The organism is Paenibacillus sp. FSL R7-0216 (assembly GCF_037969915.1).
Taxonomy (GTDB): Bacteria; Bacillota; Bacilli; order Paenibacillales; family Paenibacillaceae; genus Fontibacillus; species Fontibacillus rhizolycopersici.
Genome location: NZ_CP150222.1, coordinates 3,317,579 through 3,548,264, shown reverse-complemented (window position 1 = coordinate 3,548,264; position 230,686 = coordinate 3,317,579). Strand labels below are relative to the sequence as shown.

Sequence of the window (230,686 nt, the reverse complement as noted above, 5' to 3'; positions counted from 1 at the left end):
CGCTGCTCAAGAAGCCCTCATTCGCATTTATACCAAAATCGATTCTTATGAGGAAAAAGCGCAGTTCAAAACCTGGGTCCAACGGATCGTAACTAACATTTGTATCGACAAATTTCGTAGGAATAAGCCAACGGTATCCATCGAGGAGCACGAAATGGTGTTTCAGGGGAATGATAGCGTGGAGCGGGAAGTCATGTCGGGCTATTTAGCCGAGGACATTCGCAGCGCGATCGAACAATTGCCGGAACACCACCGATCGGTGGTTGTGCTGAGGTATTTACAGGACTTTTCGTATAACGAAATCGCTGATAGCTTGAATTTGCCGCTGAATACGGTGAAATCCTATTTATTCAGGGCCAGACAGCAGCTGCAGCATTTACTCCAAGATTATCAGAAGGGTGGTGTATCAGGATGAAGTGCCCGGAGGCGGTGGAATGGATGCATCGTTATCTTGACCATGATTTAAACGAAGAGGAAAGTTTTCTTCTCTTTGAGCATATTCGTAATTGCGGGGAATGCGCTGAAACGTTTGCTCTGTTGAACAAGCTGTCTGCGCAATTGGAGGAGCTGCCGAAGGTGGTTCCGAACTATAGCCTCGTGGATGCGATCCTGCCGCAACTGGATGAAATCGACCGTGCTCGCCTTGAAGGAGGCAGCGCTGCCGAGGAGACGGTGCTGCCGATGACGGCGGTACAAGTCGATGCGGGAACCGGTCAAGGCGGTACGCTGCCGAGCCGCCGCAGCTCGCGCCGTCAGGATGCGGACACAGGGTTGCGACGGAGCCGGATTTACCGGTACGGTTCGCTGGGCGTGGCAGCGGCTTTGATTCTGGGTGTGTTCATTTATCAATATGAACCACGCACCGTATCGGATGCCGAGATCGCCATGAATACCTCGTTAACGGATTCGGCCAACGAGAATTCTTCAGCCGCAGATTCGGCCGGCGATGCGGTGGGAAACGCGCAGCTGTTCAAGGATGGCAGCAATGCCGGCAGCCTTGAGATGGAAGATCAGGATGCTCTGGCGCCGAAGGAGGACGGCACCCCGAACGAGGGTGCAAATTCCGGTGGTGCGGATGACCGGAACATGACGGGAGATTCGACGGATCCTATTGCTCCTGGAACGAAGCCAGGGAACTCGCAATCAGGCACCAAGGCTCCAAGCGAGCAAAATGCCGGAAAGAGCGATCCGACGAAAGGCAATTCGGTGCCGACAAATCAAGGCGAGGGTGTTCCTGCTCAGGATCCGACTACGCCTGAAGCTGGGAATTCGGACCCTGCGGCCGATGCCAAAGCTCCTGAAAGCCTTGAGGATGATGAGATGATCAACCGGCAATTGACCCTGGATGATCCAAAGGGAAAGTTTGGCATCGCCAGTTTTAATAGCTGGACCTCGCCGGATGGGAAGTTTGAAGCCGAGTTAAAGGATGGACACCTGTATGTCTACCGTCTCGACGTCCAGGATCGGAAACAGGTGGCTGATGAGACGATCGACGGAAATTGGGTCGACGGCGCTTGGTCGGAGGATGGACGTGTATTTACGTACGAGACAGAAATCGACGGAACCTCAGCGGTTCGTACGATCGATGCCGAGAAGGCGGCCGCAGCCGATGTGGAAGGAACGCAGCCCTAAACAAGAACGCGGACGGACGAAATTGGGCGGTTTTTTGAACATGCGGCAAGCACCTTTTCAGGAGATATGGAATAGGTTATATGTATAGTAGAGATAGCGGTTTGGACCCCTGATCGTCGTATGACCGCTGGCGGGAGAGTTTCTAGAGCTTTTCGGCCCGCGTTTATATAGATGTTCCGGGACAGAGGGATCTTTCGCCAAGAGGCAGAGGTCCCTCTGTTGCATTTACAGAGGAAGTTAAAAAGTCAGCTCGAGATCACGAAGCGGGCTCAGGGGAGATTACTCGGCGTCGAATCTTGAATTCAGCCGGGCCTTCCGATGCTCACGTAGCCTCCAGCTACGCTCCGCTACTCAGTCCCTAGCTTCATCCAACCTTCTCGGTGCTCCCAACCAGACTTTTTAACCTTCATTTGAAGGGGGGAGTTAAAAAGTCAGCTCGAGATCACGAAGCGGGCTCGGGGGAGATTGCTCGGCGTCGAATCTTGAATTCAGCCGGGCCTTCCGATGCTCACGTAGCCTCCAGCTACGCTCCGCTACTCAGTCCCTAGCTTCATCCAACCTTCTCGGTGCTCCCAACCAGACTTTTTAACCTTCATTTGAAGGGGGGAGTTAAAAAGTCAGCTCGAGATCACGAAGCGGGCTCGGGGGAGATTACTCGGTGTCGAATCTTGAATTCAGCCGGGCCTTCCGATGCTCACGTAGCCTCCGGCTACGCTCCGCTACTCAGTCCCTAGCTTCATTCAACCTTCTCGGTGCTCCCAACCAGACTTTTTAACCTTCATTTGAAGGGGGAAGTTAAAAAGTCAGCTCGAGATCACGAAGTAAATTCGGGAGAAGCGGAATCGGCGTCGAATCTTGAATTCAGCCGGGCCTTCCGATGCTCACGTAGCCTCCGGCTACGCTCCGCTACTCAGTCCCTAGCTTCATCCAACCTTCTCGGTGCTCCCAACCAGCCTCAACCTGCTGTATTTCACTAACCTTCAGCATTTTAACGGAACTCAGTGCCGTTATTTGGACGTTTATGCGTTACTTAGACTTCTAACGGAACCAGGAGACCTTATTTCGGTTGAAATCAGCTCAATCCACATGGGTATAGCTCAATAAGGTCTCTGGGTTCCGTTACAGCGGGAAATCGCCGGGAAATGGGCAAATAAGGGCTGTACGTTCCGTTACGATACCTTTGGCCGAACATTTGCTGCACGACGCTTGAACATTACAATGTACCGTCAGCAAAATACACGATGCAACTCTGCAACAGCAGTAACTACAGAAAACGAGCAAACTCCAACACACAACATCATCTACAGCACAACGACAACGACATCTGACAGCATACTGACCTGCTTCCGCATGTCACGGCAACTACTGTACTCCAACACACTACAGCAACTCCAACACACATTAGCTCATTACTGCCGGATCAGTGGCTATTTTTTCGTTTTTTCGAGCAGGAGCGACAAACAGGGTTTGGACGAATGGGCAAAATCGAAGTATGATGGTTAGAGGCAATGAAGACGGAAGGGAGAACCCGGATGGACGCAAAGCAAGCGATGAAAGACATTAAGCAGGGGCGGATCTCCCCGCTATACGTTTGTTACGGTACGGAGAAATACCAGATTCAAGAGTTCGTGGGCCTGCTCCAGGAGCAGCTTGTGGATCGGGATCAAAAGGACTTTGCCTTGGCTTCTTTTGATCTGACGGAGACCCCAATCGAGGTCGTGGTCGAAGAAGCGGAGACGATGCCCTTTCTCGTGGAGCGTAAGCTGATTGTTGTCCGTGACTCCGCACTGCTTGTAGCAGGCGGCAAGGAAGGCGGCAAAATCGAGCATAAGTTGGAGACGCTGCTGACGTATATCGGCAACCCGGCTGAGCATAGCGTGATCGTGTTTGTGGCGAACGGCGAGAAGTTGGACGAGCGGAAGAAGGTCGTCAAAGCGATTAAGGCAGCCGGTACGGTGTTGTCCTTTATGCCGCTGGGCGGCGGGGAGCTCGTACAGTGGGTCGTGCAAGAGGTGGAGAAACGCGGCTGCCGGATCGGACGCGACGCGGCGGAGGCGTTGATTGCCGCGAGCGGCGTGCAGATGGCAGCCTTGGCTGCGGAAACGGACAAGCTCTGCTTGTACGCCGGATCCGGCGGGATGATCGATACCGCGGCAGTTGAGCAGCTTGTTGCTCGCAGCACGGAGCAAAACGTGTTCGTGATGGTGGAGCATATCGCTGCGATTCGACTGGAGCAGGCGCTTGGCATTTTCTACGAACTGCTGAAGCAGCGCGAGGAGCCGATCAAGATCGCGGCGTTGATCGCCCGCCAGTTCCGGATCATGCTGCAAGTGAAAGAGCTTGGACGCCAGAGCTACTCACAGCAACAGATCGCCTCGCAGCTCAGTTTGCATCCGTACGTAGTTAAGCTGGCCGGTGATCAGGCCCGGAAATTTGAAGCCGGCCGGCTGAGAACCATCCTGTCCGAGCTGGCCGAGTTGGATTACCGGATGAAGAGCGGGCAAATCGACAAAGTGCTGGGGCTGGAGTTATTCCTGCTAAAACTGGGGGCCTAGAGGCGAATAACGTCCGCCGCCCCCTCAATAAAAGCCAAAAAGACCTGAACGATTCATCGTTCAGGTCTCTTTGAGCTTAGTTGAAGAAAAACTTCATTATCATTAACGAGTCTTACGCTTTAGACGTAAGTTCGTTCAATTTTTTAGCCAAGCGGGATTTCTTACGGGCAGCTGCATTTTTGTGGATCAAACCTTTAGTAACAGCTTTGTCCAATTTTTTGGTAGCAGCAACGAAAGCAGCTTTAGCTGCTTCAACTTCGTTGTTCGCCAGAGCGGTGTCGGCAGTTTTCACAGCCGTACGCAGGGCGGATTTTTGCGAAGCGTTCAGCACGCGGCGTTTGTCATTCGTTTTCACGCGTTTGATAGCGGATTTAATGTTTGGCATTGCATTCACCTCCTGTAAAGCATATATCAACCCAGATGATTCACAACTTAAAATATTTTATCACGCAAGATAGTAAAAAGCAATAAATTCATCATACTGAATCTCTCGATTTCTCGCAAGTTTTACCGCTTGACCTATGGCATGCATAAACGCATTCCCTCTCCCGCACAATAAAGGCAATCAGAGGAAATGGAGGTCATATGGCATGAATTTAGACTTACGGGAATATTCCGTACGTACTGACTTGGCCGTTGAATCGAAGGAGATCGCGGAGACCGCCCATGGCGGGCCGGTTCCCGGGCTAAATGAACAGGTCGAGGAACAGGACGGAATCAAGATCACCCGGCTGGATGTGACCAACGAGGCGGCCTCACGGCAAATCGGACGAATCCAGGGACATTACGTGACCTTGGAGGTCCCCGGCCTCCGGAATCAGGATACCGAACTGCAGGAAAAGGTCGCTGCCGCGTTCGCGAAGGAGTTTACCGCATTTTTAAATAAAATCGGGGTCGGACCGGGTGCGAAGACGCTGATCGTCGGCCTGGGCAACTGGAATGTTACGCCGGATGCACTCGGACCGCTGGTGGTAGAGAATGTCATGGTTACCCGACATTACTTCGAGCTGACGCCGGACCAGGTCGCACCGGGTTACCGAGAAGTTAGCGCGATCGCTCCTGGCGTGCTTGGCATTACCGGCATTGAGTCGAGCGAAGTGGTGCAAGGAATCGTGGAACGGACGCGACCGGATCTGATCATCGCCATCGATGCATTGGCTTCACGTTCGTTGGAACGGGTAAATACGACGATCCAGATCGCAGACATCGGCATCCATCCGGGCTCTGGCATCGGCAACAAACGTCGGGGACTAACCAAGGAAATTCTGGGCGTACCTTGCATCGCGATAGGCGTACCGACAGTGTGCTATGCATCCACGATCGTCAATAATGTGTTCGATATGATGAAGAGTCATTTCAATGAAGAAAGCGACGACGGGAACGCGCCTACGAAACAGATCATGGGCATGCTTAACGATTTAAATGAAAGCGAGCGGCTAGGTCTCGTCAAAGAGGTGCTCGAACCGCTTGGCCATGATCTCATCGTTACGCCGAAAGAAATCGACGAATTCATTGAAGATGTGGCGAATGTTATCGCGAGCGGTCTGAACATCTCATTGCACGAGGCAGTTACACCAGATAACGTGGCGTCTTATACCCATTAAGGCCGCATCCTCCTCCTTCTCCCGAATCTCAAGAAATCCGTGAATCTAGCGGATTTCTTTTTTTTGTGAGAATTCGAGGTTCTAGGCTTTGAACTAGGTTCATAGATTTGGAATATAGTTCGAAAGCGGCTGGAGGAGGACACGCATATGAAATTCAAGGCTTGGAATCTAGGGAAAATGAGACGGAATCTGTTGCATGTGTTGGCGCTGGGACGCACATTTTTGCTTTTATCGGTCATGTCGGTGATCTTTTTCGTCATGTTGGGGGTGCTGGGCATTGCCGAGAAGAATCTCAATACGTCCCCGGTTTCTTCGATGAAGGGGCTGGCGGCGTCGCTATCGAGCGGGTTTTTCATGGATATGGTTGGCATGGAACTGCCGCACGCGGCCAGCGAAAAGCAAACGCCGGCGATATCGGGTCGCCAGATGACGAATTTCGTCTTCCAGCTGTTGACGGACGTGAATCCATCCGATCCGAAGAGTTTGGTCGCCCGAGAAGTTCCGGGACTGGGTGCCGATAGCCCGATCCTGCTGCGTACGGGCTCCGGCAATGGCACGGCCCAAGCGCCCGAGGATTACCGGCCGGGTACAGGCGCGGATGGCAGCGCGCCAGATCACCCGGAGCCGAATGGCGATGAAGGCGGGGATGACGCGGACCCAGGGCCGGGCGAAGCCGATTCGGGCGAATCACAGCCACCGGAACAGGAGCCTGGGAAGACAGACGGCACCTCTGGGGATCAGGGGGAGCCTTCGATCCAACCGGGCAACAAAAATATCGTGATGATCTATCATTCGCATCCGCAAGAATCATATAATCCAGTGCTGGGTACTGATGTGGATAACCCTAGCTCGGCGGAAGACAAGAAGAACGTCGGCCTGGTTGGCGAGGCGCTGGCGAAAGAGTTGGAACGCAAAGGTGTCGCTGCCTTGCACTCGTTCGAAAATTATGCGAGCAAGGTGAGCAATTACAACTACAACTATTCATATAAATATTCACGAGAGACCGTGAAGCAGGCGATGGCCGAAAACGGCAAGCTGCAATATTTTATCGATATCCACCGCGATTCGCAACGCCATGACAAGACGACCACGACCATTGACGGCGTCAATTATGCTCAGGTTTATTTCATCATCGGGCATGGCAATGAGAACTGGCGCGAGAATGAGAAATTCGCGAGCTCGATTCATGATCGTCTGGAGAAGGCGTATCCGGGGATTTCCAGGGGCATATGGGGGAAGACGTCTTCCCAGGGCAACGGGGAGTACAACCAGTCGTTGTCGCCCAACAGCGTCCTGATCGAAATCGGCGGGATCGACAACAGCGAGGAAGAGCTGGAGCGCACCGCGAAGGTGTTAGCAGGGATCTTGGCCGATCTGTATTGGGAAGGCCAGGACGCGGAGAAAGCGGGCAAGCTGACGAAAAGCGGAACAAACGGTGGCGCATCTAGCGGAACCAATGCATCCAACGGAGTGAGCAAGGGCTCACCCAAAGCCGGCGAATCAAGCAAGAAATCTTAAATTTCATTTAACGAAGGAAACGGGGGAGGGACAGACATGGCAAAAACGTTGCGCAAAACCTTGGTATATGGCCTTTTGCTGGCGGCAGGGGTGACGCTAGGAATGCAGCTCGCCGAAAGCGGAACAACGTCGGTGTACGGCCCCGGCTTTCAAACCGGAGGGACGACGGTTGGCGCAAACGGACAGTCCGTGGGGGTTCCGTATCCGCAGCAGCAATACAGTAATGGCTGGTCGTCCGGTGCTGCCACCCCCGCCTGGACCACAACCGGCCAAGGCTATGCCGCGCCACAGGGGACAACCGGCGGGTATACCATGGCCCCAGGTTACGGTTCGGCCCAACCTGGAGCAACCCCCCCGAGCACGGTGACTAACGGATTTAACAACCCGGCGACAGGTGGCCAAGTGATGCAAACGCCGGCGGATCTGCTCATGCCGCCGCCGTCGCCTCCGGCTGTCGACCGCTTTGCCGACAAGGCGGCTCATTTGCTGCAACAGGCATCGCAGAAGAGCATTCATTGGGTAGCCTCCCTGTTTGGTCCCGGCGAATGAAATAACGATTTATAACGAATGGCGGATTTGTTATACTGTTGTTATATTGTTATGAATCCGTTCGTGATTCGTTATTTCGGAGGTCAGAACTTTTGAAGAAAATTACGATGCAGCAAATTGCCGATCATTTAGGCGTTTCGAAATTCGTCGTATCCAAGGCTTTATCCGGCAAGGGAGGAGTCAATGAACAGACCCGTGAGCGGGTCATTCAAGCCGCTTCCCAGCTCGGCTACTTTAACCAGAAGAACGGCTACGTCAAGAACGTCATTCCCTCGGGCACAACGCTGCCGGCGCCGGCTGGCAAGCAGTCGGTGCTGGTGTTGATGCCGAATATCCGGTTTCAAAACAAGGAATCGCTGTATTGGGGCCGGCTGCTGGAGGGCATCTCCCGGGAACTGGAGGCACAGCAACTGGGGATGATCATCGTATCGGAACCCCGGGGCGACAATTTTATGCATATCCTCAATCCGGACGGCATTCTGGGAATGATCGGGGTCGGGCAAATCGCCACCTCATTCCTGTTGGAGGTGCACCGGATTGGACTGCCGATGGTCCTCGTTGATCATGAGGACCCGCTGATTCCCAGCGACACGGTCTTTGCGAACAACCTTGACGGGATGGCCCGCCTGACCACCCATTTGATCGGACTGGGGCACCGGGAATTGCACTTCTTGGGGAACTCGGCTTTCTCCCGAAGCTTCCGGGATCGCTGGATCGGTTACCGCAGCGCTTTGGAGGAGAATGGCCTAACACCTCAAGCGCCGGATGATCCGATGCTGCAGTTGGAAGGCATCGATACCGGGGCATACGGGGACGAGCTGCAAGGGTGGTTGGAACGGAGGAGAAAAGCAAAGACGCTCCCGACGGCGCTGGTATGCGCGAATGATTCCATCGCCATCCATGCCTGTACCGTCCTGGGCGAGATCGGGTTAACCGTGCCTGGGGACATCGTTGTCAGCGGGTTTGATAATATCGACGATGCGGCCCGCAACGCGCCGTCGATTACGACTATCCATGTGCCGAAAGAGGACCTCGGCCAGCGCGCGGTGCGAAAGCTGATGGACCGGCTTGCTCATCCAGATGCGCCACAGGAAAAAATCATGATATCCGTCGAAACCGTGTACCGGGACTCTACCGCCGAACCACAACAGACCGGGCGATAGAAGGCGAGGGAGAGGAAGTAAGTCATGGCTTCCGGTTGGAATTTAACTCGTCGTGATTGCTGCTTGCCCCTGCAACTGATATAATAAATTGATTGTATGACTTCGATGATTTGTGGTGGGGGTAAGGATGACAGATATTAGGGCTAGACAAGCGAAAATTCGCAATTTCTGTATTATTGCACATATAGACCATGGCAAATCGACATTGGCCGACCGAATTCTGGAGTATACCGGGGCGCTGACTTCCCGGGAAATGCAGGAGCAGGTCCTTGACCAAATGGATTTGGAACGCGAACGTGGAATCACGATTAAACTACAGGCCGTCCGCTTAACCTATCGCGCCGACGATGGGGAGGAGTATTTGCTGAACCTCATCGATACGCCGGGACACGTCGACTTCACTTACGAGGTCTCCCGCAGTTTGGCCGCTTGCGAAGGCGCCCTTCTAGTGGTAGACGCCGCTCAGGGGATCGAGGCGCAAACGCTGGCCAATGTTTATCTGGCGCTCGATAACAACCTGGAGATTTTGCCGGTCATTAACAAAATCGACTTGCCAAGCGCCGATCCCGATCGGGTGAAGCAGGAGATAGAGGATGTCATCGGCCTCGATGCCAGCGAAGCGGTGCACGCTTCCGCCAAAGCCGGGATCGGGATTAAGGAGATTCTGGAGCAGGTCGTACAGAAGGTGCCTGCACCAACGGGAGACCCGGATCAGTCGCTGAAGGCGCTGATTTTCGATTCGCATTATGACCCTTACAAGGGCGTTATCGTTTACGTGCGCGTCATTGACGGGCAGATTAAGGCTGGCTCGAAAATCAAAATGATGGCAACGGAAAAAACGTTTGAGGTTATCGAAGTGGGTGCCTTCAAACCGCGGATGACAATCGTGGACGAGCTGAATGTCGGCGATGTCGGCTTTATCGTTGCCGGGATCAAGACGGTCGGCGACACTCGCGTCGGGGATACCGTCACGGACGCGAAGCATCCGACACTTGAACCGCTGCCGGGTTACCGTAAGATTAACCCGATGGTCTATTGCGGCTTGTATCCGATCGAAACGTCGGATTACAACGACCTGCGTGAAGCGTTGGAGAAACTGCAGTTGAACGACGCTTCGCTGAGCTTCGAACCGGAAACCTCAAGCGCGCTGGGCTTCGGTTTCCGTTGCGGCTTCCTGGGATTGTTGCACATGGACGTCATTCAGGAACGGATTGAGCGGGAATTCAACATTCCGCTGATTACGACGGCGCCAAGCGTTATTTACAAAGTAACGCTGACGAACGGCGAGACGATCTCCATCGACAACCCGTCCAACTATCCGGAGGTCGGCAAAATCGACTATGTCGAGGAGCCTTACGTCAAAGCGGCGATCATCGTACCCAATGATTATGTCGGAACCGTCATGGAACTCTGCCAAAGCAAACGCGGCGAGTTCGTGAATATGGAATACCTTGACACAACCCGTGTGACGATTACGTACCAGGTGCCATTGTCGGAGATTGTATACGACTTCTTCGATCAGTTGAAATCGAGCACGAAGGGTTACGCTTCCTTCGATTATGAGCTGTCGGGTTATCGTCAATCGAACCTGGTGAAGATGGACATCCTCCTGAACGGAGAGCAGGTCGACGCTTTGTCCTTTATCGTCCACCGCGAACGTGCTTACCACCGCGGCCGGATCATTTGCGAGAAGCTGCGTGAGCTGATCCCGCGCCAAATGTTTGAAGTGCCGATTCAGGCCTCGATCGGGCAGAAGGTCATCGCCCGCGAGACCGTTAAGGCGATGCGCAAGAACGTCCTTGCCAAATGTTACGGCGGTGATATCTCGCGGAAGCGCAAGCTGCTGGAGAAGCAGAAGGAAGGCAAGAAGCGGATGAAGCAGGTCGGCAACGTCGAGGTACCGCAGGAAGCGTTTATGGCCGTACTGAAAATCGACGACAATTAAGAAATGCAAATCGTTTGATGAAGGAAAGCCGTCAGGCTTTCCTTTCTACTATTATTCATGATAATTACGGAGGAGGGCATGACCATGAACCAAACGACAAACCGATCAGGGCAGGGAGTGCCGATCCATAACCCGGCGGCGGGCAGCGATATGACGCACCTCGAACCATCCATCGCACCGCAAGCCGTATATATCCATATCCCGTTTTGCACGAACAAGTGCTTTTATTGCGATTTCAATTCCTACGTCCTGAAAGATCAGCCGGTGATGGACTATTTGCGCGCCTTGGACCGAGAAATGGAACGGACGGTTCAGCAGACCCCACCGGGTGAAATCCGCAGTATCTTTGTAGGCGGGGGCACGCCAACTGTACTCAATCCGCAAGAAATGGAGTTCTTCCTGGCATCGGTCAGACGCCATTTCCCCCATTGGTCCAGCGATATTGAATTTACGATGGAAGCCAACCCGGGAACGACAGATCGGGACAAAATGACGGTCATGAAAGACGGCGGCGTGAACCGGGTCAGCTTCGGCGTGCAGGCGTTCCAGAATGAACTGTTAAGCGGTATCGGCCGGATTCATAACACGGACGACGTTTACCGGAGCCTGGACAATGCGCGCGCCGTCGGACTTAACAATCTGTCCATCGACTTGATGTTCGGACTGCCGAATCAGACCGTTGAGATGCTGGATTATAGCGTTTCTCGGGCGCTGGAACTCGGGCTACCCCATTATTCCATCTATAGCCTGAAGGTCGAAGAGAACACGCTGTTCCATACGCTGTACCACAAAAATCAGCTTCCGCTCCCCAGTGAAGAGGAGGAGCTGAATATGTATCTCCTGCTGATGGAACGGATGGAGCAGGCCGGGTACAAACAGTACGAGATTAGCAACTTTGCGAAACCCGGCTTTGCCAGCCGGCATAATATTACTTATTGGAAGAACGAGGATTATTACGGCCTGGGTGCCGGCGCTCACGGTTATGTTGGCCGCAAGCGTCACGTCAATATCAAGGGTGTGAATCCTTACGTTGAAGCGGCGAAAGCAGGCCTTCCTCGCTTGGAGCAGTTTGGCGTGTCCCGGGAAGAGGCGATGGAGGATTTCGTGATGGTAGGCCTTCGCATGTTGGACGGCATCCGCAAGGCGGACTTCCGCAAGCAATTTGACGAAGAGCTGGATGACGTGTTTGCCCGGCCGCTCAACAAGATGCTTAGCGCCGGTTTGCTGGAGACCCATGAGGATGGAGAAGGCTACCGGTTAAGCAAGCAAGGCGTATTGTTCGGAAACGAGGTATTTGCCGAGTTTATCGGTGTTTTAACCGTATAGCAACCGATGAATCAAGCAGCTTGCACTTCATTTATGAAGTAGCTAAGCTGCTTTTTTGCGTTCCGCTGAATATACTTTGAACGTGACATGGCGGTGAAACATTTTCCTTGAAGTTTTATACCGCATAATGTATATTTATTCATATTATTTGATTTGTGATCGAGGGGGAAGACAGCATGCCAGCGGTTGCCGTGTGCAGACAGGCGAACTTAACGGACGTCGAGCCATTATATAAGATGATTGAGGGGTATGCCCAGCGAGGCATTATGCTGCCGCGTTCGCAGGCGGTGCTGGAGCGCCAGATCAAGGATTTCGTCGTCGCGGAAGTGGATGGCGAGGTTGTCGGCTGCGGATCGCTGTGCAAGCTGGGCGAGGAATTGGTCGAGATTCGTTCGCTTGGGATTGCCGAAGGCCATAAAGGCAAGGGGCTGGGTTCCATGCTCGTAGAGCAGTTGGTAGAAGAGGCGCGGAGACAAGCGATCCCAAAGGTGATGGCGCTCACGTATGAGGTTTCCTTTTTCGTGAAAAACGGATTTGCGGTTGTTAATAAAGAGATCTTTCCGGAGAAAGTGTGGACCGACTGCGTGAATTGCGCGAAGCAGCATTGCTGCGACGAAATCGCTGTTCTGAAGATACTGGACTGACTTGACAATCGTCAGGTCGGTTTGGTATTTTTGTATTAGTAATTAGCACTCTACGACATTGAGTGCTAACGAACCGAAAAATCGAGGTTACTCAGGAGGGATTGCCATGTTGACGGAACGCCAAAGAATGATTTTAACAGCTATCGTAGACGACTATATTCGCTCGGCGGAGCCTGTGGGATCCCGAAGCATTTCGAAGCGGGGCGATGTTGGATACAGTCCAGCGACGATCCGTAACGAAATGGCCGATTTGGAGGAACTCGGTTTTTTGGAGCAACCGCATACGTCGGCGGGCCGTATTCCTTCTCATAAGGGATACCGCTACTATGTGGATCATCTGACACCGTTGAATTTGCTAACGAATGATGAACTGACAACGTTAAAAGCGTTTTTCGCGGAGAAGCTGAACGCAACCGAACTAATGATTCAACATGCCGGGACCATTCTCTCCCAAATGACCAACTACACTTCCATCCTGCTTGGGCCGGAAGTTTTTCATACGTCTTTGCGGCATTTTCAACTCTTGCCGCTGAACGAGACGACGGCGGTTGCCATCGTCGTGACGAATACGGGACAAGTGGAGAACAAGACGATATCCGTTCCGGCTGGCTTGTCCGTTTCAGAGATGGAACGGGTGGTCAATCTGTTGAACCGCAAGCTGACCGGCGTGCCGATCTACAAGCTCAAGTCCGCCTTGTATAACGAGATCGGTCAAGAGATGCAGCGGCATATCGAGCATTTTGAAGAGTTGATGAAAGTGTTGGATCAAGCGCTTGACGCAGGCACGGAAGGCCAACGCCTCTTCTTGAGCGGGGCGACGAACATGCTGACCCAGCCGGAGTTCCGTGACGTAGACAAGGTGAAAGGCATCTTGGATTTACTGGAGGAGACGCCAACTTTGACGAGAATGATCTCTGCGGCGGCGGGTTCGGGGATTCAGGTGCGTATCGGTACCGAGAACGACCATGAAGCGTTCGCCAACTGCAGTCTCATCACGGCAACCTATCAACTGGAAGGTGAAGCGGTTGGAACTATTGGCATTTTGGGACCAACTCGGATGGAATACGCCAGGGTCATTCGGATATTGGAGATTTTATCGAGAGATTTGAGCAAATTTCTGACCCGGATGCCATAACATGCATGAATGATTCATCTAGCTGCATGTTAAGGAGGTGAGCATCTTGAAGGAATCGCAACCGATTCAAGATAACATCAATCATAATGTAGAGGAAGAAACGAACATGAACGATAACGTGCAAGAGGACCTGCAACAAACGCCGGAACCTGACGCGAGGCAGGAAGAGGTTGTCGATGAACCGCAGATTGCTGCTGAAGAGGTTACCGCAGATGCCGGCGCTTCCGCCGAATTGGAGAAGCTGCGCGCAGAGAGTGAGGATTACCAGCAGCGGCTGCTAAGAACGCAAGCCGATTTCGATAATTTCCGTCGCCGTACGGTTAAGGAGAAGGAAGAGTTAGGGAAATACGCCTCCGCCAAATTGATTACCGAGCTGTTGCCGGTGATTGATAACTTTGAACGAGCGCTTAGCTCATCCGGAGAGAGCACGGACGCCAATTCCTACATTAAGGGAGTGGAAATGATCTTCCGCCAGTTGGAAGGCGTGCTTAAGGCCGAAGGATTGATTCCGATGGAAGCGGAAGGACAACCGTTTAACCCTGAGTTCCATCAAGCCATCATGCAAGTGGAATCCGATGAGCATGAAGAGGGTATCGTCGTAGAAGTGGTACAGAAGGGTTATCTTTTGAAAGATAAGGTACTGCGTCCGGCGATGGTCAAAGTCAGCGGCTGAGATGATTGAACCTGCTTTGTAATTTAAGATGATTTAACCTATTAAGGAGGACATAACGTAATGAGTAAAGTAATCGGTATTGACTTAGGAACAACCAACTCCTGCGTAGCAGTGATGGAAGGCGGCGAAGCGGTCGTCATTCCTAACCCGGAAGGTGCGCGTACGACTCCATCCGTCGTAGGCTTTAAGAAGGACGGCGAACGGATCGTTGGGGAAACGGCAAAACGCCAAGCCATCACCAATCCGGATCGTACGATCATTTCGATTAAACGGCATATGGGTACAAACCATAAAGAATCGATCGACGGTAAAGATTTTACGCCTCAGGAAATTTCCGCAATCATTCTGCAGAAGCTGAAAGCCGATGCAGAAGCCTATTTGGGCCAAACCGTCACCCAAGCGGTGATCACGGTCCCGGCTTATTTTAACGACAGCCAACGTCAGGCAACCAAGGACGCCGGCAAAATCGCAGGTCTTGATGTGCTGCGGATCGTCAACGAACCAACAGCAGCAGCTCTGGCATACGGTCTGGAAAAAGCGGAAGATCAAACGATTCTCGTGTATGACCTTGGCGGCGGTACGTTTGACGTATCGATCCTTGAACTAGGCGACGGCTTCTTCGAAGTAAAAGCGACGAGCGGGGACAACCATCTCGGCGGCGATGACTTCGACCAGAAAATCATCGATTACCTGGTGGCTGAATTCAAGAAAGATCAAGGAATTGATTTGAGCAAAGATAAAGCGGCAGTGCAACGTTTGAAAGATGCGGCAGAGAAAGCGAAGAAGGAATTGTCCGGCGTATTGACCACAACAATCTCCCTGCCGTTTATCACCGTCGTTGACGGCGTGCCGCAGCACCTTGAGGTTAACCTGACTCGCGCGAAATTCGAAGAATTAACCGCGGATCTTGTAGAGCGTACGCTCGGCCCAACTCGCCGTGCCTTAAGCGATGCGGGGATGACGCCTGCGGATATCGATCGGATCGTTCTTGTCGGCGGTTCCACGCGGATTCCAGCCGTTCAGGAAGCAATTAAGAAATTGACCGGTAAAGAACCGCACAAAGGCGTGAACCCGGACGAAGTTGTTGCGCTTGGCGCAGCGGTGCAAGCCGGCGTGCTGACGGGCGATGTGAAAGACGTTGTACTGCTCGACGTTACTCCGCTTTCGCTCGGGATCGAAACGGCCGGTGGCGTATTTACGAAGATGATTGAACGGAACACAACGATTCCGACAAGCAAATCGCAAGTATTCTCCACTTATGCCGATAACCAGCCAAGCGTAGAAATCCACGTCCTGCAAGGGGAACGGGAGATGGCGGCTGGCAACAAAACACTGGGACGCTTCATGCTGGGTGACATTCCACTCGCGCCACGCGGCGTACCGCAAATCGAAGTTACCTTCGACATCGATGCGAACGGGATCGTAAACGTGTCGGCAACGGATAAAGGAACCGGCAAGAGCCAAAAAATCACGATCACTTCCTCCAGCGGCTTGAGCGATGAGGAAGTTGAGAAGATGATGAAGGACGCCGAGCTGCATGCCGAAGAAGACAAGAAACGCAAAGAGCTGGTTGAAGCGAAGAACAACGGCGACCAATTGATCTACAGCGTTGATAAGACGTTGAAAGAGCTGGGCGACAAAGTAGACGCAGCCGAAACCGACAAAGCTAATGCGGCCAAAGAAGAGCTGAAGAAAGCGCTGGAAAGCGACGATCTCGAGCAAATCAAAGCGGCTTCGGAGAAGCTGACCGAAATCGTTCAACAATTGTCCGTGAAGCTGTATGAGCAGGCTTCGCAAGCAGCTGGAGCAGAAGGCGCAGCCGAATCCGCTGGCGGTCAAACCCGCGATAACGTCGTGGACGCCGACTATGAAGTGGTTGACGAAGACAAGAAACAAAGCTAAGATGACTCACAGAGCAGTAGAGTCTTGGGAATAGACTTTGGCAACCAGGAAGGTCAAAGTGCGGGCTGCCTCCGCGCTTTGACTTTCCTTTTGCCGTGATCAAATAACGACTGGTAAATCAGGTTTTTGCTTTGTGATCTAACTATATGTCGGGTTAACTTCTCGATTTGCTTCGTGATCAAAAGACGACAGACGGGGGTGGAAGAATGGCAGAAAAACGCGATTACTACGAGGTGCTGGGCCTCGGTAAAACCGCATCCGACGAGGAAATCAAAAAAGCTTACCGCAAGCTGGCCCGGCAGTATCACCCGGACGTCAATAAAGCGGAGGATGCGGAAGCGAAATTTAAAGAAGTTAAAGAAGCGTATGACGTCCTGAGTGACTCAGGGAAACGTGCGCGTTATGACCAATACGGCCATGTTGATCCGAATCAGGGGATGGGCGGCGGCTTTTCCGGCGGGGATTTTGGCGGCTTTGGGGATATTTTCGATATGTTCTTCGGCGGCGGCGGCGGCGGTCGGCGTGATCCTAACGCTCCGCAACGCGGCAACGATTTGCAATACACGATGACGATCGAGTTCAAGGAAGCGGTGTTCGGCAAGGAAACGGACATCACAATTCCGCGCACCGAAAACTGCGACACCTGCTTTGGCACCGGGGCTAAACCTGGAACGAAGCCGGTTACTTGCTCCGTGTGCCACGGTACCGGCCAGCAGGAAGTCGTACAGAACACGCCGTTTGGCCGTATGGTTAATCGGCGGGCCTGCAGCAACTGCGGCGGCAAAGGGCAAATCATCAAGGAAAAATGTTCGACCTGTGCCGGCAGCGGTAAAGTGAAAAAACAGCGTAAAATTCATGTGCGCATTCCTGCCGGGGTTGACGATGGGGCACAACTGCGGATGTCTGGGGAAGGCGAAGGCGGTCTGCGCGGCGGTCCTGCCGGTGATCTGTACATCGTCATCCGCGTGAAAACGCATGATTTCTTCGAACGCGAGGGCGACGATATCTATTGCGAGGTTCCGTTAACGTTTGCCCAAGCTGCGCTTGGCGATGAGATCGAAATTCCGACGCTGACGGAGAAGGTGAAGCTGAAAATTCCGGCCGGGACGCAAACCGGAACCTATTTCCGCTTAAAAGGCAAAGGGGTTCCGCGCCTGCGCGGGATTGGCCAGGGAGATCAGCACGTGAAAGTGGTCATCGTGACGCCAAGCAAGCTGAGCGACGAGCAAAAGGAGCTTTTGCGCCAATTTGCTTCGCTGGACGGCGAACAGACACATGAGCATGAACAATCTTTCTTTGACCGAATGAAACGAGCATTTCGCGGGGATTGATCCCCAATGAAAAAGCGCGAACCGAGGACTCAACTCGGTTCGCGCCTTTTTTTTGCTATGGGCTTTGGATCTCCGCCATGATTTCTTCCTCCAACACCAGCCGGATATCTTCCCGGAATACTCGCATCCCATATTCCCGGTGAACGTACACCATGATCGCTTCCATGATGTTCGATTCAACGATATAACGGCTGCGGCCGTTAACCCAAACCTCGCCGGTATAACCGGTATCTTCATCCCAACTGAGTTCCACCGTCACATCGGTGGGGCGGACGCCCGTCCGTTCAGCGGTATGCAGGCAAATCGCGTTAATGATCTCGTCCATCCCGAGGATCATGGCTTAATGTCGGCCTCCGCCCCGGTAATCGTCGTGGCGCGGTTGCTTCTTAAACCGGCGGTATAAGGCCGTGACGGCAATAATAATGACATAGATGGCCAACAGGTTTACGGCTAACCCTAAGAGATTGCCAAAGAAGCCCATGTTGCCAAACAACCCACCGAACAGCAGACCGGCAAAACCGCCGATCATCATCCCGCGCATAAAGCTGCCGCCGCTGAAGAATCCCCGGTTCGTCGTCGGAGTCCCTGTCGTAGCTCCCGTCCGATTACCCGTCGTGTTCTGGTACTCGCTTTGTGCCGGTTTTTTCGGAGTTGGTTTATAGGTACGCGGACCGGATTTAAACCCTCCGCCGCGTCTTGCGTCGGCAAAGTCCGGGGCAGTGAAAGTGAAGAATACGGTAAAGGCCATCATGAGCAGCATCACTCTTTTTAACATGGTGCATGAACCCTCCTATGCAAGTAAGTATGTTCTGTTCCCTAGCAAGTAATACGGACAAATTCGTTCAACGTTTCAAATTTAAAATAAACAGGCCTGGAACAAAATTTGCATAAAGCCAAGGCCAAGATTACATCCTACGGAATAATGGGCTGTGCAGGGTGCAGCTTCATTGAAGCGTAAAACGAAAGGCAGGGAGGAAGAATGGCTGAAAAGAATGTTTTGGCCTATTTCAAAAGCCCGGAGGAAGCCGAGGGGGTAGCCCGCAAATTAAGTGCGCTGCGGGTGGAGGATATGTCGATCGACCGTTTCAGCCGTTATGCCGGCGAAGGTTACGATCCGATGAACCCGGTAACGGGAAGCATATCCAGCTTGGCGGCGGTGACCCAGGATGCGGCGATCACCAACCGTTCGGCGGGGATTCTCGCCGCAGCGGATCCGGCAGCGAGCGGACTCAGCCATGGGGGACAAGGCGGCCCAACCGGCCATGATATTCTGTTGACCGCCGTCGTCGATGAATCGATACACCATCAGGCGCTGCGTATTATCGAAGAAGCAGGCGGCTTGATTTAACAAATGGACATTTTGAACCTAAAGGAGATGAACCTCTGATGAGTCAAAATCAGGAGGATCGGCGAACAAAGCGAGTTTCCGCCAATGGAAAGAATCTGCCGATCGGACATAACAACGATGTAGAGTTTGCCGATGACTTAGCCGATCAGGAGGACTGGGAGGCACTGGAGCGCAGTGAACGAGCAGACGCTCGCCAGCAGGGACAATATAAGCTGTAACCGTAGTAGCAGGCGGGGGAGCCTTATCGAGGCTCCTCCGTTTTGCTTTGTCACGTTCTTTATTCTATAGTACAATAAAACTTATGCATGTTAGTCAAGGAGGAAATCATACGATGATTTGGAAAGAAATAACTATACATACGACAGAAGAAGCGGTGGAGATGGTATCCAACTTTCTGCATGAAGCGGGTGCAGGTGGGGTGACCATTGAAGAGCATGTCGATAACGATAAACCTCGCGATACTTCGCTGGGGCAATGGTTTGAAATTCCGCCCAACGACATTCCCGAAGGGGAAGCCAAAATCAGCGGGTATTTTCCGGAAGGACTGAATATCGATGAAGTCATCGCCGAAGTCCGGGCACGCATCGAGGAGCTTAAGAGTTATGAGATCGACCCCGGAGATGCGGTTATCACCGTGCGGGACGTAAGCGAAGACGATTGGGCTAACAACTGGAAGCAATATTTTAAGCCGCTGCGGGTGTCTGAGAAGCTGACGATCAAACCGACATGGGAGGATTATACGCCAGAGCCGGGCGAGGAGATCATTGAACTGGATCCCGGAATGGCGTTTGGCACGGGTACTCATCCAACGACGTCGTTATGCTTGCGTACGCTTGAGAGTATCGTCCAAGATGGCGACGAAGTAATTGATGTCGGTACAGGTTCAGGCATTCTAGCGATCGGGGCCTGCCGGCTTGGTGCCTCCAAAGTGTTGGCACTTGATCTGGATCCGGTGGCTGTATCCAGTGCAACGGAGAACACGCGACTGAACCGTCTGGAGAACCAAATCCAGGTGGTTGAAAGCGATCTGTTGTCCGTCCTTAAAGGCGAAGGCAGCGCCGAAGTTAAGGTCAAGCTGCCCGTACGGGTGGTCGTCGCCAATATTTTGGCTGAGATCATTTTGCTGTTTATCGAGGATGTATACCAAGCACTTGCGTCCGGCGGTTACTATATCGCATCGGGCATTTATAAGAACAAAGAACAAGCCGTACAAGAAGCGCTGATTGCCGCGGGTTTCGAATTGGAACGGACAGCCCGGGATGAGGATTGGGTAGCTTTTGTGGCGAGAAAGAGGTAACAGTATATGGAATGGTTAGACCGAATATTGAGGTTTCCGCTAGACCAGCTTCCCTTTTATTTGATCACCCTGGTGATCGCTTTTACGCTGCATGAATTTTCGCACGCTTATTTTGCCAATAAATTCGGTGATCCTACCGCCAAGCTGTTGGGACGCGTTACGTTGAATCCAGCTGTCCATTTCGATCTGCTGGGCATTATTCTGCTTCTCATCGCCGGCTTCGGGTGGGCCCGGCCCGTGCCGGTAAACCGTGATAACTTCAGCAAGCCGCGCATAATGGGCGTGATCGTATCAGTTGCGGGACCGCTCAGCAATTTGCTGTTGGGCGTCCTCGGGACCTTGGTTTACGTGATGCTGGCTCAGTTTGGCGTTCTGGATTCGATTACGAACGAGAAGCTGTTCCAGGCCGTATTGATATTCTTTAATCTGTTTACCGTCATGAACTTTTTCTTATTTTTATTCAACCTGATTCCTTTACCGCCGCTGGACGGCTATCGGATCCTGGAAGATGTGGTACCGCGTCGAATGTTGGGCAAACTGCAGCAATATGAACAGTGGTCGGTATTGATTTTCTTGGTGATCCTGATCGTTCCAGGAATGCAGCGTTATACGATCTCGCCGCTGTATAATGCGGCCGAGGCGATCTATTTTCAGTTCGCCCATTTGTTCCTTGCCATGTTCGGCGCGTAGGGTGGAAGAAGGACTGGAAACAGGGTTTCAAAAGTTGTATGATGTAGTTTGGCGATTTTGAACCATGAACGATGAGGATGATACTATGCAGCGTTATTTTGTGGAGCCCATGCAATTTGGCGATCGGGAAGTGACCATTGTCGGCGAGGATGCCCGCCATATCGGCAGGGTGATGCGTTCCAAGCCCGGCGATAAGCTGATCGTGAGCGACGGGGGTTCCCGTGAAGTCCTCGCGGAGATTACATTCATCGAGCCGCAGCAAGTAACTGCGACGATTATAGAGGAACTGGCGGGATCGGGAGAACCGTGGCTGCAGGTGACCGTGGCCCAGAGCTTGCCGAAAGGCGACAAGATGGAAACGGTGATCCAGAAGTGCACGGAGATTGGAGCCGCTTCGTTTCTTCCTTTTCTATCCGAACGCACGGTGGTGCAATACGATAGCAAGAAGGAAGAGAAACGGCTCGCCCGCTGGCAGAAAATCGCCAAAGAAGCCGCCGAGCAGGCGCATCGCAGCAAAATTCCGGTTGTCGAGCTTTCGGTCAAATGGGAAGAACTGCTAGCCGCGCTGCCGGGCTACGATCTGGTATGCTTGTGTTATGAGAAAGAAGATGGCAGACAGCTTCGGGACGTATTGAAGCCATTCGTCACCGAACTGACGCCTGATATGAAGGTCAATGTCGCCGTTGTAGTCGGACCCGAAGGCGGCTTTACCGAAGCTGAAGTACGGGAAGCCGAAGCCGCCGGTGCAGTATCCGTTGGTTTAGGCCGACGTATTCTACGTACCGAAACGGCTGCTATGGCCGCCCTAACTTGCATCATGTATGAATCCGGAGAAATGGGGGGGAATTGAGCGATGCCAACCGTCGCCTTTTACACCTTGGGCTGTAAAGTTAATTTCTATGATACCGAAGCCATTTGGCAGCTATTTAAAAACGAAGGCTACGAGCAGGTTGATTTCGAGCAATCGGCTGCTGACGTCTATTTAATTAATACCTGTACCGTTACGAACACCGGCGACAAGAAGAGCCGTCAAATTATTCGGCGTGCCGTGCGCCGCAATCCGGAAGCTATTGTAGCGGTGACCGGCTGTTACGCGCAGACATCGCCTGCGGAGATTTTGGACATCCCCGGCGTAGACTTGGTCATTGGGACGCAGGACCGGGACAAAATTATCCCTTACGTGAAGCAGCTTCAAGAGCAGCGCAAGCCGATTAATGCAGTTCGCAATATCATGAAAACGCGGGAGTTCGAAGAGCTGGACGTGCCGAATTTCGCCGATCATACCCGTGCGTTCCTGAAAATCCAGGAGGGCTGCAACAACTTCTGCACCTTCTGTATTATCCCATGGTCTCGTGGCTTGTCGCGCAGCCGTGACCCGCAAAGCGTTATCCAACAAGCGCGTCAGTTAGTCGCCGCAGGGTACAACGAGATCGTCCTGACGGGCATCCATACAGGCGGATACGGGGATGATCTCGAAAACTACCGTTTATCCGACTTGCTTTGGGATTTGGACAAAGTAGAAGGACTTGGGCGCATCCGGATCAGTTCGATCGAAGCAAGCCAAATCGACGAGCGTATGCTTGAGGTGTTGAAGAATTCCTCGAAAATGTGCCGCCACTTCCATATCCCGCTGCAAGCAGGCAGCAACGAAGTATTGAAGCGCATGAGAAGAAAGTACACCATCGAAGAGTTTGAGCATAAAATCAAAATGATCCGCGATTTCATGCCGGACGTTGCCATTACGACGGATATCATCGTTGGCTTCCCCGGGGAAACGGATGAGCTGTTCCGCGAGGGCTTCGAGGCAATCAAACGCATCGGCTTCTCCGAGATGCACGTGTTCCCTTATTCCAAGCGGAGCGGCACGCCGGCCGCGCGGATGGAGGACCAAGTCGACGAGGACGTGAAGCATGCCCGCGTGCATGAGTTGATCGAGTTGTCCGAGCAAATGCAACTCGCATATGCCGAGAAGTTCGTCGGCCAGGTGCTGGACGTCATCCCGGAGAGGGATGAGAAAGGCACCGCCGGGGACGGTTTTGTGACCGGCTTCAGCGATAACTACTTGCAAGTCCGCTTCCCGGGCACCCCGGACCTGACCGGCAAAATATGCCGCGTCAAGCTAACCCAAGCGGACGTCAACACCAGCGAAGGCCAATGGGTCCGCGTTCTAGACGAAGCCTCGCAAGCTCTAGCTTAATACTTGCGCCCGCCATCGGGCATGAGCCAAGGATTTCACCCCGACGGGGGTTGAAATCCTTGTTGTTACATAAGGGCGAATTGGAAGTATGAGTACGCTGCGCCTATAATTAACAAGTGACATGGAAGGTAACAAGCGCATTCCCGAAGGGAACAGCGGCAGGAGCGCCTCAGCCGATCTCACGTTCTCTAGGTTTAGCAGGTAACCCTGGAGCGCAAGAAGTAAGACGTACCCGAAGGGGGAAAAGCGTTCCATGAGCCAACGTCAAGCGCATTCCCGAAGGGAACAGCGGCAGGAGCGCCTCAGCCGATCCCACGTTCGTCCAGTTTGCGGGATCCCCAAGGGCAGCGAGCCCTTGGGGGCCCTCCCTTACGGTAAGGGAGGGTTTGGGAGGGTTGAGCCCCGGGTTGAGTTATTTTAAGGAGGTACAGCCAGAATGCCATTCAAAGAAATCTCTGCAGGAGGCGTCGTCTATCGCTTCCAAGACGGGCGGCTGCAAGTGCAGCTGATTACCGACCGTTACGGCAAAATATCGTTTCCGAAGGGGAAGAGAGAGCCGGGGGAAACCGTTGAGCAAACGGCGCTGCGCGAAATTTTGGAGGAAACCGGCATTGTGGGCCGGATTGATAGACTCATCGATATCATCGCTTATACTTACCATCATCCCAAACTTGGGAACGTCGATAAAGAAGTGCATTACTACCTGGTGGAGTGGCAAAGCGGGGCGCTCCAGCCTCAGCTTGAGGAGATCCGCAGCGTGTCCTGGTACGAGCCGCAGGAGGCTTGGCGTCAGCAGCGGAAAGCCGGTTACGACAACAATGACTTTATCTTGGAAAATGCGCTAAAGATGCTTGGCGTCGAGCCGCTAGGTTAGAAAGGTGGAGGATGACGGAAATAGTTGACTATGTGCAGTTATTTCTTCGGAATTCGCCCAAGACGCTGAAACAAACGCTAGAGTGCAGTTATTTTTTACGGTATTTGAGAAATGGAGGATATCGGCGAAAATAACTGCATTTTTGCACCTACTCCTACACCTTCGTATTCGGAAGAATACGGCCGGAGAGATGATCATCGGACCGATCCAGCCGGGACCAAATCGGTAAATAACAAAACGGCAGCGCGAGCAAAGAGCATGCGACATTAAAAATCGTTTGCGTATGGGCGATTTGCGCCGAGAGATCGCCGGTCAGCGAGGCTGCCATCCCTTGCAACAGCGGAACCAGCGGCAGGAACAACGCTGCCCCCAGCACGTTTAGCGTCACATGCGACCAGGCGACGAATCGGCCCGACCGGGTGCCGCCGATCGCGGCGATCACCGCGGTGACGCAGGTGCCAACGTTGGAGCCGATGACCATGGCGATTCCAAACTCCACCGGCAGGGCACCGCTGGCGGCAAGTCCCATCGTCATGGCGACGACCGCGGCACTGCTGTGAATGATCGCCGTCAGGACGGCGCCGGCGAAGGCGCCCCACAGCAGGCTGCCAGTGGCATGCTCCAACAGCCATGAGATTACGCCGCGTTCCTCCAGCGCCGGACCGATCGATTGCATGAAGCGAATCGCGATCATCACGAGGCTGAAGCCGGCCATAGCAAGGGCACCAAACTGCAAGGGTTGCAGCCAAGGCAAGCGGCGCTGAATATAGCCGGGCAGCATTTCGCCGCCAAGCACGGCGGCCGCCCACATCCCTAACGAAACGATGAGCATGGGAACGCCTAGCTTGGCTATATTAAGGGCAAGCAGTTCCGTGGTCAGGCAGGTTCCGATATTGCCTCCCAGGATGATCCCTAACGTTCGCGCGTAGGACAACAACCTAGCGTTAACGAGCCCGATTGTCATGACCGTAACGGCTGTGCTGCTCTGCAGAACGGCCGTGATCAGCGTACTCGACAGCAAGCCGGTCCAAGGCGTTCGCGTTGTCCGATGAAGAAAACCGATCAGCTTGGGGCCGGCCCAAGCATGCAGGGAAGCCTCCATGACCTTCATGCCAAACAGGAATAGGGCGAGCCCAAACGTCACCGGGAACAAGATGTCTTGAAACATATCGGCGATCCCCTTTCCCGAAAAATAAAAGGCTACATTCGTACAAGTTACATATATGACGGACGGACAACTTCCATGCTAGCAAAGCAGGCGCAGGTCCGAGCCGAAGAGGCGCCAAGAAGCATTGGCTTACTTTTTTTATGAGGAGTGAAGTATCGAGTGGCGAGGGTTATACTGCAGCGCAGCCGTAAGAAACGGTTGGAAAAAGGGCATCCTTGGATCTTCAAGAACGAAATTGAGAGTGTAGAAGGTAACGTAGAGCCGGGCGCTTTGGTTGAAATTGTCGATTACCGACACCGCTACCTGGCAACAGGGTATTACAATCCGGCTTCGCAAATTACCGTCCGCGTCGTATCCTATACGCCGCTGGCGGCGATGGACACCGCCTTTTTTGTCCGTCGGTTTACGGAATGCTTGAAGCATCGGGAACGGTTCGTGAAAGAGGATGCCTACCGGCTGGTCTACGGGGAAGCGGACTTTCTGCCTGGTCTGATCGTAGACAAGTTTGGAGAGGTGCTGGTCGTGCAACTGCTGACGTTGGGGATGGACCGCTGCCGAGAGCAGATCGTCGCGGCGCTGACGGAAGTGTTGCATCCCGTTGGCATCTACGAACGCAGCGACGTATCCGTGCGTGAAATGGAAGGCCTGGAGCAGGTGAAGGGTCCGATCTTCGGAGAGCCGCCGCGTCATGTCATCGTGACGGAGAACGGGCTCCAGATTGAAGTGGATATCGAGCAGGGGCAAAAAACGGGATATTTCTTCGACCAACGGGAAAATCGGGCCTCCATCAAGCCGCTGATGACCGGTTGGGGCGAGCGCAGCGGCACCGCACTGCAGGAGTTGCCCACGGAAGACGGCGGAGTTCGACTTGCACCGGTCAACCGGAACGGCAAAGAGGTCACCTTCCCATATTGGGACGGGGCGACCGTGCTGGAATGCTTCTCACACACCGGAAGCTTCACCCTGCACGCCTGCCAATACGGGGCGAAAAAGGTAACCTGCCTCGATATCTCCGAGCATGCGATCGAAAGCGCGAAACGGAACGTCGAGTTAAACGGGTTCACCGACCGCGTTGAATTTGTCGTGGCCGACGCGTTTGACTATTTGCGCAGCCAAGTGAAGGGTCTGGAGGAGCGGACGCGCAGGGCGGCTCAGGACGGCAAGGTCGATACTTCCGTACCGCTGACGGCCGGCGGCGGACGGACCTGGGATGTCGTCATTCTCGATCCGCCGGCGTTCGCCAAGACGAAATCGGCGGTCAAAGGTGCCTGCCGAGGCTACAAGGACATTAACCTTCACGGCATGAAGCTGGTTAACGAAGGCGGGTATTTGGTAACGGCCAGCTGCTCCTACCACATGCGGCCGGATCTGTTCCTGGAGACGATTTTGGAGGCCGCGGAGGATGCCGGAAAAGTGCTGCGCCTGGTCGAATGGCGGGCGGCTGGAAAAGACCATCCTCAAATTCTGGGGGTCGACGAAGGACATTACCTGAAATTCGCCATTTTCGAGGTGCGTAGTAAAGACGCTCTCTAACCTTGGAAACCAAGATACAAGGATGTAACATTTTTCCTGATTTCTGCCGATAGCTAAGGGTAAGAGGAAAAATGAAAGGGAGAGGGTACAATGAAGCCTTTGCGCAAGGGGACGCCAAATCGGGTCTAGGCTTGCTGCTCGATTTCGTCCGAAACATCCCGACTCACCCGGAATGGATGGACAGCTACATGAAAAGTAGGCAACAGGCTGATTTCTGAATTGAACAGGGATAGATGGGCCTCGTTTCGCGATTATCGCGGAGCGGGGCTATTTTTTATATGCGAATGTTTGATCGTATTTATGCTATACTGAAAACTAACGAATTGTCCGTGGTAGGAGGTACTTCCATGTCTTTACGGTTCATACTCGGCCGCTCCGGCAGCGGCAAAACCAGCCTCATTCTCGACCGGGTAACCGCGGCACTGCGCGAGCATCCCACCGGTCCGCCGCTCATCATCTTAACCCCGGAACAAGGCACCTTCCAAATCGAACAGCGGATCGCCACCGCCCCGGGACTTCGCGGTACCGTCCGCACTCAGGTGCTGGGCTTTCGCCGCCTGGCGCTGCGCGTCATGCAGGAAACCGGCGGTGCGGCGCTTGTACCGATCGATGACGAAGGCAAGAAAATGCTGCTGTACAAGCTCATGCGCCGTCGGAAAGGCGAGTTAAAGCTGTTTGGGCACGGCGGGGATCAGCTCGGATTAATCGACCGGATCGCCGGACTGTATACGGAAATGAAAAAATATAACGTGGATTTCCCGACTTTGCAGGAGCACTATCGCCTTTTGGAACAAAGCGAAGGAGAGTCCCCGTTACTGAAGGATAAAATGCACGACCTTAGCCTGCTGTTCGCCGAATTCGACGAGGAGCTGTCCCGCTTGTACATCGACAACGAGGACCATGTGGTCAAGCTGGCACAGGGAGCCGGGAAATCGGATTATTTGCGGGGGGCAGAGATTTGGATCGACGGATTCCATACGCTTACCCCGCAGGAATACACGGCGATTATCGAACTGCTCAAGGCCGCCGCGTCTGTCACGATCTCGTTGACGCTGGATCGAACCTATAATGACGGAACGCTGCCGCATGAGTTAAATCTGTTCCACACACCCGCATCCGCCTTCGTCAAATTGAACCAACTGGCTGCGGAGGCTGGAATTGAAGTCCAGCCAGCCGAGCTGCTGGAGGAGCGTCCATTTCCCCGTTTTCGGGAGAGCGAGACGCTTTCGTATCTGGAGTCAGCTTACGAGCGGCGCTCACCGTGGCCGCAGTCAACTCCGCCGCAAGATCTGGGACGGGCTTTGTCTATACACCGGGCAGCCAGCCGGCGCGCCGAGGTTGAAGGCACCGCTCGCGAGATGGTGCGCTTGGCTCGGGAAGAAGGAATACGCTGGCGGGATATGGCGCTGCTGGTTCGTAATCTAGGGGATTACGAAGAGCTGCTCGCTCCGACGATGGAAGCCTACGGGATCCCTTGTTTTCTTGATCAGAAGACAAGCATGTTGTTTCACCCGATGGTTGAATTTATCCGTGCGGCGCTGGACGTCGTGCTCGGGTTTTGGAAATATGATGACGTATTCCGCTGCGTAAAAAGTGAATTTCTTCTGCCGCTGGACGGCAGCTTGACGCGCGAGCATATGGATATGCTGGAGAATTATGCGTTGGCGAGCGGCATTCAAGGCTACCGTTGGTTTGACGGGCGGCCATGGAAGTCCGCGCCAAGCCTGTCGCTCGAGCAGGATGATCAAACAACGGCTTCGGCCAAGGCCTTGGAGCAGTTGAAACTGCTAGAACGTTGCCGCGCTGCGGTTGCCGGTCCTTTGTCGGCGTTCGAGAAAGAGATCCGGAAGGCGAAAAACGCCGCCGACATGTGTGCCGCCGTGTATCAGATGCTGGAGAGCGTTGAGGCGGCTCAGCGCCTGGATGTGCTGGCCCACCAGATGGTACGTGAAGGTAAGCCTCGCCAGGCGATGGAGCATCGCCAATTATGGGGCGCGGTGCTTGACGTGTTGGACCAGATCGTAGAAATGATGGGGGACGAGCCCCTGGAGATGGAGCTGTTTGCCGGCGTGCTGGAGACCGGACTGAAGGAGCTCAAGGTGTCGCTGGTGCCGCCTTCGCTCGACCAGGTGCTGATCGGGAGCACCGAGCGTACGCGTTCGGGGCAGGTCAAGCATCTGTTCCTGCTGGGAATTAACGAAGGAATCATGCCGGCGAACCTGCAAGAGGAGGGCGTGCTTAGCGAGCAGGAGCGCCAGCGTCTGGCGGAGATCGGCTTAGAGCTGGCCCCGGGGCTTGCTCGCAAGCTGCTGGATGAGCGCTTCCTCGTGTATGAGGCGTTGTCGGGGGCGAGCCGCTCGCTGTGGCTTAGCTATCCGGCTGCGGACGGGGAGGGCGGCGCACTTCTGCCGTCCGAGGTCATCCGACATGTGAAACGGATCTTCCCGGGACTTCAGGAGCGGCCGCTTGCCTTAGCGCCGGGACCTTCCGATGGACTGGACGACCAGGCTGCTTTGCCAATGGAGTTTGTCTCGCGACCAGGACCCGCGCTCAGCGCTTTGATTGGTCAACTGCGGCGATGGAAAGCGGGGGAGCCCATTTCGCCGTTATGGTGGCGCGTGCTGGAATGGTACAAGACCCAACCGGAATGGGAGAGCAAAGCATCGCGTTTGCTCACTTCGCTGGATTATCGAAATCGGGTGCGCGGCTTGACGCCGGCGACCAGCAGGCGGTTATACGGCAAGCGGCTGCGGACGAGCGTGTCACGGATGGAGCAGTTCTCGGCTTGTCCGTTCGCGCATTTCGCTTCCCATGGACTGAAGCTGAAGGAACGTCAGCTCTACCGGCTGCAAGCGCCGGATATCGGGCAGCTGTTCCATGCTGCACTCAGTCAGATGGCAATTACCTTCAAGGCGCAAAACCGCAGTTGGGGTAGCCTCACGCCAGAGGAAGCGATTCAAGCGGCGAACACGGCGGTCGATGAACTCGCACCGAAGCTTCAGGGAGAAATCCTGTTAAGCTCCAAGCGTTACGGGTATATCTCCCGTAAGCTCAAAGCCATCGTCGGCCGGGCTTCGCTGATCCTTGGCGAGCAGGCGCGGCGCGGCAGCTTCGAACCGGTCGGGCTGGAGCTGGATTTCGGACCGGGGCGGTCACTGCCTCCACTGACGTTTGAGTTACCTAACGGCTGCGTCATGGAAATCGTTGGCCGGATTGACCGGGTTGATATGGCGGAAGGTGAACAAGGCTTGCTGCTGCGGGTCATTGATTACAAGTCGAGTCAGACCGATCTGAAGCTGCATGAAGTGTATTACGGCTTGTCGCTGCAAATGCTCACCTACCTGGATGTCTTGCTGTCCTCGGCGGAAGCTTGGTTAGGCGAGCCAGCGCTTCCGGCAGGCACGTTGTATTTCCACGTGCACAATCCGCTGCTGCAGAGCAGTAACGGCATGAGTGCGGAGCAGGCGCAGCAAGAATTGTTGAAGCGGTTCAAAATGAAAGGCCTGCTGCTGGCGGACCGGGATGTGATCGCGAAAATGGACGCGCAGCTGGAGAAAGGGTATTCGGAGATTATCCCCGTTGCGCTTAAGGCGGACGGCGGGTTCTACAGCAGCGCTTCTGTGGCGACGCCGGATCAGTGGGATACGCTGCTGGGTTCCGTGCGGCAGACGATCACCGAGATTGGCACCCGCATCACCGACGGTGACGTGCAGATTGCCCCTTACCGACTTGGGATGGAGACGGCTTGTACGTTTTGTCCCTACAAACCGGTGTGCCGGTTCGAAGAGTCGCTGGACGGAAATGCGTACCACGTACTCGGCAAGCCGGGCAAAAACGAGATTTGGCAGCTCCTTGGACAGGAGAGCGGAAAGGAGACGACCCCTTCATGACAACCACGATGAAACCCAAACCGGCCGGCACTTATTGGAGTGATGACCAATGGCGGGCGATTGCCCTGTCTGGCGGCGATATGCTGGTTGCAGCAGCGGCTGGCTCCGGCAAGACAGCGGTGCTTGTCGAACGGATCATCCGAAAGCTGATGGACCGCGAGCAGCCGTTAAGCGTTGATCGGTTGTTGGTCGCTACGTTCACCAAAGCAGCGGCCGCGGAGATGCGGGGGCGGATCACGGAAGCGCTGGAGAAGGAGCTTGCCAAGGATTCGAACAATGAGTATTTGAATCGTCAGTTGGCCATGTTGGGGCGGGCTTCGATTACAACGCTCCACTCCTTCTGCATGGAGGTCATTCAGCGCTACTATACGTTGATTCCGCTGGATCCGGGCTTTCGGATCGCTTCGGAAAGTGAAACGGCGCTCTTGCGGCAAGAGGTACTTGAGGAGCTACTCGAGGAAAAATACGGCAGCGAACCGGTGGACAGCCCGTTTGTAAAGCTGGTCGATCGGTTTGGCGGGGAGCGCAGCGATGCGGCTGTGTTTACGCTGATACAGCGGCTTTACGATTTCTCCCGCAGCCATCCTTGGCCGGATCATTGGCTGCAGGAAGCGTCCTCGGCCTTTTTGGCACCGGATCTGGACGCCTTGGAGAAGAGCGCATGGGTCCAAAGCCTGCTGGCCGATACGGCATTGGCGCTCGGAGGCGCGATGAGCCTGCTGTCGCAAGCGAAGGCGTTGGCAATGTCTCCGGGAGGACCGGAGCCTTACGCCTTGACGCTGGAGGAAGACCTTAACGTTGTCCAGTCGCTGCAAGAAGCGGTGGCTGGAGGAGCTTGGGCTTCGTTGTACGACGTGTTTCAGGGGGCGAGCTTCGGCAAACTGAAGCCGGTGAAGAAGGATCAGACCGATCCGGATATCCAGGAGCGGGTGAAGGCGCTGCGGGAAGATGCGAAAAAGACCCTCGCCGATTTGCGCTCGCAGCTGTACGGGCGGCCGGCGGAGGCATTTTTGCGGGAGATGCATGACATGGCTCCATTGCTTGGCGCCCTATCCGGTTTAGTCAGCGAATTCGGGGAACGTTACCGTCTGCACAAGGTCTCTAAAGGCTGGCTCGATTTCTCCGATCTGGAGCATTATTGCCTGCGGATTCTACGGCATCCGGATTCGGAGCCGGGCGAGCTCCGTCCGTCCGACGCCGCTCTGGAATACCGCCAGCAGTTCGATGAGGTGCTGCTGGACGAATACCAGGATACCAATACAGTTCAGGAGACGATCGTACGGTTGATCGCCCGGGAGAACCCGGGCAACCGGTTTATGGTCGGTGACGTGAAGCAGAGTATTTACCGCTTCCGTTTGGCCGAGCCTGGTTTGTTCCTGGAGAAATATCGGACCTATGGGGATGATTTTGACGGGGCCGGGCTGCGTATCGATTTAGCCAGGAACTTTCGCAGCCGGCGCGAGGTCGTCGACGCGGTGAATTTACTGTTCCGGCAAATCATGAACGAAAGCGTGGCGGAAATTTCTTACGATCCCCGCGCCGAGTTGGTGTATGGAGAAGGTTTTCCACTTGAGGCTATAGAGGATTATCGCCCCGAGTTATTGCTGATTGATCGCGACGCGGGTTCGGGAGGAATTTCGGAATCATCCGACCGCGGAGACGGCGAAACGACGCAAGGCGAAGGTGGGGAAGAGGAAGATGAGGCCGCTTTGATTGAAGCGGTGCGTCTGGAGGCCCGTGCGATTGCGGCCCGTATCCGCGGGATGCTGGGGGAAGGCGGCGAACCGCTACGCATTTATGATAAACAGCTGCAGGCGATGCGTCCGGTGACTTTCCGGGACATGGTGATTTTGCTGCGTTCGACGCTGACCTGGGCACCGGCCATGATTGAGGAGCTTCGGGTAGAAGGGATCCCGGCATACGGGGAACTGAGCCAGGGGTATTTTCAGGCTTCCGAGGTCGAAACGATGTTGTCGCTCTTGCAGGTCATTGATAACCCGCTGCAGGACATCCCGCTGGCGGCGGTGTTGCGCTCCCCGCTCTATGATTTCTCCGAGGAGGAGCTGGCGGACATCCGCCTCGCATCCCCTGGTGGCCGTTATTATGAGGCGGTGCTCGCAAGGGCTGCTGCCGGGAATGCGGAGATGTCGCCGGAAGGCGGAGACAACCAAATGAATGATTCGGGGGGAGAGTCTTTAACCCCGGTGGCTGGGCTTGAACGTGATGTGCTGTCGCTCAAGCTGCTAGCCTTCTTGCGGCAGTTGGAGGTTTGGCGCGGCTTGGCCCGAGTCGGGCAATTGGGCGATCTGATTCGGGAGATTTACCGGGAAACCGGTTATCTGGAATGGGTCGGCGGCCTGCCGGGCGGAACTCAGCGCCAAAGCAACCTGCAGGCGCTGCTGGACCGGGCGAAACAATACGAGGTATCCTCCTCTGCACCGGGTTTGTTCCGCTTCCTGCGCTACGTGAACCGGCTGCGCGAGAACGGCGGCGACCTCGGCGCGCCAGGAGATGGCGGGGAGCAAGGCGATGGCGTTCGAATGATGACGATCCACAAGAGTAAAGGCTTGGAGTTTCCGGTCGTGTTTGTCGCCGGATTGTCGAAGCAATTTAACCGACAGGACTTAAATGCGCCATTCCTGATGCATAAGGAGATGGGATTTGGCCCGAAATACGTTGACGCGGATACTCGCGTCAGCTACCCGACGCTGCCGAATCTGGCCATCCGGCGACGGGCGCAAATGGAGCTATTAGCGGAGGAAATGCGCGTGTTATACGTGGCGCTAACCCGCCCGAAGGACAAGCTTGTGCTTGTCTCTTCGGTGAAGAGCCTCACCAAATCCGTCGAAGTCTGGGGCGGCGCGCTGGAGGCTGACGGCGAACAACTGCCGGATTATTTGCTGGCGCGGGGTCGCTGTTACCTCGACTGGATTGGCCCGGCCTTGATTCGCCACCCGAGTGCTCGGGAGCTTCGGCAGTTCGCCGGGCTGCCGGAAACGGGCTCCACCCTGTTGGCGGACAGCCCATCCGAGTGGAATGTCGCGTTTATTTCCGCTCGTGCGGCGGGACAGACCGGCGGAGCGGAAGCGGCGGTCACCGCGGAGCATGCGGCGGATCCGGCGCAAATCAAGGCGTTGCTTCAAGGAGGCCCAGTAGCGGTTCTGCCGGGAGCGGTGGACGATTCAGAAGCCGCTGCGGTGAAAGAAGCAGTGGCGACCCGGCTAAGCTGGACGTATCCTTATGCTGCAGCCAGCCGGATAGCGGCCAAAACCTCTGTGACGGAGATGAAGGCGCTGTTGGCGATGCAAGAGGAACCGGCGCGTGACGTCTTCGCCGAAGCGGAGCTGGCGCACGAACGGGAGCAGGCGGAGGCGGCGGAGCAGCCCGAGTTCAAGCTGCATCTGCGGCGGCCGCGATTCATGGAGCAGCGCAAGCTGACGCCAACCGAACGCGGGGTTGCATACCACACGCTGATGCAGCATCTGCCGTTTGATGCGGAGCCGGGGATCGGTGTGGTTCAAGCGACGCTGACCGGACTCGTCGAGCGGCAGATCATGACCACCGAGCAGGCGGCCGCAATCGACGCGGAGAACATCGCGAGATTGCTGTTAAGCCCGCTGGGCGAGCTGCTGCGTCAGGCGGATTGGGTGAAGCGAGAAATGCCGTTCAGCTATGGGCTGCCCGCGGCGGAAGCTTCGCCGCAGCTTGGAGGCCTGGAAGCAGCGGATGAAGCTCTGGCCGGTGCATTTGCTGGCGAAGCGATCCGGGAGCTGGACGGGGAAATCGTGCTGATCCAGGGGATCGTGGACTGCCTTTTCGCCGTGGACGGCAAAGTGTACCTGCTCGACTACAAAAGCGACCGGGTGCTGGAGCATCGCGGCGGCACGGCGGCGCTGGCGGAATCGTACCGGTTCCAACTGGAGCTGTACGCCAAAGCGGTCGAAGAAATCACCGGCGCGGCGGTTGATGAGAAGTGGCTGTATTTCTTCGATGGCGGCCAAGCGGTGAAGCTGTAAGAGAATCAATTAAACTAAGAAGCACAGATACAGATAGAGTGAAATGATGTTCTTATTTCGGCAAATCCGTGCGGTTAAGGAAATATAGCGATATTGCCGGAATAGCGACATCTGTTCACTCTATTTCTTTCGGTGAGCTTCCTAAGCTAGCAATGGAATATACTAGAGTCAAATACTAGAGTTTATGAACTGTATTGTTGAAGAACTAGGATGTTGAAACGCCGGCGTTCGTTGGCGGGATTAAGGGGGAGAAACGGATGCGTATATTACATACGGGCGATTGGCATTTGGGACGTACGCTGGAAGGACGCAGCCGGCTTGCAGAGCAGGAGGCGTTCTTGGAGGAGCTGGCGCGGATGGTGAAGGAGCAACAGGTCGATCTCGTCCTGATGGCAGGTGACGTCTATGACAGCGTGAACCCGCCGGCCGCGGCGGAGGGAATGTTCTACGAAGCGGCGGCAAGGCTGACGGAGACCGGCTGCCATCTGGCAGTGATCGCAGGCAACCATGACCAGCCGGAACGGGTGGCCGCAGTGTCGCCGCTGGTTGCGCGCCGGGGCATCTCGTTGGTGGGGCTGCCGGTACCGAAGGCGATCACCGTCCCCGTTGCCCGCACCGGGGAAACGGCGAGCATCGCCGCACTGCCATATCCGTCGGAAGCCCGCCTGTCCGAGCTGCTGGCTGGGGATGCGGACGAGTCCGAGTTGCGGCTCGCCTACAGCGCTAAGGTGGGGCTGCTGATGCGGCAGTTGGCGGGCGCATTCCGTCCGGACACGGTTAATCTCGCAATGAGCCATATTTATGTACTCGGCGGACTGGAGTCCGATTCCGAACGTCCGATCCAAGTTGGTGGCGCTTATACCGTTGACCCGTCCGCGCTCGACGTAGGCGCGCAATATACGGCGCTGGGCCATCTGCACCGGCCGCAGGCGGTCAAAGGCGGCGGATTGACCCGGTACAGCGGGTCGCCGTTGGCGTATTCTTTTTCCGAGGCGGGACAAGCCAAGTCGGTGATGCTATTGGACGTGGCGCCCGGCAAAGAGCCGATCCTGGAGGAGTTGTTTCTGAGCAGCGGTCGGCCGTTGGTCCGTTGGAGCTGTCGGGGCGGACTAGCGGAAGCGTATCGCTGGCTGGAGGAGGGACGGGACGCTAATGCGTTTATCGACCTCGAAATCAGCCTAACCGAAGCGATGTCACTAGGCGATATCCAGGCGCTGCGCAAAGCCCATGAGGGTATCGTGCATATTCGGCCGGTGTATCCCGGACGGGAACTGGAGGAGGACGAACTGACGTCCCGCGCGAGCGTGCCGGTGCATGAGCTGTTTCGGAAGTTTTATCAGCGTCAAACCGGCGGGGCGGAGCCCGAGGAGGAATTGGTTGAGCTGTTTATGTCGCTTGTCTCCGAGGGAGAGGACGAGGCTTCGAGCGAAGATGAACTTGCGGAGGGGGGAAGCCGATGAAGCCGATTACGCTGAAATTAGCCGGGCTGCAAAGCTACCGCGAGTCGCAGACGATCGATTTCACAGAGCTGTGCGAGACGGGATTGTTTGGCATTTTTGGGCCGACGGGCAGCGGGAAGTCGACGATCTTGGACGCGATTACGTTGGCCTTGTACGGCAAGGTCGGCCGGGCATCCGGCGGAACCCAAGGCATCATGAATCATTCGGAGGACACGTTGTTCGTGGCGTTTACGTTCGAGCTGAACTCCGCCGCCGGCACGGAACGCTATCGCGTGGAGCGACGCTTTAAACGGCAGGGTGAGCTGTCGGTGAGCAACACGATCAGCCGGTTTATCGAAATCCTACCCGAAGGGGAAAAAGTCGTCGCCGACAAGCTCGCCGATGTAACGCGTTGTGTGGAGCAGAAGCTTGGCCTCAAGATGGACGATTTCACCCGCGCGGTTGTGCTGCCCCAAGGCAAATTCGCCGAGTTTCTGTCCCTGAAAGGAGCGGACCGCCGGGCGATGCTGCAGCGGTTGTTTCACTTGGAGAAATACGGCGACTTATTAGGGCAGAAGCTAACCCGCAAGGTACGGGGCAACGAGCAGCGCCGGGGCGAGGTGGCCGCCGAGCAGCAAGGGCTCGGCAACGCCTCCGCCGAGGCGCTGGAGCAAGCGGCGGCAGCGGCGCACGAAGCGGCGGAGCAGGCCGCCGAGCGGCGCCGCGAATTGCAGCAGGCGCAGCAGCGCTACGACCAGCTCGCGAAGGTACGCGAGCTGGCGGTGGAGCGCGCCGAGCGCGCGGCGCAGCTTGAGGCGCTGCGCGCGCAAGGCGGCGAGGTCGCCGCGCTGGAAGCGAAGCTGGCGCGCGGAGGCGCCGCCGAGGCGCTCAGGCCGGTGCTCACGGCCTGGAAAGAGGCGCAGCGCGCCGCGGCGGAGCGCGCGCAGCTGGCGGCCGAAGCCGAGCAGGCGGCTCGGGCCGCTGCGGCGGCTGCCGCCAAGGCCAGCGCGGCCGCCGAAGCCGCTGCTGCGGCGCTCGGCCGCGAGGAACCGGCGCTGCTCGTGCGGCTCGAGCAGCTGGAGCAGGCGCGCGGCCTACAGGAAGAGGCCGCGCGCCTCGGCGCCGAGCTGCAGCGGTTCGCGGCGCAGCGCGCGGAGGGCGCGCAGCGCAAGCAAAACCTCGCCGAGCAGACGGCGAAGGAGGAGCAGCTGCTAGCCAAAGCGCAAACGCGCCAGCGCGAGCTGGAGCAGCAGCTGAAGGAAGCGGAGGTCAAGGCCGAGGAGCGCCGTCTGGCGCAAGCCGCCGTACAGCTGGCTCAGCAGCTGACCTCCCTGCAGGAGCAACTCACGGCGGCGGAGCCCGAAGAGGCGGCAGGGCGCTCGAACCTGCAGCAAGCATCGTCCAAGCTGGAGCAAATCGCCGCCGAAGTCGCCGCCGTGCAGCAGTCCGGGCAAATCCTTGCCGGGCAGCTCGCGGAAACCGCCGTACAGTTGGCGGCATTGGAGGAAGAAGTGCGGCAATATGCTAGCGCGCTTACAGGGGACGAAACGACGCTGCGCCAAGCGCTTAAAGCCCGCGAACGCCACTTGTGGGCCGCCCGGCTCGCAGAGCAGTTGGATCACGGCGAGCCATGCCCCGTGTGCGGCTCCGCGCATCATCCGGCACCGGCACAGGCCGATGTCGAAGAGACAGCCGGCGGCGAAGCGGAGCTTGCGGCGCTAGCGGCCTTGATCGCGGAGGCTCGCGAGCTGCAATTCGCCGTCTCCCGCGACCGCGACGCTTGCGGCGCTTTGCTGCAAGCGCTCGGCCGTGACGGCGGCGAACCGGCCCCTGCGGCCGCAACGCTCGCCGCCGCTACCGCCGAGGTGGCCGCGCCGGACGTGCCTGCGCCGGCGCCTGCCGGCTTGGCTGCTCGCCAGCGGCAGGCTATGGCGCTGGGCGAGCGGCACGCGACTTGCCGCCGCCGGGTGGAGGCGCTGCAGCAGGAAGGCCGCGCCGCGCAAAACGCGCTGGCGGCCTTGCAGCCGCAGCGTACCGCCGCCGAAGCGGCCGCGGCAACGGCCTCCGGGCTGCTGGAGCAGGCCGCGGCGCGCAGCGCGCAACACCGGGAAGCCCTCGCGGCCAAGCGGCGCGAGTGGGTGGAGCAATACCCGGGCTTCACGCCAGAGGATGCTGCCCGGCAGATGGAGTCATTTGCCGCGAAAGATCGGTTGGCGGAAGACCTGCGTGGCCGACTGACGGTCAGCGTGCCGTTTATCGAGGAGAAGACGGCAAAGCTTCAGGCATTAGCCGGAGAAACGATCGAGTTGGATAAAACCTTGGTGCAATGGGAAGTGCAGGAGCAAAGTAAACAGGAGCTTCTGCGCGAGAAACAGGAGAGGCTGCATACACTGGCTGGAGAACGCCCTGTTGAGGAGCTGCTTTCGGAAGCTAAGGAGCAGCTGACGGCCCTTCGAAAACAGGCGGAGAGCAGTCGGGTGCAGCAAACCGAAACCACAGCGCGTAGCCACGAGTTGGCCAAAGCAGAGGCGCTTGCCGGTCAAGCGGCAACGGTGGCCCGAGAGCAGGAGGCAGAGCTTCAAGCCCGCTGGCATGAGGCGCTGACGGCATCGCCTTTCGACGGAGAAACCTCCGTCCTGGACAACCTGCTCGCCCCGGGAGAAGCGGAATCCATCGCGGGTAGGGTACAGAACCACCGCAGCCGCGAACAGGAGCTGGTGATCGGCCTTAGTGAGCTGGACGCCAAGCTAGCGGGACAAACGATTAGCGATGAGGAATGGCAGCAAAGCGAAGCGGTGCTGATCGCCGCCAAAGAGCAAGATGAGGTTGCTCTGCAACGGAAGGCCCGCGTCGAGCGGGACTGGGAGGACCTGCAGGTCCGCCACGTCCGCTGGCAGGAGTTGGAGACAGTTCGGGGCCAGTTGGAACAGGAAGCAGGTTTGCTCACCAAATTGCAGTCCGCGTTGCGCGGTAATGCCTTTGTTGAATACGTGGCGGAGGAACAGCTAATGAACGTCAGTCATGCGGCATCCCAACGTCTGCGCTTCCTGACGAAGCAGCGATATGCCCTGGAGACGGATTCCGGCGGCGGATTCGTAATACGCGATGATGCAAGCGGCGGCGTAAAGCGTCCGGTAGCGACGTTGTCGGGCGGAGAGACTTTCTTGGCCTCGCTGGCACTGGCGCTCGCCTTGTCCGCGCAGATCCAGCTGCGCGGACAATATCCGCTGCAGTTCTTTTTCCTGGATGAAGGCTTTGGGACGCTGGATCCGGAACTGTTGGACACGGTGATTACCTCGCTGGAGCATTTGCATCACGATCATCTCTCGGTGGGGATTATTAGCCACGTCGCCGAGCTGCGGGCGCGGTTGGCCCGTAAGTTGGTCGTCATTCCTGCGGAGAGCGGGGGTGCCGGCTCCCGGATTGAGCTGGAACGGTTGTAACGGAAACGGACGGAACGGAGGAACGGTATGAAAATACGGGTGCTGATCGCGGATGACAACTCTTTTATCCGCGAGGGGATGCGGATCATATTGAACAGCTTCGAGGAATTCGAGGTGTCGGAGACGGTGCAGGACGGGCAGGAGGCGGTCGATTACTGCCGGCGAAATCCGGTGGATGTCGCGCTGCTGGACGTGCGGATGCCGAACCTGAACGGTGTGGAAGCGACCCGATTGTTGACGGAGGAAGGGTTGGCAAAGCCGTTGATCCTGACTACGTTCGACGACGATGAATACATTATGGATGCCATCCGTTTCGGGGCCAAAGGGTACTTGCTGAAAAACAATGATCCGGAACGGATCCGCGACGCCATCAAAAGCGTGTATTACGGCCATAACGTCCTGCAGGACGTTGTGCTGGATAAGCTGAAGCAGTCGCTCGCCTCCGGTGCAGTCCCTAGGGAAGCCGTTACGCAAGCGAAGCCGGAACACCAGGACGCTCGGGCGGATGAGGTTGCTCCGGCTCCCGCTTCAGCTGCGGTTCCGATATCGGAAAATCCCTGTCTGCCACCGATTGATCTGGATCCGTTCACCGAACGGGAACTGGAGGTCATGTCGCGAATTGCCAAGGGGTTATCCAACAAGGAAATCGCCAAGGAAATTTTCATTTCCGAGGGAACCGTGGCCAATTACATTACCTCGATCCTGAACAAAACCGGGCTGGAACACCGCACGCAAATCGCCATATATTATTTGACTGGAAGGACTCGCTAGCCTATGGAAAGTTGGAGCCTCGGCAAAAGATGGCTTGTGCTTGGCCTTGCAATCGCCCTGATCTATGCGGTGGAACCGTCCCCGTCCCCTCAGCTGATCTTATTTATCCTGCTTTATCTGGCTTTGGATCTCACGGCGATCTTGCTTCACAAAACGGGTTATCGGGACGCTATTTATGGGATATTGATCGTATACTGCTCCGTTTGCGCGGTTTACGTCAACCCCGAGTTCGCACTCCTGCTGCCGCCAAGCGCCTATGAAACGGCGAGAGGGATCGCCCCGCGTATTGCCGTAACGGTCTTGCTGACGATCCCGCTGCTATTCCTGGAGGCGCCGCTTTCAGAGGTTTATGCGTTTATCGCGGCGATTAGCTTGTTTGACGGGATCTACATCCGGCACCTATTGTTGCGCCAGGTCCGGCAGGAGGAACAACTCGACAAACTGCGTTTGGATCAGGAGAAGCTGCGGAAGCAACTGCACGGTAATCGGGAGTTCATTCGGGCTTCGGAATACACAATCAAGCTGGAGGAACGAAACCGGCTCTCCCAGGAAATTCACGACGGCGTCGGCCATTCGATGACAGGAGCGCTGATCCAGATGGAGGCAGCCAAACGGGTGCTGCATACCGATCCGGCAGGGGCGGAGAAACTGCTGCAAAATGCGATCGGCATCGCCCAGGAATCGATAGAGCAAATCCGCCAAACGCTCAAGAATATGAAACCTCCGGTGGAACAGCTAGGCATTCACCGGTTGAGAAATACCGTGGAAGCCTTCGGTAGCCGTTCCGGGTTGCAGACCTCGGTCGTTCACCAAGGGGATCTGGAGAAGATTACACCGCTTTTCTGGAAGATCATTCATGACAATGTAACGGAAGCATTGACTAATACGGCCAAATACGGAGAGGCTACCTCCGTTCAAGTCGAAGTACGGGTGCTCGGCAAATGGATTCAATCCGTCGTTACGGATAATGGGCGAGGGCAGGCCAAAATCGTCAAAGGCATGGGCCTGCTCGGTATGGAGGAGCGCACGGCTGCGGTCAACGGCACGGTAATTGCGGATGGGACGCAGGGATTCAAGGTGACGACGTTGATTCCGTACGTCCCATCCAAGGAATGAAGAACCTCACCCCTCCTTGTCCGGCCCCGGCGACAACATGAACATTCTCATGCGCAAAGGATGAACTTATGCACTGACATAAGGGCATCCTTTTTTTCTACAATAGGGTCATGAACAAGAAGCAGGAATGGAGAGGTTGCAATGAATGTATTGGAGATTCATGGACTGACGAAAAAATTTGGCGACTTCATCGCAGTTGACAATATGTCCTTATCCGTTAAGGAAGGAGAAATTTTCGGGTTCCTTGGCTCCAATGGCGCCGGCAAAAGCACAACGATCCATCTGGTTGCCTCGCTGTTGCGTCCGACAAGCGGGGAAATCCGGATCCTGGATCAAGATATCGTCAAGCACAGCCGTTTTGCCAAAATGAATCTGGGGATCGTACCGCAGGATTTGGCAATCTATCAGGACATGACCGCTTATGAAAACGTGAAGTTCTTCGCTGGACTGTACGGCTTACGGGGAGCGGAACTCAAAGACCGGGCAGAGGAAGCGCTGCGATTTGTCGGGTTGGAGGATAAAGCTAAAAGCTTTCCGAAGAACTTCTCCGGTGGGATGAAGCGCCGGCTTAACATCGCGTGCGCCATTGCACACCGGCCGAAGCTGATCATTATGGATGAACCTACGGTCGGCATCGACCCACAGTCGAGGAACTACATTCTGACCTCTGTGCGCAAGTTGAACGAAATGGGCTGCACGATTATTTATACCAGCCATTACATGGAGGAAGTCGAAGAAATTTGCTCCCGAATTGCCATCATCGACCACGGGAAGATCATCGCCGACGGCACGAAAGAGCAACTGATCGCTACGATTACCGATGTGAAGGAAGTGCGCATTGAACTGAAACAAGACGGCGAGACTTTTCTAGACCTCATTCGGACATTGCCCGGGGTACGCAGTGTAACGGCACAGGAAGAGATCATTCGTATTTACAGTGATTTGTCGGTCGATAACCTGAGCGGTATCTTGAAGCGGTTGATCGACGGCGGGGCGGTGATCCGTTCCGTCGAGGAGCAGGAACCGAATCTGGAGACGGTGTTCCTGACGCTAACCGGACGCAATTTGCGGGACTAGGGCGACGGTCGGTACATCGGATCGCTTAAGGAGGAGATCAGAAGAATGAATACATTATCCATCGCGCTCAAAGAACTCAAGAGGGAGACGCGCAACCGTTGGACGCTCGTGTTCATGCTGGCGTTTCCGATCGTGCTGATGTTGATTCTGGGCACGGCTCTGTCGAACGCCTTCGGGGGTACGGCCCAGGTGGGGGATATCCGCGTGCTGGTTCGGGATAACGGTGAAAATCCGGCTTTAACTCAGGCCTTTGGAATCTTTGTCAAAGAAACCGCCGACATGGGGTTGTCATTCGAGTCGCTCGCAACCGAAATAGACGGCCGATCGGAGGTCGAGAAGGGCCATTACGACGAATACGTAGAATTGGGGCGTCAAGGCATGTCGCTTTATTTAAGCGGCCGGAATGCGATTCAGAGCAATGTTGTGCAAGGCATGATGGCTGCCTTTGCGGAGCAATACAATACAATTCTAGCCATTGAGAAGAATACACCGGGCCAGGCAGCCGCGGCTATGGCCGCAAGTTCAATGAAAACGAGGGATTATATCAAGGAGACGTCGATCACGGCCGATCGCCAGCCGGGTTCGCTTGATTATTACGCGTTGGCCATGACCTCCATGATCGCCTTGTGGAGTTCGCTTTCCGCCAGCCGGCTGATCTCCGGGGAGATCCGGCAGGGAACCAGCACACGGCTTGCGGCGTCCCCGATAGGCAAAGGGGAGATTTTCGCCGGTAAGGTGCTTGGCAACCTCGTGATTAACATGCTGTGCGTACTCATCCTCATTCTGTTCAGCAAATTCGCCTTTCAGGCTTATTGGGGAAATCATCCGGCTGCCGTCCTAGCCGTCTTGGGCTCGGAGGTCGTTATGGGCGTCAGTCTAGGTCTGGCCGTAAGCTATGTCTTGAAAGATGCGGCTACGCAGGGCGTACTCATGATCCTGACTCAGGTAGCGTCATTTTTCGGCGGAGCTTATTTTCCAATGGGGGCGGATGAAGACTTGGGTGTTATCGGTTATGCGGCGAACCTATCGCCGATCCGGTGGGCTAACGTAGCGATCACACGGATTATCTATAACGATCAGGTGTCGGTGATGTGGCCGGTCGTGGCTTTAAACTTGAGTCTCGCCATCGTCTTGTTGGCTGCGGCAGCGTGGATGATGCGACGTAAGGAGGGATTGTAACATGATCAAGGACATTTGGTGGCTCTCTTCCCATATCTTGCGAACGACGTTTCGAAAACGCAATAATTTGATTTTGTATGTTGGCTTGCCGCTAGCCGGAATTTTGTTAACGATGCTGATGTACGGCAACGTTGGAGAGACCGGCCTCAGGGTAGGCGTCGTGAATCAGGACGGGAATGAGACGATTGCTGCGGATACGGTTCGGTTTCTGGAAGGGCTGGACCAGATTCGGTTGACGAAAGTAACGGAGACGGAACTTCGCGAACAACTTGCGTCCGGGAAACTGGACAGCGGTCTTGTGCTAGCTGCGGGTTATTCGCAAAGCATTCTTACGGGTAAGCCTGACCATATCGGCATCCAATCGGTCAAAGGAGCACAGGTTACCGCGTACATGAAAGCGATGCTGTACAATTATACCGGGAATTTGGCCGCGCTTAGCCGAGCGGCCCAGGGGGACGAGACGAAGTTTGCCCGTCTTTATGCAGATTACCAGAACCCCAGCATGAAGCTGACCGTTCAGTCGGCCGATAGCTCCGCGGAGAAGAAGCAGGCAATGACGTATCAAACGATCGGCTTCCTGATCATGTTCATGATGATGTCGGCGGTAAATTTGTCGGAGTTGATTCTGAAGAGCAGAGAGGACCGCACCTTCTTCCGTGTCATTTCCTCGCCGATCAACGCCCGAAATTTCGTGATCGCCAACATTATCGTGAATTTAGTCGTGATGGCGGTGCAGATTATATTGACTCTGTTATTCTTGGAAAAGGTGTTCCGGATCGATACCGGAATTCCGTTCGGGCGAATGGCCCTGCTTCTGATGTTGTTCTCCCTGGTATCGATCAGCCTGTCTCTCGTCATCGTTGCTTTCTCCAAAAACAGCGGAGTCTCTGGCGCATTGCAGAACATTATCATTACGCCGACCTGTTTGCTCGCAGGCTGCTTCTTCCCGAGCGAGATCATGCCTGCGGCGGTGCGGCAGGTATCCGAATTTATGCCGCAGCACTGGGTACTGCAATCGATCGAAACGCTGCAGCAAGGCGAAGGTCTTGCCCGGATCTGGTTTAACCTGTCCGTACTGGCCGCGTTCGCCCTAGTCTTCTTCTTGCTTGCGGCCTACAAGATCGGACGCAACAACGACACACGCAATTTCATATAAAGTAGTTCAAAAGTCGTCTTTTGATCATGAAGCGTAAACGATGAAGCGGATTCGGCGTCGAATCTTGAATTCAAATCCATAAATAACTTATTTACTCGTGATGTACATCACAGATACAGTATCACCCTGCTGTTATACTACAGTTAGCCGACATCATATTTGCAAGCACCCCGCCGGACGTATTGGTGACAGAGAGCGTTACGCGATTTTCCGTCCAATACGTCCGTGCGACCAGCCAACTCATTATTGAGGCGGCAGGGTGCTTCTTTTTTTTGCCTATTTTCGGTATGATGAATTTTAGCAAAGAATATGTTTAGGAGGCTCTCCAATGGACAACTGTTTATTTTGCAAGATCGTTGAAGGTTCGATTCCCTCGAATAAGGTTTACGAGGATGAACGCGTTCTCGTTTTTCACGATATTCAGCCGGCTGCTCCCGTTCACGTGCTGATCATTCCTAAGAAGCATATCGCCTCGATGAACGACGTTGCTTCGGAAGATCTTGCCTTGATCGGCGAGATGCATCGAATTGCTCAGGAAACCGCGAAACAGCTTGGTGTAGCAGACAGCGGATACCGTCTGATCAACAACTGCGGACCCGACAGCGGACAAGCGGTGGCGCATTTACATTACCATCTCATCGGGGGCGCTAAGCTGGGTGCGCTGGTGCAATCCTCGGACTCGCACGCGCTCTAGAACTCCTTTTAGAAATTGGAAGAGAAAAATGCGGGCGCTCAGGTTGACACCCTATTTCTCTTTCCCCTATAATGAAGTTTGATGAACCGTGTTATGCTCTTGGACGGTCTGGTCGGAGGGAGGGAAAACTGGTGTCTGAAACTAAAGTTCGCAAAAACGAGACAATTGATGCTGCACTTCGTCGCTTTAAACGTTCCATCGCGAAAGATGGAGTATTGGCTGAGGTGAAGAAACGTAAGCATTATGAAAAGCCAAGCGTAAAGCGCAAGAAAAAGTCCGAGGCTGCTCGTAAGAGAAAGTTTTAGGAGGATTTAATCAGCGATGAATCTTAGCGAGCGATTGAACGAAGATATGAAGCAAGCGATGAAGAGTCAAGACAAGTTCAAGCTCTCCACCATTCGAATGGTTCGTGCTACGATGAAGAATCTTGAAATAGATTTGAAAAGAACTTTGAACGATAATGAAGTGCTTGATATCCTAAGTCGTGAAATCAAACAGCGCAAAGATGCCCTCCAAGAATTTGAGAAAGCGGGTCGTGACGATCTTGCCGAGCAAGTGAAAGCGGAAGCGGAGATCCTTGCTGAGTACCTTCCCGAACAGCTAAGCGAAGAAGAAATTAAAGTCATTGTACAGCAGACCATCCAGGAAACCGGTGCTTCTTCGAAAGCCGATATCGGGAAAGTGATGAGCGCGCTGATGCCCAAGGTTAAAGGCCGGGCAGACGGCAAACTCGTAAACCAGACGGTTCAACAGCTTTTGCCATAACTTCGAGAGACAAACACCTTCTATGAAGTCATTCGTAGAAGGTGTTTTTTCATTGTTTTCATCGTATCCAAGCCAAGGATGCCCGCCGGAGCAGCCTTGGCTTTTTGTTGCTCTTTTCCTTTCTCATAAATCACGGAAGGGCCGCATAATTTGTACAGTAGGGGAAGGAGGATTGCCTCATATGAGCCGGTTTGTCCGCAAAATACGCAAATGGACGGTTGATGCGCTCGACCTGCCCAGCGACCTTGTATTCGATTTGCCGAGGCTCACCTTAATTGGAGGTCAGCAGTTATATATAGAAAATCACCGGGGTGTTATCCACTTCTCTCCCGAGGCACTGCATTTGGCGCTTAGTCAAGGGACGTTGGAAGTCGAGGGGAGCGAACTGGTCATTAAAGCCATCATGCCGGAAGAGGTCGTTGTGGAAGGCCGGATTTTTGGCATCAAATATCGTGGAACGGAGGAATGAATCGTGAAATCACCGGCCTTAAGCCAGTTGAGGGGTATCGTTACCATCAGGGTCCGCGGAGGATCGATCGAACAGCTCGTTAATGAGCTGTCCCGTCAGGGTATCGACGTTTGGGATGTTAAGCCCTTGCCTGGAGGGCAAATGGATATGAAGGTATCTTTATCCGATTTCTTTCGCCTGCGGCCGCCGTTGAAACGGACAGGCTGCCGAATGTCGATTCGGGGGCGCTCCGGACTGCCGTTCGTATTGGCCAGGGTGTGGAAAAGAAAGGGGTTTATCGCCGGATTTGCCTTATTTGTTGCGGCGATTTTTTGTTTGTCCTCCCTGGTTTGGGACGTCGAAGTGAAAGGGAATGAGGAAATCGCCGCTCATGACGTCCTTCAGGCGGCGAAACAGGAGGGCATTTATCCGTTTCAGTGGATTTTTCGTTTGCCGGATCAGGACAAGCTCTCGGCAGAATTGACCCGCAAGCTGCCGGGTACCTCCTGGGTGGGAGTTACCCGCACGGGTACGCGGATCACGATTCAGGTTGTGGAAGCGACGAAGCCAAAGGACCAAAAGCTCGTTAGTCCGAGCCATCTCGTGAGTAAGCATGACGCCGTGATTACGCATATTTACGCGGAGAAGGGTCAGCCGGAGGTCGGAAAGAACGATCGGGTGAAGAAAGGACAAGTGCTGGTTTCGGGATTCCAGGGCGGCAAGCCGGTCGTGCCTCAAGCGAATATTCGCGGTATTGTCTGGCATGAGTATAATATTCAGGTCCCGCAGGTCTATCGACAGAAGGTATATACGGGAGAGCGGAAGCAGCGGGGATATTTGTATTTCGGCAATACGGCCATCCAATTGACCGGTTACGGTAAGGTCACCTACGCCCAGTCGGAGACGATGACGGACGAGGATCCGTTGACATGGCGCGGGTGGAAGCTCCCGATCGGTTGGATGACGGAGAAGGTCATGGAAACGACGGAGCTAGAGTTGAAACGGACGGAAGAACAAGCCAAGCAGGAGGGGATCGAGCGTGCAAAACGTGATATCCTAGCGAAATACGGCACGGATAGCGTCATTATGGATCAAAAAATTTTGCATGAGAAGGCCGACAATGGTAAAGTTTATATAAAAGTGCATTTCGAAGTAGAGCAGAACATAGCGGAAGAAGTGCCGATAGTACATGATCAAGGAGAATGAGGCTATTTGTCGGAACAACTGGTGAACATCAAATTACCGCTGCACAGTGCAGCTGAAGGGCTTTCTTTGTTTGGTCCTCAGGACTCGTTTCTGAAATTAATTGAACAGCATTTGCCAGCAAGCATTGTATTGCGGGAATCGGAAATTACCATCCGCGGAGAGCAGCGTGAAGCGGAGAAGGTAGAGCAGTTGTTTGAAGTGTTACTTGAACTGATCCGGAACGGATACATATTGACCGAACGTGACGTACTTTACGCTATCGATCTAGCTAAGGACTTCCGTGCCGATCAGCTGCTTGATTTATATAAAGGCGAGATTGCCATAACCTATCGCGGCAAGCCGATTCGGGTGAAGACCATTGGTCAGAAGCACTACGTCACGACGATCAAGAAACGGGATGTCGTCTTTGGCGTCGGCCCGGCCGGGACAGGCAAGACGTATTTGGCCGTTGTTTTAGCCATTACGGCGTTGAAGGAAGGTTCGGTCAAACGGATTATTTTGACGCGTCCGGCGGTTGAAGCAGGGGAGAGTCTCGGGTTCTTGCCGGGCGATCTACAGGAGAAGGTGGATCCTTATCTGCGTCCGCTGTATGATGCCTTGTATGATGTCATGGGTCCAGAACAAACGGCCAAAGCGCTGGAACGCGGGTTAATTGAGATTGCACCACTCGCCTACATGCGGGGCCGGACACTGGACGATTCGTTTATTATTTTGGACGAAGCGCAGAACACAACGCCGGAGCAGATGAAGATGTTTCTGACCCGGCTTGGCTTCGGATCCAAGATGGTTATCACCGGGGATGTGACGCAAATCGATCTCCCGAAAGGGAAGAAGTCCGGGCTGGTGGAAGCAAAGGCCATTTTGAGCGGGATTGAAGAGATCGGGTTCGTCCAATTTACGGAGTCCGATGTTGTTCGTCACTCGCTCGTGCAGAAGATTATTGTGGCGTACGACCGCGCTGCCGAAAACCAAGGGTAAGCTTCTTAGCCGCTTCAGGGTTTACCATGTTCAGGAGGGCTGTCTATTATGACAAATAACGATCAGCAAAAGAGAAGCGCGTTTCAATCCAGAATTACGGGATGGAAACATAGCACCGGTGTGCGTTATGTTCTGTTTGCGTTGCTTGTCGTTATGTTTTATGTCAGTTTGGCGCCCAAACTGCTACCCGAAACCTATGACATTGCGGTAGGTTTGCCTAGCGACAAGGAAATTATGGCGCCGATGGACATTCCCGACACCAAGGCGACGCTGAAGGCGCAGGAAGAGGCGGCTGAAAAGGTCGGACAGGTCTACACCATCCTCCCGTTACGCAATGAAACGTTAGTTGCGCAAATGCTGGATCGGATTTTCCGCTTGAACCAGGACGATCAGGTCTCGGAGGATGACAAGATCAAGATTTATCGGGAAGAACTGCCGCAGCGCGTCAAGGATTATGTGCAGAACTTCATCATGAACAACCGGAACTCCAGTGTCTACTCGCCGACCTTGTTTGAGGAAGTCACTCAACGCGTGGACGAGCAGCAGTATCATATCTCGGAGGAGACATTCATCAAGATTCCCCGCTTAACCGCGGAGGATATCAACGAGATGAAGCCGGTGGCCGCTGATATCGTTGCCCGTCTTACGGCGGATCCGATCGTCGAGGCGCAGGCGGCGCGAGCTAAAGTTGCCGAAATGGTCAGCACGAGCTCCCTAAGCAAACGGACCGCCCGCGAAGTCGTGCAGGAGTTGGCTCGTTTATCGATTACCGCCAACAAGTTCTACGATGAAGAAGCAACCAAGACGGCAAAGGTGGAAGCGCGTGAGAATACGCCAACCGTGTATATCAAACAAGGGGACGTTCTCGTCCAAAAGGGCGAAAGAATTACCCAGGAAATGTACACCTTGTTGGAGAAGAACGGCCTGCTGAAGGATGAGGTCAATTATTCGCCGCAATTCGGGCTCGTTTTGCTGTCCCTCCTGATGGCAACCGGGCTGATGTTGTTTATCCGTCAATCCGAAGGTGCCAGCCGATTCAAATATAACAATGCGCAGTTCGTCATGCTGTTATTGATTATTTTCATCACGATCCTATCTATGCATGTCATCAACATTCTGCAAACGGAACAGCAGGCTTATATCGGGTATTTAGCTCCGATCGCCACCGGTGCAATGTTGATTACGCTGCTGTTGGACTTGCCGCTGGCGTACATTTGCTCGATCTTGTTTAGCATCTTGGCTAGTATCATTTTGAATCAGCAGCAAAGCGAAATATTTGATTTTCAATTTGGCTTCTTCGCTTTGGTGACTTCGTTTGCGGCGATTTTTGCGATTCACCGGGCTAGCCAGCGTTCCACGCTGCTCAAAGCGGGGATCATGATCTGCTTGTTTGGTGCGTTGTCGATCTTCACGTTGCAGCTGATCGATAATCAGGACTGGACGCAGAACAGCACGTTGTATGCGCTTGGTTTCTCCGTGGCTGGGGGATTGGTAACGACGATTCTGGTCATCGGCTTGATGCCTTTCTTTGAGGTCACCTTTGGGATTCTCTCGGCGCTCAAATTGGTGGAATTGTCTAATCCCAACCACCCGTTGCTGCGCAAGTTGCTGACGGAAACGCCGGGAACGTACCATCACAGCGTCATGGTCGGGAATCTATCGGAAGCGGCGGCTGAAGCGATTGGCGCGAACGGCCTGCTCTGCCGTGTTGGTTCCTATTATCATGATATCGGGAAAACAAAACGGCCGAGCTATTTTATCGAAAATCAGAACAATATGGAAAACCCTCATGACTTTATAGATCCGAAGCTAAGTAAATCGATCATTATCGCCCATGCCCGGGACGGGGTGGAGATGCAAAAGGATTATAAGCTGCCGAAGCCGATTCGGGATATTGCCGAGCAGCATCATGGAACGACGTTTTTGCATTATTTTTACCATAAGGCGCTTCGTTTGGCGGAAGAACAAGGCGTGGAACCGGATTTCACTGAAGAGGATTTCCGCTATCCGGGGCCGAAAGCCCAATCGAAGGAAGCTGCAGTGGTCGGTATTGCCGACAGTGTGGAAGCGGCCGTGCGTTCGTTGCGTAAACCGACGGTGGAGCAGGTTGAGTCGATGATTGAGAAGATCATCAAAAGCCGTTTGGATGATCATCAGTTTAACGAATGTGACTTGACCATGCGGGAACTGGATTTGATCGCGCAAACGTTGAAGGAAACGGTCATGGGAATCTTCCACTCCCGGATCGAGTATCCGGAGGAAGTGAAGAAGAGTAAAGAGAACGAGGAGAAGGACAGGGGGCAAAACGTAAATGGGCCTACAGCTGGCTTGGAGCAATGAGCAGGATAAAATGGAGATCGGGCAGGAGTTGATCGATCTCTTGGATCGGGTGCTGCAGATCGCCGGACAAGCAGAGGGCGTTACCGAAGGCGAGGTCGCCCTCACGTTCGTGGACGATGAGGCGATTCATGAGCTGAACCGCGATTATCGCGGGATTGACCGACCGACGGACGTGTTGTCGTTCGCCATGAACGAATCGCTGGAGGATGAATCGGAAATGGAAATCGTCTATGAGCTCGAAGAAGACGAGGAGTTGGACGATCTGACCGATGTGCTCGGCGATATTATTATCTCCGTTGATCGGGCCAAGGCACAAAGCGAGGATTACGGCCATTCGCTGGAGCGGGAAATCGGATTCCTGTTTGTGCATGGCTTTTTGCATCTGCTAGGTTACGATCATCAGGACGCTGCCAGCGAAGCGGAAATGATGGGCAAACAGGAAGCGGCGCTCGCTGAGGTCGGGCTTGTGCGTTGATGAAGCCTTCTCGCCGCGAGTTCTCATCTTTTCGCTATGCCATGGAGGGGATCATCACTTCGTTCAAGATGCAGCGCCATGTGCGGTTCCATTGCGTAGCGGCCGTGATTGTGATTGCTGCCGCGATTACGTTGTCTCTCCCTGTGAGAGACGTGGCCTTGTTGCTATTTGTGATCGCCTTGGTCATCTCGCTTGAGCTTGTCAATACGGCGATCGAAGCCGTTGTTGATCTCGCAGCCCCGGAGTGGCATCGTCTTGGCAAGATCGCCAAGGATGCCGCGGCCGGGGCCGTACTGGTCGCAGCGATTTTTGCGGCTGCGATCGGGATCTTGATTTTTTACGAACCAGTGATGCAGTGGTTGGGTCAGCGATAAAGACTGATTCGCGCCACATATCCCGTACTTATTTGCCTTTGTTGAGGAGATGATATTGAATGGATTACGGTCAATTAATGCAAGAAGCAATTGAAGCCCGCAAAACGGCTTATATTCCCTATTCGGGATTTGGCGTGGGGGCTGCTCTCCTCGATAGCGAAGGCCATGTTCACCGCGGCTGCAACGTGGAGAACGCGGCGTACACCCCGGGGAACTGTGCGGAACGTACCGCAATGTTCCGGGCGATTGCCGACGGACACAAGCCGGGAACATTCCAGGCGATCGCGGTTGTAGGCGACACGGAGGAACCGGTAGCGCCTTGCGGCGTTTGCCGTCAAGTTCTACTGGAACTATGCGGACCGGACATGCCCGTCATACTGGGCAATCTAAAAGGCGACATCCGCCAGACTACGGTGCGGGAATTGCTCCCTTACGCATTTGCCCCCTCCCATCTGGAGGAGCGGTAACCTTCGGCTCTCGTTACCCCAAACCCGCCATACTGTTCACAAAGACGTCAGTTGAGCAACGCTAACGGACACCAGGGCCGCTATTTGCTTGCATATGGGTGCGGTCAGATTCTAACGGACTCAGGAGCCGTTATTTCGGACAAAGTGGCAAATATGACCGACTAGAAGGCTAGATAAGGTCCTTGGAGTCCGTTACACTGGGAAATCACCGGGGATTGAGCGAATAAGGTCATTACGGTCCGTTAGCGAGCGGTTCGGCATGTACAAACACGGATAAATAGAACATCAAGCACCTTTGCGGTCAGAAACGTTGATCAGGTCATAACGAAAGGAACTCAAATATGGCAAAAGCAAAATTTAAATCCGGCTTTGTGGCGATTGTAGGTCGGCCGAACGTGGGCAAATCGACGCTGATGAATCAGATCATCGGTCAGAAAATCGCCATCATGTCCGACAAACCGCAAACGACGCGGAATAAAATTCACGGCGTATATACATCGGAATCGATGCAGATCGTCTTTTTGGATACGCCAGGGATCCATAAACGCCAATCCAAACTTGGCGATTATATGAATACGACAGCGCTTAACACGCTTGGCGAGGTCGAGGCGGTGTTATTCCTCGTCGACGCCGCGGAAGGGCTGGGCGGCGGGGATCGCTTTATCATTGAACGACTAAAGGATCTGCGCACACCGGTCATCCTTGTGTTGAACAAAATCGACCGCGTGGAGCCGGAGCAATTGCTGCCTCTCATCGATGAGTACAGCAAGCTTCACTCGTTTAGCGAAATCGTGCCGATTTCGGCGATGCACGGCAATAATGTCAATACGTTGCTGGAGCAAATCGGCAAATATCTCCCGGAAGGCCCGCAATATTATCCGGAAGATCAGGTCACCGACCATCCGGAGCAGTTCGTCTGCGCGGAGTTGATTCGCGAGAAAATTCTGCACCTAACCCGCGAGGAAGTGCCGCATTCCATTGCCGTCACGATCGAAGACATGCGTGTCCAGGAGAACGGCGTGGTGAATATATCCGCAGTGATCTTCGTCGAGCGCGATTCCCAGAAGGGGATTATCATCGGCAAACAGGGGTCTTTGCTGAAGGAAGTTGGCAAGCAGGCCCGGCATGACATTGAGAACCTGCTTGGTTCGAAGATTTTTCTCGAGTTATGGGTCAAGGTCAAGAAAGATTGGCGCAACCAGGAGCGTATTCTAAAAGACCTTGGTTTCCACAAGGACTCCTAAAGGATATTATTTCATCGACATTATGAACATCGTCTATACTGGGAGTTATTGCAACGCATAGATCTCGCTCTTGGGCACATCCTATCTTTGAAGATGCAGGCGTCATTTCCGAAGAAAGGGTGAATACGAATGCGAGATTTTTCGTGGAAGTATTTTGCGATGACTGGAGATGTCGATGCTTACTTGCTTTATAAAGAAGCCAGTGGCCCGTACGAGGAGGAGGTTGCGGCTGCTGAAGAGCTGATCATAGAGGAAGAGGCTGAGTAACACGATCTGGCGGGAGAGGCGAGTTTGGGGGAAATGGAATGCTCTACAGAGTGGAAGGAATCGTCATCCGCAGCATGGACTATGGGGAAGGCAATAAAATTATTACATTATGCACGGAAACAAGCGGTAAGATCGGGGTGCTGGTGCGCGGCGCCAAAAAGGTCAAGAGCCGCCATGCGGCCCTGACCCAACCTTTTACACATGGAGAATACGTGTTCTTCCGTCAAAACAGCGGTTTGGGCACCTTAAACCAGGGTGAGATTATCGAATCTCACTTTTCTTTGCGTGAAGACCTTTTCTTGGCCGCATACGCCTCGTATGCCTGCGAGCTGCTGGATAAAACGCTGCAGGATGAAGAAATCGGCAGCTTCTGGTATACCCAACTGAAGGCTTGTCTTGAAGGCTTATCATCCGGCAAGGATCCGCAGATCGTTATCCACCTGTTTGAAATGAAAATCCTGCAGGCGGCAGGCTACGGACCTTCGTTTGAGAATTGCGTCTCTTGCGGCCGGAATGACGACTCGCCTTATGTCAGCCCGCGATTGGGCGGGAAACTGTGTCGAGGCTGCCGTCATCAGGATCCAGCCGCGATGCAGGTGACGCCCGGTGTCCTCAAGCTGCTTACATTGTTCGAACGAATGGACCTGCGCAGGCTCGGTAACGTGGAGGTTAAAGAGGAAACGAAGCAGGAGTTAAAAACGGTAATGCGTGCCTTTATGGACATGCAGCTGGGGCTTAAGCTGAAATCCCTCCATTTTCTCGATCAATTGGATAAGTATGAAATTTGACGAACGAGATAAAATTAGTTAAGATAAAAAAGAATTTCTGTGCGTTGAACGGGAAGAGTAACGAGGCAAAGTCTATAAAGTCAGCTTAAGGATCAACGGCTGATTAAGCGACCGGGGGTGGTGAGAGCCCGGATAGGCGGTCTGGTGAAACGGCGTCCCTGGAGCATAAAAGAACGATCGTGAAAAGCGGATTTGTCGGCAAAGGTCACTGATAAGCGACCTCGGCGAATCAAGTAGGGTGGAACCGCGGGAACTTAACAGTGCGAGATTAATAAGTGTTACTTCTTGATTCACTTCGTGATCAAAAGCGGACTTATTAAACAACCACTTCACAGCTCTCGTCCCTACGTCTGACAGCAGGCGTAGAGGCGGGAGCTTTTTGTATTGCCTCTCTAACTCATGCTTGCTGAACAAACCTGAAGGTTAGGAGATGAGGTTCGCCATGAGTATTAACTTTCAACAAATGATTTTGACGCTGCAGCAGTTCTGGGCAGAACAGAATTGTATCGTCGTGCAGCCGTATGACGTGGAAAAAGGGGCAGGTACCCTGAACCCGATGACGTTCCTGCGTTCCATCGGCCCGGAGCCGTGGAATGTAGCCTACGTTGAGCCTTCCCGGCGCCCGGCCGACGGCCGTTATGGGGAGAATCCCAACCGGCTGTATCAGCACCATCAGTTCCAGGTGATTATGAAGCCATCCCCGGACAACATCCAGGAAATTTACCTGGACAGCTTGAAGCGGCTCGGCATTAACCCGCTGGAGCATGACATCCGTTTCGTGGAAGACAACTGGGAGCATCCGGGACTGGGCGCCTGGGGCCTCGGCTGGGAAGTCTGGCTGGACGGCATGGAAGTGACGCAGTTTACTTACTTCCAGCAGGTCGGCGGGATCGAAACCAACCCGGTGGCCGTGGAAATTACCTACGGCATGGAGCGCCTGGCTTCCTATATCCAAGACAAGGAAAACGTGTTTGACTTGGAGTGGGTGGACGGCACGTCGTATGGCGATGTTTTTCATCAAGCCGAGTTTGAGCACTCGAAATATACGTTTGAAATCTCCGACGTTAAAATGCTATTTACGTTGTTCAACATGTACGAACAGGAAGCAGGCAAAGCGATGGAGCAGCATTTGGTGTTCCCGGCATACGATTACGTGCTGAAATGCTCGCACACGTTTAACCTGCTGGACGCCCGCGGGGCGATCAGCGTCACCGAACGGACGGGGTACATCACGCGGGTACGGAATTTGGCACGCCAGGTTGCCGCGACCTATTTGGAGGAACGCGAGAAGCTCGGCTTCCCGATGCTTCAGAAAGGGGGTGCTGCACGTGGCTAAGGATCTGCTGTTCGAAATCGGTTTGGAGGAAATGCCGGCCCGGTTCATCCGCGCTGCGTTGGAGCAGTTGAAGGAGCGGACGGTCAATTGGCTGGAGGAATCCGTCATCCAGCACGGAGCGGTGGAAGCTTATGCGACTCCGCGCCGGTTGGCTATTCTCGTTAAGGATGTGGCCGAGAAGCAGGAAGACGTGCATGAAGAGGTCAAAGGACCTTCGCGCAAAATCGCCTTGGACGAAAAAGGCGAATGGAGTAAAGCGGCACTTGGTTTTGCCCGAAGCCAAGGGGCGAGTCCGGAGCAATTCACATTCCGTGAAGTTGGCGGCACGGAGTACGTTTATGTCAATAAGAGCCGTATCGGCGTAGAAACCTCAAGCCTCGTCGCTGAGGGATTGCTGGGGATTTTGCAGGCGATGAATTTCCCGAAGAACATGCGTTGGGGAAATTACGATTTTAAATTCGTTCGCCCGATCCGCTGGATGGTGGCTTTGTTCGGCAAAGACATCATCGATCTAGAAATCGCTGGCGTGAAGTCCGGGAACGTGACACGGGGACACCGGTTCCTTGGGAATGAAACGGTGATTGAAGAGCCTGCAGCTTATGTGGAAACGCTACGCGCTCAGCAGGTGATCGCGGACGTGAACGAGCGTCAACAATTGATTCAGAACCAAATTGATGCCTTGGCCAAGGAAAAGGGCTGGCATATCGCGGTGAAGGAAGATTTGCTGGAGGAAGTGCTATTCTTGGTGGAGACGCCAACCGTGTTGTTCGGCACGTTCGAGGAATCGTTCCTGAACATTCCGCAGGAGGTGCTTATCACCTCGATGCGTGAGCATCAGCGTTATTTCCCGGTGCTGAACGAACAAGGAAACCTGCTTCCTTACTTCGTGACCGTGCGCAACGGCAACAACACCTCGCTGGATGTGATCGCCCGCGGCAACGAGAAGGTGCTTCGTGCCCGCTTGTCCGACGCGAAGTTCTTCTATGAAGAAGATCAGAAGCTGGCGATCAAGGACGCGTTGTCCAAACTCGAGAGCATCGTGTTCCATGACGAGCTCGGCACGATCGGGGACAAAGTGCGCCGTATCCGCCGCAATACGGAGAAGCTGGCGGCAATGCTTGGCACCGATACCGGGACAGCGGAGGCTGCCGCGCGTACGGCGGAAATTTGCAAGTTCGACCTGGTGACGCAAATGGTTTATGAATTCCCCGAATTGCAAGGGGTGATGGGTGAGGATTATGCCCGCAAAGCCGGCGAACCCGAAGCCGTTGCACGAGGCGTCTTCGAGCATTATCAGCCGCGTTTTGCGGACGATGCCGTGCCGGCTTCTTCCGTAGGCTCGATCGTCAGCATCGCCGACAAAATCGACACGATCGCCGGGTGCTTCTCGATCGGTATCATCCCAACCGGTTCCCAGGATCCGTACGGACTGCGCCGTCAAGCGGCGGGCATTGTCCAGATTATTGTCGAACACCAGCTGTCCGTTTCATTGACCGATATCTTCAAGCTGGCGCTGGAAACCCATCAGCAATTCCGCGGACTTAAACGCAGCGAAGAGGAAGTGCTGAAGGATCTGATGGAATTCTTCGGACTTCGCGTCAGAAAGACGCTTTCGGACGAAGGTCTCCGTTATGACGTCGTGGACGCCGTCCTGTCGGCCGGTTATAACGATGTCGTCTCCTCGGTGGCTCGTGGCAAGGCGCTGATGGATGCGGTTAACGGGAAAGAAGACTTCAAGGCGACGGTTGAATCGTTTGGACGCGTGAGTAACCTCGCAGCAAAAGCCACCGGCGAGAAGGTTCGTTCTGATTTGCTCTCCGAACCGGCGGAACAAACGCTCTACGAGGCATGGCGTTCGGTATCTGAGAAGTACCGGGAGACGCTGGCTTCCCGCGACGCTGCGGGTGCGCTGGAGCTGATTGGCGGCTTGAAGGAAGCGATCACGGTCTTCTTTGAAGCGGTTATGGTTATGGCCGAGGACGATGCCATCCGGACAAACCGCTTGGCACTGCTGGCCGCGATTGATGAAGATCTCAAGTCGTTTGCCGATTTTGGCAAACTGGTTTGGGCATAATAGAAGAAGGAAAGTAAAGCGAATGTGTGGCTGACGGCAAACGAAGGGCTTGCCGTCAGCCATCCATCGCTTATCGGCATAAATCGATAAGATTCGGCGTAACGCTTGTTTAGATTAGGCCATTTCGAGGTTATATTGTATTACATGGAGGCATGGAGGATGCGAATCGTCGTCGATGGGGACTCCTGTCCGGTAAAGGCGGAAATTGCCGAAACTGCAGGCAGGTTCGGCGTGCCGGTGTTGATGGTGGCTTCATATGATCATGTCTTACAACCGGGGCCGGGTGTAAATATCGTTCAGGTTGATCGAAGCGGACAAAGCGCTGATTTGTATATCGCCGCCCATGTGGAGAAGGGCGATATCGTTGTGACCCAGGACTACGGTCTGGCGGCTTTGGTCATCGCGAGAGCTTGCTACGGTTTATCCCCGCGCGGCGACGTCTACCATGCGGATAATATCGACTATTTGCTAGAACGCCGCCACCACCAAGCGAAGGCGAGGCGGGCAGGGCATCACAGCAAAGGGCCGAAGCCGTTTACCGGCGAAGACCGAGAACGGTTTACGGACGCTTTGTCAAAACTTTTGTCACGTTTGCAGGAGAATGTATAGTTTTAGCGAATTACTATTTACGTGTCACCCGAGAACATCAAAATGTCGGTCATTTTGACATTTTGGATGATTCTCACGCGTGAAAGATGAAGGTGATTTGGATGAGTACCGGGCGTGGCATTCCGGAGGAAGTCATCGAGGCGGTTCTGCGTCAGCACGATATCGTCGACACGGTCAGCAAGCACGTTCATCTAACGAAACAGGGGAAGTACATGAAGGGGTTATGCCCGTTCCATTCGGAGAAAACCCCGTCGTTTACGGTAACGCCCGAACGGCAAATCTTCCATTGTTATGGCTGCGGCAAAGGCGGGAACGCCATCAAATTCAGGATGGAAATCGAAGGATTAACCTTTCCCGAGGCAGTCAGAATCATGGCGGAAGAGGCGCACATCCCTTATGAGGATAAGGGGAGAGGTTACGGTGATTCACCGCGTAACCAAGAGTTGGAGCAACTGCTGCAGGCCCATGAATGGTCCTCCAAGCTTTATCATTACTTGCTGAAGAACACCGAATACGGCAAGCCGGCGATGGAGTATTTGAAATCCCGCGGCTTTACCGACAAAGCCATCGATACGTTCCAGATTGGTTACGCACCCGCTAGATGGGATACGCTCGTTCAGTTTTTGGACAAACGATCTTTTGAACTGGAAGCGATGGAGAAGGGTGGATTGCTCTCGTCCAGGCAAGACGGTTCCGGTTTCGTGGATCGTTTCCGTGATCGGGTGATTTTCCCGTTACACAATCGAAGCGGGAAAGTAATCGCGTTTGCGGGAAGAGTGCTTGGCGACGGACAACCGAAATATTTGAACTCGCCAGAAAGCAAGCTGTTTACCAAAAGCCGAGTTCTCTACAATTTGCATCAAGCGAAAAATGAGATCCGCAAAACAGGTCAAGTTGTCCTGTTCGAAGGTTACGGCGACGTCATTAGCGCGTGGGAGGCCGGGGTTCATAACGGCGTGGCTACGATGGGGACCGCATTAACGGAAAGTCATGCGGCTATCTTGCGTGGCATGGCCGAGGAAGTGTTGGTCTGCTATGACGGCGATTCCGCCGGACAAGCTGCGGCGTTGAAGAGCATTCCGATTCTTGAAGGCGCAGGTTTTTTTCAGGTAAAAATCGCATTGCTCAGCGAAGGGCTGGATCCCGACGAATTCATCCAAAAGTACGGGGCCGAGCGGTTCCGCCATCAAGTTTTGGACGGCGCGGTTTCTTCCGTCAAATTTAGGCTTATATATCTGAGAAAAAACCATATACTGCTAGAAGAAGATGGGAAAGTCGCTTATATCAAAGAGGCGATGCCGATTATTGCGGCGCTTTCCTCCCCAAGCGAACGCGAGATTTATCTAAAGGAACTCTCCGCCGATTTGCAAGTCTCCTTCGACAGCTTAAAGCAGGAATGCAACGAACTGAGAACGGTTATGCAAAAAAAGGCAGATGCCGGGGATAATAAGCCCGAAAGGTGGAATAATGGTAGGCATAAAAAAGGGCAGGCATCCATGCCAACGTTGCTGCCCGCTTTTCATGCGGCGGAACGAAGACTGCTGTCTTTCATGCTGCAGGACGAAGAGGTGTCCCGTTATGTAGGCGAACGCCTAGGGACGAACTTTAACATCGAAGATCATGTGGCGATTGCCGCTTATCTATACGCCTATTACGCACAAGGGAAGAACCCGGATGCTAGTCATTTCATTTCCTCACTTCAAGATGAGCGATTGGAGCAGACGGTCATTTCGATCGCGATGATGGATACGCCAGCCGAATGGACGACGCAGGAGCTGGACGATTGTATTCGTGAAATTCAGAAGGTGCCTTTGCTCGAACAGATCAAGCGCAAGAAAGAGGAAATGGTATCGGCCGAACGAGCCGGAGATTTTATGCGTGCGGCACAAATTGCAAGTGAGATTATTGCCCTAGAGAGACAGTAAAACGAACGGACTTTCGGTGATGTTTCTAGGGAGGAGGGAGCCAGATATGACGAATGACCAACATACTGAACTAGAAACGGAATTAACGCTGGATCAGGTAAGGGATCAATTGATCGAACAAGGGAAGAAAAGGTCATCCTTAACTTACAAAGAAATTATGGAGAAGCTTTCGCCTTTCGATCAAGATCCTGAGCAGATGGACGAGTTTTTTGAGCAATTAGCCGATCTTGGCATTGATGTAACAGGCGACGGCGACGAAGATCACCGGCGCGGCGATGGAGACAACTCGCATGAGGGCGACGATTTCAACTACGATGACGACCTCTCGCTTCCTCCGGGAATCAAGATCAATGACCCTGTACGGATGTATCTGAAAGAGATCGGGCGGGTACCGTTATTGTCGGCGGACGACGAGATGGAGCTCGCCAAACGGATCGAAAACGGGGATGAAGAGGCGAAACGCCGTTTGGCCGAAGCCAATCTGCGTCTGGTCGTCAGCATCGCCAAGCGTTATGTCGGTCGCGGCATGCTGTTCCTGGATTTGATTCAGGAAGGAAACATGGGATTGATTAAAGCCGTGGAGAAGTTTGACCACAAGAAAGGCTTCAAATTCAGTACCTATGCCACCTGGTGGATCCGTCAGGCGATTACCCGCGCGATTGCCGACCAGGCGAGAACGATTCGAATCCCGGTTCATATGGTCGAAACGATCAATAAGCTGATTCGGGTATCCCGGCAACTGCTACAAGAGCTGGGACGCGAACCTACGCCGGAGGAAATCGCTGCGGAGATGGAGCTTAGCGTAGAGAAGGTCCGGGAGATCATGAAGATCGCCCAAGAGCCGGTTTCGCTGGAAACGCCGATCGGGGAAGAAGATGATTCCCATCTCGGTGACTTTATCGAAGATCAGGAAGCCTTGGCTCCGGCGGACGCAGCGGCTTATGAGTTGCTGAAAGAACAGCTGGAAGATGTGCTGGACACGCTCACCGAACGCGAAGAGAACGTGCTCCGATTACGCTTTGGACTCGATGACGGACGCACAAGAACCCTCGAAGAAGTGGGGAAGGTATTTGGCGTAACGCGGGAGAGAATCCGGCAAATCGAAGCGAAAGCGCTCCGTAAGCTGCGCCATCCCAGCCGCAGCAAGCGGCTGAAGGACTTCCTCGAATAGGCGTGATCGCCTGCAACCTTGACCTTCTGCAGCTAAGCAGTAAGGTCATTTTTGTTATATGAGGTGTCCGTTTCTTCTATAGGGCGCCAGTTGCTAGCTTGTAGCCGTTAACGGACCGTAAAGACCTTATTTGCCGATTTCCCGGCAATTTCTCGCTGTAACGGACTCAAAAAGCCTTATTGGGCTTTCCTTACGGTTATTTAACTGATTATGACCGAAATAAGGTCTCTACAGTCCGTTAGAGTTCGGAATTGCCTGGAATCAGGTTAATAACGGCTCTAGTGTCCGTTAGCCGTCGCATCTGTGTTTCTGCTTCGTGATCTAAAGTTGACTAAGTGAACAACCATATGGGAGAAGGTGTTCTGTTGGATCAGGATAAACGCAAGATCATCCTGAAGGAAATCGATCATTGGCGGAGAAGTCGGCTGCTGCCCGAGCAATATTGCGATTTCCTGGAAAACTTATATAAAGATCAGACCGAGGGATCGTCACCCCGCTCAGGCTTCACGCTAAATACACTGATTCAACAGGGAAGCTTGAAACTTTGGTCCCTTTCATTTGGAATAATTTCCTTCTTTTTCTTTATTGTTTTTTATTTTAACGTTTTTCCCTGGGGTTTGCAAATCGCCATAACGCTGTTGCTTTCTGCGGCTTGCTATGCCCTTGCGGCTTATCATCGGCGTGATAAAGCGCTGTTCTCCATGTCGATGGCCGGACTTGGCAGTTTAATGCTGCTAGGCTTCGGCAGTTGGATCATTGCCATCCAGGGTTGGCCGCCCGGTATCGGTACGACGCTGCTAATCGCTTTCTGCGGGTTCGTCTGGCTTGTCTTGGGATACGCGCTGCGGTTTGGTATCATCAGTTACTGCGGATTTGCTTGCGGTATGCTGCTATATGCCTTTTTGCTCGGGCAACTAAATCCGGATGCATCTTGGGGAATGCTGCAAGTGTTTTGGCTGCCGTTGGCAGCAATCTTCTTCTGGCTGAGCTGGCTGGGTTATCATCGGCTTAAAGCGATGGCTCCCGTGTTCTTTGCCGTATCCGTGTCATTATGGTGTATGCCGGAAGCGGATGCTCTCCTACTGCGGGACGCCGAGATAGCAGCTATGCCGGCGCTGATCCTAATGAAGATCGTTGCGGCTTTTCTCCTCTTGTTTGGACTACGTAAAAAATGGGTGGTGTGGATTACTTCATGAAATTGTCAGCTAGATTACAGCATATTGCCGACTGGCTCCCGGCCGGTTGCCGATTCGCCGATATCGGATCGGATCACGCGCTGCTGCCCGTGGCTGCGGTACGCAGCGGGCGGGCGGCCTTCGCTATCGCCGGTGAAGTGAATGACGGCCCGCTCGAGGCGGCTCGCCGTCAGGTGGCCGAAGCCGGAGAGACGGGGCGCATCTCCGTTCGCAAAGGAGACGGACTTGCTGTCATTGCCCCGGGCGAAGTGGACGCGATCACGATCGCCGGTATGGGTGGGGCGTTGATCGCTTCGATTCTAGACGAAGGCCAAGCGAAGCTGGTTGGCGTAAAGCAGCTCGTGCTGCAACCGAACGTCGGCGGAGAATTTGTCCGCCGCTGGCTGCTTAAGCACGATTGGTATTTGGTCGAAGAGGCTATCCTGGAGGAAGACGGTAAAATATACGAGGTGATGAAGGCCGAAGCGCGGACCGATGCGGGCGAACAAAACAACGAGCTGTATCGCGAACGCGAACTGGAGGGGTGTCAGGTCAAATTGACCCGCGAGCTTCAGTTATTGATGGGGCCGAGATTAATGGCGGCTCCGAATGAAGTCTTTTTCGCAAAATGGGAATCGGAGCTGCGCAAGCTGGAGAGTATTCGTCAATCGGTTGCTACGTCGGCACTGGAGACGTCCCGTCAGAAGGAAGCGGAGCTTACCCGGCTATCGGAACAGTTGAAGGAGGTGCTGGCATGTTTGCCAAAGGACAAACCGTAGTGCAGTACATGGAGCTATTGGCTCCCAAGCATGTAGCGATGGAGGGAGACAAAATCGGACTCCAGCTGGGCAGCCTGCAAAAGGAGATTCGGAACGTCCTGGTAGCGCTTGACGTTAATGAAGAAGTCGTAGATGAGGCGATCTCCCTGGAAGCAGATCTGATTATTGCCCATCATGCGATCATTTATCGTCCGCTGCCTCATTTGCAAAGCGATACCCCAATGGGGAAGGTGTACGAAAAATTGATCAAAAATGATATCGCCGTTTATATCGCCCATACGAACCTCGATGTCACAGACGGCGGGATGAACGACTGGATGGCGGAGGTCTTGGGAATCGAAAGCTCCGGTTCGCTCGAAGATGTGCATACGGACAACCTTTATAAGCTTGTCGTCTTTGTGCCGAAGGACCACCATGAGCAGGTACTGAAGGCTATGCTGAACGCGGGCGCAGGCCATATCGGCAACTACAGCCATTGCAGCTTCAACTTGGAGGGCTATGGCACGTTTAAGCCCGGGGAAGGCACTGATCCCTATATCGGGACCGAGGGTAAGCTCGAACGGGTGGAGGAGATCCGCATCGAAACGGTCGTTCCTCATAGCCTGCGTAGTAAGGTCGTCCAAGCGATGCTGAAGCAGCATCCTTATGAAGAAGTAGCTTATGACTTGTACTCGATGGACCTGAAGGGGCGCACTTTCGGACTCGGGCGGGTTGGCAAGCTGTCGGAGCCGGTTACGCTGCGGGACTTCGTGGAGCGCGTCAAAACGCGGCTGGATGTGCCGATGGTTCGGGTCGTCGGAGATCTGGACCGGCCGGTTCGCAAAGCGGCTGTCCTTGGCGGTTCGGGAGGACGATATTGGAAAAGCGCTCAGTTCCGTGGAGCGGACGTGCTCGTGACCGGGGATGTGGATTACCATACCGCGCAGGATGCCTGGATGGCCGGGGTCGCGATCGTCGATCCGGGACACAATGCCGAGAAGATCATGAAGCCTCGCGTTGCGGCTTGGATGACCGAGAAACTAACAGAGGACAAATACGCAACTCGCGTGCACGTATCCCAGGTCAACACCGAACCGTTCAGATTCATGTAGAGTATCGAAAGCAGCGAGAAAATACGCGACAGAAGCTGGTAGGATACGTCAGGTTTACCGTCAAATCGCTCTTGTCAGCAGGCAGCAATGCCTGTATACTATCAAGTGTTGCCTTTCGAAAGTTTGACAGACAATCGCCGGCGGCTGAAGAGCCGCGGGAGGAAAGTCCGGGCTCCATAGGGCAGGGTGCTGGATAACGTCCAGTCAGCGCGAGCTGAAGGATAGTGCCACAGAAATGGACCGCCGATGGACGACTTCTCACTTCGTGGGAAGGAGTCACAGGCAAGGATGGAACCGAGGTGTAAGAGACCCCGAGGAACGCTGGTGACTTCGTTCCTGGTAAACCCCACTTGGAGCAAGACCTAATGGGACGCAGCTTCTTCGCGAAGCGGCCTTTGCCCGAGGCGCGTCCGGGTTGGTTGCTGGAGCCGCCCAGTAATGTGCGGCCTAGATAGATGATTGTCACTCAACGCGGGAGGGTTGTTCCCGTTCTACCGCAACGAGTACAGAACCCGGCTTACGGCAAACTTTCAACACTAAAGGGAACATGATCTATTTCTATGGATAAAGCCTCCGCATCGCTTGGAATGAATTCCGGCGATGTGGAGGCTTTTGGTTTTAGTGCGTTTATTTGGTGCGGTCCACGGCGCGGTCCATTTTACGCTGAATCGACTGCGGCCAAAACTGCAGCGGCGCCTCGCCGCCTCCGGCGGCTTGCAGCGCAGCGTAAACGTCGATCTGCCCGTATCCGTAATATTTATCGCGTCCGGTATCTCCAAGATCGATGACGTTTTTGCGGATGATGTCCATGACCTCGGTGTTTTTCAGTTCCGGATTCACCGATCGAATCAAGGCGGCAAGGGCTGCAACGTGCGGGCTGGCCATCGACGTGCCGGACAACGCCGCATATTGATTATCCGGATAGGTGCTGGCGATACTTTCGCCTGGTGCCATGACGTCGATGTAATCGCCGTAGTTGGAGAAGGAAGCTTTCTGCAGGTTGTAGTCCGTCGCGGAAACCGACAAGACTTCGGGGTAGGCGGCCGGGTAGCCCGGGCGTTCGGTATTGTCGTTGCCCGTAGCTGCGATCAGCACCACGTCCCGATCATAAGCGTACTTGATCGCCTCATGTAAGAACTGGGCGTCTGCGTAGTTGCCCAGACTCATATTGATCACTTTGGCGCCGTGGTCCGTTGCCCAAATGATACCTTGGGCCACCGAATAGGTTGTACCCGAACCTGACTTATCTAGCGCCTTCACAGGAAGTATTTTGCCGCCCCACATCATCCCTGCGATGCCCTCGCCATTGTTCACGTTGGCGGAGATGATGCCAGCCACATGGGTGCCATGCCCAACGTCGTCGGACGGTTCCTTGTCGGGTTCGATGACGTTATAGCCCTTCAGCAACCGACCTTGCAAATCAGGGTGCTTCAAGTCCACGCCAGTGTCGACGATCCCCACGATCACGTCGTTGCTGCCTTTGGACAGCTGCCAGCCGCGGTTCGTTTCGATGATCGGCAGGTTCCACTGGTATTCGGAGAACAGCATGTCGTTCGGAACTTCCGGCGTCTCTTCGGCATAACTCGTATCGTCTTCGTTAAAGAAACTCCCCGGATCGTCCCAATAACTTCCTCCGCTTTCGTTGGTCAAATACAAATAATGTGGCTCGATGTACTTCGGTTGCCATTTATTCAGGAAGTACTGCCGAAGTTGTTTCATGGTCATCGTATCCGAACGAAAAATGTAGGTGCTATTCAGGTTGCGCGGCTCTTTGCCGGAAATCTCCTGCACGATTTGCTTCATTTGCTCCGGAGTCGGCTTGCTGTGGAACGTAACAACGATTTCGTTTTCGTAATAGTGACTCGCTTTTTCGTTATCATGCCCCGTTTTGACGGTGATGTCTTTAAGCGTATCCGCATGCACCGATTCAACCTTGAATTTACCTTCTCTCGGGTAAGGGATCAAACGCAGGTTTTTGTGTTGATGGTCCTGTACCCGTCCTAAAATCCCGATGTCCATCACCGCGATGACCCCTTGCTTCTTATCCTTGGCCGGCTCAGCGGCAACGAAGTATTTCGGCTGCTTCGCCGGGAAAGCAGGCGATTCGTATGCCGTCGATTTGCTCAGCGCTTTTTTGGCGTAATTTAAGTACATGTTCAACTGCTTCTTCACCGCGGGATCCGGGTTGAAATCTTCTCGCCGAAATTGCTTGGTTTGCCCGCTTGCGGCATCGTACCACAGAATCGCTTGAAACTGCTTATGGTCCTTTTGCAATTCTTGGGCAGAGCCGGGCAGCTTACCGCGCTTACTTTGGCTAAAGTCGGCGGCAAGCGAACGAAGGTGACCCCGGGCGTCCAATCGGGATAACCGTTCGGTTGCGGTCATGTCGCGCTTCAGCATACTCTGCTTCAACTTTTGTTCCTCAGCCGGTTGGGGTACGGAAAGCCGATTTACGGTATTCCGCGGCGTTGCTTTGTCATTGTCCGAGGAAGGGAATAGAAACGAAACCGCGACCACTGTGGCTGCTCCCGCCAGCCCTAAGGCAGCCCATCTGCGCCATTTCATCGGTTAGCCTCCTTTAAGATGTCGATAGCCATAGCGTGAGGTGATGTCCCTGTTTTTATTCCTTGAGGGATACCGTATTCGGTTAAATTGTGTTACGATATTTTCGTTAATGACTATACCGATCATTACAGGTGAAGGAGAATTGTTCGCATGTCACAAGCCAATAACATCAGGCAGTTGTGTGAAGCCACTCGAGAGAATTTGAAACGTGCGGCCGAGAAGCTTGAAGCGTTTTTGAACGAGCATTCGCTGCCGCAGCTTATGGAAGGTCAAGAAGAGGACAGAGCTTTGTTTTACCAAGGATTTTTATCGGATCTCCGGCATCTGCTCGTGTTCAGCGAGGTTTGCTACGAGAAGCTGGGCGTCGCTCTTCGGCGCGGGACCTTTGACGAGGAAGCTGCCGAGAAAGTGCTGTACCATGTATATCATGACTGTGTTAACAATTTCTTCTATCCTAAAAATGAAAGCTATTCCGAAGATGGAAGATATGCTTATACCGGGCAGGATGCGATCCGGTTCCGTAAAAAGCCGGTTCGGGCAGCACGTGATATCGTGTTGGACATTACGGGGATGTTCGAGGAATTACGCGACGACCTGACTTATTATGAAAGCGATTATTTGACCCAACTGCGATTAAATCGTTCCGCCAAATAGAAAATTGAATAACGACAAGATGCCGAGATCTCGGCATCTTTTTCTTTTGGGAACGATTTGCTAATGGCTTGGCGCATAAGGGGATGGGGGCGAGGAGAAAATGATACGCGAGGTGATCAACATGCCAAATGGGGAAAAACCCATGGTCAAATGTAGCGTATCCAACTGCACCTATTGGGGAGACAAAAATGTATGCAACGCCGACGTCATTATGATCGATGTCGATCAGCATGCGAACAGCCGTTATTCGGCGGAATTTGCCGGCGAAACGTTTGATACGGAACACCGAGACTCCGCCCTGTCGTCCGCCGCTACTTGCTGTCATACGTTTAAGCCTAAATCGAAATCGTCGTAAGTAAAACATTAGTTAACGGAGGTGCTTTTGATGACGGATACCAAATCAGACAAACCGGAACAACTCTCATCCGGCAAAAGCCGCACCGATTATCCGCGCAAAGTTGACCGCGAGTATCACGAGGAGTATGCGGCAGAGGTCACGCCAGCGGGGACGTTTAGCGGTAACGTGGTCCGCGGGGAAAGAGCCGAGAGAACTCGCGATGCAGATCGATCCGATCGTGTCGATGGGGTTCGTACGGCCGGTCGGACGGTAGGCTACGTTGGCGTCGGTCTGGGGATCGCTTCGCTCTTTATGTGGTCGATTATCCTGGGGCCGCTGGCGGCGGTGATGGGCTTTTACGCCTATAGCCAGGGCAACAAAACGTCCGGAGCTTGGGCGATCGGTCTGGGTATCGTATCTACGTTAAGTTATTTCGTGCTCATGCCGTTTACCCGCTAATCCTTCGGCGGTCGTTAACGATGAAATCATGAATGTCATACCCTCAGGCTAACGTCGTCTTACGGACGTTGGCCTTTTTCTCTTTTTGCGAATTTTATCGAAAAAGGGTGGTGCAAGGCGTTGAATGCGTGTAAAATATAGGCATTGAACTAGTTATTCCCCAAAGAGGAGACTTAGAAGGCATGCAAATCGATCCGCGAACGATGGGACAATGGATCCAGCTTCAGTCCTTGAACCCTGTAGACTTGCAAGGAACGTCGGCACAGCGGGCTTCTGGCGATATGGACGGTTCATTGTTTGATATATTGCTGCAAGAAATGATGCTCTCGGAACAGGATTCGCAAGGATCATCCGATTCTGCGGGCGCCAATTCTCGTTCGGTGTTGGAATCGCTTCAGGGGTACCTGTATTCTGGCGGGCTCAATGATACGGACACTTTGGACGGGCTGTTTGCGGAGTTACTTCCTAGTTCCGGGACCGTAGCCGGAATGGGGTCAGCGGAGGATTTCGCGGAAGTGACTTCGGAAGGCACATCGGATTTGCAATCCCTGATTACCCAGGCCAGTGCCAGGTACGGCGTGCCGGAAAGCTTGATCAAAGCCGTGATCGCGACCGAGTCGTCGTTTAACCCGCAGGCGGTTTCGTCCGCCGGTGCCAAAGGGCTGATGCAGCTGATGGACGGGACGGCTAGAGGGCTAGGTGTTAGCGATCCATTTAATCCGGCGCAAAACATAGACGGGGGCACCAAATATCTGTCGTATCAGATCAATCGTTACGGCGGAGACGTTAAAACAGCCCTTGCGGCATACAATGCCGGACCTGGAAGACTGCAACGACTTGGGATCGGCAACGATGAACAATTGATGGAGAAATTCCATTTGTTGCCTCAGGAGACGCAAAGTTATATTGCTAAGATTATGAGAGCACAGGCAAAGTTCGAGGCTTAATGCAGTTTGCAGCTTATCGAATATGGCGTTACATGATAAGAAAGATCAAATGGAAAACGCTCCGACCGCGGTTGTTTCGGGTATACGCGTTTTCAATTTGGTCTTTTTTGAGATGAAGGTGAAAAGATGATTTATTTCGACCACGCAGCAACGACACCCCCTTATGAGGATGTTGCCAAGACCGTAGCGGAAGTGATGGCTCGGCATTATGGGAATCCGTCGTCACTGCATCGGCTTGGCGAGGAAAGCTCGAAGCTGTTGGATAAAGCAAGGGAAGTTAGCGCCGCGGCATTGGGAGTTCGACCGCGGGAAATCGTATTTACCGGCGGGGCCACGGAAAGCAACAATATGGCGATTAAAGGCGCGGCCCTTCAGTTTGCCGGACGAGGCAAGCATTTGATCACAACCGAAACGGAGCATCCGTCCGTGCTGGAGAGCGTGAAGCAACTGGTGTCCTGGGGCTGGGAGGCGACCGTTCTTCCGGTTGACGGGAATGGAAACGTAACTGCTGAACAGGTGCGGGAAGCGCTGCGTCCGGATACCGTTCTTGTGTCGGTGATGCATGTCAACAATGAAACAGGAGCCGTACAGCCTGTGGAGGACATTGGTCGGCTGCTGAAATCCGCGGCGCCCCGAGTCCTGTTTCATGTGGACGGTGTTCAAGGCTTTGGCAAACTGCCGTTATCCTTGACGGATGGCGGCATTGATTTATACAGCTTATCTGCGCACAAACTAAGAGGGCCCAAAGGCGTCGGTTTGCTGTATGTTCGCGAGGGACTACAGCTTGCACCGCTGCTGGCAGGCGGAGGTCAGGAGGGGGGCTACCGTTCCGGAACGGAGAACATTCCTTATATCGTGGCCTTCTCCAAAGCTTTGCGTTTGGCGGCGGAAGGCCGGGACGCCCGGGCAACCGTGATGTACCGCTTGCGAGAGCAGTTGATCCAAGGGCTTGCGGAGCTCCCGGAGCTAGCGGTAAATTCATCTGCACAGGGAGCCCCGCACATCGTGCATTTTTCTTATCCCGGTATGAAAGCGGAAGCGTTGCTGCACATGCTGGAGGAGGAGGGATTTTACGTATCGACCCGCTCGGCTTGCTCTTCCAAACGGAGTGAACCAAGCCGCATTCTGCTGGCTATGGGTAAATCCAAGGAAATCGCCTCGTCGGGCATTCGGATCAGTATGGGCGATGAACACGAAGAGCGAGACATAGATGCCTTGCTCGCTGCGTTGAAGCAATCGGTCAAGCGGCTGCAGGCTTTACGATAGGAGAGAAATGTCAAGATGCTGGAATATGATATGCTGTTGCTCCGTTTTGGAGAAATTATTCTTAAAGGGCGGAACCGGTCTCGTTTCGAGAAGGTGGCCCACAAGCACGTTAAGGCGCTGCTGCACCCTTTTCCCCGCGCGGAGATCATCAAGGAATATGGACGGATCTATATTGCCTTAAACGGAGAGCCGCTAGAGCCAATCGTCGCAGCGATGAAGAATGTGTTCGGCGTTACCTCGATCTCGCCGATCCGGGTTACGCCGTCCCGGCTGGAGGATATCATCCCAAACGCTGTAAATTTCGTTAAGGAGCTTGGCGTCGCGCCTGGCACGAGATTTAAAGTAAGCGCCCGCCGGGTCTGGAAGCCATTTCCCCATTCGACGCATGAAATGAATAAGCTGGTCAGCGGCCCGATCCTAAACGCCTGTCCCGAGCTGAAAGTGGACGTACATGACCCCGAATTGGAGCTTCGCGTGGAGATCCGGGAACAGGGCACCTATTTGTTCAGTGAAGTGATTCCCGGTGCGGGGGGATTCCCGCTCGGAACCAACGGTAAAGCGATGTTGCTGCTATCCGGCGGTATCGACAGCCCTGTCGCCGGTTGGTCGGCGTTGCGGCGTGGTTTGGAAATCGAATGCGTTCATTTTCACAGCTATCCGTTTACGAGCAAAAAAGCCGAACAAAAGGTCATCGACCTGGCCACTGTCTTGGCGGGGTTTGCAGGCTCGATCAAGATGCATCTCGTCCCTTTTACCGAGATCCAAACCACATTGGCGCAATCCGGTCAAGAGAACCTGATCATCACTTTGATGCGAAGATCGATGCTGCGCATCGCCACCAAGCTGGCTGAACGTAATGGAGCCTTGGCCTTGGTAACGGGAGATAGTCTAGGCCAGGTGGCCAGCCAAACGTTGTCCAGCATGAATGCAATCGGACGGGTGACCGATCTGCCGTTGCTGCGGCCGTTGGTCATGACGGATAAGGTAGATATTATCGCGATGGCACAGCAGATCGGCACGTATGACTTGTCAATTTTGCCTTACGAGGATTGCTGTACCTTGTTCGTGCCGAAGTCACCGGCAACCAATCCCAATCTGCATGTGCTGGAGAGCGTCGAGCACTCCCTGAAGGATTTGGACCAGATGATTGCCAAGGCGGTGGAGGACACGGAAACCATCGTCATTCGGCCTGGTCGCAGGATCGTGCGGCGGGAATCGACAGAAGCTGACGTCGTCCAGGAAAATTGGTTCTAATGCTACAAAAAAACCGCCAAAGCCATGTTTGAAGGCTGAGGCGGTTTTTGCTGCTCTTAACGGGTTGCCGGATGGGTCTGACGGCTATCCGTTTCCTTGCGATGCTGGCGTTTCTTCATGTAACCGGCCAACAGCACGCCGGCGACCACAATCGCGATCAGCAGATAGCGCAGAACCGGATTTTCCTCGAAGAAATGCAAGAAATGGCGTTCCTCGGTAACCATATTGGCGGCAGTGTAAGCCAGTACCGCGGAGCCAAGGTAAGCAATCCAAGGGAACTTGTCCAGCAATTTAATAAAGAGGGTACTTCCCCATACGACGATGGGAACACTGATTAGCAGGCCAATTACGACCAGAACCATATGTTGTTTGGACGCCCCTGCGACCGCGATGACGTTGTCGAGCCCCATCGCCGCGTCGGCAATGATAATGGTACGGACGGCAGGCCACAGTTTGTCCTTGGCTTCGATGTTGTCATGATCGCCTTCATCCGCTAACACCTTGTAAGCGATAAAGACCAACATCAAACCGCCGATGGCCAGCAGCCAGGGGATTTGCAATAACCAGACGACAATAAGGGTCGCGGCGATTCGCAGTACCACAGCTCCGGCTGTCCCGTATAGGATCGCCTTCTTCTGGACCGAGTTGGGCAGCTTTCTTGCCGCCATCCCGATGACGATTGCATTGTCACCCGCCAAAATAAGATCGATAAAAATAATGTTGATCAGGGCGAGAAAAAAAGCAGCACTAAATAAGTCCACGTTATGTCACTTCCTCTATAGACGTATATACGTATTAAATCGCTAAAAGGATTCATTTGTCCAGAGTTGTTTTTGTAAAGTGGCATAGCTTGGCTCCATTCCTCATACAAGTTGTAGGGGAGGGATGAGCTTGGAACAATTGCTGCTGTTGTCGGAAATTCTGATCATCAATTTAGTGCTAAGCGGCGATAATGCCGTTGTTATAGCTATGGCCAGTAAGAACTTGCCGCTTAAGCAACGCAAACGGGCCGTGTGGTGGGGCGCACTGGGAGCTGTGCTGCTGCGCTGCATTTTGACCTGGGTGGCAGTTTTACTGTTGAAAATCCCGTTTATTCATGCGGCAGGAGGCGTGCTGCTAGCGGCCATTGCCTTTAAGCTGCTGCTCCCTCAGGAGGAGCATTCTCGCGTGTCCGGCGCAGGCTCATTGTGGAAGGCGGTGCAGACGATCCTCGCCGCCGACTTCATTATGAGCCTGGATAACGTGCTGGCGATCGCCGCGCTGGCGGAAGGCGACGTATCCATCCTTGTCATCGGGATCGCCATCAGCATTCCGATCGTGGTGTGGGGCAGCAACCTGATCGCCGATTGGCTGCAGCGAATGCCGATCCTCACCTATGCCGGAGCGGGTATCCTCGGATACACTGCAGGGGATATGCTGCTGCAGGACCCTCAACTCGGTCCGGTCCTGGAAGCTGCCATCCCCGCATTGGCACATGCCGTACCTGCGGTGACTGCCGCGGTCGTTATTATGTTCGGCTGGCTGCGAAAATATAACGCTGGACGCGGGTAACTCGCTTCGGCAGTTCCATCCACACGATCCGAAAAAAAACATCCGTCCTAGGCCGTGGGCCGAGTGGTTTTTTGGGCAGATTTCATATAAACTGGAAGGGAAGGGGATGTCGTAATTTGCTGCGTCTTGTCCCTCATTGTCTTCTGGAAGGTGTGTGATGGATATGTCCGACAACAACAAGCTGATGACTGGCGTCTTTATTCTCGCTGCCGGAGTGATTATCCTGCTCGGGAAATTAGGGGTGTTCAGCTTTCTTGGAAAGGCGCTTTGGCCGCTGCTGCTGCTGATTCCGGGGATCGTGCTTCACGTATGGCATTTTTGGCGTAAAGGCCCGGCAGAGCTGTTGCTTCCCGGCGCAATTCTGGTTGTCTACAGCCTCGTGTTTTTCACCGGGGTTATTGGCGGATGGCAAACGCTGAAGTTTACCTGGCCGCTCTTCTTCCTCGGCCTGGCCGTCGGCCTGTTCGAATACGGCTACTTCTCGCCCCAGCGCCAGAACGGAATATTCATCGCCGCTATGATTCTGGGAGCCTTCTCGATCCTTCTGCTCGGCTGGACATTGTTCGCTTCCTCGATTGTATATTTCCTGGCTGCGCTCTTGATTATTGCCGGGATCTGGCTGATCGCCGCCCGCGGCAATCGCCGGAGATCCTGGTAATGTTGGGTTAGTTCTTGAATTATTCAAAATTTCACGTATAATATAAGGGATATGTCAAGCGTCGGCATCTAGTCGACGCTTTGTTTTGTGGTTAATGAGGCTGCACTTGGTCCTGTCGATTAAATACCGTTCGAAGTGCAAACTTTATATATAATTCATTACGCTTGACAACTGCTTGATAATCTATAGAGACGAAAGGATTTGGAGATAAACCTATGCGTGAAGAAAACGAAATTCGCAATATTGCGATTATTGCCCACGTCGACCACGGGAAAACGACGCTAGTCGACAAACTGCTGCAACAATCCGGGATTTTCCGGGAAAACGAGGCCGTACAGGAACGGGCTATGGACTCTAATGATTTGGAACGGGAACGCGGGATTACCATTTTGGCGAAGAATACGGCCATTACGTACAAGGATTACTTGATCAACATCGTGGATACCCCGGGACACGCCGACTTTGGCGGAGAAGTGGAACGGATTATGAAAATGGTCGACGGTGTATTGCTTGTTGTTGATGCCTACGAAGGCTGCATGCCGCAAACCAAATTCGTGCTTCGCAAAGCGCTGGAGCATCACTTGACGCCGATCGTTGTCGTGAACAAAATCGACCGTCCGGCTGCACGCCCGGCCGAAGTCATCGACGAGGTACTGGACTTGTTTATCGAATTGGAAGCCAGCGACGATCAATTGGAGTTCCCGGTTGTTTATGCTTCGGCTTTGAACGGCACATCCAGCCTGGATCCCGAGAAGCAGGACGACAATATGATGGCGTTGTACGAAACGATTATCGATCATATCCCGGCGCCTACGGAGAAGGTAGACGAGCCGCTGCAATTCCTGGTTACGTTGATGGACTATAACGAATATTTAGGCCGGATCGCCATCGGCCGGGTAAACCGCGGCATCATTCGCCAAGGCCAATCCGTGGCGGTTATGACACGCGACGGCGGCAAGAAGACCGCTCGCATCGAGAAGCTGTTCGGATTCCAAGGCCTGCGCCGCGTGGAAATCGAAGAAGCTGGAGCTGGCGATATCGTAGCCATCGCTGGGATCAAGGACATTAATATTGGCGAAACGATTGCCGATCCTAACCAGCCGGAGGCTTTGCCGGTATTGAAGATAGACGAGCCGACGCTGCAGATGACGTTCCTCGTCAATAACAGCCCGTTCGCCGGACGCGAAGGGAAATGGGTGACCTCCCGCAAACTGCGCGAGCGTCTGTTCAAGGAGCTTGAAACCGACGTTTCCTTGCGCGTCGAAGAGACGGACAGCCCGGACGCCTTTATCGTATCCGGACGCGGGGAGCTTCACCTGGGTATCCTGATCGAGAACATGCGCCGCGAAGGCTACGAGCTGCAAGTATCCAAACCGGAAGTTATCGTACGGGAAATCGACGGAGTCAAGATGGAGCCGCTTGAACGTCTGCTGATCGACGTGCCCGAAGAAAGCATGGGTGCGGTTATGGAAAGTTTAGGTTCCCGCAAAGCGGAAATGGTCAACATGATCAACAACGGAACCGGTCAAGTTCGCTTGGAGTTCTTGATTCCGGCTCGCGGTTTGATTGGATATACCACGCATTTCCTGACATTGACTCGCGGTTACGGTGTAATGAACCACGCCTTTGACAGCTACGGTCCATTCCTTGGCGGTCAGGTCGGTGGGCGCCATGAAGGGGTATTGGTATCCAGTGAAAACGGCGTTTCGACGCTTTACGGGATTTTGTCGATCGAGGATCGCGGGATCTTGTTCTTGGAACCCGGTACGGAAATTTACGAAGGGATGATCGTTGGGGAGCATACCCGTGACAACGACATCGTCGTTAACATTTGTAAAGAGAAGCAGTTGACGAACGTGCGCTCGGCCACGAAGGACGACACGGTGAAGATGAAGACGCCACGTCTATTCTCGCTGGAACAAGCGCTGGAATATTTGAATGATGATGAATATTGCGAAATTACGCCGAAATCGGTTCGCCTCCGCAAGAAGATTTTGAACAAAAGCGAACGTGAACGGGCGGAAAAACATCGCAAAATGTCGGAAGCCAACTTATAATAATTGTAACGTTGCCATTTGAAGGAGGGGTTTGATATGCAGGCCTGGTTTGCTGAGCATCCAGTCGTTTCCTACGTGCTGATCTTCGTGCTGATCGTTTTCGTTTACAATAAAGTATTTCGCGCACAGCAGAAGCTGCCGCTGTTTAAGGAGATCATCCTTTACCTTCTCATGGCGTTGGGTTCGTTCCTGCTGCTCATTTTTCAAATCGACAAACTGCCGATCATTCAATGCTTGCTGGTCGCTGTTGTTCTGATGCTCATGGTACGAATCCGCTATTTTGTCGAGGGACGACGGAACAAGGAGAAAAAGGCAGGTCCGCCGGCTGGAGATAAATCGGCATAATTTGGCTCCCGCCTAAATTCGGTAACTTTTTCGAAACCCGGTACGTCTTTATGGATGCGACAACATTTTTATAGAAATAAGGTGTTTGAGTTCATGAGTTCTAACCGCAGCGGCTTACCTCCTCGGGGGCATAGCCAAAGAGGCTCGGCAAAAGGTGCGAAGAATGGGTCCACCGGAAAAAAGAAGTCCAGCGGCTTTAAACGATTTTTAAAATTTGTCCTGACGCTCCTCATTATCGGGGTGGTTGGGGTTGGCCTTTATGCAGGTTATTTGTTTTATACCGCAGATCAGGTGATCGATGCGACCGGGACCACGGATAAAGTGGCTCCGGGAAAATCCGCTAAGGTGAAGCCAATCACGATGCTGCTGCTCGGCACGGATTATCGACCGGAGACCGGCACACATCTTAGCGACGTAATGATGATGATCGCGATGAATCCGGACACGAAGTCCGCTACTGTCGTATCCCTGCCGCGAGACACGAGAGTGAAGATGGACGGATATAAGACAAACAAGATCAACGCGTTTTATCCCAATTTTCTAGCGGCAGAGAAAAAAACGGGTATTTCCGCCACGCAGGAAATGAAAACGATGATGAGCAAGTTTTTTGATATCGATATCGACTATGTTACGGTTCTGAATTTTCAAGGATTCCGTGATGTGGTGGACGCATTAGGTGGCGTCGACGTGAATGTCGATGCAAATATGTGTTACCGCGATACGGCGGACGGTACCGATATCAATTTGAAGCAAGGGGCTCAGCACCTAAACGGGGAAGATGCGCTTGGTTACGTTCGATACCGTAAATCGAACTGCAGCCCTCGAACGAAGGGCTCGGATGACTTTGACCGCAACCGCAGGCAGAATGAAGTGCTGCATGCCCTAATCGACCAAGCGAAGTCGCTTAATGGTGTAATGGGCGCAGGTAAAGTGATCGAGTCCGTCGGCAAGAATATGGATACCGATCTGGAATCGCAGCAGATGAAGAATATGATTCAAGCCTACTGGAGCATTTCCAAGGAAAATGTTGATTTCATGCCGGTAACCGGTGATTGGAAGAGTCCGTACGTTTATTTGCACGAGGATGAACTGGATGCGGCCAAACAAGCCTTAAGGAATCAGATTGCCGGCATCAAAACGTCTGACTCGCAGCAAGGAAATGGCGGGCAAGCGGAAAACGAGCCGGTCAACTGACGATTGAATGCAAGTTTTGCCACATGTTATAATACAATTAACTGACAGGATAGCTGAAGCGTCTTAAGTGGAATCTCATGCAATGCCGTACAGGAGGGCTGGTCGTTATGTCCGAAGTCGTTACCCAATTGTCCGATTCGCTTTATTCGATTTTCCAGTCCGAAACGTTTGTATTGCTGAACACGGTGGATCAGGAATCCGGAGGGCCCACGTCCAGCGCGATCTCTTGGGTTTACGCCGTCGATCATTCGAAGCTGCGGCTCGCTCTGGACCATCGCTCCAGGCTGGTCGGCAATTTGAAGGCCAATCCGCGAGTTACCGTCACGGTATTCGGTCAAGAGACGATTTACTCGATTAATGGCCGTGCTTCCGTTGTGCAAGATCCCCTAGACGGCGTGCCGTTCAATATGTGCTGCTTCGATATTCATATCGATGCCGTACGGAATGCGTTGTTTTATGGTGCGCAACTGGTATCGCCGCCGGAATATGCCAAAGTTTACGACCAGCGTGCTGCGGACATGCTGGATCGTCAAGTGTTTGACGCCATGAAGAAAGCCTAGCGAGGTTATCGCTAGGCTTTTTTTCCATCTTGGGACAAACTTAACGCAAGTTTTGCCGCGTCGTGCCGCCGCCAGGGGCCATTTTCATTTGTTTCGGGTTCACGCCTTCGGGAGGTCGCGTATCGCTCGGGAGCTGAGGAACGATTCGTCCGATGATATCGGCAAGCTCGGTGGCGAAACCGGAAACCGGATGGCCTTCGCGAATTTTCTTGCCGATCTCGGTAATCCGTTGGTTCAAATCCATATCGGCGGTTACGATGGCGCCAGCTCCGTGCGGATCTTTTCGAAGCGCTTCAGCGACTGTATATTTAATGCTCCCAACCCTTGCGCGCTCGAGGCGGCTATCCACATCGATGCCCACGATGGCGGTTTTGCCCATAATGACGCAATGTGCGCCTTTGACGCCGGGAACCTTTTTCACAAGCTGCTCCAAATAGACTTGTCTGTCACGGTCTGACATTGCCCTGTTGCCGTTTGTACCGGTTGTGGCGTAAGGGTCCACGCTTTGCGCTCGGGGCGTATTCTCTGTTTGATTCCTTGGAGAGGGTGATGCCTTTTCAGAACCAGTTCCGCAGCTTGTAAGCAGGGAAGCCGTCACTAACAAACACAGCCATATTCGCATGTTCGATCCGTCCTTTCGGAATTGATCTCTCGTTATCGGAGTTCAGATATCGAGATTAGATTTCCCTGGGCGGAAAAAAATATGTATGAATCACATAAGGCTGCAATGACCGCGGTTGGAGGGGATAATGGTGAAGAAAATCTTTGTATTGGATACGAATGTATTGCTGCATGATCCGGGGGCTGTTTTCGCTTTTGACGAGCATGATGTGGTCATTCCGGCGGTCGTGCTGGAGGAAATCGACACCAAAAAGCGCAATGCTGACGAGATCGGGCGCAACGCGCGAGGCGTATCGCGCTTGCTTGACGGATTGCGGGAAACGGGTCATCTGCACGACGGCGTGCCGCTGGAGGGCGGCGGGCGAATCAAGGTGGAATTAAACCACCGCAGCTTTGTCAAGGTCCAGGAAATGTTCGGGGAGGTCACCAACGATAACCGGATTCTTGCCGTTGCCCTGAACTATCATCTGGAACAGGCGGAGCTGGCTTCGCCGCGTCCGGTCATCCTGGTGAGTAAGGATGTACTCGTTCGGATCAAAGCCGATGTCCTAGGACTGCATGCCGAGGATTACTTGTCGGACCGGACCGTTAGCCCCAGCGATCTGTACGGAGGTTACTCGACCCTCAAGGTTCACCCGTCGGTGATTGATGAATTTTATACGTATCGTTTTTTGCCGATCAAACCGCTTGGACTTAATTATTCCCTTTACCCTCATGAGTTTGTAATATTAAAAGATGAAATGGGCACCGGCAAATCCGCTTTGTTAAAGGTTAACGAAGACGCCACACGCATGGAGCCGCTGTATCTCAGCAACGAGCCGATCTGGGGGATCAGTGCTCGAAATGCCCAGCAACGTATGGCTTTGGAGCTGCTGCTCAATGATGATATCCCGCTGGTTACCATCACCGGTAAGGCGGGTACCGGGAAGACGTTGCTCGCCTTGGCCGCCGGCCTGCTGAAGGTTGAGGACGAACACAAATACAAGAAGCTGCTCATCGCTAGGCCCGTTGTTCCGATGGGGAAGGATATAGGTTACCTGCCCGGGGAAAAAGAAGAAAAGCTGCGTCCTTGGATGCAACCGATTTATGATAACCTGGAGTTCTTGTTCGACACGAAAAAGTCCGGCGATATCGAGAAAATCCTGATGGGACTCGGCAGCATTCAGGTGGAGGCGCTCACGTACATTCGAGGCCGCTCGATCCCGGGGCAGTTCATCATTATCGACGAGGCGCAGAACCTGTCGCGCCATGAAGTCAAAACGATTGTGTCGCGCGTCGGGGAAGGCAGCAAGATCGTCCTGGTCGGCGATCCGGAGCAAATCGACCATCCATATCTCGACGCAACGAGCAACGGCTTGACCAGCTTAGTCGAGCGTTTCCGCGACCAAGGCATCAGCGGGCATATCACGCTGGAGAAAGGCGAACGCTCGAAGCTGGCGCAGCTGGCGGCGGATTTGTTGTAGGAGGACGTCTGGTTCCCGGACTCGTCCGGCCGGTCACCGTGGCGGAAACCGTGGTAGCCAAGTCAACGGAAGCAAGTAACGCCCTCGGCCCGCTCTTGTCCGCCGGTTGTCCAATGATGAGAGGGAAGGGAGACAACCGGCTCCCAAATGCGGACGTAAACTTCCTCTGGTTCGTTACTTGCTTTCCTGGAGTGGGAGGGCGCTGGCCGAGTGCTCGCCACTCGTCCTTCGCGAAATAATAGTAAAAGCTCGGCGAATCGGTATAACGTGATTCGCCGGGCTTTTTTGCCGTTGACATGAGGGCTAACGGAACGGAGAGACGTTATTCGGTTGCAAATGAGGGAACCTGAGCTCTAACGGAACCAGATGATCTTATTTGGACACTTTTGGCGACAATAGTTACGTTTTTGGCTAAATAACGGCTCGTGGTTCCGTTAGAACGGGAAATGATCGGGAAATGACTAAATAGCGGCTCTCCGTTCCGTTACAGAAGAAAATTTCGCGTGCGTGCCTCCCTAGGCACAAATTAGTTAGTTTCTTAGTCCGGCGAATCGTTATAACTTGATGCGCCGGGCTATTTTGGCCGTATGGAGGAGGGCTAACGGAACGGGGAGACGTTATTCGGTTGCTAATGGGAGACTCTGAGGTCTAACGGAACCAAATGACCTTATTTGGACACTTTTGGCGACAATAGTTACGTTTTTGGCTAAATAGCAGCTCGTGATTCCGTTAGAACGGGAAATGTCCGGGAAATACACAAATAGCGGCTCTCCGTTCCGTTACAGAAGAAAATTTCGCGTGCGTGCCTCCCTCGGCGCACTTAAGCTAACATAGTAGCAGGCGAATCACTATTTAAGATTCGCCGTGCTTTATTACCTCCATCGGCGGGAGGAGCCGGAATGGTAAACTCAATTAAGAGCGCGAAAGGCCAGAGGGGGAAATGATTCTGAAGAAACTAAAAGCTTTCTGAAAGAAAGCTACTTCGGAAGCATAGGCTGTGTTCGCCTTTGCGAGCGGATTTCTACTCCATCTGAATTTAGTTCAACCAGGGAAATCCGCGAGCAACAGCGATCGTAAGAACATTTCACCCGGCGGCCCCTAGCGCTCTTGAACTCTTTGTATCGCCCGAATCCTCCCGCGACCTCCCGCCATCTCCCCATATACAATTTTTTACGGGACAATCCATTCCACGATTTGCTACAATACGGAGTATCGGAATGTTTATTGACTTACGCTCCTAAACTGAGGAGAGGAAGAACAGGCGTGAAGCGAAAAAATCATTGGGTGCTTTTTGCAATCCTGCTGCTCGCTTTAATCAATCTGTCCCCTAGCGAAGAAACGACGTTGGTTCGCCCGGAAGACCGCGGTGAGACCTTGCCGTTTACACCGCCCGAAGCGAGTAACCTTCAAGAGACTGGCCATATTCAAGTCGCGGTGCAAATGGACGAGTCCGATTTCCGGCGCTTGGAGGAAATGAACCGACAGTTTACGGTGATCCATCCGGTGGAGGTCGATCTGGTGAATGTACCGGCAGAGGAGACCTATGCTTCTTTTCAGCGACAACTCATGAAGCTAGGGGATTCGCCGGACGTGCTGCTATTGGACAATGTCTGGATTCGCCGCTTTGCTGCGGATGGTTATTTGCTGCCCACAGAGGGATATTATTCAGGTTCATTGTCTGGAGAAGTGTTAAGTGCTTCCTTGATTCCTAACGAATGGAACGGTTATGTCTGGGGAGTTCCGCTGGACGTAGACCCCTATGTGATGGTCTATAACCCGGCCAAGCTAAAGCAGTTGGGCCTGGAGCATCCGCCAGCATCGGTGGACGATTGGAACGCCTTGTTATCCGCTTATAAAAAACAACGTTCCCAACCCTACCTATTGGGCTTGGATTATCGCGATCCATATGCGGCGGCAACGCTGCTTTGGCAAATCGGGGGAGGCTGGAAGCCGGGGGGGACCGAGCCGTTTTTTGCGGTAAAGGGCAACATGCCGTTCTCACTGCAACAGATGGAGCAGATTCAACCTTGGCTACTGGATTCGGGTGCGGCGGGAGCTGATGCGTGGGAGAAATTGAATAGCGATGAGTTGGCCATGATGATCGTCCCGGCAACTGACGCCCAGAAGCATACGCATCCCCAAATGAAAGTGTGGATGCCGGAGGTGCAGCCGAATTTGGCGTCATCCTGGATACGAGGACGTAGTTATGCCGTCTCCTCCCAAACGGACAATGCCGAAGCGGCAGGTTTGTGGATCTCGGAGATGACCTCCGCGTTAAATCAGATGCGCTGGCAGGAATCATCGGGGCAGCTTCCGGTAGTGAAAACCATTTATTACGAAGCTGCTCGAAACGAGCTGCCGGCTTGGATTCCCGCTACATTGGCTGCCGGGGCCGGAGCTGCACTCCCGGCGAGTCCGGCGTTGCCAGGACAGCTTGAAGCGTTCGCGACACTCACTTACGATTATTTGAGTGGGGCGATAACCGCCAAGCAATATCGCGGCCGGTTGGCTGAGCTTAGCCAGTAACGCCGCTTAACTTACAAAGCCAATTTTAATTTCACCGTCAACGTTCCCTCGGAGATGGCCGCATCGGTGGCCTCAACGAAGGGGACGATTTTTTTAGGATAAAATCCGAGATCAAAATCCCGTTCCAGCTCGGCCCGCGTCGTATCCGGCAGCGCCAAGCCGTTAAACAACAGGCGGTCAACGTGAAAGACGATTGAATTCTCCGGTTCTTGCTCTACCGTATAATGTCCCTCAACCTCGAGCTTCAAGCCCTCCCGGCTACCTCGCGCAACGATCTTATCTTTTTCGAAGCGAAAACTCATATCTTTCAACAGCTCGTTTTGACTATATAGAAATGCATTAAGCTCTTCTTCGCGGATTTCCAGGCGATAACCGCCTTTTTCGGCAATCAAGCTGTTCTCGTTTTGCTGCAGGAAGTCGGGAAAGTGCGACATGGCGGAACTGAGTGCCTGAAAATACTTCCGCAACTCATATAATCCGACATTCTCCCAATAAACCGTGAGCTCTTGAATCAGCGCTTTGAGCTTTTCGGGGTCGGCACTGAGCCCAAGCGTTTCATCGACCCTTTGCTGAAGAGCGGCGACACGGCTACGTTGGAGCTGAAGCTCTTCTTTCATGCGAGCCAATTCAATGGAAGTATCATCCAGTTTCTGTTTTGTACGCTTTAGCTTGGCGTAGTCCGACTTGTATTGGTTTAATACGGCGCGATCCCGATCCATAATGAGTTGGTAATAGTCCAATACGGTAAAAAAATCCTTAAGGTTGTTCACGCTCAGCAAAGCGTACATTAGATTTTCCCGTTCTCCCATATAATAAGCACGCAGCCTTAAGCCGGCTTGCTCCCGGCTGACGCGAATTTGTTTATTTTTATCGGAAAGCTGTTCCTGCAAATCACGAATGGCCGATTCTGTCTCCTGCTGGCGGGACTCAATCCGTTCGATTTCCCGGTCGATTTCCTGAATCGACAAGCTTTGCTCCAGGATTTGTTGTTCTTCGGCGGTGAGCGGTGCGGCAACGGCTGGCATGCCGGTAATATGGAGGGCAGTCAATGAGAGCAATAGACAGAGCGATATGAGGCGTTTCTTCAACAGCGATCCTCTCCCGTCAATAGTTGTACTATATATATGATAACAGGTTCGGAAATAGCAGAAGCAACGAAAAAAGGCGTTCCGGCCCACAGCCGAAACACCCTTTTGGAACACTTATGAACGCTTGGGATTAGAGGGGCAAACCCATTTTAAAGATCGTCCAGTAGCTGAAACCGGTAAAAGCGACGATCATGTATCCCCAAAACAGCAGGATATAGGTTCTCTCGGTAAACTTCAAGTAGCCGAAAAGTACGAAAAAGGCGGTTTGCAAGAAAAATAGCAAGGCCATTTCCGTCATATCGCCCGCAAAGGCCATAAGCCCAATAGCCAAAGTGAAGAAGCCAAGGACGCGGAACATGCGTGCCACGAGGTAATCCCCCTTTCTTATGTATCAACGAACCTTCCATTTCTTTTCTCATTATACCCGTTAGGCCGAAAAGTGTAAACGAAAAGTCAATATTTAGCCAGATTCTGCAAATGACAATGTGAGCAATATAACAGTATTATCGACTGTCATATGCTTATGTTATTCGTTTCCGCGAACGTCATGTATGGAGTTCCTTGATTTTGGAAATACATTTTAGTATCAAATAGATTCTATGAACTCTATGAGAGGCATAGAAATGGAGTAAGAAGCATTTTACCCATACGCCTGCCGGAGACCGCCGGTTGGAAGACGGTTAGACTAGGATGTCGTTAGGAGGTTTTTATAGCATGACAGCTGTGAGACAAGATGCATGGAGCGCAGAAGACGATTTGATTCTGGCCGAGGTGACTCTTCGGCATATACGGGAGGGCAGCACCCAATTAAACGCTTTCGAAGAGGTCGGGGAACGGATTGGCAGAACGGCGGCGGCCTGCGGTTTCCGATGGAATAGCTGCGTACGGAAAAAATACGAAGCGGCCATCAGCATCGCCAAAGCACAGAGACAGAAACGGAATTATATGAAAAAGCAAACCCCGCTCATCGCGGGTTCCGGCATGGCTTCCCTCGCTTCCGTCGAAATGGACGACGGTGGTTATCGCGGCAGTGATGGAGTAACCGAGGAAACGATATCCATCGATGCGGTGATCCGTTTTTTGCGCGGATGGAAAAGTACGGTTCAGGAGACGAACCGTCAAATGAAATCGCTGGAGAAGGAGCTGCGTGAGAAAGAAGAGGAGCTTGCCGCACTTCGCGAAGAAAACGAACGGTTATCGACGCAGGTCAATGAGGTACAGACCGATTATCGGGTCGTCAACGACGATTATAAGGCGTTAATTCAGATTATGGACCGGGCCCGGCGGTTGGCTTTTTTGAACGAAGAGGACGAGGAAAGTAAATCTCGATTTAAAATGGATGCGAACGGAAATTTAGAACGAATCGAATAAGAGGGACGAGACAGAAAACTCCTGCCGAAACGGCAGGAGTTTTGTGTTTTAGGGGAAGGGTTTGGTATAAAGGGAATAGGAGGAAAGAAAGGACGTGGAGCTTCAATGCAATTTGATATTATTGGCGCAGGGGCGCTGGGGTTGCTTTTTGGTGGCAAGCTAGCGTCGTCCGGCGAGTCCGTTCGATTTTGGACAAGGACTCCCGAGCAAGCCATTTCGCTGAAGCAGGAAGGAATCCGGCTCGACGAACCGAACGGGACCTCATTCAACGTAGAGGGAAATCAATTCGAAGCTTATTATATGGAAGAAAGCGGTTCGATCGAGATCGCCAAACGAGCCGATTGGCTGCTACTAACGACAAAACAACGGCATCTGGATACCAAGCTGCTGAATTCCGTCGGCCAACTTGCGGGTCCGGAGACGAAGGTCGTGTGTTTTCAAAATGGAGTAGGACACATGGAGTTGATTCGCAGCGCATTGCCTGGCGTACCGGTATATGCGGCGATCACGACGGAAGGCGCGAAACGGATAAACGAATATAGCGTCGTCAGGGCCGGCCATGGGACAACGCAAATTGGCGAGAGCGGTAGCTCGCACGATCAAGTCGGGTATGGAGAAAGTTTGGTAAAAATGCTTGAGACAGCAGGATTTACCGCCCTTTTGTCGAAAGACATCGAGAGGGAAATCTATAAGAAGCTACTGATCAATGCCGTCATCAATCCGTTAACAGCTCTATGGAGGGTTGCGAACGGACAGTTGCTTGAAAAAGAGGAGCGACTCCTCCTGCTGCGGCAGTTATGCGAGGAAGGTACTGCAATCTATAACTCCAACGGGATTCCCTGCGATAATGACATGTTTGATCAAATCGTAGAGGTATGCCGGGCAACAACCACCAATATCTCATCGATGTTAAAGGATGTGCAACAGGGCACGCCGACGGAAATCGATTATATTAACGGGCGATTGGTCGAAATGGCACAAACCAAGGGGATTTCAGCCCCCGGTCATGAAATGGTATGGCGGCTGGTCCGCGCATTATAACCTGACATGAATATAAAAATATAGTTACTTACTTGGCAAGTCATCTTTTTAATTACAAATTGATGTGGAGGTGGGGCTTTGGAAGCGTTGGTCTCTTCCTTTATCGTGTTGGCCATGATCCCAATCATTCCTTTTGGGCTGGTTTATTTCATTCATTTCCAAGTGAGACGGGATAAAAAAGCGGCGCTGAAGCTAGCTATGGACGTGACGACGCTGTTTCTGATCTTTTCAGTATCCGCGTTGTTCAATAACGTGTTTCATTCAACCTTTGGCTTCTATCTCATTCTCATCATTCTGCTGGTTGTCGGAGGGTTGATTGGCGGCGCACAGACTCGCCTGAAGGGGAAGGTTGACGGTCGTAAGCTGTTTCGCGTAGTTTGGCGCCTGGCGTTTGCGGGAACCGGTGCGGCTTATGTCCTGTTATTTTTGATTAGCTTCATTACATATATTACAGCGGCATAGATCAAACTACGGATACAGGTGAATACCGAATAAATGAATGACATCTTTGGTTAATTGTTAAGGAAAACAAATGTCAATATTGTATATTGGACTATTTTGTTAAAGAAAAGCGCTGAATTTATCAAATCGCGCGAAAAATCTTTAAATTTATGTTGGATTTTTTTGACCGCTGGTTGTATAATCTAAAAACATATACCAAAACATTTTAAGGGGGATATTGCTAGATGAAGAAGAGTAAAAGTCTTTTGCTTCTTCTGACGCTCGTTCTTGCAGTCGGCACTTTGCTTGCCGCATGCGGTTCGAACGGCGGGAACAATGGCGCTGCCAATAACGGCGCAGCTAACGGAGGCAATACGGCTTCCGACAGTGGCAACAGCGGTGGAGAGAAATTGGCCGCGGATCAAACGCTTAGAATTAACCTGAGCGCGGAGCCGCCAACATTCGACCCGGCTCAAGCTCAAGACAGCCAAGCCAACACCGTTCTGAAGTTGATGTACGAAGGACTTACGCGCCAGGACGAATCTGGTCAAGTCATCCCCGCTGCAGCTGAAAGCTGGGACATCGACGGTACGAAGTATACGTTCCACCTGCGTAAAGACGCGAAATGGAGCAATGGCGACCCTGTAACCGCGAACGATTTCGTCTTCGCATGGGAACGCGTCCTGAGCCCGAAGACAGATCCGGCTGCACCTTATGCATACCAATTGTGGTACCTGAAAAACGGTCAAGAATATAATGAAGGAAAAGTTACGGATTTCAGCCAAGTCGGCGTTAAAGCAGTTGACGACTACACGCTGGAAGTTGATCTGGTATCTCCGACACCGTACTTCCTGGGCTTGACTTCTTTCTATACGTTGTATCCGGTTCACCAATCCGTGAAGGATGACCCGAAATGGGCGGTTGACCAAAGCAAAATGATCGTGAACGGTGCGTTCACCTTGACCAACTGGGTGAAGGGTCAAACGATCGAAGTGACCAAGAATGAAAGCTACTGGGATGCAGCTAACATCAAGTTGAGCAAAGTTACGATGTCCTTGGTAAACAGCAGCGCGACTGAGCTGGCATCTTACCAAAACAACGAATTGGATCGTGCCGGTGCGCCTAACGGTGAAATTCCGACCGACCAAATCCCGATCCTGAAGGATCAATTGAAAGATGAATTGGAAATCAAAGGTATTTCCAGTACGTACTACTATGAATTTAACGTAACGGCGAAACCGTTCGACAACGTGAATATCCGCAGAGCATTCTCGATGGCTGTCGATCGTCAAGCAATTGTTGATAATGTAACACTTGGCGGTCAAGTACCGGCATTTGGTTTTGTACCTCCGGGTATCAAAGGCGTTAACGATGAATATCGTAATGAGCACAAAGACGACTACTTCACAGAGAACCTGGAAGAAGCGAAGAAGCTTTTGGAACAAGGGATGAAAGAAGAAGGCTACACCAAACTTCCTGAAATCACTTTGATCTACAACTCCAGTGAAGCTCACAAGAAAATCGCTTTGGCAGTTGCTGACATGTGGAAGAAAAACCTGGGCGTTGACGTGAAATCGGAAAACCAAGAATGGGCCGTTTTCATCGAAAACCGTCAAAACTTGAACTACCAAGTCGCTCGTGCTGGTTGGAGTGCTGACTACAACGATCCGATGACTTACTTGGATATGTGGGTAACAGGCGGCGGTAACAACGACACTGGTTTCTCGAATGAAGAGTATGACAAGCTGATCCAAGAAGCGAAAACTAGTGACGATATGGCGAAACGCGATGCAAACTTCGCAAGAGCCGAAGAAATCTTGATGAAGGACAATCAAGTCCTGATGCCGCTCTACTACTACACGAACGTTTCGGCTACGAAACCGTACCTGAAAGGCGTAGTATTGGACTTCAGTGGCGCGATCGATTACAGCCGCGCTTACCTGTTGGAGCATTAATCGGTAAGTATCAAACTTCATAGGAATTTCGGGATATATATGTGGGTATTCCATATATATCCCGTTTTTTTTGTGCGCGGATTTCTTCCAAGCATTTCGTCCTTATACAATTATATGGAATAGACAAAGTGGTTTTTTTCACCTAAAATCGATATATGTCGAAATTTATAAGAAGGAGGTGTGAACGGGCATGGTGCGTTATATTGCCAATAAGTTTTTCTATATGTTGGTTTCGCTGTTTATACTCATTTCGGCGACCTTCTTTCTGATGAAAGCCATTCCGGGGAGCCCCCTGACATCGGAGAAGCAGGTGCCACCGGCAATCAAAGAACGACTAGTTGAACAGCTGGGACTCGATAAGCCCGTTTATCAGCAGTATCTGAAATATTTGGGTGAGATTGCGCAGGGCGATTTGGGAATTTCCATGAAACAGATCAATCAGGATGTTTCCCACATTATCGGTCAAACGTTTTCAGCGTCCTTGAAGCTGGGAGCCGTAGCTATCGTCGTCGCGTTAGTTGTCGGGGTGGTACTTGGTATGCTGGCAGCGCTGTATCATCGCAAATTGATTGACAATGTGGCGATGGTGTTAGCGGTGCTGGGCATCGCGGTGCCGAGCTTTGTCGTCGCTTCTTTGCTGCAATATGTATTCGCTTCGAAGTTGCACTGGTTGCCGACGATGGGCTTTAAGGGACCGTTGTATTACGTGTTACCGGTGGCGGCCCTAACCGCGCAACCGATTGCGTTTATCGCGAGGTTAACCCGCTCTAGCATGCTGGAGGTCTTGCATGCCGATTATATCAAAACCGCCAAGGCAAAAGGCCTCGGTTGGATGGCTATCCTGTTCCGCCACGTGATCCGCAACGGCATTATGCCGGTCATCACCTATATGGGACCGATGACCGCGAACATTGTTACCGGTTCTGTGGTAATTGAACAAATCTTCGGGATCGGCGGCATTGGCAAACAGTTCGTGCAAGCGATCAGCGTCCGCGATTATCCGCTGATTATGGGGATTACGATCTTCTATGGCGTATTGCTGATGTTGGCTCGTTTCATCACAGATATTCTCTATGTGATCGTGGATCCAAGAATTAAACTTTCGAAAGGGAAGGAGGGATAATGCGCATGGAATCGAATCCGATCAAAATGATGCCGACTCCAGCCGATCTAACCGCGGACGATTTTCGCAAAATCGGCACGGACGAGAAAGAAGCCGAAGTGATCCAACGCGAAAGTATATCCGCCTGGCGCGACGCTTGGCAACGGTTACGCAGCAACAAGCTGGCGATGACGGCTTTGATCATCTTGGCGTTGATTACGCTAACCGCGATTATCGCTCCTTGGCTCGTCGGCAAGATTTACGGCTATAACTATTATTCGAACGATCTCTTGTATACCAACAAAGGCCCCTCGGCTACGCATTGGTTTGGAACGGACGACCTCGGTCGCGATATGTTCATCCGGACCTGGATGGGGGCGCGCATTTCCCTGATCGTCGGTTTGGCTGCAGCCTGTATCGACCTGTTGATTGGCGTCATTTACGGCGGTATCATGGGCTACTATGGCGGCCGTGTCGATGAAATTATGAATAAGTTTTCTGAAATCCTGTACTCCATTCCTTACCTGCTCGTTACGATTCTTTTGCTGGTCGTGATGGAGCCAAGTTTGGGGACAATTATCCTGGCATTAACGATTACCGGCTGGATTAACATGTCATGGATCGTGCGCGGTGAAATTATGCAGTTGAAAAACCGCGAATACGTGCTCGCTTCCCGCTCGATGGGCGCAGGCCATGGACGCTTGTTGTTCCGCCACCTGTTGCCGAATGCGGTGGGCCCGATCATCGTTACGGTCACGTTGTCCGTGCCAAACGCGATTTTCGCCGAAGCGTTCTTAAGCTTCCTTGGTCTGGGCGTACAGGCTCCGGTTGCTTCGCTGGGTTCGATGATCAACGATGCGCTGACCGGTTGGTTGTACTACCCATGGCGTATGCTGTTCCCAGCAATTCTGATCAGCTTGACCATGTTATCGTTTAACATTTTTGGCGACGGTCTTCGCGACGCGCTGGATCCTAAATTGAAGAAATAGGAGGTGGAATGAATGGAGCCGATTTTACAAGTCAAAGATTTGCATGTTTCCTTCCAAGTCAAAGGTGGAGAAGTGAAGGCCGTCCGCGGCATGAACTTTGAAGTGGGGAAAGGTGAAACGGTTGCGATCGTCGGCGAATCCGGCAGCGGCAAAAGCGTCACGGCCCAAACGATTATGCGCCTGATTCCATCCCCTCCTTCCATCATTAAACAAGGTGAAATTGTTTTTCAAGGGCAAGACCTATTGAAGAAAAGCGATAAGCAAATGGAATCGATCCGCGGGAAAGATATTGGCATGATATTTCAGGACCCGATGACCTCCTTGAATCCTACGATCAAAGTAGGCCGACAAATTACTGAAGTATTAATCAAACATCAGAATATGTCAGCGGGCGAAGCGAAGAAACAGGCTGTCGAAATGCTCAAGCTTGTTGGCATCAAGAATGCGGAAGCCCGCTTTAACCAATATCCACACGAATTCTCCGGGGGCATGCGGCAGCGTGTTATGATCGCCATTGCCCTGGCTTGCCGGCCTTCACTGCTGATCGCGGATGAACCGACGACGGCGCTCGACGTTACGATCCAGGCCCAAATCATGGACGTGATGAAAGAAATGCAATCCCGGCTTGGAACTTCCATCATTCTGATCACCCATGACCTTGGTGTCGTGGCAGGCATGTGTGACCGCGTTATCGTTATGTATGCCGGGGAAGTGGTGGAAACCGGGACGAAATGGGAGATCTTTAAGAACCCGCAGCATCCTTATACAAAAGGTTTGCTCCGTTCGATGCCTCGTTTGGACCAAAAGAAAGGCGAACCGCTTATTCCAATTATCGGCACGCCACCGGATTTGATTAAGCCGCCAATCGGTTGTCCTTTCGCTGCTCGCTGCGACCAGGCGATGAAGATTTGCGAACGCATCGATCCAAGCGCGACCGTATTCAGCGAGACGCATACGGCTCGCTGCTGGGATCTTCATCCGATGGCCAAGGAGGTACAGTCGTCATGAGCAAAGGCAAAACCTTGATTGAAGTTGAAGGTTTGAAAAAATACTTTAATGTCGGCGGCGGCAACGTTCTGAAAGCCGTCAACGATATTAGCTTTTCGATCGCTGAAGGCGAAACGCTTGGCCTCGTTGGTGAATCGGGTTGCGGTAAATCGACCGCAGGCCGTACGATCCTTCGTTTGTATGAACCGACAGCCGGCAGTGTCCGCTTTAACGGCGTGGATATCAACCAATTGTCGCCGAAGAAGATGAAGGCCATGCGCCGCGATATGCAGATGATCTTCCAGGATCCATATGCATCGCTGAATCCGCGCTTTACCGTTACGGATATCATCGGCGAAGCGTTGGATATTCACGGGATGGCCGGTTCTCACGCGGAACGCAAAAAACGGGTCGAAGAGTTGCTCGATATGGTTGGTTTGAACCCGGACCATGCAACGCGTTATCCGCACGAGTTCTCCGGGGGTCAACGTCAACGGATCGGGATTGCCCGCGCGCTTGCGGTAAATCCGAAGTTCATCATCTGCGATGAACCGATCTCGGCGCTCGACGTATCCATCCAAGCGCAGGTCGTCAACCTGCTTGAAGATCTTCAGGATCGCCTGGGATTGACGTATCTGTTTATCGCGCATGACTTGTCCATGGTCAAACATATCAGTGACCGGGTTGCGGTAATGTACCTCGGCCGGATCGTGGAACTTGCAGATAGTGAAGAACTGTATGCAAACCCGATGCACCCCTATACGAAAACGCTCTTGTCCGCGATTCCGATCCCGGATCCGGAAATTGAAGCCAACAAGAAACGGATCCAGTTAGAAGATACCGCAAGCGGCCCGATCGGCAAAGAAGGCACATCCGGCGGCGGATTGTTCGATTTGGACAACTCTGAGCTGGTTGAAGTGTCCAAAGGACATTTCGTCTCCATGCCAAAGAAAGGCTGATTGAACCTGCGAGCTCCCGCAGCCGTAAATGACGGTTGCGGGAGTTTTTTTGCGCTTAATGGTTACGGAAAGTTAGAAGTTTCGCAAAAGTAAGGATTTCTTTGACGGAGCGGCCGGACATCCGGTACAATCAAGGAAGGTTTTGATGCAGACAGGAGGACGCTACCTGATGAATGTCGTTCAAGAGCAACTTTCGTTCGCGGGGCCGCTGGCTGAGGTATATATCAATCAGTTCTCCGCGGTTGAACTATTATATGAGAGCGATCCGAGCCAGTCCGAAAGTTGGACTGAACGGGCCGTGTGGTTAGATCAAACGGAACATACACGCGTGGATCGGAAGGCTTTGGCCACCCGACTACGTGAATATAACGGACGTTATAACCCCGATCCGGCCGTTGGACGGGCGATCGGCCAACTGGAGTTGCCCGGTACAGCGGTGATTGTTGGTGGACAGCAGAGCGGGGTATTCACCGGTCCGCTGCTCGTCGTCTATAAAGCGGTGACGATCCTTAAAGCGGCAAAGGCGGCTTCGGATCGGTTAAACCGCCCGGTTGTGCCGGTATTTTGGATCGCCGGCGAGGATCACGATTGGGACGAGGTCAATCATACCTATGTGTTATCGCAGGATTTGCAAGTGCGTCGAATTCGTATGCACCGTGGGGCGATGGACCGGCTGCCGGTTAGCTTTACGAAGGTGGAGGCCGAAGCTTGGGATAAGGCCGTGTCAGAACTGGAGCAGCTGCTTCCGGACAGCGAGCATAAGGCGGGCATCATGGAACTGGTACGATGTTGTTCAGAGGATGCGGATAATTTGACGGCGCATTTTGCCAAGTTGATCGGGGCCTTATTCGGAAAGCATGGCCTGGTGCTGCTGGATTCGTCGGATCCTGAGTTGCGCCGACTGGAGATGCCGGTGTTCGAGCGGATGATCCGTCAAAATGATGAGCTGGAGTCGGCTTACCATGAGACGGTACGCGATATGGCAGGGTTGGGGTACGAACCGTCCGCGGAAGTGGCCGAAAACGGGGCTAATTTGTTCTACATAAGCGAGCGTGAACGTCTATTGTTGTTTAAGCGGAACGACCGGTTTGAAGACCGCAAGGGCAAGGTTACCTTTACGGCTGACGAATTGTTGGAGGAGCTAAGGAAACATCCGGAGCGATTCAGTAATAATGTACTGACTCGCCCGCTGATGCAAGACAGCCTGCTTCCTGTTCTAGGCTCGGTGCTGGGCCCCGGCGAGATCGCCTACTGGGGGCTTACGCGCAAGGCGTTTCAGAAGCTTGGGTTGAAAATGCCGCTGCTGCTGCCCCGGGAATCTTTTACCGTGATTGACGGGACGATACAGAAGCATATGAAGAAATACGAGCTTAGCTGGAATGATGTAAAGGATCCTGAGGTCTTCCATCGCAAACGGAGCGCTTGGCTCGCTGCTCAGGAGCGTATGCAGGTCGACGAACGGTTCGATGAAGTTGTTGCTGCGTTTGGGGAACTGTATGCGCCACTCCTTGAGGAACTAGCCGGGGTCGAGAGCGGGTTGTCTCGACTTGGGACGGTGAACAGGGACAAAATTCTCGATCAAATCGATTACCTACGCGGCAAGGCGAAGGATGCGATGGAGAAAATCCATGAAACCGGCCTGCGTCATTTTGACCGGATTCAATTGTCGTTATTCCCTTTGAACAAGCCGCAGGAGAGAGTTTACAATCTATTTGATACTTTGAATCGGTTCGGAATGGATTGGATCGAAGACCTGCTGGATATTCCTTATGAGTTGACTGGCAAACATCGAATTATTTATTTATAGGAGGAGACGAATATGAGCTCAGAAGCAATTCAGAACAGTATCATCACCGACTTGAAGCTAGCCCCGGAAGGACATTTGAAAATCGATTGGGTGGAAGCCCATATGCCGGTGCTGAACCGGGTTCGTAAGCAATTCGAGGCCGAGCAACCATTTAAGGGATTGAAAGTCACGATCTCGCTTCATTTGGAAGCGAAAACGGCTTATTTGGCCAAGGTCGCGCAAGCAGGCGGTGCTGAGGTGACCATTACCGGAAGTAATCCGCTGTCGACGCAGGACGACGTCTGTGCGGCATTGGTTGAAGATGGCGTGACGGTTTATGCCAAATATAATCCTGAGCCGGAAGAATATAAGGCGTTGTTGATCAAAGCGCTTGAAACAAAACCGGATTTGATTATCGACGATGGCGGCGATTTGGTCACGATTTTGCACTCGGAACGGACGGATTTGCTGGAGAACGTACGGGGCGGCGCTGAGGAGACGACGACCGGTATTTTGCGGCTGAAAGCGATGGACAAAGAAGGAAAACTCAAATTCCCGATGGTGGCGGTCAATGACGCCTATTGCAAATATCTGTTCGACAACCGCTACGGAACCGGTCAATCGGTGTGGGACGGAATTAACCGGACGACGAATCTGGTGGTGGCCGGCAAAACCGTCGTTGTGGTCGGTTACGGCTGGTGCGGCAAAGGCGTAGCGATGCGAGCAAAGGGCCTTGGCGCGAACGTCGTCGTCACGGAAATCGACGCGATCAAAGCGGTCGAAGCCGTCATGGATGGCTTCCAAGTGATGCCAATGCTGGAAGCGGCGAAGGTTGGCGATTTCTTCATCACCGTGACCGGTAACCGAGATGTCATCCGCGGCGAGCACTATGATGTCATGAAGGACGGCGCTATTTTGTCCAATGCGGGTCATTTTGACGTGGAAGTGAACAAGCCGGAACTTAAAGAGCGTTCCGTATCGATCCGCACCGTACGTCGCAACATCGAGGAATATCAACTGAAGGACGGGCGCAAAATGTATCTGCTCGCGGAAGGCCGTTTGGTCAATTTGGCTGCGGGTGACGGACATCCAGCCGAAATCATGGACATGACGTTTGCGCTGCAAGCGTTGTCCCTGAAATACGTAAACGACCGCTATAAGGAAATCGGCAAAACGGTCGTCAACGTCCCTTACGAGCTCGACGAGCAAGTTGCCCGCTTCAAGCTGGAAAGCCTTGGCGTAAATATCGATACATTGTCCGCCGAGCAGCGCGCTTACCTGGATAGCTGGCAAGAGCATTAATTCGGTTGATCCTTGGGGCTTGAGCGGAGTTGAATTTATAGCTGCGTCGCATCGGGGGGGAATTAACGGTATTTTGCACCGCTAATTATTGCTTTTCAGCCGGTAGATGATAATTAACGGTAAATCGTACCGCTAATTCACCGGTTTGGGCAAAGTCGGGCGATGATGAAAGAAATAACGCTACAAATTACCGTTAATTCAGAATTAGGACGATCTCGTGCAGAGGAATCTGCCGGGATCGTCCTTTTTGTCGTGTTTTGGCGATCGCTGGCTCCGCCCTTCAATAGTCACGCTAACGCCACTTCAAAAAAAATTATGAACAATAGAAGGATTTTCTCATCCAATGTGGAATAGTTACATATCACGGTGGTGTAAAGTGGTGCAAAGTGGGGGAAAGAGGTAAGGAGTGAGTCACCAATGTTTATGGGGGAATTCCAACATAGCATTGACGATAAAGGCCGGATTATCATACCGGCTAAGTTTCGTGATCTCCTCGGCAGCTCTTTCGTCGTTACCCGCGGCTTGGACCAGTGTCTTTTCGTTTATCCGATGCAGGAGTGGGAAGTCCTGGAGCAGAAGCTGAAGGCACTGCCGTTGATGAAGTCCGACGCCCGCGCATTTACCCGTTTCTTTTTCTCAGGAGCGACGGAATGCGAATGGGATAAACAGGGAAGGGTAAACTTGCCAGGCAGTCTAAGGCAGTATGCCAAGCTGGAGAAGGATTGCGTTGTTCTCGGCGTGTCAAACCGGGTAGAAATATGGAGTAAAGACACTTGGGAGCAGTACTTCCAGCAGTCGGAAGATACTTTCAATGAAATTGCTGAAAAATTGGTCGACTTCAATTTCGATCTTTAAGCGCGTGTTCAATAAGTCAGGTTTTCAAGATGACTTTTTGAATAACCTCTTTAAAATGAATTCAGGTTTGGGGGCGTAAGTCTTGTTCCATCACATCACGGTACTCAAAGAAGAAGCGACAGAAGGGTTACGCATCAAGCCGGACGGCATTTACGTGGATTGTACGCTGGGGGGCGGCGGTCACAGCTCAGTGATCTTGTCCAAGCTGGGTCCAGGCGGAAGGCTGATTGCTTTCGACCAGGATGACTGGGCGCTGGACAATGCCAAAGAGCGGCTCACAGCCTACGCAGACAAATTAACTTTGGTAAAAAGCAATTTTCGCTATATCGAGCAAAAACTGCTGGAGATCGAGGGAGTGCCACAGTTAAACGGGATTCCCCAAGTGGATGGCGTTTTGTTCGACCTCGGCGTTTCCTCTCCCCAATTTGATGAGGGGGAGCGGGGGTTTAGCTATAACGCGGACGCGCCGCTCGATATGCGGATGGATCAGTCCGCGTCCCTGACGGCGCGGGAGATCGTCAATTCGTGGTCGGAACGTGAAATTGCTCGTATTTTGTTTCAATACGGCGAAGAGAAATTTTCCAGGCGAATCGCTAGAGTCATCGTGGAACGGCGCGAGCAGGAACCAATCGAAACGACGGAGCAGCTTGTCGAGCTGATTAAGGAAGGGATCCCGGCGGCGGCAAGGCGGACGGGCGGACATCCGGCCAAACGCAGCTTTCAGGCGCTGCGCATCGCCGTGAACGACGAGCTGGGAGCCTTCGAGGAAGGGTTGCATGCGGCCATCCGCTGTTTAGCGCCGGAAGGCCGGGCTTCGGTCATCACCTTCCATTCGCTTGAGGACCGAATTTGCAAGCAGATTTTTGCTAGCTATGTTGAGAAATGTACTTGCCCACCCGACTTTCCGATGTGTGTGTGCGGAGGCAAAGGTTCACTGAAATTAATCAATCGGAAACCGCTAGTCCCGTCGGAGCGGGAACTGGCAGATAATCCACGGGCCCGCTCGGCGAAATTGCGCGTGGCGGAGAAATTGCAAACTGGTGTGGAGGTATCGTAAATGGCTTATACGCGAGGGAATCTGGCAGTTAAAGAGAAGCAAACGGAACGCAGCTATCAATCGCAGCGTTATCGGGAAACGACGAAGGTGGTCACCCGCCGATCGCCGCTGCCGGTTCGTGAGAAGCTTTTGTATATGATGACGGTCCTGTTTTGCGTGGCGATCATGGGCGGATTGCTATGGCAAAATGTGTCACTTTACAACATAAAGCGGCAAATGTTTAATTTGAATACGGACATTCAAACCATTAACGCCGAAGTGAAGGAATTGACGATCCAGAAGGAAAAGCTGGAGGAGCAGATTCCGTTGAAGGCGAATGAGCTCGGTTATGTACAGCCTGAGGTGGAAGGTTTCCACGTCCAAGTTCCTACGGGAACTGACGAGAATAACGGCTTCAACGCGGGCACCGAAACGGCGGCTGCGGCAGATGGCGTGGCTACGGCCAAGAAATAAAGTCTAAAGAGGTTTTGCCATGATCAAGCGAATAAAGCTTCGAACACTGCTGATAGGGGGATGTATTACCCTCTTTTTTGCTGTATTGATGGGTAGAGCGTTCTGGTTGCAGGTTGTGCAGGCTGATTTTTGGCAGGCGCATGCAGAGGAACTCTGGTCAACCAAAAAGCCGCTGCCGGCGACACGGGGAACGATCACCGATCGAAACGGCGATGTTTTGGCGGTGGACGCTCCGGCCTATACGGTGGCCGTGAATCCTGAACTCTTAAACAAATACGACCTTCAGGACGAGGTGGTTGAAGGACTTGGCAAAGTCCTCGGGAAAGACGAGAACGAGTTGCGGGACATCGTAAACGCCAAGAAAGAATCCGGCGAGTATTTTACGCAACGCGAAGTTCGGAATGAAGGTTGGAAAATTGACCAGGACTTAAGAGACCAGGTACAAGCCTTCATCGGCGAGTTGAAAGAAAAACATCAAGACATGCAAGACGTCGGCATTTATATCATCAAGGATCAAAAACGCTATTATCCGAAGCAAAGCTTAGCTTCCCACGTTTTGGGTTATCTCGACCGTGAAGGTAAGGCGGTATCCGGACTCGAAGCTTTTTACGACGAGCAGTTGAAAGGCGTTGACGGTTCGATCGAATACAAGCGCGATGGTCGCGGAATCGAAATTCCGAAGGCGAGTGAGATTTATACGCCGGCGAAAAACGGGGATAATCTGAAGTTAACGATCGATTATACCATTCAATATTATATCGAGCAGGCGATGATAGAAGCTTACGCTCAGCTGCAACCAATCAGTATGACGGTGATCGCAGCCGATCCGAACACGATGGAAATTCTCGGCATGGCCAATATGCCTACATATAACCCAAACGAGTATTGGGCGGACGTCGATCAGAAGAATTTTTACAACCATGCGATCAAGTCGGTCTACGAGCCGGGCTCCACATTTAAAATCGTGACCTTGGCAGGAGCGGTACAGGACGGCTTGTTCAATCCGAACGCAACGTACATGTCCGGGAGCATCCGGGTACCGGGACAAACCATCCATGACTTGAAGCGATCCGGTTGGGGCGAGATCACTTATTTGGAGGGCGTCAAGCGCTCCAGTAACGTTGCTTTCGTCAAACTCGGTTACGAGATGCTGGGACCGGAAAGGCTGAAAACTTACGTTGACCAATTTGGATTCGGCAAAAAGACGGGCATCGAGCTTCCGGGCGAATCCAAAGGGATCGTGGATCCGGTACAGCAAGCCGACTTTGCGGCGATGGCATACGGTCACGGCAAGCTGCTCGTCACGCCGCTGCAGCAAATCGTAGCGGTATCGGCGATCGCCAACGGCGGAAAGCTGATGGAGCCCCATATCGTGAAGTCGATTACGGATCCGCAAACCGGTGAAGCGCAGGACACCAAACCCAAGGTCGTTCAACAGATCCTCACGCCGGAAAAGGCTAAAGAAGTTGGAACCTATTTGGAACAGGTCGTCTCGGACCAAAAGATCGGGACCGGACGCCACGCCTACATTGACGGCTACCGGATTGCCGGCAAGACCGGGACCGCGGTAAAAGTTGTGAATGGACAATACGACTATACGAAGCAGGTCGTGTCGTTTATTGGCTACGCGCCGGTGGACGATCCGAAAATTGCGGTCATCGTTTTGATCGACGAACCGAAGGATTCCGAGCTGGGCGGGGGAACCGCAGCGGCTCCGGTATTCAAGAAGATCGTGAATCAAACGCTGCAGTACATGGGAGTTCCGAAAAAATTGGAAGGCGCGGCCGATGCGCAGTTGAAGACCAGCGTTACGGGGCCGAAGGTGCCTGACGTGGGCGGTCTTGCGGTCCAGCAGGCGAAAGATAAGCTGACGGCAAGCGGCATTTCCTATGCCACTTATGGGAAAGGGACGGAAATTATTTCCCAATTCCCTAAGGCGGGAAGTACGCTGAAAACCGGACAATTCGTTTACCTGCTCACGGAGAAAGGATCGGATATCAACGTGCCGAACCTGCAAGGCGAATCGCTGCGCGATGCGATGGAACTGCTGTCCGTGCTGCAGATCCCGGTCACAGCGGAAGGTGAAGGGTATGTCGTTTCACAGGAAGTCGTTAATGAAAACGGAGGGAGACGTGTCATTCTTACACTGGAACCTCCTGACAAAGAGGAAGTATCTACCGACGACGGACAGACGGAAGATACCGGCACCGATGGCGGAGAAGGCGATGGTACGGGCGGAAATGCGGTCCAGGACTCGCCATAGCTTGTTCTAACCCCTGGTTGTCCTGAATAGTCATGTGATGAGTACACTCATGATGAGGTTTCAGGATGGGTTAGGAGGGCGACCTGTGAAAGTATCCAAGTTTACCGTCAGACGAAGATTGTTCTGGCTGTTAATGGTGTTGTGTTTGCTGTTTGCGGCTCTGGCCGTACGTCTTGCCTACGTTCAAATCGGAAAAGGCGCCGAATTGTCTGCCAAAGCGGAGGATTCCTGGCGCCGAAACATTCCCTATTCGGCAAAACGCGGTGAAATCAGCGACCGTAACGGCAACGTGCTCGCTTATAATATTACGACGCCAACGGTGATGGCCATTCCGGTGCAGATTAAGAATCCGGAGCAAACGGCCAAGAGCCTGGCGCCACTGCTTGGGATGACCGAGGAATCGGTTCTGAAGTCGATCACCAAGAGACAATCCATAGTCAGGCTGCAACCCGGCGGACGCAAAATTACGATGGAAAAAGCGCAGCAAATTCGTGATTTGGCTCTTCCGGGTATTGTTGTCGCTGAAGATAATAAGCGCTACTACCCATTTGGCGGACTTGCCGCACATATTTTGGGCTTTACCGGCGGGTACAACCAGGGGTTGACCGGTGTGGAAAGTAAATACGACAGCTTACTCAGCGGGATGAACGGCAGCGTATCTTATTTGTCCGACGCCGGCGGGCGGTTAATGCCGGGCTCCTCAGAGAAATATGTAGAGCCGAAGGACGGCTTGAATCTCAACTTGACGATCGACAAAACGATCCAGAGCATTATCGAACGCGAGCTGGATCAGGCCATGGACCGGCTGCAAGCCGATTCGGCGCTGACGATCGCGATGAATCCGAAGACGGGCGAAATCCTCGGCATGGCCGCCAGACCGGGGTACGAGCCGGGAGCCTACCAGGAATACGATTCGGCGGTTTATAACCGGAATTTACCGATCTGGATGACCTACGAGCCAGGTTCCACGTTCAAGATCATTACACTGGCGGCGGCATTGGAAGAGAAGAAGGTCGACCTACTGAATGACCGGTTCTTCGATCCCGGTTACGTCAAGGTCGGCGGAGCGACGCTCCGCTGCTGGAAGAAAGGCGGCCACGGCAGTCAAACGTTCCTTCAAGTTGTGGAGAACTCCTGCAACCCCGGTTTCGTAGCCTTAGGCCAACGGCTGGGTAAAGAAACGCTGTTCCAGTATATCAAAAACTTCGGGTTCGGCAGCAAAACAGGGATTGATCTGAATGGGGAAGAAAACGGGATTTTGTTTAAGCTGCCCCAAGTTGGCCCCGTCGAACTGGCGACAACCTCGTTCGGACAAGGCGTATCGGTCACGCCGATTCAGCAAATTACCGCGGTGTCCGCGGCGATTAACGGAGGCAAGCTGTTCAAGCCTTTCGTCGCCAAGTCGTGGACGAATCCGGATACGGGCGAGGTCGTTTCCGAGACAAAACCGCAGCTGGTGCGGCAGGTGATTTCGGAGGAGACCTCCAAGCAGATCCGCACGGCGCTGGAAAGCGTCGTAGCCAACGGGACAGGCGGGAACGCGTTTATCGATGGTTACCGGGTCGGCGGTAAAACGGGGACGGCGCAAAAGGTCGTGAACGGACGTTATTCGCAAAATGAACATATCGTTTCGTTTATCGGCTTCGCTCCGGCAGACGATCCGCAAATCGTCGTTTATACCGCAGTCGATAACCCGCAGGGCATCCAGTTCGGCGGCGTGGTGGCAGCGCCGATCGTACGTAACATCATGGAAGACGCGCTGGAATATATGAAGGTTCCGCCGCGTCAACAGCAGGTCACGAAGAAATACAAATATGGGGAGATCCCGATCGTTACGGTGCCTGACCTTATCGGTCACACGACGCAAGAGATCTACGAGGATATGAACATGAACTTTAATCTAGCTAGATCCGGCGCTGGCAACGTGGTCATTAACCAAGCGCCGAAAGCGGGATCTCGGGTGGAGAAGGGCTCTACCATCCGCATCTACATGGGCAGTGAAGCTGAAGCAGAACTACAACATGATCATAATCCGATCACAAGTGAATAATATTCCTGAACTGAGCAATTTTTGGTGATAATATAGAATGAGTGTGTAGAGCACGTAGTTGAAAGACGGAGGGGTATCCTATGCTGCTTAAGGAACTGGCAACTTATTTAATGGCTTCGCAGATCAGAGGGGATGGGGAAACGTCCTGCACAGGGATCGCCATCGATTCGCGCAAGGTAGAACCGGGAGATCTGTTTATCTGCCTTCCCGGCCACACCGTGGATGGTCATGATTATGCTCGGCAGGCTGCTGAGCAAGGCGCGACTGCTCTTGTAGTGGAACGTTGGCTGGATAACGCCGGGCTGCCTCAGCTTAAGGTGAAGGACAGCCGACTGGCGATGGCTGTGCTTGGAGGCGTGTTTTTCGGTTCGCCGAGCTCGCGTCTGAAGGTGATCGGCGTGACCGGCACGAACGGCAAGACGACCACGACCTATCTGATTGAGCGGATTTTGCAGGATCAGGGCCGGGAAACGGGCTTGATCGGCACGATCCAACGCCGGTTTGCCGGGCAAACCTATCCAATGTCGGGAACAACGCCGGAATCGCTTGAACTGCAAAATTATTTGCATGATATGGCCAAAGGCGGCGGAGAGTATTGCGTGATGGAGGTATCCTCCCATGCGCTGGACCAGGGCCGTGTCAAAGGCACTCGCTTCCGTACCGCCGTATTCACGAACTTGACCCAGGATCATCTGGACTATCATAAAACGATGGAGGACTACCGGGGGGCCAAGGCGTTGTTCTTCTCCCGGCTTGGCAATACGTATGCGGAGAACCCGGAGGAGCGCAGCTATGCGGTGCTGAACGCCGACGACCCGGCAAGTGCTTTCTTTGCCAAACAAACGGCGGCGGAAGTAATCACGTATGGGGTGGAGCAAGAAGCGGATGTGCGAGCCTCAAACATCTCCATTACCGCCCGGGGGACGTTCTTCCATGTAGATTCGTTCTGCGGCAGCACGGATATCTCTTTGCGGATGGTTGGCAAATTTAATGTCTACAATGCGTTGGCGGCCATCTCCGCAGCTTTGCTGGAGGGCATTCCGCTGGAGCAGATCAAAGCTAGCCTCGAATCCGTCAAAGGCGTAGAGGGTCGGGTGGAGGCCGTCGACGAAGGTCAAGAATTCGCCGTGATCGTCGATTACGCACATACTCCGGACGGCTTGGAGAACGTGTTGCGCACGGTAAATGAATTCGCTAAAGGGCGGGTCATTTGCGTGTTCGGCTGCGGCGGGGACCGGGATCGTACGAAACGACCGATTATGGGACGCATTGCCGCGAAATACGCGCAGCAGGTGATTGTCACCTCCGACAATCCGCGGACCGAAGATCCGGATGCGATTTTGCGTGATATCGAGCAGGGATTGCTAGACGACAGCGTAGATCAAGAGCGTTACGAGTTGATCGTCGACCGCCGCGAAGCCATCCAAAAGGCTATTGAAATGGCAAGCCGTGAGGATGTAGTATTGATTGCGGGGAAGGGACATGAAACCTACCAATTGATCGGATCCAAGGTGCTCGATTTTGATGATCGAATCGTAGCAAAAGAAGCGATAAGGGGTTTGGCAAAGTGATTAGAAGAAACTTAGCGGAAATTGCCGCGATGTGCGGCGGACAGATTCGAGAGGCGGGCGATGCCGGCATCCTGGTGCGAGGCGTGGTTACGGACTCCCGGCAAATAACGGAAGGCTGTTTGTTTGTACCGCTGGCGGGAGAACGGTTCGACGGCCATGATTTCGCCGCGGACTGCCTGCAGGCGGGAGCAGGCGCTTGCCTATGGGCTCGATCGAAGGGAACGCCGCCGGGTCCGGCCGTACTCGTGGACGATACGCTGATCGCGCTGCAGGCGCTGGCCAAATCGTACTTAACCGAAACCGGGGCCAAGGTGGTCGGCATCACCGGGAGCAATGGGAAGACGACAACCAAAGACCTGGTATACGCTCTCTTGTCTACAACCTATAAAGTGCATAAAACCAAAGGGAACTTTAACAACCATATCGGCCTTCCGTTGACGCTTCTGGCCATGCCAGAGGATACGGAAATCGTCGTGCTCGAAATGGGCATGAGCGGCCGTCATGAAATCGAGTTGCTCTCGAAACTGGGCGAACCCGAAACGGCGGTGATCACCAACATCGGTGAATCCCACCTGCAGCAGCTCGGCTCCCGGGAGGAGATCGCAAGGGCTAAGCTGGAGATCCTGGCGGGCATGAAGGCGGGGGGGCTATTCGTATACAATGGGGACGAACCTCTGATCCCTCAGGTGTTGGCCGAGCCGTCCACTGCGAAGCCGGAAGGGCTGCAAACAGCAACGTTTGGGCTTCAACCGGGAAATGACGCCTATCCAACCGGCATTCTCTTCACCGACAATCGAACATTGTTTACGCCGCATGGCAGCGAAGGGGAGCCGCCGTTTGAGCTGCCGCTCTTAGGTGAGCATAACGTCACCAACGCGCTCGCCGCAATTACCATTGCCCGTCACTACAAGGTGAACGAGTCGGCGATCCGCGAAGGCTTCAGCAACGTGGAGCTCACCGGGATGCGCATCGAGGTCGTTGTCGGCCGCAGCGGCATTACAATCCTGAATGACGCCTATAACGCTAGTCCCACCTCCATGAAGGCGGCAATCGGCGTTTTGGATCATATGAAGGGGTACCGCAAGAAGGTAGCTGTGCTTGGCGATATGCTGGAGCTTGGCGCTTCTGAGTTGGAGTACCATCATGGGATCGGAGAAATGTTGACGCCGGGCATGGCGGATCTGCTGTTCGCTTACGGCCCGCTCTCCCGCCAAATCGCCGAAGGAGCCAAGAAACAGATGGACCCGGACTGCATTTTTGCATATACTGATAAGTCTGAACTGATCCGTAAGCTGGTTTCACTGCTGCATCCGCAGGACGTCGTCTTGGTTAAGGCTTCCCGAGGCATGAAACTCGAAGAAGTCGTCGAAGCGATCAAAACTAGCGAGCTCACACCATAATACCAGCGAAAGGGGGGGATCCCATGGATTTTGGACTTATCTTGTTAACGATCGGCGTATCCTTTATTCTGGCGGTCATCTCGGCTCCGCTGGTGATTCCGCTGCTGAGACGGCTCAAATTCGGCCAGCAAATCCGCGGCGAAGGGCCGCAAAGTCACTTGAAAAAGGCCGGAACGCCAACGATGGGCGGCATGATCATTCTATTGGCGTTTACGCTGGCCTATCTGAAATTTTCGGTCGTGAATACCGACTTCTATGTGCTCTTGGTCGCTACACTTGGCTTTGGGCTGGTTGGGTTTCTCGATGATTACATCAAAATTGTGTTTAAACGGTCTTTGGGTCTCACGCCCAGACAGAAATTGATTGGACAATTGCTATTCTCCGGCATCATGTGCGTTTTGCTGATCTCGGAAGGCCACAGCACCGCGATCAGCGTTCCGGGAACGCAGTTTGCGTTGGATTGGGGGCCGTGGTTCTATTATCCGTTTATTGTCATTATGATGATGGCGGTGACCAACGCGGTTAATTTTACCGACGGGGTGGACGGCTTGCTGTCCGGCGTCAGCGCGATTGCATTGGGTGCGTTTGCGGTGATCGCCATGCAGGTGACCTCGCTTCCAGCTGCAGTTTGCGCGGCGGCCATGATCGGTGCCGTGTTGGGCTTCCTCGTATTTAACGCCCACCCGGCCAAGGTGTTCATGGGCGATACCGGTTCGCTGGGCATCGGCGGGGCGATCGGAGCGATTGCCATCGTTACCAAAACCGAGCTGCTGTTCCTGGTGATCGGCGGAATCTTCGTGATCGAAATGCTGTCCGTCGTCATTCAAGTGGTCTCATTTAAGACGCGCGGCAAACGGGTATTTAAAATGAGCCCGATCCACCATCACTTCGAGTTATCCGGATGGTCGGAATGGCGTGTCGTCGTTACGTTTTGGTCGGTTGGACTGGTGTTGGCGATCATTGGACTTTACTTGAACAAGGGGTTGTAAAAGATGAATCATCCAGAAGATTACCGGGGGCGTCAAGTCGTCGTTCTCGGTTTGGCGAGAAGTGGCGTTCAGGTCGCCAAAACCCTGCACAACTATGGCGCCCTCATTACGGTCAACGATAAAAAGGAAAGAGATCAGTGTCCCGAAGCATCCGAATTGGAGGCTTTGGGAATTTCTGTTGTATGCGGCGGTCACCCGGAGGGGTTGATCCATGAAGGGATTTCGCTGGTTGTCAAAAACCCTGGAATCCCATACACCGCTCCTCCTGTGGCCCGCGCGCTCGAGCTTGGCATCGAGGTAGTAACGGAGGTCGAGGTAGCCTATTTGCTTAGCCCGGCACCAATCCTCGGCATCACCGGTTCCAACGGGAAGACGACGACGACAACCTGGATCGGCAACATGCTGGAGGCCGCTGGGATGAGACCGATTGTCGCCGGAAATATCGGAACTCCACTGTGTGAGGCTGCGGAGGAGGCGGATGCAGGCAACTGGCTTGTCGCCGAGCTGAGCAGTTTTCAGTTGAAGGGCACGAGGGAGTTTCGACCTGAAGTAGCTTGCCTATTGAATGTCGCGGAAACGCATCTGGATTACCACGGAACGATGGAGGATTACATCTCGTCAAAAGCCAAGCTGTTCGCGAACCAACGAAAAACCGACCGCGCCGTCATCAATTGGGACGACCCTGTGTGCCGGGAGCTTGTGCCCTATATTCACGCGCAGCTGATTCCCTTCTCGATGGCCGAGGAATTGAAATCGGAGGGCGTCTATGTCCAGCCGGCGTACATACCGGACGTAGAGGATGGGTTGGTCCGTCGCATCATGTATCGAGGAGCCGACGGCGAGGTGCGCAGTATCGTCGATATCGCCGATATCGCCTTGCCGGGGCGCTTTAACGTCGAGAACGCGCTGGCGGCCGTTGCGGCGTCGATTGCCGCAGGAGCTGCGCCCGAGGCGCTAGCTGAGCCGCTGCGGACCTTCCGCGGCGTGGAGCATCGCTTGGAGTACGTGGACGAGAAGCAGGGCGTCGCGTACTATAACAACTCCAAAGCGACCAATTCGAAGGCGACGGTCATGGCCCTGGGCGCGTTGCAAGCGCCGATCGTATTGATCGCCGGCGGTTTGGATCGGGGTTCCGATTATATGGAACTGCTGCCGGTTTTCAAAGAGAAGGTGAAAGCCGTCGTTACCCTCGGCCAGACGAAGGAAAAAATCGCTAGAGTTGCCGAGCTGGCGGGTCTAGCGAACATCGTGCTGGTCGATACTGTGGACAGCGCCGCGGAAACGCTGCGTACCGCGCTGAAGGAGGCGTCCGGCCTGGCGGAGCAGGGAGACGTGGTTCTACTCTCGCCGGCATGTGCCAGCTGGGATATGTTCCCTTCCTATGAAGAGCGTGGACGCATTTTTAAAGAGGCGGTGCATACCCTTTAAGTAGGGGGGTGGAAAAGCCCCTACTTTCTGTCAAGAGGTGGCATCCACGATGGGCAAGAGCCGTACTGCGCCGGACTTTTGGCTGGCGGCCAGCATTCTAGGACTGCTGGCGATCGGAATCGTGATGGTATACAGCGCGGGTTCGGTACTCGCTTTCCATGATTACGGCGATTCATTTTATTTTGTCAAAAGACAGCTGTTGTTTGCCGTGCTCGGATTAATCGCGATGGTTCTGATGATGAATCTGGACTACCGCTTGCTGCGGAAATACGCCAAAATCGGGCTGTTTCTCTGTTTTGCCCTGCTCGTCATCGTGCTGATTCCCGGTATCGGGGTCGTGCGCGGAGGGGCGCGCAGCTGGCTGGGGATCAGCTCGTTTGGCATCCAGCCGTCCGAGTTCATGAAGCTGGGGATGATTTTGTTTCTATCCTACTGGCTCAGCAAAGAAGATTACAAGATCACGCATTTTACCCGAGGTTTGCTGCCGCCGCTTGGCATCATCGGACTCGCCTTCGGCTTGATCATGCTGCAGCCCGATTTGGGGACAGGCACGGTGATGCTGGGCGCGTCCCTGTTAATTGTGTTTACCGCAGGCGCGCGCATTCGGCATTTGGCCGGCTTGGCTGCGGTGGGCGGGTTAGGTTTCGTTGGCTTGATCCTGGCAGCGCCTTACCGGCTGAAACGCATCACCGCCTTCCTGGACCCGTGGTCGGATCCATTGGGCGCGGGTTATCAGATCATTCAGTCGCTGTACGCGATCGGACCGGGAGGTTTGGCCGGGTTGGGGCTCGGAATGAGCCGGCAAAAATACAGTTATGTGCCGGAGCCGCAAACGGATTTTATTTTCTCCATCCTAGCCGAGGAGTTGGGCTTTATTGGCGGACTCTTAGTCCTGTTGTTGTTTTTGATTTTGGTGTGGCGCGGCATGCGCGTGGCAATGACGATCGAGGATACCTTTGGCAGCTTGCTGGCTGTCGGTATTGTCGGGATGGTCGGCGTACAGGTCGTGATCAACATCGGCGTCGTTATCGGCCTCATGCCGGTCACCGGCATAACGCTGCCGCTGATCAGTTACGGGGGGTCGTCGCTTACGCTGATGCTGACCGCGCTAGGCATTTTACTTAATTTATCCCGTTACGCGAGGTGAGGATATGCGCGTCGTACTTAGCGGCGGCGGAACCGGGGGTCACATCTACCCGGCACTAGCCGTCGCCAGCCAATGCGCCGAGGAATTTCCCGGATCCGAGTTTTTGTACATTGGAGGCAAGCGCGGGTTGGAAAGCTCGCTGGTCCCCAAGCAGGGAATTCCGTTTGAAGCGATTGATATTACCGGCTTCCGTCGGAAGCTGTCGTTCGATAATGTGAGAACGATCATGCGTTTTCTCAAGGGAGTGCAGACGTCCAAAAAGCTACTTAGAGAGTTTAAGCCCGACGTAGTCATCGGAACAGGCGGTTATGTCTGTGGTCCGGTCGTTTATGCCGCGGCCAAGCTGGGTATCCCTAGCATCATCCATGAACAGAATGCCATACCGGGTTTGACGAACCGGTTCTTGAGCAAATACGTGTCGACGGTTGCCGTCAGCTTCGAGGGATCGGGTTCCGCATTTCCTTCGGCCCGACATGTCGTATACACGGGGAATCCGCGAGCAACTACCGTTTACGCAGCGGATAAACGAAAGGGCTTCGAAACTCTTGGGCTACCGGAATCCAGCTTCGTCGTGCTGGTCGTCGGTGGCAGTCGCGGCGCCAAAGCGATCAATGAAGCGATGGTAGAGATGGCACCGTTGTTGAAGCAATCGGAGCATTTACAATTCGTTTATGTGACCGGGGACAGCTACTATACCTCGACGGTGGAAGCGATCAAGGCGAAGACCGGTGAATTGCCCGCCAATTTGCAAGTCCTTCCTTATGTACACAACATGCCGGAGGTCCTGGCCTGCACTTCGTTGATCGTAAACCGCGCCGGGGCTTCTTTTTTGGCGGAAATTACGGCGCTGGGCATTCCAGCTATCCTGATTCCTTCGCCGAACGTCACAAACAACCACCAGGAGAAAAACGCCCGCACGCTGGAGAGCTCTGGTGCGGCGGAGGTGATTCTGGAGCCGGAACTGACGGGGGGCAGCTTGTATGCATCTATAGAGCGCGTGATGAACGATCTGCCACGGCATACCGCCATGTCAACTGCCTCTCGTGCGCTAGGTAAGCCGGATTCCGCCCATCTCGTTGTAGAGCAGATGCGGAGACTGTCGCAAAACCGTCAAAGCCGCAGCTAGTGGCGGACAGCCTGGTTCCCATGGTCTGGGCGATTGTCACACTCTCCGTGAGGGAGGCATAAGATACTCTATAAATCGTGACAACCAAGCGGGGAGGGCTATCCCCCTCCGCGGGACCCGGGCTCCGGCAGTCGTTGACTGCCGATTTGGAACAGCGGCACCCGGCGTTTGACGCCGAAGGAATCCGCCATACAAGTCAAGGAGGGTTATACGATGCAGCAGTGGATATCACATTTGACCAGGCTGGAAGCCTTAGAGGTCTTGCCGAATGAGCCAATGTCAAAGTACACAACATGGAAAATCGGCGGACCGGCGGATGCGATGGTCGTTCCGGAGAATTCCCAACAGCTTGCTAAGCTGATGCGTCTACTCTATGCGGAGGGAATTCCGTGGATGATCATCGGAAAAGGCTCCAATCTCCTTGTTTCTGACAAGGGAATCCGAGGCTGTGTCATTCGGTTGGGAGCGGGGCTGGAACAGATTGCTTTCACCGGCACGGAAGTCTGCGCTGGAGGCGGGGCGTCCGTCGTCAGACTCAGCATCATGGCGGGCAAAGAGGGGTTAACCGGGCTGGAATTTGCCGGAGGAATCCCGGGAACGGTCGGCGGCGCCGTCTACATGAATGCTGGTGCCCACGGGTCCGATGTGTCACGTATATTTAAATCCGCTGACATTGTTCTGGAGACTGGTGAATTGGTCACATACACAGCGGAGGATATGAAGTTTGCCTACCGGCATTCCGTCCTGCATGAACAGCGAGGGATCGTGGCACAGGCATGTTTTTCGCTTGCCGTGGGCGATCGGCTGGAAGTCGCGGCGGCTATGGCGGCCTATAAGGACCGTCGCCGTAAAACGCAGCCGCTGACGCAGCCTTGCGCAGGCAGCGTATTTCGCAATCCCCCCGGAGATCATGCCGCGAGGCTGGTCGAAGCGGCGGGACTCAAAGGGACGAAAGTCGGCGGGGCCGAAGTATCCACGCTGCACGCCAATTTCATCGTCAATACCGGGCAAGCGACAGCAGAGGACGTTCTTGCGCTCATGGAGCAAGTCAAGGCCACCGTCCAAGGCAAGTTCGGCGTGGCGCTGGTGCCGGAGGTCTTCTTCGTGGGTGAACGGTAAACTCGGAGGTGATACATTGGACAAATTGGTGATCGAAGGCGGGAAACCCCTATCAGGAACCATTCGTATCCATGGAGCGAAAAATGCCGCACTGCCGATTCTGGCCGCATCGCTGTTGGCGGAAGGCAAAGTACAACTTCGAAATGTCCCCCGCCTGCTCGATATTGATGTCATGTTAGGTATCCTCGGCCGATTGGGCTGCAGAGCCGTCCATTTGGGAGATACGGTGACCGTAGATACGTCAGGAGCGGACTCCAGCCATGTGCCGGAAGATTTGATGAAACAGATGCGCTCTTCCATTTTTTTGATGGGGCCGCTCCTCGCGCGTTTCGGGGAAGTGTGCATTTATCAACCGGGCGGCTGTGCGATCGGAGAACGGAAAATCGATCTGCATTTGAAGGGACTTGAAGCTTTAGGGGCGAAGATTGAGGAGTACGATCAGCAAATTTGGTGCAGAGCCGGAAAACTGATCGGTACGGATATCCATTTGGATTTTCCCAGCGTAGGTGCGACCGAGAACATCATGATGGCTGCTGCGCTGGCCGAAGGAACCACCATTATAACCAATGCGGCGCGGGAGCCGGAGATTCAAGATTTGCAGAACTTTTTGAATGCCATGGGCGCAAGCATTATCGGCGCCGGGACCGACACGATTACGGTCAAAGGGGTGGAACGACTTCTCCCTTGCGATTACGAGATTATCCCAGACCGTATCGTTGCAGGAACGGCATTGATTGCCGTCGCCGCAACCCGCGGCAGCGTGACCCTCACCCATAGCAACCCTTCGCATCTGGTATCCCTGCTGCATGTGCTGAAGCGGGCTGGTGTTCAAATCGGAGTGACGGATGATATAATAACGTTGAGCAGCGCGGGCCGCCCCAAAGCGGTTGAGCGGATCGTCACATCACCTTACCCTTCATTTCCTACCGATCTACAGTCTCAGGTGATGGTGCTGTTATCTTTAGCAGATGGTTTGAGCGTCATGAAGGAGACCGTGTTCGAAGGCCGGTTCAAGCATGTCGACGAGCTTGTCCGCATGGGGGCCGATATTACGGTGGACTTGAATTCTGCGTTCATTCGCGGGGTTCCCCGGCTTTACGGCGCGACCGTGGAAGCGACCGATTTGCGAGCAGGTGCGGCGCTGGTCATCGCTGGTTTGGCAGCCCAAGGGCAAACGGTGGTTGAGCAAGTTCATCATATTGACCGCGGCTACGATCGGATTGAAACGATGTTTCAGCGTTTAGGTGGCGTAGTGCGCCGAGAGTCTCCTGCCATGCGGCAGTTGGATTTGGCCTAAGCTGAAAGGCTTTTTGTTTTCGCGAACCTTCATTGGTGATAGCCCAAAACTTTTGTCCCCTCCCCTGGAGGGGATAATAGGCTTTGTAATACTTATTCAGAAAGTTGCGGAGAAATGACATGCCAAAAGCAAATGTACCCGTCCTAAAAGAACCCGCGCCTAAGAAGAAAAGCGGCCGGAAAATCAAAACGATTCTCATCTTGCTGTTCCTCGCCCTGCTGTGCGTCCTTTTCTTTCGTTCATCTCTTAGCAAAATTTCCGCAATTACGTTTGAAGGCAATACGTATACGACCGAAGCGGAACTCCTAGGCGTTACCGGCCTTCAGGTCGGTTCCCCGTTCTTTGCTGTCAGCGCGGATCATATCGCCCGCAAGCTGGAAGACGTTTCCTCGGTGAAGCAGGCGACAGTGGACAAGACGTTTCCCGGCAGCGTGAATATTCGTATCGAGGAATATCCAATCGCGGCCTATGCATTGACCAGAGAAGGTAAACTGCAGGGGTTACTCGCCAATGGGACGCGAATCGAACTCAAGGACGGATCGATGCCGGTGGACAAGCCAATCTTGACCGGTTGGAAGGCGGATGACGAAAGTCTGGTCAAACTTTGCCGAACGTTGTCGCAAATTCCGGACGAGCTGACCGCCGATATTTCCGAGATTGTCCCATCGCCTACGTTATCCTATCCGGACCGGATTAAGCTCTATACGAGGTCCAAATTTGAAATCATCTCGGCTACTTCGCTTCTGGCTAAAAAAGCGGAATACATGAACGAGATTCTGCAAACCCAGGACCCCGGTAAGCTGACGATGCTCGATGCCGATTCCTATGTTCCCTACTCCACGGCGGAGAACGAGAACGATGGACAAAATGATACTACTCATGATTGAAAAACAATGTTAAAATACATTTTATGGGCTAGTTGACGTTCTCCCTCTTTTTTCTTCTAATTTTGCAGATATGGCCAGGATCCTATTCCGTAGGATCATCGAACTTCCGCCTATTGGATGTAAAACTTGGAAGTCAAAAAATTTGTAGAAAAAAGAGGGAAAGGTTAAATGGCGTTGAATTAAGTAGATAGTGAATCTAACACGGTAAGTATATTTGATGGGGAAATAGGAGGTGCCAGGGGCTTGAGCAACAATGACATCATTGTTAGTTTGGACATCGGTACATCCAAAGTTCGTGCTATTATTGGGGAAATTAGTAATGGAACCTTTAATATTATTGGGGTTGGATCTGCCGACTCGGAAGGAATACGAAAAGGCGCGATTGTAGATATTGACCAGACGGTGCAGTCGATTCGCAGCGCTGTGGATCATGCGGAACGGATGGTAGATATTCAGATATCGGAAGTGTATGTCGGCATTTCGGGAAATCACATCGGACTCCAAACGAGCCACGGGGTAGTAGCCGTACAAAACGAAGACCGAGAGATCGGTGAAGAGGACATTGAACGTGTCCTGAAGGCAGCCGAAGTTATTGCGCTGCCGCCGGAACGCGAAATCATCGATGTTGTAGCCAAACAGTATATCGTAGACGGGTTGGAAGGCATTTCGGATCCGCGCGGTATGATCGGCGTGCGACTGGAAGTTGAAGCGACGATTGTCACGGGATCCAAAACGGCGATTCATAACTTGCTTCGCTGTGTGGAGAAGGCCGGACTTAAGATTCGCGATCTGGTTTTGCTGTCGTTAGCATCGGGACAATTGGCGTTGTCAAAGGACGAAAAAACGATGGGATCCGTCCTGGTGGACATCGGTGCGGGTTCCACAACGATCGCTGTATTCGAAAGCGGCACGATCGTAGCGACATCCACGCTTCCGATTGGGGGAGAATTTATAACGAACGACATTGCTTACGGACTCCGGACGTTAACGGACCACGCGGAAAAAGCGAAGCTGAAATACGGCTGCGCTGCGATCGAGGACGCGGCGTCGGACGTGACCTTCAAGGTGACGCGGATCGGAAGCAATGTGGACAAGGAGTTTACGCAGGAGGATCTGGCCGCTATTGCGGAGCCACGTGTACAGGAGATTTTCCAACTGATTCGTCAGGAAGTGAAACGTCTTGGCTACAGCGAGCAGCCGGGGGGATATATCCTCATCGGCGGAACCGTATCTATGCCGGGACTGCTCAAGATTGCCCAGCAGGAGCTGGAAGCTTCCGTACGGATTGCCGTGCCCGATTTCATCGGCGTTCGCGATCCGGCTTTTACCGGCGGGGTAGGGATTTTGCATAAGGTCATTAAGAACATACGTGTCCGCAGCAGCGCAAGTCCCAAGAAGAACGCGAACCGGAGCAAGGCTCCGGGACCGCAGGAAACCGCTCGGAAGACGGGCTTGATGGAACGACTTAAGAACTTGTTTAGCGAATTTATATAGTGGTTTAGGAATGATGCACGGGCCATCCATGCATATTGAGGGGGAGATGGAAGAGTATGTTGGAATTTGATTTCGAAATGGAGAGCTTGGCACAGATCAAGGTAATCGGGGTTGGCGGCGGCGGTAGCAACGCCGTGAACCGGATGATCGAGAACGGTGTGCAGGGCGTGGAATTTATTACGGTCAACACGGACGCTCAAGCGCTGCATTTGGCCAAGTCTGAGCATAAATTGCAAATCGGGGACAAGCTTACCCGCGGTCTAGGCGCCGGTGCTAATCCGGATGTCGGTAAGAAAGCGGCGGAAGAATCCCGCGATTTGATCGCCAATACGTTAAAGGGCGCGGACATGGTCTTCGTAACCGCTGGCATGGGCGGCGGAACCGGGACCGGTGCTGCACCGGTCATCGCCGAGATCGCCAGAGAATGCGGCGCGCTGACGGTTGGCGTCGTAACCCGTCCGTTTACCTTTGAGGGCCGTAAGCGCTCTTCGCAAGCAGAACTCGGTATCGAAGCCTTGAAAGAGAAGGTCGATACCCTGATCGTGATTCCGAACGACCGTTTGCTTGAGATTGTGGATAAGAAAACGCCGATGCTGGAAGCGTTTCGCGAAGCGGACAACGTATTGCGTCAGGCGGTTCAAGGGATTTCCGACCTGATCGCTGTGCCGGGTCTGATCAACCTCGACTTTGCCGACGTGAAGACGATCATGACCGAACGCGGCTCCGCCTTGATGGGTATCGGTCTTGCGACCGGCGAGAACCGTGCAGCTGAAGCTGCGCGTAAAGCGATCATGAGTCCGCTGCTCGAGACTTCGATCGAAGGCGCGCGCGGTGTCATAATGAACATAACCGGCGGGGGCAACTTGTCACTGTACGAGGTAAATGAAGCCGCCGAGATCGTAATTTCCGCTTCCGATCCGGAAGTGAACATGATCTTTGGTGCGATCATTGACGAGAACATGAAGGAAGAGATCAAAGTGACGGTGATCGCCACGGGGTTTGAGAACAAGCCGCTGCCTAACCGCAAGCCGGCGGCATCCGCTCCTGGCGCGCCAGAACCGCAGGATTCCCGTCAAGCTTCCACGCTGAGACCTTTTGGCAACCAGCCTAGCGGCGACCAACTGGATATTCCGACGTTTCTCCGTAACCGTTCGCGGAACAATAACGAATAGGTTATCAATCTTTAGATGTCTTCCCCAAGACCTTGTCCCGAAGTTGGACAAGGTCTTTTTTCTACGCCCCGATGATGCGAATCTCTTCGGTTATGTCGACAAAAATAGTGGCATTCTACTTTCAATTTTAGACAGACTTTCTCGTTCGTTCTCTTTATACTGATAACCATCTACCCAGGCAGGTGAATGCCGTTGATTGTCTATATCGATCTCCTATTCCTCATGAACCTATTGATCGATGCAAGCTTACTCCTGGTCACGGCTTGGATGCGAAAGCAAAAAATCATCTTCTGGCGTCTGGCCTTGTCGGCAGGCGTTGGAGCGATGTACGTCGTGATGATGTTTTTGCCGGAGCTCTCGTTTTTGTACACGTTTCTGGTGAAGTTTCTATTCTCTGTCGTGATGCTTTGGCTCGCATTCGGATTTGGAAGTTTGCAAAATTACTTAAGGAATATGGGAGCTTTTTATATTGTCAATTTTGCGGCGGCCGGCGGGATACTGGGAGTGCATTATTTGCTGCAGGACTCTGGTGAAATCTGGAGTGGGATTTGGTATTCGGCGTCCGGCGGGCTTTCGTTTTCGATCAAAATCGGAGCGTTCTTTATCCTGGTATGTTTTTTTGTCGTTTTGTTTTGGTTTAAACGGGTGATCGCTGCACGCCAGCGTCAGGAGCGGATTCACTCCTTTTTGGCCGAGATGGAGGTGCGTATCGGAGATACGACGATTGCCTGCACGGGATTGATCGACACAGGCAATCAGTTAACGGATCCGCTCAGCCGGCTTCCGGTAACGGTGATGGAAGCTTCGCTTTGGGAGCGGGTTCTCCCCCCATCGTATCGGGGGAAGCTGGCTGACGAGCGTGCGGACAACCTCATCCTGGAGTTGACGGAAGCCGGTGATTTTCCTTGGCCGGAGCGGTTGCGGCTGGTTCCTTATCGGGGCATCAACAAAGGCACGCAATTTATGCTGGCGCTCAAACCTGATGAGGTGACGGTGCGTCTGGAAGGACGGGAACATCGTACGACTCGGGTGCTGATCGGCTTGGACGGGGGGCGATTATCGACGGAAGGAACTTACCGGGCGATCGTTCATCCCGCCCTGATTGAGTCAGCGGAGACGAAGGATAACTCAGACACCATCAGTAAAACGGGAACGTAACTTAGGAGGACATGAAACCATGCATGTTAAGTGGAAAATGATGCTGCGGCTCCAGTATTACCGGCTGCTGTTTCTTTTTGGGCTAAAAAGCGAAGAAATCTATTATATCGGGGGTAGCGAAGCGCTGCCACCTCCCTTAACGCGCGAAGAGGAAGAATACTTGCTTCAGCGACTGCCTAGCGGCGATTCGGCGATTCGGGCCATGTTGATCGAGCGCAACCTGCGACTCGTCGTATATATCGCCCGGAAGTTCGAGAATACGGGAATTAACATTGAGGACTTGGTATCCATCGGTGCGATCGGGTTGATCAAGGCGGTCAACACTTTTGACCCTGAGAAGAAGATCAAGCTGGCCACCTACGCTTCTCGATGCATTGAGAACGAAATTCTGATGTATTTGCGCCGGAACAGCAAAATTCGCACCGAGGTGAGCTTTGATGAGCCGCTTAACATCGATTGGGACGGCAACGAGCTGCTACTCTCCGACGTCTTAGGCACGGAGAACGATACGATCTATCGTAACATCGAAGAGCAGGTAGACCGCAAGCTGCTGCACAAAGCGCTCGACAAATTGACCGAGCGGGAACGCATGATCATGGAGCTGCGGTTCGGTCTGGTCGACGGAGACGAAAAGACGCAAAAGGATGTGGCCGATCTGCTAGGCATCTCGCAATCGTACATTTCGCGCTTGGAGAAACGTATCATAAAACGGCTGCGCAAGGAATTTAACAAGATGGTCTAAATGCGGTATTCAAACAGTCAGGTTTACAGGACTGAGCAGGTTGGATGAAGTTAGGGACTGAGTAGCGGAGCGTACATGGGGGTACGTGAGCAACGGAAGGCTCGGCTGAATTCATGATTCGACGTCGAATCGGCTTCGAGATTTTGCTTGGTCATGGAAAGATGGCTGCGGAATAAAAATGCAGTCCCGGGAGATACTGTTCATTAGTTTCTCCTTGGGAGGTTTAGACACGATGACCCGAAACAAAGTCGAAATTTGCGGTGTCGATACCGCAAAATTGCCCGTTCTAACCAATGCGGAAATGCGTGAATTGTTCCACTCGTTGCAGCAGGACCACGTAAGATCAGCCAGAGAAAAGTTAGTAAATGGCAATCTGAGACTCGTGCTGAGCGTCATCCAACGGTTCAACAATCGGGGGGAGTATGTGGACGACCTGTTCCAGGTTGGCTGCATCGGACTCATGAAAGCCATCGATAATTTCGATTTATCGCAAAACGTCAAATTCTCTACTTACGCCGTGCCGATGATTATTGGGGAAATCCGGCGTTACCTTCGGGACAACAACCCGATCCGCGTCTCTCGCAGTCTGCGAGACATCGCCTATAAGGCGCTGCAAATGCGGGACAACCTGACCAACCAGAACTCGCGCGAGCCCACGATTTTTGAAATCTCAGAGGCATTAGGCTTGCCGAAGGAAGACGTTGTCTTTGCCCTCGACGCCATCCAAGATCCGGTCTCCTTGTTCGAACCGATCTACCATGATGGCGGTGACCCGATCTACGTGATGGATCAAATCAGCGATGACAAGAACAAGGACGTTTCCTGGATCGAGGAGATCGCCCTGCGCGAAGCGATGCAGCGGTTGGGCCGCCGCGAGAAAATGATCTTGTCCATGCGTTTCTTTGAAGGAAAAACGCAAATGGAGGTTGCCGACGAAATAGGGATCTCCCAGGCTCAAGTGTCCAGGCTCGAGAAATCCGCCATTTTACAAATGCAAAAGCATGTGAAGTCGTAAGTCCGGTCCCTGCGGGGACCTTTTTTAATGTGAACATTCCCATATCTCGATTCTCTTCTCCTTCGGTATCATAGAAGTGATGCGATAGGCTTGCGGACGTGAGATACGCTAGGAGGGAAGGAACATGAAATATTGCATTGGCGAGTTTTCCTCGCTGCTGGGCATCACCCGGGATACGCTAAGGTTGTATGAAAAGCATGACATCGTCAAGCCGATGAAGGATCGTCACAACAGTTACCGCTATTTCAACGACCTTGATGCTCGGGATCTATTGATGAGCCGTTGGTATCGAAGCCTGCAGATTCCGCTGCAGGACGTAGCTGAACTAATTCAAAACGCCTCGCTTGACGACATTCTCGATAAGATGGAGAACAGCAAGCAGGAGCTGACGGAAGAGATTCGCAAAAGCACAATGTTGCTGCATAAGCTAAACGAATTGAGCCGAGAAGTTCAGAGTATGGAGAATCGGCTATACCAATGCACGCTTGTGGAAAGGCCGGGACTTTATCGATTAAAGCAAACGGATAAAAACAACCTGCTGAACACGAAGGGTTTGGAAGGCACTATAAACACTTTGATGGAACTGTTGCCTTACTCTTTTTATTGCTTCCGCATCGAGCAGAACTCCATCAAATCGGAGGAGGAGCTTTTGGATTACAGCTGGGGCTTGTCAATCTCGGATGAAGACGTGCGTGAGCTTGGGATTGGATTAGACGAGCATCTGGAGCATATTCCTCCGTCCCGTTGCGTGTCTTCGGTGATTTTGTCGCCGCAGAGCGAGCACCTTTCCATAGAGGCATTCCGATTTATGCTGGATTACATGGTTGAACATCAATATGTAATTTCCGGCGCGACAACCGGACGGTTGATGTTGACCGAAAATCATGAAGGCCAGAAACGATCTTTCTTGGAAATACATATCCCTATTGAGGAATCCTATTGACCTTGGTGCCGCACCAAGGTTTATGCTTGTAGAGAAGCCTTAGTTCATCCGTTTATGTGAAAACAATCACAAATGGCTTCAATATGCAGTAAGGGGAGAAGAGGGAATGCGCAGCAATCGTTTTAACAAAATGCTCATGTTTTCCATCTGCATCGTATTGGTCGCATCGATGTTCGGCTGGGGGTGGCAATCCGGGAAGCTGGTAAACAGCCCTTCAACAGCGGCGGCGGCCTCGGCATTTAAAGCCGGGACGTATACCGGAGAAGCCGAAGGCAAAGACGGCGTGATCAAGGTGCAAGTGACGATGGAGCAAGCGGATCGGATCAAAGATATCAAAATCCTCAGTCAAACCGAAACCGAAGGTCTGGGCGATTCGGCGCTAAACAAAGTCAAGGAGCAAATCCTGGCTAACCAATCGCTGGCCATTGACGCGGTAAGCGGTGCAAGCGTATCGAGCGATGCCATGCTGAAAGCGGTAGAGAACGCCGTGAAGAAAGCAGGCGGCGATGTGAACGCTTTGAAATCGGTTAGCGTCAAGAAACCTGGCGTAGGCAAGACGGAGAAGCTCCAAGCGGACGTCGTTGTCGTTGGCGCTGGTGCTTCCGGCGTATCGGCAGCGGTGACGGCAGCGGACAAAGGGGCTAAAGTCGTGATCATCGAAAAGACCGGTGTGATCGGCGGTGCCAGCAACCTGTCTTGGGCAGGTAAATTCTATAACTCTTCCGCCGCGGTTGACGGCGGGTTAAAGGTGAACGTGGAACAGGAAATCTCCAACTGGATCGTCAATAACCACTGGAGAGTGGATGCGGCGGCTGTCCGCCAATACGTCACGAAATCCGGGGACACTTACGATTGGCTGAAGAGCAAAGGTTACGTTACGACCTTTATGAACTTTGGCGGAGAACAGCTTCATCTGCTTCCGGCTTATAACACCCGCGAACAGACGCTTCGCAAGATGCTGGCAGCTTCCGTAGAGAAGAACGGCGGCAAGGTCATTACCGAAACGACCGCGAAGAAACTGATGACCGACGCGAAAGGAACCGTAACCGGCGTCGTAGCGGAGAAGGCGGATGGAACAACGCTGGAAATCAGCGCAAAAAGCGTCGTCATGGCGACGGGCGGATACGCTGGCAATAAAGAAATGGTGAAGGAAGCCTTTGGCTTTGAGGGCGTTAACGGCGGACTCGCGCAGAACATTGGCGAAGGTCTGAAAATGTCCTGGGCGGCAGGCGCGAAGGTCCCGGATAACTTCGGCGGGCAAATGCTGCACCAGACGTTGGCCAGAGCGACCGGAGATTTGAAGAAGCAGTATACGTCTTTTGAAGCGACCTATCCAATGATGTTGAGTTATCTGCCTACTTTGATGAACGTCGGTCCTTCGGGAGCCCGGTTCAGAGACGAGACGGCTACCCTAACGGCGGTTGCGGCAGCCAATACAAGCGCCTTTAACGGGCCTTACCATCTGGTGATCGTTTCACAATCACAGCTGAAAGCTTTGGAATCGAAGGGCATGAACGGCGTTAACGCGTCGAAGTTACCTGGACTTCCTCCCGAATTTTATGCGGATTTCAAGGATGAGTTCAAGCTGGACACCCCTTGGAAAAACGTCGTATCCGTATTCGATACGATGGTGAAAAACGGAGACGGCTATAAAGGCAACACGATCGAGGAATTAGCCAAAAACGCCGGAATGGACGTAGAAGTGTTCAAGGATGCATTTAATAAATACACCCAAGCAACCAAAACTGGCGTAGACACAGAATTTGGCAAAACCAAAGATTATTTACTGCCAATGGGCGAAGGCCCATACTACGCGATCATTGCCGAGATCAACAACCTGGGTTCGGTTGGCGGCTTGCTCGTAAACCCTAAATTCCAAGTGCTGAACGACAAACGCGTGCCGGTGAAAGGACTTTATGCCGTCGGGCTTGAATCCGAAGGTGTGCTGTTTAATGACACTTACGTCGGCAATGGCGTAGGCATTGGCTATTCGTTCACTTCCGGACGTCTGGGCGGCGAAAACGCGGCTGCCGGGGCGCTGGGCAAAAAATAGAAAAAGATAGAACGTGACTGATCAAAGGACGGCTTCTTCCGGTATCAAACGATTCCGGAGGGGCAGTCCTTTTTTTCATTGCCGGAGCGTCTCTTTTCCCGTGGCCAAGGGCGCATGCGCCGAATTCCTCGCACATATAGTAAAGGGACGGAGTGAAACAGACGGGATGGGGGCGGTAAAACCATGGACAATGTGGTGAGGGCGAGTATGAAAATATCCGATTTCCAGACAAAAGACGTCATCAATGTCGTGGACGGGAAGCGGCTAGGGCATATCAGCGACCTGGAGCTGGATCTTCGGCAAGGGGTTATCGAGGCGATCGTCGTGCCCGTCGGGGCGAAATTTATGGGGTTGTTCGGCGGCGGCAGCGATTTGATCATCCCCTGGAAAAATATCGTGAAGATCGGATCCGACGTCGTTCTGGTTAAAATGGAGGAATTACGCGAATCCAGAACGCAGACGACCTACGATACGACCGTGTACATCGACCGGGACGGACGGGCAGAGCGGCGGAGCTAGAAACCGCAAGCGACGCCTGGCCGGTTTGTGGTAGACTTGAAGGAAAAACAGTGTGAGTGACTTGAAATTTTACGAACCTCAGAGGCGTTATTCTGGCACTGATTAATTACCTTAAGGAGATGGATGATGGAACCGTTTGTAAGGAATGCTAAAGATGAACAAGTGGAACGGTTCGAGTTGGCTCCGTGGTTGGACCTGATCCCGGGGATCAGCGTCGGTTTTACCGGCCGGTCAGGCGGAGTCAGCGAGCCGCCGTACGATCGCTTGAATCTCGCATATCATGTCGGCGACGAACCGTTGCATGTCCTGGAGAACCGGCGCCGGTTATCCGAGGCCCTGGGTTTCTCGCCTGAAGGCTGGACCTGCGGCGAGCAGGTCCACGGCAGCGCCGTTGCCGTGGTCCGAGCCGAAGATCGCGGCAAGGGGTATCTGGATCGCAGCAGCGCTTTCCAGGAAACGGACGGGCTGGTGACGAACGTGCCGGGAATCCTGCTGACTTCGTTTTATGCGGATTGCGTACCGCTTTATTTTGTCGATCCTGTGCAGAGGGTCGTCGGTTTGGCCCATGCGGGCTGGAAGGGCACCGTCCGCCACATTGCCGCGGAAATGATCGAGACGATGGAACGTGAGTTTGGCAGTCAGCGCAGCGAGATTCGCACCGCGATCGGCCCCAGCATCGGAGGATGCTGCTACGAGGTGGATGAAGCGGTGATGGAGAAAGTCCGCGAGGCACTGCCCGATGAGGGAGGCTCTGCGAAGGAGAAGCCCTATGCTTCGGCGTCAGACCATGCAGGGAAAACGATGCTGAACTTGAAAGAATTGAATCGAATCATTATGATTAAAGCAGGAATATTGCCGACTCATATCGAATGTACAAGGTGGTGTACAAGCTGTCATCCGGAGTATTTTTACTCCTACCGGGCGCAAGGTGGCGTCACAGGAAGAATGGCAAGCTGGATAGGCATAAAAGAGAGGTGATCCTTCCCGTGTCGCTGAAGGAACGAATACAGCACGTGGAAGAGCGGATTAAAGCTGCCTGCGAGCGGAGCGGAAGAAAGCGCGAGGAGGTCCATGTCGTCGCCGTAACCAAATATGTGTCGACTGAAGCCACCCGTGAAGTTCTGGCGGAGGGAATTGAGCATATCGGCGAGAATCGTCCGCAAATCGCCGTCCCCAAATGGGAAGCCCTCGGTGGGCAAGGGACTTGGCATTTTATCGGCCATCTGCAGAGCAAGAAGGTCAAGGACGTCATCGGTAAATTTCAATATATTCATTCGTTGGACCGGCTGTCGCTGGCCCGGGAATTGGAGAAGCGGGCCGCGGCACTGGGAACGAACGTGACTGCATTCTTGCAGGTGAACGTATCGGGCGAGGAGTCGAAGCAGGGAATTACGCCGGATACGGCGGCCGACTTTCTAAGGGAAACCGCTGAATTGAAGCATATTCGTATCGCCGGGCTGATGACGATGGCTCCGATTGAGGATGATCCAGAGCGGACAAGACCGGTCTTTCGCCGGCTGCGCGAGCTGCGTGATCAACTGAACGCCTTGTCGATTACTGCGGAGCCATTGACAGAATTATCGATGGGGATGTCGGGAGATTTTGAAGTGGCGATTGAAGAGGGGGCGACCTGGGTGCGCCTCGGAACGCTTTTAGTGGGGAAAGGGGAATTGACGTAATGGGAGTAATGAACCGGTTTATGAACTTTCTGGGCTTGCAGGAAGAAGAAGAGATTGTGGAGCGCGAACGGTTTTCCGGCCAAGAGGACGCGGAAATTGAAACCCCAAGCTTTGAATCCCGTAAAAATCAGAGAGGAAACAACGTGGTCAGCATTCACTCCCAGAAGAACGTCAAGGTGATCCTGTATGAACCTCGCTCATATGAAGAGGCGCAGGAAATCGCTGACCATTTGCGTTCTCATCGGTCGGTCGTGGTTAATTTGCAGCGGGTTCGCAATGATCAGGCGATGCGCATCATCGACTTCTTGAGCGGAACGATTTACGCGCTGAGCGGGAGCATATCCAAGGTCGGGGCGAATATTTTTCTGTGCACGCCGGATACCGTCGAGATTCAGGGATCTATAACCGAGATTTTATCGGAGGATTCCGATTACAACAGAATGAGGTGATGACAGCTTGGTAGGCTATATCGATTCCATTGTTGGGCTGCTATACAATATTTATTTTTATATGATCCTGGTTTACATTTTGATGTCTTGGGTACCTAATGTCCGTGAGAGTTTCATCGGCGAGCTGCTCGGCAAGCTGGTTGAACCTTATTTGGCTCCTTTCCGGCGGTTTATTCCTCCGATCATGGGGATGATCGACATATCTCCGATTATTGCCTTGTTCGTACTCCGCTTAGCTGCCTTCGGATTGATCAGCGTTCTGCACTATATCTTCGGGTATTGAGATGAAAGCGGATGTTTATGAACATTTTAAACCGGAGGAACGGCCGTTCGTCGACCGGGCCTGGGAATGGGTCGTGAATGCCGGGGATTACCATGAGGTCAAGCTAAGTGACTTCCTGGATCCGCGGCAGTGTTATATTCTGGAGTCTTTGGCCAATCGTCATCCAGACGCGATCATCCGGCTGGACGGCGGTTATGAAGGCGCGGAACGGCGTCGTGCACTCATTGCTCCGGATTACCGGGACCTAAGCGAGGAACCGATGGAAATGAAGGTGCTCGATATCTCGTCGGGAGACCAGAAGTTTCTTACCCTTCAGCACGGCGATTATTTGGGAGCGATTCTGGGATTGGGCCTCAAGCGCGATAAAATCGGCGATATTCATGTCCGCGAGGACGGATGCCATGTGGTGATCGCCGAAGAGATTGCACCATTCCTGCAACTGAACCTTCATCAGGTGCATCGCGTTAGCGTTTTTACAGAGGTGCTGAACCTTAGCGAATTGAGAACGATGGAGAAAGAGCTTGAGCCGCTGGAATTGACGGTGGCTTCTTTGCGACTGGATGGCATTGTCAGCGATGTGTTCCGCTTAAGTCGCAGTAAAGTGCTAATTCCGATCAAAGCGGGGCGTTGCCGGGTGAACTGGAGAACGGAGGAGGATCCCTCTACACCGCTGAAGGCCGGTGACGTGATCGCCTTGCAAGGCTTTGGGCGGTTTAAAGTGCTCGAGGCAGGCGGCCTGACCAAAAAGGGCAGACATCGTGTCAAAATCGGTAAATTTGTGTGAGGTCTATTGCAGGAGATGGCGGATTCTTGTCGAATAAGATAGTTCGAACTGTTATGAAGGGTTCTCGTAACTGTATTGACCACGTCTTCCCGCTGAAGTGCGAGTTCAAAAAAGTCAGGTTTTTAGCAATTCAAGATTCGATGTCGAATTCGCTTCTCGAGTTACCTCGTGATCAAAAGTTGACTTTTTGAACAACTACTTTAAGGGAAGTTTCGAAATTTCTAGGAGGTGGGGATCATGCCATTAACGCCGCTGGATATACATAACAAAGAGTTCTCCAGACGTATTCGCGGTTACGACGAAGATGAAGTCAACGAGTTTCTCGACCAAGTGATCAAAGACTATGAGATCGTGATCCGGGAGAACAAGGAGCTTCACAACCAGTTGATGACTTTGCAAGAGAAACTGGATCATTTTGCGAATATTGAGGATACGCTGAGCAAAACGATTATCGTTGCGCAGGAAGCGGCCGATGAAGTGAAGAACAATGCGAAGAAGGAAGCGCAGTTGATCGTGAAGGAAGCGGAGAAGAACGCGGATCGAATCGTCAACGAATCGCTCTCGAAATCACGTAAAATCGCCATGGAAGTGGAAGAGCTCAAGAAACAGGCTTCTATCTACCGGGCGCGGTTCCGTACGCTGGTGGAAGCGCAGTTGGATTTGCTCGGAAGCGACGGCTGGGATACGCTGGAGACCCGCGAACGCGCTACCGAAAAAGGGCAAGAGGTGCAAGAGTTGTATTAATCAAAAAACGCCATTTGGCTTCCTAGTAAGGAGCGCCAAATGGCGTTTTTTATATCCCCCCGTTAAGCCAGTCGGTTTGGCGGGTTTGCCGGCGATATACCGAAGGAGAGAGGCCGGTGGTTTGCTTGAAAAGGGTCAAAAAATGCTTCCTGTCCGCATATCCGACATTCCGCATGATCTCGTTCACGGGCAGCCTGGTGGAGGTCAGCAGCTCGCAGCTCCTTTCGATCCTTTTCTTCTGTACGTAATCGTTAAACGTGCAGCCAACGTATTGCCGGAATAAGCGATGAAAATGGCGTTCGCTTAAATGGCTGGCGGCGGCAAGGTTGCGGGCAGTTAAGGGGTTCTGAAAGGACGTATTGATCTGGCGAACGACTTCCTTGATGACCTGATTGTCTTGTGCAGCGGGAGGACTGGACTCCCCGAACTCTAGCTGGCGTTCCAGCATGACGGCTAGCTCGATGAACAGACTGTACAGCTTGATGAGATAGCCGGGGGCTCTATCTGTAAATTCGCGGTAGGCGGTTCGGAACCAAGCATTCCATTGGCCGTCGCTATCTCTCAAATGGAGCCACCCCGGCCCCGGCAGAACTGCAGCATCCTCCCCGAACAGACAGAGACTGGAGCGACCCAGTTCCTCAAAGCCTGGGAGGTGCTGCAGACAGGACCTAAGTTTGCTCGGCTCATACAAGCAATTGTATACGGTCAGCGGCCGATGCGGGCCCGTGTGGCCAGGGCGAAATACATGCTTTGCTCCGGCTGGGAGCAGGAACAAATCGTTTTTCGCGACGCGTACGACCTCATCGTCGATAAAGTGAAACCCTTCTCCATCGTTCACGAGCACGATCTCCACAAATCGATGGCTGTGCATCTGCAGATCAAATGTCTCCTCGGCCCGGTTAAAGTAAAAGGGCAGCGTATCTGTAAAAAAGGCAGTCCCGTCCAATACCCTCTCCCCTCGGTATAAAGACAACCTGGATCCCTCCTTCGCTGCGGTTGCCCCTATTATAGGCGTCGGCCCCGGCAGGGGTCAATTAAGGCCGAGTTTCTTGCATCGGATCGAAGCATAAGGCTACACGAATATGCTCGATGACGACCTCCACCTCTCCCGGAGGTTGAACCTCGATATGAACCGCCTCTGGGGAAACGATGCGCAGATGCATCCGGACGGGAATGCTTGGCGTATGTTCTTGACCCGCTGTCACACCGGTGGAATTCGGCAACTCCAGCCGCCAGGAGACGTCGATTCGACCGCCACCCGGAACGGGAACTGTGCCACGTGCCCAAGATAATCCGCCGCAAGGCTGGGGTGCGATGAGGACCCGGCTCCAACCAGGCTCAAGACTGCGCACCCCGAGAACGTAGGCGCCCAGGAAGTAAGCCGGTCCTGCGGACCAGGCATGGCAATGGCTTCGGGTCAACAGGTCTGGGTTCGCCCGATTTTCGGAGAAATGCGGATACATCTCCCAGCAGGTTGTGGCCCCCCAATCGATCATCTGCCCGTACTGGTGGCGGATGTCTTCGATCATGACATCCCATTCGCCCAACTTGGCTAGCGCTTCGTAATAGAAGAAGGACATAAATGGGCTGCCGATTTGCACGAAGGAGCTGGGTTGCCGCCGGATGTGGCTTTCGATGGTCGCGAGCCTGCTCGTTTTGGAATCGGCTTGCTCGGGAATGCCGCACAACAGTGCCACCACTTGCGTTTGAACGCTGAAGATGTCGGAGGGGCGTCCATCCGCATGGATGCAGTCGAGATAAGCCTGGCGCTCATCCGACCATAAATGCGCATTGATGGCGGCTGATAAGCGGCTTGCCTGGACGGAGTAGAACGCTTCGGCTTCGACATTGCCAAGGACCGTAGCGAAAGCGGCGGCGGCCGACAACGCTTTGACAAGGAACATGTTCTGGTGCGAAACGATGCCGTCGTTCGGTTGGTCGATCGGAGCCCAGTCGAGCAGGTTCCAACTGCGAATCTGAAGCAGTCCCTGGTCGTTCAGCCGGCTTAAATAATGCTTCAGCGTGTACTCGATATGCGGGAAAATGTCCGCGGCAAAGGATTTGTCACCATTTTGGCGATAGAGCTCCAAGCAAGCGATAACCCAGAAGAAGGTCCAGTTTGGAATCACGCTGTTCCATCCGCTTGGCACTTGGTTCGCGTATAATGGGGTTTGGAATTTTGAGCCGGGGACTAATCGTAGGCATCGTTCCACGATCCGGTCAGCTCCAAACAAATAATAATTGATGAGCGCCTCATTTCGGGCATCGCCAACCCAGAAGGTCTGCTCGTACATCGGACAGTCGACGAAAGTATCCTCCATGCAGAGCCGGGTCGTATGTTGACTGATTTGCCAAATCTCATTTAAGCGTGGATCCGAAGATTGGAACTGCCCGATCTCGGCGATGGGGTAGTTGCTTTGCAGCATCCGAAGGTAATAGATGCGAACGGGGGCAACCGCGTTTCGTACCGTAACCTGACAGTAACGCAAACCTCTTCTTACCGGAGAAGTGTAGCGACGGCGTCCGCCCGCGCAGATGTATCGAAGCGTGTGATCCAATCCATAGGTATCCTGGCGTTGGCCCTCATGCATAAATTCAAATCCATAGAAATCAAGAACTGCCCCTTCCGGCGCTTCCACCTCAAACTCCAAATACCCTGACAGCTCTTTACCAAAATCAATCACCAGCTCAGTATCCGCGTCAGGAAACCAGGGGACTTCAGCAGGCTCCGGTCCAGGAATGACCGCATTCTGCAAGGTGCCGGGAATGGACAAGGGGACTTCATGCCTTTTCCATACGGAGAGGATAAAGACATCCTCCCGGCTGACCAGCGCTTCGGGTACGGACCGGACCCAAGAGGCAAACGGTAGAAGACCGGCTACATCCGAGATCTCTTTGGCCCGTAAATAATCCGGGTGCCCTTCATCCATCGGCGGGCTCGGCAGATGATCGTAACGGATGCCGCCGTCGAAGGGGCCTAGGGCCACAAAGGCGGTTTTATCGTCTTCTTGGGTGAGGTTGCCAGCCGGAAGGAACGTAAGGGGAGACAGAAACTCTAACGTCTCTTCTGCATCCATCGCAAAATGATACCCGCCTCCGTGCGTACCTCCACTTACATCGATCAGCAGAAAATGATCGCCAGGCTCAAGGTCAAAGTGAATAAAGCGTTCTGGGGCTACTCCCGTTAGTGAGGACTCATCGTAATGAACTCCGTCCAGGCTGCAACCCCGAAAAGTCCCCCCAACATCGATAAGCGCTAGCGTGGCCTTGCAATGTTGTTTACAGCGTACGACCGTTGCCAGCATGCCGAGAAATTCCGCAGGGTTAGCCGTATTCGTGCTCTCTGCGTAAAAATGGTTGCGCAGGTCGATCGCCGCGGTAAACTGGACCGGCTTGACCTTGCCCAAACGTTCGACGCGCCGAGGATAAACGGGCTCCTCCGTCAAATAAGGAATGTCCCTCGATACCGGTATTCCCCAAGGCTCGCATCCCACTGGCCCAATTACGGCAGCAGCATGCCACTCCGAACCGGGTTTGTAATCCGACTCCGTCCAGGCTTCGTCCCAAAGTCGGGCATCGATTTTCTCGGCAAAAGCGTGCTGGCAGGACATTCTGGGAGAACGACGGTCATGACCCGGGTGAGTTACGGTTAACCACGTGTCGTCGGTTACGGCCATCACATGGGGTTGCCCTTCGCCTTGAAGAGGCGAGTTGCTTTCGACCTCCATTTGGGCAAGCAGCCCACCGCGCCCCCGCAGATAATAGAAGTTACTGATGCCAAAATGCATCACCATTACAGCTATGGCATTGGTCTGTCCCGGTTTCAGCAGATGGCTGATCTCGTATTCGTCATAGGCTATTCTGAACGGCCAGGACCGCGGGGGGCCTTGCCCGACCCGGTGCCCATTGACATATAGCACATATCTGGAGTCAGCCGTCAATTTTAGACTTACTCGCCGCCCGTTCTCCTCATCCGGCCACGCAAATGTTTTGCGAAAACAACTCCAATCGTTACGTGGGCTAGCCTCGCCGGGGTGCCAGATCCATTTGGCTTGCCAGAGGGTTTCCATCAATTTACTCGCTCCTTTTCGCGTCAAATCATATCCCTTTCATTATAAAAGAGGAGTGGCTGGAACAGAGGAGGGGGAAACCGTACCCGTGAGGGGGAAAACGGACATTTCAGAATTCATGATTCGATGCCGGGTCGTCCACTGGGTCTGCTTCGAGATCTAAATCCGATGATGTTGACATGGGGGAGGCAATACGATATAACTAATTACATATTGTACTTGCATAATGGAATCATTCGATGATGGGAACCAGTACACTGCGATTTTGTTCTCCAGAGAGTTGGCATCCTGCTGAAAGCCAACGTTCAAAGCGCGGACGGAAAATCATCCCGGAGAAGCAAGGCCGAACTCTTCTTAGTCGGATTTTCAGCACCGAGAAGGTTGGATGAAACTAGGGACTGAGTAGCGGAGCGTAGCTGGAAGCTACGTGAGCAACGGAAGGCCCGGTTGAATTCAAGATTCGACGTCGAATTATCTACTTGATCTGCTTCGTGATCAAAATCCGATTCAGTAAGCTTTGCCGGTTGTTGGCCGTTATACCAACCCCATATGAAGCGTATGGGATCAAGGTGTCATGTCCTTTTGCGGCCTCGTCCAGACGGCGCTGCTTTCAGAGCATGAAACAAGGGTGGTAACGCGAGCAAACGTCTCGTCCCTTCTAGGGACGGGGCTTTTTTGATTTTCCAGGCTGAATTGAAGAAAGGAAGAGAAGCATGAAGAAAGTCGACGTCAAAGAAAATGCGCGTACGCGCGACTTGCGGATTCTGGACAAATGGAGCCGCGAAAATACGTTTAAACGGAGTATCGAAAATCGGGCGGGTCGGCCAAACTACGTCTTCTTCGAAGGACCGCCAACCGCCAACGGCTTGCCGCATATCGGGCACGTGCTGGGGCGCGTCATCAAGGACTTCGTTGGCCGCTACCAAACGATGAAGGGCTACCGCGTCGTCCGCAAAGCGGGCTGGGATACGCACGGATTGCCGGTTGAACTGGGCGTGGAGAAAGAGCTGGGCATCTCCGGCAAGCAAGAAATCGAGAAATACGGCATTGAGGAATTCGTGAAAAAATGTAAAGACAGCGTCTTCGGTTATGAGAAGCAATGGCGCGAATTTACCGAAGCGATTGCTTATTGGGTCGACTTGGATGATCCGTATATCACCCTGAATAACAGCTACATCGAAAGCGTCTGGAACATCCTGGCGACGATCCACGACAAGGGTTTGCTGTACCGCGGACACCGCGTCAGCCCGTATTGCCCTTGCTGCCAAACGTCGCTGAGCTCCCACGAAGTGGCGCAAGGTTATGAAGACGTGAAAGACCTCAGCGCCACGGCTAAGTTCAAGCTGAATGACACCGGCGAATATGTGTTAGCCTGGACGACTACGCCTTGGACGCTGCCATCCCACGTGGCCCTCGCTATGAATCCGGACATGGAATACGCCCGAGTAAAACAGGAGGACGGCGTATACATCGTCGCCAAAAACTTGGTCGAGAAAGTCATGAAAGGCGATTACACGGTATTGTCGACGCATAAAGGTTCGGAATTCGTGGGCAAATCCTATACGCCGCCGTTCACCTACATTCAAGCCGAGAACATCAACGTGATCGTAGGCGCATCGTTCGTTACCGACGCCAGCGGTACGGGGATCGTACACATGGCTCCGGCACATGGCGAAGACGACTACCGCGTCTGCCGCGAGAACGGCATCAGCTTTGTCAGTGTTGTTAATGGCCAAGGGCGTTATACCGACGTGGTGACCGATTTTGCCGGCCGTTTCGTAAAGGATTGTGACCTCGACATCGTTAAGATGCTGTCCGAGCAAGGGACCCTGTACAGCAAAGAGAAATACGAGCATAGCTATCCGTTCTGCTGGCGTTGTAAATCGCCGCTGCTCTACTATGCAATGGAGAGCTGGTTTATCGAAACGACTGCGGTGAAGGATCAACTGATCGCCAACAACAATTCGGTTGAATGGTATCCAGGGCATGTCCGTGAAGGCCGCTTCGGCAAGTTCCTCGAAGAACTGGTCGATTGGAACATCAGCCGGAACCGCTATTGGGGCACGCCGCTGAACGTGTGGGTTTGCCCAGACTGCGGCGGGCAGTTTGCGCCGCACAGCATCGCCGAGCTGCGGGAACATGCGGTAGGTCATGTCAGTGAAGATCTTGAGCTGCATAAACCGTATGTGGATGAAGTGAAGGTCCATTGCCCGCACTGCGAAGGCGGAGTGATGGAACGGACGAGCGAAGTGATCGACGTGTGGTTCGACAGCGGTTCGATGCCGTTTGCACAACATCATTATCCGTTCGAGAACCAGGAGACATTCGGCGATCAATTCCCGGCGGACATGATCTGCGAAGGGATCGATCAAACGCGCGGCTGGTTTTACAGCTTGCTGGCCGTGTCCACGCTGTTCACCGGTAAAGCGCCGTACAAAGCGGTCATCGCCACCGGTCACGTGCTGGACGAAAACGGGCAGAAGATGTCCAAATCCAAAGGTAACGTTATCGATCCTTGGGAAATCATCAAAGAGTTCGGCACGGACGCCTTCCGTTGGGCCCTCCTGTCCGACAGTGCGCCTTGGAACAGCAAACGGTTCTCCAAAGGAATCGTTGCTGAAGCCAAGTCCAAAGTGGTCGACACGCTCGTGAACACCCATGCGTTCTTGACGCTGTACGCTGGCATCGACGGCTACAATCCCGAGGAGCATGCATACCGGCCTTCGGAGAATAAGCTGGATCGCTGGGTCCTGTCTCGTCTGAACAGCTTGATTCTAGTCGTTGACAAAGGATTGGCGGTTAATGATTTCGTCAACTCCTCGCAAGCGATTGAAGGGTTTATCGACGAGCTGAGCAACTGGTATATCCGTCGTTCTCGCGACCGCTTCTGGGGCAGCGGCTTGACGGAGGACAAATTGTCCGCCTACCAGACGCTGACCCACGTGCTTCTTACAGTATCCAAGCTAATCGCGCCATTTGCGCCAATGATCGCCGAGGATATTTACACCAACCTGGGCGGCGGGGAGAGCGTTCACTTGGCCGACTATCCGCAGGCGGATGAATCGCTGATCGATCTGGATCTGGAAAAAGACATGGAAAGCGCACGTCAAATCGTCGAGCTGGCTCGTAATGTTCGCAACGAGAGTGGCATCAAGACGCGTCAACCGTTGTCTAGCCTGATCGTTTCCATGGATCGCGAGTTTGCAGTTAGCGAATATGAAGACATTATCAAGGAAGAGATTAACGTCAAGGCGATCGACATCGAAACCAGCGACAGCGGCTTCGTTGATTTCACCTTGAAAATGAACCTGAAAGTGGCCGGCAAGAAATACGGTAAAAACATCGGTTTCCTGCAAGGATACCTGAAGAACCTTGCGGCGGAACAAACCCGTGCGATCGTAGAGCAAGGTCAATTCACCGTAACTTCTCCGGAAGGCGAAGAACTGGTTGTAACCGCGGATGAACTGCTCGTTGAGAAGCAGGCGAAGCCGGGATACGCTTCTGCTTCCGGTTACGGGTTGACTGTAGCGCTGAATACGGATATCACACCGGAGCTGGAGCAAGAGGGATGGGTACGCGAAGTCGTGCGCGCCGTTCAAGATACCCGCAAGAAGCTGGATCTGCCGATCGAGAAGCGGGTGCATCTCACCCTGGATGTTGACGACGAATTGAAAGCTGCCATCACCGCGTTTGAGCATGTGCTGCGCGAAAACGTACTGATTACGGACGTCGCCTTTGGCAAGCCGCAGGGCTCTGTTGAAACGGTGGATCTCGGCAGCAAATCGATCGGGATTGCGATTGACGCCTAAACGCTTGAATGGAGCTTTTCCATCAAGGCTATAATAATAGCAATTGAAGCAAACGAGCCTGCGGTCTCCTTCTAGGAAGACCGGGCTCGTTTGTGTTTTAGGATACTCTGGGGAGCAAAGGATGGGGTGTAAATGACTCGTCATAAACCGGCGCCCGAATCCACGGTGGAGCCTATACCGGGCACGCCGGAGGAACAAATGAATGCCGTATATCGCCTAACCTTGAACTGGACCAGGCAACTGGAGAGATCGCGCATTGCCGAATACACCGAATTGTTGAATCGACCCTGGCGTCTTATTTGGTTGAATGTGTTGTCCGGTACGGCCCGTGGGGTTGGCGTGGCGATCGGTTTTACCTTTTTTGCGGCAACGATCATTTACGTTCTGCAGGTACTTGGGGCGTTGAATTTGCCGATCATCGGCGATTATATCGCGGACATCGTGCGCATCGTGCAAAGACAGCTTGAGCTTAATACTTATTAGAGCCGGTTCCCAGCGAGTCCTCGCTTTCCAAATGCTCCGTGGCACTCATATGTTTCCGGTAGACCCCGTTACGGAAAAAGCAAACGTTTTGGCCATAGATATCGGTAGCAATGAACGATTCATAAGGCTCGACAAATCCGTCCAGCTCTTCGGACGCTTCGATTTCCATGTCATTGTAATCATCGATTTCTGAATCCTCGGCCATTGCCGGCGAATTCGAGGTCCCGAAGCTCTCGACGATCTGCCAGGCATCCTCTCCGTCGAACCCGTTTTGGTCGTCGCGTTCATCTAAGCTCGTTCGTCCGAACGGAGGAGACAAGAAGATCTCTTCGATCGGTCGTTTGGCGGAAACGAACGTTTGCGGGCTGTGATCCTTACAGTACGCCGTTTCAGGGATAGCGCTGAGCCGTTCGAAGCTGATTGGTTTGCCGCAGGTCGCGCAGTAACCGTAGCTGCCTTCCTCGATCCGTTCAAGCGCATCTTCTACCCGAGCCAGGTGAAGTTCATGATGCTCGGCGAGCGCCAGGTCTTTTCCCCGTTCATATACTTCTGAACCAAGGTCTCCGGGATGATTATCGATCGGGCTGAGCTCATTCGTATTATCGCGCATCGATTCATTCATTCCATAGTGATCATTATCCGACAATTGTTCGACTAAAGCGGACTGAGTTTCCTTCAGCTTTGCGGTGAGTTCCGCCAGCTGGGTTTTCGTCAAATGCGGCATAAGGTTGCTCCTTCCTTTCTGTGTCTAGAGCGGTTGTTTGAAACATCTCCTCTAGCGGTATTTTGTGCAGAACCATGACGAAATACCTAAGGAAAATCCTTTCGCGCATGGACGGGTCATTTCCGGCTGTGCTACAATAAACAAGGCTTAGAAGAGGAATATCCTGCCGCTTAGTTGCGGGCAGGAAATGAAAAACGAGGTGACTGACCGCGTGGTATATTTTTTGATTGCATTAATCGTTTTTCTGGTGGATCAAGGCACGAAATATTGGATTGCGACCGGACTTACGATCGGGGAACAGATTCCGGTGATCGGCGACTTCTTTATCATTACCTCCCATCGGAACCGCGGCGCAGCGTTTGGCATTTTGCAGGATCAACGCTGGTTTTTTATCGTGGTGACCACGGTTGTGGTAGTAGGGATTGTCTGGTATTTGCTTAAAGTAAGAAAACAACCAAACAAGCTTCTGCCGGTTGCATTGTCCCTGGTCCTCGGCGGGGCGATCGGCAACTTCCTGGATCGTGCTGTCAGTGGGGAAGTCGTCGATTTTCTGATGTTCAATTTCGGGACGTATACCTTTCCGATTTTTAATGTTGCGGATTCCTGCATTGTTGTCGGTGTTGCCCTGATCATTTTGGATTCGCTGTTGGAAATCCGTCGAGAGAAGCAAGCCGCAGCCCATCAGGAGCATGAGGAAAACGTATGAGTTTGAACAAAATGTCAGAGGAATTCGAAGAAGAGAAGCTCGAGTGGGTGGCTGGATCGGCCGACGCGAAAGAGCGAATCGATAAATATGCAAAAACGCTGCTGGGAGAGGACGTCTCCCGCAGCCAGATTCAATTGTGGATTGAAGCGGGGAACCTGGTCGTAAACGATGCGCCGGTCAAAGCGAATTACAAGCTGGCAGAAGGCGATCGAGTGGAATTGACCATACCCGAGGCAGAACCTGCGGAAATCGAGCCGGAGAACATTCCGCTCGATATTTATTATGAAGACGGGGATGCCATCGTCGTTAACAAGCCGCGAGGCATGGTTGTGCATCCTGCGCCGGGTCATTCCTCCGGCACACTCGTCAACGCCTTGATGTACCACTGCAAGGACTTATCGGGGATCAATGGCGAGCTCCGGCCCGGTATCGTGCATCGCATCGATAAGGACACGTCGGGGCTGATTATGGCAGCCAAGAACGATAAGGCGCATGCCTCGTTGGCAGCTCAGCTCAAAGCACACAGCGTGACACGGAAATATTATGCCCTGGTGCACGGCAATGTCAGCCATGATCAAGGAACGGTGGATGCACCGATCGGCCGCGATCCCCATGACCGCAAAATGTACACGGTGATCGAACGGAACAGCAAACAGGCGGTGACGCATTTTCAAGTCGTTGAACGGTTCGGGGACTATACACTGCTTGAGCTCAAGCTGGAAACCGGTCGAACGCATCAAATTCGGGTTCATATGAAGTTCATTGGCCATCCGTTGGTGGGAGACCCGCTATATGGCCGCAGCAAAGGAATCAAGATGGACGGACAAGCGTTGCACGCCGCCGTATTAGGGTTTGAACACCCTGACGATGGGCGTTATTTAGAATTCAGCGCTCCAATTCCTGCAGATATGGAAGCGGTGCTGCAATCGCTCCGAAACCGTTAAGCAACCATTCAATTGTTCACCTCCAGGAGACAGCTTGATCAAAAAGTACAAACGATCAGGTGATTAATCCATTCTCTAAATGGGCCGAATTCCTGCATATTTAAAGTGCGAGTTCGAACCATTCGAGAATGGATTTTTTAATGTATACAAAGGAGATGGACGTCTGATATGAGTACGCTGAACGGACAAGAAACCTATATTCAACAACAATTTGCGGAGCGCATTGGCGGGGCGAATTACGGCAAAGACACCGCTATTTATAAATTTGAGAAAATCAAACGGGCTAAAGCGGCGGCGAAGAAGGATTTCCCCGAGGTCGAGCTGATCGATATGGGCGTCGGTGAGCCGGATGACATGGCCGATGCCGGTATCGTGGCCAAGCTGGCGGAGGAAGCGGCCAAACGCGAGAACCGTGGTTACGCCGACAACGGGATTGCTGAGTTCAAGGAGGCGGCAGCGAAGTACCTCCATGATGTATTTGGCGTCGAAGGCATTGATCCCGTCGCAGAGGTCGTACACTCGATCGGCTCAAAACCGGCGATTGCCATGCTGCCTTCCTGCTTCATCAATCCCGGCGATATCACGATTATGACCGTACCGGGTTACCCGATCATTGGAACGCACACGAAGTACCTCGGCGGCGAGGTTTATACGGTGCAGTTGACCGAAGAGAACGATTTCCTGCCGGATCTGGATGCGATTCCGGAAGAGATCGCCCGTAAGGCCAAACTGCTGTATTTGAATTATCCGAACAATCCGACGGGTGCGAGCGCGACAAGAGAGTTTTTTGCCAAAGTGGTGGATTGGGCGAAGAAATATCAAGTTGTCATCGTACATGACGCGCCTTATGCGGCATTAACCTATGATGGGCTGAAGCCGCTAAGTTTCCTTTCCGTCCCAGGTGCGAAGGATGTGGGCGTCGAGCTGCACTCGTTGTCCAAGTCGTACAACATGACGGGGTGGAGAATCGGATTTGTGGCCGGGAACCCGCTGGTTGTTAAGGCGTTCAGCGACGTGAAGGACAACAACGATTCGGGTCAATTCATTGCGATTCAAAAAGCAGCCGCTTATGGGCTTGCCCATCCGGAGATTACGGAGCGGATCGCTGCCAAATACTCGCGCCGTCACGAACTGCTGGTGAGCGCGCTGAATGATTTGGGCTTCAACGCGAAGAAGCCAAAGGGATCGTTTTTCCTCTACGTTGAAGCGCCGAAAGGCGTGGAAGGCGGACCGACATTTGCGACGGCCGAAGATTTTTCGCAGTTTTTGATCCGTGAGAAGCTGATTTCCACGGTGCCGTGGGACGATGCGGGGCATTACGTCCGTTTCTCCGTCACGTTCATCGCCGACGGCGAGGACGAAGAGCATCGCGTTATTTCCGAAATCAAACGCCGCCTCGGCGACTTGAAGTTCATATTCTAACCGACGACTTATACTAACCAAGCCGCTCCAAGGGTTTTATGCCCGAGGGGCGGTTTTTCTGTTTTGTCTAATTGCCCGCCGAATTGCCGGGGTTGTCCTTGTTGCCACCTTTTCACGATTATCCCTTTCGTTCAGTGGCTGAAGTTGGCGACGAGGAAGAGAAAAAGGTATTAGTAAAAGATGTCTCGCCAATCGAGTTTAGGTGGTACTAATCTGCTGCTGCCTAATCTTTACCTGACATATTGGTTAAATATGCGTGTTAACAATAGAAACATACAATATGATCAGGCGAATACTAAAGGGAATATAGCGATTCAATGCGGATAAGCCGACAAAACTCAGGGTTGAATAAATATAACATACTATGTATAATTATAAACAATCATCAACACAGCAGGCTTTCAAAGGGAGTTGGAATAAACCTCAGCATTGGGGATGTATGAACTGGGTTGGGTGTCTTGACAGGCTAGCCTCATTCTGTCATAATTCATGTAAACCATAAGCACCTTTAATTCAGTCCCGTGAGGCTGGCAAGGTAACGTGAATGGGGAATTGGGCGGACTTCGCTTCTTTGTGGCGGAACCATATACCCAAGACCTACATGACAGTCATAGTATAACTGTGGCTAAAGACTCCTTGCCTGGATTTCCGGCAAGGAGTTTTTTTATGCGCCTATCACGGACGATGCAAGGTGACCCTATCCCTTAAGGAGGTCGCAGGCTGTGAGCAACGAAAGTCATATCATAATGGACGAAACGGCGATTCGGAGGGCACTGACAAGAATTGCACATGAAATTTTGGAAAGAAACAAAGGCATTGAGGGATGTGTACTGGCCGGCATCAAAACAAGAGGTGTCTACCTCGCGAAACGACTGGCTGAACGCCTAGAGAGCATCGAAGGAACAGCTATTCCATGGGGTGAGCTCGACGTAACGAACTACCGTGACGATAAAGAGGAATCCGCTCTGGGGTCTGGTAAAGCAACTTTCCCGGTATCGATTCAAGGCAAGAAAGTGATCCTGTTCGACGATGTGCTGTACACTGGCCGTACGATTCGGGCAGCGATGGATGCGATCATGGATTGCGGTCGTCCCGAGTCGATCCAGCTGGCGGTACTCGCCGACCGGGGGCACCGAGAACTTCCGATCCGTGCTGACTACATCGGTAAGAACGTGCCGACCTCACGGGTGGAAGAAATCGAAGTTCTCCTGACGGAGCATGACGGCACCGATCTGGTTCAGATCCTGCAGGCACGGGAGGGGAACTAAGATGGCGCTGACGGCAACGGCTGTGAAGGAACGTAGCCTTCTCGGACTAAAGGATTTGAGCGCGGCGGAAATTTCCGCGATCCTCGACCGAGCGGCCTACTGGGATGCAAAGAAAGAGAAGATGATCCCGGTGCTGAAGGATCATTTCGTCGCAAATATGTTTTTTGAAAATAGTACGCGCACCCGCTTCTCCTTCGAGATGGCGGAGAAACGGTTAGGCGCTCAGGTGCTCAACTTCGCGGCAGCCGCTTCCAGCGTGGAGAAGGGCGAATCGATATACGATACCGTCCGCACGCTGGAATCCATGGGGATCGACGCCGGCGTGATCCGGCTGAAGCCCATCGGTATGCTGGAGGAACTAGCCAAGCGGGTATCGGTGCCGCTGGTCAATGCCGGCGACGGCAATAACGAGCATCCGACGCAAGCGTTGCTGGATCTATATACGATGAAACAACACTTCGGAGAACTCAGCGGACTAAAAGTGTCGATTATCGGAGATATCAAGCATAGCCGGGTCGCTCGCTCCAATTTGTGGGCGTTGCAGAAATTCGGCGCCGAAGTGAAGCTCTGCGCGCCGGAGAATATGCAAGCGCCGGAACTGAGTACGCACGCATCTTACATTCCGATGGACGAAGCGCTTTGTGCCGATGTGGTCATGATGCTGCGAGTTCAGTTGGAACGCCATACAGACGGGCTGATCAAGTCGGCCGAAGAATACCGCTTGCAATACGGCTTGACGGAAGAACGGGCCGCAGCGCTTGCGCCGCATGCGCTGATCATGCATCCAGCTCCGGTGAACCGGGGCGTGGAGATCGACGATGCGGTGGTGGAACATCCGCAATCCCGAATTTTTAAGCAGATGCAAAACGGGGTTCCGATTCGCATGGCGGTTATGGAACGCGCTTTGCTGTAAGCGATAGCGGAGTAGTAGAGGCTGCAAGACGGTCGATGGACGTTTTTCGGTACGTACTCAAATCAGCGGGGGGATTAAAGCATGCGGCTTGTCATTATCAATGCCAACATCTTAAACGAACTAGGGGAGCAAGAGTTATCTCAAATCACGATCGAAGACGGAGTCATCGCCAAGGTTGAGAAAGCAGGGCAACTTGGTCAGGCAAACGCAGAAGCCGGGACCCAGGTCATCGATGCCGGCGGCAGACTGGTCACTCCGGGATTTATCGATATGCACGTTCATTTGCGTGAACCGGGGTTCGAGCATAAAGAGACGATCGAAACCGGCTCAAGGTCAGCAGCTCAAGGCGGATTTACCACGATCGCCTGTATGCCGAACACTCGGCCGGTGACCGACAACCCGGACACAGTACGGTTTGTGTTACAGAAGGCCAAAGAAGCTGGACTGGTGAACGTGCTGCCTTATGCGGCCATCACCAAAAGCGAGCTTGGCCGGGAGCTGACCGACTTCGCAGCCTTGAAAGACGCCGGGGCCATCGGCTTCACCGATGACGGCGTCGGCGTGCAAAATGCGCAGATGATGAAGGATGCAATGCGGCAGGCAGCCTCACTGGGGATGCCCGTGATCGCCCACTGCGAAGACAATTCGCTTGTGGAAGGAGCACCGGTGGCTGAAGGGGAATTCGCCCGAGAGCATGGTCTAAAGGGAATTCCGAATGAATCGGAGGCGATTCATGTCGGGCGGGATATTTTGCTCGCGGAAGCGACCGGGGTTCACTACCATGTGTGCCACGTAAGCACAGAGCAGTCGATTCGGCTGATCCGCCAAGCGAAGCAAATCGGCATCAACGTCACTGCGGAGGTGTGCCCTCACCATCTGATTTTGTCCGAAGAGGATATTCCGGGCCTTGATGCCAACTGGAAAATGAATCCACCGCTGCGTTCGCGCCGAGATGTCGAAGCGTGCATCGCTGCGTTGGAAGACGGTACGCTCGATATTGTCGTAACCGACCATGCCCCGCATAGCGAAGAGGAGAAAGCGAAAGGCATGCAGCAAGCGCCGTTTGGCATCGTGGGTTTCGAGACGGCCTTCCCGCTGCTGTACACGAAGTTCGTGGCCACGGGTCGCTGGAGCCTGGCGATGCTGGTGCAGCGGATGACGGCGGATCCGGCCCGTGTGTTCGGCTTGGAAGCGGGACGGTTGGTATCGGGAGCTCCAGCCGACCTGACGATCGTGGATCTGAACGCGGAACGAACGGTTGATCCGGCGGCTTTTGCCTCGAAAGGGCGGAACACCCCATTTACGGGGTGGGAGCTAAAAGGCTGGCCTGTCGCAACGATCGTCAAAGGGAAGCTGGTATGGAACGACGCGCTCGAACTAGCCCGTTAATGGGCGGATGTGAATATAGTAATTCAGCTTATGGATAAAGGAGTGCTGCAGGATGCAGGCAAGACTATTGTTGGAAGACGGCACGCTGTTTACCGGAACCTCATTTGGAGCGGAAGGGGAAAAGACGGGGGAGGTCGTTTTTAATACGGGAATTACGGGGTACCAAGAGGTGCTGTCCGATCCTTCTTACTGCGGGCAAATCGTCACGATGACGTATCCGCTGATCGGGAACTATGGCATTTCGCGCGACGACTTTGAATCCGTTGCACCATCGATTCACGGCTTTGTGGTTCGCCGCTATGAACCGACCCCAAGCAACTGGCGGGCCCAATACAATTTGGGTGACCTGCTCAAGGAATACGGCATTCCCGGCATTACCGACATCGATACGCGCATGCTGACGCGCCTTATCCGCCATCAGGGAACGATGAGAGGAATTCTGACCACCTCGGCGAAATCGATCGACGAGTTAAAGGAAATGATGCTGGCCACCAGCATTGCCGAGTTGCGCAATCAAGTCGCGCAAACTTCAACGCATCATGTATACAGTAGTCCGGGATCCAAGGAACGGATCGTGCTGGTCGACTTCGGCGCAAAAAGCGGGATTCTGCGCGAGCTGAACAAACGCGATTGCGATGTAGTGATCGTGCCGCATAACACGACCGCGGATGAAATCCGCCGCCTTCACCCGGACGGCATCCAACTGTCCAACGGACCTGGGGACCCGAAAGACGTTCCTTACGCCGCGGAGATGATCGCCGAGCTGCTCGGTGAGTATCCGATTTTTGGGATTTGCCTGGGCCACCAGCTGTTCGCCTTGGCTTGCGGCGCCGATACGGAGAAGCTGAAATTCGGCCATCGCGGCGGTAACCATCCCGTCAAGGAGCTGGAGTCCGGCCGCTGCTACATTACGTCGCAAAACCACGGCTACACCGTAAACGAAGCGTCCATTGCCGGCACGGAGCTGGAAGTGACGCATATCAACAATAATGACAAAACGATCGAAGGACTTAAGCATAAGAAATATCCGGCCTTTTCTGTCCAATATCATCCGGAGGCGGCTCCGGGACCTTACGACAATAGCTACTTGTTCGACCGGTTCATTGAGATGATCCGCGAACATAAGCGGCAGAACCCGCAAAAGCCCCGCCAAGCCAAACTGATGGCCGCTGCGAAAGGAGAACTGTAAACCTATGCCGATCAACAAAGACCTTAAGAAAATACTCGTCATCGGCTCTGGACCGATCGTGATCGGCCAGGCAGCCGAGTTCGATTACGCCGGAACGCAAGCCTGTCAGGCGCTGAAAGAAGAAGGCGTCGAGGTGGTGCTGATCAACAGCAACCCGGCGACGATCATGACCGATACGAACATGGCCGACAAGGTTTACATCGAACCCATCACCCTGGAATTCGTAACGCAAATCATTCGTCAGGAGCGGCCTGACGGCTTGCTTCCAACGCTTGGCGGGCAAACCGGCCTGAACATGGCGGTTGAGCTGGCCCGCGCAGGTGTACTGGAACGCGAAAATGTGAAGCTCCTCGGCACGCAGCTGACTTCGATCGAAAAAGCGGAGGACCGCGACTTGTTCCGCGAGCTGATGCGTGAACTGGAGCAACCGGTGCCGGAAAGCTCTATTATCACCACAGTGGATGAAGCGCTGCAATTCGCTGATGAGATCGGCTACCCGGTCATTGTCCGTCCGGCGTATACGCTTGGAGGTACCGGCGGCGGGATCTGTGCCACGGAAGAGGAACTCCGCGAGACGGTAGCTTCAGGCATTCGCTACAGCCCGATCGGTCAATGCTTGATCGAGAAATCGATCGCCGGCATGAAGGAAGTCGAATACGAAGTCATGCGCGACGCCAACGACAACTGCATCGTGGTCTGCAACATGGAGAACTTTGATCCGGTGGGCGTACATACCGGGGACAGCATCGTTGTCGCACCGAGCCAAACGCTCTCCGACCGTGAATATCAGATGCTGCGTTCGGCCTCGCTTAAGATCATCCGGGCGCTGAACATCGAAGGCGGCTGCAACGTGCAGTTTGCGCTGGATCCGCAGAGCTTCCAATACTATGTCATCGAAGTAAATCCGCGGGTCAGCCGTTCTTCGGCGCTTGCGTCTAAAGCGACAGGCTACCCGATCGCTAAAATGGCGGCTAAAATCGCGATGGGTTACACGCTCGACGAAATCGTCAACCCGGTCACAGGGCAGACCTACGCTTGCTTCGAGCCGACGCTTGATTACATCGTCAGCAAAATCCCACGCTGGCCGTTCGATAAATTCATTCACGCGAACCGTAAGCTAGGTACGCAGATGAAGGCGACCGGCGAAGTGATGGCCATCGGCCGCACATTTGAGGAGTCCATTCATAAAGCGGTCCGGTCGCTCGAGATCGGCACGCATCGCCTGTACCTGAAAGGCGCGGAGAAAATCGACGAAGAGACGTTAAACAACCGTCTGATCAAGGCGGACGACGAGCGGCTATTCTTGATCGCCGAAGCATTCCGCCGGGGCTACAAGCTGCAGCAAATCCAGGAATTAACCGGAATCGACTGGTGGTTCCTCGACAAAATCGAACGCTTGGTGGAATTCGAGAAGCAAATTGCGGGGGAAGAGTTCTTTTCCTATGATACGCTGTACGAAGCGAAGCGCTTAGGGTTTACCGACCGGGCGATCGCCGAGCTGCGTACTGCCGGGCAGCCATCAGGCACGCACCGGACCGAAGCTGAAGTAAGAAGCTTCCGCAAAGAGCACGGGTTGAAGCCGGTTTACAAAATGGTCGACACGTGTGCAGCCGAGTTTGAGGCCTCCACGCCTTACTACTACTCGACCTATGAAACGGAAAATGAAGTCCTCCAAACCGACAAAGAAAAGATCGTCGTGCTTGGCTCCGGACCGATCCGGATCGGGCAAGGGATTGAATTTGACTACTCGACGGTACATGCGGTATGGGCGATTCAAAAAGCCGGTTACGAAGCCGTCATCATCAACAACAATCCGGAGACGGTATCCACTGACTTTAACACGTCGGATCGCCTGTACTTCGAGCCGTTATTCTTCGAGGACGTGATGAACGTAATCGAAGAGGAGAAGCCGGTGGGCGTCATCGTGCAATTCGGCGGCCAAACGGCGATCAACCTGGCGGCGCCGCTACAAGCGGAGGGCGTGCGCATTCTCGGCACCTCCCTCGAGAGCATTGACGAAGCCGAGGATCGGAAGAAGTTCGAAGCTCTCTTATCGAAGCTCGACATCGCGCAACCGAAGGGCAGCACGGTCACTTCTGTGGAAGAAGCCGTGGGGACGGCACAGTCCCTTGGTTATCCGGTGCTAGTCAGACCGTCGTATGTACTCGGGGGCCGGGCGATGGAAATTGTCTACTCCGATGAGGAACTGCTCCGCTACATGGAGGAAGCGGTGAACATTAACCCGCAGCATCCGGTACTGATCGACCGCTACATGCTGGGCAAGGAAGTGGAAGTTGACGCCATCTGTGACGGGGAGACGGTGCTCATCCCGGGGATCATGGAGCATATCGAACGCGCTGGGGTACACTCGGGCGACTCGATTGCGGTTTACCCACCGCAGCATTTGTCCGAGGAATTGAAGGGGAAAATCGCCGAGATCACGATGAAGATCGCCCGTGAGCTGAAGACGATTGGCTTGGTCAACATCCAATTCGTCATCTACAAAAACGAAGTGTACGTCATCGAAGTCAACCCGCGCTCGTCGCGGACGGTACCGTTCCTGAGCAAAGTGACGAACATTCCGATGGCGAACGTGGCCACCCAATGTATCCTCGGTACGAAGCTTAGCGATCTTGGCTACCAAAACGGCCTGTGGCCGGAAAGCACCCAGGTTGCGGTCAAGGTTCCCGTGTTCTCCTTCGCCAAGCTGCGCCGTGTTGAGCCGACGCTTGGACCGGAAATGAAATCGACCGGCGAGGTGATGGGCCGCGATCCGCAATATGCCAAAGCGCTGTATAAAGGTTTGATTGGCGCGGGCATGAAGATCCCTGCTACCGGAGCGATCATCGCCACGGTAGCCGATAAAGATAAGCAAGAAGCGGTTGACTTGCTGCGCGGCTTCTACCGCCTGGGCTACAAGATCATCGCTACGGACGGCACGGCTTCCGCGCTGATTGAGGCAGGCATCCACGTAACGACCGTCTACAAGCTGTCGGAAGGGGTGCCGAACATCCTGGATCTGATCCGAAACGGCGAAGCTCACTTTGTCATCAATACGCTGACCAAAGGTAAAGAGCCGGAACGCGACGGCTTCCGCATCCGCCGGGAAGCGGTGGAGAACGGCGTCGTGTGCATGACCTCGCTGGATACGGTCCGCGCACTGCTGGAGATGTTGGAGACGATCAACTTCTCCTCCCAAGCCATGCCTACGCTTTAAAGAGGAAGTTCAAAAATCGACTTTTGATCACGAAGCTGGGTAAAACGAAACATTAAGCGGCGGCTCGGAAGCATCATGCTTCGGAGCCGCAAGCATGAATGGAGGAGAGCGGATTTGCGTTCGTTTGAAGATGCGGCAGGGAAACTGATCGTCGGCCTGGACTTCCCCGATGCGGATCAGGCGCGGAAGCTGCTGAAGGAGCTGGAGGGAATCCCTTGTTACATGAAGGTGGGGCTGCAGCTGTTTTACGCGGCTGGTCCAGAATTGATCCGCGAATTGAAGCAGCGGGGGTACTCCGTTTTTCTAGACGTGAAAATGCATGACATCCCGAACACGGTCAAGGGCGGGGCAAACAGTGTCACGAAGCTAGGCGTGGATCTGTTTAACGTGCATGCCGGAGGCGGGCTGGACATGATGAAAGCGGCCCGAGAGGGTGCTTTGGCCGCGCTGGAGAGCGACCGTTCGCTGACGATGCCGAAGATCATCGCGGTCACGCAACTGACGAGCACGAGCCGCCAAGTGATGAACGAGGAAATCGGCATTCCGGGCGAAGTGGAGCGAGCTGTTGTGCATTACGCGGAATTGGCCCGCCAAGCCGGTCTGGACGGCGTTGTCGCTTCGCCTCTTGAGGTGACGGCGATCAAAGCGCAATGCGGACAAGCCTTCCTGACCGTGACGCCGGGAATTCGCCCGGCGAACAGCCCGCAAGGCGATCAGTCGCGCACTTTGACACCAGGCGAGGCGATGGCCCAAGGCACGGATTACATCGTCGTTGCGCGGCCGATCATTACTGCCCCAAATCCGCGTGAAGCGGCGGAATCGATCATTAAGGAGATGATGTTGTCATGACTAACACTCAATCGGTAGAAGCTCAAATCGCCGGAAGTCTGCTGGACATCGGGGCGGTGGCGCTCCGTCCGCATCAGCCGTTCACTTGGACCTCAGGTATCAAGTCGCCGATTTATTGCGACAACCGGCTTACGATGTCGTACCCTGAAATCCGCGACTTGATCGCTGAATCGTTTGCAGCCTTGATTCGCGAAACGTACCCGGATGCCGAGGTGATCGCCGGAACGGCAACGGCCGGCATCCCGCACGCGGCGTTCGCTTCGCAGAAGCTGGGCCTGCCGATGGCCTACATTCGCGATAAGGCCAAAGGGCACGGCAAAGAGAATCAAATCGAAGGTTTGATCAAACCGGGGCAAAAGGTTGTCGTCATCGAGGATTTGATCTCCACCGGCGGCAGCTCGATTAAGGCGGCGCAAGCCGTTCGCGACGCCGGGGCGGAGCCGTTGGCCGTATTGGCGATCTTCAGCTATCAGTTGGACAAAGCCGTGCAGGCCTTTGCCGATGCGGGCTTCCCGCTGCAAACCCTGTCCAACTATACGGCGCTGATTGACGTTGCCGTGAAGCGCGGCGACATCCAGTCGGAAGATCTGGAACTGCTCCAGTCTTGGCGGAAGGACCCCGCTTCTTTCGGTAACGCGGAATAGACGTGTGAATCAGACTATTGTTATACAGAAAAGAACCACCCCTGAGAAGCGCGCATTCGCTTATCTCACGGGTGGTCTTTTTTTACTTAAACGAAAATCCCTCGTATTTCTCCGCATTCTTCAGACTGGTCCATACGTCCGGCGAGTCTCCGCCGATATGCCAGTAGGCATACCCGGCGATGCCGTATTTCGCCCCTAACCGGTATTTCTCGGATAGAGAACGGGCGTCCTCCAGCCATATTTTGTGCAGCGTGCCGTTCTTCCGATATTCCACGGTATACTGGCCTGCCGCCGCGTTCCATTTCGGCTTTACTCCATATTGGCTGACCCGGTTATTTTGCTCGGGGAGGGAAATGTCCTCCGATGACAACGTAGCCCCATTGCCACTCAGGCTCCAATCCCGCGTGTATAGCGGCATCCCAAGGACGAGCTGGTCGGCGGGTACTTTGGCGAGCAGTTTATCGATGTGCTTTTGTACCCAGCCGAGCGAAGCGACCGAACCGGCCGAAGCTCCGCTCCAGTGCTCGTCATAGGCCATGACGACCAGGTAATCGGCGCTCTTGGCCAATTCGGCGTAATTGTAAGCATCCGACCAGTCGGTGCCAAGATCAGGCGGAAGATCGACGGACAATACGGCGGAAACGGAGTGAAGCTCCTGGGCTAGCTTGCTGATAAATGATGTAAACAAGCTCCGGTCGGAGGCCGCAATATTCTCGAAATCCACGTTAATGCCGTTCAACCCGTATTTTTGTACATAGGACTTCAAACTCTGAATCGCATCCGAAGACAACGAGCTGGAAGCGAGCATCTTGTGCGTCGTTTCCTGATCAAACCGGTTGCCGACCATGGCCCATACCTGTTTGCCGTTACCTTTGGCCCAGGTTACTAGGGGAGGAACGCTGGAATCGGAGATTTTGCCGGTGCTTTCGAGAAAATACCACCTAGGCGCAAGCACGTTTACGTTCGATTGCAGAACCGACTTCTTATAAGCTTCAGTGGATTGTCCATATTGCCAGCCGATGCGAATCCCTGGATTACTGTTCGCTGCAATCGCATCGGTCCAGCGCTTGTCCTGCAGCAACCGGTCCAGGATGACCGCAGTCTCCTGACGGGTGATCGCCTGCGCCGGGTAGAACATTCCGCCGCTGCCCTGCATCAGTCCCAACTGCGAAATCGAGCCGATATACGGTTTGGCCCAGACGGCGATCGACGTTTCGTCCTTGTAGCTGGTCGGTGCGTTAGCCGACGACCCTGTTTGCTTCAGCGCGCGAACTAGCCAAGCCGCGGCCTCCTGGCGGGTCAGCGGCTGTTCGGGCTGGAAAATGCCGTCGCCCATACCCTCCGTCAGGCCAAGCTCGGTTGCAGCCTGGATCGTACCGTAATACCAAGCGCTCTTCGGAACGTCGCGATAGGCCGGAACGGCGGATTCCGCCGGATTGACTTGGAAGATCCGCGTTAGCGTCGTCATGAATTCCGCCCGAGTTATCGAGCGGGTAGGGGAAAACAAAGACTCGGATGTTCCTCTCATCACGTTATTGGCATGTAATCGAATGATCGCATCTTTGGCATAGCTGGCCGATATATCCGTATACGGGAGTTTGTCGGCAGCTGCAGGCTGCAGGCGGAAAACAGCGGCGGTAAGCAATAACGTCACTGCAAGCAAAGGGGGAATCAATTTTTTCATGAAGTAGTTCTCCTTGCCGATTCTAGTAGAATTCTCCTTAATTCTAACAGGATTGTAACCTAGCATCAGCGCTTAAAATCTGGAAGAAAAATGTTCCCATTCGTTCATTTCGTTGTAACTTTTTGCCATAGTATTTCGTTTATAATGCAAGACGTAAATGAATTGCTAGACAAGGTCAAGAAGAGCAAGACGAGGCAGAATCACAAATTAGGAAAATGGGAGAACGATACACGATGATGCGATGGCTTCGTAAACCAGAAAAAGTCGAAGTTCAGTCCGGAGCGGACTCTCCGGTCCCGCAGGCGGAAGCGGAAGTCGCTATCGCCTCGGAGGAGACGGCCATAGAGGATGCAACCGCCGAGGTCATTGCAACTCGTGCGCTAGAAGAAGAACCGGAGAAAGAGACCGGACCCATCTTGTCGGTCAGAGAAGTTCGGCGTTCTTTTCCGGTTGGCGGAGGAGAAATCCAGGTTTTGAAAGGGATCAACATGGAGGTGCTTTCCGGTCAGTTGGTGATGCTTAAAGGGCGTTCCGGCTCGGGCAAAACGACGCTGCTCAATATGCTCGGCGGATTGGATCAGCCGACGTCGGGCGAAATTTGGTTCCGAGGCCAGCCGCTTCATGAGTTGAACGACGATAAACGGACGCTGCTGCGCCGGGATCAGATCGGCTTTATTTTCCAAGCGTATGCTTTACTTCCGTTGCTGTCTGCCTGGGAGAATGTCGAGCTGTCGCTCCGAATGGCGGGAGTTCCGCCCCAAGAATGGAAGCGGCGCGTAACCCACTGCTTGGAGCTCGTAGGGCTGGGCAAGCGGATGTTCCACCGCCCGTTCGAACTGTCCGGGGGGGAACAGCAGCGGGTGGCGATCGCCAAAGCGATCGCTCACCGTCCAAAGCTACTGTTGGCGGATGAACCGACGGCCAATCTCGATTCGCAAATGGGAGCACAAGTCATGGCAGTATTCAAGAACATCATACAGACCGAACACGTGACAATCTGTATGACCACACACGATCCTACAATCCTGGAGGTAGCGGACCATGTTTACGAAATGGTGGATGGCAAATTTATCGGGTAAAGGAGGGAAATCGGGGCTATTTCGAACGCTGGGGATTTTATCCCTAAGCTTGTCTTTGGTGGCATCCACGGGCTGTGCCTTGCTGCCGAACGAAGAAGCGGAGGAGGACCTGCCGGTCATCACGCCGCCGACGATCTCGAAGAAACCGGAGTATGAGGTACGCACGGAGACGATAGAGCTCAAAGTCAGTGCGGTTGGCAAGATTATGAGCCAGCGGGAGGAACCGTTATTTTTTACGGAGGATAATCTCCACGTGAAGGAAGTCATGGTCAAGGCGGGAGATAAGGTCAAGCAGGGCGACGCTCTGATTCAACTGGACGTAGAAGACCTGCAGAAGGACTTGCGTAAGAAGAAGCTGGAATTCCGCAAGCAGGAAATCTCCATGAAGGAGCTGCTGCGTACGAAGGATGAGAAGGACCCGATCGAATTCGAGGAAGCCTCTATCGTTTTTGAGGAACAGCGCCAAGCGCTGGAGGATTTGGAGAAAACGATTGCGGACGGTACCTTGCGGGCGCCGTTCTCCGGCACGGTAGTTTCCGTCTCCGCCCAGAAGGGTGCGGCGATTAAAGCTTACGACACGGTAGCGGTGTTGTCCGATACATCGTCACTGGTGGTAGCGGCTCAGTTTGCCAAGGAAGATTTGGCGAAGGTCGCCGTTGGCATGAAGGCGAAGGTCGACATCAATGCGGCCGGCGTATTCGACGGTAAAGTAAAAGTGATGCCGGTCGATACCGGTTCATCCGATAACGGAAACGGTAACGGCGGCGGGGGTGGAGCCACTCCTCCAGAGAAAGATACGATCGATAAATATCTGGTCGTTCAACTCGATAAATGGCCGGAGGGCATTGAACGCGGCCGTCCGCTTAGCGTGTCCATCGTGACGGAACGCAAGGAAAACGCCGTATTGATTCCGATTTCCGCCCTACGGACGATCGGCTCGCGCACTTACGTCCAGGTCGTAGAGGAGGACGGAACGAAACGCGAAGCCGATGTCGAGGTAGGCATTCAAACCTCGACCGACGTGGAAATCGTTAAAGGACTCACGCCGGGACAGAAAGTAGTGGGTCGTTAATGGGAGTACCTTTATTACGATTGCTGTTCCGCAAAATGTGGAACACGAAATGGCTGACGTTAAGTACTTTACTGGGCCTGATCGTCGCCGTCTCGTTTACGGTCAGCATTCCGATGTATTCCGACGGGTCGTTGAAACGGGTCGTCGCGACCACCCTGAAAGCCGAAAGCGAAGGGCTTCCTGCGGGTTCGCTGATCATGAGCTATCAGGCTTCGGGCGGCACGAAGACGGATCCTGCTGCTCTTGCGGCCGTTAATCAATATATCGTCGACGAGGTGCCGAAAGAAATCGGCTTCCCTCATGACGCCTACGTCAATACGCGGTCGATCCGGAGCACGGAGGTATTCCCGGAGGATCCAACCAAAGTGGATGCAAGCCGTACCCGGACGATGTCGATTGTGTCTATGAGCGGATTGCAGGATCATATTTCCCTATCCGGCGGCCAGCTGTACTCAGATCGAGCCGACGGCGATACGCTTGAGGCTCTGATGCTGGAGGAGGCGATGTACCGCCAGGACCTGCACGTTGGCGACGTGATGGAGTATCCTGTGTACAGCGGTGTTGACGTGACGCTGAAAGTCAAGATCGTCGGCACCTTCCAGTTGACTAATGAAAATGATCCGTATTGGTACCAGGGTTTTGAAGGGATGATGAACAACTTCTACGTCCCGGATCAAGTGTTTAACGAAAACTTGCTGAATCGTTTATCGATTCCGCTGCATAATTCCAGCTGGTATTACGCTTTCGATCTCGGTGAGATCAAAACGAGTCAGCTGTCTCCATTGTCGGACACGTTGGACCGACTGAATGTGGAGTTGTACCAGAAGCTGAAAGACACAAAGGTGGACGTTTCCTTCGGCAGTCTGTTGAATGATTTCCGCAAGCAAAGCTTGCAGATGCAGACCCTATTGTTTACGCTGGCGGCACCGATGATTGCTATGGTGTTCTATTATATCGTCATGAACGCCCGCCAAGCCCTTGACAAGCAGCAGAGCGATATCGCCGTGCTGCGAAGCCGCGGAGCTTCCACGAAGCAGATTATCTTGATCTATTTATTTGAAAGCTTGATTCTGGGTGCGGTCGCGTTGATCGCGGGCCCATTGCTTGGTTGGTTTATGTCGAAGAGCATCGGATCGGCGGACGGCTTCCTGACCTTCGTGAATCGAAAGTCCATTCCGGTCGGATTCAATTCCGACGCTCTGGCGTTAGGCGCGGCGGCGGTCATTATCGCCATCCTGGCTACTTTGCTGCCTGCGGTCTCGTTCGCCCGATCTTCGATCGTCAAGACCAAGCAGAAGCAAGCCCGCTCCGATCGGGCTCCGTTCTGGCAGCGGTGGTTCCTGGATATCGTCCTGATGGGGATTTCGGGTTACGGCTATTACATGTTTAATCAGCGCCAGATGTTGACGTTCCAGACGGGGATGACGACGGATGAGTTGCAAGTACAGCCGTTTTTGTTCTTCGTTCCGGCGTTGGCGATTTTCTCGATCGGGCTATTTTTCCTGCGGGTATTCCCGTGGTTGCTGAAGTTGATCGGCTGGATCGGCAAGAAGTGGTTGCCGGTTCCGTACTACCTAAGCTTGACCCAATTATCCAGGTCGTCTTCCTCCTATTATCCGTTGATGATCCTGCTCGTGTTAACGCTGGGACTAGGGGTATATAACGCCTCGGCAGCCCGGACGATCGACCTGAATTCGACGGAGCGGACGCTGTATAAATACGGAGCGGACGTGATCATGCGGACGGTATGGGAAGGCACGCCTGAGATTACTCGCCCTTCCCAAGGAGGCTCCGGCCAAGGTCAAGGCGGGGGCTCTGGAGGTTCAGGCGGCGGCGGGAACCCGGGAGGAAGACCGGGTGGCGGACCGGGCGGCGGTGGGCAGAACCCCACTCCGACAAAGGTGAATTATTCCGAGCCCCCGTTCGAGGTCTTTCGAAAACTGGATGGGGTCGAGCATGCGGCGCGCGTGCTGCAGACGAAAGGGAATATCATCGTCTCCGGCCGTTCGGCGGGCCAAGGCAACGTGATGGGGATCGACAATGTTGATTTCGCCCAGGTGGCTTGGTTCCGGAACGATCTGTTTCCGACGCACCCATTCAACTATCTGAATTTTCTCGGCATGAATGAAAGCGCGGCTTTGGTACCGTCTACCTTGGCGGAGAAATACAAATTGAAGCCGGGCGACGTGTTTACGGTGGCCTTGGGTGAGCAGACGGTGGAATTTGCCGTTTATGGAATCTTGCCGTATTGGCCTAGCCAATACCCGGACCAAACGCCGTTTATTATCGCGAATTTGGACTATATCTACGACCAGGTTCCCCTCATTCCGTATGAGGTATGGCTCAAAATGAAGCCGGGAGCCAAGGTTGCGCCGTTGATTACCAAGCTGGCGAACGAAGGGATCGAACTTTATTCGGTTGACGATGTACGCAGCGAATTAGCGGCCCAGAGCAAGCACCCGACTCGGGGCGGCGTATTCGGGATATTAAGCCTCGGCTTTCTCGTCTCGGTGATCGTTTCGTTGATTGGGTATGTGCTTTACTGGTTTTTCAATTTGTCGGGCCGGGTCGTCCAATTCGGGATCTTGCGGGCAATGGGCTTATCTCGTAAGCAGTTGACGTTTATGCTGCTGGCTGAACAAATCCTAACCGCAGGCCTGTCGATCGTGCTTGGGATCGTCATCGGGAAAATCGCCGGCAAGCTGTACTTGCCATTCCTGCAAACGGCAGACAACGTGACAACGCAAGTGCCTCCGTTTCGGATCGTGTTCGATTCCCAAGATACCCTGCAGTTGTACGTCGTCGTGTTCGTGATGCTGTTGATGGGAGCCGGTCTGCTCTTCTGGCAAATCCGGCGACTGCGCGTGCATCAGGCGGTAAAAATGGGAGAGGAGCGCTAAGGGATGATTCATTGCGAAGGACTTGTCAAAATTTTTAAATCCGAAGATATCGAAGTCGTTGCGCTCCAAGGCCTGAACTTAACCGTAGAACAGGGCGAGATGATGGCGATCATCGGCAATAGCGGTAGCGGCAAATCGACGCTCTTGAACATCCTCGGCGGTTTGGATCGCCCGTCGGCAGGTCAGGTTACGGTCGGAGGTTGGGATTTGCTCAAGATCCGCGATGACCAGTTGGTGGAGTATAAACGGAATACGGTGGGCTTTGTTTGGCAAAATAACGCTCGCAACCTGCTTCCTTATTTGACCGCACTGGAGAACGTGGAAATGCCGATGCTGCTCACCGGCAAGCTGGATCGGGCTTATGCAAGAGAACTGCTGGAACGAGTGGGTCTGAAAGACCGAATGCATAACAAGCTGCATCAGCTCTCCGGCGGGGAACAGCAGCGGGTCGCGATTGCCATCTCGCTATCCAACCGGCCGAAGTTGCTGTTGGCCGACGAACCGACGGGTTCGGTCGACACGGCAACCTCCGATCAGATCATGCAGATCTTTCGCGAGGTGAATCGGGAGCTTGGAATCACGGTTGTCATCGTCACGCACGATTTAACGCTCGCAGGGAAAGTGGACCGCGTGGTCGCTATCCGCGACGGATTGACGAGCACTGAATTCTTGAAGCGGAATCCGAATCTCGATTTGGCGGCAGCGGAACTCGGTGCGGGCGGACTTCAGGAGGTTCACGAGGCCTTCGTCGTTGTCGACCGCGTGGGGCGCTTGCAGGTTCCGAAGGAATATTTGGAATCCGTCGGGATCAGCGGCCGGGCGAGCATGGAATTTGACGGGGAGAAAATCATTATTACCGCACCTAAATCATTGGAGGGGGATCCATCATGAGGTTGAAAAAATTATTATCCGTTTCGCTAGCGGCAACGCTGGCATTAGGCCTGCTGGCCGGCTGCAATGGCAGCAAGGCAGCGGACCCTGAACAGGAGAAAGTGCTGCGTATCGGCGTGCTTTATGGCAGTTACGACGATTCTTATTTCCGGCAGCAATATACCGATGTCTATGAGTTTACGCATCAAAACGTACGTATCGAGGTTGTGCCTGCCATCGACCAGTCGCAATACCGTTATCAAGATAACTCGCAGCCTTACGTGCAACCCGATTATCTGGATAATATGAAGAAAATTATGACGGGTAGCAATCCGGTCGACGTTGTCGTAACCGACACATCGGTGCTGAACCAACTGATCAAGGAAAATATGGTGAAGCAGCTGGATCCCTTGATCCAGGAAGACAAATTCGATACGTCCGACTATGTCCCGGCAGTCATTGACGGAATTAAGGATCTCGGGGAAGGCAGCTTGTACGCCTTAACGCCTAGCTTCTCTTCTTCGGCCCTGTTCTACAATAAAAAGATGTTCACGGATGCCGGCGTAGAGCCGCCAACCGATAACATGACTTGGGATGACGTGTTTAACCTGGCACGGCGGGTGGCTAAAGGGGAAGGTAAAGACCGAGTTTACGGATTCTCCTTCAACCGTTATGTAGGCAATGACCCGTTCTGGGATATGCAATACAGCTACGTCAACTCGCTGCAGTTGAAGACGTACGACGACAAAGCCGAAACGATGACGGTCAACACGCCGCAGTGGACCAAGGTTTGGGAAACGATCAGCAAGCTATCGAAAGACAAAGTAATTCCGGACAACACCAGCAATCCGATGGACGGTAGTGATTGGTCTTCGATCAGCAGCGATCTGTTCCTATCTGGGAAAGTCGCCATGACCATTGGCGAGAGCTACTACATCAATGAAATTTCCGATGCCAATAACAATGCTTCGAAAATCAAAAACTTCAAGCCCGTAGATTGGGATGTCGTGACTTTGCCGTCTCATCCAGAGAAGCCGGGCGTTGGCGGCAACATTTGGCTCAGCAATACGTTCGCAATTAACAGCGCGGCTCCGAATGCGGATACGGCCTGGGACTTTATCAAATTCATTAATGGAGAAGATTGGGCGAAATTGAAATCGCGCAGCAACTCGTATGAGATGCTGGCCCGTAAATCGTATATCAAGCCGAAATCCGGGCTCGATTACAATATCCAGGCGTTTTATTTGCTGAAGCCAACACCTCCTAACGATCCGAAGCAGGATAAGCTGATGAGCGAGAAACCGGGGCTTTACAGCGTGACGGACAGTGGGCGTAAGTTCTTCCAGGAGGTCCTGGAGAACAAGAAAACGCCGGCAGAGGCGCTCAAGGAATGGGAAGAAAAGGGCAACAAGATGCTGCAGGAGATTAAGAACAATCCGAAGACCCAATTCCAGGAGGATGGTACGCCATTCGTTCCGCAAGAAGGAGCTGCCGCTGACGGAACCATTATTAAAGGTTAATCCGCAGTTTCAGGAAAAAACAGAAATTACCAGAGCAATCCGAGGCCGCCGGGCAGAATCCGGCGGCTTTTTTTGTTAAGGTTGGGTATTCTATAGGCAAGGACAATTTGCTCTAGTTGAAGAAAGGATGGACGAAAAAGTCATGCGGTGGATCTATTTCAATAAATTGTACAGAACGAAATTCCAAGCCGGATGCCTGGCTCGACGATTGGAGCAAGACGGCTGGATCTACGGTTTCGACGACATGCGGCAAATTGAAATTTTTCGTTCGCGCAAGGGCAAATACGGCGTACGCTTCATTCCATAATGTATTGCTTGACGTGCCCCGCAGGAATCGTGTATATTATTAATTGTCGCTATTTATTGACGCGGGGTGGAGCAGCCCGGTAGCTCGTCGGGCTCATAACCCGAAGGCCGCAGGTTCAAATCCTGCCCCCGCAATCCAAGCTTCCCCGGGCCCTTAGCTCAGTTGGTTAGAGCGGTCGGCTCATAACCGATTGGTCACAGGTTCGAGTCCTGTAGGGCCCATACGCGCGAAACCTCTTGATAATCAAGGGGTTTTTGCTTTGTTCGGGGTTAGTTTAGCGGTAGTAGGCAAGTTTGGGTAGGGTAGAATTACTGTTTTGGTCACGCAAATGGTCACGAAGTTGGTTTATCCACAGGATTTTTGATACTTTTCATCTTTTCTTCGACCAGATCAACGGCGTCACGTTGCATGTCCGGAAGCAGGTGTGAGTAACGATCAAGATAAATTTGAACACTGCTATGACCGAGTCGTTCAGCACCAATTTTCGGATTGACTCCATTATTCAGAAGCATTGATGCGTGAGAATGACGGAGATCGTGAAAACGAATTTTTGGTAACCCGGATTTATTTGTCAGGTAGGCAAATGTTTCAGTAATACGACGAGGTTTAATCGGTTCCCCGTTCTCGTAGCAGCAAACTAGGTCATTATCCTGATACTTGTTGCCGAACTGCTCTTTGTTTGCCTTTATGACCTCTTTCTGCTGTACCAGATCATTTATGAGAAGGGAACCGATTGAGATCCTTCTCGTCGAGCTGGCCGTCTTGGTATCCTGAATAATTATACCCTCTGATGGTGTCCAGTTTACTGTCTGTTGGATCGTTAACGACTTTCCCTCCATATTTATATCCTTCCACCGCAACCCAAGTATTTCGCCTTTTCTCATCCCTGTGTGGATGGCTAATGAGTAGACGATATAATGAACATGCCCTTCAGCAATATTAAGGAAGTGCATGCATTGCTCCATCGTCCAGATTTTCATCTCGGTTTTCCGTAATTTTGGAGCTTCTACCTTCTCGATTGGGTTTGTTGAAATCATCTCCCACTTACTCGCCAATCGGAAAGCTTTCCTTAGAATTGCGTGTATATGCCTTACATAGTCTGGTGAATATTTTTTGGATAACTCATTGTAGAAACGAGCGATTGTCAAAGGCTTGATTTGTTGCACTCGTTGCTTCCCGATGACCGGGATGATCCGCTTGTTTACGATGGTAGACTCGACATCATACACTGTTGGTTTGTAATTAGGTTTTGCATATTCTTCAAGCCAAGTCTCTAGAAGTTCTTTAATTGTAATGTTGTTATCCGGTACATAGGTGCTCTTGCTCATCGAAGCGATCAGCTCTGCGCAAGCGTACTCGGCTGCTTGTTGAGTTGGGAATCCACCCTTTTTCTTTTGTCTACGTGCACCGGTTACAGGATCAGGAGGGATGTCAACTACAAATGTCCAGGTCGATCCTCTTTTAAAAGTGCGTCCTTTCATATAGCCTCCTCCTAAAATGCACCATAGAAGTGCAGGACTTCCTCGATCTCTTTCTTTTGAATCACAAACTTATGAACCGCGTTCCGGTACCTTGCCGCCAAACTGCTCAAACGCACACCAATTTTGTCGTCTCTGACGGTCATGTCGGCGAAAAGGACAGGTTTGCTATCATCGAAAACATCCAACTGGTTCTCTTCAATGCTTTCGAATGGTCCGTCAAGTGCAAAAATGATTTCGTCATGGTTCAGCATCGTTTCGGTATCAACCTCTACGATCAACTGAGAGGGAGCGTCGAATTCACCGGTTGGATCGTAATAAGCATAGATTTTCGTTTCAGGAGGCGGGGGGGTGCCGGCCGGCTCGGTATGTTTCCGTAGGCCGTGTTGCTTCGCAGCAGCCATCATGATCCCTTGGAATTCTCTTCGCTGGATCTGCTCAAGACGATCTCTCGCAAGCTTCATCGGCACCTGAAAAGTCGATGCCAGGTATTCAATGACATCGTTTTGCAGTATTGGAAGTCTGAGCTCATGGATCATATAAAACGGCATGGAAGCGTAGAGTAGAAACGCATTTGCGTCGGCTTCTTGAGCTTCAAGGAATAGTTCAGGCATTTTACGTTGATCACCTACGTGCCGGAGCACATGGCAGAGCTCATGGAAGAATACCATTCGAGAGCGAATTAGACTTTCTCGCTTATCGAGGATGATGACACCTTCGTTATTGTCTGAGAAGGATCTACAGATATCAAAACCAAGATCAACACCAAACATGGCTGCGATCCGGCTGATATCGAGGTCGTCAGCGGACAAAATTTGGTTCGAACGGTATTGATCATTGATCCATTGCTCGAGCACGGTTTCATGATAATGGGCGAATTTCATATGCAATCACCTCTATGTTGGGAATGTACGTTCGGTTTGTACTGGAAAAGAAAAGCCGTTTCCGGCTTCATATAAATTATGAGTTCTTTTCTTTATCAGAAGGCATATTCTGATTTGATGCGAAAAAACTTATGGTGTTTGGATCGGGCATCACATTATCTGATTTGATAATCATTGGCTGAGGCTTGTCTCTGCTACCGCTTCCGTTAAACACTCCGATTCGGATCATGGAAATTATCTCCTCAATAAGAATGTATGTTTGGTTAAGTGGTGAAAAAGAAGAGCCATTTCTGGCTTCTCGGATTGCTACTTTTTAATATCCTTCTTTGCTTCTTCAGCAGCTCTCCGTTTCATCTCACGGTACCGTTCCAAGGCAGCCTCCATTTCGGCTATTTCGTCAGGAGTGTATTTGTCTGGGCCGTCAAAGAAGGAGAGGCTGTTTTCTGTTTTTTTACGAGTACTAGAACGACCCAATAGATAATCAGCATCTACATCATACAAATCTGCCAATTTTGCTAGCGTTGTTGTATCTGGATCGCGGTAATCACGCTCATAATTTGAAAGAACAGTATTAGTGATCCCAAGCTTCTCTGCAACGTAAATCTGAGACCAACCTTTTATCTCTCTTTCCTTTTTTAATCTACTTCCCAAACTCATAGTAATACCGCCTTATTAATTTCTTACTAATAGAATACCAACATTTCACTGTGCGTTAAACAAATTCAACTAAAAGTTTAAAAAATCGTTGACTTCCACGTAAAGTGGATATAAAATAAATTTATTAGTTCAACTTTATGTGGAATAGAGGTGATATACATTGGAACTGCATGAACGAATTAAATTAATTAGACAGTCGAAGGGTATAACGCAAACTTTTGTCGCTGCCGAATCAGGAATGACTGTTTCTAACTACAATATGAAGGAAAATGGCAAACGTACAATTACAGCAAACGAAGTGGAGGCAATTGCGAAGGCCTTATCTGAACCAGTTGCTATTTTTTTTGATGAAGAAATCCACGAAAAGTTGAATGGCGGGCAATTCGTGGCTTCTGAAAAGAAGGAGGTTGTCTGATTGGACCACAACCTGGATCATCCGAACGGAAGGAGGTGGGATAGGTGGAAAAGCGGGATGAAGCAATGAAGGCCGTAATAGAAGCACTGGTCAAGGAGCTGAGTCGAGATCCAATTGCCCCGGAGATCGTGGTGGCTATCTCCAAGGCAATTGAAACTCTCGATGGCATTAATCCTCTTTCACGGCTTTAAGAATTTCTTGATACGCTTTGCCGACAGCTATTGCAGGTGTCTGGGCATCAGGATAGTAGTCCATTCTGAGGCCGTTGTTTTGAATTAATGCAATTAAGATTTCTTTTGCAATTTGCTTATCTTCCAAGATCAACACCTCCCTTCTGCAATGTGATCTGGACAATCCCATTTTAGCAGAAATTAGGAGGTACAACACGGAGGTAGGACCCAAGTTGAACCACAACCTACAAGACATCAAAGAGGTCCGCGAAACGAAGGACGCGGATGAGGTCAACCAACTGCTGAAAGAAGGCTGGGTGCTTGATTATCGCAGCCACGAACCAAGCCGCAGCCGATACGTACTCGTGAAATTCGAATAGGAGGGGGATCATGGCAAGAGCGCTTAAAACACCTTCCACCCTGGCTGAAGCACTAAGGCTGGCCGCTGACTTGGCCGAGCGTAATGAAAAGCTGGAGAAAGAACTGAAGGAGTTGCAATCATCGCAATATCCAGAAGTTCTTCAATCAAAACACATTCTTGAACTGATGGGATGGTCGAGACCTACACTGACATTTGCAGCAAACGATCCTACCTTCCCGCATCTGGATGGTTCTCGTAAAAAGGGAGATGGCATCCGCTGTTTGAAATGGGAGTTCTACGAATGGCTTAAATCGCGGGGGTGATGGGATGCGATTCAGATGGATGCGGCAAAGCTCTCGTTCTGGGTTGATCGCAGCGATCGTTACACGGGTGATGGTCAAGGGAATGTCGATGGAAGAAGCCCTAGACGTATCGTTGCCACACTATTCGGTTAATCCTGGAGCTCTATCACAGTTGGAACGAAAGCGGATCCTGCGGGATGCCTGGGAAGGAATTAAGAGAATAGAAGAAACCCGCCGGGGCGGTACCGGCCGCCGGCGGATGAGGGGATGACATGGGGAATGTTGTTTCTCACAAAACCATATTACAACAGCCCCATGTCCAAAAGCATCCCTCTTAATTGGACAAAGGAGGTAAATGTAAATTGGCAGTTGGACATTTTTCAACAGCACTCGAAGAGGTGCTTGATCAAACCGGGGATACCCTGGCTAAGGCGGGTAAGGCAGCTCATGTTGACGGATCGCTTATAGGAAAAATCCTCAAAGGTAGCCGTAAACCGACAGAGCCGGTCATGAAAGCGGCGGCACAGCACTACGATGACGGCAGGCTCTTCATTGCAGCAGCTGGAGAGATAACGGATGGGGCATTCGTCCCATGGCTAAACGGCGTTGATTTACATAGGACGAGCGTGCATATCAAGGTTTTGGAGGAAATCGGTGAAGCGCAGGAGGCTTTGCAACGGGCACCGATCACTAAGACCAGGGAGCAACTGGGGCAACAGGAGATGCTTAGGATCAAGGCGGCCATTATGGAGAGCATCGAAGCCATAACAGCTCTGATGCATTACGTGACGGTATTATGCCGGGAATATTGCTTCTCCTACTTTGGTGCATGGCGAGAACATCGCTCGGAGCTGAAGGCCAAAAAATATATGAAATGAGGGAATTAGGATGCAATCAAAGATGAGCTTGGAGGAAGAAGTGCGGTTTGTTGCTAGAAATGCGGCGAGAAATTTGCGGATGATCCAGAAGAACCCGGATAACGTATCACCGGACAAGCTGCAGAGCAACATCGACTACCTTGAGATGATGGTTCGCTTGCATAAGTCCGATCTGAAAGCGCAAAAAAACGCCCGGCGGGCAGGCCAGGCGCTTCGGTTGAGAACTCGTCAAAAGGCTCTCTTGTCGTTTATTTTACCCGATGGACGCCGGAAAAGCAAGGAGGGGACGGCGTGATTGAACAGGACAATCTCGAGCGCCTTATTGGCCGTAAATTGACTGAAAAAGAGCTGCGGACCATCGCATGGATTAACAGCTGGGAGAAGGAAACGAGTGGTACGGTCGCTCACCTGATCAAGACGGCGTATTTGAATGGGCGGCTGGATAAGAGCTTGAATAGCAAGGAATAGACAGGGCTTCGGCCCCGTCTCTCGGCGTCGGACGGTTTTCATAACCTTCTCCGTTCGGCGTCCAGAGATGCGGCTGACGCATCAATCCAACAGATAGGAGGACAAGCCATGCAGGTGATTCAGCGGCTGACAGTGGTCAGCAACCCGACGCGGGTCTTTGAAGTTGGTACCGAGATCGAGGGTCGGGAGGTTATTGAGATCAAGCAGTTCTGTAATGACGATTTCTCGGAGTTTTTGGTCTTGGATGAGAACGATAACCCGATCTCTAGCATCGAGAACTGCCCGGTCATCGTGGATTGGAAAACAATCGCGGTCCATGACGAAAAAGAAAACGACCCGCGGCAACGGGTCGTGTCTGGTACTTATTAATTTTTCTTGCCCTTATCGTAGCAGATCGGGGCGATACAGACAAGAGAGAGGTAATCCCATGGATGATCAGGACTTTTACATGGATGAACTGGACTGTGAAGAAGACCTCTTTTACTGGCCGACCGTGGAAGAGCAACTCGCCGAAGTCGGCATGAGCATCCGCGATTTCATTTGAAGGGAGAATGAACGATGGCAATGACCGTTGCGGCCCTGACTAAGGGCATGGAACGTCAGGATTGGTTGAAACTCCGGCAGAGGGGAATCGGCGGTAGTGATGCTTCTGCGGTGGCCGGTCTTAACCGGTATAAGTCTCCGGTAGCCGTATTTATGGAGAAAACCGGACAGGTCGAACCGGAAGAGGCTGGAGAGGCGGCCTACTGGGGAACACAACTCGAGGATCTGGTGGCGAAGGAATTCATGGCCCGTACCGGGCTCCGGGTGCAACGAAGCAATAAGATGTACAAGCATCCGGAGTATCCTTGGATGCTTGGGAATGTCGACCGACTGATTACCGACGAGCACAAGCGCCGCGGTGTATTGGAATGCAAGACGGCCAGTTCATACAAGGCGGACGAATGGCAAGGTGATAGAGTGCCGGATGAATACGCTATCCAACTACAGCATTACATGGCGGTATTGGGGGTCGATTATGGGTTCTTTGCAGTCCTGATCGGTGGCAATAAGTTCGAATATCGCTATGTAGAACGGAATCCCGGAATTATCGACTCCCTAATCAAGATCGAAGACGAGTTTTGGAACGGGAACGTTCTTAAGGGCATGCCGCCAGCACTGGACGGCAGCCAGGCTTCCGTGGATCTTCTGAATAAACTGTATCCTGAATCAAAGCCGGCTAGCGAGATCGAGCTTACGGCTGCCCAAGCTGAACTGGTTCTGAATCTCCATGCTGCTAAGGAGGATGCCAAGGCTGCTGAAGAGTTGGTCAAAGCATACGAGAACGAACTCAAGTCCATCATTGGCGAGAATGAAACAGCGCTATTCAAGGGCGATCCGGTTTTAACTTGGAAATCAAGTAACAGCACTAGACTTGACACAACTCGGCTGAAGAAAGAACAGCCGGACATTTATCAAAAATACGCTGTCACCTCGTCCTCAAGACGGTTTTTGGTGAAGTGAGGAGGATCTAAATGACAAACACATCATTGGAAACCAAGCTGCAGGAGAAGGCTTCTGGCAACAACGCACCAGCGAAACCGCAGGGGACAAGCCTTAAGTCACTGCTGAATTCACCGGCAATCAAGAAACGGTTTGAGGAGCTGCTGGATAAGCGCTCAGCTCAATACATGACTTCGATCGTTAATCTCTACAACTCGGACGCGATGCTGCACAAGGCAGAACCGATGAGCGTGATCTCATCCTGTATCGTTGCAGCGACGTTGGACCTCCCTGTGGACAAGAACCTCGGGTATGCCTGGATCGTTCCGTATTCCGGAAAAGCGCAGTTCCAACTCGGTTATAAGGGTTACATCCAATTGGCGCTGCGTACAGGACAATATAAGGCCATTAATGTTATTGAGGTTTATGAGGGCGAGTTAGTCAAATGGAATCCTTTAACGGAAGCATTGGAACTCGATTTCGAGAAGCGGAAATCAGATGCCGTTATCGGTTACGCTGGATACTTTGAACTAGTGAACGGGTTCCGTAAATCGGTGTACTGGACAAAAGACCAGATCGAATCCCATCGCAAGAAGTTTTCAAAGTCGGATTTCGGCTGGAAGAAAGATTATGACGCCATGGCAAAGAAGACGGTGATCCGAAATATGCTCTCCAAATGGGGAATCCTCTCGATCGAGATGCAAGAGGCTTACGGCAAAGAGATTGAAGCATCGCCAGCGAGCCAGGATGGTAATGATGACATCCCGATTGACCTGACGCCGGAGGATTACAGTGTTGGTGATGAGACTGAGAATCAGGCCAGCACACCTCAGGGCGAACTGGATTTTGAATGATGGAGAGCTTAACCAGCTCTCCGATAATGCGCAGCATGATGGGTGAGCGAATCTGGCAACTGATGGAGTCAGATCAGGAGGAGTTCAAACAGGAGACGCGGGCTTACTTCGCCCGGGCTTACCCGGGATGGACGGTGATCCGAGTTAAGTATCCCATCGTTTATTTGCGAGACGATAGAAAGCAAGTTTAGGGGATGAGCGAATGCCCGAAGGCAGTTACCCTTTTCCGATGTATTCAGGAATCTTGGAACATAGACATTACAAAAAAATAGGTTCAGCAATCTGGCTGTTCCTTTGGTGCATCAGCTCCACGACATCCGAGAAGGAAAAGGACGGAACAGTCTGGGGGATCGTCCTCGGGAATAAGCCAGTTAAGATAAGTGAATTGGAAGAAGAATTTGGGGTTTCAGACAGGACAATTCGATCATGGATCAAGACGCTCGAAGATAACCACTACATACGAGTCACCAGAGCGCCATACGGACTTATTTTCACCGTTCGAAACTCCAAAAAATTCAAAAACAGATCGGAAGATAAATTCCACTCTGACCAAGGAGATCGGCAAAATTCTTCCGATCTTGACAGTAGAGATCGGCAGGAATCTTCCGATCATCCGGAAGGAAACTTCCGATCTAAAAAAGATATTACAGAGATACACAATGCTGTTGTTGTTATCACTGATCCCGAGACCATTTTGAAACTTGCTCATGAGGTCGAAGAATACTTCTGCATGAGACGCGGCCAAGGTCTGAATGTCAGTGCTACGGATTTCGACGAAATCAAGAAGATGGTTGCAACAGGCATTCCGCTGGAGACCGTGAAGCGGAGCATCGACAAATCATTTGCAGAGTACAAGCCCAAGCACGCTTGGGACAAAATCAGGAACATGGCCTACTGCATCCCTCGCTGCCTTGACGAGTGGAGCAAATCGCAAGTGGACGAGTCCATAACCGATGGCGCGTTGCCGAACCGCCCGGTCGCCCGTGGATACTCCCCACGGCGGGGCCAACAGAAAGTGCAAGAGAAATTGGACAACTTGAGGCGGATTGCTCAGGAGGAGGAAAGTAAGCATGCACAGAGGTGAAGTTGCAAAACTGTTGATGCTGCTGGTTGAAAACTACCCAAACTTTGATGCGAGTGATAAGAACGTTGATCGCCATTTTAAATACCTTCATGATTTTCCCTTTGACCGGGCCGTGCAAAACGTCGACGAACATATCCGGACAAGCAAGTATCCGCCGAACATCGCGGAGATTCGCGGCAACCTTGGCGAACAGATCGAGCGCGACCGAATGAAAGCGAGGACCGCCGAATACTTCGCGGCGCGGGAAGAAGCAGCGAAGCAGGCATGTCCGCCGCCGCCCGGTTGGAAGGAGGCAGTCTATGCAAAACTCTTCGGTTCCGGAGACGATGCTTCCGGAGATGCCGAATGATTTAGGCGCCGAGTGTTCTGTACTTGGGGCAATCCTGATCGATCCGGAAACGCTGGAATATACCGAGTCGTTGGTGCCCGAGGCTTTTTACCATGCCGGCCATCAAATCATTTTCCGACGCATTGTAGAGTTGGCCGATGAGGGACAGCCGATAGATTTGGTTACGCTGACGGCTCGGCTCAAGGACCGAGGGGAGTTGGAGGATACAGGTGGCGTCAGCTACTTGGCCAAATTGGCGCATGCCGTACCGACCACTGCAAACATGGAATCATACGTAAAGTCGGTCCAAAGCAAGTGGATGCTCAGGGAGTTTATCCGGTCCAGCTCCCTTGTTGTCCAAGCGGCCGCGGCGGGAGAGGACATCCAACGCCTAGTCGTATCGGCACAGCAGGTAGCAACCACGCTGGCCGATCGGGCGGCACCGCCGCAGGACTTTAAGCGAATCAAGGACGTGGTCATAGAGGTCGTCGAGACGACTGAAGCCAAGTCCGAAGCGTTTAAGACCGGCAAGGTGACGGGCTTGGTGACTGGATATCGAGATTTTGACGGCATCACTGCAGGCTTGCAAAAGAGCGACTTGATTATCGTGGCCGCTCGGCCGTCCGTCGGGAAAACAGCATTTGCGCTGAACATCGCGCAGAATGTTGCGGTCCGGAGTTCGGATCCGGTTGCAATCTTTAGCCTGGAGATGTCCGCGCTGCAGCTCGTAGCCCGGATGGTTAGCGCTGAAGGCAACCTGGAAGCCAACCGGCTCCGGAATGGCGACATGGGTGAAGATGATTGGCTCAATTTGGCCGAAGCCGCCGGCGTTCTGGGTGCCTCTAACATCTTTATCGACGACTCCGCGGGGATCACGGTGTCCGACATACGGGCGAAATGCCGCCGGCTGAAGAAGCAGGAAGGTCTCGGATTGATTGTGATCGATTACCTGCAACTGATCGCTAGTGCCGGCCGTGGCCGCAGGGAGGAAAACCGGCAGCAGGAAGTGTCCGAGATTTCTCGGATGCTGAAGCACTTGGCCCGGGAACTGGACGTACCGGTCATCGCTTTATCCCAGCTGAGCCGGGGTGTGGAGCAGCGGCAAGACAAGCGGCCGATGATGTCCGACCTTCGGGAATCCGGTTCCATCGAGCAGGATGCCGATATCGTGGCGTTTCTGTACCGGGACGATTACTACAACCAGGAGAGCGAGAAGAAAAATATCATCGAAATCATCATCGCCAAGCAGCGGAACGGTCCGGTCGGGACGGTCGAATTGGTGTTCCTGAAGCAGTTCAATAAATTCGTTGATTACGATCGGAACCATATCGATCCAGGACCGGAGCCGCCAAGGCCGGAAAAACCAATCCCGGATATGCACCGACGAAAATGGGCGTCGTGAGGAGGGGGCGGACGTCATGCGTAATGAGGAACTTATTGATCCGTTTTTCCAAGAGGTTCCGTGGGAAGTTATCCACGATGATGAGGGCAAATTGGTCGGCGAAGTTTTTATCATAGATTTTTATTTACTACCGGCTGAGTTCGTGAAGGAAGAAGGGAAGCAAAATGATTCAATTCACCGTATACGGCGAGCCCGTCGCGCAGGGACGGCCGAGGTTCAGTACAGCCGGAGGGTTTCCAAAGGCATATGACCCGGCGAAGTCCCGGCATTATAAAGATTATATTCGTTTGGCCGCTTCGGAGCATGCACCGTCGGCACCGCTGGAAGGACCAATAGGCATGGTCCTGACGGTGTACCGCTCCACTCCGAAAAGCTTCAGCAAGCGGAAGGCGTCACTTGCTGAGGCAGGGGAGATTAAGCCGACAACCAAGCCGGACGTGGACAACTACCTTAAAGGCGTCAAGGATGCGCTGAAGGGAATCATCTGGCGGGATGACAGTCAGGTCGTTGATGTGTATGCCCGGAAGCGATACAGCGCCCGGCCGCGTATAGAGGTCAAAATCAAGGAATTATTCTAATTTTCTAAGAGGGGAAAGTGATAAGGGATGGGACAAGATTTCGCAAAGTTTTCCGCGGAAATTGCAAAGGGCATCAATATCAAGGAGTCGAATGTCGAGCTAAAGCTCCTGATTCCGCTAAAAGAGGCACAGAAGCACCTTGTATTTTTGAGTAGTAATCAAGGTGAGCCGGTTCATGTTTTTCTGGGTGACCCACAAGCGTCGCTTGATTTCGGCGAGGACGACCCAATGTATCAAAATCATACCGGCCGCTGGGTGACCGCTGATTCCTCCGGCGTTGTGACTAAGGTCGAAAAACCGGACGGCGAGGATGAAGACGAGAATCAGCAAACGTTATTCGGCAGGGAATCAGAACAAGAGGGCGACTCCGCAGGCGATGTGCATGAATGTACGGATCCTGCAGGCGGAGAGGGTGTCGGCGATCCGGAGCAAGCGGGCTCGGAGAATCGACTTGACGAGGATCTCCCGGGCTGGATGACGGATGGCGACGACGCCGGCGGGGATATGGAATTCACGGAGAGCGGCAGCGGGCAGGTGTCGGATGATCCTGAAAATGAATTGACTGACTATGAACGAGAAATTATGGGTGAGGTTGAGATCAGCAAGGAAGCGCTCGAAGATTTTATCATCAAGAATCGGCCGATATTCGCGGACCTGGACGTCGACCTGGATTTCCCTACGTTGTTGGAAAAGCGTCGGAACGGTGAGACGTGGATGGGGATTTCTAAAGAAATTGGGATCCCGAGTAGCCAACTCAATTCCAAATTTCGCAAATATAAGGACCATGTGAAAAAGCTGATGAATGGCGGGGGAGCGGCGTAAGCCGCTTCCTTCCATACCCCGGGTCATCCCGATCCGGGAGGGCCGGTTGCGGCCGGGTGACCAAACGTATGATCTTATCTATCGGAAAGGAGGACTTGATTTGGCCGGAAAACAGTATGCCGATCCGGATTTTTACGAAAAAAAACTGGCGAAGGTCATGGAACGCTTCGGCGCCAACGAGTACAACTACGACTGGGGCCGACACGGTGGCTGGGTGGAGTTCCGATACCGCGGGCAACTTTACCGATTTGATTATTCGGTAGAAAAGGCAAAATCCAAGGGGCAAACGATTAAGTATGGCAGCGACGCCTTTGCACAGATTGTCTTGGCACTGGAGGACTTGGCCAGGCTGGTCGAACGCGGGCTGTACGATCTGCAGAACTGGATCGAAGGCATGCGGTTCCTTCCACCTCCGGTAGTCATTCCTGAATTCTTCCGGGAACTTGGTTTCGAAAGCACTCCCGGGGACATCGCAGAAGTAGAAGACCGGTTTCGAGCGTTGGCAAAGCAGCGGCATCCTGATGTGTTGAAAGATGACGGTACGTCGTTCAAACGGCTGCTGTCGGCAGCGGAACAGGCGAAAAGATACTTTAGCCAGGAGGGATAACCATGACCGAACAGGAACGCCGACGTGTATTTCAAAAAGTGAAGTCATTTTCAAACAATAAGTTCTGGAACTGGATGAATTTCATCCATTCCCGAGCTTACGCGAAAGCAGCTCAGCATTATGAAGAAGCCATGGCCATCGTGCTGCAACCCAAGCAAGCCGCGGCGGTTACGGCCAAGGCAACGGAAATTCGGGAAAAGTGGGACGGAATGGCTACGATCACGATGGATGAAACGGAAGGGATGGAATTGAGCAAAGTGGGGGTGTAGGCGGTGGCAGTCAGGACGAGGGAGAGAAATGTAACACCGGTGCCGCGGCGGGATGTTGAAGCTCTTACTCGCGGGAGCGGTCCGGTGATTGAATACAAATTGTCTCCGGAAGAACTGGAGAAATACAGGGGAGGTTTGGGAGAAATGGCCAAAGGAGTAAAAGCTGAGATCAATATGACCAAAGAGCAGTACCTGCAGAAAAGATTGAGCGGGGAGACCAGAACTCAGATTTTCAGAAAGTTGGGGGTTGGCCAGCCGACCTTTTATGGTCTGCTGAAAGAGTGGGGGATTAGGGAGGTAGATGCTGAGGAGCGGGAATTGGAGCTTTTGGCGCCGGCGCGATTGACGCCGAAAGCCGAACCCCTTGCGGAAGAAAAACACTCTGATATGCAGGAACAGGCATTGGCAGAGCTGCAGGCAGCCGTTGCTCTTTGGAAGAACGATGCCGAGCGTAAGGACGAGTATATTGCTGATCTTGAAGGTGAACTGAAAAAGGCTCGTGAAGAAGCGGAGAGCGTTCAGAAGCGATTCCAGGCTGTTTCAAGGGAGCAGGCCGATGAAATCTCACAGTTGAAGGATGCTTTGTCTGGAGCTGCTGTTATTTCCGATCAAGCCGGCGTGCGGATCGCGGAGCTGGAGGATGAAATCGGGCGTCTGAAGAGGGAACTTTCAGTAGCGGGCCAGGCCAGTAAGGTTTTAGCACCGGTTTTTGGCGATTCGGTCACGCTGCACGTTCCGATTGTAGCCGGCACGGATCCTGTCCGGGAGCGGTTGAATGTGTACCGCGGGCTGGATGCCCTCGGCGGAACGTTTGAATCGGCCGGCCTGGACCGGGAGCGGATCATGCGTGAGCTATTCGAGTTGCTGCAGACGGTTGTTGGTTTCGTGGCCACGGATCTTGCGGAGCTGCTTCCCGGCCAGGATGTGACGGATCATGTACAGCGGTTTTTCTGGGCACATAATCAGCAGGTGTTTGGATCCCAACAAGAAGCGGTGTGAACCGGTAGCTTCGGTGGGATTACACCATTTTGACAGGGGGAATAATCTTGAACAACAAACCATTAACTCGGCGCCAGGCAGAGGCGCTGGAATTCATAAAATCATTCGTAGCCGGTAAAGGATATCCGCCGACCGTCCGGGAGATCGCCGACCACATGCAGTATCAGTCGTCCTCCACTGCATTTCAGTTACTGGAGGTTTTGGTTCACAAGGGATTTATTAAGAAGGGAAACAGGCCTCGTGAATTACAGATCGTTGGTTTCGAAACCGGAGCAGAAAAGGATAAAGAGATCGCCCGGCTACGGGAGGCATTGGTCGAGGCAAGAGGCGATTTCGAATACATTCTTAGCTGGAATACCTTGCCTGAGACGTTGGTAACATGGGTTAAAACGGCTATGGCTTCGATCATTGAAGAATTGGGAGAAGGTGAACCCAATGTTGGACAAGGGGCTTGATGTGAAGCACTGGACGCCGGAACAATTGGCCGAACATCTGAAGAAGATCGGCGCAGACGGACCGCCACCACCACGTAAACGGCCGGACAATACCATAACGGCCCCGCAGAAAGGACATAACGGGAAATACATCAAGAAATGGGGCGGCGGTTAAAGTTGCAAAAGCAAAGACCCCCAAAACCTGGCAGGGCGCGGGGGTCAATCGGAAAATGTTTCCTCACACAGATTATAACATGAGTGAGGGGATCGCGATGGGGAAAAGACGTAGAAATCCACTTCAGTTAGCATTCAACATCATGCCGATCGATGAGGCTGCTACTCGTGCGGCTATTGAGGAACGTCTCGAAGAAGTCCGGCAATACCGTCAGATTGGATTCGTCCGGCGGGAAGCGGCTATGACACCAGCCTATTCCCCACGTTACCACGGAGCAACGAATCAGGTAAGCAAACCGACGGAGAATATTGCGACTTGGAATGTAGACAAGGAAGCCGAATTGAAGGAAAAAGATAGATTGTTGGAGATTGCCATGAACAAGTTGTCTAGTACCGAGCGGGAAGTAATTGAGCGGTGCTACTTGGATGACGAAGGAGAGTTTGATTATATTCTTTGCGGCGAGTTAGGAATGAGTGATCGAAAGTTCAGGTATATAAAGGCCGGCGCTATTTTCATTCTTGCCGCTGCGATGGGTCTTGAAGTATTTAAGGACACTAAAGATGTGGTGGTGTAAATCGTTTCCGGTTTATTGCCGGAAAAATTCCGAATTGTTGCCGTTCGTTGGACATTTTGAGTGTTATATTTGTATTGTGGAAATCAGGCGAGAATGACACGCACGGCCGCATGAATGCGGCATTGAAACCGGGGCGTAACTCTTCTCGCCGTTTTCTGTTAATTAAACTTTGGAGCTGTTTCCGCTATTCTATTCGGAAGATCTTCGAAAGCACTAACAAGGCCTTTCCAGAAACCAATAACTGCTACGAGAATCAAGAGAACCAAGACTGCTCTCTTTATGTAATCTTGAGTTTTATCCAATACTATTCCTCCTTTCATAGAATTTCACTACTTCCAGAATAACCCTTTTAATGAATAATATCAAAAAAAGTTAGGAAGAAGGAGAAAATCGAAGTTATGGGCTTTAATTAGCGGTGAATCAGAGAGTTAGCTTTTTGACTCTATTTTCTGCAGCTCGTTAAAATGGTCTTTTCATTCCTCTCTAGTAACTAAGTACGTTATCTTTTAAGCAAAGAGCGAAGCGTTTTTGCTGCGGCCGGTACGGTCGCAATGCTCTGGAGGATCTCTTTGCAGGTATGAACTGAATATAGAATCCGAAGTCGCTCCTTTTCCGGAGCGGCTTTTTTATTTTATCGAACGGAGTGTGATGGATCGTGAATATCATCAATTGGCTGATCAGGGTTACTTATGGCAGAGCTGATTCGCCAAGGAAGCGGGGTGAGCGGAGACATGGCTGAGAAACGGATTAAGCTTCAACGGTTACAATCTATACCAAAGCAGCCAGAACGGTGTAAGGGATGTATTTGGGGCCGATGGGAAGGGACGAAACAGTTTTGTACGAAGCAACAGTGTATTAAGAAGGGAAATACTTCCTGATGTCGAAATTAATGATGCAGGAGGTGCACTTTATGTCCGATAACAAAAAATGTTTTGTAATTACGCCTATAGGTCCTGATGATTCAATAATAAGAAGACAAGCAGATGGTGTAATTGATGCAGTTATAGAACCTGTTTTGAATGTGTTAGGAATCGAGACTGTGGTTGCTCATAGGATCAGCGAAAGTGGGTCTATAACTCGGCAAGTAATCGAACATGTTATAAATGATGATATGGTTGTAGCAAACTTAACAGGTTTGAATCCAAACGTATTATATGAATTAGCTATACGCCATTCTGTAAGAAAACCAGTTGTACAAATATGCGAAAAGGGGACGCCACTTCCTTTTGATATTAGTGAACAACGTACAATCTTTTATACTAATGATATGAAAGGAGTGCTAGAGCTTAAAGATTCCTTTGAAAAAATGATCGATGAGGCATTAATTGACACGATGCCTGATAATCCAGTTTATAGAGCGATTAAAGCAGATAGTATTATTCAGAGTGTCGAAGTTCCTGAAGCTGAAAAATATCTTATTAACAGACTGGACAGCCTAGAACAAAAAATTTCAAATATGTTTTATTCAATATCGTCTGAGAGTACTAATTTTAGAAAACTGACCACTAGAAATGAAGCGAAAAAAATTAAGGAGTTACTTCTTTCTTCAAATCTTATTAACATTGAAAATGGGATGTTTACAACTAAAGAAGTTGAGGAATATCTTAATAAACATGGTGTTTATATGGAAAGACCTATACTTAGAAATTTTATCATTGAAATATTGGATGAAATGAGAAATGAAATTGTTGAATTCCGAAAAGCCCCGTAGAGGGCTTTTTCTTTGATCATATGACGAAATAGGAGCCGATTTCAGGCGTTCATCCACTGAACGTTCGAATACAGGCAGAGCTACATAAAAGGGCAGGAAGGGGCCGCAGCGTTGCTGTACAGTCCTACTTTTGCATGCCGTACTTGGAGACCATCTCAACACAAAGGAAGACTTCTAATAGTAAAAAAGGTACTGATTTATGTATAATTGTTCTAAGAGGAGGGCGGGGAACTACCTATGATAAAAAAGAATTGGAAACTGATAGTTATTGCTATACTTAGTCCGATTATATTAAGTCAAATTATTCGGTTACCTTTGGGAAATTGGACTATAGGAAATGAGGAATCGTGGATTGGTTTTCTTGGAAGTTACATAGGAGCACTAATAAGTGGAGTTATAACACTGTTTGTCTTTGTAAAGACAATAGAATATTATCGTGAAACGGATCAAGCAGAAAAGGAAAAACAAAAAGAACAAAACAGGATGTCTATTATGCCATACTTAAAAGTTACTGGTGGCACCGCAGACAATTCTGAAACTATAGATACCTTCATTGGGAAATCAAAGACTGAACCAAATTTTCAGTTTGAAACTATTTTTGAAATTGAAAATATTGGCCTGGGTAGTGCTATCGGAATTTTGGTTGAATCGGATGATAGTGTTTTATGGAGCGGCGTGAAAGGTATTGCGTTGGCAGTTGGGAATAAAACAGTTTTTAAACTGTCTATGGAAATGGATTACAACGGTAAAGGTATTTTAGAAACTGTTTGTGAGCTGAGATTTTCTGATCTAATAAACAACCAATATACTCAGACAATATACCTAGCGGCATTTCCTGTAAAGGAAGGCGTAAATAATTGGATGCAAATTATTGAAGTCTCCTCTCCTATTCATAAAGTTGTTATTGATACCTCAGCTAAGATGACATAGTCACGTACGCTGATCACTCGAAAGTCCGGAGCGCGAATTCGGGCTTTTGTTTTTTGTCCGCGGGATCTTTACGTATTGGCCGGAGTAAGCGACTAGGATTTATGCCTCTCCAAATTCTTCCTTGACCGTAACTCATATATCGTCAGATACTGAAAGATGATGTACATAATAACGGGAGGCGGTTCGTTGGTGGGCAAGAGCAAAAGTGGAACTCCATTTGAAGTCTCTGTGATGGAAATTCAAAGATTAATTGATCCCAACTCCAGCGTCAGTCATGATGAAAAAATAATAGACAAATATGGTCATCCTCGTCAGTTTGATGTTGTTATAAGAGGGGAATTGGGAGGTCGAAAACTTCTAGGGGTGATTGAGTGTAAAGATTGGAAGGCAAAAGTCGATCTCCCCGTGGTTGATGGATTTATTACTAAAATGAGAGATATCAATGCAAATTTTGGGTTAATTTTTTCTAATTCTGGATTTACTGATAGAGCAATTGAAAAGTGTGCTAAGAATGACATTGGAGTAAAGTCTCTTCTTCAGAACGATAAACTAGACACAAAAGTGAAATTCGAGTATCACGTGTATTTAAAGTGCTACGATTGGAAAAACCTTAATGTTAGAATCTTTGGCATTGGTCCATATATCTGGGATCCAGAAACTACCCTTAATGATTTGTTTATAAGAGAGCAGAATTTATTAGAATGGTTCCAACATCATTTAGACTCAATAGCCCTATTAGATAATGAAGGGCCATATGAAAAAGAAGTGAAATTTAAGTCTCCGCAAGTTGTTCAAGTACACGGACAGTCATTGCTTGTTCAACGTTTAATTTTCATGGCAACAAGGGTCATGCAACTAAAACATACCAATGTTGATATTAAAGGCGATGGTATTTATGATTGGGCCGAGAACTCAATGTCATTTCCAGTGAACTGGACGATTGAAATGAAGGTACCCAATGATCCAAGTAAATGGGAGGACTACAACGGACCAATCCGAGAAGGTTTTGATATTAGATTTGGAACATCTGCTCTCCAGTATTATAAAGATTACCCGCCTCTTAATATTGAAGAATTATAAATTAATAGGAGCTGTCAAGCTGCTCATTGAGCAGCTTTATCTTTTGGAAAAGGAGAATCCACATGAATATTCAAACAATCCCGGTAGACCGTATCAACGTAGCAGCCTACAACCCGCGCGTCGATCTGCGGCCGGGCGATGCTGAATATGAGAAGTTAAAGCAATCGATCCTTTCATTTGGCTACGTCGAGCCGATCGTCTGGAATGAGCGGACCGGCAACATGGTCGGCGGGCACCAGCGGTATAAGATTATGGTTAACGAGCTTGACCACACGGAGCTTGAGGTTTCCGTTGTCAACTTGGACGACGAGCAGGAGCGGCTGCTCAATCTGGCGCTGAACAAAGTCTCGGGCCGGTGGGATGAAGAGGCGCTCGCCAGGCTGCTGGCGGAGCTGCAGGAGTCCGGGGCGGATTTGGGGCTGTCAGGGTTTGAGGAGGAAGAGATCGGTGATCTGATCGTGGCGTTGCCGGACATACCGGACGTGGATCAGCCGGTGGTTGAAGATGATTTCGACGTCAATCAGGCGCTGGAGGATATCGATGAGCCAGAGACACGTAGCGGAGATGTGTGGCAGCTCGGCCCGCATCTACTTATGTGCGGTGATGCGACGGATCCGGTAGATGTCGCCAGGCTGATGGAGGGCTCAAAAGCTGCGCTGGTGGTGACAGACCCACCGTACAATGTTGCCGTGGAGAGCGACTCGGCCCGCCTGGCCGCTGACGGCCGGAGTAGCATAATGAACGACGACATGCCCGCGGAGGATTTCGCGGGCTTTTTGCATGCCGTTTTTCAGAAATACGTGGGGGTTATGGTGCCGACGGCAGCGATCTACGTTTTTCACCCATCGTCCTATCAACGGGAGTTTGAAGATGCAATGAATGCAGCAGGTATTGTCGTTCGGAGTCAATGCGTCTGGGTAAAGAACGCGGCGTCCTTCGGCTGGTCACAATACCGCTGGCAGCATGAACCGGTATTTTACGCGCACCTGAAGGGCAAAGCGCCGGCCTGGTACGGTGATCGCCGGCAGGCAACAGTATGGCGTGCCGGCCTGCCCGGGGAACCCGCGGAACCGTCAACGGTCTGGGAAGTTTCCCGCGGCGATGTCGGCAAATACGTTCACCCGACGCAAAAGCCGCTGGAGCTGCTGGCCATCCCGATTCGAAACAGTAGCCATCGGGGGGACGTCGCCGCTGACTTTTTCGGCGGCAGCGGATCCACGCTGATGGCGTGTGACCAGCTCGGCCGGATCTGCCGGACGATGGAGCTGGATCCGAAATTCTGTGACGTCATAAAGAAACGGTACCAGGTAGCGACCGGCATCGAGCCGGTCCTGCTGCACCGCAACGAACCCGCGGCATAAAAAAAAGGAGGACGCGCGAACGTCCTTCCTTTGGCCCAGGGTATCCCCCGGCTGAGATAGCGGCCCGCCACGCGTGGCATTTTGCAGATATCCGCTATCTCGACACCATTCTACATGGAAGCCGAGGGGAACAGCAATGAGAACACCAGAAGAAAAAGACATCCTGCTGCAGCACGAGCTCGCGGTGATGGAAGGGATATTGGAGTCGAAAGCGCAATACCGTAAGATTGTTAAGGCCGGTATCGCCAAGTGGGTTAAGGACTTTCAGGACGGCCGGATTGAGATTAAGACGGTGGATGACCTAAAGAAGTTGATTGAAATTGATATTGAGCTGCAGAAGGATGAATTGTAATTATCTAGTCCTGTCTCTAGCCTCTATACCTAGTCTTTTACCTTCGGGCAGCTTAGCATATAACCCACTTATCCTCTTTTCTCGGGATATTCTATCTTCAATAATGAAATTAATTAAATCGAATAGTTGCAAGGCTATCTCTTGATTGTCACGGAGATCAAGTTCGCCAGGATGTACCGCTTCATTTCCAATTACACGAACAATATCAAGGGCTTTTTGAACTGCAGTTGGTAAACCTTTGCTTACAAGGGAACCGATATCTTTATTAATATCTTTTCCTGATTCTCCTAATTCGATCATGAGTTTTTGGACACAGAGTCTAAGTAATGCAGCGGCTCCTCTGGGAGAACGATTAACTATGTCTCTCGCTTCATCAAAATCATCAGATAATGTTTCAGGCATATCGGGATGAGGTAAAGGCGCGTTTGTTGTGAGTGGATAAATCATCCTTGAACCTAACCAATAAGAAGACTTGTGACACAGATTACAACGGCATACATTGAGATCCGTCTCACTATAAACGCTTGTACCACCTATTTGCCTTGGAGCTTGCCACGTTTGTTGTGTCAATACATTACAAAAAGGGCAATGAAAAGCTGGTGACATAAGTTTGGGTGGGATATATTTTACCTCCACAACAATCAATCTCCTTAACAATATTTGTATCTAGCAAATATTCGATAAGACTTTTAATTTTCCTTTAATCTATTTATGGGGGTGGTGGTACATGTAATGGCCAGAGAACGTAGCCCCGAGCGGGATAAAGCAAAACAAATGTGGCTTGAGAGTGGCGGGACGATGAAGCTTAAGGACATCGCCGCCGCTCTTTCTGTTCCGGACAACAAAGTCCGGAAATGGAAGGCTTTGGACAATTGGGACGCCGAGCTCAATGGGAGCGCTCCATTTGAAACGAAAGGGAGCGCTCCACGTCGCGGAGCTCCCAAAGGGAATAAAAACGCCGTCGGTAACCGCGGCGGTGCGCCCCCAGGAAATCAGAATGCCAAGGGGAACCGCGGCGGTGCTGGTGGACCGCCCGGCAACAAAAAAGCGGTCACCACCGGCGAATATGAAACGATTTGGATGGATGCCCTCGAGGAGGACGAGCAGGAGCTGATCGACCAGGTTGATACCGATCCGGTTAAACAAGCCGACGAGGCTATTAGACTCTTGACCATCCGGGAGCGCCGCATGCTGCAGCGGATAGCAAAGTTCACGAATGGTCTTACCGAGAAGCAGCGGCGAGTATTGAAGGAACTTACGGCTCTGAAGGATGTCATGGTTGTTCACGATGAGAAAACAGGCGTCACTAAATCTATCCCGGTCACCCGGACCGAAATGGTCGAGTCCGAGATCGAGGAGACGGAATACCGGACTATCGACGATATCATAAAGCTGGAAGAGGCGTTAACCCGTGTACAAGATAAGAAGCTGAAGGCAATCGATCTGAAGAATAAGCTGATTGCAGTTGATGATGAGAAGCATATCAGAACGGCTCTTTTACAGATTGAATTGCAGAAAAAGAAAGAGACTGGCAGCACAGCTCCGCTTCATATTATTGTGGATTATGGAGACGGTGAAGAGGATGATGCATCATGAGTGCCGCTGCTGTTATGGTTCAGTTTAATGCTCACTTCAAAGCGGTCAATCGATCGAAGCGGCGTTACCGGGCTCTCCGTGGAAGCGCTGGTTCCGGTAAGTCAGTAAATATCGCCCAAGATTATATCCTTAAGCTTGGGGATCCGAAGTATGCCGGCGCTAACCTCCTTTGCGTTCGCAAGGTTAACGAGACGAACCGGAACAGTACCTTCGCTGAGCTCACCGGTGCTATCAACCGCATTTTTGGGGAGCAGGCGGATGAGTATTGGGAGATTCTTCGATCACCGCTGACGATCCGCAGCAGGGTTACAGGAAACGAGGTCATCTTCCGCGGGATGAACGATGTGCGGGACCGTGAAAAGGTCAAGTCCATAAACTTTGCTCACGGTAAGCTGGTCTGGATATGGGTGGAGGAAGCGACGGAGCTGCAGGAATCTGACGTCGATATCCTCGATGACCGGTTGCGGGGCGTACTGCTGAATCCGAACCTGTATTACCAGATCACGTTCACTTTTAACCCGGTATCAGCGCAGCACTGGATTAAACGGAAATACTTCGACCGGGAGAGCCCCGACGTTCTGACCCATCATTCTACGTACCGAACCAACCGCTTCATTGATCCGGCCTATTTTCGCCGGATGGAGCGCCGAAAGATCGAGGACCCCGAAGGCTATGCAATCTATGGCGAAGGCGAGTGGGGCGAGCTTGGCGGACTGATCTTCAAAAACTTCATTATTCATGATTTTGATACGTCCTTCGAAATGTTCGACAGCATGCAACACGGACAGGACTTCGGTTTCAACCACGCAAACGCAATACTCACCGTCGGCGTTAAAGATGGTGAGTTTTTTATTTGCGACGAAATCTATGTTCATGAGCTGCCGACAGACCAGATTATTGAGATCGCCGACCGGAAGGGCTTGAGCAAGTACCTTGCCATGTATTGCGACTCCGCGGAGCCGGACCGGATCCAGATGTGGCAGAACGCCGGGTACAACGCGACGGCGGTCGTTAAGGAGCCGGGCAGCGTGCAGGCTCAGATCGACTACCTAAAACAGCGGAAGATCCACATTCATCCGGAATGCGTCAACACGATCAAGGAGATACAGCAGTGGTCGTGGCGGAAGGACAAGAAAACGGGCCTTTATTTAGATGAACCGGTCAACTTCATGGATGATGCGATGGCCGCGCTCCGGTATGCCGCCGAACCGTTGCGGCGTCCAGAAATGCAATTCACGAGTCAACGGCCTGCGGGCTGGTAAGAAAGAAGGTGTTCAAACTGACAATCGTTTATACGAAAAAGAGCTTCCCACCACCACCATTCGACCAAGAGGTCGAAGCGATGCAGTATTACCGGCTGCTGTACGACGGCGATCACGCCGAGATTTTCCCGCGGGCCAAATTGGTGACGCAGGAAAAAAAGGTAGTTCACCGCCGGGTCGGAATCCGGTCGTGGCGGCGCGCTGAGAAGGTACTAAGCGCCGACAATCAGTACATCGTGGCCAACTTCAGCAGCTTGGTCGCTGAGGTTCCTGCGGATCTCTTGAACCGTGCGCTTGGGAATATCTCAGCGGATGTGGAGCAGGGTCCAGAATTGGACTTTGTGTCGAACGTGGTGACGTTAAGCAAGCCAAACGAGAAGATTTGGGCGGCTGTGACGCAGCACCAGGTGGACGGCCGGATCGCATACCGAGCCCGACGAGACTCCTCCGGGGCTGTTTGGTTTGAATGGGTGCTCGGGGATCTGTATTTCCCGCACACCGACGGCCGCGGCGCCGACATCGCCTGGATCGAAGAATGGGGCGAGGAAACGAGGAAACATAAGTACTTACGGGTTGAACGGCAACGCCTCGATGCGAACAGCCTGACCGTGAAGCAGCATGTGTTCGGTATGGAAGGCGATACGGTGATGGATGAGATCGACATCAAGGAATACGCCACTGCTCATGAGATAGATATTCCGGAAGATACCGAGTTTCAAGGCGTGAATGAGCTGCTTTGCGGCGCTGTTACCAACGATGAGACGCTGGTTTATCCGCGGGGGCGCTCCGCACTGCGTAATATTGACGGTCTGCAGGAGGAGATCAACTGGACGATCACACGCGACTCGATCGTGTTTGAGAAGCACGGGAAACCGAAGCTTGCGATCCCCCGGGCCCTTTGGGATACGGTGGCCAACCAAAATCAGCGTGATTATGGCGGTCGCTTTGTACGGAATGCTGATTTGGAAGTTGTGTCATTTGACGAAAAGACAGGCGCAGTACCGCAGTACATCACCTGGGATGCCAAGGTCCAGCAGAGCTTCGAGCATGTCACCAGATTGATCAAGTACATGCTAGCCATCAGCAAGACGTCTCCGCAGGCCGCCGGGCTGGAGGAAGGCAAGGGAGACTCCGGAGTTGCGCTACTTTATCTCTGGATTCAATCTGTTATCAAAGCCGAAGCGATCAAGGACAAGTTCGACGCGGCGATCAAGGACGCGATCCGGAAGTGCATGATCTTGGAGAATGCACTGGGCGATGCCGGCCTGAAGGTTTCGAATCCAATTATTGAGTGGGGCGATATGCTGCCGAAAGCGGACAGTGAGAAGGATACCGAAGAGATCGAGAAATATTCCGGCGGCGTCCAGTCGCTCGAAACCACGGTCCGCCGCATGCACCCGGATTGGTCTGAGAAGGCGATCGAAGAGGAGATCCAAAAGATTACGGACGAACAGGCCGCGAGCAGCATGAACCCGACATTTGCACAGCCGCCGCAGGTGAATTTGGGTGGTAGCTGATGGCGGACGCCGAAAAGCTGATTGCTTTGTACACCCGGGCTGGAGAGCGGTTGCTGGAGCTGATCCGCTCACTCGAGTCCGGGAGCTATTCACGGCGCCGCAGGGAGAAAATACTTCAGCAGATCGTCGAGATCCTCGCCGGCCTAACCGATGGTGCCGCGCAAAGCATGGCTGAGCTACTGGCCGAGGCATACAAGGAAGGCGTCGATGAGGCGGCGAACAGCATGATTTCCCAAGGTGTTCCTGATGAACAGATCAATACCGTACTGGAGCCGCTTATCCACCAGCAGGCCGTGCAGGCGATCATGGATGAATCGTTCCTCCGGATCCTCGAAGCCACCGACAACATGTCGCAGGACGCTAAACGCCGGGTAGAGGATGCTGTCCGGACGGCGACGGAGCGAATGCTCACAGATAGCGTCAACCGACGACTGGCGACAAAAGAGGCGGTTACACGGCTGACCCAACAAGGAATTACCGGAATTGTGACGAAGAACGGCGCCCGCATCCCGGCAGAAAAATACATGGCCGGCGTGGTGCAGTACAACCTCCGTAAGGCTCACGTCACTGGGGCGGAAAACACGATCGTCCAGAACGGTCTCGACTTGGTTTACGTGAACTATGTGGGCATCACCTGCGAGTATTGCGCCAAATACCAAGGCCGCGTGTACTCGATCAGCGGCACGCACCCGCGCTTTCCTAGGCTGGATGCCCGACCGCCCTACCATGCCCATTGCGTGCACTCCCTGTCGGCTTGGATCGAGGAGTACCAGAACGCAGATGATGTGGAGCGCATGATCGAACTTTCGAACAGGCCATTTACCGACAATCGGACCGAAGCAAACATCCGACGTTACAACGAGATCCAGCGGGACAAGGCCCGGAAGAACGAGACTCGGAAGCAATGGATCCGGTACAAGGCAACGCTGCCGAATGACACGCCGAATCTACGGCAGTTCGCCAGTCTGAAGGCGCGGGATGCCCAAACCTACCGCGAGCTGCAAGAGGCTTATCGGAAAGCCAACGATCAAATTAAACGAACGACACCGAATTATGGTCTTATTGCTTCAAAAAATACCGAAATACCAGACGCTAAATTGACCCAATATGCCCTTGATCCAAACCATCCGAAAGGAAAGGACAAAGCCCGTGTTTTTCAGAGTGCGCTGGGTTATAATCAAAGCAACTACAAGGATTTAATCAAAAATGTTGATCGAAACCTTGGCTCTGCGCCTGCGTATTTTAGAGGAAGTACACCTTATGGAGACAAGTACGAGGTAATCCTTCCGCTGCAGGGGCCGAACGGGAAGACTGCAAATGTCTTAACGGCATGGATGATGAAGGATGGGAAAGCGAGGTTGACGAGCATTTATGTCAAGGATTGAAGCAAAGCTTTTTGATGTCGTTCGTTTGAAAGACGGACAAGAGGGAACGATCGTTGAAGTTTATGATGAGCCGCGAGGCTTCGAAGTGGAGATATCCGCGGAGGAACCAGTATTGATTACGGTAAGATATGATGAAGTCGCCGAAGTGATCTGGACGGCGCCATGAACCATCTTTGCTTATAAGCGAAGGTGGCTTTTTTTCTAAAAAGAATTTATTAATCGTTTGACATTTGTGGGTTTAGCTGTTATTCGTTTCTATATGGAGGGGATAACAGTTGGATGCTGAAGAATTAGGGATAATATATGAAACAAGAAAAGAAATTATCAATAGTGGCAGTGGGGTATTTCAGATTAGCTTAAGACCATATGAAGACCTTAATCTACTCATGCCTAAGACAATTTTTCCGTGCAAGATAAAGTTAACTTCAGATGGCGATTACGAATTTGACCCGAAGAAAATTAAAGACGAACTAATAGAAGGAAAATCAATTTATGTAGAATGGGATGAAACCGACGAGAATCAGATAAGTGGAACTCTTGATAGATGGAGAGTCGCTTCGATTGAAGGTCCGTTTATTCGCCCGACTATAGACGAGCTTTTATCTGTACCAGAGGCAGCAGTAATCTGGGGAAAAGGTATTCGAACCATACGTAGTTGTTTCAAACAGTCAATAGAAACCAATGACGGTATGGTTTCTAAATTCGATATGATGAAATATTTTGGAGCATTACAGTCACTTCCAATTCATCTTCGTTCGTTTTATAGGATCATGGTTAAGGACTATCGCAGGGATGGATTTATATACAAAGATATGCGTATAAAGGATTGGATAGAGGATCAAAGAAGACTTCAGTTATATATTTATGAAAAGTCGCTCAAATGAGCGGCTTTTTCTTTTGTCCAAACCGTGGTATGACGTAAAACTGCTATTCGAGGATAGTCCACCCGGACGTAAAACAGGAGGATAAAGATGCGCGAATATATTGCAAGACGGTTTCCATTGAATCTACAGTTGTTTGCCGAGGATCCAAACAATAATCCGGACCCGAATCCGAATCCCAACCCAGATCCCGATCCGAATAAAGGTAAGACCTTCACGCAGGCTGAACTCGACGCAGCTGTACAATCGCGCCTATCTCGGGCTGAAAAAGATGCTAAGAAGGCGCTGGCCAAGGAATTGGGATTTGACTCGGTCGAAGCCATGCAGGCCGCCATGAAAAAGGACAAGGGAAGCGACAAAAAGGATTCACTTGATCCTGCAGAAGTCGAGAAATTGCTCGACGAGCGAATCAAGGAGCGCGAGAAGGAACAGAACCAGAAGACCTTCAATCGCTTGCTGAATGCCGAGGTGAAAGTTTTGGCGAATGAACTCGGGTTCGCTGATTGGGAGGACGCTCTGGCCCTGGGCAACTTTTCAAATGTAAAGGAGGATGATCGCGGAGATTTGGAGGGCGTCAGGGAAGCAATGGAGGATCTATCCAAGAGGAAGCCACACCTGTTAAAACAAAAACCGGGCAGCGGATCTTTCGGTGCTGATGTTCGCGGTGGCGGCTCCCCTGACGACAAGAGGAAGGCGCTGGATCGTATGGCCGAACTGGCAAAAAAGGAAGGCACTCACACGGTCGCAGCAAATGACCCGTGGGGCCGTAAATAAGGAGGAAATAAATCATGCGTTTGCAACCGAAATCGCTGTTTGAAGTCCAGGACGACTATGAAATCCTGGCATCGCTCGAAGTTGTCCGCGAGGTAACGAATGGGATCACGATTGATTCCACGGCGATCACCGCCGATGTCAACGGGGACAAGATCGTCAAGAAGGGAATGCCGATGGCGAAGGTGACTGCGACCGGAAAGTACGTTCCGTATAAGTCTGATGGCACCGACGGCAGCCAGAATCCGACGGTGATCCTTAAGCGTACCGTCAATGTAAAAGACGGCGACGCCGTGGTGGGCGGTTACGAGGTCGCCAAGGTCATCACAGCACGTCTCCCGATTGCCGTAGATGCTACCCTCAAGGGAAAAATGCCGGGTATCACTTTCGCCTAATCGACAATAAATCATTTTTGAAAGGACTGATAAGATATCATGACTACGCAAAAGTTTCGCTATAAATTGAATCTTCAAACGTTCGCGGATCCAGATGAAATCAGCATGCTGGAGGACGCACTTTCCGGGGAGGAGTTGCTGACATACGCCTCTAACCTCACTGTGCAGAACGATTACTGGCAAAACCTACTTTTTCCTGCTCGCCAAACTGACGAGCTCACGGTTGACGTGATCAAATCCTCGTCTCGCCTGCCGGTCATGGCACAAATTGCCGAGCTTGGAACAGAGACTCGGTACGGGTCCCGCGAAGGGGTGAAGGGCGACCGGGTGGAAATCCCGAAAATCCAGCGCGGCCGTTGGATGGATGAGAAACTGATCCGCTTGCTTCTGATCGCTGGGCGTAGCCAGGGCCTCCGGCAGCAAGAGATCCAATCGATCATCAGGGATCAACTCGACGATGCCAAGTATGCTGTCGATTCCATCAACGCTCGGCGTGAGTGGATCGCCATGCAGGCCGTATCTACCGGTACTGTATCCTACGCTGAGGGAGATGTCAGACTCTCCGTCGACTACGGTTACACGGCAGAGCAAAAGCCGGTGCTGTCCGGTACGGATAAGTGGTCGGATACCATCAATTCTACACCGCTGGCAGACATCCAAACATGGTATCAAATCCAAGCGGACCGCGGCGTCAAGTTGACCCGCGCGTTTACGACGCAGGCGATCATCTCGTTGCTGCTCCAAAACCTTTCCATCCGGAAGCAATACTTCGGCGATCCTTCCGGAACCGCTCAGCCTCCGCAGCTCAACAAGAGCCAGTTGGATACTGTTACCGATTCGCTGGGGCTCCCGCGCATTGTCGCATACGATACGCAAGCGCGTGTCGAGAACGATGCTCTATCGAGCGGCAAGTTGTCGATCACGAACGTCCGCATGGCAGCCTCCGATCGCTTTGTGATGCTGCCGTCTGACGCGCTGGGCAATTACCTCTTTGCCACGACGACGGAGGAACTGATGGGCGGTTACGACAGCGTTGGTTCCGGGAATAACGGCATCTTTGTTTTCCGTGACGTTGCAAGCCGGCATCCGCTGCGTGTACGCACAGTGGGCGTCAATCTGGCGTTCCCGGTATTCCCATATGCGGATTCTGTAATCTCCGCGACAGTAATTTAAGTGGGCGCCCTTCGGGGCGCTTATCATTTTTGAAAGGGTGGTAAAACGTGAATACCGTGGATATCAAAGTAACTGGCACCGTGAAACACGGTGGTAGATGGTACGGCCCGAACGATGTCATCTATGGTGTAGACGAGGCCGAAGGAGATCGTATCGTAAAAATCAGCGCTGGCGTCAAAATCGAGAAAACGCCTGAGCAAATTGCAGCCGAAGCAGAAGCAGCAGCACGCAAAGCCCAGGAGGAAAAGGAAGAAGCTGAGCGTAAAGCAGTAGAGGAAAAAGCCAGGAAGGAAGCTGAGAAACAACTGAAAGCTCTCCGAAAGAAGGCTTCGGAGCTCGGCATCGATGGAGCCGACGAGAAGGACGCTGAAACGTTGACCGCGGAGATCGCTGCCAAAGAGCAAAAGTAGGTGAAGTCTGATGGATCGACAAGAAGTGGCTGATTGGATTGCCGCTAATATGTTAGACACCGATGCCTGGGATCGAGCTTCTGAGCAAAAGCAGACCGTGGCCGTCGTGCAGGCGGAGCGGAATCTCACCCGTTGGTACCCGGAGATTAGCCCCATGGCCGTGTCAATCGTCGCTTTCCAGGCGGTCTGGGAGCTGCAGGGCATCGATCCGGCGCTGAAATACCTCAAGCATAATGTCAAAAGCATCACGGACAACGGGGAATCCATTAGTTACAAAGATAACGGAGAGCGACCTGTTGTCGCCCCTGAAGTTCGGGAATTGCTTGGGTCTACGGTCGAAGAAGCAGCTACATCGCAGCAACAGTTTGGTGGGTGTCTCCTATGAGCCTCTTCGGTTATCCAGCCAAAGTGGTCCATTGGCATTCAGAGGTGGATGATTGGGGGCGCCCACTGCCACCCACACCGACCGATAAATCAGCCAAGGTTGTCGAGGAGCAGCGGTTAATCCGAAATTCCCGCGGCGAAGATGTCCAGATCGCATACACGATCTTTCTTCCAGGACTCAACGCTGTAGGATTTGACGATTACATCGTTTACGCAAATAAACTTGGCGTCACGATCCGCTGCGACATCGCTCATATCGAGGTTCGGAAGTATCTCGGCACCGACGACGTAAAGGAGGTCGTTGTGTATGGCAAGCCGCAAAATATTTAGCTGCAGCCTTGAGGGCATTGAGGCGATGGTTAACAGGCTGGATACGCTGGAGAAGGACTTTGATCGCAGGTTGGATGAAACTCTCACGAGGCTGGCATTGAAGGTTATTGCTGACGCTAAAAGGCTTGCCCTGATCGATTCCGGTGATCTGGAAGCGGCCTTGGTCGTTGGTGAGGTCAAACGGACCATTGCCGGCATGTATATTGATCTCGGGACAAGCCCAGAGGTAGACGACTATGCTGTTGTGCAGCATGAGGGTTTCAGAAAGACAAAAGACGGTAGGCTGGTTGAATTGACACCGGGTGAAAAAACGCTAAGCAAGGGAGCATACAACGGTTACTTGCCGGGGAAAAAGTTCCTGGAGAACGCCTTGAAGATGAACGAGCAGTATATCCTCGAGGAGCTCTCGAAGGTATTGGAGGGATAACGTTATGTTTGCAAATGATTTGATCACCTATCTTACTGGCGCTGGCTTCACCGTTTATCCGGACCCCAACTTTCTCCCGGCAGAAATCCCGGAGAATAAACTCCCTTGCCTCTTCGTCTTCGGTACCGGAGGTTATGCTCCCCACGAGTATGTACCAACGGAACGGCCGACATTCCAGGTGATCATCAAAGGAAAGTCTTACAAGACGCTGCCGGCTAACATGGCCGCGACCGAGGAACTGGGGAAGCAACTCATTAAGCATTTGCACCGCCGTGCGAATTATCAAGCCGGATCTGCAGGGGTAATCTCCAGCACCGCCGCACAGCCATCACCGATTCCGCTTGGGCTTGATGAGGGTGATCGCCCAATGTTCTCGACAAATTTTATGTTCTATACGAAGGAGGATGAAAATCCATGAGTGACGTGGATAAAATCTATGCAGGCCCTGGTATTTTTGTATGGGGAATCGATGATAATGGCGATGAAGAAACGGACGCTCTCACCATTGACCTTACCCAAGGCGGAATCACGTTTACAACGTCGACCACGTATTTCGAACCGACGACCGACCAGACGGGTACGGCCCCGGTGAAGTCGATTTCTACCGGAACGACCGGTGCGATCAACTTCGAAACGCCTGATATGGACTTTGAGAAGGTGCTTAAGTATAACCCGAATGCCTTGAAGGTCCAGAATGCAACCGACCCGACGAAAGCGAAGTATCAAGTAACCGGTTTGGCTGGAAAAGAGTTGCCTCGTAAACGTGCAGTCATTATGCCGCAGGGTATCTCCGACCCGAGTCAATTCATTTACATCGAGTCTGTCGGCATCAAGTTTGATATGAATGCTGCCTATGTGTTGGATAACAACCGCCGGCTGACCATTTCGGCTATGGCTTATCCGTCCTTAAGTGCAACGCCCAAAGGACTGCTGTATACCTGGGGCGACATCTCCGTTACGGCCTAATCTAATTAATCGAATATTCAAGCAAGGGGGAAGGCAGACGCGCCTTCTCCTTTTTTCTATTTTCCTTGAGAGGACTGATCGAAGATGTTCAACTTCGGTAAAAAAGACCTTGTGATGCTTGGTTCTAAGAGGGTTCAGATCCCTAAGCTAACCCGCAGTCGGTTGAAAAAGCTGACCGACCATATCGGGTCGATTGGCGATTACCTCGTAAAGCTATTCCTGACTCCAGAAAAAGACCGCGCGGTGTTCATTGTGGCCGCCGCTGACGTTTCCATAGATGAGATATATGAATTGACATCCCTACTAAGCGATATCCCGATGGACTACCTTGACGAGCACGCAGCATTCTCGGAATGCACAGACTTCCTCCGGCTCACCTGGGAGAAGAACGACATGAACGAAGCCCTAAAAAACTTAGGCGGCCTGATTCCTCCGATGGCGCAGCAGTTCGTGCAGTCGATAGTCAAGCGGATGAATCGGGCCGGAGAGTAATAACGCACGATGATTTCGTGCTCCGTTGCTGTGTTGTTCTAAGTAAGACACAGTACGAGATCGAGAACGAGTATTATTTTATCGATCTGCCCGAACTATTGATGCTTAAGGATCAAGTGCGTGCATCTGAGATGCTGGAGCAGATCGACATCGTGGCATTCCCGCACAACTCAGACAAGGAAGCCCGGAAAGCGATTGTGAATCGGTATGTAACTGTTCTGCCGAAGCCACCGACGCCTAAGCCGAAGTCGGCCCAAGAGCAATACGAGGCGTTGAAATTACGGATGAAGGGACGGTGAGAAGATGGCAACGGAAATTGGTGAACTGAGAGCGCGGATGACGGCGGACTCGCAGCAGATCAAGGCTGAGCTCCGTCAGGTCAAGCAATACCTGAAAGAGCAAAGCGACGAAGCAAAAGCGGCCGCGGGAAACTTTGATGCCTTGAACAGTGTACTTTCTCAAGTTGGGCTTGGCGCAAACCAAATCAAGAAGGTCAACACTGAGATCCGGAACACCAACCCGCAAATCTTGGAAAAACAACTGGAGCAGGTAAGGAACCAGCTCCGGATGCTCGGAGTTGATGCCAAGCAGATTGAAAAGATTGAGCGGGAAATGAAGGACGCTGCATCGGAAACGGCCAACACCAAGCGGAGCATCGATGGGCTTGCCTCCGGTCTGGCTGCCCTCGGTGCCGGTGCCGCAACAGCTAAGTTGGCCAGTACCTTTAAGTCGCTAGCCGATGAAGCACAGAGGCTTGCGATGTCCTATCAAGGCTTATCCGAGGTATCGAAAGCACTAAACGTCGATACTGAAGAATCTATCGGATTGGCCGAAGGACTCTCCGATCGCTGGGGGATTAGCCGGACAGCACTGGCTGATACGGTAAAAACATACCTGACAGCCGGCCTGACCTTAGAACAAACGAAGGACATCATCACCGCTACTGCTGACGCCGCCGTCTATAACAGGGAGGCGCATTTGTCCTGGGACGAGGCGATCCGCCAAGTCGCTCAAGGTATCAAAATGGGGAACTCGGAACTCACGGATGCCGCGGGTATCACGACCAACCTATCGGTCATGTACGACCGATATGCCAAGACGATCGGTACAACAGCCGCCAAACTGACCGAGGCCCAAAAAATCCAAGCTGCATATAACGGCATCATACAGGAATCAGCGCTGTTCGCTGGGAATGCAGACTCAGCCATGAGCGGGTACACAGGAACGCAAGCGACGTTCAATCAGACACTGCAGATGGCCAGAGTAGAGATTGGAGAAGCGTTCCTCCCTGTTCTTCAACAGGTTATGGAGGAGATCATGCCTCTTGTGAGGAGCTTTACTGAGTGGGCGAGTGAGAATAAGGAGGTTGTTGCGGGGGTTGGGGCGGCAACAATCGCGATTACCGCCCTTATCGCTGTGGTTGGTGCCTTGTCAGCGGCTTTTCTCGTACTTAACAGTACTATGGGCCCAATTGGTTGGATAGTTCTGGCTATTGGCGCCGTTGTTGCCGGAACTACGGCGTATAGCATGGCGGCCGACGCTGCCTCCGGGTCCGTATGGAAGTTCGCACAGAGCCAGGAAGAGCTGAATAAAAAACTGTCCGAATCACCCCTGAATCGGTCGTCACAGGATGTGAAAGACCTGCAGGCGGACTACGACACCCTCAACAAGCTACTCGAAAATAGAGCGAAGCTTGAGGAGGAAATCCAGAAAAAACAAATTGGATTGCGTGGATCCGGTCAAGCCCGCGGGATGAACTCCGACCTCCAAAAGCGAATGAACGAGCTGAGTGATCTACAGCAGAAATTAGAGGACATCAACGATGATCTGAAGGTTTTTGGGGCTGATACACCAGAAAAGGCCAACAAGGTACTAGCAGACCTGAAAAAACAAATGGATGGTGCTGTGCCGGCCTTGATCGATATGAAGCGTGCTGAGTTGCAAGACCTCGCTGCTAAGAACCAGAAGATCTCCTCGATGGAAAGGCTCGTTACTCGGTATAAAGAACTGAGTGGGGCACAAAAGTTGGATCAGGCCCAAAAAACGGAGCTGATTAGCATCACCAACCAGCTCAAAGCAGAATACCCCGATCTGCATGCCCTAATGGATGAGGAAGGCCGGATCCGAATCCAGAACATTGACTACATCGAAGATCAGATCGGCGCTGAACGCGCGCTTATTCAGGGCTCTGTCGATTCGGCTAAAGCTTATATCTCGAATCTTCAGAAGATGACTGATGCGCAGCGGGTGTCTGTGGAGACGCAGATCAAGAACTACGAGAATTTGCTTAAGGCGATGCAAGCGGTGGCCGGAACGCAAACAACGGGCCCGAAAAAGGAGTCCGGCACCGTGACGCTCAGACAGGCGAACCCGCTCCTTGGGCAGTATGCTGAGTCATATGCTACCGATAACCTTAAACCAACTCAGGACAAACTGAATGATCTCTATGATGAGCAGAATCGGTATGCACAGGCACAACTTGAACTGAAGAAGTTGGCGAATTCGTTAAGTTCAAGCGGGTTGGACACTTTTCTTCCAAGTAGCTCCGGGTCCGCCGGGGGCGCCGGTGATGATTCGAAAAAGCAAAAGGGAAAGACCGCCGCAGAGCTCCGAAAAGACGCCTACGACGCCGCAATCGCCACGGTGCAATATCAGGCCGAAATGTACGACTGGACAGCAGACCAGCAGATCAAGGCCTATGAGAAGGTGCGTAAACAGCACCAGAAGCACCTCAATGAATCAGTCGAAGACGAGCGGCAGATGAACTTGCAGCTCAACCGGCTGCAGGAAGATAGTGTTAAGTCCAGATACGACTTTTCAGCGGAATGGATCGACCGCGAAGAACGCCGGATGGAAGAGTCCAGTAAGACGGAGATCGAGATCACTCAGATGAAGATCGATGCCTGGACACGGGTACGCGATCGCTATGCAAAGGACAGCGAGCAATACAAGCAGGCCGATGAGGAACTTTACCGGGCGCGCAAGGATTTAATCAAACTGCAGGAGGACGCCGAGAAAGAGGCGACCAAGGCCCGGGAGGAGCGCGTCAAAGAATACCAGAAGCAAAACGATGATCTCGTTAAGTCCGAGCTGAAGGCGATCGAGAAGGCGAAGCAGGCGGAGCTGGACGCGATCGACAAGAGGCGGCAAGAATACCTGGATGCTCAGAATGAGAAGATTGCCGCCATCGATGAACTGCTGAAGAAGGAAGAAGAGCTCAATGCTGACGCTGATTATGAAACACAATTGGCCGAAAAGAAGGCTCGACAGGCTCTGTTAAGCACTGCAGTTTCTCCGGAAGGACGTAAGGAGTTGGCCGACATAACGGCTGAAATCGAGCGTATGCAGCTCGAGCACAGCCGAGAGCTACGGAAACGCGATCTTGAGGACCAGAAGGACAAATTGGAAGACGAGAAAGACGAAAAAGAGAAAGCCTACGACGAGGAGAAACGGCTCACCGAGGCTCGATACGATGCTCTCACCGAAGCGCTTGAAGAACACCAGGACGATATCGAATTTATCGAGATGGCAATCAAGGACTTCCGAATCACCGCAAATCAAGAGGCCAATAATCAGATCCTCTCTGATCTGGATCAATTCGTGAGCGAGTACCGCAGTCGCATGGCCGAGATTACGTCTCTTTCAGCCGCGACATCCGCCGGCGGGGTAAATGGTGGAGGATCATCCTATTCGCAGGCCGATCTCGACCTTGCGGAGTACAACGCCAACAAGGATGCCTGGGATGCGGCAAAGTCTCGGGGGGATAAGGAAGCAATGGCACAACTGTCCGCCCGAAATGAGGAAATTCGCCGGATGTATGGGATAGAGAAAGATACAGGGAAGCTGGACAGACTTCCAAGTTATGATGTTGGCGGTGTGATCCCAGGGCCCGCGGGCACACCGGTACCAATCGTTGCTCACGGCGGAGAAATCTATTTGAACCCTGAGCAACAGGCGAATCTTTTCCGTATGCTCGATGCGCCAAGAACCTCACCTGATGACCGTTCTTCGGTGGCGCCTCAGCAGATTATTCATAACACCTTTGACATGTCTGTTGGCACGGTCGAGGTAAACGACCAGACGGATGCCGAAATCCTTTATACGGAGCGTGAGCGGGCGGCGCGCCGGCTCGCCATGACAGGAGGCGGTAAATAGATGGAGGACTTTGATGTATCAGTAAACGGCGAATGGATCTCCGAGGTCACCGGTGCCATCCTGGTCCGTCGAAGTATCCCAGGGCTGCCCGAGGCGATCGAGAACACTGTGGAGATCGCAGAGCGTGACGGAGCAATAGATTTCGGCAGCACCTACGGAGCCCGGCCTGTTGGCCTGGCTTTTTTTATTGCTGGCGATTATGACACGACGGTCGGGCTACTGATGCGGAAGTTCAACACACGACGTGGCCAGCTCGATCTCGTTTTCTCAGATCGTCCCGGTAAGCATTACTTCGGAAAATACCGCGGGACAATTAGCTGGGATGAATCGACCGGGAACCGGGTAATCGACATCCCGCTCAAAATGTACGATCCGTTTCCTGAGAGCGATGAGAAAATTACTGAGCTGACCATCACCCAATCCCCGCAGGTAATCTCCATCGAGTCTACCGGTGACGAGCGGGCAAGCCCCGTGATCGTGTTGACCAATACCGGAACAACGACATTATCTAACTTCAAAATATCAAATGAATACGAGAAATAGGAGATGATTTTATGGCTATGCAAATATCAGATTGGCTTGCTGATCAAATGCTGAACGCCGCTCTTCGCGGAATCCCCTTTGATCCTCCTGATAAAATCTTCCTCGCTCTTTACACAAGCGATCCCACAATAGCTGACACAGGGACAGAGGTCAGCGGAGGTTCATATTCCCGTCAAGAAATTACCTTCGGAGAACCGTCCACAGTTAGCGGCAAACGCACGGTTGTTAGTTCGGATGACGTTGAATTTCCAATCGCAACAGCAGACTGGGGGCTAGTATCACATGTTGGGCTTCGTGATGCTGCATCGGGCGGGCATCTTCTTTGGTCAAATGCGCTTTCGAGTAGCCGTTCAATACAGCTTGGAGATAGACCTAAGTTCTTGGCGGCAAGTACGACGATTGCGTTCGCACAGTAAGTGAGGAGGTCTGAAATATGGCACAACAACCTATGTACCCGGCGAAGAGTAATAGCCCGATAACGGAGCTGGCCGCTGCTATATCAGCGGAAGATACGACGATTACTCTTTTGTCAGCAAGCAACATTCTGGAAGCTCCCAACCTGTTTACCCTGGGAAATGACGAAACTGCAGAAATTGTGCTTTATACCGAAGTTGTCGGCACAATGCTTACCGTTACGCGAGGCTTCGGCGGAACGACGGCGAAAGCGTGGCCGGCCGCAACAAAAGTGGCACGGAATTTTTCGGCTTACGATCACGAATCCTTTCGGGCGAACATCTCCGATTTGGATACCCGCGTAATAACCGCGCAGGAAACCGCCGACCAGGCCGTACCGACGGCTAATGCATACACCGATCAGCAATTACATGTTACGGAAATGGCTATCACTGCATTGGAAGAGCGCCTTGACACCGCCGATACCGTCCAGATCACGCTGCAACCCGACTTGCAGATAGTCAATGCGGACAAAGATTCCCGCTTTAAATTAGGGGAGATTAAAGGCCGTACGTTGATTAACCTTATCAATAACGGGAACTTTGATTCTCTAACCGGATGGAATATCGACCCAACCTTAGTTGCGCTGGATACCTCTATTAAGTATATTGGGGAATCTAGCGCCAAAGTTATCTTAGGTAGCGGAGGGGTGGCTACCGTAGAAAAGTTGTTCCCTTACGATAATACAAAGAACTATGTATTTGTAGTATACGTAAGAACACAGGGCGGCGCGGAGACGAGGCTTAGACTAGCACAAATCGGCGCAGGAACGGAAGTTTCTACTGGATTAATAACATCGGACGGGAAATTCTCCCCCGTTTTTGTGCGTGTCCCTGCTGGATTCTACCCAAGTGTGACGAATGACGTAGTTTTGGGGCCTGTTTTCACCGGAGCAAGTGGTACAGTGGGTAATGTTGATGCGTGCTGTGGTTACGAAATTTCCCAAGCGGAATATGACGCTTTAGCGTCCATGACACCGGAACAAGTCGCCGCTAAATATCCGTTTATGCCGTCCGGGATTGTTGGGGTAGAAAATCCTTATGCTATCGGATATGGTGAAAACCTTTTGCCGCCGTTTAATGAGCAATGGGCGACATCCGCTAATGTGACAATATCCCAAAAGTCTCCATATGAAATACTGTACAAAGCTACTGGAACAGCCCAAGGATATGCACACATTGCCGGGTTTAAAGTTCTTCCCAATACCGATTACACGTTTTCGGCTGAACATAATCTAGGGATTAACGTACATGTTCCCGGTGTTGGCGCTATTGTGTCCAACAACGTAGCGCAATCTGTAACGTTTAATACTGGTTCCGCTACCATCTTAAACATCGGGTTTGTCAACGGATCGCCTAGCGGGGTTCCCGGGGATTATGTTATTAAAAACCCAATGCTGGTGCTTGGGGCCGAAGTAAAGCCATTTAAACCACAGCGAAAGTCTATGCTTGCCCTGCAAACGACATTACACGCTAACCCGACAGATGGAAGCGAACAAGATGTATTGTTTGAAAAAGAGGGACAATACTTCAAGCTGGCGAAGTGGAAAAAGTCCATTATCGACGGATCATATGCCCCTACTTTGGGTTCCACTCCAACCGGGTACAAGGTAGTTAGATTAGACTATCCGGCCATTGGCGGCTTAGCGAATACGGGTTATGTAACAAAGTATGACGGGAAGGTACTATCTAGGGTTAATTATGGGGCAAGCACAACAGCCGCAGATCAATTCGTGAGTGGTTCTAGTGGTGATGTTCACATTGCTATTGCCAACACGGACAGCGGTTGGGGAGACAGCTACACGCCGACAGCTGGCGAGATAAAGGTGTATTTTATGGGCTGGAAGATGTATCACGTAGAATCTAGCGATTATGCATCCACGTATAACGGTACCGGAACAAAACGTTGGGTTAGTATAGGTGACATGTCCACGGTCAGCCCTGTATTGGGTGTCGTACCAACTACCCAAGCGCCTAAATGGAATCCTTACCAGCTTCTTTACCGCCTAGCTAAAGACATCGTAGAGCCTGTGCCTTTTGAGGGAGCATTAATTCTACCGGAAGGACAAAGCGTGATTGATGTTGGAACGGGGATTGTGCTAAGGGAAAGTGTTACTCCTAAGCTAGAAAGCGGCACGGGTACTTACTGGCTTAATATAGTCAATAGCCAAACAGACTTAGCTAGTCAATTTGCCTACAAAACTGACAAGATCATGGCTATCTATGCGGATTCTATGTTGGATAGTAAATGGAATACTAAGGCAGGTTCACCGCTTTCCTACGGGGCTATAGCCGCCGCGATTTCAGACTACAACTTCGATCCTACAGCATCCTACACCGTTACCTATATCAAGTTGGACAAATCACCTATCCAGCCGATCACCGGGAAGCTGGCGGCCAACGAGAAAGCGCAGATTAGCGACTTAATGGAGGCGGTGTCTAGTGCGTTATCGGCGGCATCAGTAGTCGGGACAGGCGGGGCGTCCCAAGCGGCTATAGGATCGCTATCCAGTCTCAAAACGGATAGTAAGGGGAATTTGGTCGAGGCGGTAAACGAGCTTTTTACAGATGTCAGTGATGGAAAGACGGCGGTCGCTACCGCTATTACTGGCAAAGGGGTAACGGCATCAGGTAGCGACACTTTTCAGGAGTTAGCGGGTAAGGTAGGACAAATACCTACGGAATTGCCGCCGCTTTCCTCGGCGTATGTTGCGGCCGCGGGAACAATGGCAACGATTGGACAGTCTGACAAACTCCTTAGAACATCTTCAAAAACAATTTTTTATAAGAATACACCGACTTATGCTATTTATGCCTATGACACCCAAACGATGACGTTCCTCTCAATAACTCCGATTACATCGGCACCGTTTAATGCGGGATCAACGGCATATGTTCCTAGACCGGGGTATAAGGAGTTTTTCCTTCGGGGTCAAGGGGTGACGGCAGGAAGTAAATTCTATAGATATGACGAAAATTACAACTTGTTGGGAACGCTTGAAACAAATAATAATTCCGTCATTAACTCGAACATATCTTCGGAAAAATTGATTTATGGGTGGGGAACTGGTTCGAGCAACGTCTATGATATGTTGGGGAACTCGCTCGGGACGGCCACGTTTACTAGTGTTGGATATGGATTTCAGCACGCGCAAGCCTTTCCTTTAAAAGACGGAATCGTCGTTATTAGGCTCTTTAGAGACGCCAACAGCGGCAACCTGTATTATGACGGAATAATGATTAAGGAATTCAACGCGACCTATAGCGCGGGCCAAACGATTAGTTTGGGTCAGGGAATACCTTGGAAATTTTTCATTTAGGAGGAGAAAAAATGTTCGTAAAAATTAACAATCTAGTTAATTCGATGGGACAGGCCGATTACAAGGGTCTGGATATTTCGAAGAATATTCCCGGTTCGCAAGCTTATGCCCTTGAGAATGGAGACAATTACTGTGTGCTGGAAACAACACAGGAGACGACTCCTGAGCACCTAGACCTGATCATATTAACGGACGAAGATTATGCACGGGAGCGCGACGAAATCATAAGTAAGATGGTCCCGGCCCCTGACCCTATCGCGGAGTTGAGACAAGAGAACGTCGAACTAAAACAAGCCATCGCGGAGTTGACGATGATGATCGCCGCCGCGCCGCAGGCTTGAGGGGAGGTGATGGACCATGACATTTACGCCGAATAGCGGGCTTGTCAAAGTTTGGGTAAGCCTGGTACTGGCCGGGACATACGCGTGGGACCAAGTGCCAGCCTTGTACAATCTCAAGACGGTTGTTGGGGAAGTCGTAAACGGCACAGCAGAATAACCAAAGGATAGCGCCGAAAGGCGTATTTTTTATGCCCTCGGAGCCGATCCGGGGTTTTTAATGTGTCCAGGAAAATTTTCCTGACCTGAAAGGAGGTCCCCATGTTCGGAGGACCCTTCAACCGACTGCCCTTTAATCGTCAATTGTCGCTGGAAATATTCTTTTCGGTTAACTTTGAGAGCAACACAGAATTCGAATCACGAATGAACCTTGAAATGCCCTTGTCCGCCAACTTCGAAATGGAAACAGAGTTCACATCAGAGATGACACGGGAGATTTATTTCGGTGTCATCTTTGAAAGCGTGACGGAATTGATGACCAAAATGATCCGGGAACGGATGATGCAAGTCGAATTCGAGAGCAAAACGGAGTTTGACGCAAAGTTAAAGTTATTTCACGTGGATGAGATTGAGTTTGTGGGAGAATTCAAGCCTGGCGACAAGATCATCATCAACAGCGAAAAGTTTAAAATCACCCGGAATGGAGAAAACGTCTCCGATTTGTACGTCGGAGACTTCTTTGATCTGAATCTCGGAACGAATAACTTAGCCTGGACGGACCCGGCGACCGGGCGAACTGTTCTGATCCGCATCACACATCGAGACAAGTTTTTGTATTAAGGAGGAGCTATGGATTGGATGGATTTAACCCAAGGACAATTGCTGGTAGAATACTGGTGGTTATGGGCAATTGTCCTTGTAGTGGCGATAAGTTTCTCAGAGTATCTCCGAAAGAAATGATTATGATAGACAAAATTTGTGGAATTCCCGACCAAGTGAACTTATTTGTACTGATTCATTAATGCCGTTGCCTGATCCCCCGATAACTATGCCGTTTAATTGTGAATCTACTAAGCCTAGTAGTTTGAGCTGGGATAGATGACCCAACATTACGGCTTGCTCAACACCAGGCTTGCCGATCGTTCTATCGATTACAGGGCTTTGTTGATTTACGAAAAAAATTAATAGTTCAATTTGATTGGGTGTCAGAGTCCCGAGGATATTTAAGAACAGCATCCTCTTATCATAGTTATTTTGTTTTACAGGAGAATACAGATTCTTTAAGTAAAAGATTTTATAGTAGTTTCGTTTTTGTTCTATATGTTCGGTCTCAATTTTTTCATGAAGGTTCTCAATGATGGAAGATAATTCGTCAGGATCGTGGGTTGAAATGTCAGGCAATGTTTCGGTGATGTTCTCAATAACTCCCTTCAATTCCGAATAAAACGACTCCAACCTTTTGAACCTTTTCTCCTGCTTGTGGCCAAAATACAAAGTTGCCAATGGTCCACCGACATATGGGATTGTCTGGACTAGAGCTTCTAAAGCGAGATCAAATTTACCGCTTTTATCATTCATATGATCGCCTCCTATTATTATCCTACTACAAAATCTTATGGTAGACGATTTACAATGAAACGAGGTGATATCTTGCCCAAAACCATGCAAGTGTTTGATAAAAACTTCAAGCGTTTAGGCACCCTGATCGACGCTTACGGCATCGAGCGACGGAGACGGCTCAATTCCGACTATGAGCTGTCTTTTTTTGTGCCCATGTCTTCGGACGACTATCTGGAGAAAATCCAGCAGAAGGGCCATGTGAAGGATGAGCGCGGCCAGTTTTACGTAATCAACAGCCGCAAGCGGGATCGCTCGAAAAAGAAGCTGACGGCCCTGATTACGGCTACGCACGTCATGTTCAAACTGAACGATTACAAAGTGCTATATGATGACTACATTGCAGAAGCGTACGGCGTGCACATCTCCACGCTGCTGGACAAGATTAGCGAGTGGACCGGTGGCCGGTTCACGTTCCAGGTACATGACACATTCGACCTTTGGGATATTAAGGACTTTGGCCGGACAACCGCTTTGGCCGCTCTCAATCAGGTGGTCAACTTGTTCGGCGCCGAGATCCGGCCGGACAACTTCGTGATTCACATCCATAAAAAAATCGGCTCACAGACGGACCGGTTCGAGTATCGGACTAAGAAGAACATCATCTCCGACTCTTTCAAGGACGACGCCACCGGACTTGTAACCCGGATGTATGCCCAGATGAAGGACGGCCGGACGTGGGTTGGGATGTCCGCTGATAACCTGACGGCGGAGGAACGTAGCTTGCTGCAGTCAGTGCAGGGGGCCATTCAGAACGGCAAGGTCATGGTCAACTACCTGTTGTCTCCGTACGTTAACTACTGGAGGAGCGACAGCGTCCCGTATTTCGACGGTGAGAACGTCCAGCAGGACATCGAGGACCCGATCGAGCTGCTCAAATCCACCCGGGAGGAGCTGCGGAAGAAAGAGATGCCGGAGCTGGAGATCACCCTGGACGCTGCGGATCTGCACAAGATCGACCGCGACGAGCGACCGCCGGACTTGGGGGATGCGGCTACCGTATATGACCCGGACATGGAGATGAATCGGATTGCCGTCCGGATCGTGGAGCTGACGGAGTACCCGTATTCAATCGACCAGCACTCGAAGGTAACGCTGGCCAACTTCGCGTTGAAGGACGACATCGATCTGATCGCTGATTTGGAGCGTTCCCGGAAGGTGATGGAGAACCTGCTTTCCGGAGGCCGGATCCGGGCGGATGTGTTCGAGGCCTTCGCGCGGCAGGCGGTGATTGATATTGATAACAGCAAGACGGAGCTGATTTATCCGCCTGAAGGCGGCATCCTTGCCCAGGAGAAAACAAATCCTCTTGAGCAGGTTCGTATCACTTCTAATGGCCTTGGAATTTCCACGGATGGATGGAAGACGATCAGATCCGCTATAACCGCCCGCGGTGTTGTAGCCGAGACGATTGTTGGACAGCTCGGCTCCTTTGTTTCCATGTTGATCGGCAGCGGGAATGATATCGTGCAAATTAACACGAAAGGCATCGCAGCCGGCGCCGCCGATTTCAATTCTGCTCCATTCCGGGTTGATATGAAAGGGAACCTGGTCGCCAACAAGCTGACGGCAAACTCCGCACAGATCAATACTTCAAACCTCAATTCATCAACATGGAAGGACGGCTACTTCACGGGGAATATTACGGCACAGGGCGAAATCACCGGCGGGACGCTGACAGGTGCATTGATTCGAACGGCAGCAAGTGGCCAACGGATCGAGGTCAGTTCATCCGGGCTAAAGGCAATCGATAATGTCGGCCGCACACGGATTTCCATTTCTCAATCCGGCAGATACGGCGTTGCCGGCACGGAATACTATGATGACAGCGGGGTGTTTCGTGGCATTATTGCTGGTTTGGATGACGGTTTCTATATTGAAGCAGGCCAGCGGATCAACCTCTACGCATCGGTGATCGATTTCAATGGAGGGACAACTGACTTTATGACTAACGTTGATTTTTCCTCAAACGTAGATTTCACGTTTGCCGATAGTGTGACGGGTCTTTCGATGTCAATGATTAGTGGTTTGGCTGCTGCTTTAGCAAATAAAGCATCGCACGGAACGCCAACGGATTATGTTACAGTAGCGGTTCACAATCATGGCATTCCCAATGGCACTGTTTTGAGGACAGCAGATGGTGGTACAGTTACGTTTGTTTCATATGCCGGAGATACTCATAGACACGTTGTGTAAGTCGTACTTGAATCTTTCAGCATCCCCAGACGATAATATATTCAAGAAGTATTTTCCAAGGAGGATGAAACAATGAAACGAAGCTTTATCACAGGCGCGATATCTGGAGTGTTGGTTGGAGCTCTGATTTTCGGAGGAGCGTCTTCGTTTGCTGCAGGCGTGAATCCGTTTGCGAAATCCAAAATTAATGGCGTATTCTCGGTTTTCAAATCGGATGGCACTAAAATCGCGGATGCTCCTGTCATCGACGGGTCTGCATACGTTCCGGTACGTGTAATGTCCAACGCTGCCGGAATAGACTTAAAAGTTGAAGGGAAGTCAATCATTATGGGGGAGCAAATCAGTTCATCAACTGGATCACAAATTATTGGTGAAGATGATGCATTAAGCCCGGAGGAATTGGAATTGGCTAACAGAATCAGCCGTAATCAACGCGACATTCTTTCTTGGAAAGGCCTAATCGATACGGAAAACGAAACCATCAAAATGTACGAGGATAAGATTGCAGAAGAGAATTCTCGTACCGAAAAGGTACCTAGTAGGATCGAAGGATTAAATGCGAATATCGCAAAGAGCAAGGAACGCATCGCGGAGTATCAAGCCAAAATCGACTTCGCCGAGACCGAGATTAAGCAACTTGAGGCCATATTGAATAAGTAATGCATATTTCTCCAGAGTCTGCGAACCCCGCAGGCTCTTTTATTTTGCCCGGAGAGGAGGTGAATCACTTGGCAGCAATTACTAAAGTGGACGTGTCGATCGACCTGAGGTATCCGGTACAGGAGGTGTCGGACATCATTGCGCTGATCCTCGGCATGTATCCAGGACGAGAGATCGAAATCTTGCGGGGAATCGATGAGGAAGTTGGATCGGCGTTGGCCAGACTGGAGCATGCGGGGGCGCCGGCATCTGAGCCGGAGAACGAGAAGCCTTCAGAATAGATAGATAACGGGAACGGGGGATGAAGATATGGATATAACAGCAATCACGGCAATTATTTCTGTTGCAGCGGCGTTGAGCGGGATTGCATTAGGGTGGGCGGGCCGGGCGAGAACAGTACGGCAGGACGTTTCGCAGGATGCCGAGACGATCACAACGCTAAAAAATGATCTTGGCTACATCAGATCTGGCGTAGATGATATTAGGTTCGAGCAACGCATGCAGAGCCAGCGCATTGATGCTTTGAGCGAGCGAGTCACACGTAACGAAGAATCCGCTAAGCAGGCGCATAAGCGGATCGACCGGATAGAAGAAATGGAAGGGAGGGGATAAGCTTTGGACAAATCAAAATACCCGATCGAGCGCCTTTATATCGCTAAGCGCCCGAACACACGGCCAGGCACCCGGTTAAAAACGGGAACGCCGGCCTTTTTTGTTGCTCACGATACGGGCAATCCAGGGGCGACAGCGGACAACCATTTTACGTATTTCAACAACCTGACGGATCGCTCGGCTTCCGCGCACGTTTTTATCGATGACACGAAGATCTTGGAGATCATTCCGACCGACACCGGAGCGGATCCGGCGGAGAAGGCATGGCACGTGCTTTACAACGTAACGACTGACAATGATCAATTCGGTTACGATGCCAATGACGCGGCGCTGGGTGTGGAGCTGTGTTACGGGGGCCGGATCACCTTCTCAGAGGCGTACAAACGTTTCGTGTGGTACTTGGCTTACTGCTGCGACAAGTGGGGCAAGAATCCGTCTACGCACATCGCCAGCCACAAGCAGCTGGACCCGGCACGCAAAGCTGATTGTGAGCAGGCGTTGAAAGCAGGCGGCAAGACGTTCAAGGACTTGATCACAGATGTTGCCGCCGAGCTTGCCGCGCCGATCGCTCCGCCGGACTTTACTCCGCTGCCAGACGGTATCGCTCAGGCGCTCATTGACAACTATGTCTCGCCAGCATGGTTTGCGGCCCAAAAGGTCGGGGACGAGGTTGGCAAGACCCATTTCCACAACCTGGCCAACAACCTCCGGATGGCCGCTGGTATTCCGATGACTCACGAGGGGGCCGCCGCGCCGATGACAAAGCTGCCGAAGAGCAACGCTCAGGAGATTATTTTTCGCTGGCTCTCCCCAGCATGGTTTAATGCTAAGGCGTCTGGGGACAAGACGGCGATGATGTACTTCAACAATCTGGCCAATTACCTGCGGATAGCCGCGGGTATCCCAGAAGAATAAGAGAGGGGTTAGATAATAATGGACGCGTTGAATAATGTAATGGCGTTCGCCTCGGCGTTGGCCGTGTTCGTGCTGGCGTTGGTGCAGCTGGTAAAAACGACGATCAACCTGCCGAAAAATATCATCCCGCTGATCGGTGTGGTGATCGGCTTCCTGGTCGGCGCCGCCGCTTCTCCCTTCACAGACCTAGGTCTGGTGCTGCGGATATGGGCTGGTGGTCTTGCTGGCTTATCGGCTACGGGGTTGTTTGAGCTTGGGAATAAGCGTGATGGTAGCACGAAGGAATAATTTGCGTTGTATTGGTAATTGAAATCAGAAAGAATGGTGAAAAATCCCCACTGGCGATTATGCTGGTGGGATTTTTTTGTTTATTAGACATGAAGGAAAATAAAGAATTAAATTTTCCATTAAGAATAATAATAAAGTCATTGAAAAGTTGAAAGGAGATCAACAAATGGAAAATGGTAATGAAGTGCCGATTTCCGATGAAACCCAGGATATTGCTGCTACTGGATTAGCAAATTCAAAATGCCCATGTAGTGAAACTGATGAAGCTTTATGTATGCAATATGACAAAGGACAAAACCTTGCGACACTTAATACATCTTGGAGTATGGGACGTCTTGATGCGGGTGATTGCGAAGTCCGAATGACTGATGCATATATCTGGCCGGATGGGAAGGTTAAAATTTATGCAGAATATCATGATCATGGCAGTGTTTTTGGTGATCATTTTAAGATAAATTATAGTTTTCAAACGAGCGATAAAAAGGAGATATTTTCAATAGAGTCTAAATTTACTCTTACTGCCGGAGAAGATTATTCACTAAATCACGAAGATAATTTGCCTGTAATAAAAGAGTACTATGATAGGATAACAACACTCTCCCGACACTTATCTTGTACACCGGATTATTAAGTTAAGTTTTTTAAAGGCCCGCTGACCTTATTTGGTTGGCGGGCTTTTTTATTTCCTACAAAGATAAAAAACTGCAAATTACTAGTTTATTTTTATAGATCAGCAATTAATTGTTTAGACAGTTTATGTTGTCTGGAATATTCTTTTTATTGCACGAAATGAATAGGAGGTAGTTGTTTGATGAAATTAGTTGGTAAGTGCTGCATAATATTTTCATTGTTTTTGATGTCAATCTTATCTTTTACAGGAATAATAACTCACGCTGCTACACTTGGAAGTCAACTTACCGCTCCAGAAGAAGGTTGGAAAAGATATAACGATACCGCCTCAGAACTAACATATCATGGCACTGGTTGGGAGTATATTCAAAATGTATCAGGTAGATACGAAGGCGACGGACATGGTCAATTAAGTGGAGACAATTCCGGAAAGATGAAATTTAAGTTTGAAGGTACTAAACTCAGAATTATTGGATTCGTACATCCTGAAAAAGGCTTTGTATTTGCTAAAGATATCAAGATCTCAATAGATGGAAATAGTGAGCATTTTGGGATGGATAATATAATTAGCAGGCTGCAAGAACAAACTATGGTTTATGAAAAAGTTGGACTTGAAAAAACTATACATACAGTAGAAATAGAGACGATAACTCCTACTGAAGTAAGGGGGATGAATATTGATGCAATTGATATTGATGAGGATGGTCGATTAATAGATTTCTATACCCCTATCAACCTTAAAGCCTCGGCAGGTAACAAACAAGCAACTCTATCCTGGAACCCGGTTGAAGGAGCAGAAAAATACACTCTATACTTTGGTACTGAGTCAGGAAAATATACTAAATCCGTTAGTGTAACAGCTGACGCTTATGGAAACTACATTGTTCCTGATTTAACAAACGATATTACGTATTTCTTTGTGGTGACTGCCACAGTAAATGGTGTGGAATCGGATTATTCCAATGAGGCATCAGCCACACCGAAAGCTGATCCAAAGCCAACCCCCGATCCAATAGGTAGTCGTGCCATACTAATCATTACCATGGTTAGTGGACTTGAAAAAGAATATGATCTATCAATGGAAGAAGTTAACGACTTTATTGATTGGTATGATTCCAAAGATGGTGGAAATGGCCCATCAAGATATGCTATTGATAAGGGAGTAAACAATAAAGGCCCGTTTAGCAAACGGACTGATTATGTAATTTTTAATAATATCCTGACTTTTGAGGTTAATGCTTATAACAACTGAGTTTAATACGTGCCCGCTAGCAAAAGCTAGCGGGTTTATTCATTAGAAATCTGAGGATGTTATCGGTATAATATGGTAGAATTCCGGTAAGGAGGTCGAAATATGATACTTTCGAAACGCTTTATGCGACCGTTAACCTCAGATATCCACCTTTACACCGCGCAAGTGGACCGGACGCCCATTGTTGTTTTCATCGCAGACGAGCTCGTTGGAAGCGGAAAAATCGCGGAGATAACGGAGAATAGCGTTAAGATCGGGGAAGAGCGTTATCTTCGTGCGGTGTGTACGTTTAAATATGCTGGTTAGTATTAGGAGGAAACCTAGATGGCATTCTCAAACAAATGGATAAACATTCTTAACCGAGTTGACGATATCTGCAGTCAGATTAGGATGCCATGGTTTAGAGGCCACTCTAATACCGACTACCAGTTAAGTTCCGGTCTATTTAGAAATCGAAACTCTCATGAAATAAGTACTATAATCAATCATGAACGGGCCTATTACAGAGAATTTTTACATAACGGACATGCACACCACAGCCAAACAGATTGGAACTTACTTTATCTTATGCAGCATCATGGTGTTTCCACAAGACTGCTTGATTGGACCGAATCATTTTCTGTCGCTCTCTATTTTGCATTTAAGGACTGGGACTCCCACAATAATGCTTGTGTTTGGATTCTTGACCCTTTTGAATTGAATTTAAAGACTAAAAATAACCAGCTATATTACATTCCATATGAGGGCGCCCCGTATGAAGATTTTTTATATAAAGATGAGAGTTTTTTCGAATATTCAGTAGCCCTTTTTCCGATTAGAAACAGTAACAGATTAATAGCCCAGCAAGGTGTTTTTACTCTACAAGGAAATAAAGGGGTACCTCTAGATCAAGAACATTATGGTAGACTAGTTAAGGAAGATGCCCTTGTAAAAATAGAATTAACTCAGGACATTAAAGATGATGTTGGAGATTTCCTTTACTTGTCTGGAGTAACTGAACACACACTATTTCCGGATATGGATGGTTTATCTCGTAGTATGAAAAAAGATAGGGCTTACTCTACCTCTAGAGTGATTTACAGTGATACTAAATAATAAACCGCTCGAACACCGGGCTCCGCAGCTTCCCCGCGCGAGTCCAGTTCCTCATTTTCACGCGAGCTCTTATTCGCGGCTCCACAAATACAAAGTCACGATCCTCCCCGGTTACCAACTGCTGAGCAACCCCATAAAACGCCTGCCGCTCCGTCGGCTCCGCACCAAATTCGATAATACCGGCCGGACATACCCTTCCGCGCTCATCCGCAACGCCTGCCAACCACCCAAACTCCGCTTTTTTGTACCCAGTGATATACACGTCGGCATATGTCCAGTTGATCACCTTACGCCAGCTATTGGACCGGCGTCCGGTTTCATAAACACTGTCCATTCGCTTTCCGACGATGCCCTCCATACCTCGAGCCTTGATTTGCTCAAAAAGCGCCTCACCGGTACCGACTATGTGCGGCACGACGCCAAAGCTGGGGCTCGGCAGTGCTAAGTTCGCGAGTATCTCCTTACGTTCCCTTAGGAGCAAACGGCGGAGGTCACGACCCTGGTACATTAAGATATCAAATATGGCATAATAGGCCGGCAGCTCTCCGGTGAGCCGCATGATTTTATCAGCTCGCTTTGCTTGAAACCGCGTCATGACTGCCTCAAAATCAGACACTCCGGTTACTGGATCGACACAAGCGACCTCGCCGTCCAGAATCACATCATGATCAAACGGCAGCTGCAGCTCTGGATATTGGTGTGTACAGTCGTTTTTGTGACGTGTATATAAGCGGACGACGCCATCCTGCTGGGAAAATAATAAACGGTGGCCATCTATCTTGGGCTCATAAATGAAACGTGGGTCACTAAACGGGCCCGGCGCTGTTGCGAGTAACATCGGATCAATAAACATAAAAACACCTCTCTATCGATTATAGCGCTCGGCTGTTCGAGAGAGAGGCGGTAAGTTGTGGAATCGGGTTTCTATTCGCTCATGCGGTATTCATTTACTTCAAACGTCAGAATGTTATTGAAGATCACATAATCAGTTCGCTTACTAAACGGCCCTTTGTTGTTATTGTGTTTATCAATTGCATACTTGGATGGACCAGCGCCGGCGTCTTTTGCGTCATACCAATTAATGAAGGCATTTACTTCGCTTATTGAAAGATCATATTCTTTTTCTAATCCAGTCGTCATCGTGACTACTAAAATAGCCCGGTCACCAGATGGTTGCGGTTGAGGATTTGGTTCTGGCTCTGGTTCTGGCTGTTCAGTAATTGTATGGTATAAATTCAATTCTGCAACTTTATATGTAATAGATCCTCTGTGACCCAAAAAAACTCTTGAAACATTTGTGTATGTTTGTGGGAAATTGTAGATCCCACTATCACCTTTAAGGATTTGCCGATAAAAGGTTCCGATTTCGTTACCCTCACTATCATAAAATACCATGCTAATCGGCCCATCATTGTAGTTAAGAATCTGCATTTTATATGCGCTAATATCTGTTGGTTTATCAAAGTCGTAAATCAACGTGTCCCTTGCTGTTGCACTATCCTGGACGTATGCAAAAGAAAGAAATGTTGACTCATCATTATCCGTCATTAATGTAGTACTTTCTAGGATATTATTTTGGTTTGTTCCAGCTTTAATAGGTTTGCCATCTAAGAGGGCTACATATTGTTCCTCAGCTTTTACTAATGGTGATAACGGTGATAATTGAAATGAAAGACAGAAGAGAAGCAACATTGATACGGCAAACTTGATTGATCGACTTAACATCATAATTATTCCTCCAATATTTTTATTTACAAAAAAATAATATTAATGTTATTCGAACTTGTCCATACAAAATTGTCTATATATGCATATTGAAGTCGAATCCTAGAGGGAATTTTTCTCATTGAATAAAGAACATATATTCGCATATAATACAAACAAACGTTCGTATTATTGTGAGGAGGAATGATGGTGAAATCAGCTAAGCGTATTATCATGCTTGGTGATTGCCAGTCCTTTTATGCCAGTGTAGAGAAGGCTGAGAACCCGCAGTACCAAGACCGTCCGTTGGTCGTGGCTGGAGATCCGGAACGTCGATCGGGAATCATCCTTGCCGCCTGCCCGATCGCCAAAGGATTCGGGGTGACGACGGCGGAGACGCTGGGAACGGCTTTAGCTAAATGTCCCGATCTCGTCGTAATTAAGCCGCGGATGCAGACTTACATCAATGTTTCGATGCAGATCACGGACATTTACAAAAGCTACACAGACCTGGTCGAGCCGTACAGCATCGACGAGCAATTTATTGATGTAACTGGGTCAATGCATCTATTTGCCAATTCGCCGGAGGAACTTGCCCGAATAATTCAGACACATGTCCAGGCCACCAGCGGGGTCCGCACCCGCTTTGGGATTGCCGAGACAAAGATTCTTGCAAAGACAGCCTGTGATAATTACGCCAAAAAAAATCCGTCCGGCATATACACCTTGACCAAAGAAATGTTACCAGAAACACTTTGGACGCGACCCGTCAGCGATATGTTTATGGTCGGCAGTCGGATGCACCGGCATTTTATGTCTATGGGGCTACACACAATCGGTAATGTCGCTCAGACTCCTTTAGGCAAGTTGAAACAGATGATGCGGCAGAAGTTCGGCAAAAACTCAGACATACAGGCCGAAATGTATTGGCGGATTGCGAACGGAATTGATGATAGTCCCGTAAAGCCGGGGACGCACCAAGTCCCACCAAAGTCAGTCGGGCACATGATGACCTTACCACGCGACTACTACAAACTAGACGAGGTAAAGGTTGTATTGCTCGAATTAACGGAACTTGTTTGCATGCGTTGCCGCGAGCTAGGTTTTATGGGTGGGGTCGTTAACGTTGGCTGCAGGGGGGCGGATTTTGACCACCCGACTGGATTCTCGAGACAAATGAAATTGCCCGATCCGACCAACGTTACCAAACAGGTGTACGACGGGGTGATACAACTGTTCCGCCGACATTGGAACGGCGAGCCGATTCGTCAGGTTGGCGTTTCTCTATCCGGGTTGGTGGGGGCTGAAGAATATCAGATCACGTTGTTCGATGATCGACCCAAGTATCAGGCACTTGAAAAAGCGACCGATGAAATCAAACGTCGTTTCGGTGACTCAGCAATACTGCGGGCTTCTTCGCTTACAACGGCCGGCCAGGCACTGCGGAGATCGCAACTGATTGGAGGTCATCTCAAATGAAAAAGCTGGAAGGTAACGGTCTTTGGGAGTCTAGCCGGATGATGCTGCCAGAGCATAAAGAAACAATTATCCGCAAGCGGATCGAAGAGGGGAGGAAGCAGCGACCTGAGCTGGATCCTCAGGAGGTGGAGCTGATCGAGCGGGCGATCGCTGAGGCGTTCCGGGAGCGCCGGCGGATCACCCTTCGCATTTGGGGCGAGTATGAAGATACTGAACTATGCGGGGGAGTAGTAACCGTTCAGACTCATCTACGTGAGATTAAACTATCTACTGGGAATGGAGAGTGGCAGTGGGTAAAGATATCGGACATCGTTTATGCCAGCATATAAGAAGTGTTGCCGGATGCAAACAAGAAGAAATATAATAGTTGAAGACGAAGTTCAGGATTTGCTGAAACTTCGAGGGTCGCACATCCTGAACTTGGTTAAGTCTAAGGACGTGTGATCGCGGTTATTACTCGACTCCAAATAAAAATGGTCACGTAAATGGTCACAAACTGACTTAAACTCAGTTGAATAAATACAGTAAAAAGGCGATAAAATCAATGTTTTTTAAACACACACAAACCCACTTTAACACTTCCTCTAAATCAGTTGGTTAGAGCGGTCGGCTCATAACCGATTGGTCACAGGTTCGAGTCCTGTAGGGCCCATACGTGCGAAACCCCCTTGATCATCAAGGGGGTTTCTTTTTATGTGGTTATTAAGATTGGGGAATATTCGATGAAACGTCACCGGCTCGGATCCGTCGGAAAAATGAAAGCCCCACTAACACTCAAGTTAGTTGGGCTTTCATTTTCGCTCAATCAACGAAGATAGTCATTGTGACAATAGCCTGATATTGACTTGCCATTTATATCTTTGCCCCATACATAAGTCCAATCTGCAGAAGGTATAGGGTCTATAGCGCCATAATTGACGACAGTTCCATTCGCGAATTTACCTATTATGGAATAATTAGTTCCTGGACCGCTGCGTACATTCAAGTTCGATCCATCGGTTGTTACCACCGCAGTCCACTCATCACTGGCGTGAGCTTGTTGGACGGGCGCGATAGAAGGTGAAAGGAAAAGCAAGAACATGGATAAAATGATCATTGTTCCTATCTTTTTCATTGAAAAACCTCCTCTTCGAATGTGAAATTTGGAACATATATTATCAAAAAAATAGGTTGGCCAACCTTAATTTACCATAACATAATAAGGAAGGTATGTATATAGATGTTTTGGATTGTCGTGGAATATATTAACCTCTAATGACGATAAACAAGACAAATCATCCAAATGATCGCAACGATCCATACGAGTAGGATGAGACTTCCTGCGAACCAGTTTCTGGGTTTGCCCTTCTTCAATCGTTCTTCGGCAATGGCTTCATATTCTCGGATCACGGACTCGGGGATCATTCTTAAAGCGATCGCAATACCGAGCGGAATGAGTATCACATCATCCAGATACCCTAATACAGGGATAAAATCGGGTATCAAATCAATTGGACTGAAGGCATAGGCGACGACGCAAACGGCAAAAATTTTGGCATACCAAGGCGTCCGACGATCCTGATAGGCAAAATAAAGCAAGAAGATCTTTTTTTTCAGTTTTCTTGCCCACGTCCTAATTTTTTGAATCATTCCGCTACTCCCGTGTGCTTTTTTCTTCATGTTACCATGCGGCGCTGAGGTTTGCATAACGATAAGACCCATCCAGTATTATAGAAAGATCACTAGCAGTGCCCAAATTAGAAAATACCCTCCGAGGATCATAGAAACGAACCCCTTGAATCTCATGGATTCCAGATAGGACTTGCTAGGTTCCGCGCTACCTCTAACTTTCCAAGCCTCATCCATTCGCCAGAACGCATCCTGATGAAAAAAGGAGCCGCTTCCGCGGCTCCCTGAATCATTTGACTTGCTTTTGGATCACCAATCGATGGTATTCGTTGAGCAACTCGTCCAGTCGTTGACTTACCATGACCAGTTCCCTATCGACCAGACGTTTGCTTCCGGCGAGTCTGTTTAGTTCCATCCGGAGCTCTTCAATTTTGAGGATAAGATCCAAGGCGAACAACTCCCAGAATTGAAGTATCTATTGTATACGTCCGCTGTGCACTGGCGACCGTCCTGCGGATCCCACTTTATATCTGTCCGCACCAGGCTAAAGTGGTAACTATACTTTCTATGTCCGTTTTTGTAAATCCTCCCTAAATCCTGAGATAATATGCAAAAAACTGTCGATTCAGTGAATTTTATTAAAATTGAAGGTTTCTCGAAAGGCAGAAAAGGACCGCGGGTGGGCGGTCCTTTATCGGCGAAAGCGATGCGATTATTTGCTATCTTGAGTCGGCGCAGGGTGAGCAGCCAAATATTCGACCGCGTTGTAAGTCAGTACGGCGGCCTCGGCCCGGGTGATTTGATCCCCCGGATGGAATTGCTTGTTCTCATCCAGCTTGGCGATCCCCAGCACGAGCGCACGCTGAACGGTTCCCTGATACGAAACGGTGAGCTGGTCGTCATCGGTAAATTCGATCGGTTTAATATTGATCTTTGGCAAATTGCCATGCTCCTCCATCGCCAAAATCAGCTGATGGGTAAATTCCTCACGCGTCATCGGCTTGTCCGGATTCACGGCTGCTTCCAGATCAAAACCGCTATTTTTCGCGATCACGAACGCCGGGGCATACCAAGCATCTTCCTTGACGTTAGTAAAGTAGTCGCTTGCTCCCTGGTTGACCTCCGTTTTGAGCTCCAACCCCAGCAGGTTAACGATGAGCTGAACGCCTTGGCTGGTGGTCAATTGGTCGTCCGGCAGAAAACTGTCGGCGCCGACGCCGCGAACGATTCCTTTAGCCTGCAGTACAGATATACTATCTTTGGCGGTGGAGTGGCTTACGTCTTTAAAGGCGCCTGCGGCGGCAAAGCTTTCTCCGGCAAGCGACAGACTCAGAATGGCAGTGGCGGACAACAGGGCTAAATTACGTTTAAACATGGGGTCATCACCTCGTCTTGTTATTTTTGACAACTACTAGACGAGAGCTTACTGAAAATGTTGCAAACTATCCGAAAGATTTTCCAAACGGGATGATTCGCGTCACATGATTGATTTCGTCAAGCTGAACCCACACAGCTCCTTCTGTTGTTCGCAGCTGTACTTTGTCTGGTGCGGAACCCCATTTAGGCAGTCCCGTCATCATTTGTCCATCATGGAGCTGAACGACCACTTGATGGCCGAGAGTAACCGCCATTTTTAATTCATGCATGAAACCAAACCTCACCTTTCCTGAAATTCGAGCCGATCAACGTGCTACAACTAACTTATCATAAATCCCAATCGAATAGTTTATCGGAAAAGGCTGGTCCAGATTTTTGGTTGAATTTGATTCGAAATCTGTATATAATCATAAATACGGGATTTTTCTTGACGTGCCGGGGTGGCGGAATAGGCAGACGCACAGGACTTAAAATCCTGCGATGGGTGACCATCGTACGGGTTCGACCCCCGTCCTCGGCATCTAGAACAAGAAAGAGCGTATTCGATAAACGAATGCGCTCTTTTTTTATAGGAAAAAAGGATTATTTTCGCCAGAAAACGTTACGAAATATGTACCAAATGTCGATATAAAACCCAGAGGGCTGGAAAAAGGTTCCGGTAATTTAGCAATGAAGATAAAGGAGAGAAATCAATGATTGCTAACAGGAAAATGACGTATTGGATGCTCGTCTTGACGCTGCTCCTTTCGGTAATGGTTCCGACGGGCGTGTTTGCGGCAACGGGGGACATCAACTCCATTGCGATCGATGGAGAAAATACGACCATCGAACTTGGCGTGGGTAAAACGAAACAGCTCAAGGTTTCGGCTTCGGTAGAGGGGTCCACCTCAAAGAAGGACGTGACCAGCACCGTGGTTTGGACCACTTCCGACGCGAGTATCGTCAAGGTTGACGAAGGTTTGGTGACAGCGCTCAAGAGCGGCACAGCTACCGTTACGGCGTCTTATAATAATCCGTCAACGCAAGTCGGTTCCAAATCGTTGATCACGATTAAGGTTACGGACACCTACACCGCGTTAACCTTGGATTACAAACTGGACGGGAAATATAGCCTGGACAGTTCCGCATCGGATCTAACCGTTACGGCTAAGGCGAAGGTGGACAACGCCTCGATCGAACCAAAGGATGTTACGGCCGATGCGGAATGGACCTCCTCCAATGCTGGGGTATTAACCGTTGAGAAAGGCCAAATCACGTTAACCGGTTCAGGGGAAGCCACGATTACGGCCAAATATGCCGGACTCACTGCTTCTTTTAAAGCTAAGGTAACTTCGCCGTACTCCGGTTTGAAATTGTATCAGACGGTTGGAACAACCGACACGGAGATTCAGGAGAAGGAAGACCTTGAGTTGATCATGGCCGACAAGGAAGTGAAGCTTCGGGTCAAAACAGTGTTGGCTAGCGATTCTACCACCAATAGCGACGTCTCGGATAAAGCGACTTGGGCTTCGACGGACAACGGCGTAGCTACGGTGGAAGACGGAACGGTCAAGATCGTATCCACGGGGAAAGCAACGATTACGGCATCGTATCTGGGGGAGCAAGTCAAAGTTGATATTTATGTGCGCGCTCCTTATGAGGCGATCCTGTTGACGCCATCCGGCGATCAAATGATGTTTATCGGCGAAGCGCTGGCCATGGATGCCGGCGTGCGCGTCAAAGCGAACGAAACGCAGGACGTTAGCGATGTCGCTGATTGGTCTTCTTCCAATAAATTAATCGCCACCGTGGACGACAAAGGTGTAATTTCAGCCAAGTCAACGGGGACGACCACGATTAAAGCCAGCTACCAAGGCGTAAGCAAGAGTATGAAATTAACGGTACTCCCTACAGTGACCAAACTAGAAGTCGAGAAAGACCAAATGGACGTTTATCTAGGGGGATCTGCCAGCTTGCCGAAAGTCACGGGCACGAAGTTGGACGGAGAAACCGTTGATCTGAGCAATGCAATCACTTGGACCTCAAGTCAAGAGAATATCGCGATTGTGGAAGACGGGAAAATCGTTACGAAAGAATTGGATGATTCGGTAGTATCCGCCGAGGTAACGTTAACCGGGAAGCTTACGGAAGCCGGAATAGGACTGACGCCAAACGCGAGCTTCCCGATTCGGGGGACGACCGTCGAGGTTAAGGTGAGCGTAAAGGAAAAGGTATTAACCTTGCTCGCTTCGGAAGATTCGTTGAGTATCGTCATCGGGACGGAAACTGCTCTGCCGCAAATCACGGCTGTCTACGAAAACGGGGTAGAGCAAGCGAATCCGACGGGTGTAGAGTGGACGGTATCGGGTTCCAATGCAGTGTTGAAGACGACGGTAGACGGGAAGAAGCTCAAAGGTCTCAGCAAAGGCTCCGCTACGCTGAAAGCGACTTTTGAGAACAAAACGGTCAGCTTTTCCGTGACCATCGAACCGAAAATTACCAAGATTGTTGTGGAGCCACAATCGTTCGAGCTGAATATCAAGAAATCGAAATCGATTAAGGTAACGGGGTATTACACGGACGGCAAAAAGGTAACCCTCTCCTCCAAAATGGGCTGGGTTTCCTCCGACGAGAATATCGCTACGGTTTCTTCCTCTTCGGTGAAGGCCATTGCTGAGGGTTCGGTGACATTGACCGGCTCTTACCAAGGCCAAACGGTAACCGTGAAGGTGAACGTGATTCCGAAGCTGATGAAACTGGAGGTTAGCGAGAAAAAACTGCAGTTGGCTCCAGGATCGGCTAAAACGCTCGTGCTCACGGCTACTTATGATAACGGTAAAGTAGTCTCCGTGACCGGCAGCGCCAACTGGACGAGCTCGAAGACGAATGTTGCCAAAGTGTCGGCCGGCAAGATTGAAGCGGTAGCGAAAGGCTCTGCTTCCATCAAAGCGCAATACGGCGGCAAAACGGTGACGGTTAGCGTTTCGGTAAAGTAATGTAGATCGTTTTTTCCAAGAGTCTGCCTTCGTAAAGGCGGGCTCTTTTTTTGCGAGTTAGCAAGTTTTGGTTGATTTTAGGCTAGGGCTTCCCCTATAATTGGAACAAATGTTCTGGGAAGAGGACGATCATCTATGATTAGACAGAAGACAAGAAGGACGTTAGTTTGGGGATACCTGCTTTGGTTCTGCGTTCTGATTACGGGTTGCTCGCTGGGAGGCTGGGAGGCGGCTGGGGGACAACCGGGGGAGAACGCGTCATGGATTTCCAAAGAGCAGGACGAAGGTCAACTTCGCGTCCTATTCCTGGATGTCGGACAAGGCGCTTCACAGTTGCTGATCAGCCCCTCCGGGCACACGATGCTCATCGATGCCGGCAACAATGACAAGGAAGATGAGATGCTAGGCTATCTGCAGGCTTATGGGGTACGCCACCTGGATCTCGTGATCGGGACGCATCCGGATGCGGATCATATTGGCGGTTTGGATCGGGTGATTGATCGCGTGGACATTGGCCAGGTGTATATGCCGAAGGTTCAGTCCAACACGAAGACGTTTGAATCGTTGTTGATTTCGATTCGCAACAAAGGATTGAAGGTCAAGACGGCCAAGGCCGGATTGGATCTGGCATGGGACGAACAGGTACAAGTGAAGATGCTCGCCCCGGCAACGTCAACCGACGACAACAACAATATGAGCGCTGTCGTTAAGGTGACCTATGGCGATACCTCGTTTCTACTGACCGGAGATGCGGAATCCGAAAGCGAACGGGCGATGCTCGAATCAGGAGCGAACCTTCACGCCGATGTCCTGCTAGTAGGTCACCATGGCTCAAAATCGTCAACCACGGCACGGTTCTTGAACGCGGTTAAACCAAAGTACGCGGTGATCCAAGTGGGCGACAATTCCTATGGGCATCCGACGAAGACGATCTTGGACCGACTAGCCAAACAGAAGGTGGAAGTGTATCGCAACGATCTACAGGGTACTGTGGAGATCGTCAGTGATGGTAAAGAATATCAAATTATAACGGAAAGGTAGGAATGGGGATGCTCCATATCGTTGAAGGTTTTGAAGGCGAAGTCTGCATCCTGGAGTCAGGCGAGAAACTCCGGAACATCCCGAGATCTCAGGTTGATCCTTCGGTCAAGCCGGGGGACGTTGTGGAATGGGATGGCGAGAAATGGGTTTCCAGCAAGAAGGAAACCGAACGGAGGACCCGCCAAATCCACGCCTTAATGGAAGAAGTGTGGGAAGAAGAATAACGCTTAATCTTTACCAGTAATCTTAAAATAAGAGGAGGAATGAAGTAAATGTTGACTAGACCGCAAACAGGGGAATACGCGGAGCATTTTGCACCCTACATTAACGAAGTGCCAGAAGGCGATCTGCTTGCCTTTCTGGAGTCGCAGACGAAGCAATTGCGCAAGGAATGGGGCGGAGCCAGCGAAGCGCAGGCCAACTATCGGTACGCCGAAGGGAAATGGAGCGTCAAGGAAGTGCTGGGCCACATGGCCGATACGGAGCGGATCATGAGTTATCGGATGCTGCGGATCGCTCGCGGCGACACGACGCCGCTTGCAGGATTCGACGAGGAATTGTACGCCCGTCATGCCGGGTTTGATCGGCTGTCTCTAGAGGAACTGCTGCGCGGCTTTGAGATCGTGCGGGAAGCCACGCTGGTATTGGCTCGCCAGTTGGACGACGCTGCATGGGCCCGCACGGGAACCGCCGCCGGCGGACCTGCCTCCGCTCGTGCCTTCGCCTACATTCTCGCGGGGCATGCACAGCACCATACACGGATTTTGAGCGAACGCTATACCCAAGCCCAAGCTTAAACAGGCGGACCTAAACGCAAAAACGGACGGGATCAGCCATCCTGAGGATGGTAGCTTCCGTCCGTTTGTTTTGAATCGGGATTATTCGTGAGACATGATCATTTCCAGCTCTCCGCTTAAGCGGTAGGGGCCAAAGCCGGCCGGGAGGATGAAGTGCTCACCTTTGGCCAAGTCGTAGCTTTGTCCGCCTGCTGTCAACGTACCGCTGCCAGCGAGTACGCTGAAGATCGTATATTTCTCGTTTGCTTGAACTTCGGTTTCCCCGCCGGAAACGTTCCATTTTTCCACGGTAAAGAAGGAGTTGGAGACGAAGGAGGTGACCGTCAGCGCGCCATTAGTTGAGGTTGCGTAGGATGCCGGAACATAGGCTTGCGGTACGGTGGTGACATCAATCGCTTTCTCCAGATGCAGCTCGCGGGTGTTGCCGTTCTTATCGCGGCGATCGTAATCATAAACGCGGTATGTCGTATCCGAGCTTTGCTGCGTTTCGAGCACCACGATGCCTTTGCCAAGCGCGTGTAGAGTACCGCTAGGGACGTAGAAGAAGTCGCCCGGCTTTACCGGTACTTTGGTCAGGAAATGGTCCCAGTCGCCGTTTTCGATCATCGTGACGAGTTCTTCCTTCGTTTTTGCCTCATGACCGTAAATGATCACAGATCCCGGTTCGGCATCCACGATGTACCAGCATTCGGTTTTGCCGAGCTCGCCGTTTTCGTGTTGGCCGGCATATTCGTCGTCCGGATGTACCTGTACCGACAAATCGTCGGAGGCGTCAAGCAGCTTCGTCAGGAGCGGGAATACGTTGGACGTGGAGCGGAACAGCTCCGGATGCGAGGTCCACAAATCCCCCAGCTTCATACCTTGGTGTGGTCCGTTCTGAACAACGCTTTGTCCGTTGGGATGAGCGGATACGGCCCAGCATTCGCCGGTACGGTCATTTGGGATGTCGTAGCCGAACAGGTCTCTTAATTTCGTTCCGCCCCAAATGCGTTCTTGAAAAATCGGCTGTAGAAAAATCGGTTCATTCATGGATTTCGCACTCCTTTATCTATAGATCAATATGAAATGTGAACTAATGCAGCGGCGCCAATTAAGCCGGCATCTTGGTGCAGCGCGGCAGGGACGATAGGTGTTTGACGACCCGAAGGGTTCAGCGCGTACTTGGACACATAGTCCCGCACCGCGTCAAACATGGGAGCACCGACTTGAGAGACGCCGCCGCCAATGACCAGCTTCTCTGGATCAAAGGTGTTGATCAGAGTTACGCAGCCTACGCCGATGTTCTCAAACACCTTGGCGACGAGCTCCTGAATCGAAGTATTCCCGGCCGCCGCCAAATCAAAAGCTTCCTTCGAGGAAACTTCCCGGCCGAGCAAGGCCGAGGCTTGTCTCGCGACCGCCGTGCCGGAGGCGACGTATTCCCAGCATCCTTTTTGCCCGCATACACAGGTGCCGGCCGAGGGATCAACGACGAAATGCCCGACGTCGCCGGCATTGCCGGAAGCGCCGGTAATGAGTTTGCCGTGGGAGTAGATCCCGGCGCCGATCCCCGTGCTGATCGTGATAAATACGAAGTGTTCGGCATCCTTAGCAGCTCCCAGCCATTTCTCGGCCAAAGCAGCGGCAGTAGCGTCATTCTCCAGCCGTATCGGGCGGCTGAAATGGCGCGCCAGCGAGGCGACGACAGGGAAGTTCCACCAGCTTCGCAAATTCGGCGGTTCGGCTATCTTCCCTTCCTTCGTATTCAACGGTCCCGGGGCCCCAACCCCGATTCCCAAGAGCTCGGCTTCCGTAATACCTTGTGCGGTAAGGATGTCCTGGATGGCAGCAGCCATTCGGTCGACCATCACCTCCGGCGTTACTGTCTGATCGGTCGGCAAGGAAACCTTGGCGCGAACCTCGCCGTCTGCGCCAACAAGCCCAATGGCGGTTTTGGTGCCGCCGATGTCGATACCTATTGCATAACTCAACGTTCATACCTCCTGTGGAAGTGAAGATTCATTAATAACTTGACAAACTTGACAAAAACCGTATTTGTAAAGTAGGATGTAGGCTAAGTGTAGCATGATTCGAAAGGAATGAAAAGAATGGGCCGCAAAAAGAAAATATCCATGCAGGATATCGCTGATCACCTCCAGATTTCCAAAAATGCGGTGTCGCTTGCGCTGATGAATAAAAAGGGGGTCAGCGAGGAGATGCGCCGCCTCGTGCAGCAAACCGCCAGGGAGATGGGCTATGGACCCTATGCTCCCCAAGAAAGCGGAAAGGCCAACATTCTGGTGCTCGTTCCCGAGCGAATCATGAGTTATCAGGATAATGATCACTTTCAGTTTTTTCACGATATGATCTGGGGTTTGGAACGGAGTGCCCGTAAAAAAGGCTTTAACGCCGTCATAACTCCACTTGATCGCGAGACGGAAACGTCGCTTTCTTTGCCTGGACCGTTTGCCGATATTCCGTATCGTGGGGTAATTTTATTTGGCATCACGGATCGGGCTTATGCCGTGCGTATTTGGGAAATGGATACACCGCTTGTGCTAATGGATTCCTATTACCGCGACCTGCCTTGTCCGGCGGTCACTTCGGCCAATCTGGAAGGAGCTCACGCTGCGGTAACACATTTGATTGAAGCCGGTCACAAGCGAATCGGCTTCATCGGGCCAACGAACTTGTCGACCAGTCATGAGGAGCGCTGGTTTGGGTATGAGAAGGCAATGAAGGAGCAGGGGCTTGCTATCCGAGACGCGGATTGCTTAACGATCTCTCGGGGGTATGATTACACCACGGCGGAAATGGATGCCTTTTTGGAGGGGCTCGGCGAATGGCCGACGGCGTTCTTTTGCAGCAATGACCGGATTGCTTATTTGCTTGCGGGCTTGTTGAAGGAGAGAAACCAGCGATTGCCGGAGGACGTTTCGATCGCCGGGTTTGACGATTTGCCTTACGTGAACGGCGAAGGGCTCAACATGACGACGATGCGGGTGGAGAAGGAGCGTATGTGCGACGCGGCGATCAGTCTGCTCTTGTCGGAGCTTGGCCGTACCCGGGAAGCGATTCATTGGCAGGTCCAGCCGACGTTGGTGGTGCGCGAGTCGGTGGTCTGGAGGTCATGAGGAGCCGGGAGCAGGCATGGAGTCGATGGATAAAAAAAGGGTGCCCCAGGGAGCCGGTTAACCGGTCCATCGGGACACCCTTTCTTAGTCACGCAGGCGCTTAGCCCACATTCCCACTTATTTGTTCAACGCTGCTTCGTAACGTTTCTCTACTTCAGACCAGTTGATAACGTTAAAGAAAGCGGCGATGTAGTCAGGACGTTTGTTTTGATATTTCAGATAATAAGCGTGCTCCCATACGTCCAAACCAAGGATTGGCGTTTTGCCTTCCATGATCGGGGAGTCTTGGTTCGGCAAGCTGTATACGGACAATTTACCGCTGCCGTCTACGGCCAGGAACGCCCAGCCGCTGCCGAAACGAGTTGTCGCAGCTTTGGAGAAGTCTTCCTTAAATTTGTCGAAGCCGCCGAGCTCGCCGTTGATCGCTTCAGCCAGCTTGCCAGAAGGTTGGCCGCCGCCGTTAGGTCCGATCGTTTCCCAGAACAGGGAGTGGTTCGCGTGACCGCCGCCATTGTTGCGAACTGCGGTGCGGATGCCTTCCGGAACGCTGTCCAGTTCAGCGATCAGCTCTTCAACGGATTTGGATTGCAGTTCCGGAGCGGACTCCAAAGCTGCATTCAGGTTCGTAACGTACGTATTATGGTGACGATCATGGTGAATCATCATCGTTGTTTCATCAATATGAGGCTCAAGTGCATTGTTCGGGTAAGGCAAAGCAGGCAATTGATGTGCCATTCCAAATCAATCCTTTCTTCTCCGATATGTAATAGTAATTCCGACAAATCTAATTATAGATCTGGATGCTGACTTAGTCAACATAAATGTATGTTAAGTATGTTAAATGATTCGCAAGCATTGACAAATGATTTTGGTATCCTCATAATGATGGTTCAAGCAGAGTTATCGACAAGTTTGGGGTGAAAGACGTCATGGGTTTGGGCATTGTGATCGTTGAAGTGTGCGATAGCAACCTGATGAGCGCGCTTGAGCTGGAGCAACTGGAGGAGGATTATCCGGAAATTGCCGTGATGCGCCAGGACTGTCTTAGTTTATGCGGCTTATGCAAGCTTAGACCGTATGCGCTGGTTAACGGCAAACGGGTTGCCGCCAAGACAACGGAGGAATGTATCCGGCTCGTTAAGCAAGCCATTGAGGACGAATTAAACGTCTATGACATATAACGTAGAAAAAGCAGCCCAAGGGCTGCTTTTTTTCTATTCGCGGTTTCGCTGACGGATTACATATACGCATTTCTTCCCTTGCTGGGCCAAGCATTCCGTGCGCTCGACGTCGGCGTCCAGCAAGGATTCGAACAAATTCAGCTCGCAGTCGCAGGCATGGTTGTAACGATTGGCGATTTGTGAGATCGGGCAGTTATGCTCCATGAGCACGTATTCGCCGCGATCGTTCTGCTCAAGCTCCGTCATATAGCCGTTATCATTCTGGATTTCCGAGAGCGTGCGCACTTTTTCGGTTAGCGATTTGCCTTGCATGTCGGCCATGTATTTACGGCTCAGCTTCTCCTTGCGCCGGTCAAATAGGCGATCCACCATTCCTTCGCCGCTTTCCTCGGCCAGTTCATCCAGCAGGTCCAGGGTGAGCGAATGATATTTTTTTGGAAAAATCCCCTCGGCCAGCTCTGTTAATCCATACACCGCCGTTGGCCGGCCCTGCGTTTGCCGGATCATCTTCGACTCGATCAGCCCGTCGCGCTCCATCGTTCCGAGATGCCGGCGTACGGCCATTTCCGTAATCTGCAGCTCTGTCGTGAGCTCTTTCGCGCTAAGAGGTCCAGCGGTTTTCATTAGATGAAGAATCCGCTCGCGGGTAGAAAGGTCTTTGTTCGTGTTCATGCGTGACACTCCCTCTCGGGTGATAGGTTCCGGCAATTCTTAGCTTTGCGGGACAGCGAGGGCTGCCTCCCGGCATGCATCCGAACAGAAGCCGTGATGCTCGTCTTCGCAATCCTCGCAGCATACATACTGAAGGTTGCACACAGGACAGTTAATGTACCGGTCATGCGTTATGCCGCAGTGGAAACAGCTAGCGATTACGATATCCTCGTCTGTGCGGTTGATCGGCACGGAGATTCGTTCGTCAAAGACATAACATTTGCCGTCAAACAAACGTCCGTTGACCTGCGGGTCTTTACCGTAAGTCACAATCCCGCCCTCCAGTTGGGCGACGTCGTTAAAACCTTCATTTAACAGGAAGCCGGTCAGCTTCTCGCAGCGGATGCCCCCGGTGCAGTAAGTCAAAATCTTCTTATCTTTGTGATCGCCAAGATTCTGCCGGATCCATTCCGGAAACTCGCGGAAGGAATCGATCTCTGGCCGAATCGCTCCGCGAAAATGGCCGATGTCGTATTCATAATCGTTGCGCCCGTCCAGAACGATCACATCATCTTGTTGCAGCTGCTCGTAAAATTCGGCAGGGGAGAGGCGTTTGCCGCTGATGACGTTCGGGTCAAGCTCCTCCTCGTAACGGAAGGTGACCAGCTCTTCTTTATGGCGAACGAACATTTTCTTAAAAGTATGGCCTTCCGCTTCGTCGATCTTGAACACGATATCGGCGAACAGCGGGTTGGTTCTGAGGTCGTTCATATACTTCTCGGTTTGCTCCACCGTACCGGACAATGTTCCGTTAATGCCCTCGGCGGCGATCAGGATGCGTCCCTTGAGGCCCAGCTCTTTGCAGTATTGCAGATGCTCGGCCGTGAAGGCGGCAGGATCCTCGATCCGGACAAACTTATAAAATAATAATACGCGGTAAGCGTGTGGCTCCATTAATTTAATCACCCATCTATTCTATGTTGAATTCTACTGCATTGTAGTTCAAGGTTCCCAACTTAGTCAATATATAAGTATAGTAAGTATATTAATGCAGGTCTAGCGGATATTCTTTCCTTGCAGACCCTAGAATGAATTAAATTTGAAATAAGGGTTGCCGACAAATCTAGATTCCCGGTAAAATAACTTGGATTCGGTTGAATGTTGGAGAGAGGGGAGAGTCGGGTTTGAAAAAATGGTTTTGGCCGGTCCTTCTGGCCGTCTTGTTTACGGTGCTGAGCGGGCTCATCCATACGGAGGGGCTGCGCTCCATTGACCGCAGTATTGGGGATTTCTTCTATGGGCTGCGAAGCGATAGCTTGACTCCTGCGGTGAAAGCTCTTGCTGAGCTGGGGACGACGATCGGTTTCGTTGTGGTGCTGTTGCTCACTCTCGTCTGGACCCTGGTATACTTGCGTAACGGACGTTATGCAGTTTGGCTGACGGTCAGTTTGGTGGGTGGGTGGTTACTCAACAAAGGATTGAAAGCCTTGTACTCTCGTGAACGTCCGGACTTGTGGGACTATCTTGTCGTGCCGGATGGGTACAGCTTTCCCAGCGGAAATGCGATGATCTCCGCGGCTTTCTTCGGGCTGATTGCCCTGTTGCTGCTGCGCTCCGGCAGGGCGGGGAACCGCGTATGGGCAGTTATCGTGCTGCTGATCATTTTACTGATCGGGGTCAGTCGCTTGTATTTAGGCGTACATTATGCCAGCGATATCGTCGGCGGCTTCCTGGCAGGAGCGGTGATCGCCGAGGTTTGCTCATGGGGGGCCGTACGGCGGCGCCGCAAATAAAGAAGAGGGCCTTCCAAATGGAAGGCCCTCTTTCATTCACGCGGCCGTTACGCCGGGCGTTTGACGTTTAGCGGTTGTTTAGCCGCCGGGGTTTGCGTACCGGCATCGTCTTTCTTATGAAACAGTTTGCGGAGGTAAGGAAGTACGTAGGTGTCGAGGCCGATTTTGCCGGCGTTGGCGGCGGCGACGAGGACCAGCACTTCAAGAATCAACATTTGCGCGTTGGTGCTTACCGTACCCGAGAAGAGGAACGCGGCGTTCATCACGAAGCCCATCAACGCGGCGAAGGTGGTGAAGGTACCGAGAATGAGCCCGATGCCGACCAGGAATTCGCCGTAAGGCACCATCACGTTGAAGAGGTCGACGTTCGGCAGGGCGAAGTGTTGCAGGAAGGTCGCCCACCAGCCTTGTACGGCGGGATGGTCACCGGTGCTGTTCGCAATCGCTCCGGTCAGGAAGCCTGCGGCGTCGAAGCCGCCGGTCAGTTTATGATAGCCGGCTTCGATCCATTGATAGCCGAGGTAAACGCGGATGACGGTCAAGAGCCACATTGCCACTTTGTTTGTTCTAAGGAAATTGTTAAACATGATTCCCACTCCTTTGGTTTGTCGTTCGATTTTGTTTTTCGGATGATCATCTTTGATGTCTTTATTATATGTGATTTTTTTCACTATATATGTGATTTAAATCACATATATTAAAAATTGAGAAAATAAAATTTAAATAAAACAGCAAGGTGGATTTGCTCCCACCTTGCTGCGAATTCGTACGTTCGTTATTTGGCTTGTTCTTTGCCCGGATCCTTGCCTGTCAGCGTCTCCGACCATTCCTCCATCATTTCGCCAACGAGATCCTCGAGGTTCTCCGTAGCTGAGGTGGGGTGTTTGGGTACGGGAATCGGATCGACACCGGAACCTTTTCCAGGCGGCAGGGTGTCCTGTTCCTGCATCTTGTCCACTCGTTCTTGCTCCTTTCTGAATTAGGATAGGATCGCAAACGGCTCGTTTTCCAAGCTAATGATTGACCTTGATATGATGATCCGGCGTGACCTTATGGGTCAGCAGTTCAGAGACGGTAACGAACCGATATCCCCGGCTTTGGAGTTCAGGCAAAATAACCTTTAGCGCCTCGATGGTTTGCGTACTGTTATGCACGTAATCATGCATGAGGATAATGTCGCCGTTTCGTGCGTTATTTAGTACCTTGCGGACGATCTTGTAAACGCCGGGCGTTGCCCAATCCTTTGTATCTTGATGCCAAGACCAGAGGATCATCTTCAGGTCGTTATCTTTGGTTAACTCGACGATGGCTTCATTATAGTAACCGCCTGGTGGACGGAAGAGGACCGGTTTGCTTCCGGTTGTCTCTAATACGGCCTGCTGGGTCATCGCCAACTCTTCCGTTAAGGTCTTTAAAGCCAACCGGTGAAAGGAAGGATGGTGATAGGAGTGGTTGCCGATTTCATGCCCCCCGGCTTGTTCCAATCTAACGATTTCGGGGAAACGTTTGACGCGGTCGCCAACGACGAAAAAGGTCGCTTTCGCTTGGTACTGCTCCAGAAGTTCAAGGATTTTCGGGGTTTGATGCTCATCCGGCCCGTCGTCAAACGTCAAGGCGATGTATTTTTCCTGCATTGGCACTTCCCAAACAATGTCCCCGCGTTCCTCGTAGTAGCTCCTTTCCTTGCCCTGGGCCGGGGAAGATGCCTCCACGGCAGGGGTGAGAAGCGAAGCCGAGAGGGCGATAGCGAGCGCTGCCCCCAGTTTGTTTTTTAACATCGTTTCTGCGTGCCTCCATCAACTAAACTTAAAGAGATTGTCCAGCCCAGCCAGCAAGAAAACTCTTGTTCCCGGCGGTCGGCGCTGTCCGTTTAGTGTGGCTGATCTCCGGCACTTTTATCCTTGTACGGGAGAATCGTCCTCTCTTTCAAAAAAATCGCCGCTCTGCAGTCGGTCGACGAACTGCTGCAGCCACTCGTAATAGCTTGTGGCATGCTTCAGCTTGTGCAGATCCTCCAGGCACCGCTTCCGCTCTTCCTCGGAGGTCTCCATCTCCAGAATGGTCTCCGAGAGCGGCGGAATGACGGAGTCGAGAGCTCCGCGCATGACATCGATTTCTCGTTGCAGCTTCGTCGCAAAAAAGGCCTGAAACGCTTTGAAAAAATCGGTTTCCGCGGCATACAGATCTTTGCGGGCGTCTTTTTCGTCCAATTTGCTCACCATCTTCGAATCGACAAGTGAGCGGACGGCATAGCTCATATTGCTTTTGCTCATGTTCATGCTCTGTTGCATTTCCTCTAGCGTCATGGGCCGATCCTCAAAAAATAGGATGCCGTACAGCTGCCCATAGGAGTAATTTACGCCGTAGAGGTCCATCGTTTGCGCAATCGCATCAATGACCTTGGCGCGAAGCTCTTCCCGGAAATTTTGCGGTTCCGGCATTTTCCCCGACGTTGGCTTCTTCACCTTCACACCTACCTGCCTCGAAAAATTTTACACAAAATTAATCGCCGCTTCACGCAGAGATAACCCAATAAACGCAAAACGAACGTACAATAAATATTGAACACAAGAGATTATTAACGTGATTCATCTACCATTATAACAAATATTCAATGATTACTGAATGGAACAAAAGGAGGATCCATGAAACGTTCGCTTTGGGTGGAAGATGTCCGGGCCTTGTTGTTTACGCTCCCGGCGATGGTTCCGCTGACGTTGTTTTGGTTTTATCCGTTGGGGTACATCATCTATCTCAGTTTCACGGAATGGGATTTCATGAGCCCCGATAAGTTGTTCGTCGGACTGCAAAATTATCGCGACCTGTTTACGGATCCGTCGTTTTATCAGTCGCTCCGGGTCACTGCGTTATTTTGCGCAGGCAGCGTACTGCCCGTCGTTGTATTCGGCTTAGGGCTGGCCTTGCTGCTCAACCGGAACATGAAGGGCGGATCCGTCTACCGGATGCTGATGTTCTCCCCTTGGGTGACGCCGACAGTGGCTGTTTCGATTGTTTGGTCCTGGATTTTCGAGCCCGAGGTGGGCCTAGCCAATACGTTGCTGAAAAGTTTCGGGATCGAAGGTATTCGTTGGCTGGAGGATCCTAACTGGGCGCTCGTGGGTGTCCTACTCGTTACCGTCTGGAAATCGGCCGGTTGGGGGATGATCTTCTATCTCGTGGCGCTGCGCAGCGTGCCCACAGAGCTGCTGCAAGCGGCCGAGCTCGACGGCGCAAGCCGCTGGCACAAGTTCTGGAACGTGACATGGCCGCTGATTTCGCCGACAACCTTTTTCCTGGTGATTGTTCAACTGATTCAGGCTCTGCAGGCGTACGACCAAATCAATGTGCTGACGCAAGGCGGGCCGGCCGGTTCGACACGCACGTTACTCTACCTCTATTATCAGTCCGCCTTCGACGCGTTTCAAATCGGGCAAGCCTCTTCGGTGGCGATCACGCTTATCGTCGGGTGCGTTGGATTATCGCTGCTGTCGTTCTGGGTAGGGCGGCGTACCGTTCATTACTCTTCATAGAAGAAAGGGGACTAAACCATGCAAGGGATCGAAAAATGGGGCACCGCCATTCGCCATGTCTTGTTGGCGGCGGTATCGCTGATCATGGCGTTTCCGTTCTACTGGATGGCGACCAGCGCGTTGAAGAGCAATGATGAGATCTGGCAGTTTCCACCGACGCTCTGGCCGCACAGTCCGAAATGGGGACAA

232 protein-coding genes, 4 tRNA genes and 1 other RNA gene (2 of these 237 cut by a window edge) are annotated in these 230,686 nt (G+C 52.1%); 200 read left to right on the top strand and 37 right to left on the bottom strand.

From position 1 onward, the window contains the following. The 3 genes from MKZ15_RS16315 to holA form a co-directional block, all read left to right on the top strand. Positions 1 to 415, top strand: the 3' portion of a protein-coding gene (locus MKZ15_RS16315) for a sigma-70 family RNA polymerase sigma factor (protein WP_193416401.1). 134 nt of this gene lie to the left of the window's left edge; 415 of the gene's 549 nt are visible here — the last part of the coding sequence; the start codon falls outside the window, past its left edge; it ends in the stop codon at positions 413 to 415. Further along, the gene (locus tag MKZ15_RS16310) at positions 412 to 1,632 is read left to right on the top strand and encodes a zf-HC2 domain-containing protein (protein WP_339816927.1); all 1,221 of its coding nucleotides are present in this window, start codon (positions 412 to 414) and stop codon (positions 1,630 to 1,632) included. The genes MKZ15_RS16315 and MKZ15_RS16310 overlap by 4 nt, the downstream gene beginning before the upstream one ends. A gap of 1,532 nt (positions 1,633 to 3,164) precedes the next feature. Next, positions 3,165 to 4,187 (top strand): DNA polymerase III subunit delta, encoded by a 1,023-nt coding sequence (gene holA / locus MKZ15_RS16305; protein WP_193416399.1) that lies wholly within the window; start codon positions 3,165 to 3,167, stop codon positions 4,185 to 4,187. Positions 4,188 to 4,299: 112 nt separating this feature from the next. Here the strand turns inward: holA and rpsT are convergent, their stop codons facing one another. Continuing rightward, positions 4,300 to 4,572 carry a 30S ribosomal protein S20 gene (gene rpsT, locus MKZ15_RS16300; RefSeq protein ID WP_193416398.1) on the bottom strand — a complete coding sequence of 91 codons (273 nt, stop codon included), beginning with the start codon at positions 4,570 to 4,572 and terminating at the stop codon, positions 4,300 to 4,302. A 205-nt stretch (positions 4,573 to 4,777) separates the two neighbouring features. On the opposite strand from rpsT, the gene gpr reads away from it, so the two are divergent. The 11 genes from gpr (at position 4,778) to dnaJ (ending at position 17,977) form a co-directional block, all read left to right on the top strand. After that, entirely contained in the window at positions 4,778 to 5,791 is a 1,014-nt protein-coding gene (gene gpr, locus MKZ15_RS16295) for a GPR endopeptidase (RefSeq protein ID WP_155605621.1), read from the top strand. 147 nt (positions 5,792 to 5,938) lie between these two features. Beyond that, positions 5,939 to 7,309 (top strand): stage II sporulation protein P, encoded by a 1,371-nt coding sequence (locus tag MKZ15_RS16290; protein ID WP_239483593.1) that lies wholly within the window; start codon positions 5,939 to 5,941, stop codon positions 7,307 to 7,309. A gap of 36 nt (positions 7,310 to 7,345) precedes the next feature. Continuing rightward, positions 7,346 to 7,858 (top strand): hypothetical protein, encoded by a 513-nt coding sequence (locus tag MKZ15_RS16285; RefSeq protein ID WP_193416397.1) that lies wholly within the window; start codon positions 7,346 to 7,348, stop codon positions 7,856 to 7,858. Between the two features lie 92 nt (positions 7,859 to 7,950). Further along, positions 7,951 to 9,021 (top strand): LacI family DNA-binding transcriptional regulator, encoded by a 1,071-nt coding sequence (locus MKZ15_RS16280; protein ID WP_193416396.1) that lies wholly within the window; start codon positions 7,951 to 7,953, stop codon positions 9,019 to 9,021. Between the two features lie 127 nt (positions 9,022 to 9,148). Further along, the gene (gene lepA, locus MKZ15_RS16275; RefSeq protein ID WP_193416395.1) at positions 9,149 to 10,966 is read left to right on the top strand and encodes a translation elongation factor 4; all 1,818 of its coding nucleotides are present in this window, start codon (positions 9,149 to 9,151) and stop codon (positions 10,964 to 10,966) included. A 150-nt stretch (positions 10,967 to 11,116) separates the two neighbouring features. Beyond that, on the top strand, positions 11,117 to 12,292 hold the full coding sequence (hemW, locus tag MKZ15_RS16270; protein ID WP_193416577.1) for a radical SAM family heme chaperone HemW: 1,176 nt from the start codon (positions 11,117 to 11,119) through the stop codon (positions 12,290 to 12,292). A 176-nt stretch (positions 12,293 to 12,468) separates the two neighbouring features. Next, the gene (locus tag MKZ15_RS16265; RefSeq protein WP_155605612.1) at positions 12,469 to 12,936 is read left to right on the top strand and encodes an N-acetyltransferase; all 468 of its coding nucleotides are present in this window, start codon (positions 12,469 to 12,471) and stop codon (positions 12,934 to 12,936) included. A 106-nt stretch (positions 12,937 to 13,042) separates the two neighbouring features. Then, a complete protein-coding gene (gene hrcA, locus MKZ15_RS16260) occupies positions 13,043 to 14,071 on the top strand; it encodes a heat-inducible transcriptional repressor HrcA (RefSeq protein WP_155605611.1) in 1,029 nt (342 codons plus the stop codon). A 106-nt stretch (positions 14,072 to 14,177) separates the two neighbouring features. Next, on the top strand, positions 14,178 to 14,744 hold the full coding sequence (gene grpE, locus MKZ15_RS16255; RefSeq protein ID WP_155605827.1) for a nucleotide exchange factor GrpE: 567 nt from the start codon (positions 14,178 to 14,180) through the stop codon (positions 14,742 to 14,744). 60 nt (positions 14,745 to 14,804) lie between these two features. Continuing rightward, positions 14,805 to 16,646 carry a molecular chaperone DnaK gene (gene dnaK / locus MKZ15_RS16250; protein ID WP_193416394.1) on the top strand — a complete coding sequence of 614 codons (1,842 nt, stop codon included), beginning with the start codon at positions 14,805 to 14,807 and terminating at the stop codon, positions 16,644 to 16,646. 206 nt (positions 16,647 to 16,852) lie between these two features. After that, positions 16,853 to 17,977 carry a molecular chaperone DnaJ gene (dnaJ, locus tag MKZ15_RS16245; RefSeq protein ID WP_193416393.1) on the top strand — a complete coding sequence of 375 codons (1,125 nt, stop codon included), beginning with the start codon at positions 16,853 to 16,855 and terminating at the stop codon, positions 17,975 to 17,977. Between the two features lie 55 nt (positions 17,978 to 18,032). On the opposite strand, the gene MKZ15_RS16240 is transcribed toward dnaJ, so the two are convergent. Together MKZ15_RS16240 and MKZ15_RS16235 are read right to left on the bottom strand one after the other, a co-directional pair. Continuing rightward, positions 18,033 to 18,314, bottom strand: a complete 282-nt coding sequence (locus tag MKZ15_RS16240) for a YxcD family protein (protein ID WP_155605608.1) — start codon at positions 18,312 to 18,314, stop codon at positions 18,033 to 18,035. A gap of 3 nt (positions 18,315 to 18,317) precedes the next feature. Continuing rightward, the gene (locus tag MKZ15_RS16235) at positions 18,318 to 18,752 is read right to left on the bottom strand and encodes a hypothetical protein (protein WP_193416392.1); all 435 of its coding nucleotides are present in this window, start codon (positions 18,750 to 18,752) and stop codon (positions 18,318 to 18,320) included. Positions 18,753 to 18,956: 204 nt separating this feature from the next. On the opposite strand from MKZ15_RS16235, the gene MKZ15_RS16230 reads away from it, so the two are divergent. The 7 genes from MKZ15_RS16230 to MKZ15_RS16200 all read left to right on the top strand — a co-directional run bounded on the left by MKZ15_RS16230 (position 18,957) and on the right by MKZ15_RS16200 (position 24,383). Beyond that, entirely contained in the window at positions 18,957 to 19,325 is a 369-nt protein-coding gene (locus MKZ15_RS16230) for a hypothetical protein (RefSeq protein WP_155605606.1), read from the top strand. Positions 19,326 to 19,363: 38 nt separating this feature from the next. Beyond that, complete coding sequence (locus MKZ15_RS16225) at positions 19,364 to 19,543, top strand: YfhD family protein (protein ID WP_155605605.1); 180 nt, start codon at positions 19,364 to 19,366, stop codon at positions 19,541 to 19,543. A gap of 113 nt (positions 19,544 to 19,656) precedes the next feature. Then, positions 19,657 to 20,622, top strand: coding sequence for a 50S ribosomal protein L11 methyltransferase (gene prmA, locus MKZ15_RS16220; protein WP_155605604.1), 966 nt, complete (start codon positions 19,657 to 19,659; stop codon positions 20,620 to 20,622). A 6-nt stretch (positions 20,623 to 20,628) separates the two neighbouring features. Beyond that, positions 20,629 to 21,312 (top strand): site-2 protease family protein, encoded by a 684-nt coding sequence (locus tag MKZ15_RS16215; protein WP_155605603.1) that lies wholly within the window; start codon positions 20,629 to 20,631, stop codon positions 21,310 to 21,312. 85 nt (positions 21,313 to 21,397) lie between these two features. Then, positions 21,398 to 22,162 carry a 16S rRNA (uracil(1498)-N(3))-methyltransferase gene (locus tag MKZ15_RS16210; RefSeq protein WP_155605602.1) on the top strand — a complete coding sequence of 255 codons (765 nt, stop codon included), beginning with the start codon at positions 21,398 to 21,400 and terminating at the stop codon, positions 22,160 to 22,162. A 3-nt stretch (positions 22,163 to 22,165) separates the two neighbouring features. Next, a complete protein-coding gene (mtaB, locus tag MKZ15_RS16205; protein WP_339816925.1) occupies positions 22,166 to 23,509 on the top strand; it encodes a tRNA (N(6)-L-threonylcarbamoyladenosine(37)-C(2))-methylthiotransferase MtaB in 1,344 nt (447 codons plus the stop codon). A gap of 436 nt (positions 23,510 to 23,945) precedes the next feature. Beyond that, positions 23,946 to 24,383, top strand: coding sequence for an NUDIX domain-containing protein (locus tag MKZ15_RS16200; RefSeq protein WP_193416388.1), 438 nt, complete (start codon positions 23,946 to 23,948; stop codon positions 24,381 to 24,383). 154 nt (positions 24,384 to 24,537) lie between these two features. Here MKZ15_RS16200 and MKZ15_RS16195 read toward each other — a convergent pair whose 3' ends face one another. Then, on the bottom strand, positions 24,538 to 25,551 hold the full coding sequence (locus MKZ15_RS16195; protein ID WP_193416387.1) for a Na/Pi symporter: 1,014 nt from the start codon (positions 25,549 to 25,551) through the stop codon (positions 24,538 to 24,540). Between the two features lie 159 nt (positions 25,552 to 25,710). Between MKZ15_RS16195 and MKZ15_RS16190 the strand changes: the two genes are divergently transcribed. The 33 genes from MKZ15_RS16190 to rnpB all read left to right on the top strand — a co-directional run bounded on the left by MKZ15_RS16190 (position 25,711) and on the right by rnpB (position 65,912). Next, positions 25,711 to 27,084 carry a class I SAM-dependent rRNA methyltransferase gene (locus MKZ15_RS16190; RefSeq protein ID WP_339816923.1) on the top strand — a complete coding sequence of 458 codons (1,374 nt, stop codon included), beginning with the start codon at positions 25,711 to 25,713 and terminating at the stop codon, positions 27,082 to 27,084. A gap of 71 nt (positions 27,085 to 27,155) precedes the next feature. Next, positions 27,156 to 27,302 carry a hypothetical protein gene (locus MKZ15_RS16185; protein WP_193416385.1) on the top strand — a complete coding sequence of 49 codons (147 nt, stop codon included), beginning with the start codon at positions 27,156 to 27,158 and terminating at the stop codon, positions 27,300 to 27,302. Positions 27,303 to 27,431: 129 nt separating this feature from the next. Beyond that, positions 27,432 to 30,974 carry a helicase-exonuclease AddAB subunit AddB gene (gene addB, locus MKZ15_RS16180; RefSeq protein ID WP_339816921.1) on the top strand — a complete coding sequence of 1,181 codons (3,543 nt, stop codon included), beginning with the start codon at positions 27,432 to 27,434 and terminating at the stop codon, positions 30,972 to 30,974. Then, positions 30,971 to 34,990 carry a helicase-exonuclease AddAB subunit AddA gene (addA, locus tag MKZ15_RS16175; protein ID WP_339816920.1) on the top strand — a complete coding sequence of 1,340 codons (4,020 nt, stop codon included), beginning with the start codon at positions 30,971 to 30,973 and terminating at the stop codon, positions 34,988 to 34,990. Before addB ends, addA begins: the two co-directional genes overlap by 4 nt. A gap of 257 nt (positions 34,991 to 35,247) precedes the next feature. Further along, a complete protein-coding gene (locus tag MKZ15_RS16170; RefSeq protein WP_339816919.1) occupies positions 35,248 to 36,450 on the top strand; it encodes an exonuclease SbcCD subunit D in 1,203 nt (400 codons plus the stop codon). Then, positions 36,447 to 39,872: an AAA family ATPase gene (locus MKZ15_RS16165; RefSeq protein WP_339816917.1), complete on the top strand. Its 3,426-nt coding sequence runs from the start codon at positions 36,447 to 36,449 to the stop codon at positions 39,870 to 39,872. Before MKZ15_RS16170 ends, MKZ15_RS16165 begins: the two co-directional genes overlap by 4 nt. Before the next feature lie 27 nt (positions 39,873 to 39,899). Further along, positions 39,900 to 40,643, top strand: coding sequence for a response regulator transcription factor (locus tag MKZ15_RS16160; protein WP_339816916.1), 744 nt, complete (start codon positions 39,900 to 39,902; stop codon positions 40,641 to 40,643). A 3-nt stretch (positions 40,644 to 40,646) separates the two neighbouring features. Further along, entirely contained in the window at positions 40,647 to 41,759 is a 1,113-nt protein-coding gene (locus MKZ15_RS16155) for a sensor histidine kinase (protein WP_339816915.1), read from the top strand. A gap of 141 nt (positions 41,760 to 41,900) precedes the next feature. Continuing rightward, positions 41,901 to 42,836, top strand: coding sequence for an ABC transporter ATP-binding protein (locus MKZ15_RS16150; protein WP_193416378.1), 936 nt, complete (start codon positions 41,901 to 41,903; stop codon positions 42,834 to 42,836). A gap of 45 nt (positions 42,837 to 42,881) precedes the next feature. Beyond that, entirely contained in the window at positions 42,882 to 44,015 is a 1,134-nt protein-coding gene (locus MKZ15_RS16145) for an ABC transporter permease (RefSeq protein ID WP_339816914.1), read from the top strand. A 1-nt stretch (position 44,016) separates the two neighbouring features. Then, positions 44,017 to 45,171 carry an ABC transporter permease gene (locus MKZ15_RS16140; protein ID WP_155608705.1) on the top strand — a complete coding sequence of 385 codons (1,155 nt, stop codon included), beginning with the start codon at positions 44,017 to 44,019 and terminating at the stop codon, positions 45,169 to 45,171. A gap of 328 nt (positions 45,172 to 45,499) precedes the next feature. Beyond that, a complete protein-coding gene (locus MKZ15_RS16135) occupies positions 45,500 to 45,865 on the top strand; it encodes a histidine triad nucleotide-binding protein (protein ID WP_155608706.1) in 366 nt (121 codons plus the stop codon). 131 nt (positions 45,866 to 45,996) lie between these two features. Further along, the gene (rpsU, locus tag MKZ15_RS16130) at positions 45,997 to 46,170 is read left to right on the top strand and encodes a 30S ribosomal protein S21 (RefSeq protein ID WP_005547957.1); all 174 of its coding nucleotides are present in this window, start codon (positions 45,997 to 45,999) and stop codon (positions 46,168 to 46,170) included. Between the two features lie 16 nt (positions 46,171 to 46,186). After that, positions 46,187 to 46,630 (top strand): GatB/YqeY domain-containing protein, encoded by a 444-nt coding sequence (locus MKZ15_RS16125; protein WP_155608708.1) that lies wholly within the window; start codon positions 46,187 to 46,189, stop codon positions 46,628 to 46,630. 181 nt (positions 46,631 to 46,811) lie between these two features. Beyond that, positions 46,812 to 47,099, top strand: coding sequence for a sporulation protein YqfC (gene yqfC, locus MKZ15_RS16120; protein ID WP_155608709.1), 288 nt, complete (start codon positions 46,812 to 46,814; stop codon positions 47,097 to 47,099). 3 nt (positions 47,100 to 47,102) lie between these two features. Further along, positions 47,103 to 48,284, top strand: coding sequence for a sporulation protein YqfD (gene yqfD, locus MKZ15_RS16115; RefSeq protein ID WP_193416376.1), 1,182 nt, complete (start codon positions 47,103 to 47,105; stop codon positions 48,282 to 48,284). A gap of 6 nt (positions 48,285 to 48,290) precedes the next feature. Next, positions 48,291 to 49,262: a PhoH family protein gene (locus tag MKZ15_RS16110; RefSeq protein ID WP_155608710.1), complete on the top strand. Its 972-nt coding sequence runs from the start codon at positions 48,291 to 48,293 to the stop codon at positions 49,260 to 49,262. 48 nt (positions 49,263 to 49,310) lie between these two features. Then, positions 49,311 to 51,602: an HDIG domain-containing metalloprotein gene (locus MKZ15_RS16105; protein WP_339816912.1), complete on the top strand. Its 2,292-nt coding sequence runs from the start codon at positions 49,311 to 49,313 to the stop codon at positions 51,600 to 51,602. Beyond that, positions 51,574 to 52,077 carry an rRNA maturation RNase YbeY gene (gene ybeY, locus MKZ15_RS16100; RefSeq protein WP_155608712.1) on the top strand — a complete coding sequence of 168 codons (504 nt, stop codon included), beginning with the start codon at positions 51,574 to 51,576 and terminating at the stop codon, positions 52,075 to 52,077. The genes MKZ15_RS16105 and ybeY overlap by 29 nt, the downstream gene beginning before the upstream one ends. Continuing rightward, positions 52,077 to 52,451 carry a diacylglycerol kinase family protein gene (locus tag MKZ15_RS16095; RefSeq protein WP_339822448.1) on the top strand — a complete coding sequence of 125 codons (375 nt, stop codon included), beginning with the start codon at positions 52,077 to 52,079 and terminating at the stop codon, positions 52,449 to 52,451. The genes ybeY and MKZ15_RS16095 overlap by 1 nt, the downstream gene beginning before the upstream one ends. A gap of 59 nt (positions 52,452 to 52,510) precedes the next feature. After that, on the top strand, positions 52,511 to 52,918 hold the full coding sequence (locus tag MKZ15_RS16090; RefSeq protein WP_339816909.1) for a cytidine deaminase: 408 nt from the start codon (positions 52,511 to 52,513) through the stop codon (positions 52,916 to 52,918). Between the two features lie 341 nt (positions 52,919 to 53,259). After that, a complete protein-coding gene (era, locus tag MKZ15_RS16085; protein WP_193416375.1) occupies positions 53,260 to 54,162 on the top strand; it encodes a GTPase Era in 903 nt (300 codons plus the stop codon). Between the two features lie 129 nt (positions 54,163 to 54,291). Next, the gene (locus MKZ15_RS16080) at positions 54,292 to 54,429 is read left to right on the top strand and encodes a YqzL family protein (RefSeq protein ID WP_155608715.1); all 138 of its coding nucleotides are present in this window, start codon (positions 54,292 to 54,294) and stop codon (positions 54,427 to 54,429) included. A gap of 38 nt (positions 54,430 to 54,467) precedes the next feature. Further along, positions 54,468 to 55,217, top strand: coding sequence for a DNA repair protein RecO (gene recO, locus MKZ15_RS16075; protein ID WP_155608716.1), 750 nt, complete (start codon positions 54,468 to 54,470; stop codon positions 55,215 to 55,217). A 448-nt stretch (positions 55,218 to 55,665) separates the two neighbouring features. Further along, a complete protein-coding gene (gene glyQ, locus MKZ15_RS16070) occupies positions 55,666 to 56,553 on the top strand; it encodes a glycine--tRNA ligase subunit alpha (RefSeq protein ID WP_193416576.1) in 888 nt (295 codons plus the stop codon). Continuing rightward, positions 56,546 to 58,627 carry a glycine--tRNA ligase subunit beta gene (glyS, locus tag MKZ15_RS16065; protein WP_339816907.1) on the top strand — a complete coding sequence of 694 codons (2,082 nt, stop codon included), beginning with the start codon at positions 56,546 to 56,548 and terminating at the stop codon, positions 58,625 to 58,627. Before glyQ ends, glyS begins: the two co-directional genes overlap by 8 nt. A 159-nt stretch (positions 58,628 to 58,786) precedes the next feature. Next, on the top strand, positions 58,787 to 59,236 hold the full coding sequence (locus tag MKZ15_RS16060) for a YaiI/YqxD family protein (RefSeq protein ID WP_239483591.1): 450 nt from the start codon (positions 58,787 to 58,789) through the stop codon (positions 59,234 to 59,236). Between the two features lie 101 nt (positions 59,237 to 59,337). After that, complete coding sequence (gene dnaG / locus MKZ15_RS16055) at positions 59,338 to 61,161, top strand: DNA primase (protein ID WP_155608719.1); 1,824 nt, start codon at positions 59,338 to 59,340, stop codon at positions 61,159 to 61,161. Between the two features lie 46 nt (positions 61,162 to 61,207). Then, complete coding sequence (rpoD, locus tag MKZ15_RS16050) at positions 61,208 to 62,332, top strand: RNA polymerase sigma factor RpoD (protein WP_155608720.1); 1,125 nt, start codon at positions 61,208 to 61,210, stop codon at positions 62,330 to 62,332. A gap of 365 nt (positions 62,333 to 62,697) precedes the next feature. After that, positions 62,698 to 63,528 (top strand): hypothetical protein, encoded by an 831-nt coding sequence (locus MKZ15_RS16045; RefSeq protein WP_193416373.1) that lies wholly within the window; start codon positions 62,698 to 62,700, stop codon positions 63,526 to 63,528. After that, complete coding sequence (locus MKZ15_RS16040) at positions 63,525 to 64,286, top strand: class I SAM-dependent methyltransferase (RefSeq protein WP_155608722.1); 762 nt, start codon at positions 63,525 to 63,527, stop codon at positions 64,284 to 64,286. The genes MKZ15_RS16045 and MKZ15_RS16040 overlap by 4 nt, the downstream gene beginning before the upstream one ends. Continuing rightward, the gene (locus MKZ15_RS16035; RefSeq protein WP_339816905.1) at positions 64,262 to 65,377 is read left to right on the top strand and encodes a Nif3-like dinuclear metal center hexameric protein; all 1,116 of its coding nucleotides are present in this window, start codon (positions 64,262 to 64,264) and stop codon (positions 65,375 to 65,377) included. The genes MKZ15_RS16040 and MKZ15_RS16035 overlap by 25 nt, the downstream gene beginning before the upstream one ends. A gap of 118 nt (positions 65,378 to 65,495) precedes the next feature. Beyond that, an RNA gene (gene rnpB, locus MKZ15_RS16030) (RNase P RNA component class A) lies at positions 65,496 to 65,912 on the top strand. Between the two features lie 92 nt (positions 65,913 to 66,004). Here rnpB and MKZ15_RS16025 read toward each other — a convergent pair. Continuing rightward, positions 66,005 to 67,942, bottom strand: a complete 1,938-nt coding sequence (locus tag MKZ15_RS16025; RefSeq protein WP_339816903.1) for a S8 family peptidase — start codon at positions 67,940 to 67,942, stop codon at positions 66,005 to 66,007. A gap of 150 nt (positions 67,943 to 68,092) precedes the next feature. Between MKZ15_RS16025 and MKZ15_RS16020 the strand changes: the two genes are divergently transcribed. The 6 genes from MKZ15_RS16020 (at position 68,093) to thiI (ending at position 72,859) form a co-directional block, all read left to right on the top strand. Further along, a complete protein-coding gene (locus tag MKZ15_RS16020) occupies positions 68,093 to 68,596 on the top strand; it encodes a YpuI family protein (RefSeq protein ID WP_155608725.1) in 504 nt (167 codons plus the stop codon). Between the two features lie 142 nt (positions 68,597 to 68,738). Further along, on the top strand, positions 68,739 to 68,951 hold the full coding sequence (locus tag MKZ15_RS16015; protein WP_155608726.1) for a DUF1540 domain-containing protein: 213 nt from the start codon (positions 68,739 to 68,741) through the stop codon (positions 68,949 to 68,951). A 30-nt stretch (positions 68,952 to 68,981) separates the two neighbouring features. Next, complete coding sequence (locus MKZ15_RS16010) at positions 68,982 to 69,392, top strand: hypothetical protein (protein ID WP_155608727.1); 411 nt, start codon at positions 68,982 to 68,984, stop codon at positions 69,390 to 69,392. Between the two features lie 182 nt (positions 69,393 to 69,574). Next, entirely contained in the window at positions 69,575 to 70,339 is a 765-nt protein-coding gene (locus MKZ15_RS16005) for a lytic transglycosylase domain-containing protein (protein WP_155608728.1), read from the top strand. Positions 70,340 to 70,465: 126 nt separating this feature from the next. Continuing rightward, positions 70,466 to 71,605, top strand: coding sequence for a cysteine desulfurase family protein (locus MKZ15_RS16000; RefSeq protein WP_213622621.1), 1,140 nt, complete (start codon positions 70,466 to 70,468; stop codon positions 71,603 to 71,605). Between the two features lie 18 nt (positions 71,606 to 71,623). Next, positions 71,624 to 72,859 (top strand): tRNA uracil 4-sulfurtransferase ThiI, encoded by a 1,236-nt coding sequence (gene thiI, locus MKZ15_RS15995; RefSeq protein WP_339822445.1) that lies wholly within the window; start codon positions 71,624 to 71,626, stop codon positions 72,857 to 72,859. 56 nt (positions 72,860 to 72,915) lie between these two features. Here thiI and MKZ15_RS15990 read toward each other — a convergent pair whose 3' ends face one another. Next, a complete protein-coding gene (locus MKZ15_RS15990) occupies positions 72,916 to 73,620 on the bottom strand; it encodes a TerC family protein (RefSeq protein ID WP_193416369.1) in 705 nt (234 codons plus the stop codon). Positions 73,621 to 73,750: 130 nt separating this feature from the next. Between MKZ15_RS15990 and MKZ15_RS15985 the strand changes: the two genes are divergently transcribed. The 6 genes from MKZ15_RS15985 (at position 73,751) to MKZ15_RS15960 (ending at position 79,224) form a co-directional block, all read left to right on the top strand. After that, the gene (locus MKZ15_RS15985) at positions 73,751 to 74,410 is read left to right on the top strand and encodes a TerC family protein (RefSeq protein WP_155607775.1); all 660 of its coding nucleotides are present in this window, start codon (positions 73,751 to 73,753) and stop codon (positions 74,408 to 74,410) included. 157 nt (positions 74,411 to 74,567) lie between these two features. Continuing rightward, positions 74,568 to 75,068: a hypothetical protein gene (locus MKZ15_RS15980; RefSeq protein ID WP_155607774.1), complete on the top strand. Its 501-nt coding sequence runs from the start codon at positions 74,568 to 74,570 to the stop codon at positions 75,066 to 75,068. Positions 75,069 to 75,283: 215 nt separating this feature from the next. Then, positions 75,284 to 77,125 carry a translational GTPase TypA gene (typA, locus tag MKZ15_RS15975; protein WP_155607773.1) on the top strand — a complete coding sequence of 614 codons (1,842 nt, stop codon included), beginning with the start codon at positions 75,284 to 75,286 and terminating at the stop codon, positions 77,123 to 77,125. Between the two features lie 36 nt (positions 77,126 to 77,161). Then, the gene (locus MKZ15_RS15970) at positions 77,162 to 77,470 is read left to right on the top strand and encodes a YlaH-like family protein (RefSeq protein WP_155607772.1); all 309 of its coding nucleotides are present in this window, start codon (positions 77,162 to 77,164) and stop codon (positions 77,468 to 77,470) included. 93 nt (positions 77,471 to 77,563) lie between these two features. Continuing rightward, the gene (locus MKZ15_RS15965) at positions 77,564 to 78,664 is read left to right on the top strand and encodes an LCP family protein (RefSeq protein ID WP_155607771.1); all 1,101 of its coding nucleotides are present in this window, start codon (positions 77,564 to 77,566) and stop codon (positions 78,662 to 78,664) included. Positions 78,665 to 78,771: 107 nt separating this feature from the next. Next, positions 78,772 to 79,224, top strand: a complete 453-nt coding sequence (locus MKZ15_RS15960; protein ID WP_155607770.1) for a pyridoxamine 5'-phosphate oxidase family protein — start codon at positions 78,772 to 78,774, stop codon at positions 79,222 to 79,224. Between the two features lie 40 nt (positions 79,225 to 79,264). On the opposite strand, the gene MKZ15_RS15955 is transcribed toward MKZ15_RS15960, so the two are convergent. Continuing rightward, a complete protein-coding gene (locus MKZ15_RS15955) occupies positions 79,265 to 79,846 on the bottom strand; it encodes a YhcN/YlaJ family sporulation lipoprotein (RefSeq protein WP_193416367.1) in 582 nt (193 codons plus the stop codon). 130 nt (positions 79,847 to 79,976) lie between these two features. On the opposite strand from MKZ15_RS15955, the gene MKZ15_RS15950 reads away from it, so the two are divergent. Next, complete coding sequence (locus MKZ15_RS15950; protein WP_193416366.1) at positions 79,977 to 81,308, top strand: PhoH family protein; 1,332 nt, start codon at positions 79,977 to 79,979, stop codon at positions 81,306 to 81,308. A 1,263-nt stretch (positions 81,309 to 82,571) separates the two neighbouring features. After that, entirely contained in the window at positions 82,572 to 83,834 is a 1,263-nt protein-coding gene (locus MKZ15_RS15945) for an extracellular solute-binding protein (protein WP_339816898.1), read from the top strand. An 11-nt stretch (positions 83,835 to 83,845) separates the two neighbouring features. On the opposite strand, the gene MKZ15_RS15940 is transcribed toward MKZ15_RS15945, so the two are convergent. Both MKZ15_RS15940 and MKZ15_RS15935 read right to left on the bottom strand, forming a co-directional pair. Continuing rightward, positions 83,846 to 84,922: a hypothetical protein gene (locus MKZ15_RS15940; RefSeq protein ID WP_339816897.1), complete on the bottom strand. Its 1,077-nt coding sequence runs from the start codon at positions 84,920 to 84,922 to the stop codon at positions 83,846 to 83,848. Between the two features lie 130 nt (positions 84,923 to 85,052). After that, complete coding sequence (locus MKZ15_RS15935; protein ID WP_193416364.1) at positions 85,053 to 85,289, bottom strand: DUF2626 family protein; 237 nt, start codon at positions 85,287 to 85,289, stop codon at positions 85,053 to 85,055. A 347-nt stretch (positions 85,290 to 85,636) separates the two neighbouring features. Here MKZ15_RS15935 and MKZ15_RS15930 point away from each other — a divergent pair, with 347 nt between their 5' ends. From MKZ15_RS15930 to MKZ15_RS15745, 38 genes are all read left to right on the top strand, one after another. Beyond that, positions 85,637 to 86,293 (top strand): RsfA family transcriptional regulator, encoded by a 657-nt coding sequence (locus MKZ15_RS15930; RefSeq protein ID WP_155607767.1) that lies wholly within the window; start codon positions 85,637 to 85,639, stop codon positions 86,291 to 86,293. Positions 86,294 to 86,398: 105 nt separating this feature from the next. Next, positions 86,399 to 87,334 (top strand): 2-dehydropantoate 2-reductase, encoded by a 936-nt coding sequence (locus MKZ15_RS15925; RefSeq protein WP_339816894.1) that lies wholly within the window; start codon positions 86,399 to 86,401, stop codon positions 87,332 to 87,334. Positions 87,335 to 87,412: 78 nt separating this feature from the next. Then, positions 87,413 to 87,796 carry a DUF3397 domain-containing protein gene (locus MKZ15_RS15920; RefSeq protein ID WP_206106935.1) on the top strand — a complete coding sequence of 128 codons (384 nt, stop codon included), beginning with the start codon at positions 87,413 to 87,415 and terminating at the stop codon, positions 87,794 to 87,796. 224 nt (positions 87,797 to 88,020) lie between these two features. Further along, positions 88,021 to 89,730, top strand: a complete 1,710-nt coding sequence (locus MKZ15_RS15915) for a peptide ABC transporter substrate-binding protein (RefSeq protein ID WP_339816891.1) — start codon at positions 88,021 to 88,023, stop codon at positions 89,728 to 89,730. Positions 89,731 to 89,920: 190 nt separating this feature from the next. After that, entirely contained in the window at positions 89,921 to 90,853 is a 933-nt protein-coding gene (locus MKZ15_RS15910) for an ABC transporter permease (RefSeq protein WP_155607764.1), read from the top strand. A 5-nt stretch (positions 90,854 to 90,858) separates the two neighbouring features. Then, the gene (locus MKZ15_RS15905; protein ID WP_155607763.1) at positions 90,859 to 91,821 is read left to right on the top strand and encodes an ABC transporter permease; all 963 of its coding nucleotides are present in this window, start codon (positions 90,859 to 90,861) and stop codon (positions 91,819 to 91,821) included. A gap of 12 nt (positions 91,822 to 91,833) precedes the next feature. After that, on the top strand, positions 91,834 to 92,829 hold the full coding sequence (locus MKZ15_RS15900) for an ABC transporter ATP-binding protein (protein ID WP_155607762.1): 996 nt from the start codon (positions 91,834 to 91,836) through the stop codon (positions 92,827 to 92,829). Then, entirely contained in the window at positions 92,826 to 93,767 is a 942-nt protein-coding gene (locus tag MKZ15_RS15895; protein WP_155607761.1) for an ATP-binding cassette domain-containing protein, read from the top strand. The genes MKZ15_RS15900 and MKZ15_RS15895 overlap by 4 nt, the downstream gene beginning before the upstream one ends. A 169-nt stretch (positions 93,768 to 93,936) precedes the next feature. Next, the gene (gene bshC / locus MKZ15_RS15890; RefSeq protein WP_193416361.1) at positions 93,937 to 95,574 is read left to right on the top strand and encodes a bacillithiol biosynthesis cysteine-adding enzyme BshC; all 1,638 of its coding nucleotides are present in this window, start codon (positions 93,937 to 93,939) and stop codon (positions 95,572 to 95,574) included. A 12-nt stretch (positions 95,575 to 95,586) separates the two neighbouring features. Next, entirely contained in the window at positions 95,587 to 96,855 is a 1,269-nt protein-coding gene (locus tag MKZ15_RS15885; protein WP_339816887.1) for an adenosylhomocysteinase, read from the top strand. 417 nt (positions 96,856 to 97,272) lie between these two features. Then, on the top strand, positions 97,273 to 97,710 hold the full coding sequence (gene mraZ, locus MKZ15_RS15880; RefSeq protein ID WP_155607758.1) for a division/cell wall cluster transcriptional repressor MraZ: 438 nt from the start codon (positions 97,273 to 97,275) through the stop codon (positions 97,708 to 97,710). An 82-nt stretch (positions 97,711 to 97,792) separates the two neighbouring features. Beyond that, entirely contained in the window at positions 97,793 to 98,767 is a 975-nt protein-coding gene (gene rsmH, locus MKZ15_RS15875) for a 16S rRNA (cytosine(1402)-N(4))-methyltransferase RsmH (protein ID WP_213622616.1), read from the top strand. Beyond that, positions 98,768 to 99,220: a hypothetical protein gene (locus tag MKZ15_RS15870; RefSeq protein WP_339816885.1), complete on the top strand. Its 453-nt coding sequence runs from the start codon at positions 98,768 to 98,770 to the stop codon at positions 99,218 to 99,220. Positions 99,221 to 99,239: 19 nt separating this feature from the next. After that, positions 99,240 to 101,483 carry a penicillin-binding transpeptidase domain-containing protein gene (locus MKZ15_RS15865; RefSeq protein WP_339816884.1) on the top strand — a complete coding sequence of 748 codons (2,244 nt, stop codon included), beginning with the start codon at positions 99,240 to 99,242 and terminating at the stop codon, positions 101,481 to 101,483. Between the two features lie 85 nt (positions 101,484 to 101,568). Next, on the top strand, positions 101,569 to 103,533 hold the full coding sequence (locus MKZ15_RS15860; protein ID WP_213622614.1) for a stage V sporulation protein D: 1,965 nt from the start codon (positions 101,569 to 101,571) through the stop codon (positions 103,531 to 103,533). An 80-nt stretch (positions 103,534 to 103,613) separates the two neighbouring features. After that, positions 103,614 to 105,104, top strand: coding sequence for a UDP-N-acetylmuramoyl-L-alanyl-D-glutamate--2,6-diaminopimelate ligase (locus MKZ15_RS15855; RefSeq protein WP_339816883.1), 1,491 nt, complete (start codon positions 103,614 to 103,616; stop codon positions 105,102 to 105,104). Then, positions 105,101 to 106,504: a UDP-N-acetylmuramoyl-tripeptide--D-alanyl-D-alanine ligase gene (murF, locus tag MKZ15_RS15850; RefSeq protein ID WP_339816881.1), complete on the top strand. Its 1,404-nt coding sequence runs from the start codon at positions 105,101 to 105,103 to the stop codon at positions 106,502 to 106,504. The genes MKZ15_RS15855 and murF overlap by 4 nt, the downstream gene beginning before the upstream one ends. A 23-nt stretch (positions 106,505 to 106,527) precedes the next feature. Then, entirely contained in the window at positions 106,528 to 107,493 is a 966-nt protein-coding gene (mraY, locus tag MKZ15_RS15845; protein WP_155607754.1) for a phospho-N-acetylmuramoyl-pentapeptide-transferase, read from the top strand. A gap of 3 nt (positions 107,494 to 107,496) precedes the next feature. Beyond that, positions 107,497 to 108,921 (top strand): UDP-N-acetylmuramoyl-L-alanine--D-glutamate ligase, encoded by a 1,425-nt coding sequence (murD, locus tag MKZ15_RS15840; protein ID WP_213622611.1) that lies wholly within the window; start codon positions 107,497 to 107,499, stop codon positions 108,919 to 108,921. A gap of 49 nt (positions 108,922 to 108,970) precedes the next feature. Further along, the gene (spoVE, locus tag MKZ15_RS15835) at positions 108,971 to 110,068 is read left to right on the top strand and encodes a stage V sporulation protein E (RefSeq protein ID WP_193416353.1); all 1,098 of its coding nucleotides are present in this window, start codon (positions 108,971 to 108,973) and stop codon (positions 110,066 to 110,068) included. 4 nt (positions 110,069 to 110,072) lie between these two features. Further along, the gene (murG, locus tag MKZ15_RS15830; protein ID WP_193416352.1) at positions 110,073 to 111,194 is read left to right on the top strand and encodes an undecaprenyldiphospho-muramoylpentapeptide beta-N-acetylglucosaminyltransferase; all 1,122 of its coding nucleotides are present in this window, start codon (positions 110,073 to 110,075) and stop codon (positions 111,192 to 111,194) included. A 213-nt stretch (positions 111,195 to 111,407) separates the two neighbouring features. Beyond that, on the top strand, positions 111,408 to 112,313 hold the full coding sequence (murB, locus tag MKZ15_RS15825) for a UDP-N-acetylmuramate dehydrogenase (protein WP_339816879.1): 906 nt from the start codon (positions 111,408 to 111,410) through the stop codon (positions 112,311 to 112,313). Between the two features lie 16 nt (positions 112,314 to 112,329). Continuing rightward, positions 112,330 to 113,610 carry a UDP-N-acetylglucosamine 1-carboxyvinyltransferase gene (gene murA, locus MKZ15_RS15820; protein ID WP_239483585.1) on the top strand — a complete coding sequence of 427 codons (1,281 nt, stop codon included), beginning with the start codon at positions 112,330 to 112,332 and terminating at the stop codon, positions 113,608 to 113,610. A gap of 119 nt (positions 113,611 to 113,729) precedes the next feature. Next, positions 113,730 to 114,497, top strand: a complete 768-nt coding sequence (locus tag MKZ15_RS15815) for an FtsQ-type POTRA domain-containing protein (protein WP_339816878.1) — start codon at positions 113,730 to 113,732, stop codon at positions 114,495 to 114,497. A gap of 243 nt (positions 114,498 to 114,740) precedes the next feature. After that, entirely contained in the window at positions 114,741 to 115,991 is a 1,251-nt protein-coding gene (gene ftsA, locus MKZ15_RS15810; protein ID WP_155607747.1) for a cell division protein FtsA, read from the top strand. A 56-nt stretch (positions 115,992 to 116,047) separates the two neighbouring features. Next, positions 116,048 to 117,163 carry a cell division protein FtsZ gene (gene ftsZ, locus MKZ15_RS15805; protein WP_155607746.1) on the top strand — a complete coding sequence of 372 codons (1,116 nt, stop codon included), beginning with the start codon at positions 116,048 to 116,050 and terminating at the stop codon, positions 117,161 to 117,163. A 192-nt stretch (positions 117,164 to 117,355) separates the two neighbouring features. Next, positions 117,356 to 118,321: a sigma-E processing peptidase SpoIIGA gene (gene spoIIGA / locus MKZ15_RS15800; protein WP_240908788.1), complete on the top strand. Its 966-nt coding sequence runs from the start codon at positions 117,356 to 117,358 to the stop codon at positions 118,319 to 118,321. A 19-nt stretch (positions 118,322 to 118,340) separates the two neighbouring features. Beyond that, positions 118,341 to 119,063, top strand: a complete 723-nt coding sequence (gene sigE, locus MKZ15_RS15795) for an RNA polymerase sporulation sigma factor SigE (protein ID WP_155607744.1) — start codon at positions 118,341 to 118,343, stop codon at positions 119,061 to 119,063. Between the two features lie 232 nt (positions 119,064 to 119,295). Beyond that, a complete protein-coding gene (gene sigG, locus MKZ15_RS15790) occupies positions 119,296 to 120,078 on the top strand; it encodes an RNA polymerase sporulation sigma factor SigG (protein ID WP_036621413.1) in 783 nt (260 codons plus the stop codon). A gap of 124 nt (positions 120,079 to 120,202) precedes the next feature. Next, the gene (locus MKZ15_RS15785; protein ID WP_155607743.1) at positions 120,203 to 121,021 is read left to right on the top strand and encodes a MerR family transcriptional regulator; all 819 of its coding nucleotides are present in this window, start codon (positions 120,203 to 120,205) and stop codon (positions 121,019 to 121,021) included. Positions 121,022 to 121,127: 106 nt separating this feature from the next. Then, on the top strand, positions 121,128 to 123,074 hold the full coding sequence (locus MKZ15_RS15780; RefSeq protein ID WP_155607742.1) for an FAD-dependent oxidoreductase: 1,947 nt from the start codon (positions 121,128 to 121,130) through the stop codon (positions 123,072 to 123,074). 183 nt (positions 123,075 to 123,257) lie between these two features. Next, entirely contained in the window at positions 123,258 to 123,593 is a 336-nt protein-coding gene (locus MKZ15_RS15775) for a YlmC/YmxH family sporulation protein (RefSeq protein ID WP_068784979.1), read from the top strand. Positions 123,594 to 123,719: 126 nt separating this feature from the next. Continuing rightward, the gene (gene pgeF / locus MKZ15_RS15770; RefSeq protein ID WP_339816877.1) at positions 123,720 to 124,571 is read left to right on the top strand and encodes a peptidoglycan editing factor PgeF; all 852 of its coding nucleotides are present in this window, start codon (positions 123,720 to 123,722) and stop codon (positions 124,569 to 124,571) included. Between the two features lie 8 nt (positions 124,572 to 124,579). Further along, complete coding sequence (locus MKZ15_RS15765; protein WP_193416343.1) at positions 124,580 to 125,272, top strand: YggS family pyridoxal phosphate-dependent enzyme; 693 nt, start codon at positions 124,580 to 124,582, stop codon at positions 125,270 to 125,272. Further along, on the top strand, positions 125,272 to 125,721 hold the full coding sequence (locus MKZ15_RS15760; protein ID WP_155607739.1) for a cell division protein SepF: 450 nt from the start codon (positions 125,272 to 125,274) through the stop codon (positions 125,719 to 125,721). The genes MKZ15_RS15765 and MKZ15_RS15760 overlap by 1 nt, the downstream gene beginning before the upstream one ends. A 7-nt stretch (positions 125,722 to 125,728) precedes the next feature. Next, entirely contained in the window at positions 125,729 to 126,004 is a 276-nt protein-coding gene (locus MKZ15_RS15755) for a YggT family protein (protein WP_155607738.1), read from the top strand. Position 126,005: 1 nt separating this feature from the next. Further along, a complete protein-coding gene (locus MKZ15_RS15750; protein ID WP_155607737.1) occupies positions 126,006 to 126,788 on the top strand; it encodes a YlmH/Sll1252 family protein in 783 nt (260 codons plus the stop codon). 237 nt (positions 126,789 to 127,025) lie between these two features. Next, positions 127,026 to 127,532 carry a DivIVA domain-containing protein gene (locus tag MKZ15_RS15745; protein ID WP_155607736.1) on the top strand — a complete coding sequence of 169 codons (507 nt, stop codon included), beginning with the start codon at positions 127,026 to 127,028 and terminating at the stop codon, positions 127,530 to 127,532. 49 nt (positions 127,533 to 127,581) lie between these two features. Here the strand turns inward: MKZ15_RS15745 and MKZ15_RS15740 are convergent, their stop codons facing one another. Then, complete coding sequence (locus MKZ15_RS15740) at positions 127,582 to 128,505, bottom strand: AraC family transcriptional regulator (protein ID WP_213622604.1); 924 nt, start codon at positions 128,503 to 128,505, stop codon at positions 127,582 to 127,584. 61 nt (positions 128,506 to 128,566) lie between these two features. After that, positions 128,567 to 131,602, bottom strand: a complete 3,036-nt coding sequence (locus MKZ15_RS15735; RefSeq protein ID WP_339816874.1) for a family 78 glycoside hydrolase catalytic domain — start codon at positions 131,600 to 131,602, stop codon at positions 128,567 to 128,569. A gap of 713 nt (positions 131,603 to 132,315) precedes the next feature. Here MKZ15_RS15735 and ileS point away from each other — a divergent pair. Further along, the gene (gene ileS / locus MKZ15_RS15730; RefSeq protein WP_339816873.1) at positions 132,316 to 135,411 is read left to right on the top strand and encodes an isoleucine--tRNA ligase; all 3,096 of its coding nucleotides are present in this window, start codon (positions 132,316 to 132,318) and stop codon (positions 135,409 to 135,411) included. A gap of 132 nt (positions 135,412 to 135,543) precedes the next feature. Then, positions 135,544 to 135,894: a DUF5665 domain-containing protein gene (locus tag MKZ15_RS15725; protein ID WP_155607732.1), complete on the top strand. Its 351-nt coding sequence runs from the start codon at positions 135,544 to 135,546 to the stop codon at positions 135,892 to 135,894. On the opposite strand, the gene MKZ15_RS15720 is transcribed toward MKZ15_RS15725, so the two are convergent. Then, positions 135,881 to 136,618, bottom strand: coding sequence for a TraR/DksA C4-type zinc finger protein (locus MKZ15_RS15720; protein WP_155607731.1), 738 nt, complete (start codon positions 136,616 to 136,618; stop codon positions 135,881 to 135,883). The two genes, MKZ15_RS15725 and MKZ15_RS15720, sit on opposite strands and share 14 nt — an antisense overlap. A gap of 211 nt (positions 136,619 to 136,829) precedes the next feature. On the opposite strand from MKZ15_RS15720, the gene lspA reads away from it, so the two are divergent. The 10 genes from lspA (at position 136,830) to pyrE (ending at position 149,159) form a co-directional block, all read left to right on the top strand. Then, a complete protein-coding gene (gene lspA / locus MKZ15_RS15715; RefSeq protein ID WP_193416339.1) occupies positions 136,830 to 137,324 on the top strand; it encodes a signal peptidase II in 495 nt (164 codons plus the stop codon). Then, complete coding sequence (locus MKZ15_RS15710) at positions 137,321 to 138,268, top strand: RluA family pseudouridine synthase (RefSeq protein WP_155607729.1); 948 nt, start codon at positions 137,321 to 137,323, stop codon at positions 138,266 to 138,268. The genes lspA and MKZ15_RS15710 overlap by 4 nt, the downstream gene beginning before the upstream one ends. Before the next feature lie 168 nt (positions 138,269 to 138,436). After that, positions 138,437 to 139,690 (top strand): LL-diaminopimelate aminotransferase, encoded by a 1,254-nt coding sequence (locus MKZ15_RS15705; RefSeq protein ID WP_155607728.1) that lies wholly within the window; start codon positions 138,437 to 138,439, stop codon positions 139,688 to 139,690. A gap of 722 nt (positions 139,691 to 140,412) precedes the next feature. Continuing rightward, the gene (pyrR, locus tag MKZ15_RS15700; RefSeq protein WP_339816871.1) at positions 140,413 to 140,958 is read left to right on the top strand and encodes a bifunctional pyr operon transcriptional regulator/uracil phosphoribosyltransferase PyrR; all 546 of its coding nucleotides are present in this window, start codon (positions 140,413 to 140,415) and stop codon (positions 140,956 to 140,958) included. Position 140,959: 1 nt separating this feature from the next. After that, complete coding sequence (locus MKZ15_RS15695; protein ID WP_339816870.1) at positions 140,960 to 141,871, top strand: aspartate carbamoyltransferase catalytic subunit; 912 nt, start codon at positions 140,960 to 140,962, stop codon at positions 141,869 to 141,871. Positions 141,872 to 141,952: 81 nt separating this feature from the next. After that, positions 141,953 to 143,260 (top strand): dihydroorotase, encoded by a 1,308-nt coding sequence (locus MKZ15_RS15690; protein ID WP_339816868.1) that lies wholly within the window; start codon positions 141,953 to 141,955, stop codon positions 143,258 to 143,260. 52 nt (positions 143,261 to 143,312) lie between these two features. Continuing rightward, complete coding sequence (carA, locus tag MKZ15_RS15685) at positions 143,313 to 144,449, top strand: glutamine-hydrolyzing carbamoyl-phosphate synthase small subunit (RefSeq protein ID WP_193416334.1); 1,137 nt, start codon at positions 143,313 to 143,315, stop codon at positions 144,447 to 144,449. Between the two features lie 4 nt (positions 144,450 to 144,453). Beyond that, on the top strand, positions 144,454 to 147,666 hold the full coding sequence (gene carB, locus MKZ15_RS15680) for a carbamoyl-phosphate synthase large subunit (protein ID WP_155607724.1): 3,213 nt from the start codon (positions 144,454 to 144,456) through the stop codon (positions 147,664 to 147,666). A gap of 114 nt (positions 147,667 to 147,780) precedes the next feature. Continuing rightward, the gene (gene pyrF / locus MKZ15_RS15675; protein WP_339816864.1) at positions 147,781 to 148,515 is read left to right on the top strand and encodes an orotidine-5'-phosphate decarboxylase; all 735 of its coding nucleotides are present in this window, start codon (positions 147,781 to 147,783) and stop codon (positions 148,513 to 148,515) included. Next, complete coding sequence (gene pyrE, locus MKZ15_RS15670) at positions 148,512 to 149,159, top strand: orotate phosphoribosyltransferase (protein ID WP_339816863.1); 648 nt, start codon at positions 148,512 to 148,514, stop codon at positions 149,157 to 149,159. The genes pyrF and pyrE overlap by 4 nt, the downstream gene beginning before the upstream one ends. Before the next feature lie 82 nt (positions 149,160 to 149,241). Here the strand turns inward: pyrE and MKZ15_RS15665 are convergent, their stop codons facing one another. After that, complete coding sequence (locus MKZ15_RS15665; protein WP_339816861.1) at positions 149,242 to 150,843, bottom strand: S-layer homology domain-containing protein; 1,602 nt, start codon at positions 150,841 to 150,843, stop codon at positions 149,242 to 149,244. A 233-nt stretch (positions 150,844 to 151,076) separates the two neighbouring features. Between MKZ15_RS15665 and MKZ15_RS15660 the strand changes: the two genes are divergently transcribed. The 8 genes from MKZ15_RS15660 to MKZ15_RS15625 all read left to right on the top strand — a co-directional run bounded on the left by MKZ15_RS15660 (position 151,077) and on the right by MKZ15_RS15625 (position 158,812). Further along, a complete protein-coding gene (locus MKZ15_RS15660) occupies positions 151,077 to 151,922 on the top strand; it encodes an ABC transporter ATP-binding protein (RefSeq protein WP_213622594.1) in 846 nt (281 codons plus the stop codon). Further along, on the top strand, positions 151,885 to 152,994 hold the full coding sequence (locus tag MKZ15_RS15655; protein ID WP_193416329.1) for an efflux RND transporter periplasmic adaptor subunit: 1,110 nt from the start codon (positions 151,885 to 151,887) through the stop codon (positions 152,992 to 152,994). Before MKZ15_RS15660 ends, MKZ15_RS15655 begins: the two co-directional genes overlap by 38 nt. Then, the gene (locus tag MKZ15_RS15650; RefSeq protein WP_339816858.1) at positions 152,994 to 155,894 is read left to right on the top strand and encodes an FtsX-like permease family protein; all 2,901 of its coding nucleotides are present in this window, start codon (positions 152,994 to 152,996) and stop codon (positions 155,892 to 155,894) included. Before MKZ15_RS15655 ends, MKZ15_RS15650 begins: the two co-directional genes overlap by 1 nt. Before the next feature lie 3 nt (positions 155,895 to 155,897). Beyond that, complete coding sequence (locus MKZ15_RS15645; RefSeq protein WP_155607717.1) at positions 155,898 to 156,785, top strand: ABC transporter ATP-binding protein; 888 nt, start codon at positions 155,898 to 155,900, stop codon at positions 156,783 to 156,785. Further along, entirely contained in the window at positions 156,782 to 158,284 is a 1,503-nt protein-coding gene (locus MKZ15_RS15640) for an extracellular solute-binding protein (RefSeq protein ID WP_213622591.1), read from the top strand. The genes MKZ15_RS15645 and MKZ15_RS15640 overlap by 4 nt, the downstream gene beginning before the upstream one ends. 142 nt (positions 158,285 to 158,426) lie before the next feature. Continuing rightward, positions 158,427 to 158,591 carry a hypothetical protein gene (locus tag MKZ15_RS15635; protein WP_167521270.1) on the top strand — a complete coding sequence of 55 codons (165 nt, stop codon included), beginning with the start codon at positions 158,427 to 158,429 and terminating at the stop codon, positions 158,589 to 158,591. Positions 158,592 to 158,651: 60 nt separating this feature from the next. After that, positions 158,652 to 158,725 (top strand) — tRNA-Met (locus tag MKZ15_RS15630). Positions 158,726 to 158,738: 13 nt separating this feature from the next. Continuing rightward, a tRNA-Ile gene (locus MKZ15_RS15625) sits at positions 158,739 to 158,812 on the top strand. Positions 158,813 to 158,923: 111 nt separating this feature from the next. Here the strand turns inward: MKZ15_RS15625 and MKZ15_RS15620 are convergent. From MKZ15_RS15620 to MKZ15_RS15605, 4 genes are all read right to left on the bottom strand, one after another. After that, on the bottom strand, positions 158,924 to 160,072 hold the full coding sequence (locus MKZ15_RS15620) for a site-specific integrase (protein ID WP_339816855.1): 1,149 nt from the start codon (positions 160,070 to 160,072) through the stop codon (positions 158,924 to 158,926). Between the two features lie 11 nt (positions 160,073 to 160,083). Next, complete coding sequence (locus tag MKZ15_RS15615; protein ID WP_339816854.1) at positions 160,084 to 160,953, bottom strand: ImmA/IrrE family metallo-endopeptidase; 870 nt, start codon at positions 160,951 to 160,953, stop codon at positions 160,084 to 160,086. Between the two features lie 76 nt (positions 160,954 to 161,029). Then, on the bottom strand, positions 161,030 to 161,182 hold the full coding sequence (locus MKZ15_RS15610; protein ID WP_339816853.1) for a hypothetical protein: 153 nt from the start codon (positions 161,180 to 161,182) through the stop codon (positions 161,030 to 161,032). Between the two features lie 77 nt (positions 161,183 to 161,259). Then, positions 161,260 to 161,610, bottom strand: coding sequence for a helix-turn-helix domain-containing protein (locus MKZ15_RS15605; RefSeq protein ID WP_339816851.1), 351 nt, complete (start codon positions 161,608 to 161,610; stop codon positions 161,260 to 161,262). Positions 161,611 to 161,770: 160 nt separating this feature from the next. On the opposite strand from MKZ15_RS15605, the gene MKZ15_RS15600 reads away from it, so the two are divergent. Further along, positions 161,771 to 162,025, top strand: coding sequence for a helix-turn-helix transcriptional regulator (locus MKZ15_RS15600; RefSeq protein WP_339816849.1), 255 nt, complete (start codon positions 161,771 to 161,773; stop codon positions 162,023 to 162,025). Positions 162,026 to 162,069: 44 nt separating this feature from the next. After that, positions 162,070 to 162,216 (top strand): hypothetical protein, encoded by a 147-nt coding sequence (locus MKZ15_RS15595; protein WP_339816847.1) that lies wholly within the window; start codon positions 162,070 to 162,072, stop codon positions 162,214 to 162,216. Here MKZ15_RS15595 and MKZ15_RS15590 read toward each other — a convergent pair. Beyond that, complete coding sequence (locus tag MKZ15_RS15590; protein ID WP_339816845.1) at positions 162,194 to 162,343, bottom strand: hypothetical protein; 150 nt, start codon at positions 162,341 to 162,343, stop codon at positions 162,194 to 162,196. The genes MKZ15_RS15595 and MKZ15_RS15590 overlap by 23 nt on opposite strands. A gap of 85 nt (positions 162,344 to 162,428) precedes the next feature. On the opposite strand from MKZ15_RS15590, the gene MKZ15_RS15585 reads away from it, so the two are divergent. The 20 genes from MKZ15_RS15585 to MKZ15_RS15490 all read left to right on the top strand — a co-directional run bounded on the left by MKZ15_RS15585 (position 162,429) and on the right by MKZ15_RS15490 (position 173,812). Further along, complete coding sequence (locus MKZ15_RS15585) at positions 162,429 to 162,575, top strand: hypothetical protein (RefSeq protein WP_339816843.1); 147 nt, start codon at positions 162,429 to 162,431, stop codon at positions 162,573 to 162,575. 10 nt (positions 162,576 to 162,585) lie between these two features. After that, positions 162,586 to 162,879 (top strand): hypothetical protein, encoded by a 294-nt coding sequence (locus MKZ15_RS15580; RefSeq protein ID WP_339816841.1) that lies wholly within the window; start codon positions 162,586 to 162,588, stop codon positions 162,877 to 162,879. Between the two features lie 4 nt (positions 162,880 to 162,883). Continuing rightward, entirely contained in the window at positions 162,884 to 163,129 is a 246-nt protein-coding gene (locus MKZ15_RS15575) for a hypothetical protein (RefSeq protein ID WP_339816839.1), read from the top strand. A 91-nt stretch (positions 163,130 to 163,220) separates the two neighbouring features. Beyond that, on the top strand, positions 163,221 to 163,736 hold the full coding sequence (locus MKZ15_RS15570; RefSeq protein ID WP_339816837.1) for an XRE family transcriptional regulator: 516 nt from the start codon (positions 163,221 to 163,223) through the stop codon (positions 163,734 to 163,736). Between the two features lie 10 nt (positions 163,737 to 163,746). Further along, positions 163,747 to 164,031, top strand: a complete 285-nt coding sequence (locus MKZ15_RS15565; RefSeq protein WP_339816835.1) for a hypothetical protein — start codon at positions 163,747 to 163,749, stop codon at positions 164,029 to 164,031. Beyond that, a complete protein-coding gene (locus tag MKZ15_RS15560; protein ID WP_339816834.1) occupies positions 164,028 to 164,204 on the top strand; it encodes a hypothetical protein in 177 nt (58 codons plus the stop codon). The genes MKZ15_RS15565 and MKZ15_RS15560 overlap by 4 nt, the downstream gene beginning before the upstream one ends. A 108-nt stretch (positions 164,205 to 164,312) precedes the next feature. After that, positions 164,313 to 164,573, top strand: a complete 261-nt coding sequence (locus MKZ15_RS15555; protein WP_339816833.1) for a hypothetical protein — start codon at positions 164,313 to 164,315, stop codon at positions 164,571 to 164,573. A gap of 189 nt (positions 164,574 to 164,762) precedes the next feature. After that, positions 164,763 to 165,707: a YqaJ viral recombinase family protein gene (locus tag MKZ15_RS15550; protein ID WP_339816832.1), complete on the top strand. Its 945-nt coding sequence runs from the start codon at positions 164,763 to 164,765 to the stop codon at positions 165,705 to 165,707. An 11-nt stretch (positions 165,708 to 165,718) separates the two neighbouring features. Then, entirely contained in the window at positions 165,719 to 166,540 is an 822-nt protein-coding gene (locus tag MKZ15_RS15545; protein WP_339816830.1) for a recombinase RecT, read from the top strand. A gap of 202 nt (positions 166,541 to 166,742) precedes the next feature. Continuing rightward, a complete protein-coding gene (locus MKZ15_RS15540; RefSeq protein ID WP_339816828.1) occupies positions 166,743 to 167,624 on the top strand; it encodes an HTH domain-containing protein in 882 nt (293 codons plus the stop codon). Next, entirely contained in the window at positions 167,611 to 167,973 is a 363-nt protein-coding gene (locus MKZ15_RS15535) for a replicative helicase loader/inhibitor (RefSeq protein ID WP_339816826.1), read from the top strand. Before MKZ15_RS15540 ends, MKZ15_RS15535 begins: the two co-directional genes overlap by 14 nt. Next, positions 167,924 to 169,354 (top strand): replicative DNA helicase, encoded by a 1,431-nt coding sequence (gene dnaB / locus MKZ15_RS15530; RefSeq protein ID WP_339816825.1) that lies wholly within the window; start codon positions 167,924 to 167,926, stop codon positions 169,352 to 169,354. The genes MKZ15_RS15535 and dnaB overlap by 50 nt, the downstream gene beginning before the upstream one ends. A 164-nt stretch (positions 169,355 to 169,518) precedes the next feature. Beyond that, positions 169,519 to 169,932 (top strand): RusA family crossover junction endodeoxyribonuclease, encoded by a 414-nt coding sequence (locus tag MKZ15_RS15525; protein WP_339816823.1) that lies wholly within the window; start codon positions 169,519 to 169,521, stop codon positions 169,930 to 169,932. Positions 169,933 to 169,959: 27 nt separating this feature from the next. Then, positions 169,960 to 170,754 (top strand): hypothetical protein, encoded by a 795-nt coding sequence (locus tag MKZ15_RS15520; protein WP_339816822.1) that lies wholly within the window; start codon positions 169,960 to 169,962, stop codon positions 170,752 to 170,754. A gap of 100 nt (positions 170,755 to 170,854) precedes the next feature. After that, a complete protein-coding gene (locus MKZ15_RS15515) occupies positions 170,855 to 171,361 on the top strand; it encodes a hypothetical protein (RefSeq protein ID WP_339816821.1) in 507 nt (168 codons plus the stop codon). 2 nt (positions 171,362 to 171,363) lie between these two features. Continuing rightward, a complete protein-coding gene (locus MKZ15_RS15510) occupies positions 171,364 to 171,630 on the top strand; it encodes a hypothetical protein (protein WP_339816818.1) in 267 nt (88 codons plus the stop codon). A gap of 3 nt (positions 171,631 to 171,633) precedes the next feature. Further along, a complete protein-coding gene (locus tag MKZ15_RS15505) occupies positions 171,634 to 172,629 on the top strand; it encodes a hypothetical protein (RefSeq protein ID WP_339816816.1) in 996 nt (331 codons plus the stop codon). A 47-nt stretch (positions 172,630 to 172,676) separates the two neighbouring features. Beyond that, positions 172,677 to 173,084 carry a hypothetical protein gene (locus MKZ15_RS15500; protein WP_339816815.1) on the top strand — a complete coding sequence of 136 codons (408 nt, stop codon included), beginning with the start codon at positions 172,677 to 172,679 and terminating at the stop codon, positions 173,082 to 173,084. Next, positions 173,065 to 173,238, top strand: coding sequence for a hypothetical protein (locus tag MKZ15_RS15495; protein WP_339816814.1), 174 nt, complete (start codon positions 173,065 to 173,067; stop codon positions 173,236 to 173,238). Before MKZ15_RS15500 ends, MKZ15_RS15495 begins: the two co-directional genes overlap by 20 nt. Positions 173,239 to 173,335: 97 nt before the next feature. Continuing rightward, positions 173,336 to 173,812, top strand: coding sequence for an ArpU family phage packaging/lysis transcriptional regulator (locus MKZ15_RS15490; RefSeq protein ID WP_339816812.1), 477 nt, complete (start codon positions 173,336 to 173,338; stop codon positions 173,810 to 173,812). A 158-nt stretch (positions 173,813 to 173,970) separates the two neighbouring features. On the opposite strand, the gene MKZ15_RS15485 is transcribed toward MKZ15_RS15490, so the two are convergent. After that, the gene (locus MKZ15_RS15485) at positions 173,971 to 174,114 is read right to left on the bottom strand and encodes a hypothetical protein (RefSeq protein ID WP_339816811.1); all 144 of its coding nucleotides are present in this window, start codon (positions 174,112 to 174,114) and stop codon (positions 173,971 to 173,973) included. A gap of 608 nt (positions 174,115 to 174,722) precedes the next feature. Here MKZ15_RS15485 and MKZ15_RS15480 point away from each other — a divergent pair. The 5 genes from MKZ15_RS15480 to MKZ15_RS15460 all read left to right on the top strand — a co-directional run bounded on the left by MKZ15_RS15480 (position 174,723) and on the right by MKZ15_RS15460 (position 179,246). Continuing rightward, on the top strand, positions 174,723 to 175,523 hold the full coding sequence (locus MKZ15_RS15480) for a hypothetical protein (protein ID WP_339816810.1): 801 nt from the start codon (positions 174,723 to 174,725) through the stop codon (positions 175,521 to 175,523). Between the two features lie 237 nt (positions 175,524 to 175,760). Continuing rightward, complete coding sequence (locus MKZ15_RS15475; RefSeq protein ID WP_339816809.1) at positions 175,761 to 176,453, top strand: hypothetical protein; 693 nt, start codon at positions 175,761 to 175,763, stop codon at positions 176,451 to 176,453. A gap of 189 nt (positions 176,454 to 176,642) precedes the next feature. Continuing rightward, entirely contained in the window at positions 176,643 to 177,533 is an 891-nt protein-coding gene (locus MKZ15_RS15470; protein ID WP_339816808.1) for a restriction endonuclease, read from the top strand. Between the two features lie 62 nt (positions 177,534 to 177,595). Beyond that, positions 177,596 to 178,894: a site-specific DNA-methyltransferase gene (locus MKZ15_RS15465; protein ID WP_339816807.1), complete on the top strand. Its 1,299-nt coding sequence runs from the start codon at positions 177,596 to 177,598 to the stop codon at positions 178,892 to 178,894. Between the two features lie 136 nt (positions 178,895 to 179,030). Beyond that, positions 179,031 to 179,246, top strand: a complete 216-nt coding sequence (locus MKZ15_RS15460) for a hypothetical protein (protein WP_339816806.1) — start codon at positions 179,031 to 179,033, stop codon at positions 179,244 to 179,246. Here the strand turns inward: MKZ15_RS15460 and MKZ15_RS15455 are convergent, their stop codons facing one another. Continuing rightward, positions 179,247 to 179,882, bottom strand: a complete 636-nt coding sequence (locus MKZ15_RS15455; protein ID WP_339816805.1) for a DUF4145 domain-containing protein — start codon at positions 179,880 to 179,882, stop codon at positions 179,247 to 179,249. It lies immediately after the preceding gene. A gap of 96 nt (positions 179,883 to 179,978) precedes the next feature. Between MKZ15_RS15455 and terS the strand changes: the two genes are divergently transcribed. The 24 genes from terS to MKZ15_RS15335 all read left to right on the top strand — a co-directional run bounded on the left by terS (position 179,979) and on the right by MKZ15_RS15335 (position 200,823). Then, positions 179,979 to 180,842 (top strand): phage terminase small subunit, encoded by an 864-nt coding sequence (gene terS, locus MKZ15_RS15450; RefSeq protein WP_339816804.1) that lies wholly within the window; start codon positions 179,979 to 179,981, stop codon positions 180,840 to 180,842. Continuing rightward, positions 180,839 to 182,104, top strand: coding sequence for a PBSX family phage terminase large subunit (locus MKZ15_RS15445; RefSeq protein WP_339816802.1), 1,266 nt, complete (start codon positions 180,839 to 180,841; stop codon positions 182,102 to 182,104). The genes terS and MKZ15_RS15445 overlap by 4 nt, the downstream gene beginning before the upstream one ends. A gap of 80 nt (positions 182,105 to 182,184) precedes the next feature. Further along, positions 182,185 to 183,621 (top strand): hypothetical protein, encoded by a 1,437-nt coding sequence (locus tag MKZ15_RS15440; protein ID WP_339816801.1) that lies wholly within the window; start codon positions 182,185 to 182,187, stop codon positions 183,619 to 183,621. Beyond that, complete coding sequence (locus MKZ15_RS15435) at positions 183,621 to 185,006, top strand: phage minor capsid protein (RefSeq protein WP_339816799.1); 1,386 nt, start codon at positions 183,621 to 183,623, stop codon at positions 185,004 to 185,006. Before MKZ15_RS15440 ends, MKZ15_RS15435 begins: the two co-directional genes overlap by 1 nt. Next, on the top strand, positions 184,993 to 185,172 hold the full coding sequence (locus MKZ15_RS15430) for a hypothetical protein (RefSeq protein ID WP_339816796.1): 180 nt from the start codon (positions 184,993 to 184,995) through the stop codon (positions 185,170 to 185,172). The genes MKZ15_RS15435 and MKZ15_RS15430 overlap by 14 nt, the downstream gene beginning before the upstream one ends. A gap of 109 nt (positions 185,173 to 185,281) precedes the next feature. Further along, on the top strand, positions 185,282 to 185,890 hold the full coding sequence (locus MKZ15_RS15425) for a hypothetical protein (protein ID WP_339816795.1): 609 nt from the start codon (positions 185,282 to 185,284) through the stop codon (positions 185,888 to 185,890). An 87-nt stretch (positions 185,891 to 185,977) separates the two neighbouring features. After that, complete coding sequence (locus MKZ15_RS15420; RefSeq protein WP_339816794.1) at positions 185,978 to 186,661, top strand: scaffolding protein; 684 nt, start codon at positions 185,978 to 185,980, stop codon at positions 186,659 to 186,661. A 14-nt stretch (positions 186,662 to 186,675) separates the two neighbouring features. After that, entirely contained in the window at positions 186,676 to 187,053 is a 378-nt protein-coding gene (locus MKZ15_RS15415) for a head decoration protein (protein WP_339816793.1), read from the top strand. 39 nt (positions 187,054 to 187,092) lie between these two features. Then, complete coding sequence (locus tag MKZ15_RS15410) at positions 187,093 to 188,226, top strand: major capsid protein (RefSeq protein ID WP_339816791.1); 1,134 nt, start codon at positions 187,093 to 187,095, stop codon at positions 188,224 to 188,226. A gap of 47 nt (positions 188,227 to 188,273) precedes the next feature. Further along, entirely contained in the window at positions 188,274 to 188,636 is a 363-nt protein-coding gene (locus MKZ15_RS15405; protein WP_339816789.1) for a hypothetical protein, read from the top strand. A gap of 10 nt (positions 188,637 to 188,646) precedes the next feature. Further along, the gene (locus MKZ15_RS15400) at positions 188,647 to 189,021 is read left to right on the top strand and encodes a hypothetical protein (RefSeq protein ID WP_339816788.1); all 375 of its coding nucleotides are present in this window, start codon (positions 188,647 to 188,649) and stop codon (positions 189,019 to 189,021) included. After that, positions 189,018 to 189,350 carry a hypothetical protein gene (locus MKZ15_RS15395; protein WP_339816786.1) on the top strand — a complete coding sequence of 111 codons (333 nt, stop codon included), beginning with the start codon at positions 189,018 to 189,020 and terminating at the stop codon, positions 189,348 to 189,350. Before MKZ15_RS15400 ends, MKZ15_RS15395 begins: the two co-directional genes overlap by 4 nt. After that, positions 189,328 to 189,777 carry an HK97 gp10 family phage protein gene (locus MKZ15_RS15390; RefSeq protein ID WP_339816784.1) on the top strand — a complete coding sequence of 150 codons (450 nt, stop codon included), beginning with the start codon at positions 189,328 to 189,330 and terminating at the stop codon, positions 189,775 to 189,777. Before MKZ15_RS15395 ends, MKZ15_RS15390 begins: the two co-directional genes overlap by 23 nt. 4 nt (positions 189,778 to 189,781) lie before the next feature. Further along, the gene (locus MKZ15_RS15385) at positions 189,782 to 190,195 is read left to right on the top strand and encodes a minor capsid protein (RefSeq protein WP_339816782.1); all 414 of its coding nucleotides are present in this window, start codon (positions 189,782 to 189,784) and stop codon (positions 190,193 to 190,195) included. Next, the gene (locus tag MKZ15_RS15380; RefSeq protein ID WP_339816779.1) at positions 190,192 to 190,743 is read left to right on the top strand and encodes a hypothetical protein; all 552 of its coding nucleotides are present in this window, start codon (positions 190,192 to 190,194) and stop codon (positions 190,741 to 190,743) included. The genes MKZ15_RS15385 and MKZ15_RS15380 overlap by 4 nt, the downstream gene beginning before the upstream one ends. Positions 190,744 to 190,827: 84 nt before the next feature. Next, positions 190,828 to 191,235, top strand: coding sequence for a hypothetical protein (locus MKZ15_RS15375; protein ID WP_339816778.1), 408 nt, complete (start codon positions 190,828 to 190,830; stop codon positions 191,233 to 191,235). A gap of 17 nt (positions 191,236 to 191,252) precedes the next feature. Beyond that, complete coding sequence (locus MKZ15_RS15370; RefSeq protein ID WP_339816776.1) at positions 191,253 to 191,534, top strand: hypothetical protein; 282 nt, start codon at positions 191,253 to 191,255, stop codon at positions 191,532 to 191,534. 4 nt (positions 191,535 to 191,538) lie between these two features. After that, the gene (locus MKZ15_RS15365) at positions 191,539 to 195,390 is read left to right on the top strand and encodes a hypothetical protein (protein ID WP_339816774.1); all 3,852 of its coding nucleotides are present in this window, start codon (positions 191,539 to 191,541) and stop codon (positions 195,388 to 195,390) included. Continuing rightward, on the top strand, positions 195,391 to 195,933 hold the full coding sequence (locus tag MKZ15_RS15360; protein ID WP_339816773.1) for a phage tail domain-containing protein: 543 nt from the start codon (positions 195,391 to 195,393) through the stop codon (positions 195,931 to 195,933). Positions 195,934 to 195,944: 11 nt separating this feature from the next. Further along, the gene (locus MKZ15_RS15355) at positions 195,945 to 196,349 is read left to right on the top strand and encodes a hypothetical protein (protein ID WP_339816772.1); all 405 of its coding nucleotides are present in this window, start codon (positions 195,945 to 195,947) and stop codon (positions 196,347 to 196,349) included. Between the two features lie 17 nt (positions 196,350 to 196,366). Further along, positions 196,367 to 199,705: a hypothetical protein gene (locus tag MKZ15_RS15350; RefSeq protein WP_339816771.1), complete on the top strand. Its 3,339-nt coding sequence runs from the start codon at positions 196,367 to 196,369 to the stop codon at positions 199,703 to 199,705. A gap of 11 nt (positions 199,706 to 199,716) precedes the next feature. Further along, complete coding sequence (locus MKZ15_RS15345; protein WP_339816769.1) at positions 199,717 to 200,046, top strand: hypothetical protein; 330 nt, start codon at positions 199,717 to 199,719, stop codon at positions 200,044 to 200,046. A 16-nt stretch (positions 200,047 to 200,062) separates the two neighbouring features. Then, a complete protein-coding gene (locus MKZ15_RS15340; protein ID WP_339816768.1) occupies positions 200,063 to 200,203 on the top strand; it encodes a hypothetical protein in 141 nt (46 codons plus the stop codon). Between the two features lie 101 nt (positions 200,204 to 200,304). Next, positions 200,305 to 200,823 (top strand): hypothetical protein, encoded by a 519-nt coding sequence (locus MKZ15_RS15335; protein ID WP_339816766.1) that lies wholly within the window; start codon positions 200,305 to 200,307, stop codon positions 200,821 to 200,823. Between the two features lie 120 nt (positions 200,824 to 200,943). Here MKZ15_RS15335 and MKZ15_RS15330 read toward each other — a convergent pair whose 3' ends face one another. Then, positions 200,944 to 201,561, bottom strand: coding sequence for a hypothetical protein (locus MKZ15_RS15330; RefSeq protein ID WP_339816763.1), 618 nt, complete (start codon positions 201,559 to 201,561; stop codon positions 200,944 to 200,946). Between the two features lie 72 nt (positions 201,562 to 201,633). On the opposite strand from MKZ15_RS15330, the gene MKZ15_RS15325 reads away from it, so the two are divergent. The 10 genes from MKZ15_RS15325 to MKZ15_RS15280 all read left to right on the top strand — a co-directional run bounded on the left by MKZ15_RS15325 (position 201,634) and on the right by MKZ15_RS15280 (position 209,248). Then, positions 201,634 to 203,796 carry a phage tail protein gene (locus MKZ15_RS15325; protein WP_339816761.1) on the top strand — a complete coding sequence of 721 codons (2,163 nt, stop codon included), beginning with the start codon at positions 201,634 to 201,636 and terminating at the stop codon, positions 203,794 to 203,796. A 72-nt stretch (positions 203,797 to 203,868) separates the two neighbouring features. Next, positions 203,869 to 204,456 carry a hypothetical protein gene (locus tag MKZ15_RS15320; protein ID WP_339816760.1) on the top strand — a complete coding sequence of 196 codons (588 nt, stop codon included), beginning with the start codon at positions 203,869 to 203,871 and terminating at the stop codon, positions 204,454 to 204,456. A gap of 68 nt (positions 204,457 to 204,524) precedes the next feature. Next, complete coding sequence (locus tag MKZ15_RS15315) at positions 204,525 to 204,737, top strand: hypothetical protein (protein WP_339816758.1); 213 nt, start codon at positions 204,525 to 204,527, stop codon at positions 204,735 to 204,737. Between the two features lie 28 nt (positions 204,738 to 204,765). Beyond that, positions 204,766 to 205,068: a hypothetical protein gene (locus tag MKZ15_RS15310; RefSeq protein WP_339816757.1), complete on the top strand. Its 303-nt coding sequence runs from the start codon at positions 204,766 to 204,768 to the stop codon at positions 205,066 to 205,068. A 3-nt stretch (positions 205,069 to 205,071) separates the two neighbouring features. Then, on the top strand, positions 205,072 to 205,983 hold the full coding sequence (locus MKZ15_RS15305) for an N-acetylmuramoyl-L-alanine amidase (protein ID WP_339816756.1): 912 nt from the start codon (positions 205,072 to 205,074) through the stop codon (positions 205,981 to 205,983). Between the two features lie 27 nt (positions 205,984 to 206,010). Further along, positions 206,011 to 206,271, top strand: coding sequence for a holin (locus MKZ15_RS15300; RefSeq protein ID WP_339822441.1), 261 nt, complete (start codon positions 206,011 to 206,013; stop codon positions 206,269 to 206,271). Between the two features lie 166 nt (positions 206,272 to 206,437). After that, positions 206,438 to 206,902, top strand: coding sequence for a hypothetical protein (locus MKZ15_RS15295; protein WP_339816755.1), 465 nt, complete (start codon positions 206,438 to 206,440; stop codon positions 206,900 to 206,902). A 180-nt stretch (positions 206,903 to 207,082) separates the two neighbouring features. Continuing rightward, positions 207,083 to 208,153 (top strand): fibronectin type III domain-containing protein, encoded by a 1,071-nt coding sequence (locus tag MKZ15_RS15290; protein ID WP_339816754.1) that lies wholly within the window; start codon positions 207,083 to 207,085, stop codon positions 208,151 to 208,153. Positions 208,154 to 208,255: 102 nt separating this feature from the next. Next, a complete protein-coding gene (locus MKZ15_RS15285; RefSeq protein WP_339816752.1) occupies positions 208,256 to 208,459 on the top strand; it encodes a hypothetical protein in 204 nt (67 codons plus the stop codon). Between the two features lie 18 nt (positions 208,460 to 208,477). Next, positions 208,478 to 209,248: an FRG domain-containing protein gene (locus tag MKZ15_RS15280; protein ID WP_339816751.1), complete on the top strand. Its 771-nt coding sequence runs from the start codon at positions 208,478 to 208,480 to the stop codon at positions 209,246 to 209,248. On the opposite strand, the gene MKZ15_RS15275 is transcribed toward MKZ15_RS15280, so the two are convergent. Both MKZ15_RS15275 and MKZ15_RS15270 read right to left on the bottom strand, forming a co-directional pair. After that, the gene (locus MKZ15_RS15275) at positions 209,241 to 210,101 is read right to left on the bottom strand and encodes an ATP-dependent DNA ligase (RefSeq protein ID WP_339816750.1); all 861 of its coding nucleotides are present in this window, start codon (positions 210,099 to 210,101) and stop codon (positions 209,241 to 209,243) included. The genes MKZ15_RS15280 and MKZ15_RS15275 overlap by 8 nt on opposite strands. A 71-nt stretch (positions 210,102 to 210,172) precedes the next feature. Next, positions 210,173 to 210,976 (bottom strand): hypothetical protein, encoded by an 804-nt coding sequence (locus tag MKZ15_RS15270; protein ID WP_339816749.1) that lies wholly within the window; start codon positions 210,974 to 210,976, stop codon positions 210,173 to 210,175. 183 nt (positions 210,977 to 211,159) lie between these two features. Between MKZ15_RS15270 and MKZ15_RS15265 the strand changes: the two genes are divergently transcribed. From MKZ15_RS15265 to MKZ15_RS15255, 3 genes are all read left to right on the top strand, one after another. Continuing rightward, the gene (locus tag MKZ15_RS15265) at positions 211,160 to 212,431 is read left to right on the top strand and encodes a DNA polymerase IV (RefSeq protein WP_339822438.1); all 1,272 of its coding nucleotides are present in this window, start codon (positions 211,160 to 211,162) and stop codon (positions 212,429 to 212,431) included. After that, the gene (locus tag MKZ15_RS15260; RefSeq protein WP_339816748.1) at positions 212,428 to 212,760 is read left to right on the top strand and encodes a YolD-like family protein; all 333 of its coding nucleotides are present in this window, start codon (positions 212,428 to 212,430) and stop codon (positions 212,758 to 212,760) included. The genes MKZ15_RS15265 and MKZ15_RS15260 overlap by 4 nt, the downstream gene beginning before the upstream one ends. Positions 212,761 to 213,019: 259 nt before the next feature. Then, positions 213,020 to 213,083, top strand: a tRNA-Met gene (locus MKZ15_RS15255). 153 nt (positions 213,084 to 213,236) lie between these two features. Here the strand turns inward: MKZ15_RS15255 and MKZ15_RS15250 are convergent. The 5 genes from MKZ15_RS15250 to MKZ15_RS15230 all read right to left on the bottom strand — a co-directional run bounded on the left by MKZ15_RS15250 (position 213,237) and on the right by MKZ15_RS15230 (position 215,685). Then, positions 213,237 to 213,545, bottom strand: a complete 309-nt coding sequence (locus MKZ15_RS15250) for an SH3 domain-containing protein (RefSeq protein WP_155607715.1) — start codon at positions 213,543 to 213,545, stop codon at positions 213,237 to 213,239. 137 nt (positions 213,546 to 213,682) lie between these two features. Further along, on the bottom strand, positions 213,683 to 214,060 hold the full coding sequence (locus MKZ15_RS15245; protein WP_213622590.1) for a YkvA family protein: 378 nt from the start codon (positions 214,058 to 214,060) through the stop codon (positions 213,683 to 213,685). Positions 214,061 to 214,328: 268 nt separating this feature from the next. Beyond that, positions 214,329 to 214,487 carry an aspartyl-phosphate phosphatase Spo0E family protein gene (locus tag MKZ15_RS15240; protein WP_204801116.1) on the bottom strand — a complete coding sequence of 53 codons (159 nt, stop codon included), beginning with the start codon at positions 214,485 to 214,487 and terminating at the stop codon, positions 214,329 to 214,331. Positions 214,488 to 214,751: 264 nt separating this feature from the next. After that, a complete protein-coding gene (locus MKZ15_RS15235; RefSeq protein ID WP_339816744.1) occupies positions 214,752 to 215,414 on the bottom strand; it encodes an S-layer homology domain-containing protein in 663 nt (220 codons plus the stop codon). A 67-nt stretch (positions 215,415 to 215,481) separates the two neighbouring features. Continuing rightward, positions 215,482 to 215,685, bottom strand: coding sequence for a hypothetical protein (locus MKZ15_RS15230; protein WP_155607711.1), 204 nt, complete (start codon positions 215,683 to 215,685; stop codon positions 215,482 to 215,484). 165 nt (positions 215,686 to 215,850) lie between these two features. Here MKZ15_RS15230 and MKZ15_RS15225 point away from each other — a divergent pair. From MKZ15_RS15225 to MKZ15_RS15205, 5 genes are all read left to right on the top strand, one after another. After that, positions 215,851 to 215,936 (top strand) — tRNA-Leu (locus tag MKZ15_RS15225). Between the two features lie 172 nt (positions 215,937 to 216,108). Further along, positions 216,109 to 218,391: an Ig-like domain-containing protein gene (locus tag MKZ15_RS15220; RefSeq protein WP_339816742.1), complete on the top strand. Its 2,283-nt coding sequence runs from the start codon at positions 216,109 to 216,111 to the stop codon at positions 218,389 to 218,391. A 135-nt stretch (positions 218,392 to 218,526) separates the two neighbouring features. Next, positions 218,527 to 219,432, top strand: a complete 906-nt coding sequence (locus tag MKZ15_RS15215) for a ComEC/Rec2 family competence protein (protein WP_339816740.1) — start codon at positions 218,527 to 218,529, stop codon at positions 219,430 to 219,432. A gap of 8 nt (positions 219,433 to 219,440) precedes the next feature. Next, positions 219,441 to 219,656 (top strand): DUF3006 domain-containing protein, encoded by a 216-nt coding sequence (locus MKZ15_RS15210; RefSeq protein WP_339816739.1) that lies wholly within the window; start codon positions 219,441 to 219,443, stop codon positions 219,654 to 219,656. Positions 219,657 to 219,704: 48 nt separating this feature from the next. Then, entirely contained in the window at positions 219,705 to 220,229 is a 525-nt protein-coding gene (locus tag MKZ15_RS15205) for a DinB family protein (protein ID WP_155607707.1), read from the top strand. Positions 220,230 to 220,310: 81 nt separating this feature from the next. Here MKZ15_RS15205 and manA read toward each other — a convergent pair whose 3' ends face one another. Both manA and MKZ15_RS15195 read right to left on the bottom strand, forming a co-directional pair. Further along, positions 220,311 to 221,258 (bottom strand): mannose-6-phosphate isomerase, class I, encoded by a 948-nt coding sequence (manA, locus tag MKZ15_RS15200; RefSeq protein ID WP_339816737.1) that lies wholly within the window; start codon positions 221,256 to 221,258, stop codon positions 220,311 to 220,313. 26 nt (positions 221,259 to 221,284) lie between these two features. Beyond that, positions 221,285 to 222,199 (bottom strand): ROK family protein, encoded by a 915-nt coding sequence (locus MKZ15_RS15195; RefSeq protein ID WP_155607705.1) that lies wholly within the window; start codon positions 222,197 to 222,199, stop codon positions 221,285 to 221,287. 117 nt (positions 222,200 to 222,316) lie between these two features. On the opposite strand from MKZ15_RS15195, the gene MKZ15_RS15190 reads away from it, so the two are divergent. Further along, positions 222,317 to 223,342 carry a LacI family DNA-binding transcriptional regulator gene (locus tag MKZ15_RS15190; protein WP_339816735.1) on the top strand — a complete coding sequence of 342 codons (1,026 nt, stop codon included), beginning with the start codon at positions 222,317 to 222,319 and terminating at the stop codon, positions 223,340 to 223,342. A 117-nt stretch (positions 223,343 to 223,459) separates the two neighbouring features. Here the strand turns inward: MKZ15_RS15190 and MKZ15_RS15185 are convergent, their stop codons facing one another. Then, positions 223,460 to 224,077 carry a superoxide dismutase gene (locus MKZ15_RS15185; protein ID WP_339816732.1) on the bottom strand — a complete coding sequence of 206 codons (618 nt, stop codon included), beginning with the start codon at positions 224,075 to 224,077 and terminating at the stop codon, positions 223,460 to 223,462. A gap of 194 nt (positions 224,078 to 224,271) precedes the next feature. Between MKZ15_RS15185 and MKZ15_RS15180 the strand changes: the two genes are divergently transcribed. Then, on the top strand, positions 224,272 to 224,523 hold the full coding sequence (locus MKZ15_RS15180; RefSeq protein ID WP_193416319.1) for a DUF1450 domain-containing protein: 252 nt from the start codon (positions 224,272 to 224,274) through the stop codon (positions 224,521 to 224,523). Between the two features lie 33 nt (positions 224,524 to 224,556). Here MKZ15_RS15180 and MKZ15_RS15175 read toward each other — a convergent pair whose 3' ends face one another. Further along, a complete protein-coding gene (locus tag MKZ15_RS15175; RefSeq protein WP_155607702.1) occupies positions 224,557 to 225,195 on the bottom strand; it encodes a metalloregulator ArsR/SmtB family transcription factor in 639 nt (212 codons plus the stop codon). 39 nt (positions 225,196 to 225,234) lie between these two features. Continuing rightward, a complete protein-coding gene (locus MKZ15_RS15170; RefSeq protein ID WP_193416318.1) occupies positions 225,235 to 226,128 on the bottom strand; it encodes a rhodanese-related sulfurtransferase in 894 nt (297 codons plus the stop codon). Between the two features lie 230 nt (positions 226,129 to 226,358). Here MKZ15_RS15170 and MKZ15_RS15165 point away from each other — a divergent pair, with 230 nt between their 5' ends. Beyond that, complete coding sequence (locus tag MKZ15_RS15165; RefSeq protein ID WP_339816730.1) at positions 226,359 to 226,967, top strand: phosphatase PAP2 family protein; 609 nt, start codon at positions 226,359 to 226,361, stop codon at positions 226,965 to 226,967. Between the two features lie 47 nt (positions 226,968 to 227,014). Here the strand turns inward: MKZ15_RS15165 and MKZ15_RS15160 are convergent, their stop codons facing one another. The 4 genes from MKZ15_RS15160 to MKZ15_RS15145 all read right to left on the bottom strand — a co-directional run bounded on the left by MKZ15_RS15160 (position 227,015) and on the right by MKZ15_RS15145 (position 229,408). Then, positions 227,015 to 227,554: a DoxX family protein gene (locus MKZ15_RS15160; RefSeq protein ID WP_339816729.1), complete on the bottom strand. Its 540-nt coding sequence runs from the start codon at positions 227,552 to 227,554 to the stop codon at positions 227,015 to 227,017. A 188-nt stretch (positions 227,555 to 227,742) separates the two neighbouring features. Further along, positions 227,743 to 227,925 carry a hypothetical protein gene (locus MKZ15_RS15155; RefSeq protein ID WP_155608762.1) on the bottom strand — a complete coding sequence of 61 codons (183 nt, stop codon included), beginning with the start codon at positions 227,923 to 227,925 and terminating at the stop codon, positions 227,743 to 227,745. Positions 227,926 to 227,980: 55 nt separating this feature from the next. Then, entirely contained in the window at positions 227,981 to 228,745 is a 765-nt protein-coding gene (locus MKZ15_RS15150; RefSeq protein ID WP_339816728.1) for a polysaccharide deacetylase family protein, read from the bottom strand. A 117-nt stretch (positions 228,746 to 228,862) separates the two neighbouring features. Next, positions 228,863 to 229,408: a transcriptional regulator gene (locus MKZ15_RS15145; protein WP_155608788.1), complete on the bottom strand. Its 546-nt coding sequence runs from the start codon at positions 229,406 to 229,408 to the stop codon at positions 228,863 to 228,865. A 204-nt stretch (positions 229,409 to 229,612) separates the two neighbouring features. Between MKZ15_RS15145 and MKZ15_RS15140 the strand changes: the two genes are divergently transcribed. Continuing rightward, a complete protein-coding gene (locus tag MKZ15_RS15140) occupies positions 229,613 to 230,497 on the top strand; it encodes a sugar ABC transporter permease (protein ID WP_213622580.1) in 885 nt (294 codons plus the stop codon). An 18-nt stretch (positions 230,498 to 230,515) separates the two neighbouring features. Next, positions 230,516 to 230,686: the start of a carbohydrate ABC transporter permease gene (locus MKZ15_RS15135; protein ID WP_339816727.1), read on the top strand. The gene runs 672 nt beyond the window's last position; the window shows 171 of its 843 coding nt (coding positions 1-171); it begins with the start codon at positions 230,516 to 230,518; its stop codon lies beyond the right edge, outside the window.

Excerpts from the sequence above, each read along its gene's own strand:
- MKZ15_RS15720 (WP_155607731.1), bottom strand. The coding sequence starts at position 136,618 with ATGCCGCATTTGACGAAAACCCAGCTGGCGGAACTCACCGCAAAGCTG.
- MKZ15_RS15210 (WP_339816739.1), top strand. The coding sequence starts at position 219,441 with ATGCTCCATATCGTTGAAGGTTTTGAAGGCGAAGTCTGCATCCTGGAG.
- MKZ15_RS16170 (WP_339816919.1), top strand. The coding sequence starts at position 35,248 with ATGCGTATATTACATACGGGCGATTGGCATTTGGGACGTACGCTGGAA.
- MKZ15_RS16090 (WP_339816909.1), top strand. The coding sequence starts at position 52,511 with ATGGATTACGGTCAATTAATGCAAGAAGCAATTGAAGCCCGCAAAACG.
- MKZ15_RS15480 (WP_339816810.1), top strand. The coding sequence starts at position 174,723 with ATGTCCGATAACAAAAAATGTTTTGTAATTACGCCTATAGGTCCTGAT.
- MKZ15_RS15415 (WP_339816793.1), top strand. The coding sequence starts at position 186,676 with ATGCGTTTGCAACCGAAATCGCTGTTTGAAGTCCAGGACGACTATGAA.
- pgeF (WP_339816877.1), top strand. The coding sequence starts at position 123,720 with ATGGAACCGTTTGTAAGGAATGCTAAAGATGAACAAGTGGAACGGTTC.
- MKZ15_RS15735 (WP_339816874.1), bottom strand. The coding sequence starts at position 131,602 with ATGGAAACCCTCTGGCAAGCCAAATGGATCTGGCACCCCGGCGAGGCT.
- MKZ15_RS15960 (WP_155607770.1), top strand. The coding sequence starts at position 78,772 with ATGTCCGAAGTCGTTACCCAATTGTCCGATTCGCTTTATTCGATTTTC.
- MKZ15_RS15970 (WP_155607772.1), top strand. The coding sequence starts at position 77,162 with ATGCAGGCCTGGTTTGCTGAGCATCCAGTCGTTTCCTACGTGCTGATC.
- MKZ15_RS15230 (WP_155607711.1), bottom strand. The coding sequence starts at position 215,685 with ATGCATGAATTAAAAATGGCGGTTACTCTCGGCCATCAAGTGGTCGTT.
- MKZ15_RS16135 (WP_155608706.1), top strand. The coding sequence starts at position 45,500 with ATGGACAACTGTTTATTTTGCAAGATCGTTGAAGGTTCGATTCCCTCG.
- yqfC (WP_155608709.1), top strand. The coding sequence starts at position 46,812 with ATGAGCCGGTTTGTCCGCAAAATACGCAAATGGACGGTTGATGCGCTC.
- MKZ15_RS15510 (WP_339816818.1), top strand. The coding sequence starts at position 171,364 with ATGACCGAACAGGAACGCCGACGTGTATTTCAAAAAGTGAAGTCATTT.
- MKZ15_RS16080 (WP_155608715.1), top strand. The coding sequence starts at position 54,292 with ATGCGAGATTTTTCGTGGAAGTATTTTGCGATGACTGGAGATGTCGAT.
- MKZ15_RS15705 (WP_155607728.1), top strand. The coding sequence starts at position 138,437 with ATGAGTACGCTGAACGGACAAGAAACCTATATTCAACAACAATTTGCG.
- grpE (WP_155605827.1), top strand. The coding sequence starts at position 14,178 with ATGAACGATAACGTGCAAGAGGACCTGCAACAAACGCCGGAACCTGAC.
- MKZ15_RS15310 (WP_339816757.1), top strand. The coding sequence starts at position 204,766 with ATGGATATAACAGCAATCACGGCAATTATTTCTGTTGCAGCGGCGTTG.
- MKZ15_RS15140 (WP_213622580.1), top strand. The coding sequence starts at position 229,613 with ATGAAACGTTCGCTTTGGGTGGAAGATGTCCGGGCCTTGTTGTTTACG.
- MKZ15_RS15930 (WP_155607767.1), top strand. The coding sequence starts at position 85,637 with ATGACAGCTGTGAGACAAGATGCATGGAGCGCAGAAGACGATTTGATT.
- MKZ15_RS16145 (WP_339816914.1), top strand. The coding sequence starts at position 42,882 with ATGAATACATTATCCATCGCGCTCAAAGAACTCAAGAGGGAGACGCGC.
- MKZ15_RS16310 (WP_339816927.1), top strand. The coding sequence starts at position 412 with ATGAAGTGCCCGGAGGCGGTGGAATGGATGCATCGTTATCTTGACCAT.
- MKZ15_RS15980 (WP_155607774.1), top strand. The coding sequence starts at position 74,568 with ATGGATATGTCCGACAACAACAAGCTGATGACTGGCGTCTTTATTCTC.
- MKZ15_RS15160 (WP_339816729.1), bottom strand. The coding sequence starts at position 227,554 with ATGTTTAACAATTTCCTTAGAACAAACAAAGTGGCAATGTGGCTCTTG.
- addA (WP_339816920.1), top strand. The coding sequence starts at position 30,971 with ATGACAACCACGATGAAACCCAAACCGGCCGGCACTTATTGGAGTGAT.
- MKZ15_RS16165 (WP_339816917.1), top strand. The coding sequence starts at position 36,447 with ATGAAGCCGATTACGCTGAAATTAGCCGGGCTGCAAAGCTACCGCGAG.
- MKZ15_RS15645 (WP_155607717.1), top strand. The coding sequence starts at position 155,898 with ATGATTCATTGCGAAGGACTTGTCAAAATTTTTAAATCCGAAGATATC.
- MKZ15_RS15280 (WP_339816751.1), top strand. The coding sequence starts at position 208,478 with ATGGCATTCTCAAACAAATGGATAAACATTCTTAACCGAGTTGACGAT.
- MKZ15_RS15150 (WP_339816728.1), bottom strand. The coding sequence starts at position 228,745 with ATGTTAAAAAACAAACTGGGGGCAGCGCTCGCTATCGCCCTCTCGGCT.
- MKZ15_RS15655 (WP_193416329.1), top strand. The coding sequence starts at position 151,885 with ATGTTTACGAAATGGTGGATGGCAAATTTATCGGGTAAAGGAGGGAAA.
- MKZ15_RS15915 (WP_339816891.1), top strand. The coding sequence starts at position 88,021 with ATGAAGAAGAGTAAAAGTCTTTTGCTTCTTCTGACGCTCGTTCTTGCA.
- MKZ15_RS15650 (WP_339816858.1), top strand. The coding sequence starts at position 152,994 with ATGGGAGTACCTTTATTACGATTGCTGTTCCGCAAAATGTGGAACACG.
- ileS (WP_339816873.1), top strand. The coding sequence starts at position 132,316 with ATGAAGAAAGTCGACGTCAAAGAAAATGCGCGTACGCGCGACTTGCGG.
- hemW (WP_193416577.1), top strand. The coding sequence starts at position 11,117 with ATGACGCACCTCGAACCATCCATCGCACCGCAAGCCGTATATATCCAT.
- MKZ15_RS15145 (WP_155608788.1), bottom strand. The coding sequence starts at position 229,408 with ATGCCGGAACCGCAAAATTTCCGGGAAGAGCTTCGCGCCAAGGTCATT.
- MKZ15_RS15780 (WP_155607742.1), top strand. The coding sequence starts at position 121,128 with ATGCGCAGCAATCGTTTTAACAAAATGCTCATGTTTTCCATCTGCATC.
- MKZ15_RS15320 (WP_339816760.1), top strand. The coding sequence starts at position 203,869 with ATGAAACGAAGCTTTATCACAGGCGCGATATCTGGAGTGTTGGTTGGA.
- ybeY (WP_155608712.1), top strand. The coding sequence starts at position 51,574 with ATGGGCCTACAGCTGGCTTGGAGCAATGAGCAGGATAAAATGGAGATC.
- MKZ15_RS15420 (WP_339816794.1), top strand. The coding sequence starts at position 185,978 with ATGCGCGAATATATTGCAAGACGGTTTCCATTGAATCTACAGTTGTTT.
- MKZ15_RS16035 (WP_339816905.1), top strand. The coding sequence starts at position 64,262 with ATGTTTGCCAAAGGACAAACCGTAGTGCAGTACATGGAGCTATTGGCT.
- recO (WP_155608716.1), top strand. The coding sequence starts at position 54,468 with ATGCTCTACAGAGTGGAAGGAATCGTCATCCGCAGCATGGACTATGGG.
- rpoD (WP_155608720.1), top strand. The coding sequence starts at position 61,208 with ATGACGAATGACCAACATACTGAACTAGAAACGGAATTAACGCTGGAT.
- sigE (WP_155607744.1), top strand. The coding sequence starts at position 118,341 with ATGCATGTTAAGTGGAAAATGATGCTGCGGCTCCAGTATTACCGGCTG.
- sigG (WP_036621413.1), top strand. The coding sequence starts at position 119,296 with ATGACCCGAAACAAAGTCGAAATTTGCGGTGTCGATACCGCAAAATTG.
- MKZ15_RS15270 (WP_339816749.1), bottom strand. The coding sequence starts at position 210,976 with ATGATGTTAAGTCGATCAATCAAGTTTGCCGTATCAATGTTGCTTCTC.
- MKZ15_RS15435 (WP_339816799.1), top strand. The coding sequence starts at position 183,621 with ATGGCGGACGCCGAAAAGCTGATTGCTTTGTACACCCGGGCTGGAGAG.
- era (WP_193416375.1), top strand. The coding sequence starts at position 53,260 with ATGGCAAAAGCAAAATTTAAATCCGGCTTTGTGGCGATTGTAGGTCGG.
- MKZ15_RS15925 (WP_339816894.1), top strand. The coding sequence starts at position 86,399 with ATGCAATTTGATATTATTGGCGCAGGGGCGCTGGGGTTGCTTTTTGGT.
- MKZ15_RS16195 (WP_193416387.1), bottom strand. The coding sequence starts at position 25,551 with ATGTTTCAAGACATCTTGTTCCCGGTGACGTTTGGGCTCGCCCTATTC.
- MKZ15_RS15665 (WP_339816861.1), bottom strand. The coding sequence starts at position 150,843 with ATGAAAAAATTGATTCCCCCTTTGCTTGCAGTGACGTTATTGCTTACC.
- MKZ15_RS15340 (WP_339816768.1), top strand. The coding sequence starts at position 200,063 with ATGACATTTACGCCGAATAGCGGGCTTGTCAAAGTTTGGGTAAGCCTG.
- carA (WP_193416334.1), top strand. The coding sequence starts at position 143,313 with ATGCAGGCAAGACTATTGTTGGAAGACGGCACGCTGTTTACCGGAACC.
- typA (WP_155607773.1), top strand. The coding sequence starts at position 75,284 with ATGCGTGAAGAAAACGAAATTCGCAATATTGCGATTATTGCCCACGTC.
- MKZ15_RS16200 (WP_193416388.1), top strand. The coding sequence starts at position 23,946 with ATGCCATTCAAAGAAATCTCTGCAGGAGGCGTCGTCTATCGCTTCCAA.
- murD (WP_213622611.1), top strand. The coding sequence starts at position 107,497 with ATGAATCATCCAGAAGATTACCGGGGGCGTCAAGTCGTCGTTCTCGGT.
- MKZ15_RS16005 (WP_155608728.1), top strand. The coding sequence starts at position 69,575 with ATGCAAATCGATCCGCGAACGATGGGACAATGGATCCAGCTTCAGTCC.
- MKZ15_RS15365 (WP_339816774.1), top strand. The coding sequence starts at position 191,539 with ATGGCAACGGAAATTGGTGAACTGAGAGCGCGGATGACGGCGGACTCG.
- MKZ15_RS15205 (WP_155607707.1), top strand. The coding sequence starts at position 219,705 with ATGTTGACTAGACCGCAAACAGGGGAATACGCGGAGCATTTTGCACCC.
- MKZ15_RS15965 (WP_155607771.1), top strand. The coding sequence starts at position 77,564 with ATGAGTTCTAACCGCAGCGGCTTACCTCCTCGGGGGCATAGCCAAAGA.
- MKZ15_RS16125 (WP_155608708.1), top strand. The coding sequence starts at position 46,187 with ATGAATCTTAGCGAGCGATTGAACGAAGATATGAAGCAAGCGATGAAG.
- MKZ15_RS15220 (WP_339816742.1), top strand. The coding sequence starts at position 216,109 with ATGATTGCTAACAGGAAAATGACGTATTGGATGCTCGTCTTGACGCTG.
- MKZ15_RS15785 (WP_155607743.1), top strand. The coding sequence starts at position 120,203 with ATGAAATATTGCATTGGCGAGTTTTCCTCGCTGCTGGGCATCACCCGG.
- MKZ15_RS15565 (WP_339816835.1), top strand. The coding sequence starts at position 163,747 with ATGCAATCAAAGATGAGCTTGGAGGAAGAAGTGCGGTTTGTTGCTAGA.
- MKZ15_RS15390 (WP_339816784.1), top strand. The coding sequence starts at position 189,328 with ATGGCAAGCCGCAAAATATTTAGCTGCAGCCTTGAGGGCATTGAGGCG.
- MKZ15_RS16235 (WP_193416392.1), bottom strand. The coding sequence starts at position 18,752 with ATGTTAAAAAGAGTGATGCTGCTCATGATGGCCTTTACCGTATTCTTC.
- MKZ15_RS15760 (WP_155607739.1), top strand. The coding sequence starts at position 125,272 with ATGGGAGTAATGAACCGGTTTATGAACTTTCTGGGCTTGCAGGAAGAA.
- MKZ15_RS15605 (WP_339816851.1), bottom strand. The coding sequence starts at position 161,610 with ATGAGTTTGGGAAGTAGATTAAAAAAGGAAAGAGAGATAAAAGGTTGG.
- MKZ15_RS15410 (WP_339816791.1), top strand. The coding sequence starts at position 187,093 with ATGACTACGCAAAAGTTTCGCTATAAATTGAATCTTCAAACGTTCGCG.
- MKZ15_RS16025 (WP_339816903.1), bottom strand. The coding sequence starts at position 67,942 with ATGAAATGGCGCAGATGGGCTGCCTTAGGGCTGGCGGGAGCAGCCACA.
- MKZ15_RS15465 (WP_339816807.1), top strand. The coding sequence starts at position 177,596 with ATGAATATTCAAACAATCCCGGTAGACCGTATCAACGTAGCAGCCTAC.
- MKZ15_RS16060 (WP_239483591.1), top strand. The coding sequence starts at position 58,787 with ATGCGAATCGTCGTCGATGGGGACTCCTGTCCGGTAAAGGCGGAAATT.
- MKZ15_RS15495 (WP_339816814.1), top strand. The coding sequence starts at position 173,065 with ATGTTGGACAAGGGGCTTGATGTGAAGCACTGGACGCCGGAACAATTG.
- dnaG (WP_155608719.1), top strand. The coding sequence starts at position 59,338 with ATGAGTACCGGGCGTGGCATTCCGGAGGAAGTCATCGAGGCGGTTCTG.
- MKZ15_RS15330 (WP_339816763.1), bottom strand. The coding sequence starts at position 201,561 with ATGAATGATAAAAGCGGTAAATTTGATCTCGCTTTAGAAGCTCTAGTC.
- bshC (WP_193416361.1), top strand. The coding sequence starts at position 93,937 with ATGAATGTCGTTCAAGAGCAACTTTCGTTCGCGGGGCCGCTGGCTGAG.
- hrcA (WP_155605611.1), top strand. The coding sequence starts at position 13,043 with ATGTTGACGGAACGCCAAAGAATGATTTTAACAGCTATCGTAGACGAC.
- MKZ15_RS16290 (WP_239483593.1), top strand. The coding sequence starts at position 5,939 with ATGAAATTCAAGGCTTGGAATCTAGGGAAAATGAGACGGAATCTGTTG.
- MKZ15_RS15290 (WP_339816754.1), top strand. The coding sequence starts at position 207,083 with ATGAAATTAGTTGGTAAGTGCTGCATAATATTTTCATTGTTTTTGATG.
- MKZ15_RS15750 (WP_155607737.1), top strand. The coding sequence starts at position 126,006 with ATGAAAGCGGATGTTTATGAACATTTTAAACCGGAGGAACGGCCGTTC.
- mtaB (WP_339816925.1), top strand. The coding sequence starts at position 22,166 with ATGCCAACCGTCGCCTTTTACACCTTGGGCTGTAAAGTTAATTTCTAT.
- gpr (WP_155605621.1), top strand. The coding sequence starts at position 4,778 with ATGAATTTAGACTTACGGGAATATTCCGTACGTACTGACTTGGCCGTT.
- MKZ15_RS15535 (WP_339816826.1), top strand. The coding sequence starts at position 167,611 with ATGCACAGAGGTGAAGTTGCAAAACTGTTGATGCTGCTGGTTGAAAAC.
- carB (WP_155607724.1), top strand. The coding sequence starts at position 144,454 with ATGCCGATCAACAAAGACCTTAAGAAAATACTCGTCATCGGCTCTGGA.
- MKZ15_RS15870 (WP_339816885.1), top strand. The coding sequence starts at position 98,768 with ATGGCTTATACGCGAGGGAATCTGGCAGTTAAAGAGAAGCAAACGGAA.
- MKZ15_RS16185 (WP_193416385.1), top strand. The coding sequence starts at position 27,156 with ATGAAAGGGAGAGGGTACAATGAAGCCTTTGCGCAAGGGGACGCCAAA.
- MKZ15_RS15190 (WP_339816735.1), top strand. The coding sequence starts at position 222,317 with ATGGGCCGCAAAAAGAAAATATCCATGCAGGATATCGCTGATCACCTC.
- MKZ15_RS15545 (WP_339816830.1), top strand. The coding sequence starts at position 165,719 with ATGACAAACACATCATTGGAAACCAAGCTGCAGGAGAAGGCTTCTGGC.
- addB (WP_339816921.1), top strand. The coding sequence starts at position 27,432 with ATGTCTTTACGGTTCATACTCGGCCGCTCCGGCAGCGGCAAAACCAGC.
- terS (WP_339816804.1), top strand. The coding sequence starts at position 179,979 with ATGGCCAGAGAACGTAGCCCCGAGCGGGATAAAGCAAAACAAATGTGG.
- MKZ15_RS16000 (WP_213622621.1), top strand. The coding sequence starts at position 70,466 with ATGATTTATTTCGACCACGCAGCAACGACACCCCCTTATGAGGATGTT.
- MKZ15_RS16095 (WP_339822448.1), top strand. The coding sequence starts at position 52,077 with ATGAAGCCTTCTCGCCGCGAGTTCTCATCTTTTCGCTATGCCATGGAG.
- MKZ15_RS15895 (WP_155607761.1), top strand. The coding sequence starts at position 92,826 with ATGAGCAAAGGCAAAACCTTGATTGAAGTTGAAGGTTTGAAAAAATAC.
- MKZ15_RS16150 (WP_193416378.1), top strand. The coding sequence starts at position 41,901 with ATGAATGTATTGGAGATTCATGGACTGACGAAAAAATTTGGCGACTTC.
- MKZ15_RS15725 (WP_155607732.1), top strand. The coding sequence starts at position 135,544 with ATGACTCGTCATAAACCGGCGCCCGAATCCACGGTGGAGCCTATACCG.
- MKZ15_RS15185 (WP_339816732.1), bottom strand. The coding sequence starts at position 224,077 with ATGGCACATCAATTGCCTGCTTTGCCTTACCCGAACAATGCACTTGAG.
- MKZ15_RS15385 (WP_339816782.1), top strand. The coding sequence starts at position 189,782 with ATGTTTGCAAATGATTTGATCACCTATCTTACTGGCGCTGGCTTCACC.
- MKZ15_RS15910 (WP_155607764.1), top strand. The coding sequence starts at position 89,921 with ATGGTGCGTTATATTGCCAATAAGTTTTTCTATATGTTGGTTTCGCTG.
- MKZ15_RS15520 (WP_339816822.1), top strand. The coding sequence starts at position 169,960 with ATGGGACAAGATTTCGCAAAGTTTTCCGCGGAAATTGCAAAGGGCATC.
- MKZ15_RS16105 (WP_339816912.1), top strand. The coding sequence starts at position 49,311 with ATGACAAATAACGATCAGCAAAAGAGAAGCGCGTTTCAATCCAGAATT.
- MKZ15_RS16020 (WP_155608725.1), top strand. The coding sequence starts at position 68,093 with ATGTCACAAGCCAATAACATCAGGCAGTTGTGTGAAGCCACTCGAGAG.
- MKZ15_RS15430 (WP_339816796.1), top strand. The coding sequence starts at position 184,993 with ATGTCAAGGATTGAAGCAAAGCTTTTTGATGTCGTTCGTTTGAAAGAC.
- MKZ15_RS15180 (WP_193416319.1), top strand. The coding sequence starts at position 224,272 with ATGGGTTTGGGCATTGTGATCGTTGAAGTGTGCGATAGCAACCTGATG.
- MKZ15_RS15865 (WP_339816884.1), top strand. The coding sequence starts at position 99,240 with ATGATCAAGCGAATAAAGCTTCGAACACTGCTGATAGGGGGATGTATT.
- MKZ15_RS15445 (WP_339816802.1), top strand. The coding sequence starts at position 180,839 with ATGAGTGCCGCTGCTGTTATGGTTCAGTTTAATGCTCACTTCAAAGCG.
- mraY (WP_155607754.1), top strand. The coding sequence starts at position 106,528 with ATGGATTTTGGACTTATCTTGTTAACGATCGGCGTATCCTTTATTCTG.
- MKZ15_RS15710 (WP_155607729.1), top strand. The coding sequence starts at position 137,321 with ATGAGTTTGAACAAAATGTCAGAGGAATTCGAAGAAGAGAAGCTCGAG.
- MKZ15_RS15350 (WP_339816771.1), top strand. The coding sequence starts at position 196,367 with ATGGCACAACAACCTATGTACCCGGCGAAGAGTAATAGCCCGATAACG.
- MKZ15_RS15855 (WP_339816883.1), top strand. The coding sequence starts at position 103,614 with ATGCTGCTTAAGGAACTGGCAACTTATTTAATGGCTTCGCAGATCAGA.
- MKZ15_RS15395 (WP_339816786.1), top strand. The coding sequence starts at position 189,018 with ATGAGCCTCTTCGGTTATCCAGCCAAAGTGGTCCATTGGCATTCAGAG.
- MKZ15_RS16225 (WP_155605605.1), top strand. The coding sequence starts at position 19,364 with ATGAGTCAAAATCAGGAGGATCGGCGAACAAAGCGAGTTTCCGCCAAT.
- MKZ15_RS15360 (WP_339816773.1), top strand. The coding sequence starts at position 195,391 with ATGGAGGACTTTGATGTATCAGTAAACGGCGAATGGATCTCCGAGGTC.
- MKZ15_RS15615 (WP_339816854.1), bottom strand. The coding sequence starts at position 160,953 with ATGAAATTCGCCCATTATCATGAAACCGTGCTCGAGCAATGGATCAAT.
- MKZ15_RS15550 (WP_339816832.1), top strand. The coding sequence starts at position 164,763 with ATGGCAATGACCGTTGCGGCCCTGACTAAGGGCATGGAACGTCAGGAT.
- MKZ15_RS15900 (WP_155607762.1), top strand. The coding sequence starts at position 91,834 with ATGGAGCCGATTTTACAAGTCAAAGATTTGCATGTTTCCTTCCAAGTC.
- ftsZ (WP_155607746.1), top strand. The coding sequence starts at position 116,048 with ATGTTGGAATTTGATTTCGAAATGGAGAGCTTGGCACAGATCAAGGTA.
- MKZ15_RS15905 (WP_155607763.1), top strand. The coding sequence starts at position 90,859 with ATGGAATCGAATCCGATCAAAATGATGCCGACTCCAGCCGATCTAACC.
- MKZ15_RS16215 (WP_155605603.1), top strand. The coding sequence starts at position 20,629 with ATGGAATGGTTAGACCGAATATTGAGGTTTCCGCTAGACCAGCTTCCC.
- MKZ15_RS15660 (WP_213622594.1), top strand. The coding sequence starts at position 151,077 with ATGATGCGATGGCTTCGTAAACCAGAAAAAGTCGAAGTTCAGTCCGGA.
- MKZ15_RS15260 (WP_339816748.1), top strand. The coding sequence starts at position 212,428 with ATGAAAAAGCTGGAAGGTAACGGTCTTTGGGAGTCTAGCCGGATGATG.
- MKZ15_RS16015 (WP_155608726.1), top strand. The coding sequence starts at position 68,739 with ATGGTCAAATGTAGCGTATCCAACTGCACCTATTGGGGAGACAAAAAT.
- MKZ15_RS15695 (WP_339816870.1), top strand. The coding sequence starts at position 140,960 with ATGGCGCTGACGGCAACGGCTGTGAAGGAACGTAGCCTTCTCGGACTA.
- MKZ15_RS16155 (WP_339816915.1), top strand. The coding sequence starts at position 40,647 with ATGGAAAGTTGGAGCCTCGGCAAAAGATGGCTTGTGCTTGGCCTTGCA.
- MKZ15_RS15815 (WP_339816878.1), top strand. The coding sequence starts at position 113,730 with ATGCCAAAAGCAAATGTACCCGTCCTAAAAGAACCCGCGCCTAAGAAG.
- MKZ15_RS15525 (WP_339816823.1), top strand. The coding sequence starts at position 169,519 with ATGATTCAATTCACCGTATACGGCGAGCCCGTCGCGCAGGGACGGCCG.
- MKZ15_RS15265 (WP_339822438.1), top strand. The coding sequence starts at position 211,160 with ATGGTGAAATCAGCTAAGCGTATTATCATGCTTGGTGATTGCCAGTCC.
- MKZ15_RS15170 (WP_193416318.1), bottom strand. The coding sequence starts at position 226,128 with ATGGAGCCACACGCTTACCGCGTATTATTATTTTATAAGTTTGTCCGG.
- MKZ15_RS16210 (WP_155605602.1), top strand. The coding sequence starts at position 21,398 with ATGCAGCGTTATTTTGTGGAGCCCATGCAATTTGGCGATCGGGAAGTG.
- MKZ15_RS15635 (WP_167521270.1), top strand. The coding sequence starts at position 158,427 with ATGCGGTGGATCTATTTCAATAAATTGTACAGAACGAAATTCCAAGCC.
- MKZ15_RS15460 (WP_339816806.1), top strand. The coding sequence starts at position 179,031 with ATGAGAACACCAGAAGAAAAAGACATCCTGCTGCAGCACGAGCTCGCG.
- MKZ15_RS15575 (WP_339816839.1), top strand. The coding sequence starts at position 162,884 with ATGCGATTCAGATGGATGCGGCAAAGCTCTCGTTCTGGGTTGATCGCA.
- MKZ15_RS15885 (WP_339816887.1), top strand. The coding sequence starts at position 95,587 with ATGAGCTCAGAAGCAATTCAGAACAGTATCATCACCGACTTGAAGCTA.
- MKZ15_RS15245 (WP_213622590.1), bottom strand. The coding sequence starts at position 214,060 with ATGATTCAAAAAATTAGGACGTGGGCAAGAAAACTGAAAAAAAAGATC.
- MKZ15_RS16140 (WP_155608705.1), top strand. The coding sequence starts at position 44,017 with ATGATCAAGGACATTTGGTGGCTCTCTTCCCATATCTTGCGAACGACG.
- MKZ15_RS15375 (WP_339816778.1), top strand. The coding sequence starts at position 190,828 with ATGTTCAACTTCGGTAAAAAAGACCTTGTGATGCTTGGTTCTAAGAGG.
- lepA (WP_193416395.1), top strand. The coding sequence starts at position 9,149 with ATGACAGATATTAGGGCTAGACAAGCGAAAATTCGCAATTTCTGTATT.
- MKZ15_RS16160 (WP_339816916.1), top strand. The coding sequence starts at position 39,900 with ATGAAAATACGGGTGCTGATCGCGGATGACAACTCTTTTATCCGCGAG.
- MKZ15_RS15540 (WP_339816828.1), top strand. The coding sequence starts at position 166,743 with ATGCCCGAAGGCAGTTACCCTTTTCCGATGTATTCAGGAATCTTGGAA.
- MKZ15_RS16240 (WP_155605608.1), bottom strand. The coding sequence starts at position 18,314 with ATGATCCTCGGGATGGACGAGATCATTAACGCGATTTGCCTGCATACC.
- dnaJ (WP_193416393.1), top strand. The coding sequence starts at position 16,853 with ATGGCAGAAAAACGCGATTACTACGAGGTGCTGGGCCTCGGTAAAACC.
- MKZ15_RS15400 (WP_339816788.1), top strand. The coding sequence starts at position 188,647 with ATGGATCGACAAGAAGTGGCTGATTGGATTGCCGCTAATATGTTAGAC.
- holA (WP_193416399.1), top strand. The coding sequence starts at position 3,165 with ATGGACGCAAAGCAAGCGATGAAAGACATTAAGCAGGGGCGGATCTCC.
- murB (WP_339816879.1), top strand. The coding sequence starts at position 111,408 with ATGCAGCAGTGGATATCACATTTGACCAGGCTGGAAGCCTTAGAGGTC.
- prmA (WP_155605604.1), top strand. The coding sequence starts at position 19,657 with ATGATTTGGAAAGAAATAACTATACATACGACAGAAGAAGCGGTGGAG.
- MKZ15_RS15275 (WP_339816750.1), bottom strand. The coding sequence starts at position 210,101 with ATGTTTATTGATCCGATGTTACTCGCAACAGCGCCGGGCCCGTTTAGT.
- MKZ15_RS15745 (WP_155607736.1), top strand. The coding sequence starts at position 127,026 with ATGCCATTAACGCCGCTGGATATACATAACAAAGAGTTCTCCAGACGT.
- MKZ15_RS15610 (WP_339816853.1), bottom strand. The coding sequence starts at position 161,182 with ATGATCCGAATCGGAGTGTTTAACGGAAGCGGTAGCAGAGACAAGCCT.
- MKZ15_RS15235 (WP_339816744.1), bottom strand. The coding sequence starts at position 215,414 with ATGTTTAAACGTAATTTAGCCCTGTTGTCCGCCACTGCCATTCTGAGT.
- MKZ15_RS15775 (WP_068784979.1), top strand. The coding sequence starts at position 123,258 with ATGGACAATGTGGTGAGGGCGAGTATGAAAATATCCGATTTCCAGACA.
- MKZ15_RS15475 (WP_339816809.1), top strand. The coding sequence starts at position 175,761 with ATGATAAAAAAGAATTGGAAACTGATAGTTATTGCTATACTTAGTCCG.
- MKZ15_RS15250 (WP_155607715.1), bottom strand. The coding sequence starts at position 213,545 with ATGAAAAAGATAGGAACAATGATCATTTTATCCATGTTCTTGCTTTTC.
- MKZ15_RS15355 (WP_339816772.1), top strand. The coding sequence starts at position 195,945 with ATGGCTATGCAAATATCAGATTGGCTTGCTGATCAAATGCTGAACGCC.
- MKZ15_RS15380 (WP_339816779.1), top strand. The coding sequence starts at position 190,192 with ATGAGTGACGTGGATAAAATCTATGCAGGCCCTGGTATTTTTGTATGG.
- dnaK (WP_193416394.1), top strand. The coding sequence starts at position 14,805 with ATGAGTAAAGTAATCGGTATTGACTTAGGAACAACCAACTCCTGCGTA.
- spoVE (WP_193416353.1), top strand. The coding sequence starts at position 108,971 with ATGGGCAAGAGCCGTACTGCGCCGGACTTTTGGCTGGCGGCCAGCATT.
- dnaB (WP_339816825.1), top strand. The coding sequence starts at position 167,924 with ATGCAAAACTCTTCGGTTCCGGAGACGATGCTTCCGGAGATGCCGAAT.
- MKZ15_RS15580 (WP_339816841.1), top strand. The coding sequence starts at position 162,586 with ATGGCAAGAGCGCTTAAAACACCTTCCACCCTGGCTGAAGCACTAAGG.
- MKZ15_RS15640 (WP_213622591.1), top strand. The coding sequence starts at position 156,782 with ATGAGGTTGAAAAAATTATTATCCGTTTCGCTAGCGGCAACGCTGGCA.
- MKZ15_RS15335 (WP_339816766.1), top strand. The coding sequence starts at position 200,305 with ATGTTCGGAGGACCCTTCAACCGACTGCCCTTTAATCGTCAATTGTCG.
- MKZ15_RS15215 (WP_339816740.1), top strand. The coding sequence starts at position 218,527 with ATGATTAGACAGAAGACAAGAAGGACGTTAGTTTGGGGATACCTGCTT.
- murG (WP_193416352.1), top strand. The coding sequence starts at position 110,073 with ATGCGCGTCGTACTTAGCGGCGGCGGAACCGGGGGTCACATCTACCCG.
- MKZ15_RS16265 (WP_155605612.1), top strand. The coding sequence starts at position 12,469 with ATGCCAGCGGTTGCCGTGTGCAGACAGGCGAACTTAACGGACGTCGAG.
- MKZ15_RS15955 (WP_193416367.1), bottom strand. The coding sequence starts at position 79,846 with ATGCGAATATGGCTGTGTTTGTTAGTGACGGCTTCCCTGCTTACAAGC.
- mraZ (WP_155607758.1), top strand. The coding sequence starts at position 97,273 with ATGTTTATGGGGGAATTCCAACATAGCATTGACGATAAAGGCCGGATT.
- rpsT (WP_193416398.1), bottom strand. The coding sequence starts at position 4,572 with ATGCCAAACATTAAATCCGCTATCAAACGCGTGAAAACGAATGACAAA.
- MKZ15_RS15295 (WP_339816755.1), top strand. The coding sequence starts at position 206,438 with ATGGAAAATGGTAATGAAGTGCCGATTTCCGATGAAACCCAGGATATT.
- manA (WP_339816737.1), bottom strand. The coding sequence starts at position 221,258 with ATGAATGAACCGATTTTTCTACAGCCGATTTTTCAAGAACGCATTTGG.
- MKZ15_RS15175 (WP_155607702.1), bottom strand. The coding sequence starts at position 225,195 with ATGAACACGAACAAAGACCTTTCTACCCGCGAGCGGATTCTTCATCTA.
- MKZ15_RS15690 (WP_339816868.1), top strand. The coding sequence starts at position 141,953 with ATGCGGCTTGTCATTATCAATGCCAACATCTTAAACGAACTAGGGGAG.
- MKZ15_RS15555 (WP_339816833.1), top strand. The coding sequence starts at position 164,313 with ATGCAGGTGATTCAGCGGCTGACAGTGGTCAGCAACCCGACGCGGGTC.
- MKZ15_RS15345 (WP_339816769.1), top strand. The coding sequence starts at position 199,717 with ATGTTCGTAAAAATTAACAATCTAGTTAATTCGATGGGACAGGCCGAT.
- MKZ15_RS16230 (WP_155605606.1), top strand. The coding sequence starts at position 18,957 with ATGGCTGAAAAGAATGTTTTGGCCTATTTCAAAAGCCCGGAGGAAGCC.
- MKZ15_RS15490 (WP_339816812.1), top strand. The coding sequence starts at position 173,336 with ATGGGGAAAAGACGTAGAAATCCACTTCAGTTAGCATTCAACATCATG.
- pyrE (WP_339816863.1), top strand. The coding sequence starts at position 148,512 with ATGACTAACACTCAATCGGTAGAAGCTCAAATCGCCGGAAGTCTGCTG.
- MKZ15_RS15440 (WP_339816801.1), top strand. The coding sequence starts at position 182,185 with ATGCAGTATTACCGGCTGCTGTACGACGGCGATCACGCCGAGATTTTC.
- MKZ15_RS16040 (WP_155608722.1), top strand. The coding sequence starts at position 63,525 with ATGAAATTGTCAGCTAGATTACAGCATATTGCCGACTGGCTCCCGGCC.
- MKZ15_RS15620 (WP_339816855.1), bottom strand. The coding sequence starts at position 160,072 with ATGAAAGGACGCACTTTTAAAAGAGGATCGACCTGGACATTTGTAGTT.
- MKZ15_RS16010 (WP_155608727.1), top strand. The coding sequence starts at position 68,982 with ATGACGGATACCAAATCAGACAAACCGGAACAACTCTCATCCGGCAAA.
- MKZ15_RS15285 (WP_339816752.1), top strand. The coding sequence starts at position 208,256 with ATGATACTTTCGAAACGCTTTATGCGACCGTTAACCTCAGATATCCAC.
- MKZ15_RS16285 (WP_193416397.1), top strand. The coding sequence starts at position 7,346 with ATGGCAAAAACGTTGCGCAAAACCTTGGTATATGGCCTTTTGCTGGCG.